The 230,686-nt window shown below is 33.7% G+C and carries 191 protein-coding genes, 2 tRNA genes and 1 riboswitch (2 of these 194 cut by a window edge); of the genes, 111 read left to right on the top strand and 82 right to left on the bottom strand.

Annotation, left to right across the window (positions count from 1 at the left end):
• Nucleotides 1–1,451 carry the 3' portion of a penicillin-binding protein 1C gene (pbpC, locus tag V6624_RS07200; protein ID WP_111288182.1) on the top strand. It extends 925 nt beyond the left edge of the window, so only the last 1,451 of its 2,376 coding nucleotides appear in the window; its start codon lies beyond the left edge, outside the window; the stop codon is at nt 1,449–1,451.
• Between the two features lie 235 nt (nt 1,452–1,686).
• Here pbpC and V6624_RS07195 read toward each other — a convergent pair whose 3' ends face one another.
• Entirely contained in the window at nt 1,687–3,231 is a 1,545-nt protein-coding gene (locus tag V6624_RS07195; protein WP_035645529.1) for an Rne/Rng family ribonuclease, read from the bottom strand.
• 378 nt (nt 3,232–3,609) lie between these two features.
• Complete coding sequence (locus V6624_RS07190; protein ID WP_007805026.1) at nt 3,610–3,900, bottom strand: HU family DNA-binding protein; 291 nt, start codon at nt 3,898–3,900, stop codon at nt 3,610–3,612.
• Between the two features lie 140 nt (nt 3,901–4,040).
• Here V6624_RS07190 and mutY point away from each other — a divergent pair, with 140 nt between their 5' ends.
• From mutY to gldD, 4 genes are read left to right on the top strand one after another with little or no spacing between them, the layout of a single operon-like run.
• Nucleotides 4,041–5,087: an A/G-specific adenine glycosylase gene (gene mutY, locus V6624_RS07185; RefSeq protein ID WP_111288180.1), complete on the top strand. Its 1,047-nt coding sequence runs from the start codon at nt 4,041–4,043 to the stop codon at nt 5,085–5,087.
• Between the two features lie 36 nt (nt 5,088–5,123).
• Entirely contained in the window at nt 5,124–5,564 is a 441-nt protein-coding gene (locus tag V6624_RS07180; RefSeq protein ID WP_111288178.1) for a single-stranded DNA-binding protein, read from the top strand.
• 23 nt (nt 5,565–5,587) lie between these two features.
• On the top strand, nt 5,588–6,883 hold the full coding sequence (locus tag V6624_RS07175; RefSeq protein ID WP_111288176.1) for a gliding motility-associated protein GldE: 1,296 nt from the start codon (nt 5,588–5,590) through the stop codon (nt 6,881–6,883).
• 1 nt (nt 6,884) lies between these two features.
• Nucleotides 6,885–7,445: a gliding motility lipoprotein GldD gene (gene gldD, locus V6624_RS07170; RefSeq protein ID WP_111288174.1), complete on the top strand. Its 561-nt coding sequence runs from the start codon at nt 6,885–6,887 to the stop codon at nt 7,443–7,445.
• Between the two features lie 275 nt (nt 7,446–7,720).
• Here the strand turns inward: gldD and V6624_RS07165 are convergent, their stop codons facing one another.
• Nucleotides 7,721–8,101: a heavy metal-associated domain-containing protein gene (locus tag V6624_RS07165; RefSeq protein ID WP_338841409.1), complete on the bottom strand. Its 381-nt coding sequence runs from the start codon at nt 8,099–8,101 to the stop codon at nt 7,721–7,723.
• 101 nt (nt 8,102–8,202) lie between these two features.
• Here V6624_RS07165 and V6624_RS07160 point away from each other — a divergent pair, with 101 nt between their 5' ends.
• Nucleotides 8,203–9,069, top strand: a complete 867-nt coding sequence (locus V6624_RS07160) for a DMT family transporter (protein ID WP_338841408.1) — start codon at nt 8,203–8,205, stop codon at nt 9,067–9,069.
• Between the two features lie 255 nt (nt 9,070–9,324).
• Here V6624_RS07160 and V6624_RS07155 read toward each other — a convergent pair whose 3' ends face one another.
• Both V6624_RS07155 and V6624_RS07150 read right to left on the bottom strand, forming a co-directional pair.
• On the bottom strand, nt 9,325–11,373 hold the full coding sequence (locus V6624_RS07155) for a pitrilysin family protein (protein WP_338841407.1): 2,049 nt from the start codon (nt 11,371–11,373) through the stop codon (nt 9,325–9,327).
• 12 nt (nt 11,374–11,385) lie between these two features.
• Nucleotides 11,386–12,708 carry a pitrilysin family protein gene (locus V6624_RS07150; RefSeq protein ID WP_338841406.1) on the bottom strand — a complete coding sequence of 441 codons (1,323 nt, stop codon included), beginning with the start codon at nt 12,706–12,708 and terminating at the stop codon, nt 11,386–11,388.
• A 273-nt stretch (nt 12,709–12,981) separates the two neighbouring features.
• On the opposite strand from V6624_RS07150, the gene rplU reads away from it, so the two are divergent.
• Together rplU and rpmA are read left to right on the top strand one after the other, a co-directional pair.
• Nucleotides 12,982–13,419, top strand: a complete 438-nt coding sequence (gene rplU / locus V6624_RS07145) for a 50S ribosomal protein L21 (protein WP_073412831.1) — start codon at nt 12,982–12,984, stop codon at nt 13,417–13,419.
• 24 nt (nt 13,420–13,443) lie between these two features.
• Nucleotides 13,444–13,704 (top strand): 50S ribosomal protein L27, encoded by a 261-nt coding sequence (gene rpmA, locus V6624_RS07140; RefSeq protein ID WP_012023622.1) that lies wholly within the window; start codon nt 13,444–13,446, stop codon nt 13,702–13,704.
• A 458-nt stretch (nt 13,705–14,162) separates the two neighbouring features.
• On the opposite strand, the gene V6624_RS07135 is transcribed toward rpmA, so the two are convergent.
• On the bottom strand, nt 14,163–16,922 hold the full coding sequence (locus V6624_RS07135; RefSeq protein ID WP_338841405.1) for an AsmA-like C-terminal region-containing protein: 2,760 nt from the start codon (nt 16,920–16,922) through the stop codon (nt 14,163–14,165).
• A gap of 48 nt (nt 16,923–16,970) precedes the next feature.
• Nucleotides 16,971–17,552, bottom strand: a complete 582-nt coding sequence (locus V6624_RS07130; RefSeq protein ID WP_111288164.1) for a tRNA-(ms[2]io[6]A)-hydroxylase — start codon at nt 17,550–17,552, stop codon at nt 16,971–16,973.
• 113 nt (nt 17,553–17,665) lie between these two features.
• Here V6624_RS07130 and V6624_RS07125 point away from each other — a divergent pair, with 113 nt between their 5' ends.
• Entirely contained in the window at nt 17,666–18,907 is a 1,242-nt protein-coding gene (locus V6624_RS07125; RefSeq protein ID WP_111288162.1) for a glycosyltransferase, read from the top strand.
• Between the two features lie 82 nt (nt 18,908–18,989).
• On the opposite strand, the gene V6624_RS07120 is transcribed toward V6624_RS07125, so the two are convergent.
• From V6624_RS07120 to porU, 9 genes are all read right to left on the bottom strand, one after another.
• On the bottom strand, nt 18,990–19,880 hold the full coding sequence (locus V6624_RS07120; RefSeq protein ID WP_239455690.1) for a helix-turn-helix domain-containing protein: 891 nt from the start codon (nt 19,878–19,880) through the stop codon (nt 18,990–18,992).
• Nucleotides 19,881–19,948: 68 nt separating this feature from the next.
• Nucleotides 19,949–20,500 carry a carboxymuconolactone decarboxylase family protein gene (locus V6624_RS07115; protein ID WP_338841404.1) on the bottom strand — a complete coding sequence of 184 codons (552 nt, stop codon included), beginning with the start codon at nt 20,498–20,500 and terminating at the stop codon, nt 19,949–19,951.
• A gap of 142 nt (nt 20,501–20,642) precedes the next feature.
• Nucleotides 20,643–20,828: a hypothetical protein gene (locus V6624_RS07110; protein WP_111288158.1), complete on the bottom strand. Its 186-nt coding sequence runs from the start codon at nt 20,826–20,828 to the stop codon at nt 20,643–20,645.
• Nucleotides 20,829–20,958: 130 nt separating this feature from the next.
• Nucleotides 20,959–22,806: a hydrolase/aminopeptidase gene (locus tag V6624_RS07105; protein ID WP_111288156.1), complete on the bottom strand. Its 1,848-nt coding sequence runs from the start codon at nt 22,804–22,806 to the stop codon at nt 20,959–20,961.
• A 126-nt stretch (nt 22,807–22,932) separates the two neighbouring features.
• A complete protein-coding gene (locus V6624_RS07100; protein ID WP_111288154.1) occupies nt 22,933–24,573 on the bottom strand; it encodes a pyruvate dehydrogenase complex dihydrolipoamide acetyltransferase in 1,641 nt (546 codons plus the stop codon).
• A 4-nt stretch (nt 24,574–24,577) separates the two neighbouring features.
• Nucleotides 24,578–25,576, bottom strand: coding sequence for a pyruvate dehydrogenase (acetyl-transferring) E1 component subunit alpha (gene pdhA / locus V6624_RS07095; RefSeq protein ID WP_012023629.1), 999 nt, complete (start codon nt 25,574–25,576; stop codon nt 24,578–24,580).
• A 159-nt stretch (nt 25,577–25,735) separates the two neighbouring features.
• Complete coding sequence (gene cdd, locus V6624_RS07090) at nt 25,736–26,218, bottom strand: cytidine deaminase (RefSeq protein WP_111288153.1); 483 nt, start codon at nt 26,216–26,218, stop codon at nt 25,736–25,738.
• Between the two features lie 82 nt (nt 26,219–26,300).
• Entirely contained in the window at nt 26,301–27,506 is a 1,206-nt protein-coding gene (porV, locus tag V6624_RS07085; RefSeq protein ID WP_111288151.1) for a type IX secretion system outer membrane channel protein PorV, read from the bottom strand.
• 41 nt (nt 27,507–27,547) lie between these two features.
• Entirely contained in the window at nt 27,548–31,384 is a 3,837-nt protein-coding gene (porU, locus tag V6624_RS07080) for a type IX secretion system sortase PorU (RefSeq protein WP_338841403.1), read from the bottom strand.
• Nucleotides 31,385–31,596: 212 nt separating this feature from the next.
• Between porU and gldJ the strand changes: the two genes are divergently transcribed.
• Both gldJ and V6624_RS07070 read left to right on the top strand, forming a co-directional pair.
• Complete coding sequence (gene gldJ / locus V6624_RS07075) at nt 31,597–33,282, top strand: gliding motility lipoprotein GldJ (RefSeq protein WP_111288147.1); 1,686 nt, start codon at nt 31,597–31,599, stop codon at nt 33,280–33,282.
• Between the two features lie 116 nt (nt 33,283–33,398).
• Entirely contained in the window at nt 33,399–34,685 is a 1,287-nt protein-coding gene (locus V6624_RS07070) for a UDP-N-acetylmuramoyl-tripeptide--D-alanyl-D-alanine ligase (RefSeq protein ID WP_338841402.1), read from the top strand.
• Between the two features lie 39 nt (nt 34,686–34,724).
• Here the strand turns inward: V6624_RS07070 and V6624_RS07065 are convergent, their stop codons facing one another.
• A complete protein-coding gene (locus tag V6624_RS07065; protein ID WP_338841401.1) occupies nt 34,725–37,604 on the bottom strand; it encodes a triple tyrosine motif-containing protein in 2,880 nt (959 codons plus the stop codon).
• A 344-nt stretch (nt 37,605–37,948) separates the two neighbouring features.
• Between V6624_RS07065 and V6624_RS07060 the strand changes: the two genes are divergently transcribed.
• From V6624_RS07060 to V6624_RS07000, 13 genes are all read left to right on the top strand, one after another.
• On the top strand, nt 37,949–41,173 hold the full coding sequence (locus V6624_RS07060; protein WP_338841400.1) for a TonB-dependent receptor: 3,225 nt from the start codon (nt 37,949–37,951) through the stop codon (nt 41,171–41,173).
• 16 nt (nt 41,174–41,189) lie between these two features.
• Nucleotides 41,190–42,896, top strand: coding sequence for a RagB/SusD family nutrient uptake outer membrane protein (locus V6624_RS07055; RefSeq protein ID WP_338841399.1), 1,707 nt, complete (start codon nt 41,190–41,192; stop codon nt 42,894–42,896).
• A gap of 27 nt (nt 42,897–42,923) precedes the next feature.
• Nucleotides 42,924–43,712, top strand: a complete 789-nt coding sequence (locus tag V6624_RS07050) for a hypothetical protein (protein ID WP_111288139.1) — start codon at nt 42,924–42,926, stop codon at nt 43,710–43,712.
• 1,167 nt (nt 43,713–44,879) lie between these two features.
• Complete coding sequence (locus tag V6624_RS07045; protein ID WP_338841398.1) at nt 44,880–48,002, top strand: TonB-dependent receptor; 3,123 nt, start codon at nt 44,880–44,882, stop codon at nt 48,000–48,002.
• Between the two features lie 11 nt (nt 48,003–48,013).
• A complete protein-coding gene (locus V6624_RS07040; RefSeq protein ID WP_338841397.1) occupies nt 48,014–49,522 on the top strand; it encodes a RagB/SusD family nutrient uptake outer membrane protein in 1,509 nt (502 codons plus the stop codon).
• 67 nt (nt 49,523–49,589) lie between these two features.
• Nucleotides 49,590–50,426: a hypothetical protein gene (locus V6624_RS07035; protein ID WP_338841396.1), complete on the top strand. Its 837-nt coding sequence runs from the start codon at nt 49,590–49,592 to the stop codon at nt 50,424–50,426.
• A 150-nt stretch (nt 50,427–50,576) separates the two neighbouring features.
• A complete protein-coding gene (locus tag V6624_RS07030) occupies nt 50,577–52,031 on the top strand; it encodes a glycoside hydrolase family 30 protein (RefSeq protein ID WP_338841395.1) in 1,455 nt (484 codons plus the stop codon).
• Nucleotides 52,032–52,123: 92 nt separating this feature from the next.
• Complete coding sequence (locus V6624_RS07025; RefSeq protein ID WP_338841394.1) at nt 52,124–53,593, top strand: glycoside hydrolase family 30 protein; 1,470 nt, start codon at nt 52,124–52,126, stop codon at nt 53,591–53,593.
• 26 nt (nt 53,594–53,619) lie between these two features.
• A complete protein-coding gene (locus V6624_RS07020; protein ID WP_338841393.1) occupies nt 53,620–55,092 on the top strand; it encodes a glycoside hydrolase family 30 protein in 1,473 nt (490 codons plus the stop codon).
• A gap of 158 nt (nt 55,093–55,250) precedes the next feature.
• Entirely contained in the window at nt 55,251–56,321 is a 1,071-nt protein-coding gene (locus V6624_RS07015; RefSeq protein ID WP_338841392.1) for a glycoside hydrolase family 16 protein, read from the top strand.
• A 71-nt stretch (nt 56,322–56,392) separates the two neighbouring features.
• Nucleotides 56,393–57,232 (top strand): endonuclease/exonuclease/phosphatase family protein, encoded by an 840-nt coding sequence (locus V6624_RS07010; RefSeq protein WP_338841391.1) that lies wholly within the window; start codon nt 56,393–56,395, stop codon nt 57,230–57,232.
• 1 nt (nt 57,233) lies between these two features.
• Nucleotides 57,234–58,658: a glycoside hydrolase family 30 protein gene (locus V6624_RS07005; RefSeq protein ID WP_338841390.1), complete on the top strand. Its 1,425-nt coding sequence runs from the start codon at nt 57,234–57,236 to the stop codon at nt 58,656–58,658.
• A gap of 12 nt (nt 58,659–58,670) precedes the next feature.
• Nucleotides 58,671–60,899, top strand: a complete 2,229-nt coding sequence (locus V6624_RS07000) for a glycoside hydrolase family 3 N-terminal domain-containing protein (RefSeq protein WP_338841389.1) — start codon at nt 58,671–58,673, stop codon at nt 60,897–60,899.
• A 42-nt stretch (nt 60,900–60,941) separates the two neighbouring features.
• Here V6624_RS07000 and V6624_RS06995 read toward each other — a convergent pair whose 3' ends face one another.
• Together V6624_RS06995 and V6624_RS06990 are read right to left on the bottom strand one after the other, a co-directional pair.
• Nucleotides 60,942–62,963: a hypothetical protein gene (locus V6624_RS06995; RefSeq protein ID WP_338841388.1), complete on the bottom strand. Its 2,022-nt coding sequence runs from the start codon at nt 62,961–62,963 to the stop codon at nt 60,942–60,944.
• A 151-nt stretch (nt 62,964–63,114) separates the two neighbouring features.
• Nucleotides 63,115–63,372 (bottom strand): hypothetical protein, encoded by a 258-nt coding sequence (locus tag V6624_RS06990; protein ID WP_111288115.1) that lies wholly within the window; start codon nt 63,370–63,372, stop codon nt 63,115–63,117.
• A gap of 288 nt (nt 63,373–63,660) precedes the next feature.
• On the opposite strand from V6624_RS06990, the gene V6624_RS06985 reads away from it, so the two are divergent.
• Both V6624_RS06985 and V6624_RS06980 read left to right on the top strand, forming a co-directional pair.
• Complete coding sequence (locus V6624_RS06985; RefSeq protein WP_338841386.1) at nt 63,661–64,416, top strand: NUDIX hydrolase; 756 nt, start codon at nt 63,661–63,663, stop codon at nt 64,414–64,416.
• Nucleotides 64,417–64,441: 25 nt separating this feature from the next.
• Complete coding sequence (locus V6624_RS06980) at nt 64,442–64,762, top strand: MmcQ/YjbR family DNA-binding protein (protein WP_338841385.1); 321 nt, start codon at nt 64,442–64,444, stop codon at nt 64,760–64,762.
• 5 nt (nt 64,763–64,767) lie between these two features.
• Here the strand turns inward: V6624_RS06980 and V6624_RS06975 are convergent, their stop codons facing one another.
• The 10 genes from V6624_RS06975 to ahcY form a co-directional block, all read right to left on the bottom strand.
• Nucleotides 64,768–65,376 (bottom strand): alpha-ketoglutarate-dependent dioxygenase AlkB family protein, encoded by a 609-nt coding sequence (locus tag V6624_RS06975; protein WP_095927994.1) that lies wholly within the window; start codon nt 65,374–65,376, stop codon nt 64,768–64,770.
• Nucleotides 65,363–65,608, bottom strand: a complete 246-nt coding sequence (locus V6624_RS06970) for an Ada metal-binding domain-containing protein (protein WP_338841383.1) — start codon at nt 65,606–65,608, stop codon at nt 65,363–65,365. Before V6624_RS06970 ends, V6624_RS06975 begins: the two co-directional genes overlap by 14 nt.
• A 144-nt stretch (nt 65,609–65,752) precedes the next feature.
• Complete coding sequence (locus V6624_RS06965; protein WP_338841381.1) at nt 65,753–66,466, bottom strand: 2OG-Fe(II) oxygenase; 714 nt, start codon at nt 66,464–66,466, stop codon at nt 65,753–65,755.
• 149 nt (nt 66,467–66,615) lie between these two features.
• On the bottom strand, nt 66,616–67,458 hold the full coding sequence (locus tag V6624_RS06960; protein ID WP_111288103.1) for a bifunctional helix-turn-helix domain-containing protein/methylated-DNA--[protein]-cysteine S-methyltransferase: 843 nt from the start codon (nt 67,456–67,458) through the stop codon (nt 66,616–66,618).
• Between the two features lie 148 nt (nt 67,459–67,606).
• On the bottom strand, nt 67,607–67,939 hold the full coding sequence (locus tag V6624_RS06955) for a DMT family transporter (RefSeq protein ID WP_111288101.1): 333 nt from the start codon (nt 67,937–67,939) through the stop codon (nt 67,607–67,609).
• Nucleotides 67,940–67,980: 41 nt separating this feature from the next.
• The gene (locus V6624_RS06950) at nt 67,981–69,060 is read right to left on the bottom strand and encodes a WG repeat-containing protein (RefSeq protein WP_338841379.1); all 1,080 of its coding nucleotides are present in this window, start codon (nt 69,058–69,060) and stop codon (nt 67,981–67,983) included.
• Nucleotides 69,061–69,071: 11 nt separating this feature from the next.
• Nucleotides 69,072–69,356, bottom strand: coding sequence for a hypothetical protein (locus tag V6624_RS06945; RefSeq protein ID WP_338841377.1), 285 nt, complete (start codon nt 69,354–69,356; stop codon nt 69,072–69,074).
• A 311-nt stretch (nt 69,357–69,667) separates the two neighbouring features.
• Nucleotides 69,668–71,986: a patatin-like phospholipase family protein gene (locus V6624_RS06940; RefSeq protein ID WP_338841376.1), complete on the bottom strand. Its 2,319-nt coding sequence runs from the start codon at nt 71,984–71,986 to the stop codon at nt 69,668–69,670.
• Nucleotides 71,987–72,170: 184 nt separating this feature from the next.
• A complete protein-coding gene (locus V6624_RS06935) occupies nt 72,171–72,809 on the bottom strand; it encodes a hypothetical protein (RefSeq protein ID WP_338841375.1) in 639 nt (212 codons plus the stop codon).
• A gap of 159 nt (nt 72,810–72,968) precedes the next feature.
• Nucleotides 72,969–74,285, bottom strand: a complete 1,317-nt coding sequence (ahcY, locus tag V6624_RS06930; protein WP_338841373.1) for an adenosylhomocysteinase — start codon at nt 74,283–74,285, stop codon at nt 72,969–72,971.
• 323 nt (nt 74,286–74,608) lie between these two features.
• On the opposite strand from ahcY, the gene V6624_RS06925 reads away from it, so the two are divergent.
• Entirely contained in the window at nt 74,609–75,259 is a 651-nt protein-coding gene (locus V6624_RS06925; protein WP_338841371.1) for a 4'-phosphopantetheinyl transferase family protein, read from the top strand.
• Between the two features lie 27 nt (nt 75,260–75,286).
• Here the strand turns inward: V6624_RS06925 and V6624_RS06920 are convergent, their stop codons facing one another.
• The 3 genes from V6624_RS06920 to V6624_RS06910 form a co-directional block, all read right to left on the bottom strand.
• Nucleotides 75,287–75,685, bottom strand: a complete 399-nt coding sequence (locus V6624_RS06920; protein ID WP_338841370.1) for a group III truncated hemoglobin — start codon at nt 75,683–75,685, stop codon at nt 75,287–75,289.
• On the bottom strand, nt 75,682–75,969 hold the full coding sequence (locus V6624_RS06915; protein ID WP_263524200.1) for a hypothetical protein: 288 nt from the start codon (nt 75,967–75,969) through the stop codon (nt 75,682–75,684). Before V6624_RS06915 ends, V6624_RS06920 begins: the two co-directional genes overlap by 4 nt.
• Nucleotides 75,970–76,050: 81 nt before the next feature.
• On the bottom strand, nt 76,051–76,647 hold the full coding sequence (locus V6624_RS06910; protein ID WP_111288083.1) for a Crp/Fnr family transcriptional regulator: 597 nt from the start codon (nt 76,645–76,647) through the stop codon (nt 76,051–76,053).
• A 94-nt stretch (nt 76,648–76,741) separates the two neighbouring features.
• Here V6624_RS06910 and V6624_RS06905 point away from each other — a divergent pair, with 94 nt between their 5' ends.
• The 5 genes from V6624_RS06905 (at nt 76,742) to V6624_RS06885 (ending at nt 83,025) form a co-directional block, all read left to right on the top strand.
• The gene (locus V6624_RS06905) at nt 76,742–77,470 is read left to right on the top strand and encodes a geranylgeranylglyceryl/heptaprenylglyceryl phosphate synthase (protein ID WP_338841369.1); all 729 of its coding nucleotides are present in this window, start codon (nt 76,742–76,744) and stop codon (nt 77,468–77,470) included.
• 25 nt (nt 77,471–77,495) lie between these two features.
• Nucleotides 77,496–78,119 (top strand): nicotinamide riboside transporter PnuC, encoded by a 624-nt coding sequence (gene pnuC, locus V6624_RS06900; RefSeq protein ID WP_263524203.1) that lies wholly within the window; start codon nt 77,496–77,498, stop codon nt 78,117–78,119.
• On the top strand, nt 78,080–80,194 hold the full coding sequence (locus tag V6624_RS06895; RefSeq protein ID WP_338841368.1) for a DUF4301 family protein: 2,115 nt from the start codon (nt 78,080–78,082) through the stop codon (nt 80,192–80,194). The genes pnuC and V6624_RS06895 overlap by 40 nt, the downstream gene beginning before the upstream one ends.
• 4 nt (nt 80,195–80,198) lie before the next feature.
• Nucleotides 80,199–80,600 (top strand): alternative ribosome rescue aminoacyl-tRNA hydrolase ArfB, encoded by a 402-nt coding sequence (gene arfB, locus V6624_RS06890; protein ID WP_338841367.1) that lies wholly within the window; start codon nt 80,199–80,201, stop codon nt 80,598–80,600.
• A gap of 268 nt (nt 80,601–80,868) precedes the next feature.
• Nucleotides 80,869–83,025, top strand: coding sequence for a TonB-dependent receptor (locus V6624_RS06885; RefSeq protein ID WP_338841366.1), 2,157 nt, complete (start codon nt 80,869–80,871; stop codon nt 83,023–83,025).
• A gap of 52 nt (nt 83,026–83,077) precedes the next feature.
• On the opposite strand, the gene V6624_RS06880 is transcribed toward V6624_RS06885, so the two are convergent.
• Nucleotides 83,078–83,494, bottom strand: coding sequence for a Rieske (2Fe-2S) protein (locus tag V6624_RS06880; protein WP_111288071.1), 417 nt, complete (start codon nt 83,492–83,494; stop codon nt 83,078–83,080).
• Between the two features lie 156 nt (nt 83,495–83,650).
• On the opposite strand from V6624_RS06880, the gene greA reads away from it, so the two are divergent.
• Entirely contained in the window at nt 83,651–84,127 is a 477-nt protein-coding gene (gene greA / locus V6624_RS06875; protein ID WP_111288069.1) for a transcription elongation factor GreA, read from the top strand.
• 63 nt (nt 84,128–84,190) lie between these two features.
• Nucleotides 84,191–84,580, top strand: coding sequence for an HIT family protein (locus tag V6624_RS06870; protein WP_198854543.1), 390 nt, complete (start codon nt 84,191–84,193; stop codon nt 84,578–84,580).
• Nucleotides 84,581–84,636: 56 nt separating this feature from the next.
• Here V6624_RS06870 and V6624_RS06865 read toward each other — a convergent pair whose 3' ends face one another.
• Entirely contained in the window at nt 84,637–85,788 is a 1,152-nt protein-coding gene (locus V6624_RS06865) for a HAMP domain-containing sensor histidine kinase (RefSeq protein WP_338841365.1), read from the bottom strand.
• A 159-nt stretch (nt 85,789–85,947) separates the two neighbouring features.
• Here V6624_RS06865 and V6624_RS06860 point away from each other — a divergent pair, with 159 nt between their 5' ends.
• The 4 genes from V6624_RS06860 (at nt 85,948) to V6624_RS06845 (ending at nt 88,919) form a co-directional block, all read left to right on the top strand.
• Nucleotides 85,948–86,823 carry a flavin reductase family protein gene (locus V6624_RS06860; RefSeq protein ID WP_111288063.1) on the top strand — a complete coding sequence of 292 codons (876 nt, stop codon included), beginning with the start codon at nt 85,948–85,950 and terminating at the stop codon, nt 86,821–86,823.
• A 33-nt stretch (nt 86,824–86,856) separates the two neighbouring features.
• Complete coding sequence (locus V6624_RS06855; RefSeq protein WP_111288061.1) at nt 86,857–87,228, top strand: DUF3127 domain-containing protein; 372 nt, start codon at nt 86,857–86,859, stop codon at nt 87,226–87,228.
• 255 nt (nt 87,229–87,483) lie between these two features.
• Complete coding sequence (gene aat, locus V6624_RS06850) at nt 87,484–88,122, top strand: leucyl/phenylalanyl-tRNA--protein transferase (protein ID WP_111288059.1); 639 nt, start codon at nt 87,484–87,486, stop codon at nt 88,120–88,122.
• Nucleotides 88,123–88,124: 2 nt separating this feature from the next.
• The gene (locus V6624_RS06845; protein ID WP_338841364.1) at nt 88,125–88,919 is read left to right on the top strand and encodes an MOSC domain-containing protein; all 795 of its coding nucleotides are present in this window, start codon (nt 88,125–88,127) and stop codon (nt 88,917–88,919) included.
• Here the strand turns inward: V6624_RS06845 and V6624_RS06840 are convergent.
• The 13 genes from V6624_RS06840 to V6624_RS06780 form a co-directional block, all read right to left on the bottom strand.
• A complete protein-coding gene (locus V6624_RS06840) occupies nt 88,916–89,626 on the bottom strand; it encodes a HesA/MoeB/ThiF family protein (RefSeq protein WP_338841363.1) in 711 nt (236 codons plus the stop codon). The genes V6624_RS06845 and V6624_RS06840 overlap by 4 nt on opposite strands.
• Nucleotides 89,627–89,696: 70 nt before the next feature.
• Nucleotides 89,697–90,809: a 2-iminoacetate synthase ThiH gene (gene thiH / locus V6624_RS06835; RefSeq protein WP_338841362.1), complete on the bottom strand. Its 1,113-nt coding sequence runs from the start codon at nt 90,807–90,809 to the stop codon at nt 89,697–89,699.
• A 74-nt stretch (nt 90,810–90,883) separates the two neighbouring features.
• The gene (locus tag V6624_RS06830) at nt 90,884–91,261 is read right to left on the bottom strand and encodes a GxxExxY protein (protein ID WP_095927967.1); all 378 of its coding nucleotides are present in this window, start codon (nt 91,259–91,261) and stop codon (nt 90,884–90,886) included.
• 138 nt (nt 91,262–91,399) lie between these two features.
• Nucleotides 91,400–92,176, bottom strand: coding sequence for a thiazole synthase (locus V6624_RS06825; protein ID WP_338841361.1), 777 nt, complete (start codon nt 92,174–92,176; stop codon nt 91,400–91,402).
• On the bottom strand, nt 92,157–92,795 hold the full coding sequence (locus V6624_RS06820; RefSeq protein WP_338841360.1) for a thiamine phosphate synthase: 639 nt from the start codon (nt 92,793–92,795) through the stop codon (nt 92,157–92,159). The genes V6624_RS06825 and V6624_RS06820 overlap by 20 nt, the downstream gene beginning before the upstream one ends.
• Nucleotides 92,788–93,528, bottom strand: a complete 741-nt coding sequence (locus tag V6624_RS06815) for a hydroxymethylpyrimidine/phosphomethylpyrimidine kinase (RefSeq protein WP_338841359.1) — start codon at nt 93,526–93,528, stop codon at nt 92,788–92,790. Before V6624_RS06815 ends, V6624_RS06820 begins: the two co-directional genes overlap by 8 nt.
• Entirely contained in the window at nt 93,486–94,076 is a 591-nt protein-coding gene (locus tag V6624_RS06810) for a thiamine phosphate synthase (protein WP_338841358.1), read from the bottom strand. Before V6624_RS06810 ends, V6624_RS06815 begins: the two co-directional genes overlap by 43 nt.
• Nucleotides 94,077–94,164: 88 nt before the next feature.
• Nucleotides 94,165–95,988, bottom strand: a complete 1,824-nt coding sequence (thiC, locus tag V6624_RS06805) for a phosphomethylpyrimidine synthase ThiC (protein ID WP_338841357.1) — start codon at nt 95,986–95,988, stop codon at nt 94,165–94,167.
• 126 nt (nt 95,989–96,114) lie between these two features.
• A complete protein-coding gene (thiS, locus tag V6624_RS06800) occupies nt 96,115–96,321 on the bottom strand; it encodes a sulfur carrier protein ThiS (RefSeq protein ID WP_338841356.1) in 207 nt (68 codons plus the stop codon).
• A gap of 65 nt (nt 96,322–96,386) precedes the next feature.
• Nucleotides 96,387–96,484, bottom strand: a riboswitch (TPP riboswitch).
• Between the two features lie 85 nt (nt 96,485–96,569).
• On the bottom strand, nt 96,570–97,133 hold the full coding sequence (locus V6624_RS06795; protein ID WP_338841355.1) for a DNA-3-methyladenine glycosylase I: 564 nt from the start codon (nt 97,131–97,133) through the stop codon (nt 96,570–96,572).
• A 73-nt stretch (nt 97,134–97,206) separates the two neighbouring features.
• On the bottom strand, nt 97,207–97,641 hold the full coding sequence (locus V6624_RS06790) for a lipocalin family protein (RefSeq protein WP_111288037.1): 435 nt from the start codon (nt 97,639–97,641) through the stop codon (nt 97,207–97,209).
• A gap of 165 nt (nt 97,642–97,806) precedes the next feature.
• On the bottom strand, nt 97,807–98,484 hold the full coding sequence (locus tag V6624_RS06785; protein WP_338841354.1) for a hypothetical protein: 678 nt from the start codon (nt 98,482–98,484) through the stop codon (nt 97,807–97,809).
• A 14-nt stretch (nt 98,485–98,498) separates the two neighbouring features.
• The gene (locus V6624_RS06780; protein WP_111288033.1) at nt 98,499–99,161 is read right to left on the bottom strand and encodes a queuosine precursor transporter; all 663 of its coding nucleotides are present in this window, start codon (nt 99,159–99,161) and stop codon (nt 98,499–98,501) included.
• A 171-nt stretch (nt 99,162–99,332) separates the two neighbouring features.
• Between V6624_RS06780 and V6624_RS06775 the strand changes: the two genes are divergently transcribed.
• Nucleotides 99,333–101,396, top strand: coding sequence for a M3 family metallopeptidase (locus tag V6624_RS06775; RefSeq protein WP_338841353.1), 2,064 nt, complete (start codon nt 99,333–99,335; stop codon nt 101,394–101,396).
• A 67-nt stretch (nt 101,397–101,463) separates the two neighbouring features.
• On the opposite strand, the gene tsf is transcribed toward V6624_RS06775, so the two are convergent.
• From tsf to V6624_RS06745, 6 genes are all read right to left on the bottom strand, one after another.
• Entirely contained in the window at nt 101,464–102,426 is a 963-nt protein-coding gene (gene tsf / locus V6624_RS06770) for a translation elongation factor Ts (RefSeq protein WP_111288029.1), read from the bottom strand.
• A 141-nt stretch (nt 102,427–102,567) separates the two neighbouring features.
• A complete protein-coding gene (gene rpsB / locus V6624_RS06765) occupies nt 102,568–103,332 on the bottom strand; it encodes a 30S ribosomal protein S2 (protein ID WP_095927954.1) in 765 nt (254 codons plus the stop codon).
• Between the two features lie 176 nt (nt 103,333–103,508).
• A complete protein-coding gene (rpsI, locus tag V6624_RS06760) occupies nt 103,509–103,895 on the bottom strand; it encodes a 30S ribosomal protein S9 (protein ID WP_111288027.1) in 387 nt (128 codons plus the stop codon).
• The gene (gene rplM, locus V6624_RS06755; protein ID WP_095927953.1) at nt 103,895–104,350 is read right to left on the bottom strand and encodes a 50S ribosomal protein L13; all 456 of its coding nucleotides are present in this window, start codon (nt 104,348–104,350) and stop codon (nt 103,895–103,897) included. The genes rpsI and rplM overlap by 1 nt, the downstream gene beginning before the upstream one ends.
• A gap of 191 nt (nt 104,351–104,541) precedes the next feature.
• Nucleotides 104,542–105,354, bottom strand: a complete 813-nt coding sequence (locus V6624_RS06750; RefSeq protein WP_111288025.1) for a ferritin-like domain-containing protein — start codon at nt 105,352–105,354, stop codon at nt 104,542–104,544.
• Between the two features lie 25 nt (nt 105,355–105,379).
• Nucleotides 105,380–106,126, bottom strand: coding sequence for a ferritin-like domain-containing protein (locus V6624_RS06745; protein ID WP_111288023.1), 747 nt, complete (start codon nt 106,124–106,126; stop codon nt 105,380–105,382).
• 209 nt (nt 106,127–106,335) lie between these two features.
• Here V6624_RS06745 and V6624_RS06740 point away from each other — a divergent pair, with 209 nt between their 5' ends.
• A complete protein-coding gene (locus tag V6624_RS06740; protein ID WP_111288021.1) occupies nt 106,336–107,361 on the top strand; it encodes a LacI family DNA-binding transcriptional regulator in 1,026 nt (341 codons plus the stop codon).
• 113 nt (nt 107,362–107,474) lie between these two features.
• Here the strand turns inward: V6624_RS06740 and polA are convergent, their stop codons facing one another.
• Nucleotides 107,475–110,318: a DNA polymerase I gene (gene polA / locus V6624_RS06735; RefSeq protein WP_338841347.1), complete on the bottom strand. Its 2,844-nt coding sequence runs from the start codon at nt 110,316–110,318 to the stop codon at nt 107,475–107,477.
• 190 nt (nt 110,319–110,508) lie between these two features.
• Here polA and V6624_RS06730 point away from each other — a divergent pair, with 190 nt between their 5' ends.
• From V6624_RS06730 to V6624_RS06705, 6 genes are all read left to right on the top strand, one after another.
• Nucleotides 110,509–110,715: a hypothetical protein gene (locus V6624_RS06730; RefSeq protein WP_111288015.1), complete on the top strand. Its 207-nt coding sequence runs from the start codon at nt 110,509–110,511 to the stop codon at nt 110,713–110,715.
• A gap of 181 nt (nt 110,716–110,896) precedes the next feature.
• Nucleotides 110,897–111,571 carry a response regulator transcription factor gene (locus V6624_RS06725; RefSeq protein ID WP_111288013.1) on the top strand — a complete coding sequence of 225 codons (675 nt, stop codon included), beginning with the start codon at nt 110,897–110,899 and terminating at the stop codon, nt 111,569–111,571.
• A 10-nt stretch (nt 111,572–111,581) separates the two neighbouring features.
• Nucleotides 111,582–112,910, top strand: coding sequence for a sensor histidine kinase (locus V6624_RS06720; protein WP_239455689.1), 1,329 nt, complete (start codon nt 111,582–111,584; stop codon nt 112,908–112,910).
• A 104-nt stretch (nt 112,911–113,014) separates the two neighbouring features.
• Entirely contained in the window at nt 113,015–113,206 is a 192-nt protein-coding gene (locus V6624_RS06715; RefSeq protein ID WP_111288011.1) for a hypothetical protein, read from the top strand.
• A 167-nt stretch (nt 113,207–113,373) separates the two neighbouring features.
• On the top strand, nt 113,374–114,609 hold the full coding sequence (locus V6624_RS06710) for a metallophosphoesterase (protein ID WP_111288009.1): 1,236 nt from the start codon (nt 113,374–113,376) through the stop codon (nt 114,607–114,609).
• A 73-nt stretch (nt 114,610–114,682) separates the two neighbouring features.
• Nucleotides 114,683–114,985 carry a thioredoxin family protein gene (locus V6624_RS06705; protein WP_008466807.1) on the top strand — a complete coding sequence of 101 codons (303 nt, stop codon included), beginning with the start codon at nt 114,683–114,685 and terminating at the stop codon, nt 114,983–114,985.
• A gap of 24 nt (nt 114,986–115,009) precedes the next feature.
• On the opposite strand, the gene V6624_RS06700 is transcribed toward V6624_RS06705, so the two are convergent.
• A complete protein-coding gene (locus tag V6624_RS06700; RefSeq protein ID WP_338841345.1) occupies nt 115,010–115,651 on the bottom strand; it encodes a polysaccharide deacetylase family protein in 642 nt (213 codons plus the stop codon).
• A gap of 98 nt (nt 115,652–115,749) precedes the next feature.
• The gene (locus tag V6624_RS06695; RefSeq protein ID WP_338841344.1) at nt 115,750–119,031 is read right to left on the bottom strand and encodes a DUF2723 domain-containing protein; all 3,282 of its coding nucleotides are present in this window, start codon (nt 119,029–119,031) and stop codon (nt 115,750–115,752) included.
• A gap of 246 nt (nt 119,032–119,277) precedes the next feature.
• Here V6624_RS06695 and V6624_RS06690 point away from each other — a divergent pair.
• Both V6624_RS06690 and V6624_RS06685 read left to right on the top strand, forming a co-directional pair.
• Nucleotides 119,278–119,348: transfer RNA gene (locus tag V6624_RS06690), tRNA-Gln, on the top strand.
• Between the two features lie 110 nt (nt 119,349–119,458).
• A tRNA-Gln gene (locus V6624_RS06685) sits at nt 119,459–119,529 on the top strand.
• 57 nt (nt 119,530–119,586) lie between these two features.
• Here V6624_RS06685 and V6624_RS06680 read toward each other — a convergent pair.
• The 3 genes from V6624_RS06680 to V6624_RS06670 all read right to left on the bottom strand — a co-directional run bounded on the left by V6624_RS06680 (nt 119,587) and on the right by V6624_RS06670 (nt 122,879).
• The gene (locus tag V6624_RS06680) at nt 119,587–120,390 is read right to left on the bottom strand and encodes an AraC family transcriptional regulator (protein ID WP_338841343.1); all 804 of its coding nucleotides are present in this window, start codon (nt 120,388–120,390) and stop codon (nt 119,587–119,589) included.
• A gap of 61 nt (nt 120,391–120,451) precedes the next feature.
• Nucleotides 120,452–121,873, bottom strand: a complete 1,422-nt coding sequence (locus V6624_RS06675) for an aldehyde dehydrogenase family protein (protein WP_338841342.1) — start codon at nt 121,871–121,873, stop codon at nt 120,452–120,454.
• 181 nt (nt 121,874–122,054) lie between these two features.
• The gene (locus V6624_RS06670) at nt 122,055–122,879 is read right to left on the bottom strand and encodes a universal stress protein (protein WP_111287999.1); all 825 of its coding nucleotides are present in this window, start codon (nt 122,877–122,879) and stop codon (nt 122,055–122,057) included.
• Nucleotides 122,880–123,055: 176 nt separating this feature from the next.
• Between V6624_RS06670 and rimP the strand changes: the two genes are divergently transcribed.
• The 4 genes from rimP to V6624_RS06650 all read left to right on the top strand — a co-directional run bounded on the left by rimP (nt 123,056) and on the right by V6624_RS06650 (nt 128,393).
• Nucleotides 123,056–123,520, top strand: a complete 465-nt coding sequence (gene rimP / locus V6624_RS06665) for a ribosome assembly cofactor RimP (protein ID WP_162614981.1) — start codon at nt 123,056–123,058, stop codon at nt 123,518–123,520.
• A 19-nt stretch (nt 123,521–123,539) separates the two neighbouring features.
• On the top strand, nt 123,540–124,793 hold the full coding sequence (nusA, locus tag V6624_RS06660) for a transcription termination factor NusA (RefSeq protein ID WP_012023705.1): 1,254 nt from the start codon (nt 123,540–123,542) through the stop codon (nt 124,791–124,793).
• A 59-nt stretch (nt 124,794–124,852) separates the two neighbouring features.
• Entirely contained in the window at nt 124,853–127,732 is a 2,880-nt protein-coding gene (infB, locus tag V6624_RS06655; protein ID WP_338841340.1) for a translation initiation factor IF-2, read from the top strand.
• 151 nt (nt 127,733–127,883) lie between these two features.
• Nucleotides 127,884–128,393 carry a DUF4920 domain-containing protein gene (locus V6624_RS06650; RefSeq protein ID WP_338841339.1) on the top strand — a complete coding sequence of 170 codons (510 nt, stop codon included), beginning with the start codon at nt 127,884–127,886 and terminating at the stop codon, nt 128,391–128,393.
• A gap of 98 nt (nt 128,394–128,491) precedes the next feature.
• On the opposite strand, the gene V6624_RS06645 is transcribed toward V6624_RS06650, so the two are convergent.
• Complete coding sequence (locus tag V6624_RS06645) at nt 128,492–128,881, bottom strand: SPOR domain-containing protein (protein WP_338841338.1); 390 nt, start codon at nt 128,879–128,881, stop codon at nt 128,492–128,494.
• A gap of 219 nt (nt 128,882–129,100) precedes the next feature.
• Here V6624_RS06645 and V6624_RS06640 point away from each other — a divergent pair, with 219 nt between their 5' ends.
• From V6624_RS06640 to V6624_RS06575, 14 genes are all read left to right on the top strand, one after another.
• Nucleotides 129,101–130,435: a c-type cytochrome gene (locus V6624_RS06640; protein ID WP_338841337.1), complete on the top strand. Its 1,335-nt coding sequence runs from the start codon at nt 129,101–129,103 to the stop codon at nt 130,433–130,435.
• A gap of 32 nt (nt 130,436–130,467) precedes the next feature.
• Nucleotides 130,468–133,518, top strand: coding sequence for a TAT-variant-translocated molybdopterin oxidoreductase (locus tag V6624_RS06635; RefSeq protein WP_338841336.1), 3,051 nt, complete (start codon nt 130,468–130,470; stop codon nt 133,516–133,518).
• Between the two features lie 34 nt (nt 133,519–133,552).
• Complete coding sequence (nrfD, locus tag V6624_RS06630) at nt 133,553–134,956, top strand: NrfD/PsrC family molybdoenzyme membrane anchor subunit (protein WP_008466839.1); 1,404 nt, start codon at nt 133,553–133,555, stop codon at nt 134,954–134,956.
• A complete protein-coding gene (locus tag V6624_RS06625) occupies nt 134,949–135,473 on the top strand; it encodes a DUF3341 domain-containing protein (RefSeq protein WP_008466841.1) in 525 nt (174 codons plus the stop codon). Before nrfD ends, V6624_RS06625 begins: the two co-directional genes overlap by 8 nt.
• 8 nt (nt 135,474–135,481) lie before the next feature.
• Complete coding sequence (locus tag V6624_RS06620; protein WP_111287985.1) at nt 135,482–136,027, top strand: c-type cytochrome; 546 nt, start codon at nt 135,482–135,484, stop codon at nt 136,025–136,027.
• Nucleotides 136,028–136,054: 27 nt separating this feature from the next.
• Nucleotides 136,055–137,449, top strand: a complete 1,395-nt coding sequence (locus tag V6624_RS06615; protein WP_338841332.1) for a quinol:cytochrome C oxidoreductase — start codon at nt 136,055–136,057, stop codon at nt 137,447–137,449.
• 19 nt (nt 137,450–137,468) lie between these two features.
• The gene (locus tag V6624_RS06610) at nt 137,469–138,659 is read left to right on the top strand and encodes a cytochrome c oxidase subunit II (protein WP_338841331.1); all 1,191 of its coding nucleotides are present in this window, start codon (nt 137,469–137,471) and stop codon (nt 138,657–138,659) included.
• Nucleotides 138,660–138,689: 30 nt separating this feature from the next.
• Nucleotides 138,690–140,492: a cytochrome c oxidase subunit I gene (locus V6624_RS06605; protein ID WP_111287981.1), complete on the top strand. Its 1,803-nt coding sequence runs from the start codon at nt 138,690–138,692 to the stop codon at nt 140,490–140,492.
• 108 nt (nt 140,493–140,600) lie between these two features.
• Entirely contained in the window at nt 140,601–141,623 is a 1,023-nt protein-coding gene (gene ruvB / locus V6624_RS06600) for a Holliday junction branch migration DNA helicase RuvB (RefSeq protein WP_338841330.1), read from the top strand.
• Nucleotides 141,624–141,634: 11 nt separating this feature from the next.
• Nucleotides 141,635–142,981 (top strand): cytochrome P450, encoded by a 1,347-nt coding sequence (locus V6624_RS06595; RefSeq protein WP_111287977.1) that lies wholly within the window; start codon nt 141,635–141,637, stop codon nt 142,979–142,981.
• Entirely contained in the window at nt 142,981–143,904 is a 924-nt protein-coding gene (queG, locus tag V6624_RS06590) for a tRNA epoxyqueuosine(34) reductase QueG (RefSeq protein WP_111287975.1), read from the top strand. Before V6624_RS06595 ends, queG begins: the two co-directional genes overlap by 1 nt.
• A gap of 518 nt (nt 143,905–144,422) precedes the next feature.
• Entirely contained in the window at nt 144,423–156,404 is an 11,982-nt protein-coding gene (locus V6624_RS06585) for a gliding motility-associated C-terminal domain-containing protein (protein WP_338841328.1), read from the top strand.
• Between the two features lie 46 nt (nt 156,405–156,450).
• Nucleotides 156,451–157,362, top strand: coding sequence for a PorP/SprF family type IX secretion system membrane protein (locus V6624_RS06580; protein WP_111283749.1), 912 nt, complete (start codon nt 156,451–156,453; stop codon nt 157,360–157,362).
• Nucleotides 157,363–157,370: 8 nt separating this feature from the next.
• Nucleotides 157,371–159,380, top strand: coding sequence for an OmpA family protein (locus tag V6624_RS06575; protein WP_111283893.1), 2,010 nt, complete (start codon nt 157,371–157,373; stop codon nt 159,378–159,380).
• Between the two features lie 60 nt (nt 159,381–159,440).
• Here the strand turns inward: V6624_RS06575 and V6624_RS06570 are convergent, their stop codons facing one another.
• Nucleotides 159,441–159,779: a hypothetical protein gene (locus tag V6624_RS06570; protein WP_111283751.1), complete on the bottom strand. Its 339-nt coding sequence runs from the start codon at nt 159,777–159,779 to the stop codon at nt 159,441–159,443.
• Nucleotides 159,780–159,870: 91 nt separating this feature from the next.
• Between V6624_RS06570 and V6624_RS06565 the strand changes: the two genes are divergently transcribed.
• From V6624_RS06565 to V6624_RS06485, 17 genes are all read left to right on the top strand, one after another.
• A complete protein-coding gene (locus V6624_RS06565; protein ID WP_111283753.1) occupies nt 159,871–160,113 on the top strand; it encodes a helix-turn-helix domain-containing protein in 243 nt (80 codons plus the stop codon).
• Between the two features lie 456 nt (nt 160,114–160,569).
• On the top strand, nt 160,570–160,995 hold the full coding sequence (locus tag V6624_RS06560) for a CBS domain-containing protein (protein ID WP_111283755.1): 426 nt from the start codon (nt 160,570–160,572) through the stop codon (nt 160,993–160,995).
• 155 nt (nt 160,996–161,150) lie between these two features.
• Complete coding sequence (locus V6624_RS06555) at nt 161,151–163,442, top strand: NADP-dependent malic enzyme (protein ID WP_111283757.1); 2,292 nt, start codon at nt 161,151–161,153, stop codon at nt 163,440–163,442.
• Between the two features lie 78 nt (nt 163,443–163,520).
• Nucleotides 163,521–164,102: a Holliday junction branch migration protein RuvA gene (gene ruvA, locus V6624_RS06550; protein WP_111283759.1), complete on the top strand. Its 582-nt coding sequence runs from the start codon at nt 163,521–163,523 to the stop codon at nt 164,100–164,102.
• Between the two features lie 25 nt (nt 164,103–164,127).
• Nucleotides 164,128–171,348 carry a cell surface protein SprA gene (sprA, locus tag V6624_RS06545; RefSeq protein WP_111283761.1) on the top strand — a complete coding sequence of 2,407 codons (7,221 nt, stop codon included), beginning with the start codon at nt 164,128–164,130 and terminating at the stop codon, nt 171,346–171,348.
• An 83-nt stretch (nt 171,349–171,431) separates the two neighbouring features.
• Nucleotides 171,432–171,812 carry a glycine cleavage system protein GcvH gene (gcvH, locus tag V6624_RS06540; protein ID WP_111283763.1) on the top strand — a complete coding sequence of 127 codons (381 nt, stop codon included), beginning with the start codon at nt 171,432–171,434 and terminating at the stop codon, nt 171,810–171,812.
• A complete protein-coding gene (locus V6624_RS06535; protein ID WP_111283765.1) occupies nt 171,805–172,188 on the top strand; it encodes a VanZ family protein in 384 nt (127 codons plus the stop codon). The genes gcvH and V6624_RS06535 overlap by 8 nt, the downstream gene beginning before the upstream one ends.
• A gap of 114 nt (nt 172,189–172,302) precedes the next feature.
• Entirely contained in the window at nt 172,303–173,046 is a 744-nt protein-coding gene (gene deoC, locus V6624_RS06530; RefSeq protein WP_338841323.1) for a deoxyribose-phosphate aldolase, read from the top strand.
• Between the two features lie 19 nt (nt 173,047–173,065).
• Nucleotides 173,066–175,189 carry an energy transducer TonB gene (locus V6624_RS06525; RefSeq protein WP_338841322.1) on the top strand — a complete coding sequence of 708 codons (2,124 nt, stop codon included), beginning with the start codon at nt 173,066–173,068 and terminating at the stop codon, nt 175,187–175,189.
• A 156-nt stretch (nt 175,190–175,345) separates the two neighbouring features.
• Nucleotides 175,346–176,248: a heme o synthase gene (cyoE, locus tag V6624_RS06520; RefSeq protein ID WP_111283771.1), complete on the top strand. Its 903-nt coding sequence runs from the start codon at nt 175,346–175,348 to the stop codon at nt 176,246–176,248.
• Between the two features lie 2 nt (nt 176,249–176,250).
• Nucleotides 176,251–176,838 carry a cytochrome c oxidase subunit 3 gene (locus V6624_RS06515; protein ID WP_338841321.1) on the top strand — a complete coding sequence of 196 codons (588 nt, stop codon included), beginning with the start codon at nt 176,251–176,253 and terminating at the stop codon, nt 176,836–176,838.
• A gap of 42 nt (nt 176,839–176,880) precedes the next feature.
• Nucleotides 176,881–177,864: a cytochrome c oxidase subunit 3 gene (locus V6624_RS06510; protein ID WP_111283775.1), complete on the top strand. Its 984-nt coding sequence runs from the start codon at nt 176,881–176,883 to the stop codon at nt 177,862–177,864.
• Nucleotides 177,865–177,883: 19 nt separating this feature from the next.
• Nucleotides 177,884–178,234 carry a cytochrome C oxidase subunit IV family protein gene (locus tag V6624_RS06505; RefSeq protein WP_111283777.1) on the top strand — a complete coding sequence of 117 codons (351 nt, stop codon included), beginning with the start codon at nt 177,884–177,886 and terminating at the stop codon, nt 178,232–178,234.
• Nucleotides 178,235–178,313: 79 nt separating this feature from the next.
• On the top strand, nt 178,314–178,955 hold the full coding sequence (locus V6624_RS06500; RefSeq protein WP_111283779.1) for a hypothetical protein: 642 nt from the start codon (nt 178,314–178,316) through the stop codon (nt 178,953–178,955).
• A gap of 11 nt (nt 178,956–178,966) precedes the next feature.
• On the top strand, nt 178,967–179,653 hold the full coding sequence (locus V6624_RS06495) for an SCO family protein (RefSeq protein WP_111283781.1): 687 nt from the start codon (nt 178,967–178,969) through the stop codon (nt 179,651–179,653).
• Nucleotides 179,654–179,655: 2 nt separating this feature from the next.
• Nucleotides 179,656–180,240, top strand: a complete 585-nt coding sequence (locus tag V6624_RS06490) for a DUF420 domain-containing protein (protein WP_111283783.1) — start codon at nt 179,656–179,658, stop codon at nt 180,238–180,240.
• Entirely contained in the window at nt 180,230–180,493 is a 264-nt protein-coding gene (locus V6624_RS06485) for a hypothetical protein (protein WP_111283785.1), read from the top strand. The genes V6624_RS06490 and V6624_RS06485 overlap by 11 nt, the downstream gene beginning before the upstream one ends.
• 20 nt (nt 180,494–180,513) lie before the next feature.
• On the opposite strand, the gene V6624_RS06480 is transcribed toward V6624_RS06485, so the two are convergent.
• Nucleotides 180,514–181,920 carry a DUF4403 family protein gene (locus V6624_RS06480; RefSeq protein ID WP_111283787.1) on the bottom strand — a complete coding sequence of 469 codons (1,407 nt, stop codon included), beginning with the start codon at nt 181,918–181,920 and terminating at the stop codon, nt 180,514–180,516.
• A gap of 177 nt (nt 181,921–182,097) precedes the next feature.
• Here V6624_RS06480 and V6624_RS06475 point away from each other — a divergent pair, with 177 nt between their 5' ends.
• The 7 genes from V6624_RS06475 to tsaB all read left to right on the top strand — a co-directional run bounded on the left by V6624_RS06475 (nt 182,098) and on the right by tsaB (nt 190,194).
• Nucleotides 182,098–182,799, top strand: a complete 702-nt coding sequence (locus V6624_RS06475) for an ABC transporter ATP-binding protein (protein ID WP_056188268.1) — start codon at nt 182,098–182,100, stop codon at nt 182,797–182,799.
• Nucleotides 182,792–184,036, top strand: a complete 1,245-nt coding sequence (locus tag V6624_RS06470) for an ABC transporter permease (RefSeq protein WP_111283789.1) — start codon at nt 182,792–182,794, stop codon at nt 184,034–184,036. The genes V6624_RS06475 and V6624_RS06470 overlap by 8 nt, the downstream gene beginning before the upstream one ends.
• Nucleotides 184,037–184,038: 2 nt before the next feature.
• A complete protein-coding gene (locus V6624_RS06465) occupies nt 184,039–185,304 on the top strand; it encodes an ABC transporter permease (RefSeq protein ID WP_111283791.1) in 1,266 nt (421 codons plus the stop codon).
• A gap of 38 nt (nt 185,305–185,342) precedes the next feature.
• The gene (locus tag V6624_RS06460) at nt 185,343–186,458 is read left to right on the top strand and encodes an efflux RND transporter periplasmic adaptor subunit (RefSeq protein WP_111283793.1); all 1,116 of its coding nucleotides are present in this window, start codon (nt 185,343–185,345) and stop codon (nt 186,456–186,458) included.
• 86 nt (nt 186,459–186,544) lie between these two features.
• On the top strand, nt 186,545–187,927 hold the full coding sequence (locus tag V6624_RS06455; protein ID WP_111283795.1) for a TolC family protein: 1,383 nt from the start codon (nt 186,545–186,547) through the stop codon (nt 187,925–187,927).
• Between the two features lie 6 nt (nt 187,928–187,933).
• Nucleotides 187,934–189,226, top strand: coding sequence for an efflux RND transporter periplasmic adaptor subunit (locus tag V6624_RS06450; protein WP_338841318.1), 1,293 nt, complete (start codon nt 187,934–187,936; stop codon nt 189,224–189,226).
• A 296-nt stretch (nt 189,227–189,522) separates the two neighbouring features.
• Nucleotides 189,523–190,194, top strand: coding sequence for a tRNA (adenosine(37)-N6)-threonylcarbamoyltransferase complex dimerization subunit type 1 TsaB (gene tsaB / locus V6624_RS06445; protein WP_111283799.1), 672 nt, complete (start codon nt 189,523–189,525; stop codon nt 190,192–190,194).
• A gap of 3 nt (nt 190,195–190,197) precedes the next feature.
• On the opposite strand, the gene V6624_RS06440 is transcribed toward tsaB, so the two are convergent.
• The 3 genes from V6624_RS06440 to V6624_RS06430 all read right to left on the bottom strand — a co-directional run bounded on the left by V6624_RS06440 (nt 190,198) and on the right by V6624_RS06430 (nt 192,549).
• A complete protein-coding gene (locus V6624_RS06440) occupies nt 190,198–191,010 on the bottom strand; it encodes a mechanosensitive ion channel family protein (protein WP_111283801.1) in 813 nt (270 codons plus the stop codon).
• Nucleotides 191,011–191,096: 86 nt separating this feature from the next.
• Nucleotides 191,097–191,504 carry a YtxH domain-containing protein gene (locus tag V6624_RS06435; RefSeq protein ID WP_111283803.1) on the bottom strand — a complete coding sequence of 136 codons (408 nt, stop codon included), beginning with the start codon at nt 191,502–191,504 and terminating at the stop codon, nt 191,097–191,099.
• A gap of 145 nt (nt 191,505–191,649) precedes the next feature.
• Entirely contained in the window at nt 191,650–192,549 is a 900-nt protein-coding gene (locus V6624_RS06430; protein WP_111283805.1) for a NifU family protein, read from the bottom strand.
• 143 nt (nt 192,550–192,692) lie between these two features.
• On the opposite strand from V6624_RS06430, the gene V6624_RS06425 reads away from it, so the two are divergent.
• On the top strand, nt 192,693–193,682 hold the full coding sequence (locus V6624_RS06425; RefSeq protein ID WP_111283807.1) for a PorP/SprF family type IX secretion system membrane protein: 990 nt from the start codon (nt 192,693–192,695) through the stop codon (nt 193,680–193,682).
• A gap of 11 nt (nt 193,683–193,693) precedes the next feature.
• Nucleotides 193,694–194,212, top strand: a complete 519-nt coding sequence (locus tag V6624_RS06420; RefSeq protein ID WP_111283809.1) for a gamma carbonic anhydrase family protein — start codon at nt 193,694–193,696, stop codon at nt 194,210–194,212.
• A gap of 93 nt (nt 194,213–194,305) precedes the next feature.
• Here the strand turns inward: V6624_RS06420 and V6624_RS06415 are convergent, their stop codons facing one another.
• The 5 genes from V6624_RS06415 to V6624_RS06395 form a co-directional block, all read right to left on the bottom strand.
• A complete protein-coding gene (locus V6624_RS06415) occupies nt 194,306–195,019 on the bottom strand; it encodes a LytR/AlgR family response regulator transcription factor (protein WP_111283811.1) in 714 nt (237 codons plus the stop codon).
• A gap of 221 nt (nt 195,020–195,240) precedes the next feature.
• Complete coding sequence (locus V6624_RS06410; protein WP_111283813.1) at nt 195,241–196,353, bottom strand: sensor histidine kinase; 1,113 nt, start codon at nt 196,351–196,353, stop codon at nt 195,241–195,243.
• A complete protein-coding gene (locus V6624_RS06405) occupies nt 196,354–196,686 on the bottom strand; it encodes a DUF4907 domain-containing protein (RefSeq protein WP_239455568.1) in 333 nt (110 codons plus the stop codon). It abuts the gene before it with no gap.
• Nucleotides 196,673–197,677, bottom strand: a complete 1,005-nt coding sequence (locus tag V6624_RS06400) for a Kelch repeat-containing protein (RefSeq protein WP_111283817.1) — start codon at nt 197,675–197,677, stop codon at nt 196,673–196,675. The genes V6624_RS06405 and V6624_RS06400 overlap by 14 nt, the downstream gene beginning before the upstream one ends.
• A 12-nt stretch (nt 197,678–197,689) precedes the next feature.
• Nucleotides 197,690–198,532: a DUF6268 family outer membrane beta-barrel protein gene (locus V6624_RS06395; protein ID WP_338841317.1), complete on the bottom strand. Its 843-nt coding sequence runs from the start codon at nt 198,530–198,532 to the stop codon at nt 197,690–197,692.
• Between the two features lie 231 nt (nt 198,533–198,763).
• On the opposite strand from V6624_RS06395, the gene V6624_RS06390 reads away from it, so the two are divergent.
• Both V6624_RS06390 and V6624_RS06385 read left to right on the top strand, forming a co-directional pair.
• Complete coding sequence (locus tag V6624_RS06390) at nt 198,764–200,092, top strand: DUF4270 family protein (protein ID WP_111283821.1); 1,329 nt, start codon at nt 198,764–198,766, stop codon at nt 200,090–200,092.
• A complete protein-coding gene (locus V6624_RS06385) occupies nt 200,092–201,327 on the top strand; it encodes an aromatic hydrocarbon degradation protein (RefSeq protein WP_111283823.1) in 1,236 nt (411 codons plus the stop codon). Before V6624_RS06390 ends, V6624_RS06385 begins: the two co-directional genes overlap by 1 nt.
• Before the next feature lie 4 nt (nt 201,328–201,331).
• Here V6624_RS06385 and murI read toward each other — a convergent pair whose 3' ends face one another.
• The 8 genes from murI to V6624_RS06345 form a co-directional block, all read right to left on the bottom strand.
• Nucleotides 201,332–202,108: a glutamate racemase gene (gene murI / locus V6624_RS06380; protein WP_111283825.1), complete on the bottom strand. Its 777-nt coding sequence runs from the start codon at nt 202,106–202,108 to the stop codon at nt 201,332–201,334.
• Nucleotides 202,109–202,257: 149 nt separating this feature from the next.
• On the bottom strand, nt 202,258–202,761 hold the full coding sequence (locus V6624_RS06375) for an OmpH family outer membrane protein (RefSeq protein ID WP_204251661.1): 504 nt from the start codon (nt 202,759–202,761) through the stop codon (nt 202,258–202,260).
• Nucleotides 202,762–202,775: 14 nt separating this feature from the next.
• Nucleotides 202,776–203,819 carry an OmpH family outer membrane protein gene (locus tag V6624_RS06370; protein WP_111283827.1) on the bottom strand — a complete coding sequence of 348 codons (1,044 nt, stop codon included), beginning with the start codon at nt 203,817–203,819 and terminating at the stop codon, nt 202,776–202,778.
• Between the two features lie 42 nt (nt 203,820–203,861).
• Entirely contained in the window at nt 203,862–206,609 is a 2,748-nt protein-coding gene (locus V6624_RS06365; RefSeq protein WP_111283829.1) for a BamA/OMP85 family outer membrane protein, read from the bottom strand.
• Nucleotides 206,542–207,282: an isoprenyl transferase gene (locus V6624_RS06360; RefSeq protein ID WP_111283831.1), complete on the bottom strand. Its 741-nt coding sequence runs from the start codon at nt 207,280–207,282 to the stop codon at nt 206,542–206,544. The genes V6624_RS06365 and V6624_RS06360 overlap by 68 nt, the downstream gene beginning before the upstream one ends.
• A gap of 2 nt (nt 207,283–207,284) precedes the next feature.
• Nucleotides 207,285–207,977, bottom strand: a complete 693-nt coding sequence (locus V6624_RS06355; protein WP_111283833.1) for a DUF6089 family protein — start codon at nt 207,975–207,977, stop codon at nt 207,285–207,287.
• A 173-nt stretch (nt 207,978–208,150) separates the two neighbouring features.
• Nucleotides 208,151–209,035, bottom strand: a complete 885-nt coding sequence (locus V6624_RS06350; RefSeq protein WP_338841314.1) for an NAD kinase — start codon at nt 209,033–209,035, stop codon at nt 208,151–208,153.
• A gap of 99 nt (nt 209,036–209,134) precedes the next feature.
• Nucleotides 209,135–209,794: a CBS domain-containing protein gene (locus V6624_RS06345; RefSeq protein WP_111283837.1), complete on the bottom strand. Its 660-nt coding sequence runs from the start codon at nt 209,792–209,794 to the stop codon at nt 209,135–209,137.
• A 116-nt stretch (nt 209,795–209,910) separates the two neighbouring features.
• Between V6624_RS06345 and V6624_RS06340 the strand changes: the two genes are divergently transcribed.
• The 3 genes from V6624_RS06340 (at nt 209,911) to V6624_RS06330 (ending at nt 213,837) form a co-directional block, all read left to right on the top strand.
• Entirely contained in the window at nt 209,911–210,624 is a 714-nt protein-coding gene (locus V6624_RS06340) for a pyridoxine 5'-phosphate synthase (protein ID WP_338841312.1), read from the top strand.
• Nucleotides 210,625–210,703: 79 nt separating this feature from the next.
• Nucleotides 210,704–212,977: a TonB-dependent receptor gene (locus tag V6624_RS06335; protein ID WP_338841310.1), complete on the top strand. Its 2,274-nt coding sequence runs from the start codon at nt 210,704–210,706 to the stop codon at nt 212,975–212,977.
• Nucleotides 212,978–212,982: 5 nt separating this feature from the next.
• Nucleotides 212,983–213,837, top strand: a complete 855-nt coding sequence (locus tag V6624_RS06330; protein ID WP_338841309.1) for a DUF4249 domain-containing protein — start codon at nt 212,983–212,985, stop codon at nt 213,835–213,837.
• A gap of 49 nt (nt 213,838–213,886) precedes the next feature.
• Here the strand turns inward: V6624_RS06330 and V6624_RS06325 are convergent, their stop codons facing one another.
• Nucleotides 213,887–215,272, bottom strand: coding sequence for a hypothetical protein (locus tag V6624_RS06325; RefSeq protein ID WP_111283845.1), 1,386 nt, complete (start codon nt 215,270–215,272; stop codon nt 213,887–213,889).
• Nucleotides 215,273–215,475: 203 nt separating this feature from the next.
• Between V6624_RS06325 and V6624_RS06320 the strand changes: the two genes are divergently transcribed.
• The 6 genes from V6624_RS06320 to V6624_RS06295 all read left to right on the top strand — a co-directional run bounded on the left by V6624_RS06320 (nt 215,476) and on the right by V6624_RS06295 (nt 221,253).
• The gene (locus tag V6624_RS06320; protein WP_111283847.1) at nt 215,476–216,240 is read left to right on the top strand and encodes an alpha/beta fold hydrolase; all 765 of its coding nucleotides are present in this window, start codon (nt 215,476–215,478) and stop codon (nt 216,238–216,240) included.
• Nucleotides 216,241–216,296: 56 nt separating this feature from the next.
• Nucleotides 216,297–216,641 (top strand): phage holin family protein, encoded by a 345-nt coding sequence (locus V6624_RS06315; protein WP_111283849.1) that lies wholly within the window; start codon nt 216,297–216,299, stop codon nt 216,639–216,641.
• Nucleotides 216,642–216,753: 112 nt separating this feature from the next.
• On the top strand, nt 216,754–218,076 hold the full coding sequence (locus V6624_RS06310) for a trigger factor (protein ID WP_111283851.1): 1,323 nt from the start codon (nt 216,754–216,756) through the stop codon (nt 218,074–218,076).
• 325 nt (nt 218,077–218,401) lie between these two features.
• On the top strand, nt 218,402–219,076 hold the full coding sequence (clpP, locus tag V6624_RS06305) for an ATP-dependent Clp endopeptidase proteolytic subunit ClpP (RefSeq protein ID WP_111283853.1): 675 nt from the start codon (nt 218,402–218,404) through the stop codon (nt 219,074–219,076).
• A 191-nt stretch (nt 219,077–219,267) separates the two neighbouring features.
• Nucleotides 219,268–220,500: an ATP-dependent Clp protease ATP-binding subunit ClpX gene (gene clpX, locus V6624_RS06300; protein WP_111283855.1), complete on the top strand. Its 1,233-nt coding sequence runs from the start codon at nt 219,268–219,270 to the stop codon at nt 220,498–220,500.
• A gap of 111 nt (nt 220,501–220,611) precedes the next feature.
• Nucleotides 220,612–221,253 carry a murein L,D-transpeptidase catalytic domain-containing protein gene (locus tag V6624_RS06295; RefSeq protein ID WP_239455569.1) on the top strand — a complete coding sequence of 214 codons (642 nt, stop codon included), beginning with the start codon at nt 220,612–220,614 and terminating at the stop codon, nt 221,251–221,253.
• Between the two features lie 170 nt (nt 221,254–221,423).
• Here the strand turns inward: V6624_RS06295 and V6624_RS06290 are convergent, their stop codons facing one another.
• Nucleotides 221,424–222,389 (bottom strand): GlxA family transcriptional regulator, encoded by a 966-nt coding sequence (locus V6624_RS06290; RefSeq protein WP_111283859.1) that lies wholly within the window; start codon nt 222,387–222,389, stop codon nt 221,424–221,426.
• A gap of 142 nt (nt 222,390–222,531) precedes the next feature.
• On the opposite strand from V6624_RS06290, the gene V6624_RS06285 reads away from it, so the two are divergent.
• The 6 genes from V6624_RS06285 to serB all read left to right on the top strand — a co-directional run bounded on the left by V6624_RS06285 (nt 222,532) and on the right by serB (nt 226,247).
• Entirely contained in the window at nt 222,532–222,942 is a 411-nt protein-coding gene (locus tag V6624_RS06285; RefSeq protein WP_111283861.1) for a VOC family protein, read from the top strand.
• A 24-nt stretch (nt 222,943–222,966) separates the two neighbouring features.
• The gene (locus tag V6624_RS06280) at nt 222,967–223,371 is read left to right on the top strand and encodes an SRPBCC family protein (RefSeq protein ID WP_111283863.1); all 405 of its coding nucleotides are present in this window, start codon (nt 222,967–222,969) and stop codon (nt 223,369–223,371) included.
• Between the two features lie 119 nt (nt 223,372–223,490).
• Nucleotides 223,491–223,901: a VOC family protein gene (locus V6624_RS06275; RefSeq protein WP_111283865.1), complete on the top strand. Its 411-nt coding sequence runs from the start codon at nt 223,491–223,493 to the stop codon at nt 223,899–223,901.
• 1 nt (nt 223,902) lies between these two features.
• On the top strand, nt 223,903–224,343 hold the full coding sequence (locus tag V6624_RS06270) for an SRPBCC domain-containing protein (protein WP_111283897.1): 441 nt from the start codon (nt 223,903–223,905) through the stop codon (nt 224,341–224,343).
• An 84-nt stretch (nt 224,344–224,427) separates the two neighbouring features.
• Nucleotides 224,428–224,862, top strand: coding sequence for a VOC family protein (locus V6624_RS06265; protein WP_111283867.1), 435 nt, complete (start codon nt 224,428–224,430; stop codon nt 224,860–224,862).
• A 155-nt stretch (nt 224,863–225,017) separates the two neighbouring features.
• Entirely contained in the window at nt 225,018–226,247 is a 1,230-nt protein-coding gene (gene serB / locus V6624_RS06260) for a phosphoserine phosphatase SerB (protein WP_111283869.1), read from the top strand.
• Between the two features lie 766 nt (nt 226,248–227,013).
• On the opposite strand, the gene V6624_RS06255 is transcribed toward serB, so the two are convergent.
• Together V6624_RS06255 and V6624_RS06250 are read right to left on the bottom strand one after the other, a co-directional pair.
• A complete protein-coding gene (locus tag V6624_RS06255) occupies nt 227,014–227,415 on the bottom strand; it encodes a YbbC/YhhH family protein (RefSeq protein ID WP_239455570.1) in 402 nt (133 codons plus the stop codon).
• Between the two features lie 15 nt (nt 227,416–227,430).
• Complete coding sequence (locus tag V6624_RS06250) at nt 227,431–228,942, bottom strand: GH3 auxin-responsive promoter family protein (RefSeq protein WP_111283873.1); 1,512 nt, start codon at nt 228,940–228,942, stop codon at nt 227,431–227,433.
• 243 nt (nt 228,943–229,185) lie between these two features.
• Between V6624_RS06250 and V6624_RS06245 the strand changes: the two genes are divergently transcribed.
• Complete coding sequence (locus V6624_RS06245; protein WP_111283875.1) at nt 229,186–229,980, top strand: DUF2797 domain-containing protein; 795 nt, start codon at nt 229,186–229,188, stop codon at nt 229,978–229,980.
• A 168-nt stretch (nt 229,981–230,148) separates the two neighbouring features.
• Nucleotides 230,149–230,686, top strand: partial view of a glycosyltransferase family 9 protein gene (locus tag V6624_RS06240; RefSeq protein WP_111283877.1) — the 5' portion only. Its footprint extends 509 nt past the window's final position; 538 of the gene's 1,047 nt are visible here — the first part of the coding sequence; the start codon lies at nt 230,149–230,151; its stop codon lies beyond the right edge, outside the window.

Here is a 230,686-nt window from a genome sequence, read left to right as displayed (position 1 = left end):
CTATTTTGGTAATTGATGTTCAGAGTAGAAATGTAATGAGTTATGTTGGAAACTCTCCTGCCGACGTAGATCATCAAAAAGATGTTGATATTATTGATGCACCTAGAAGTACTGGAAGTATTTTAAAACCACTTTTGTATGGTGCAATGCTCGATGATGGCGAATTATTGCCTAATACTTTAGTAGCCGATATTCCAACGCAGATTTCAGGATATACTCCTCAAAATTTTAATTTGACGTTTGACGGTGCTGTGCCTGCGCATCGTGCATTGTCACGTTCGTTAAACATTCCTGCAGTTTTAATGCTTCAGGAATTTACTGTAAACAAGTTTTATGAAGAATTACAAAAATTCAAATTAAAGAATATCAATAAAACACCAGATCATTATGGTTTGTCGCTTATTTTGGGCGGTGCCGAGAGTAATCTATGGGATTTATGCAGAACATACGCTAACTTATCTTCAACATTAAATTATTACACTAAAAATAAAAGTCAATATAGAACGAATGAATTTACAGAGCTGAATTACAAAAACGATTTTACGCCCGATTTTGGCTCCGAAACCGATCAAAAGAATATTCTGGGCGCTGGATCAATTTGGTTAACGTACAACGCAATGGAAGAGGTTAACAGGCCAGAAGGAGATGAAGCTTGGAAGTTTTATGACAGTTCTTTAAAAATTGCGTGGAAAACCGGAACAAGTTTTGGAAATCGGGATGCGTGGGCTATTGGAACAAATTCAAGATATGTAGTGGGGATTTGGGTTGGAAATGCAACTGGAGAAGGAAGACCAACTTTAACTGGAGTAACCAGTGCCGCGCCAATTTTATTTGATGTTTTTAATTTACTGCCGAGACAAAGATGGTTTGATACGCCCTATAATGATTTAGCAGAAGTTGAGGTTTGCCGTTTAAGCGGTTATTTGGCTAAAGACAACTGCCCAAAAATCAAACAATGGGTTACTAAAAAAGGTAAATCAACTAAAGTTTGTCCGTATCATAGAACAATTCATTTAGATAAAGCAGAACAATTTCAGGTAAACAGCAGTTGCGAAAGTATCGATAATATTGTTACTAAAAACTGGTTTGTACTGCCTCCTGTTATGGCATGGTATTACAAAAGCCAACATATCGAATACTTGCCATTACCTCCATTTAAAGAAGGTTGCGAGGGAACACAAACGACCACAATGGATTTCATTTATCCAAAGGCGAACAGCAAAATTTACTTGACAAAGGATTTTAACAGCAATGTCCAGCCTGTGATTTTGAAAGTGGCCTATTCTGAAAGAGACAAAGAATTATTTTGGTATGTTGATGATGTTTATAAAGCCACAACAAAAACATTTCATGAATTACCAATCACGCCAACAACAGGAACGCATTATATTACAGTTGTGGATGCTTCTGGAAATGAAATAAGAAGAAGAATTGAAATTGTTAGAGAATAATAATCGATTGTTAGACTGAGCGAAGTCGAAGCCCTTTTTAGATACAATAGCCTTCGACTTCGCTCAGGGTGACATTAGTGCTTAAGATGTTTTTTTAAATATAGTTTTGGATATAAAGTTCCGTTGGGACAGATCATTATAAAAAAGAATTCATGAATTCGTGGCGAAAAAGATTGCTTCGTTCCTCGCAATGACGCACAAAAAAACCGCCAATCTTTCGAAAGGCGGTTTTGTTTTATTCTGAAATAACATTTCCTTTTTTATCGTAGAAATGATATTCTAAGTACGTGTAAGCGTCACGAGGTATGATTTTCACCCATTTCTTATGTTCAAAAAACCATTTTGAACGTAATGATGGAAAACCTTTGCTGAGGTATGCAGCCACAAACGGGTGTGTATTAAGCACAACCTTATTGTGGGTTTTTAAAAGTCTTTCTAAATCAGAGGTGATCTTGTCAATTATTAATATTGGCGCTTCAATTTCGCCATTGACTTTATTTGGATCTTCTTCTCTGGTTTTGATATTAACTTCTGGTCTTACGCGCTGTCTTGTAATCTGAACAAGTCCAAATTTACTTGGTGGTAATATTTTATGCTTTGCTTTATCGTCGCTCATTTCTTCTCGCAAGAAGTCGAACAAAACTTTCCTGTTTTCAGGATTAGACATATCGATAAAATCTACTACGATAATTCCACCCATATCTCGCAGACGAAGTTGTCTGGCGATTTCTGCTGCAGCAATCATATTCACTTCCATGGCTGTGTCTTCTTGGTTGGTCGCCTTATTAGAACGGTTTCCGCTGTTTACGTCTATAACGTGAAGAGCTTCGGTATGTTCTATGATAAGATAAGCACCTTTACTCATGGAAACAGTTCGGCCAAAAGAAGTTTTGATTTGTCTCTCTATATTGTATTTCTCAAAAATCGGAGTGTCATTTGATTGATAAAACTTAACAATCGATTGTTTTGAAGGTGCAATTTCTTGCAAATATTCCTTCGTTTGGTGGTACAACTCTTCATCATCTATTTGAATACCGCTGAAGGTATCATTAAATACATCTCTTAATATTGAAGAAGCTCTATTAAGCTCTCCTAATACTTTTGATGGATGATGAGCAGTTGGTAATTTTTTACACATTGCAGACCATCTGCCAAGCAGGTTCTGCAAATCTTTTTCTAATTCGGCTACGTTTTTGCCTTCGGCTACTGTACGAACAATAACACCAAATCCTTTAGGTTTGATCGATAGAACAAGTTTTTTTAGACGATCCTTTTCTTTTTTGTCTTCTATTTTTTGAGAAATAGAAACACGATCAGAAAAAGGAACTAGAACGATAAATCTTCCGGCAAGAGAAAGCTCAGCACTTATTCTTGGGCCCTTGGTCGATATAGGTTCTTTAACTACTTGAACTAAGACAGATTGATTGGCACTTAAAATATCAGTAATGATGCCATCTTTGTCAATCTCTTTTTCAAACTGAAAGGTTTTTAGGGAGAAATCTTTTATTTTACCTGCGCTTACAAGTTTTATGAATTTCAGCTGAGAAGCTAGATTTGGACCCAAATCGTGATAATGTAAAAAGGCATCTTTTTCGAAGCCTACATTTACAAAAGCAGCATTAAGTCCTGCAACTGGTTTTCTGATTTTGGCAATAAAAATATCGCCAACCTGAAAGTTACTTTTTTCTTCTTCTTTGTGTAATTCAATTAGTTTTCCATCTTTTAATAAGGCAAAATCTACTGCTTCAGAACTAGATCTAATGATTAATTCTTTATTCACACTGTAAATTTTTATCCGAACTTTTCAATTTTAGATTTTAGATTTTAGATTTTAGAATAATCTGAAATCTACATTCTACGATCTTAAATAAAATTGTAAGGATGGATTAAACAATATTTTAACAGGTATTAACCCGGTGGAGTTAGTTATCAGTTTTCAGTGGCAGTAAGCAGTATTAGGCTACAAACTGTAATCTGTGACTGAGATTGTCAAACTCCAATTTCAATGAACGTTTAAAAAGAAAAAAGTAGTTTAAAACTACTTTTTCTTTTTGTGGCGGTTAGCTCTCGCTCTTTTCTTACGTTTGTGAGTAGCTACCTTATGTCTCTTTCTTTTTTTACCACTTGGCATATCGTGTCAGATTTATGTTAATTAATATTATTTTGCTTCGTTGTTTGTTTTAACTCCCTCTACAAAAACTTTTGCAGGTTTAAACGCAGGAATGTTGTGTGCTGGAATTTTAATAGTAGTGTTTTTAGAAATGTTTCTTCCAGTTTTTTCAGCTCTAGTTTTAACGATAAAACTACCAAAACCTCTAAGGTATACATTGTCTCCAGTTTCTAAAGAAGTCTTAACTTCTTCCATAAAAGTTTCTACTGTTGCTTGAACGTCTCCTTTTTCAAGACCTAGCTTCTCTGAAATCTTCGCTACGATATCTGCTTTCGTCATTTTCTTTCCTATTTTATTTTATAAATGGTGTACTATTTTTTTGAGTTTGCAAATATAGGAATTAAAAAAATAATTAATCAAGCTAATTCGTTAAATTTTAATTACATAAACATTTACTTTTGCAATCTAAGTATTTTGCAATGGATTTTCATAACATATTGATAAAATGGTATTTACAGAACAAGCGTGATTTACCGTGGCGAAAAACGGTCAATCCGTACCAAATTTGGCTCTCAGAAATTATGCTTCAGCAGACTCGAGTTGCACAAGGAATGCCATATTTTTTTTCGTTTACTAAAGAATTTCCTACAGTAAAAGATTTGGCAGATGCTCCTGAAGAGAAGGTTTTGAAACTTTGGCAGGGATTGGGATATTATTCACGAGCCCGAAATCTTCATAAAACCGCTCAATATATAAGTAACGATTTAAATGGAGTTTTTCCTGATTCTTATAAAGAGCTTTTAAAACTAAAAGGTGTTGGTGAATACACAGCGGCAGCAATTGCGTCCTTTTCTTATAATGAATCGGTTCCTGTTGTAGATGGAAATGTGTTTCGGGTGTTATCGCGTTATTTTGATATTGAATCGGATATTGCGCTTCCTGCGACCAAAAAAGAGTTTACGGCATTGGCACAAGAATTAATGCCTAAAGACAATCCTGCAATTTTTAATCAGGCAATTATGGAATTTGGTGCGTTGCAATGCGTTCCTAAAAGCCCGAATTGTTCAAATTGTGACTTTAATGACAGTTGTTTGGCATTGCAAAAAGGAAAAGTAAATCAGCTTCCTGTGAAATCTAAAAAAGTGAAAGTAACCAATCGTTATTTTAATTATCTAATTTTGGAAGATGTTGAAGGGAATACTTTGATTCAAAAAAGAAGCGAAAAGGGAATTTGGCATAATTTATATGAGTTTCCGCTTTTAGAAACTCAATCGATTGTGGATTTTGATGTGGTTTCGAAAAAAGCAAAAGAAGAAATTTTCCCTTCCTATACTATTATAGGTATAGAAGATTGTGCCGAATCGACTGTTGTGCACAAACTTTCGCATCAGCATCTGCATATACAATTTTGGAAAATTAAAGTAAAAGAGAAAATTGAAAATGGAGTAGATTCTGAAAAATTAAAAACTTTTCCATTTCCAATTGTGATTTATAATTTTATAGAAAAGCAGGAAATAAATTGCTAAAAAAATGTATCTTTGGGAGAAATACTACCAAAAACTATGAACGGAACATTAAATAAAGTGATGCTTATTGGCCATTTGGGCGATGATGTGAAGATGCATTATTTTGATGGAGGGAACTGCATCGGACGTTTTCAGCTGGCAACCAATGAAGTGTATATCAACAAAACGACTAATGAAAAGATTACTTCTACAGAATGGCATAATTTGGTTGTGCGTAATAAAGCCGCAGAAATTTGCGAAAAATATCTTTCTAAAGGAGATAAAATTTATGTAGAAGGAAGAATCAAATCTCGTCAGTGGCAGGCGGAAGATGGAACGACAAAATATACTACCGAAATTCAGGTTACTGAATTTACTTTTTTAACTACCAAAAAAGAAACTGCACATACGAGACAGAATCAGGATACAGAGTCAGCAAAAAACACTAACTTTGATGCTGCTAATGAAGGGCTTCCAATTAATGATCTGCCTTTCTAGATGTTTAACTAATTTTATACAGTTTGGACCCGGAGCCCAGTTTACTTTTTTCTACCAATCTTGACGCTAATTTAATTATTGGTTTCGTCGGAATTTTTATTTTATTATTTCTTTCGGCAATTGTTTCAGGTGCTGAAGTTGCTCTTTTTTCTTTATCTCAGCAAGATATCGATGATACTTTAAATGATAATCTTGCAAAAGGGAAAATCATCTCAAATTTATTAGAAAAGCCCAAAAAGCTTTTAGCAACTTTATTGGTTGCGAATAATTTTTTCAATATTGGCGTAGTAATTTTATTCGCTTATATGGGGCAGAATATTTTTGCCAATGTAAGTTCGCCCGTGTTTAAATTTACTCTCGAAGTAATTCTAGTTACTTTTCTAATTTTATTATTTGGCGAAGTGCTTCCTAAAGTCTACGCAAGTAGAAATAATGTTCGCTTTGCTAAACGAGTTGCTTATCCGCTGGCGTTTTTAGATAAAGTGCTTTCCCCAGTAAGTTTGCCAATGCGCGCCTTTACTATATATTTGCAAAATAAATTAGGAAAACAAAAGAACAATTTTTCAATCAATCAGCTTTCTCAGGCTTTAGAATTGACAGATTCTGAAGGAACTTCGACAGAAGAACAAAAAATTCTGGAAGGAATTGTTTCTTTCGGAAATACAGATACGAAGCAGGTTATGAGTCCGAGAATTGATATTTTTGCATTGGAAATATCAGAAACATTCGCAGAAATTTATCCTAAAATAATCGAAACAGGTTTTTCAAGAATTCCGATTTACCGCGATAATATTGACCAGATTGAAGGGGTGCTTTTCGTAAAAGATTTGCTTCCTCATATTGATAAAGAAGAATTTGACTGGACTTCTTTGATTAGAGAAGCTTTTTTTGTTCCTGAAAATAAAAAACTAGATAATCTTTTGAAGGATTTTCAGAGTCTAAAAAGCCATCTAGCAATCGTGGTTGATGAATACGGAGGAACATCTGGATTAGTTTCGCTAGAAGATGTTATCGAGGAAATAGTTGGAGATATTAGTGATGAATTTGATGATGAAAATCTAAATTTCTCGCAAATTGATGAGAATAATTTTCTTTTTGAAGGAAAAATAAACCTGAAGGATTTTTACAGAATTGTAGATGTTGACGAAGATGTTTTTGAGGCCCACAAAGGAGAAGCAGAAACTTTGGCTGGATTTATTCTTGAAATTCTAGGTAATTTTCCGAAAAAAGATCAGAAAGTGTCTTTTGAAAACTGTATTTTCACCATCGAAACAGTTGATAAAAAACGTGTAAAACAAATAAAAGTTACAATAAATTAAAATGTTTAAAAGAATACTTTCAATAACAGCAATTTTGCTTGCTCTAACGGTTATAAGCTGTAAAAATGATGTTTTGCCAAAACCAGCGAGTTTCCTGCGATTAGATTATCCAGAAGCAAAATATGTGAATTTTGAAAATACTTGTCCATTCACTTTCGAAATGAATGAAGACGCCATTATAAAAGGAGAAAAAGAATGTGGTTTTGCAATCACGTATCCAAAGATGAAAGCAACCATTTATTTGACATATAAGCCAGTAAATGGTAATATTGACAAATTATTACGCGACGCTCAAAAACTGACTTACGAGCACGTTATTAAAGCCGATGATATTTTAGAACAACCGTATTTAAATCCGCAGAAAAAGGTTTATGGAATGTTTTATCAAGTTGATGGAAATGCAGCGACAAACTCTCAGTTTTATGCTACAGACAGTACAAAACACTTTTTGATTGGTTCTGTGTATTTTTATGCAAAACCAAACTTTGACTCAATTATGCCAGCGGCGAGTTATGTTAAAAACGATATGCAGCGTTTGATGGAAACGTTGAAATGGAAATAAAAAAAGGATTCAAATTTGAATCCTTTTTTTGTTTTTAATAGCCTTCATATTTTTGGTTTATCAATCTTTATTTATAATAATTTGTAATATTCCGTAGGAATATCTCATCGGTAGAAAAAAAATAATGTTGTGTCGCATCGTGTCCTGTAGGGACACCTGATTTTTAGAAAAATCTAATATGTTTATCAAACGTTCCGTAGGAACGTATAATCATAATTCAAATTTAATTCTACCAACCAGACATTCCTATGGAATGTTTTTTTAAAATCTAGAATTTAAGATTTAAAATTCGAAACCTTATATGTTTTTCCGTCTCCAGTTTCTTGAACCACTTTAGTTAAAGATTCTGAGTTTTGGATTGTTTTATCAAAACTTACAGTTGCCGTTTTCTTGTCAAAATCAACAGTTGCTTTTTCAACTCCGTCAAGATTAGCTAATTCTTCTTCAATTGTTTTTGCGCATCCAACAGCACAAGTCATTCCGTCTATTGTGAAGCTTGCTGTTTGAAGATTTTCAGCAGCAATTGGTTTGTGTTCTTTTGGAGCACTTTTTTCTGCATTTACAACTTGAAGGCTTTTATCTTCTTCTTCTTTTTTACAGCCAACGAATACTAAACCAGTGATTGCTGTGGCGATTAAGATTTTTGAAATTTTCATTATATATGAATTTTAAATTGCGAATTACTTTTGTGCAAAATTAATAAAAAGAGAGAGGTCAGTTCGTAAAATAATTACAAATTTGTAGTAAAATACAATTTATGGATACAAAACAGTTAAAGTGGATTTACTTGGCGATTCTTTCTCTTATTTGGGGAAGTTCTTTTATTCTGATAAAAAAGGGATTAATTGGTTTGACAGCTATTCAAGTCGGTTCATTCCGAATTATTTTTGCTGCGCTTTTTCTGTTGATTTTTGGTTTTAATAGTTTAAAAAAAATTTCCAAACGCCAATGGAAATATGTTGCAATAACTTCACTTTTTGGGACTTTTATGCCAGCGTATCTTTTTGCCATTGCCGAAACTCAGGTAAATAGTTCGATTGTGGCGATTTTAAATTCGCTAACGCCTTTAAATACTTTAGTTTTAGGAATTGTAGCTTTTGGAATTCAGTTTCAAAAACGACAAGTTTTAGGCGTTTTTGTTGGGCTTGTAGGCTGTTTGCTTTTGGTTTTAAGCGGAGATTCTTCTGGCGGAACTCAAAATTATTTGTATGTTTTATTGGTCGTTATTGCAACGCTTAGTTATGCCATCAACGTAAATTTGATTAAGAAATATTTGCATGATTTAAATTCGGTTAGTATTACAACTGGGAATTTTGCGGTTTTATTTTTACCAGCGTTAATTATCTTAAGCACAACCGATATCAGCCAAAAAATACATTTTGTAGAAACACAACATTCTATATTGTTCGTAATGATCTTAGGGGTTTTAGGGACTGGAATTGCAAATATTCTTTTCTTTAAACTGATTCAGATGTCATCGCCAGTATTTGCAACATCAGTAACATATTTAATTCCGATTATTGCTTTTTTCTGGGGATTATTAGATAACGAATTTCTGACTCCAATTCAGTCTGTTGGGGCGTTTATTATTTTGATTGGAGTTTATTTGTCGGCGAAAAAGTGATTTTAATTGTGAAATGTTGCTTGTAAAAGGTAAAATGTAATTTGATAGATATGTCACCCTGAGCGATCCCGAGGCTTCGGGAGAAGGGCGCGCTAATTGGAATAGGGCTTCGACTCCGCTCAGCCTGACAAAACTGAGCGTAAAAAAAGCTTTGTCAAAGTTTCAAACTTTGCAAAGCCTTAATATCTTAGCACCTTAGTATCTCAGAATCTTAGTAACTTAGTAGCTTAGTAGAGCTCAGAACCTTAGCGTCTCTTAGAGAAAATCTTTTTCAGTAACTCCTTCATTTATCTTGACATCAGACATTTTAATATCCAATTCAAAACCAACATTTTGAACTAAATTAAAAGGAACTTTTACACCTTTAACTTCTTTATAGTCATTGAAATTAGTGATTTGCTCTACTGATTTTCCGCCTTGTTCGCGAACTTTAGATTCGGCAGTTTTTAAACCTGATTTTACGTCGTAGAAATATTTGGTTTTGCCATCTTTAATTACGTAAGCGTCATTTCCGTTTATTGGTTCAATTCCTTCTACTTTTAAGTCGGTTCTTTTTACAAGTTGTAATTCTTCAAAAGGAGCTGCGTTTGCTTTCATTTCAGCAAGATCTTCTCCTTCAAGATTTTTTCTTTGCCCTTGCTGTTCAACATAAGCACCTTTTTCGTTAACCACTTGTTTCATTAAATTCATAGTTCCCATAGAAAGTGAAACCATCATTTTTCCTTTTGAATCTAATTTTGAAGTAAATGTCAATGGAGTAGGAGCTTGAGGAATAGTTGTAGAGCCATTCATATAAAGCGTTTTTACTGCTGTAACGGCTTTTTCTCCTCCAATTGCTTTAATGTAATTTTCGAAAACTGTTTTTGCAGTAATATCTTTTGGCGCTTCTTTTTTAGTTGAAGGTTTTTCAACAGGATTTCCGTATTTGTCAAAATATGAAATCGGAATTTGTAATTTTTCTAAACTTGAAATTACATCAGTTCCTTTTCCGACAATTACAATACGCATATTGTCCAATAAGAAATATTTGTTAGCTACACGGTAAATATCATCAGCAGTAACATTATTGATGGTTTGAATGTATTTTTCGTAGAAATCAGCAGGAAGTTTTTCTGTTTCGATGTTTAAAGCATAACGCGCAACAGCTTGCGGTTTTTCAACCTGCATTACAAACCTTCCAATATATCCTGCTTTTACATTTCTTAAAACTTCAGGATCAACTCTTTCTGTACGAATTCGTTTAATTTCTTTTACAAACTGAACCACTGCACTGTCTGTAACGGTATTTCTTACGGCAGAAGATGCTTTAAATTTGGTTACATATTTTCCGCTTCCAATGCTTGAATTTGCACCATAAGTCCAAGCGTGCTGTTCACGCAGATTCATGTTCAAGTAACTGTTGAAATCGCCTCCTAAAATTTGATTTGCAATAACTGCTGGAAAGAAATCTGGATCGCTCATTCTTAAATTAACAGTATTAACTAATGAGATTTCAGACTGAACTGCATTTGGAACATCTACAAAATCAATTTGTAAATTAGAAACATTTACTGGATTTGGGTAATTGCTTTTTGGAGCTGCTTGTTTTTTCCATCCGCTAAATAATTTCTCTACAGCAGTTTTTGTTTCTTTAAACTTAATATCTCCAATAACAACTAAATAAGCATTTTCTGGAACGAAATAAGTGTTATAATTGTTTTGAACATCTGCAAGCGTAACATTTTTTACCGTTTCTTCAGAAAGATATTCTCCATTAGGATGATTTTTTCCAAAAGCTAAAACATCAACAACTCGGTTAGAAATTGCAGGGACGCTTTTTTCATCGGCTTTAAGGCCTTCTAAAAGTTTTGCTTTTTCTTTATCAAATTCAGTTTGAGTGAAATTTGGCTGTAAAGCACCTTCTGCCAAAAGTTCTAAAACACGTCCAGAATATTTGGTCAAAGCACTTGCGTATGCACCTTGCGAAGTAAAGTTGATATTAGCTCCGTAGAAATCAATTTCTTCGTTAAAGGCTTCTTTAGTCGTTTTTTTAGTTCCGTTTCCAATTAAGCTGCTGGTTAACTCGTCAACACCTTTTTTGTTGCCTTCAGTAAACGGCGCATTGTCTAAAGTAAGTGTAAAACTCACTCTAGGCAATTTGTGGTTTTCAACAACTAAAACCTTCATTCCGTTTGATAAAACGAAAGTCTGCGGTTTTTTGATGTTGACTACTGGGGCATTTCCTGGTTTGGGTTGTGGACGATCTTGTGCTTGCATAATTCCAGTTAGGAAAATAAGGATTAAAAAAGTATATATGTTTTTCATGATTCGATATTCTTAGTTTTGAGATTTAGCGGTAGGAATATAATCTAAAATTAAACGCTGATTTGGGTTTAAATACTTCTTGGCAACTTCTCTAATTTCTTCTCTTGTAATAGAATGGTAAATGTCGATTTCGGTATTAATTAAATTCACATCGCCATAAAGAAGATAATATGAAGCTAGATTTTCTGCAATTCCTTCTACACTTGCATTTGCATTCACGTAATTATTATCGAATTTGTTTTGTAATTTTTCATAATCTTTTTCAGAAATAAGATCAGTTTGGATTTTTACAATTTCTTCATCCATTTCTTTTAAGATATCAGCTGTTGTGTTTGGAGCCATTGGCAAACCGTACAGAATGTACATTCCGTAATCTTCTTGGCTAAATCCTACTGCGCCAATTTGCAATGCCATTTTTTTATCATCAACTATTTTTTTATAAAGTTTAGAGCTTTTTCCATCACTTAAATAAGAAGAAATTAAATCTAAAACTCTTGCGTCTCTTGTTTTCATTGAAGGCGTTCTGTAAGAAGCCACAATCATAGGAATTTGAATATTCGGATCCTCGTATGTTGCTTTAATTGGCTGAGTGATCGGATCTTCTACATAAGTTTGTTTTTTAAGTTCTTCGCCTCTTGGAATTGGTCCAAAATATTTCTGAATCCATTCTTTTGTTTTAGCTTTATCAAAATCTCCTGCAACAACCAAAACGGCATTGTTTGGCGTGTAGAATTTTTTATTAAAAGCTTGAAATTCCTCAAGAGTTGCAGCATCCAGATCCTTCATAGAGCCAATTGTAGTCCATCTATAAGGATGATTTTTAAACATATTCTTTTTTACCTCTGGAAGAATATTTCCGTATGGCTGATTGTCATAACGCATTCTCTTTTCTTCTTTTACCACTTCATTTTGAGTGTCAACTCCAATTTTATTGATGATAGGATGCATTAATCTCTCAGATTCCATCCATAAACCAAGTTCTAAACTATTGGAAGGAAAAACTTCATAATAATAAGTTCTGTCATCAGATGTATTTGCGTTGTTAACTCCACCATTTGCAGTAACGATTTTCATCCATTCGCCACGTTTAATGTTTTGAGTTCCTTCAAATAATAAATGCTCAAAAAAGTGTGCAAATCCAGTTCTGTCTGGACGCTCGTCTTTAGATCCTACATGATACATTACTGAAGTGATAACAACTGGAGCAGAAGAATCATTGTGTAAAATGACGTGTAGGCCATTATCTAAATTGTATTCTTCAAAAGCTACTTTTTGAGCATGAGCCACTCCGCCGAGCATTAATGCAGCACTTAACATCATTATTGATTTTTTCATAAAGATTAATAATTTTATATACCAAACAAGAGTAGGTAAACAAGAATTGATTTTAGTTACATCAAAAATAGTTTTTTTTAGTTAGGAATTGCAGATTTGTTTTTAAATAACTACTATTTTAACAATCTTTTACTTTAAATTAATTCCGTTTCTTGTATGGAACTGCTTGAAAAACAAGGTTTTTTTATGTAAAAATATTTTTGCTTCCATAGGTTGCATAGTAAATTATTAGTTGTATATTTGCAACCTTAAAATTCAATAAATCAATTTGATATGTATGCAATCGTAGAGATAGCAGGGCAACAATTTAAAGTAAGCAAAGACTTAAAGGTTTATGTTCACCGTTTAGCTAACGAAGAAGGTTCAAAAGTTTCTTTTGACAAAGTTCTTTTATTAGATGACAATGGAAATGTAACTTTAGGCGCCCCAGCTATAGAAGGTGCTTCAGTAGAAGCTAAAGTGTTACAACACTTAAAAGGTGATAAAGTTATCGTTTTCAAAAAGAAAAGAAGAAAAGGATACAAAAAAAGAAATGGTCACAGACAATATCTTACACAAATTGTAATTGAAGGTATTACTGCAGCAGGAGGAACTAAAAAAGCAGCAGCTAAAAAAGCGGTTGTAGCAGAAGAAGCAGCTACTGAAGAAGTAGAAGCTCCAAAAGCTAAAAAAGCAGCTCCAAAAGCTAAAAAAGAAGCTACTAAAGAATAATAACAATATTTAAACTCATACGTCATGGCTCACAAGAAAGGTGTCGGTAGTTCGAAGAATGGTAGAGAATCAGAATCAAAACGTCTAGGCGTTAAGATTTATGGTGGACAAGCTGCTATTGCTGGGAACATCATCGTTAGACAAAGAGGTTCAAAACACAATCCAGGTGAAAACGTTTACATTAGTAAAGATCACACTCTTCACGCAAGAGTTGCTGGAGTTGTTAAGTTCCAAAAGAAAAGAGATAACAAATCTTATGTATCTATTATCCCATTCGAGGCATAATAATCAAAGATTTACTTTTTATAAAAAACCCGTTCTGAAAAGATCGGGTTTTTTGTTTTTGTTAGTTTGAGAAAGTAACTGCAATTATGTCTTCCTGCAGAACGAGGAATCTTCGCAAGCAGTTCTACAAAGGTTGGTCTTTGCGAGGAACGAAGTAATCTCACGTGTTAAATCAAATTAGTGATCTTTTGTTAGTGTGGTAGCTTTGTTCCTCGGAATGACAAAGATTGGTTTTTTATTGTCGAGTTTGAGAATGTAAAGTAGACCTGACAGGTTTTTAAAACCCGTCAGGTCTAACTCGTATTGTCGAATTTCTTATAGAATTTCTGGTGAAGATTGCTTTGTTCCTTGGAATGACAAATCGCAAAAAAAACCTTTGTCAAAGTTTTAAACTTTGACAAAGGTTGATATGTTGAAATCCAGTTTGGAATTTGAATTTTTTAAAACTTGGAATTTAATTATTCAGTATCCTTAGTTTCTTCTAAATCTTCAGTTTTTCTTCCCACTTTTACTTTTGGATTATCTTGAGTTCCTGTAACGGTTAACGGAATTCCAAAAATACCCAAAGGAGGTAATCCTAAACGCATTTTTAAGTTCATTTTTCCGTCCAAGCTTGTTGTTCCTTCAATTCTTGGTCTAAAGCCTGCAAACTTAAATTTAAAGCGTTCTACAGTCATGATATTGTTCTTAATCGTAGTTTTGATATCAACTTTAGAAACGTCTGGGTTTTTCATGCTTTCAGAATTAGTTTGTTTACTTACGGCATTAAACATTTTCAAACCACGAACTTTTACATCTTTTACAGAAAGAGTTCCGCCTCCAACAAGTGAAGGGTAAACAGGTTCCATGTTTCCGTTCAATCGACCTTTTAATTGATAATCCAAAGAAACAATTCCTTGTGCTTTTTCTGCGGCGCTTGCCATTTTTCTGAAAACTTCTATTTCATTATAAGCTCGTTTGATGTCAAAATCTGTTGCTTTTATAGCGTAATCAAAATTAGCTTTTTGTGGCGTTACGGCTTGATAATTGGCATTCATCGAAACATTACAGCCAATTAAATTGAAACCAGTATTCTGCATCGTTAATTTACCTTTTTTCATAGTTAAATTCCCAGTTGCATTTTCCAGATTCAATTTGTCAAAATTCACTTTTTGAGCATTTGCTAATAATTGTAAATCTAAATTACTTGGAATGATAATAACGCCTGTCTGTGTGTTTTCTGATGGTTTAGCTTCTGTTTTCGAAGTAGAACTTTGTGTTACAGATGTATTTGGATCTACGCTTGACATAAATTCATCAACGTTGATGTATCGCGATGTAACTTTAAAAGAACCTTTTAAAACGCCTGTATTTGTTGTGACGTAATTGAAGACATTTCGCAGATAGCCATTCATTTTAAAATCAGACTGTCCGTAAGCAGCCAAGAAATTATTGAACGACATCTTATCCTGATTGATTTTGAAAATACCTTCTTTAATGATGAATTTCTTTGGAAGATATTCAGAAGCAATTCCGATATTTCTCAATTCAAGAGTTCCCTTATTGTCCAGTTTGCTGTAATTTCCTTTTTCAGCATCGCTTTGTTTTCCTTTCAAAGAGAGATCTGCTTTTATAAAACCATCTAAATCAAGACCTTTTTGAGAGAAAACTTTATAGATTTTATTAACGTCTAGTTCTCCTTTTGCTTTTACATCATAATTTAAATCGTCAAAATTGCTTAAATCAGCTTGTACAAAAACAGGTTTTCCTTCAAAGGTAAATTGTGTTGGTTTTAAACTTACTTTTAAATCTTCGAACGTTCCTTTTTGGTTTTGGATTTTCGATTTAATTGTAATATTAGTAATTGGATTTGGGTAATATTGTGTTTTTAAATATCCATTTTCTAAATTAACGGTACCGTTTGTAACAGGAAAATGCTTGTTTTTCTGGTCAAATATTCCGTTTGCTTTTAAATCTCCTGCCAAAGCTCCTTTTAATTCGATATCAGGAATCCCAAGTGCTTTGGTTAATTTTTCAAGATCAATTTTGGCTTTAAAATCAGCATTAATATCTGGAGTATTTATTCCTTTAACGAAAAACTTCGATTTTAAATAATCCTGATTAATGTTTAAAGACAAATTTTTAGCATCAATAATAACTAAATCTGGATTTAGAGAAGGAACAGTTGTTTTAATATCTAAATTCAGGTTAGAAACAGGAAATGCACTTTTGTTATAATTCACAAATCCGTCAGCTATTTTTACATCCAGATTCAAGTCAGGGGCAATATTTTGTGACGTAATATATTTTCCTTTCAAAGTAAAAAGAAGATCGGTTTTTCCTTTTAATTCAGTTTGAGAAAGCCAAGTAATGTATTTTGGCGGAAATGCGGTAAATACATCATATAGGTCGCTATTGTCGGATTTAATAACGAAATCCATGTTGTAACCGTCTTTTAAAATATCAAATTTTCCTTTAAAATCGACTAAAAGCTGATTGATTTTAAGGTTGTTTTGCTGGAAAAAGAACGAAAGCGAGTTAATGTTTACTTTAGTGATTAAATCAGCATCGACCTTTTTATTCATCAAATAAGGTTCGTCTTCGTAAACAATATTTAGTTTTTCGATTTTAGCTTTTGAGTATAAATCAAAAACGGCTTTATTTAAATCTCCTTTTCCTAAATAATTGAATCCGAATGCATCAAAATGAACTTTTGTTGATTTATCATCGTAAATAATTTTACTGTTTAAAATCTCAATTCGCTCTAATTTTAAAGCAGTATCAGAACTGTCATTTGATTTAGCCGCTTGTTTTTGCGATTTGTAAATGTTGTAATTTGCTTCTCCTTCTGGATTCACTTTTACATTTATAAAAGAATCTGATAAATAAATCTGATCAATTTTTACTGATTTACTGAAAATTAAACTCGCGACATTTATTCCGAAAGAAACCTCTTTAGCAGTGATAAACTTTTCGTTTTTGTATGGAGCTGAGCCGTTTAGACTTAAATCGTCTAAGGTCAGAGTAAGCGATGGGAAATGACGAAAAAACGAAACCGAAACGTCAGAATAATTCAATTCTGCGCTCAATCTTTCATTGGCCGTTTTCTTGATTTGTTCTTTAATTTGATCTTCAAAGATGATAGGTGTTAAAAATAATAACCCTATAATAACCGCGAAAGTTATTCCGAAATACTTCGCAATTTTAAATACGATTGATCTGGATTTACTTTTCTGCATAGTGAATGGTGGATTTAGATATAAAAATAGAGAAAAAAAGAACGTAATTTACCCGTGAACAGTTTCTTTTTTACCATAATTGGTAATTATAGAAGCTTCATAATCAATCCATTCCTTCCAACGCTTGTCAATGTCAATGTTGTCTTGGTACTTTCTGGCAAACCCTAAAAAAGTGGTGTAGTGTCCAGCTTCAGAAATCATTAAATCACGGTAGAATTTTGCTAATTCTTCGTCTTTAATATTTTCTGAAAGCACTTTAAAACGTTCGCAACTTCTTGCTTCGATCATTGCAGAAAACAATAATCTGTCGCAAAGAGCGTCTCTGCGGCTGCCGTCTTTTTTCATGAATTTAAAAAGTTCATTTACGTAATGATCTTTTCTTTCGCGACCTAAAGTGAGTCCGCGTTTTTTAATTACATCATGAACCATTTGCAAATGCTCTAATTCTTCTCGAGCAATTACAAGCATTTCGGTTACTAATTCCTCTAATTCAGAATTATACGTCACGATGCTAATAGCATTTGAAGCTGCTTTTTGTTCACACCATGCGTGATCAGTTAAAATTTCTTCGATATTCGATTCAACAATATTTACCCAACGAGGGTCTGTTGCTAATTTTAATCCCAACATAATTTTCCAGAATTTAGTTTTGCAAAATTAGTGTTTTTTTATGACCAAAAATCCATAAATATCGAGGGATTAAGCGGAAAAAATCATTATTTTGTATGTTCAAAAAAAATACAATGAATCAGATTAAAAAACTTTTAATTATTGGGTTTGTCTGGCCAGAACCAAATTCTTCTGCAGCTGGTGGAAGAATGATGCAATTAATTTCGATTTTTGCTGCAAATGGATTCGAAATTACTTTTGCTAGTGCCGCGCAAGACAGTGATTTTATGGTTGATTTGTCTGAATTTGGAGTAACGAAAAAAAGCATCGAACTTAATTCTTCTAGTTTTGATGATTTTGTTTCAGAATTTAATCCTGACGTTGTTTTGTTTGATCGTTTTATGATTGAAGAGCAATTTGGATGGCGTGTAATTGAAAAATGTCCAAATGCAATTAGAATTTTGGATACAGAAGATTTACATTGTTTGAGAACGGCAAGACAAAAGGCTTTTAAAGAAAACCGAACTTTTGAAATAGAGGATTTATTATCTGAAGAAGTTGCAAAAAGAGAAATTGCCAGTATTTTAAGATGTGATTTGTCTCTAATTATTTCTGATTTTGAGATGAATATCTTAAAAGATGTTTTTAGAGTTAATGAAGATTTACTGTTTTATCTTCCATTTTTGGTTGATGAAATGAAAGAAGAAGAACTTCTAAAACTACCTTCTTTTGGCGAAAGGCAGCATTTTGTTTTCATTGGAAATTTTCTTCACGAGCCCAATTGGAATACCGTTCAATATCTAAAAGAAGCGATTTGGCTTTCTATAAAAAAAGATTTTCCAGAAGCTATTTTGGAAGTTTATGGTGCATATCCTTCGCAAAAAGTATTGCAATTGCATCAGCCTAAAAATGGTTTTTATATTATGGGAAGGGCAGAAGATGCCAATGAAATTGTGAAAAGATCTAGAATCGTTTTGGCACCAATTCGTTTTGGAGCAGGTTTGAAAGGCAAACTTTTAGAAGCCATGCAATGCGGAACGCCAAGTGTAACCACTTCTGTTGGTTCTGAAGCCATGCATGAAGATTTGCCTTGGAATGGTTTTGTTGAAAATAATGCAGAAGAATTTGCTAAAAAAGCAATTGCACTTTATCAGGATGAAAATCTTTGGAAACAATCTCAGAAAAACGGAATTGCAATCATTAATAAATGTTATCAAAAAAGCGCTTATTCTGACCAATTGCTTTCATTGGTAAATTCACTTTTAGAAGATTCAAAAACGCATCGTCTCCATAATTTTATGGGGAATTTATTGCAGCATCACGCGTATAAAAGCACAATGTATATGTCTAAATGGATTGAAGCGAAAAATAAATAAATTAGCTTTTAGTCGCAGTTTTCAGTCACAGTTTTCAGACCTATAATTGCTGAAAACTGTGACTGAAAACTGAAAACTCTAGCTAAGCTTCCATTTTTCCAAAACCTACCGTTTCTCGATAAATTTGTGGCGAAACATCTGCATTGGTTTTAAAGAAACGACTGAAATAATGTTCGTCGTCATAACCTAATTCATAAGCGATTTCTTTGACCGTTTTATTGGTCATGTATAATTCTCTTTTGGCTTCAATAATGATTCGTTCCGAAATCAAATCAGTCAATGTTTTGTTGAAATAATTTTTAGATAATTTAGCTAGCGCTTTTGGAGAAATATTTAATAATTCAGCATAATTTCCAGCTGAATGTTTGGTTTTGAAATTCAGCTCTATAGCGTCTTTTAAGTTTTGAAGAATGAAAGGTTCTTTTGTTTCTGGAACCGATTTCATCTCTTCTAACTGCTCTGTTTTTAGTCTTGAAGCTGTAATTAAAAAAATCTTCAAATAGGAAATAAGTATTTCGTATTGAGCCAATTCAGCATTTTGGATCTCACCTTTCATTTGGTCAATCACCATTTTAAAAGTCTGCGAAGCCTGTTCCGTAACCTGAACGTAAGGTGGCTGATAAATATTATTGAACAAAACACCGTTGCAAGAAACCTCTTTTTGATGCATGTGAATACAATAAAAATCAGAATGGAAATGAATTGCAATTCCTTCAATAGGCTCGCTTACGCAAAGCATAAAAGGCTGATAAGGCGAAAAGGCGAGAAGTGAGTTTTCTTCAAAATGATGTTCGGCAAAATCGGCTTTTACTTTACCTTTTCCTTTTGTAACCCAAATTAACGAGTAATAATTGTTTCGCTGTAAATGATCAAAATGGCTGTTGTCATCAAAAGGAAGAATTTTGAAAGCTAAATTGCCATTCTGCGGATTTATTAAAGTGAAAACATTTTGAGAGCTCATATTCGGTTTCATTTTTGAAAATATAAAGATAGTCATGAAAAGAATTCACAACTATCTCTATAGCTTGTTTTTTGTTTGTATTAGTTGTGTAGTTCTAAGTTGGAAACCGCTGGAAAGTCAATTTCAGTATTTGCTACATTGTTGAAATAGTTTGTCAAAACGTTCAAAGCTACGTGAGCTATAGTTTCTGCAATTTCAGCATCTGCAACTCCTGCGTTTTTAGCTTTGTTTACATCTTCATCATTAACTAAACCGTTTTTGCTAATTAATGTTTTAGCCAATTGTAAAATAGCTTCTGTTTTAGCGTCAGTAGAATTTCCTGATCTTGCCGCTTTTAAAACTTCTGGATCGGCTTTAACTAATTTCTCACCAATGAAAGTGTGAGCGGCTAAACAGTAATCACAAGAATTGCTTTCTGAAACTGCCAAAGCAATTAATTCTCCTGTTTTTGCGCTTAATTTTCCGTGGCTTAAAGCGCCGCTTAAATTCAAATATCCTTCAAGAACTGCTGGAGAATTTCCCATTGTTCTCATCATGTTTGGAACAACGCCTAATTTTGCTTGTACAGCGTTGAATAAATCTTTAGTTTTTCCTGTTACTTCTTCTGGGTTTAAAGCTGTTAATCGTGTCATTTTATTTGATATTTAATTGTTATTATTTGTTGTTGTCTTTTGACATTACAAAGTTGCAACGATTACAGATTTTAAAACATGGAGGATTGACGCTATGTGATGGATAATTTTCCCTGATTGTTTTTTTAGGAGCTATTTCCCGCTATCCGTTCCAATCTTTTGTGCCGAACCCCGGCACAAAAGGATTTCCACTTCTATCGGGGCTAGGGCATTCGTATTCATAAGAATATTTTCCGTTTTTTAAGTTTCTTTCCATTTGGTGTGTCATCCTGACGAAGGAAGAATATCCGTAAGTAGCTCCAAAATCAACATTAAGAATTTTTGTCAAAGTTTTAAACTTTGACAAAGATGGTGTGAATAAAAAATCCTCGATTACAATTTGTAATCGAGGATTTTTAAGTTTTCAGTTGCAGTATTCAGTCACATTTAGCGCTGAAAACTGTGACTGAGACTGAATACTATTTTAAAACGCCTTCAACAGCCTGAATAGTTGTGGCGTGATAACCAGATTTTGCTTTATCAAAAACCTGTTTTGCCCAAACTTTTCCTTCAGGAGTTTTTACCATTTCTTTATAAAGCATCATTACAGATCCAGTTCTGCTGATTCCAATTAAGAATTGCTCAATTGCAGGATAAGCTGGTTTGTATTGATGAATTAACGCTTGAACAAACCATTGGCGTTTGATAATGAAATTTCCGCCTTTTGTAAAGTTGAATTCTTTGTCAATAGCTTCCATTTCTTTAACTGTGATGTCAGCTGGAAGATGGTCTATAAAATGCTGTTTTTCTGCTGTAGTCGTGATTTTTTTGCTCAAACCTGCAACGCCAGTTTCTCTCCAGCTTTTTTGGATCGCATCAATTGCATCAAAATCAGCAGAACTTACAGGGACAATGTTTGATGGAATTCCCGGTTTGTAAATCCAATCGTCTAATTTGATTTTATCTGCTAAAGTTTTGTCTCCTTTAATTAAATTTTCATTTAAATATTTAACGAAATCTTCTGTTGTAATCGATTTGAAAGCATGAGAATCGAAATAGTTTTTGATAAACGGATCGAATTTTTCGCGTCCAACAGCATTTTCTATAACTCTTAAAAATGCATATCCTTTTACATAAGGAATCATACTGATTCCGTCGTCTGGATTTCTTCCTGTTAGACTAACTTTTAATCTTGTATCTGGACTTGTATTTCCATATTCTGCCACATTATCAACTAATTCTTTATTTGTGATAACGTTTTGCATTTCAAATTCCTTCTTTCCAAAAATAGCTTCGCCAATGCGGTGTTCTACGTAAGTTGTAAAACCTTCGTTTAACCAGATGTCATCCCAAGTTGCATTGGTTACTAAATTTCCGCTCCAGCTGTGTCCTAACTCGTGTGCCAATAAGCTTGTAAGCGAACGATCTCCAGCAATTACTCCTGGAGTTAAGAAAGTTAAATTCGGGTTTTCCATTCCGCCATAAGGGAAACTTGGAGGTAAAACTAAAACATCATAACGTCCCCAACGGTATGGTCCGTATAATTTTTCGGCAGCAACAACCATTTTTCCAAGTTCAGCAAATTCCCAAGCCGATTTTTTTAGCATTGATGGTTCGGCGTAAACTCCGGTTCTGTTATCAATAGCTTGAAATTCGATATCTCCAACGGCGATTGCCATTAAATATGATGGAATTGCTTTGTCTTGTTTGAAAGTATAAACTCCAGTGTCATTTTTCTTCTGCGGATTTACAGCGCTCATTACAGCCAATAAATCTTTAGGAACAGTAACTTTTGCATTGTAAGTAAAACGAATTCCAGGAGAATCTTGACAAGGAATCCAAGTGCGAGACCAAACACTTTCTCCTTGAGAGAATAAAAACGGTTTCTTTTTATCTGCAGTTTGTTCTGGTTTCAACCATTGTAAAGCAACAGCATCTTTTGTTGTATTGTAGTAAATGTTTACTTTAGTTGTGTTTGGTTCAATTGTGATATGAAGCGGTTTTCCGTGAAATTCAGTGTCTTTTCCAAGTTCAAAAATGGTTTCTTTTTCGTCATCACCTAAAGTTACTTTTGTGATGTTCAAAGTGTTTTCGTCGAAAATGATTTCGTTTCCTTTACTGATATTGTCAATTAACCAAGAAGCCTTTCCCGAGATAGTTTGCGTTTCAAAATCAACTTTAATATCAAGGTCAAGATGTTTTACAACAGCAAGTTCTGGTTTAGAATAACTGTGTTCATCTGTAACGGCAGCTGTTTTTTCTGTTTGCTCTTTTTTCTGGCAGGCAATTGCTGTCAGAAATAAAGTGACAAGAATTAGTTTCTTCATTTTATGAGGTTTTGAATTTGAGGATGAAAATTAAACAAAAAATCCCGTTTTGAATAAACAAAACGGGATTTTATTATGAATAACCTTCTCCCGAAGTCTCGGGATGCTCAGGCTGACAATTTAAAATTATGCCAACATTGTAACTGGGCTTTCGATATATTGTTTTAATGTTTGTAAGAACTGAGCTCCAGTTGCTCCGTCAATTGTTCTGTGGTCACAAGCTAATGATAACATCATTGTGTTTCCAACTACGATTTGACCATTTTTAACTACTGGTTTCTCAACAATTGCACCTACAGAAAGGATTGCAGAGTTTGGTTGGTTGATAATTGAATTGAATTCAGTGATACCAAACATTCCAAGGTTAGATACTGTAAAAGTACTTCCTTCCATTTCTTGTGGTCCAAGTTTTTTGTTTTTAGCTCTTCCAGCAAGATCTCTTACAGAACCGCCAATTTGAGATAAACTCATAGCGTCTGTAAATTTCAATACAGGAACTACTAATCCATCTTCAACAGCTACAGCAACGCCAATATTTACGTGGTGGTTGATGATAATAGCATCTTCTTTCCAAGTAGAGTTGATTTTTGGGTGTTTTTTCAATGCTAAAGCACAAGCTTTAATTACCATGTCGTTGAAAGATACTTTTGTATCAGGAACGCTGTTGATAGCAGCTCTTGCCTGCATTGCTTCGTCCATGCTTACTTCAATCACTAAGTTGTAGTGAGGAGCAGTAAATAAAGATTCAGAAAGACGTTTTGCAATAATTTTACGCATTTGAGAGTTTTTGATCTCTTCTGTGTAAACTTCTCCAGCAGGAACAAATACTTTTGGTGCAGCAGGAACAGACGCTTCTTGTTTAGCAGCAGGTGCAGAAGCAGTTTGTGCTTGAGCAGATGGAGTAAAGTTCTCGATATCGCTTTTTACGATACGTCCGTTTTCTCCAGAACCTTTAACTTGAGATAATTGGATTCCTTTGTCAGAAGCAATTTTCTTAGCTAATGGTGAAGCTAAAATTCTTCCTCCGTTTGAAGTTTCAGTAGCGGCTTCAGGTGCTTTTTCAGCAGCAGGAGTAGCTTTTGTTTCTTCAGCAGCAGGAGCACTTGCAGTTGCACCACCTCCAGCAGTAAAGTTATCAGCAACTCCAGAAATGTCAGTTCCTGCAGGTCCGATGATAGCTAATAAGCTGTCAACTGGTGCAGTGTTTCCTTCTTGAATTCCGATGTATAATAATGTTCCAGCATTGAAAGACTCAAACTCCATAGTAGCTTTGTCTGTTTCAATTTCTGCTAAAATATCTCCTTCAGCTACTGTGTCGCCAACTTTTTTCAACCAAGTTGCTACAGTACCTTCAGTCATTGTATCGCTCAAACGTGGCATAGTTACAACTATAACACCTTTTGGTAATTCAGCTGCAGCTTTTGCAGGAGCAGCAGTTTCAGTTTTTGCTTCAGCAGCAGGAGCATCCGCTTTTGAAGCCTCAGCTGCAGGAGCGTCACCACCAGCTAAAAGAGCAGAAATATCTTCTCCTTCTTTACCAATGATTGCTAATAATGAATCAACAGGAGCAGTTTCTCCAGCTTGAATTCCGATATGTAAAAGAGTTCCTTCGTTAAAAGATTCGAACTCCATTGTTGCTTTGTCTGTTTCAATTTCAGCTAAGATATCACCTTCGCTTACTTTGTCGCCTACTTTTTTAAGCCAAGTTGCTACCGTTCCTTCAGTCATAGTATCGCTCAAACGAGGCATTGTTACTTTAATCGCCATGATATTATAATTTATGAGGTGTAAATGGATAGTCTTCTTGTGCGTATACTACATCGTATAATTGTTGTAAGTCTGGGTATGGAGATTCTTCAGCGAATTTCGCACACTCTTCAACCAAGTCTTTAACTCTTTGGTCGATTACTTCAATTTCTTCAGCAGTAGCATATTTTTGATCCAAGATTACGTCAAGAACTTGCGTAATTGGGTCGATTTTTTTGTACTCTTCAACCTCTTCTTTAGAACGGTATAATTGTGCATCAGACATAGAGTGTCCTCTGTAACGGTACGTTTTCATTTCAAGGAAAGTTGGTCCGTCTCCGCGACGTGCTCTTTCGATAGCTTCGTGCATTGCTTCAGCAACTTTTACAGGGTTCATTCCGTCAACAGGTCCGCAAGGCATTTCATAACCTAAACCTAATTTCCAGATGTCAGTGTGATTTGCAGTTCTTTCTACAGAAGTTCCCATTGCATACCCGTTGTTTTCAACGATAAATACAACTGGAAGTTTCCATAACATAGCCATATTAAAAGCTTCGTGTAAAGAACCTTGTCTAGCAGCACCATCACCAAAGTAAGTCATAGTAACACCGCCAGTGTTGAAATATTTATCTGCGAAAGCAATACCAGCTCCCACAGGAATTTGAGCACCTACGATTCCGTGTCCACCGTAAAAACCGTGTTCTTTAGAGAAAATGTGCATAGAACCTCCCATACCTTTAGATGTTCCTGTTGCTTTTCCTAAAAGTTCTGCCATTACGTTTCTAGGATCAACTCCCATACCAATTGGTTGAACGTGGTTTCTGTAAGCAGTAATCATTTTATCTTTGGTCAAATCCATAGCGTGCAGTGCGCCAGCTAATACAGCTTCTTGACCATTATATAGGTGTAGAAAACCTCTAACTTTTTGTTGAATGTATAATGCTGCAAGTTTGTCTTCAAACTTTCTCCAAAGTAGCATGTCCTCATACCACTTTAAATATACCTCTTTTGTAACTTCTTTCATCTGAATTCTTTCTTTTGCTAAAGTTGTTTGTGTTATCGATTATTGTGCCTGTAACGCAAAATAGTTTCCTCCCACAAATTTGCGCCCGAAAGGTCGGGATGCAAAAATAAGACATTACATTTAAGAACTAAAATTAAAACGATACTTTTTGGTTTTTTTTTACAAGAACTTTTTATCAAACATCAACGGGAGTAAATTTTTTAATGATGAAGATTTATAAACTTCACCTATTTCACCCATAAAATAGATTTCTATTGGTGTGTCTTGTTTTATTTCATATTCTGCAATTGATTGTCGGCAAGAACCGCAAGGCGGAATAGGAGCTGTAGTCTGATTTGTGTCTGAAGCTGCTGTAATTGCCATTTTTAAGATTTTGGCTTCCGGATATGCACTCCCTGCATAAAAAATTGCAGTTCGTTCGGCACAAAGACCGGATGGATAAGCGGCATTTTCTTGATTGGAGCCCAAAACGATTTTTCCGTTATCTAAAAGCAAAGCGGCTCCAACTTTAAACTTAGAATATGGGGCATAAGCTTTTTTTCTAACTTCAATAGCTTGGTTCATTAAGTCTTGAATTTCACTTGGAAGTTCATTTATGGTATCAAATATTGTAAATGATGTTGTTATATTGATTTCTTTCATCTGTTTTTAAGGGAAAAAAAATCCAAATTCCTAATGAATGCAGGAATTTGGATTGAATTGTTTTTATTTTGATTTTTTCTCTTTAGTAAGTTTCGTATTTGTCTCCAAAGTTAAACGTTAAAGAGAAACGAAGTGTGTTTTCTAAAGGGTTTTTTATTTTAGATGCTGAGAATAAATACGAAACATCTATTTTCATGATGTTGTATTTAAATCCTGCTCCTAAAGAGAAAAACTGTTTAGCACCTTTTTCTGGGCTTTCGTGATAATATCCTAAACGCATTGCAAATGCATCTTGATACATATATTCTGCGGCAACACTATAGGTTACTTCTTTCATTTCTTCTTTAAATCCGCCTGGCGCATCGCCAAATGATTTAAACATTCCTTCAAACCAGCCAATATCATTGTACTTGTTATAGCCTGCTTGTGTAGCTTCTGTTTGAGTGATGTCTTCTGGATCGTCATAATCTCCGTCACCATTTGCATCAACAGGAGTTCCAACGCCTGGAGGAGTAGGGACTAAAAGTTTAGTAAGCTCAGCGCTTAAAGTAAGTTTATTATAATCATCAAATATAAAATCAAATCCTCCTCCTAATCTTAAGTTGGCAGGAAGGAAATTTGAACTTAAATCATCGTTGTCATAACTAATTTTTGGCCCCATGTTCTGGAAGTTAACACCCGCTCTCCATCGACCATTGAAATCTTGGTAAGCGATTTCTTCAGATTGATAAAAAGCAGCAACATCAACTGCAAAAGAATGTGCAGAGGTTGCATCTACTTCTTCAGAAGCGACTTTTAAATTAGAGTTAATAAAACGTGCGGCAACTGCCATAGAAAATTCTTCACTTAGTTTAAGTGAATACGATCCGTCTAAAGCAAATTCATTTGGGTTTACTTCTCTTACTGCCTCATTTGGATCTCCAGTATATCTCAACTCGATTCCTCCAAAACCAAAATAACGGAAACTACCAGCAAAGGCACTTCGCTCGTTGATTTTGTTGTAATAGGTCAATTGCCCTAAAGAAATGTCATTGGCAAGATCTGTTAAATAAGGTGTGTAACTAATAGAAAGTCCTTGTGCATCTTCAGAAAATGCATATTTTGCAGGATTCCATTGTTGAGAGAAAACGTCTGCAGAAGTAGCGACTCCTTGGTCTGCCAAACCTGCTGCTCTAGCATCTGCTGCTACTAGTAAAAAAGGTACTCCAGTAACAATTGGCCTTGATTCCTGAGCCCTTGAACTGTAGACGCTAAAAATGCAAATTAATAAAAGTGATAGTTTTTTCATTTATGGGACTAATGTTTTTGGTGGTGCAAATATAGATAATATTATAGGATGACAAGCTTTTCGTATTTTTCTGCTTTTTTATTTGTTAAATTTGATTTTACCGTGAGTTTGTAAATATACACTCCTTTTCCGATTCTGTCTCCAAAATCATCTTTCCCATCCCATGTTATATCTCTAGATAAAAAACCTTCTGTTGTAATTGTCTGATTCTTTGTCCAAACCACTTTTCCTGTAATTGTCATTACTTGTACTTGTACATCTAATGGTTCGTAAGGCTTATTGTGCGAAAACCAAAACTGTGTATAAGTAGAAAAAGGATTTGGGTAATTAAGAACGTGTGATAATGTTAATGAATCGTCTCCTACAACAGTAAATTGAATCTCGCTTGTTACCGGATTGTTGTAAACATCCCAAGCGGTAAAACTTATCGTATGCAGCCCCGGGGCTAAATTTCTAAACGGGAATCGTAAATTTCCATTGGTGTAATCATCTAATTTTGTCTGATAATAATCGTTCAATATATAAGGATTACTTACGTCGCCATCTAGAATAGCTACAATATCATGCCCGATTCCACTTGCTGTATTAATTCCATTTTCGTCTTCTAAGAAGGCTAAAAGAAATGGAGATTCGTTTGTAATCCCTCCAGATACAAAAGTTTCGTCGTTCATATATAACTTAACTTTCGGACTTATATTGTCCTCGGGTGCATTTTCATTAATTCCTCCAATTTTTATGATATTATTGTAGCCTGTTTGGTTTTCCAAAGCATCACTTTTTTTCGAATAAAAGCTTATTCTTCCATTGTCAACAGGGACTCTAATGTCTCTAGGAACTACAAAACTAAATTCAAATTGCCCGTTGGTAACTGAAGCATTTCCTCTAAAAATCGTTTCTCCAAGAGTTTTAAACTGCATTGCAGGACTATATCCGTCATTGTTTAAGGTAGAAGACGTAATCATTTTGTCGAAAATAGCAGTGGCTAATTCTCCATTATAATTGCTTAAAAGAGTATTGTTTTCGTCTGTGATTTCTCCAGATATTTTAATTTTTGAAAGTGATTTTAAATCAGGAATTGCTTCCGAAATCACAATATCGTTTACTTTCGTTAAATTAATTCGCGGTTTTGGAATCGCTAACATCAAAGCTGGATCTCCAATGTAAAAAATTACGTTGCTTGAAGAACTCGGGTTTTCATTTTTTGAAATTCTAAGTGTTTCGGCAATCGTATTATATTGATTCGAACCATAGGATAATAAGTTTTTGCTAAGGCTGTCATTAAAATTTTCGGCATTAAATTGTCCAATAGCACGAATGGTTGTAAGCATTGAAATTGCGCCTCCTGTCGGATTCCAAAAAGTATATTCTCCTGCTGTAGGTCTTGTTGGGTCATCAAATCTTGAAAACTCGCAGGTTATGGTGATAAATAAAGGATATTTATATTGATTGTTTAAATTTTGCCCATCTGATTTCTCCCAAATTCTTTCGCTGGCTAAACCATCTTCACCTCCATGTCCTAAATAATTAAAAACTAAAGCGCCTTTTTCAAAAGCTTCAAAAATATCTGTTCTGGCTTTTGGGTATCGAGATCCCCCAGCTGAAGCTTCTTGTGTATAAGCGTCTAAAAATATTTTGTCAATATTAAAAAACGGTTTTTCAACAGCAATAAGATCTGCTAAGGTGTTTTGGCGCGATTGTAAGGTCACGTCAGAAGCTTGATCGGCGTCATCGCTTATTAAAACAAAATTATTACGCCAGTTTCCATACGATTTAGCATCATGATACTCTAAAACCTTATTTACCATTTCGCTTGCTTGCGCATTGTCTGAAACTAACATTCGGCCAACGGCAATGTCAATTCCTCCAAAAAATGAAATTATATTTCCTTCGTCAGCATCCATTAAACCGAAAAAATCATCAGATGCAAAAGAAGATTCTCCAACAGTATTACTATTTAAGGAATGATAAACAGGAACAATATTAGTATTGTTAGAAATTCGATCTTTATAATCGAAAGAAGCATCTCCGAATAAATTAACATATTTGATTCTTTTGTCGGGAGAAGAGGCATTGTCGTAAATGTATTTAACGCAGTTTCGAATTGCGGCAATATCTTGTTTTCCAGAAGAAAATTCTTCGTAGATATTTTCGAGTGTAATTACTTTTACGTTTAAACTAGAATTTGTGCGGTGAAAAGCTGCAAGTTTTTCGGCCTGAGAATATAAAGATTTAGGAGTTATTATCGCATAATCGACATCCTGAAAGCTGTTTTGACTGTTTTTTAAAAGTGTTCCTTTTAAGTTCTGATTTGCAATTTTGGACTGGTTTTCTTTCGAAGGAGTGTAATAATCTGAAGGATCGATTGCTATATATTTTCTGATTTCTCCTAAAGTAGCTTTAAAGCTAAAACTTGCTTGATTTGCATTTTCTACATTATATATATTATATAGGTCTGTAATATCCCAAATTTGCGTAATTGCAGATGCATTTCCGATGGTGTAATTTGCGATTCCCGCTACAGATCCAGCATCATTATATTGAAATGCAAATTGTTTTCCTGTTCCTAGAAGTTTTCGTTTGGCTGTTAAATTAATATAATCTAAGTAGCCTTTTGAGCCAGGAACACCATTATTATTATAGGTAAGTTTTATTTTGATATTGTCAGTTCCTGCAAAAGTAGTGTTTGAAGGCAGTTTTCCGTTGTAATACTTAGTGTCAGAAGTTGTTGTTAAGGCATTAAAATTAATAGTGCCAACATTTTGTCCGTTTGCAGAAACAGTAAAAGAGGTAGGAGTATAAGCTGCAGATGCGGCATTTACTTCAATTTTAACCGGAACTGAAGCGTCTAGATTTGGAAAGCTAAATGAAAATTCCTGTTCTTGGTTAATATCAAAAGATTCTCCAAGCCATTGTCTTCCTAAATGAGCAATGTTTGTGAGATCAGTTTCGTGCGATTGATAGTCATCAAACGTGTTAAGCTCTAAAGTTGTAGTTCCTGTTGGCTGATTTAAGTTAGAAATACGCTTTCCATCGCCTCCAGTCGTTGTTACATAATAATATGACTTTGTAGCGTAAAGATTTATATTGGTTTGGCTTTCGCTATTCCAATTCTCTACTCCTTCGGCATAGAAAAGAATAAAATCATCATTATTAAATACGCCGTCGCTTTCTCCAGAAATTAAAATTGCATTTTCTGTTAAATCTTCAGGATAATAAATGTTATTGGCTAAAGGAAGCATTCTTCCGCCGTTTCCATATATTTTTATTCTTCGAGGATCAACTTTAGAAGGATCAAATCCAAGACTTTGTAAGAATGACTTCGAAATTTTATAAACACCCGACTTTTCAACATAAAAACGATACCAATCGCCAGAAGATAAAACTGAATTAGATATAACAGCAGTTTTTTGAAAGACAGAAGAACTACTACTTTTAGCTGTTGAATTATTTGATGAATAGGTAAAAGATTTTATTCTCTTGAAGCTATTTCCTTCCTTTATGATAGGCGAAAGCAGTAAAAAATTTTGCTGATTTCCTCTTGAAGATGCTGTTTTGAGAGCTTCATTAGGCTTGTTGGGAATGTTGCTTTGACTTAAATCACCCAGATCAGCCACTGAAATTTGTTCATACGATACATTTGAAATTTGTATTGAATTGGAGTTTGTAGAGACGTTTTGATTGAGATTAATCATCAAGTTTATGCTCTTTTTCGTGGCATCAAAGCGAAAACCGTTGCCAGAAAAATATGGAATGATGAATTTTTGGTCGCCATAATTCATCTCTTTTTTTTCTTGCCAATTGATCGTAAAGCTCCCATTTATCTGGGAGAATGAGATAATTGGGAGTAAAAAAAGGTATGTAAATAGGACTCGTTTCATCACTCAAAAATAGGGGTTTAATTTAAAAATATTTTCTAAGTAAAAATATATTATTTCATGTTACAGTAAATAATAAAAAGTATATTTTTGCGTTCGTAACTAAAGGTTATTTTCTGGTAAAAAACAGTGAAATAAAATTATTAGAACAGATGTTGCTAATTAAATGTTAATTATTATATTGCAGCACCTAAATTTATCACCTAAGAATGAGTATGAAAGTAAACAAAATTGTAGTCTTGCAGTTAATGATGTCAATGGTATTGATGTTGAGCACGGCTAGTTGTAGCAAAAAATCGAGTTCGAGCCATGCTTCACGAGCAACTGGTTGGGATGTAGATAGTCAGAATGGAACTGCTGCTAGAAATGCAGGTAAAAAACAACAGGCTGGTCCTGGTTTAGTTTTTGTTGAAGGAGGTACGTTTACTATGGGTAAAGTACAGGATGATGTTATGCACGATTGGAATAACACACCAACTCAACAGCATGTTCAATCATTCTATATGGATGAAACCGAAGTTACGAATGGTATGTACTTAGAATACCTAGAGTGGTTGAAAAAGGTTTTCCCGCCAACAGAAGAAAATTACAAAAATATTTATGAAGGAGCATCGCCAGATACTCTTGTTTGGAGAAATCGTCTAGGATACAACGAAACGATGACTAATAACTATTTAAGACATCCGTCTTATGCTAACTATCCTGTAGTTGGTGTTAACTGGATTCAAGCAGTTGAATTTAGTAAATGGAGAACAGACCGTGTAAACGAGGCTGTTTTAGAGAAAAACGGATATCTTCAAAAAGGTGCTAAAACAAACGACGTTAATGCTGAGAATGCATTTAATACAGAAGGATATTTAATGTCTCCAAGTACTTCACGTGGTGGAAGTGAGGAGATCGTATTAAAGAAAAATCCTGGTGGAAAACGACCAAAAGCTGGAAAAGACGGTGTAGTTCCTGAAGAGAAAAACGTATATGCGCAACGTTCTTCTGGAGTTATTTTACCAGAGTATAGACTTCCTACTGAAGCAGAATGGGAGTATGCTGCAGCAGCTGACGTTGGACAAAGAGAATATAACATCTACAAAGGTCAAAAGAAATATCCTTGGTCTGGAGATTATACACGTTCTAACAAACGTAAAAACAGAGGTGATCAATTAGCTAACTTTAAACAAGGAAACGGTGATTACGGTGGAATTGCAGGTTGGTCAGATGACGGAGCTGATATTACAAATGAAGTGAAAAGTTATGCTCCAAACGATTTCGGTCTTTATGATATGGCAGGAAACGTTGCAGAATGGGTAGCTGACGTTTATAGACCAATTATTGATAACGAAGCAAATGATTTCAACTACTACAGAGGAAACCAATATGCTAAAAACAAAATTGGTAAAGACGGTAAAATCGAAATTGTTACAACTGCTACTATTAAGTATGACACTTTAAGTAATGGTAAAGTTATCGCAAGAAATCTTCCAGGTGAAATTGCTCAAGTTCCAGTTGACGAGCAAGAAACATACTTGAGAACAAATTTCAGTACAAGTGATAACATCAACTATAGAGATGGTGATAAACAATCTTCAAGATATTTTGATTTTGGTGATTCAGAGTCTGGACCTAAAGCAGATCAGGCAATGTACAACTCTCCTAAACACAACATCACTACTGATAGTTTAGGAAAAATGATCAGAAAATATGATAACTCAAGTAAACGTACTACTTTAATTGATGATAAAGTAAGAGTTTACAAAGGAGGTTCTTGGAGAGATAGAGCTTACTGGTTAGACCCAGCTCAAAGAAGATACTTCCCTCAAGATATGGCAACTGATTACATTGGTTTCAGGTGTGCAATGTCTAGAGTAGGTTCAAAATCTGAAAAGAGAAAATCTCCTAGAAACTAAAATTTAGGAATTCTAATATCAAAAATTCCAAATTCCAAAAGCTGAATATTCAGTCTGGAATTTGGAATTTTTTTATTGTTTTTTTCTACTTTTATGACCTATTAAAAAAATTATAAATGAATATTCAAGACATTCATAACTTGTTTTTACAGTGCACTTCTCTTTCTATTGATACAAGAAAAATTGAGAAGAATTCGATGTTTTTTGCTATTAAAGGAGAGAATTTTGATGCCAATACATTTGCGAAAGAAGCTTTAGATTTAGGAGCTTTATTTGTTGTTATTGATAATGAAGCTTATTTTATTGATGAAAGAACTGTTTTAGTAGAAAACAGTCTGCAAACGCTTCAAGAGTTAGCAAAGTTTCACAGAGCTTATTTAGGGCTTCCAATAGTTGCCTTAACGGGAAGTAATGGAAAAACGACAACAAAAGAATTAATTAATGTTGTATTGTCTAAAAAGTTTAAAACAAAAGCTACAATTGGGAATTTAAACAATCATATTGGCGTTCCATTAACGCTGCTTTCTTTTAGCAAGGAAACAGAAATTGGAATTGTTGAAATGGGAGCAAATCATCAAAAGGAAATCGAATTTTTGTGTGAAATTGCACAACCGGATTTCGGATATATTACCAATTTTGGAAAGGCTCACTTAGAAGGTTTCGGAGGAGTTGAAGGGGTTATTGCAGGAAAAAGTGAAATGTATAAATATCTTGCCGCAAATAAGAAAACAGTTTTTGTAAATCTTGAAGATTCAATTCAGATTGAGAAATCAAAAGGGATTAAAGCATTCACTTTTGGTGTAAAAAAAGAAAACGCTGACTTAAATATTCAGAACATTACAGCAAATCCATTTGTAGCTATTGATTATAATGATTTTACAATTGAATCTCATTTAATTGGACTTTACAACGCTAATAATATTAATGCGGCAACAGCTATTGGAAAATACTTTGAGGTAAAAGAGAGCGATATAAAGGCCGCTATTGAGAATTATATTCCAGCGAATAATAGATCTCAGATGATGCAAAAAGGTTCTAATGAGATCATTTTAGACGCTTATAACGCTAATCCGAGTAGTATGGCGGTCGCGATTACTAATTTCTTGCAATTGGATAAGAAGAATAAGATTATGATTCTTGGCGATATGTTTGAATTAGGGGATGAAAGTTTGTACGAGCATAAAGTAATAGTTGATTCATTAGTTAATCAAAACCAATCTGTTTGTTACTTAATTGGAAAATCGTTTTATGCTAACTCAGTTTCAAGGGAGAATATAAAGTTTTTCGAGACGTTTGATGCTTTTGCAGAATTCTTAAAAACGTATAAGTTCGATTCAAATACTATTCTGATAAAAGGTTCGAGGGGTATGGCCTTAGAACGAACTTTGGAATATATATCATAAAAAAAGAAAGCCATTCAAATACTGAATGGCTTTCTTTTTTTAAATACTCATTAAAAATCCGATTAGGTTTTCCTTTTTATTTAAACCTAATTTTTTTCTAAGACGATAACGTGCTAATTCAACTCCTCCAGTCGAAATATTCATGATTTCAGCTATTTCTTTTGTCGACATATTCATTAATAAATAAGTTGACAAATCTAATTCTCTAGGAGAAATAGTAGGATATTGTCCTTTTAAACGCTTTAAGAATTCAAAGTGAACGTTTTTAATGTGTTTCTCTAAATCCTTCCAGCTCTTATCTGTGTTTACTTCCTTAACAATGCTTTTATGCAATTTACTAAATTCAGATTTAGTCGTTTCATCTAAAATATTGGTATCAATATCTTTCAATTTATGAATAATTCCGTTTAAAACTTTATTCTTTTTTACAACTTGTAATGAATTGTTTACTAGTTCTTTATCTTTTGCTAAGATTTTGATTTGAAGCTTGTCATTTTTTAGCTTTTCAATTTCTTTCTCTAAATCGTGTTGTTCATGTCTGATTTTTGATTCCTTTTCAAGATAAAGCCTTCTTTGCTCAATGGTTTCGTAATATCTGTTTTTTCTAATTTTAAGCTTGACTCTAACAGAAATTAGATAGGCACCAAGGAGAATAAGCATAAGGTAGAATAAATAAGCTAAGAAGTGTCTATACCACGGGGGAGATACCGTAAATTCTACTTCACTGATATTAGACTCTATGCCGTAGCTGTTTCTTACTTTTAGCTTCATCACATAATTTCCTTCCCTCAAGTTGGTGTATTCTTTCATGGCTGTCGACGACCATCCGCGCCAATTTTCTTCAAAAGGTTCTAGCTTGTACGAATACATTACGTTTTCCTGATTTTCGTATGTTGGAGATGCGAAAGTAAATTTCACACGATTGTATTTGTATGGTATACTATAAGATTCTAGTTTGTGAGCTAAATTGCCTGTCAAAATAGTGTCTTCTGGATACGAAAAGCTCTCGATAATAGCTTTTGGTTTCGTCATGAAAGTGTTTGGGATTGTCGAATTGTAGTGTGCTAAACGATCAGTTAATCCTATAAAAATGTTTTGAGGATCAATTGTATTTACAGAAATATAGTTGTTTACCAAATTTCCAGATAAATTCGAGAATATTGCTTGGTTTTTAGTATAACTTCCGTTTTTGTTTTTTACTAATACTCCTAAAGATTCATTAAAAACATACCACAAGTTTCCCGCAGGATCTTCTATTAATGTATTAATAGTTGGAATTCCATTAAACAGTTTTGTTATTTTTTTATCCTCAAAAAAAGATTCCTGCTCAACTGAATATCTGAAAAAGTGATTTTGTACTTGAATATACACTTTACCATTGATGTTTTGCAGGCTATTGATGCCTTTAAATTTATCTGATATATTGATATGCTTTTTAATAAAATCAAAGCGTTGTAGATCCTCAGATAGTTTTACCTGATATAAAAACGGGTTTTTCTTTAACCATAAATAGTTTTCATCTATTTCTACAGAAAAATTATTGGTGGTTTCATCAAATCCTTTTACTTGATGCATATAATCGTATCCAGAAGCAGATTTTTTAAAAACCGAAAATCCATTATAACTTTCACCTATTATATAGTTTTCATGATCAGGTATTTTTTTAAATCCGAAATATCCTCTGGTATCCAATATTTTGGAAACTCTATTGTTTTCGATAATTAATGCTCCACTATTGCTGGCACATATTAATACATTATTTAAAACCTGAATATTCCAAACTTGAGAGATTGTTCCTTCCACTCTCATAAATGGACTGTCTTTAAATGATGTTCCCCAAGGGTGATAAAATAATCCTTGGTTAGTGGCTACATAAAGATTTCCATTGTAGGTTGTTGAGGCGTAAACCGTTCCTATATTATAGCTGTAGTCAAAATAAGAAAAAGGCGAATTTTCGTTTATGAAAGTAATTCCGTTGTCAAGTCCCAGCCATATATTGTTTTTATTGTCTACAAATGAGGCTAATATTGTATTATTCTGAATACCTTTTTGTCTGTTTAAATGTTGAATAATTTTCCCGTTTAAATCACAGATAATGGCTCCGTCTAATACGGAATTAAGGATTATGAATTTGTTTTTAATAATTGAACCTCCTAAAGAAGTGTTTTTCTTGATAAATTCATTGGCTTCTGTTGCCCATGGCTTAATAATGCCATTTTCTGCGACAAATAATCCTTTTTCCAGAGTTGCATACAAAACTCTATTGTTTGATAGAGGAAAAAGAGACCAAATTTCTTTATCATTAAAAACGGTAGTTCCTGAAATAGCGGTTAGTTTTCTGTTTTTATATTCTAGAACACCTAACGTTTTATCTTGAAAATAAAGACGATTGTTTACTAAAAATGAAAATTGAAACTTGTGTGGAGCTGTTAGTGTAGTGACTTTTTCATTTTTTAGAAAAAACACTTTGCTAAAAGACTGAAATATTACTTCTCCTTTAAAAATATGGATTCGCCAGATTAGATTTATGTTTTCTTTGTCTATTGGACTCAATAAGTTATATAATGAATGGTATTTTAATATTCCTTTTTCATCATTTTTAAAATACCCGAATTCGTTATTTCCGCCGACAAATATCCTTCCTAAAGCATCAATTTTTAAACTTCTAATCTCTGATTTGTTCGGTAAAGAGTATTTATGCCAGTTTGAACCATCAAATTGGATCAAACCACTATTATTTGCAAAGTATATATTTCCGTTTTTATCTTGATCAATACTCCAGTTTTGCGTTCCACCTTTATATTCTGATCTTTTATAGTTTTTAATATCTGGAATTCCAATGTTTTTTACCTGCGAAAAACTTGCATTTTGTATGAAAAATAGTAAAATAAATGCAAAAGTTCTAACTATGAATTTCATAAAATTTTAAATGTATTTTTATTAGAAATGCTTTAAATTGAGTTTAAATTGTTGATTTATCAATTAGAATAGCTCTCGTTTTTTAAATTATTTTTAATTTACAACGTAATAGTTGTTGTTAATCTAATGTAATATACGTTTTTTTTAATTAACATTTTTATAACAAAATTTTATCAAAGCTAAAATACAGTAAATTAATTAATTAAAAAAAAAATGTTGTGTTTTTGTAGTGTGTTAAGTTTTACTTTGAAGTGTTTTTGTAGGGAATTTTAATCTCACTTTATTAAAATTTAACATTATAATTGCATTAAATTACTAATTAATTAACCAAAATTTTTAGAAAAATGAAATTGACAAAATTACTTATTTTTTGTGTTTCGTCTTTACTGTTTTCAGCTGTCGCATTTGCTCAGGATGTGACAGTAAATGGAACCATTAATGATGAAAGTGGATTACCCGTCCCAGGAGCGACGGTTTTAGTAAAAGGAACAAATAAAGCTACTGCATCTGACTTTGATGGGAAATTTCAGATTAGTGCTCCTTCAAATGGAGTTTTAGTTATTAGTTTCGTTGGTTTTAACACACTAAATGAGGCTATTAATGGAAGGACAAAGATGAACGTGCTTCTTACTGCAACATCACAAAACTTGAATGAAGTTGTTGTAGTAGGTTATGGTACTCAGAAAAAAGGTCTCATTACTGGTGCTTCAACAAATCTTAAAGGAGAAACAATTAAGGAGTTAAATACAGGATCTGCTATGGAGGCACTTCAAGGTATTGCTCCCGGTATTAGTATTACAAGAACAAATGGTTCACCTGGTGCTGGTACTAAGGTAACTATTCGTGGATTGGGTACGAATGGAAACTCAAATCCGTTGTACATTGTTGATGGTATTTCTGTTGGTAATATTGATTATTTGAGCCCATCAGATATTGAATCTATTGACATATTAAAAGATGCGGCTTCTGCAGCTATCTATGGATCTAGAGCGGCTAATGGAGTTGTATTGGTTACAACAGTAAAAGGTAAAAAAGGAAGAGCTGCAAGAATTAGTTATGACAGTTACTTTGGTATTCAAAATATCTATAAAAATTTAGATCCTTTGAATGCGCAAGAGTATATGTATATCATTGATGAAGGAAGAGTAAATGATGGATTGCCTCGTCAAGATTGGCAAAAACTTTTGACTAATAATTCATGGTTAAACACTCAATTTCCTGGCGCTGGTACTCAATTAGGAAATGAAATTTGGCAGAAATTACAAAATGGATGGACGGGGACAAATTGGATTAATGAAATGAGTAAAAAAGATGCTCCAATCATGAATCACTCTCTTAACATTACTGGAGGTAGCGAAGATATAACTTACGCTTTTGGAGTTTCTTACTTTGAGCAAGATGGTATTATTGGTGGAGATTTAGTAGATGCAGGTTTTAAAAGACTTACAGCCAGATTAAATACTCAAATGGTTCTTAAAAAGAACGATAGCCATAGCATCATTACTGTCGGAGAAAATGTTACTTACACTAATTCTCAAAATAGAGGAGTTTCTAATGGTAATATTTATGGAAATGATTTGCATAATGCATTAACTGCAAATCCGTTACAGCCAGCTTATTGGCAGACTTCAATTGACAGAAATATTGATAAATTTGGTTTTACTCCAACTTTAGATGGTATTTCTACAGGACAAACAAATCCTTTAGCAGTAATGTTTTATAGAAGTAATTATAACTATCCAAAAGATAATAGAATTACAGGAAATGCTTTCTTAGAAATTGAACCAGTTAAAGATTTGAAATTTAGAACGGTTTATGGTATTGATTCTTGGTTTGGATATGGTAGATCTATGAACCCAACATATAATTTGGGTGTTCTTTATCAAGATTATATCAATGGTGCGTCTCAGTATTCTTATATTGGAGCTAATTCAACTTGGACAAATACAGTTTCTTATAAAAAACAATTTGGGAATCATAACATTTCTGCTGTTGCAGGAACTGAGTTAATTCAATATTTGGTGAACAACAATGTTAGTGGTTCTAGAAACAACTTAACATTTGGTGAAGATCCGAAATATGCTTACTTAAACAACACAGCTCCAAAAACAATTAATGATATTGGAACTAATGGAATGGACACTTCAGCTGGTGGAGGTGGTATTATGTCTTATTTTGCTAGAGCACAATACGATTATAAAGAAAAATATCTTCTTTCAGGTACAATACGTGCCGATGGTTCTTCTAACTTCGCTGAAGGAAAAAGATGGGGTTATTTCCCTTCTGTTTCTGCTGGTTGGGTAGTTACAAAAGAAGATTTTATGGATAGCTCTTCAAAATGGCTCAATTCATTAAAATTGAGAGGAAGCTGGGGGCAAAATGGTAACCAAGATATTCCTAACTTTTATTACTCTTCAAATATTGCGTATGTTTTTCCAGGATACTTTTTTGGAGATACAAAACCAGTTTCTGGAACTACAGCTTATCCAGCTAGAGTTACCAACCCAGATTTAACTTGGGAAACATCAGAGCAATTAGATTTCGGTCTTGATGCAAGTTTCTTTGATTCAAGATTAAATGTGACTTTAGATTGGTATAATAAAACCACTAAAGACTGGTTAGTTCTAGCAGCAGGAAGAGGAACAGACGGTGCCGCACCTCCTTATTTTAATGGTGGAGATATCGAAAACAAAGGTTTTGAGTTTTCTGTAAATTGGAATGATAAAATTGGAGGCTTTAAATATGGAGCTACTGTAAGTGGTGCATTCAATAAAAATAAAGTTACTAGAATTGCAAATGCTGACGGAATATTACATGGTCCTTCTAACGTATTATCTCAAGGAACTGGAGAAATCTCAAGAGGTCAAGTAGGTTTCCCATTAGGTTATTTCTACGGCTTTAAAACAGCAGGAATTTTACAAAATCAACAAGAAGTTAATGAATATGTTGGTCCAAATGGACAGCCTTATTTTAGCGATCAACGTCCTGGAGATGTTCGTTTTGTAGACCAAAACAATGACGGTGTTATCGACGAAAGCGATAAAGTTTACTTAGGAAATCCAAATCCAGATTTTGAATTAGGGATTCAGTTAAATTTTGAATACAAAAATGTTTACTTGAACACTACTATGGCTGGTAAATTTGGTATGCAGGTTATGCAGTCATATAGATCTTTTGCAGATAGTCCTGCTCAAAATTATACTTCTGATGTTTTTGATCGTTGGCATGGAGAAGGTACATCTACTAAAATGCCTAGATTAAGTGCCACTTCAAACAGAAACAGCAATTACGTGTCAGATATTTATATGCAAAATGCAGATTATTTGAGAATAAACAACTTAACGTTAGGTTATAATTTCAACGAAATATTTAAAGATTTCAAGTTCATCTCAAATCTTAAATTTTATGTTGCAGTAAATAACCTATATACATTTACTAAATATGATGGTATGGATCCAGAAGTTCGTTGGTCAGGAGATAATACAAATGCTCCATGGGCTTCAGGAATTGATTTAGGTTTGTATCCACAAGCTAGAACGGTGATGTTTGGTTTAAGTGCTGATTTTTAATATAAATACAATTACAATGAAAAAAATAAAATATTTAGTAGCGATTTCGGCTGTATTTATTGTAGCGAGCTGTGATGATTATCTTGATACTGATAATTTGACAGAGAAGAGTTTAGAGAATTTTTACAAGACACCTCAAGATATTGAAGAAGCAACTGCTGGAGTTTACAATGCTATTTATACAAATAATGTGCATAGTGAGGAACAGATTGCAGCCAATCTTATGGATAATATGATGTTAGGAGGAGGAGGTCCTGATGATAAAACAGCTAAATGGGTTGATAATTTTGAAGATCCTGTAGATGATACCTATTTAGATATGTGGGTTCAGTCTTATAGAGGTATTGCGAGAACAAATGCAATTATAGAGAAAACGCCTCTTGCAGATTTTAGCACTTATTTTAATACTCCTGCTGAAGCTGATCAATTCAAGCAACAAGCAATTGGAGAGGCTTATTTTATGAGAGCATTTTTCTACTTCAGATTAGCTAAGTTTTTTGGAGGAGTTCCATTAATCATAACTATTGATGGGAAAAAAGATGGCCCAAGAAATACTTACACTGAAACATTTGCACAGATTGCTTCAGATTTAAAAAAGGCGATCGAGACAATGCCAGCAACTCCTTTTACAAGTATTCCAACATCTAGATACGGTCATGCTAATAAATGGGTAGCAGAAGCTTATTTAGGACGTGTATTTTTGTTTTACACAGGTTATATGACAAATATGGAAAAACAAGCTACTGAGGAATTGCCTTTGGCAGAAGGAGGGTCTTTGAATGCAACACAAGTAGCAAGTTATTTAACTGACTGTATGACTAATAGTGGTCATGCCCTTGTACCTGATTTTAGAAACCTTTGGCCTTACTCTTATGTTAATAAAGCTTCTGGAAATAATGTTTTACCATGGGCTGCAACTGAAGGTTTATCATGGGTTGGACAAGATGGTATTAGCCCAACATTTGGAACTGGAAATTTCGAGACAATGTTCGTTCAAAGATTCTCTTTTGGAGATTGGTCTTGGACAAATGGTAATATTTATACTAATAGATTATGTCTGTTCTCTGCATTACGTGGTAATTCATTAGTGCCATTTGGAGAAGGATGGGGCTGGTGTACAGTAAATCCAAGTTTATACAGTAACTGGGAGGAACGTGATCCAAGAAAAAGAGGTTCTATACTTGAAGTAGGTAAAGCAGATCAAGGAACAGCTGGTTATGCGCAAGATAAAGGAGACCATGAGACAGGATATTTCAATAAAAAATATATTTCTCTACAATATCCTAATGCAGGCGGAACTACTGTCGGAATGTTTGTTCAATTATACAACTGGTCTAATACTGATATGCAATTAATGCATGCACAAGATTTTATTTTCATGCGTTACGCAGATGTATTATTGATGCATTCTGAGATTACTAAAACAGCTGCAGGATTAAATGCAGTTAGAGCAAGAGCAAAACTGGACCCAGTTGGATATTCACTTGAAAATATTAAAGCAGAGCGTTTGCATGAATTTGCTTTCGAAGGATTACACTGGTTTGATTTAATTCGTTGGGGAGATGTTGATAATGCATATAATAGCATGATTCCTGTTAGAAATTCAGGTACTGCAGCAAATTACAGCGTAAAATATAGACCAGAAACTAAAGGTTTGGTTTCTATGCCTGAAACAGAACTTAGACTATCAAATGGAGTTTATACACAAAATCCAGGGTGGTAAAATTTAACAATATTAATATAGATAAATATGAAAATCAATAAAATATTATATCTTCTTTTGGCTCTTTTTACGTTGACTTTTTCAGCATGTGATCCAATAGTAGATGAACAGCATTTAACGAATTCTACTGACGTTGCTGGAGTTGAATTAGTATCTACTCAAAGCACACCAGGAGGAAATAAGATCACACTTAATATGACGACTCCAGGTGTGACTGGATATTGGGATTATGGTTTAGATAAAGCACTAACAAATGAAGTAACGTTTGTTTATCCTATTCCAGGAAAAGCAACATTTACTTTTGTTGGAACTCTAGGCGCTGAATTTTTTACTAAGACGATTGACGTTCAAATTGATCAGTTAGATACTCCTTTAGATCAAGACTGGTATGATTTAGTTGGAACTAATACGGCAGCTGGTAAAACTTGGGTTTTTGATGGTACACAAGGTTCTGGAAGATTCTGGTGGTTTATGTCTCCAAATGGAAGTGCTGAAAGTGCTATGACCGCTTGGTGGAATGCTGGAGATTGTTGTGCTCCAAGTGATGCACTTGGGAAAATGCATTTTGATCTGGACGGAGCAGCAAATTACAACCATTATGAAACAACAAGCGCTACACCAACAAAAGGAAGTTTTAAACTGGACATCAAAAATAAACAGTTGACTATCATGAATTCAAAAATGTTAGGTTCAGCTGCAGGTAATGCTGATGGGGTTTATACTATCGTAAGTCTTGAAGAAGATAAAATGATTCTTTATTTAAGTAATAGTGAAACATATGGAACAGGTTGGACATTTGTTTTCAAACCTGAATAATAATATTTCATGTTAGTTATTTTCGAAAAAGGAAGATTAAAAAATTCCTTTTTCGAATTTTCAAACATTATACAGCTCATTAATAAATGAATTGTATAGAAGATTTAAACTATGGTTAGTTTAAGTTAAGTTTATTGCCTGGGTAGCCCGTAATTTCGATTACGGGCTATTTTTTTTACTTATAACGGCGGTCTTTCCTCAGAATAGATTGTTTATACTCAAAAGATATTTTAATTCTTGATTCTTTTTAATTGAATTAGAATTAAGTGTTGTAATTAATGCTTATAGGTGCTTTTGAATCAATTATTAAAGACAATTTAATGAATTGAAGCTGAAGAGTAGGTTTAGTTCATTTATTCGCTTTATGGCTTTTATAAAGGCTAAATTCTAGCCTATATTTCAAGAAAAAGCTATTTTATTTTTATTTATCGAAGTATTAGAAAGGGGTTGTTCTTATAATAAATTAGATTAAATGATTATCCCTATTTTTTGCGACCTCTAGCAAGCAAATCATCTGTAAGATTTATTATTTGGTAACGCATATTATTTAATCTGTGCAACAAAAATAACAGCATGATAACGATTAAATAAACTTGTTTTTTTAGACAGAAAAAATCATTTTTAAATTCCTTGCCAATTTCTAGGCATTTTTGGCCCAAAATTCAGCTTTTTCTCTTTTTTTATCAATACAATCTCTTTGATTTTTCTTGTTTTTTATAAGTTAAAACCTATTTATTTTTAAAAAGTAAGTATTTTCTTTAGCTAATAAAATTATTGATAATGTAAAAAAAGTAAGGTAAAAATATCATATTCTTTATTTTTCTGTTCCTACAAATTTTTAGAGTCTATTTCTTGTAATTGTTTAAAGAATAAGTGTTTATGAGTGTTTTGAGCTACTACCACGTTGTAGTTTGAATATTATTTAACAAGACAGACTTTATTTTATTATATGTAGTGTTTATTTTTAAAATTAACTTTTCTTTAGTACTACTATTTGTTTTTTTATTTCTTTTAAAATCAATTATTTATGTAAAATTTGATGTGTTTTTATAATATCAAAAATTTTAATTTGATGTGTTTTTGTAATGATTTATAACTACCAAAAATGAAAATTTAGTTTTAGTATTGCATCAAATTACTAATTAATTAACCAAAATTTTTAGAAAAATGAAATTAACAAAATTACTTGTTTTTTGTATTTCGTCTCTGTTATTCTCGGTTATAGCTGTGGCTCAGGATGTCACAGTAAATGGAATAATAAATGATGAAAGTGGAATGCCTGTTCCAGGCGCAACTGTTTTATTAAAAGGTACTACGAAATCGACAGCGTCAGACTTTGACGGAAAATTTCAAATGCAAGTGCCGTCAAATGGAACATTAACAGTTACATTCATTGGTTATACTACAGTAACTGAAGCTGTAAATGGTAGAACAAAAATCTCAATTCAATTAAAACCAGAATCACAATCTTTAAATGAGGTTGTAGTTGTTGGATACGGTACTCAAAAGAAATCTGTTGTAACTGGAGCAATTTCTAGTGTAAAAGCATCAGATTTAGAAGATTTACCAATAACAAGAGTAGAACAATCTCTTCAAGGTAGAGTTTCTGGGGTTACTATTGCAGCAAATGCAGGACAACCTGGATCTTCTTCTACAATACGAGTAAGGGGTATTACTTCTTTTGGTAACAATGAGCCTTTATGGGTTGTTGATGGTGTAATTGTTGATTCAGGAGGAATTGGATATTTGAATCAGTCAGATATTGCTTCTATGGAGGTTTTAAAAGATGCGGCGTCTCAGGCTATCTACGGTGCTAGAGCAGCAGCTGGGGTTATCCTTATCACAACTAAAAAAGGTAAATCTGGAAAAATGAGTGTAAACTATAATGGGTACACTGGATTTTCTGCAGCAGCAAGAAAACTTGATTTGTTAAATGCTACTGAGTATGCAACTTTAATGAATGAAAGATATGCAAATGGTTATACAGATACTACTAAACCTTACGATCTTCCATACAAAAATGTTTCTTCTTATGGAGCGGGAACAGATTGGCAAAAAGAGATTTTTAACAATAATGCCCAAAGAATAGGTCATGAGTTAAGTTTATCTGGAGGGAATGATGTTTCTACGTTCTATGTTTCTTTTGGTTTATTGGATCAAGAAGGTATTGTAGCTACTCCAATTTCTAACTACAATAGAAAAAACATCCGTTTAAACTCAACACACAAAATTGTAAAAGGCTTAACTTTTGGCCAGACTTTAGGATATTCTCACGAAAAAAATGTTGGAATCGGAAATACCAACAACGAATATGGTGGGCCTTTAAGCTCAGCAATCAATTTAGATCCACTTACACCGGCTATTGTTACTGATCCAGCTGTTGCAAATCAATCGCCATATACACTGGATTATGTTTTAAGAGATCCAAATGGAAATCCTTATGGAATTTCTCAAAAGGTAGTTCAGGAAATGAGTAACCCTTTAGCATACATTCAAACTAGATTAGGTAATTATGGATGGTCAGATAATTTTGTAGGTAATGCTTACTTAGAAGTAGAAGCGATTAAAGGTTTAAAATTTAGAACTACATTAGGGGGTAAATTGTCATATTGGGGCTCAGAAAGTTTTACTCCACAATATTATTTTAACTCTTCTACTATTAATGCAAAAAATAATTTGAGTAGAAATACTAATAAAGGTTTTGGATGGAATATTGAAAACACTGTTTCATATGCAAAGCAAATTGCCGATCATAACTTTTCAGTTTTAGTAGGACAAGGAGCTTATGTAGATAATATCACATCTGGATCTACAGTAACTTATTTTAATATTCCGTACACTAATTTTGATGATGCGACTTTCCCAAACGATCATCCACAGGACGATATTACTGCTTCAGCTTACAATGGTTATGAGCATAAAGTAACTTCATTATTTGCAAGAGCGAATTATGATTACAAAGAGAAATATTTATTTACAGGTATTGTACGTCGTGATGGTTCTTCTCGTTTTGGTCAAAATTACAAATATGGAACTTTCCCTTCATTCTCATTAGGATGGGTGCCAACTAAAGAAAACTTCTGGCCAGAAAATAAGGTAGTAACGCAATTAAAGTTTAGAGGTGGATATGGAATTACAGGTAGTGATGCTATTGGAGATTTCAAATACTTAGCAACTATCGGTGCAGGACGAAATTATACTATTGGTAATCAAGGTTCAGTAGTGGTTGGTAATAGTCCAAATGCACCTGCGAATCCAGATTTGAAATGGGAAGAAACTAGCCAAGCAAACGTTGCTTTTGATATTACATTCTTCAATGACTTATCATTAACAACAGATTTTTATATTAAAAAATCTACAGGTATTTTACAGGATATTGACTTACCTGGTCACGTTGGTAGTACTGGTAGACCTTCTGCAAACATTGCTGATATGCAGAACAAAGGGGTTGATCTAGAACTTTCTTACCGTAAAAAAATTGGTAAAGTTGGTCTAAGCTTAAGCGGAAATATTTCTTATCTAGAAAATGAAGTAACTAATTTAGGAAAAGATATCCAGTTCATTTCTGGAGATGCTTCTTTCCAAAATATGGGCGCAGTAACAAGAACTCAAGTAGGACAATCTTACAACTCTTTTTACGGATATAAAACACAAGGAATTTTTCAAAATCAAGCAGAAATTAATGCTTACACAAATGCTTCAGGCGGTTTAATCCAACCAGGAGCAAGACCTGGAGATTTCAGATGGCAAGATCTTAATGGAGATGGAAAAATTTCAGATGATGATAAAACTTTCATCGGAAGCCCACTTCCAAAATACACATACGGTTTCACAGTTAATTTAGATTATAAAAACTTTGATTTGTTAATCTTTACTCAAGGAGCAATTGGAAACAAAATTTTCCAAGGATTACGTCGTCTAGATATTACAGATGCTAACTACCAAACTTCTGCTTTAGGTCGTTGGACAGGTGAAGGATCAACTAATTCATACCCAATTTTATCAACTGTTGATGACAATAAAAACTTCTCAAACCCATCAGATTTTTATTTAGAAGATGGTGATTACTGGAGAATCAAAACAATTCAAATTGGTTATAACCTTCCAAGTGATGTTGTTTCAAAAGCAGGTCTTTCAAAAACAAGACTTTACTTGACTGGAGAAAATTTATTAACATTTACAAAATACTCTGGATATGATCCTGAGATTGGAGGAGGAGTTTTTGGTATTGATAAAGGATATTATCCACAAGCTAGAACTATAATGGTAGGGGTTAATTTACAATTTTAAAATTAAGAATCATGAAAATTAAAAATATAAGATATTCATTCATCGCCGCTGGATTGTTACTTCTAGGCTCTTCTTGTGGTGAAGATTTTTTAACAGTTGAGCCAAAAGGGCTTCCGTTAGTAGATAATTATTATAAAGATGAAGCAGAAGCATTTTCTGCGCTGGTTGCTGTTTATGATATTATGGGTAAACAATCTAAAGGTTTTGAAAACATGATCACTATGCTAAATGCTGGTTCAGATGATTTCTACGCTGGAGGTGGTGGACCTGGTGATGGTGCTGGTATACACGCTTTTGATAACTATAAATTGGACAAAATAAATATGCCAAGAAGTTATTGGGGTGATTTTTTTCAAGGAATTGCTAGAGCAAACATTCTATTGGTAAAATTACCAGATGTAGATATGCCTGATGCTAAAAAAGCACGTTTTGCAGCAGAAGCAAAAGCTTTGAGAGGATATTTCTATTTTGAATTAGTAAGAACATTTAAAAATTTACCATTAATTCTAACTCCAATTTCGCCAGCGGAAGGGTATAAAGTTACTCAAGTTGCTCCTGAAGAAATTTATGCACAAATAGAAAAAGACTTAATAGAAGCAAAAGCTGTGCTTCCTGGTAAAGTTGATGTTCCAACAGAAGGTGGTCGTCTTTCAAAAGGAGCAGTACAGGCACTATTAGGTAAAGTTTATTTGTACGAAGGTAAAAACTCATTAGCAGCTGCTGAATTTGCAGATGTAAACGGTACGCCTGGAGGAACTAGTATGTATGGTTACAAATTGTTGACTAAATTCTCAGATTTATGGGTAATCAGTAACAAATTTAACTCAGAAGCTATTATCGAAATCATGCATACAGATAAAAGTAATGCAGATTGGGGATTCTGGGGCGGTGGAGCCGACGAAGGAAACTCTGTAAATATCATGGTTGGTCCAAGAGGATATGAAAGAAAAGATTTAACATTAGCTGATTATATTTCAGGATGGAGTTTTAATCCGGTAACTCAAAGTTTATATGATGCCTTAAAAGGAGATCCGCGTTTCGAATCTACAATTTTTGATCTGCGTGCTCTGGTTGCAGCAAATAAAGCAAAGTATGCATCTGGTGATCAGGATACAGGATATTTCTTAAAGAAATTTATGCCTTTAAACTCAGATACATCTGATGGTGGAGGAGCAACAGCTTTAAATTACAAACAAGATACTTATGCAATTCGTCTAGCAGATACTTACTTAATGGAAGCAGAAGCATTAGGAGGAACTGGAGCTAGAGCACAAGCTTTATTAGATGCAGTAAGAGCTAGAGTTGGATTGGCTTCTGTGCCAGTATCATTAGATGCAATTGCTAATGAGAGAAGATTAGAATTGGCTGGTGAAGGACACCGTTGGTTCGACTTAGTTAGAACTGGAAAAGCTGCAACTGTTCTTGCTAGTAGCGGATTTGTTGCTGGTAAAAATGAAGTTTGGCCTATTCCACAAAAAGACTTAGAGAATACACAGTTAGTTCAAAATCCTAATTACTAATTAGTTAATACAATATCATATGAAAATAAATTTAATAAAAAGACAGGGTTTTTTAGCATTGTTTTTTATGGCAGCAGTATTAAGTTTAACTAGCTGTCAGCCTGAAGATTCCATTACTAATAATGGATTAACCGATGATAATGTCGATGCTTCTTTTACAATTACACCTGTTGAAGGAAAAGTAAATACCTATAAGTTGGTGGCTCAGCCAAAAGGAGTTTTAAAATCATTATGGGATACAGGAGCTGGTACTTATGCAGGTAAAATGGAAGAAGAAATTTCTTTACCAGATGCAGGAACTTACACAATTGTACATACAGCAATTGGTACGGGAGGTACTACAGCTACTGCATCAAAAGATGTTGTAGTTGCTACATCAGATCCTTTAAAAGGAAATTTAGTGCAAGGTGGTTCTTTTGCAACTGCCGAAGATCAAGCAAAATGGACAGTGTTAAATCTTAGTGCTACAGGTGCGGCATTTTGGTCATTTGCTAATAACAGTGCAACTATTCACTCTCCAGGAGGATGGGCACAAGAAGGAATCTATCAGGCAATTGATGTTGTAAAAGACAAAGAGTATACAATAGATATGAAAGTTTCTTCTACTAGCGGTTCTGATGAAACTTGGTTTGAAGTTTACGCTGGTAAATCTGCTCCACAATCTGGAGTTGAATACAAAGACAATAAAGTTATGGGATTAAGTACTTGGGATGGCTGCGCAAAATCAGGATTCTCAGGAATGCTTTCTGTAGTTGGTTGTGTGAAAAACGATAAAACAGGAACGGTTTCGAATGTGGTTAAATTCACAGAAACAGGAAAAATCTATTTACTTATTCGTTCTGGTGGTAACACTTTTACAAAAGATGGAATCACAGTTACAAAAGTTGAGTTCCGAGGAAAATAAAAAGTTAAGTTTAAGTTTAAGTTTGGTTGTAAATAGCCCATAATCAATATGAGTATGGGCTATTTTTTAAATTCTTTAAAAGATAATAGAAAAATCAGTTTTAGATTTCTCCAAAACTTCAATTAAAAAAACGATAATAATTGGAAGCAAATGAAAAAAAATAGTCTAAAAATTTTATGCCTTTTGTTTTCCGCTGCAGCTTTTGCACAACAGCCAAAAACAAAAAAAGAATTTACAACCAGCGGTAAAAAAATCACCGTTTATACTACTGCAGAAAATACGAAGTTAAGATTAACAACTACAGATAATTTGACTTTTTCTGCGGCAAAACAACCATTAGAAACAGAATCTTCTGTTTTTGTAGAACCTTCAAAAAAGTTTCAAACTTTTATGGGAATTGGCGGAGCTATTACAGATGCGAGCGCCGAAATATTTGCTAAACTTTCAAAAGAAAAACAAGCAGAGTTTTTAAATGCATACTACGATCAACAAAAAGGTATTGGCTATTCTTTGCTAAGAACAACAATTCAAAGTTCTGATTTTAGCAGTGGAAGCTATTCTTATATCGAAGAAGGCGACAAAGATCTGAAGACTTTTTCTATTGATCATGATAGACAATATCGTATTCCTTTAATAAAACAAGCCATTCAGAAAGCTGGAGGAAAGCTTACAACTTATGTAGCGCCTTGGTCTCCAAATGCTTTCATGAAAAGTAATAAAAATGTTTTGAAAGGAGGAACTTTACTTCCTGAATACTATCAGACTTGGGCAAATTTCTATGTGAAGTTTATTAAAGCTTACGAAAAAGAAGGAATTCCAATCTGGGGAACTTCAACTCAAAATGAACCAATGGCAATACAAACTTGGGAATCTTGTGTCTATACAGCTGAAGCCGAAAGAGATTTCATTAAAAACTATCTTGGGCCAACTTTGAAAAAAGAAAAACTGGGAGACAAAAAAATTATCGTTTGGGATCATAATCGTGATTTAATGAACTACCGTGCCAATGTAATTTACTCAGATCCAGAAGCATCAAAATATGTTTGGGGAATGGGATTTCACTGGTACGAAACTTGGTCAGGCGGTGCACCAATGTTTGATAACGTAGCGAAAGTTAATGAAGCTTATCCAGACAAAAAACTGATGTTTACTGAAGGCTGTATCGAAAAATTTGATGCATCAAAATATCAATTTTGGGGTAATGCAGAACGTTACGGAATCAATATGATACATGATTTCAATAATGGAACAGTTGCTTGGACAGATTGGAATATTTTATTGGATCAAAATGGAGGGCCAAACCATGTTGGAAATTTTTGCTTTGCACCAATTCATGCAGATACGACAACAGGTGAGCTAATTTACACACCTTCATATTATTACATTGGACACTTTTCTAAATTTATTCATTTAAATGCAGTAAGAGTGAGCACTGCGGTAAGCAGAAGCGCTTTATTAAGTACTTCTTTCCTAAATGCTGATGGAACTATGGCGACTATTGTTATGAATCAGTCAGCAAATGAACTTACCTATAATTTGATTATTGGAGCTGAAAAAGCGGAAGTGAAAATTCCACCGCGAGCTATACAAACGCTTGTTTATTAATATTTTGTAGTAAGATAAGAAGAGGACTAATTTGAATCATCCATATTAGTCTTCTCTTATTTTTTAATTTAAAAACTATTTTTTAAAACAACATGAAAGTCACCACACAAATATTTCTATCAGCCTTTATACTAATGCAATTAAGCTGTTTTACTTCAAAACTAACAGCTCAAAAAAGCAATGCCTCTTCGCAAAAAAACAATAAAATAAAGGTTTTTACTACTGCCGAAAATACAAATTGGAAATTGTCATTATCAAATGATTTAATTTCAAACAACACTACACAACAAAAGACATCAACAGTATCAATCATTGTAAATACTGAAAAAACAGACCAAACCTTTCTTGGAATCGGAGGCGCAATTACAGATGCTAGCGCCGAAGTTTTTGCAAAATTATCTCCTAAAAAACAGCAAGAATTCTTAAATGCTTATTACGATAAAAACAAAGGTATTGGTTATACTTTAGCTAGAACTAACATTCACAGCTGTGATTTTAGCAGTGACAGTTATACTTATATTGCAGAAGGAGACAAAGACTTAAAGACTTTTAATATTGATCACGATCGAAAATATAGAATTCCGTTAATCAAAAAAGCAATTAAAACAGCCGGCGGAAAACTGACGTTGTTTGTAAGTCCGTGGAGTCCCCCAGCTTTCATGAAAGACAACAACGATATTTTGCACGGCGGCGTTTTATTGCCTGAATTTGCTGCATCTTGGGCATTATATTACGCCAAATTCATTAAAGCCTACGAAAAAGAAGGAATTCCTGTTTGGGGATTAACAGTGCAAAACGAGCCAATGGCAAGACAAAGCTGGGAATCTTGTATTTATACGCCTGAGGCTGAAAGAGATTTTCTTAAAAATCATCTTGGACCAACTTTAGAAAAAGAAGGATTAGGATCTAAGAATGTAATTATTTGGGATCACAATCGTGGCGATATGCTGACTACAAGAGCAAATCTTGTTTTCTCAGATCCAGAAGTTTCTAAATATGCATGGGGAATTGGATTTCACTGGTATGAAACCTGGAACGGAGGTCCGCCACAATTCGAATCTGTAGCTAAAGTTCATGAGGCATTTCCAAATAAAAATCTACTTTTTACAGAAGGATGTATTGAAAGATTTAATGCTTCAAAATATCAATTCTGGGGAAATGCAGAACGTTACGGAACCAATATGATTCATGATTTTAATAACGGAACTGTAGGTTGGACAGACTGGAATATTCTTTTAGATCAAAACGGAGGGCCTAACCACGTTGGAAATTTCTGTTTTGCGCCAATCCATGCTGATACAACAAAAGATGAATTAATTTATACTCCAATGTATTATTATATTGGACATTTCTCAAAATTCATTAGACCAAATGCAAAAAGAATACTGGAAACCATAAGTGACAAATCATTGTTAAGTACTTCTTTTAAAAACTCTGACGGACAATTGATTACTATCGTAATGAATCAATCTGAAAAAGAGATTGTTTATTCATTAGAAAATCAAAAGACAAAAACGACTATTACAATTCCGGCACACGCTATACAGACTATTGTATACTAATTGCCAACTAACTAAAAACCACAAAAATGAAATTTAATTTAAAAAATACTATAAAAGCATTTTTCTTTATGGCAGCCGTACTGGCTCAAGTAAAATGCTCTTCTTCAAGTGATCCAGTAGAAAATCCTCCAGTAGATCCTCCAGTTGTAAATCCACCTGTGGTAGTTACAAACGATGTTGATTTCTGGCTGACAAAAGGCAATCAGAGTGCTTTATTGGTAAAACAAGGTGGAGTATTGGGCTTTGGCACAACAGCAAATGCGTATGCTAATATTGAAGTGAATGCATCTCAAAAATATCAGACAATTGATGGTTTCGGATATACTTTAACAGGTGGAAGTGTCGAAGTAATGAATCAATTAAATGCGACAAGAAGAAGTGCTCTTTTACAGGAATTATTTGGCACGGGCGAAAATTCAATAGGAGTAAGCTACATCAGAATCAGTATTGGAGCGTCAGATTTAAATGCTGAACCTTTTACATATAATGATCTCGCAGCAGGAGAAACCGATTTGAATCTGGCTAAATTTAGTTTAGAGAAAGATAGAAATCTAATTACTATGCTAAAAGAAATTATAGTAATTAATCCTAAGATTTTAATCTTGGCAACTCCTTGGTCAGCTCCAGTTTGGATGAAAGACGTCGCTAGTTTTAAAGGAGGAAAATTGAAAACGGAATATTATGATGTTTACGCTAAATATTTTGTAAAATACATTCAGCAAATGAAAGCGGAAGGAATTACAATTGATGCCATAACGCCTCAAAACGAACCTTTACATGATGGCAATAATCCAAGTATGTATATGTCTGCGGCAGATCAGGCAAGTTTTATTAAAAATAGTTTAGGGCCTGCATTTAAAACGGCAAATCTAAGCGTAAAAATTATTGCTTACGATCACAATTGCGATAATCCAAATTATCCAAAAGCAATTTTGGCAGATGCAGATGCATTTCCATTTGTAGACGGATCAGCTTTTCATTTATATGCAGGAGACATTAGTGCTTTAACGAATGTATATAATTCTTATCCAGCCAAAAATGTATATTTTACAGAACAATGGACTTCTTCTGAAGGTAGTTTTGATGGCGATTTAAAATGGCATGTTCGAAATGTTATTATTGGATCAATGCGAAACTACAGTAAAAATGCATTAGAGTGGAATGTAGCAAACAATGCAAATTTCGGGCCTCACACAGATGGAGGCTGTACAATGTGTAAAGGTGCTATAACAATAACATCTAGTGATAGTTATCAGCGCAATGTTGCTTATTACATTATTGCACACGCTTCAAAATTTGTTCCTGCTGGTTCGGTGAGAATTGATAGTAATTCTGGAGGAAACTTGCAAAACGTAGCTTTTGTGACACCTTCGGGTTCTAAAGTTTTGATTGTTGAAAATGATGGATCTGCGACAGAAACTTTCAATATTAAATTCAACGGAAAATGGGCTACAACTTCGTTAGAAGGGGGGGCAGTTGGGACTTATACTTGGAAATAATCGCATAAAATTGATATTAAAAAGATATTTAATGCGACTTGATAGTTTCAATTGATTCTTGACTTTGTTATTAACAAAAGCAAAAAGTAAAATAAAAAATATCTATATTGATACTCAATTTATTAACTCAAACCACTTAAATTTTAATAACGATGAAAATGATTAATCTTATAAATAGAGCGGGTATTTTTACACTCATCTTACTGTTTGCATTTCAATCTTGCAGCAGCAACAGCGACTCAGGAGATGACACGCCAGTAATTACTGCACCAACAAATCTTTCTGTTCAAGTTGATGTTGTAGGTAAAACAGCAGAAAATCCAAATGGAGACGGGAGCGGAAAAGTAAAATTAACAATTAGCGCTACTAACGCAACATCATATAAAGTATTGATTAATAATGAGCTTAAGGAACTTACAGATGGAAATTTAACTTATGAATTTACAGCATCTGGAACTGCAACATATCCTATCATTGTTTCTGCTTATAACGGATTAAAATATGTAAGCAAATCGACTTCAGTAAATGTTTTTGTTGCAAGAAAACTAATCTGGTCAGACGAGTTTAATGTTGATGGAGCGCCAGATACTTCAAAATGGGGCTACAATACAGGAACTGGCGACGGTTGGGGAAACAACGAATTAGAATATTATACAACTCGTTCTGAAAATGTAAAAATTGAAGGAGGTCTTTTGAAAATTACGGCAATTAAAGAAGACTATATGGGAAGTAAGTACACTTCTACAAGAATGTTGACAAAAGGTAAATTTTCATTTAAATATGGAAGAGCAGAAGTTCGTGCAAAATTGCCAGTTGGTGGCGGAACATGGCCTGCTTTCTGGCTTTTGGGCGATAACATTGATACTGTAGGTTGGCCAGCATGTGGAGAAATAGATATTTTGGAATCAGTTGGAAACAATCCAGATGTAATTCATTCTTCATTGCATTCTCCAGGGCGTTCTGGAAATACGCCAGATACAAAGACGACTGTAGCTACAAATTCAGCGACAGAGTTTCATATTTATGCAGCCGAGTGGAGTGCAGAAAACATCAAATTTTATGTAGATGATAACTTATTCTACACTTATAAAAACTCTAGTACAACTCCGTTCAATGAAAAATTCTTCGTTATTCTAAATTTTGCAATGGGAGGAAATTTTGGAGGAGCGGTAGATCCAAACTTTACAAGAGCAACTTACGAAGTAGATTACGTGAGAGTGTATAATTAACATAAGTTTTAAATAGTTTTTAATCTGTAAAGCCATGGAAATACTAGCTTTACAGATTAAAATTTTTAAACATGAAAAAGATAAACAAACTTGTTTTAGCAGTAATGCTGCTTTTGGCTTCAAACTCATTTTTTGGTCAGAATTTAAAAATCATGACCTACAATATTCGTCTGGATGTTGCTTCAGATGGAGAAAATGCTTGGCCAAACCGAAAGGATTATTTTAATTCTCAAATACAATTTTATAGTCCAGATATTTTTGGTGTGCAGGAAGCAACGCCAAATCAAGTTTTAGATATTGCAGCGGCTCAGACCAATTACAATAGATTTGGAATTGGAAGAGAAGAAAATGGAACCGGCGAGGCTTGTACGATTTACTATAAAAAAGATCGTTTTAAAGTAGAACAATCCAATACTTTTTGGCTTTCAGAAACACCAAATGTAGTTTCAAGAGGTTGGGATGCAGCTTGCAACAGAGTTTGCACATACGGACTTTTTAAAGATTTAAAAACTAAAAAATTATTCTGGGTTTTCAACTTGCATTTGGATCACATGGGTGAAGAAGCGAGAATGAAAGGTGTTCAGCTTGCTCTTTCTAAAATGGCAGCACTAAACACCAAAAATTATCCAGCATTTTTAATGGGTGATTTCAACTCGGAATCAAATACGGCTCAAATTGGTGAAATCAAAAAAGTAATGGATGATACCAAAGATGTTTCTAAAGAAAAACCTTTCGGACCTTCAGGAACTTTCAACGATTTTAAACATAATGAACCTGTGACATTATTATTGGACTACATTTTTATATCAAAAAATAGTGGACTGAACATACAAAAACATGCAGTGTTAAGTGATTCTAAGGATTTAAAATATCCATCAGATCATTTGCCTGTTTTAATAGAAATAGATTAAAATGAAAAACATCAACAAAAAACTTCAAATCCTAGTTTTATTGCCTCTTATCGCAATGCAATTCAACTGCGGATCTTCAACAAATGCCTCAAAAAATACAGGAAAAGTAGCATCTTGGATTACCACAACAGATGAAACTTCCAAACTTAAACAACAGCCTGAGTTAGTTTTTACTTCAGAAACAAATTCAAATCAAACCATTGAAGTAAATCCTTCAGAAAAATTCCAAACTATTGAAGGTTTCGGATTTTCATTAACAGGAGGAAGTGCTCAAGCCATTAAAAAACTAGATAAACCAAAAAGAGAAGCTTTACTTCAGGAATTGTTTTCTAGAAAAAATGATGCAATTGGTTTAAGTTATTTAAGAATAAGTATTGGAGCATCTGATTTGAATGAAAAAGTTTTTTCGTATGATGATATGCCAGAAGGACAAACCGATTTAAAATTGGAACATTTCAATCTTGGTCCAGATTTAGATGATGTAATTCCGGTTTTAAAAGAGATTTTAGCTATAAACCCAAAGATTAAAATAATGGGTTCTCCGTGGTCGCCTCCAGTTTGGATGAAAGACAACGGAAGTTCAAAAGGCGGAAGTTTACAGCCAAAATATTACCAAGTTTATGCGGAATATTTTGTGAAATATATTCAAGCAATGAAATCGCACGGAATTGTAATTGATGCGATTACGCCTCAAAACGAGCCTTTACATCCAGGAAACAATCCGAGTTTGTTAATGTTGGCAGAACAGCAAGCAGATTTTATTGGAAATCATTTAGGTCCCGCTTTCGCGAAAGCAGGAATCAAAACCAAAATTATTGTTTACGATCACAACTGTAACAAACCTGAATATCCTTTGACAATTTTAAAAGATCCGAAAGCAAATCCGTTTGTTACAGGATCAGCTTTTCACTTATATGAAGGAGATATTAGCGCTTTGACAACTGTTCATAATGCTTTTCCGAATAAAGATTTGTATTTTACCGAACAATATACAGGAACAGGAACTAATTTTGAAACGGACTTAAAATGGAGTGTGAAAAACGTGGTAATTGGTTCAATGCGTAACTGGAGTAAAAATGCGCTTTCTTGGGGATTAGCAAATGATGAGTTTTACAAACCTTTCACGCCAGGAGGATGTTCAACTTGTAAAGGAGCCTTGATGATTGATCAAAATCAAAATATCAAACGAGAAGTAGGATATTATATTATCGGACACGCTTCTAAATTTGTTCCAGAAGGTTCAGTGAGAATTGGAAGTAATATAGTAGGAAATTTACACAATGTTTCTTTCAAAACTCCGTTAGGACAAATTGTTCTAATTGTAGAAAATGACGGAACTTCGACAGAAACTTTTAATATTAAATACAACCAAAAACAAACTTCAACCTCACTAAACGCAGGTGCAGTTGCAACTTACGTTTGGTAAAAATTTAAACTTATGAAAAAAGTAACCACAATTACACTACTGTTGGTTTCGCTCTTTGCATCGGCGCAACAGCAGACAATAGATCAGAAAGTCAATGATCTGTTGAAAAAAATGACAATTGAAGAAAAGATCGGTCAGTTAAATCAATATACTGGCGATAATCAAGCAACTGGTCCAATTACTATAAACCCAAATAAACAAGCTGAAATAAAAGCAGGTTTAATTGGTTCGATGCTAAATGTTATTGGAACAAAATATACTAGAGGATATCAAGAATTGGCGATGCAGTCAAGACTTAAAATTCCGTTGTTATTTGGTCAAGACGTTATTCATGGTTACAAAACGACTTTTCCGCTACCGTTAGCAGAAGCAGCGAGCTGGGATTTAGAAGCAATAGAATTAGCAGCAAGAGTTGCAGCTACTGAAGCTTCGGCAAGCGGTATTCACTGGACATTTGCACCAATGGTTGATATTGGTCGCGATCCACGTTGGGGTCGTGTAATGGAAGGAGCAGGAGAAGATACTTATTTAGGTTCTAAAATTGCTTATGCGAGAGTAAAAGGTTTTCAAGGAAATAAATTGGGCGATTTAAACTCAGTTATGGCCTGCGTAAAACACTTTGCAGCTTACGGAGCTGGAGTTGGAGGAAGAGATTATAACTCTGTAGATATGAGCGAAAGAATGCTTTTGGAAACGTATTTGCCTCCATTTAAAGCAGCTTTAGATGCTGGTGCAGCGACATTCATGAACTCGTTCAATGATATTAACGGAATTCCAGCAACTGGAAATGCACATTTACAAAGAGATATCTTAAAAGGAAGATGGAACTTTCAAGGTTTTGTAGTTTCAGACTGGGGATCAATTGGAGAAATGGTGGCTCATGGTTATTCTAAAGATCTTAAAGAAGCGGCATATTCAGCAATTACTGCAGGAAGTGATATGGATATGGAAAGTAATGCATACCGCAAGAATTTAGCAGAGTTAGTAAAAGAAGGCAGAGTTTCTATAGATTTAGTTGATGACGCCGTTAGACGTATTCTTCGCAAGAAATTCGAATTAGGATTATTTGATGATCCTTACAGATATTCGGATGAAAAGCGTGCTGAAAAAGCATTAAGCAATCCAGAGCACAGAAAAGCAGCACTTGAAGTGGCACAAAAAAGTATCGTTTTATTAAAGAACGAAAACCAAACTTTACCAATTTCAAAAAGCGTGAAAACGATTGCTTTTATTGGTCCAATGGTAAAAGAATACAAAGAAAACATGGGATTCTGGTCTGTTGAACTTCCAGAAGTTGATTACAATAAATGGATTGTTTCACAATGGGACGGTTTACAAAATAAAGTGGGTAAAAACACTAAATTATTGTATGCAAAAGGATGTGAAATAGAAGGAACAAATAAAGATGGTTTTGCAGAAGCAGTTGCAACAGCAAATCAAGCAGACGTTGTTATTTTGAGTATTGGAGAAAGACGCGATATGAGCGGTGAAGCAAAAAGCCGTAGTGATCTTCATTTGCCAGGTGTTCAGGAAGACTTAGTAAAAGCAATTCAAGCGACAGGAAAACCAGTTGTAGTTTTAATTAATGCAGGAAGACCTCTTGTTTTCAATTGGACAGCAGACAATGTTCCAGCAATTTTATACACTTGGTGGTTAGGAACTGAAGCTGGAAATGCAATTGCAAATGTATTATTTGGAGATTACAATCCGTCTGGAAAATTACCAATGACTTTCCCAAGAGAAGTAGGACAAATTCCAATTTATTACAATCACTTTAGCACAGGAAGACCGGCTAAAGATGAAAACGCAACAAACTATGTTTCGGCTTATATCGACTTGAAAAACTCTCCTAAATTTCCTTTTGGATACGGATTAAGTTATACCACTTTTGATTATTCAGGTTTGAAATTATCTTCAACAAAAATAAAAAGCAACGAAACCATTAAAGTTTCTTTCCAATTAAAAAATACTGGAAAAGTAGCTGGAGATGAAGTAGTTCAGTTGTATTTGAAAGATAAATTAGGATCTGTTGTAAGACCAGTTTTAGAATTAAGAGATTTCCAAAAAGTGAAATTAAACGCAGGAGAATCTAAAACAATAGAATTTACAATTGACAAAGAGAAACTTTCTTTCTACAATAATAAATTAGAATGGGGTGCTGAGCCAGGAGATTTCGAAGTAATGATCGGAACTTCATCAGCAGATATAAAATTAAGATCTGATTTTGAATTAGTGAATTAAATAAAAAGCGGGATTTTAAATCCCGCTTTTTTTATGTCAATTTTATTTAAGACGTTTCTTAAAACTGTATTTCAGCATATTCAATAAACCTTCTTCGATAATGTCAATTCCTACTCCATAATTACTGTCGGCAATTTCATGATGTGCGTTTCTAAAATCTTCAAAATCTTCACTTGGAATTTCTAAGTTGATCAACGGTTTATAATCGACATATATAGAAGCTCCATTTTTGGTTACTTTTTTACGGCTTGTAAAATCAAAATAAGGATTCGTAATAGTACTTTCTTGAATTGTATATTTCTCTTGAGTATCTATTTTTTGATCTGTCGATAAGTTGATTTCGTATTTTTCGTTATCAAAATTATGCCAGAAAGAAAGGTCAGTGTGCATAAAGTCACGTGCAGCGTTTTTAACTACATTTCGATCAAAATACATTAAAAAACGGTTCTTTTCAGCATCAGTAAAGTATGGATTTTCAATTGAAGTGTTGTACATAATCGTAAACTCATTCAGCTTTTTATCATCGCTTACAATTTCAATAGACGCATCTTTAAAAATAGTTCTAATATCGGTTCCGTTTCTATCATTTGAATAATTTAAGGTATAAAACAAGAAATTATTCCAGCTGTCAATGATTTCCCTTTTGTTCGTATTTTTGAAATACTTGCGCATATAATTAGCACGATTTCCTTTGTAAGTAGAAACCAATTTTAGCTGACCCGAATTATTTTGAGCGCTAAAATCTACTTTTTCATTTATACCATAGTAAGGAAATTTATAAGGCTTTTTAATCTGTAATTCCTGATTTGGTTTTACTTCCAGATAATGCATAAAATAAATGTAACCACGGTTTTCTAGTAACCCAAATTCATCTCTTGAAGTAGCATCAACAAAATAGGTTTCATCTTTGTAATTGATTTTTACAATAACGTGATTAAAAGTCAATAACGACGGAAGGTAATATTTAATATAATGATCTGAATTGAAGTTAACCAAAACTACAGAAGAATCAACATTAATATAATCCAAAACAACTTTTAGCAAAACTGATTTTGCTTTACAGTCTCCCTGTTTATTTTCATAAGTTACCGATGGTTCTTGTGGCTTGTGGCCATTCATTTCATCAGCATTGTAAATATAGTAAACATGATTCTGCACGTAATCAATTGCAAATTGTAATTTTTCGTCTTGATCTGCAATTGCATCCAACTTTTCTACAAGTTTTGGAGCAAATTCGGTTAAAGAAGATTTGCTGTATATTTCTTCGTAAAGCGGAGAAATATAATTAGATAAATCAATCCAGTTCCGATCTGTTGCAAAATCAATATAAGGAGCAATTTCTCTGTTTATATCAAAAGAGTTAATGTAATTTTCTTTTTCAATTACAAATCGTTCCCCTTTTTTCAAGAAATTCAATTCTGGTTCTAGAACATTTCCTTCTTCATTTCTAAAAAATGTCTTTTTGTATACAATCGCTTCTTTTCTATCGTTGATAAAAGAAAACTTGTAATTTCCATAAGCCCAGTAAGTACTTGGTGTTACGTATACATACTTAAGAAACTCTTTTCGCATAAAATCACGATCAGTAAAAACCTTTGTACGCGAATCTTCTGTAATTAAAACATCATAAAGGCGTAAATCCTTAATGGTGATATTTACTTTTTTATTGCTGCTTAAAATACCGCCTTCACTCTGATTTTCGCTATCTAAAACCTTTATTTTAGTATCTGGAATTTTATCAATCAAAACGCCGTCTCTCAAAACACTGATTCTATGTATAACATAAGTTTCATTTTCTTCTACAACAACATCTCTTACTGAGGCACTTTCAAGATTTGCAGGTTCGTTTAGAGTATAAGCAACACAAGCATATTCGCTGTTTTCAGTATCGCTTGTGTAGTAGATTTTATCCAAAAAGTAACAAAAATCGCGTCCTTCATCAACCTGCTTATTTGAAAAATCCGATTCTTTTATGTATTCAATAAGTTGATCATCATTAATTGTAGGGGCCCAGTTTTCTGGTTTCTGAATTTTGTAACTTTCTGATTCAATGATATTTTCCATGATTATTTTTATAGGGGTATATTCTTACTTTCAAAACAGCTAAAATAACTAATAAATAACCATTTTCTTTCATGCGAGTGTAAAATTTATAATAAAAAAACCTCACCGAAGTGAGGCAGGCATTATAAATTACTAAAAATGTGTAAGGTATTTATTTTAAAACAGTATTTACAAAATCCATAGCTCCAATTCCTTTGTATGAAGCATACAATGCTTTTTCAAAAGCTTCTTGTTTTGCCTTTTTGTTTTTTACATCGGTATCAACAATCATTTCATTGAAAATTCTTTCTTGTTCTTCGCTATATTTTAAAGAAGCTTCTAGAAGATAAGTTTTAGAAACAAACCCGAATGAAGACCAGATTTTGGTTCTAATTTTTTTGTTGATACTTTTTAACGGATTGGCATTCATAACTTCTGGGTTTAACTTTCAATACTTATTTTGAAGAAAAAACAAGATTTACAGCAATGTTTTTTCTGGATTTCGATTAGAATTTAACAATCTGAATCGTTAATGTGTTATTATGACGCAATGTAATTATTTTTTTTAAATTTGAACTTTAAATTTAAGTTAAAATTGTGATTTACACACTTTTGTTTTCAATGAAAATTTGATTCCTATTTTTTGAAAAATGTTTCAGATTTGTAAAAATGAAGTAAATTGCAGAGTTATTAAAAGAAAGTATTTATACCGTATTCGATGTTAAAAGACATTATAGATAATAACGAAAATTACCAGCCTGGACTTTCTATAGACTGCGTCATTTTTGGCTTTCATGATAATCAGCTCAAAGTTTTATTGATCAAAGTGGAACGTGCCAATAAATGGTCCTTACCCGGCGGATTTATTCCTGTAGATCAAGATATAGATACAGCCGCGATTACGGTATTGAATAGCAGAACTGGCGTTGATGGAGTCTTTTTAAGACAATTTGCCACCTTTGGAAAAGTAGATCGTAACAAACAGCATTTTGATAAAAAGATATTGGAATACCTTAAAATTGAAGAAGAAAAAGGAAAATGGCTTATGCGCCGTTTTGTAACGATTGGGTATTATGCTTTGGTGGATTTTTCAAAAATTCTTCCAAATCCAATAGGCAGATATGAAATAGTAGAATGGATTGATCATAAAGAAGTGCCAGAACTTATTTTAGATCACAGAGAAATTTTGGATAAAGCATTAGATACTTTAAGAACCGAACTGAATTTAATGCCAATAGGTTACAATTTATTACCAGAGAAATTTACAATTCCGGAATTACAGAAATTATACGAAACGATTTTGGACAAAAAATTAGACCGTAGAAACTTTTTACGTAAAATCACTAATATCGGAATTCTTACCAAGCTTGACGAAAAGAAAAGCAACGTAGCGCACAAAGCTCCTAATTTGTATTCTTTTGATAAAGAAAAATATGATGAGGTACTCAAAAACGGACTGAATCAAGGTTGGTAAAAAGTAATCTTTAAAAATGATGATTATGGTTTCAATTGAAGAATTTAGAAAATTAGCAATGTCATTTCCAGATGCAACCGAAGAACCTCATTTTGAGAAAACTTCCTTTCGAATCAAAAAGAAAATTTTTGCCACTTTTGACGAAAAAAATAATCGCGCCGTTATAAAATTAAACGAAATAGATCAATCCGTTTTTTGTTCGTCAAGCGAAAAGATTTTCTATGAAGTTCCAAATAAATGGGGAAAACAAGGCTGGACAATTGTTGAACTTTCAAGAGCAAGACCCGAAATGTTTGAAGACGCTTTAATACGCTCGTATGAAAATGTCGCAGCCAAAAAGAAGTAAAATTATTATCTCACAATAGTTCTAAAAGTCAAATTTACTCGAGGTTTTTGAGTTGTTTTTGTTGGAGGTAATCGATGTAGCCAATGCGTTTGTGTTTCATCTTTCATAACCAATAAACTTCCATGTTCCAAAATCAGGGAAACGGTTTCTTTAGATTCTTTATGTTTGAAGGCAAATTTGCGTTCGGCACCAAAACTTACCGATCCAATTGCTCCATTCTTTTTCAAATCTTTCTCTGCATCGCTATGCCACGCCATTCCTTCTTCGCCAGTATGATATAAATTCAAGAGACAAGAATTGAAAGTTTCTCCCGTTTTTTCTTCAATGATTTTCTTTAATTTTAAAAGTTCAGGAGTCCAAGGCAACGCTTTTTTGGTTGTATTCGAATACGTATATTCAAATTCTTGATCGCCGTACCAAGCAACTTTTCGTTTGGTTAAAATTAATTTCCCGAAGATCACTGCTTCGTCATTTTTCCATTCAATTGTATTTAATAAGACATCGCGATAGAAATCGGCTTCTTGTCTGGAGAAGCATTTTCCATAATAATTCACCGTTCCATCTTTCGGAAGCAGATTTGTAGTTTCGTCAGTTTGAGGATTAAATAAGTCCATTTTTCCATTTTTGATATTCCGATTTCATACAATGTCCACAAGGCCTGAAACCATTTTGTTTGGCGTCATTTTCAGATAAAAAGAAAACCCGATTTTCTTTTTTCATTCTTTTTCCCGAAGAGCATTTGAGCGTTCCGTAGATTTTTAATTTTTGGTTGCCACCGAAACAAATTTCGCCTTTTTTAATTTTAATGCGAAGATCTGAATCTGAAATTTTAGTATGTTTTACCATTTATTTTTATAGATATTTTATTCTGTAGAGACCCACTGCAGTGCGTCTAAAGTTTGCAGTTTTTCCGCCACGAATTCACGAATTATTTTTAAAATCTATGCGGATAGAATTAGTTTAATTCGTGAATTCGTGGCGAAAAAAAAATCACGAAAGGGCATCATGAAAAATAATTCCTAACGTATATCTTTCGCCAGATTGAACTTCGCTTACACCATGTTTCATATTCACACGATAATAGCCTTTTGTACCTTTTACTGGTCTAAAATTGGTTGTAAAAACTAGAATATCTCCCTTTTTGGGTTTCAAAACAATGGCTTTCGATTGTGCTCTGGGAGTTTGTTGAGTCAACACAAATTCACCGCCAGTAAAATCTTCATCGGGTTCATTTAGAAAAAGCACAATTTGAATAGGAAAATATACATCTCCATATAAATCCTGATGTAAAGTGTTGAATCCGCTTTTTCCATATTTTAAAATTAAAACCGTCGCTTTCAATTGATTATTATCGTGACATTTTTTCAATAATTCTTCGTGTTTGTTTGGGAAAATGGTATTGATGTTCAACGCTTTCATCCAAGAATTAGCAATCGGAGCCAGTTTTGGATAAATTGAAGTTCGAATATTTTGGATTAAATCGGGCAACGGATAATTGAAATATTTGTATTCGCCTAAACCAAATCGATAACGTTCCATAACCACTGTTTTTCGATATAAATTCGGATTGTGGTAATCAAATTTTAAATCTTCGCATTGTTCGTTATTTAAGATATTTGGAATGATAGCAAAGCCATTTTCGTGCATAGATTCAGTGATGCTTTCCCAGTTTTGAGAAGCAATTTTGGATTGTATATTTTGCATAAAGAAGTTTTAGATTGAGGTTTTTTCCGCCACGAATTCACGAATTTTCTTTTTAAATACTTTATCTAATATTATTCGAATTAATTCGAATAAATAATCGCAAAGATTTTAAAAAGAAAATTCGTGAATTCGTGGCGGGAAAAAGATGATTATGGATTTATTTGCGCGCCTTCCCAGCCGATAATGGCAGTTTTTCGGGTGTTTCCCCACATATAGCCGCCAAAAGTTCCCGAAGATTGAATCACGCGATGACACGGAATTAAAAATGCAACAGGATTACTTCCAATTGCTGTTCCAACCGCTCGCGATGCATTTGGATTCTGAATTTGATGCGCAATAGTTCCGTAAGTAGAAAGCTGTCCCATTGGGATTTTTAGTAAAGTTTCCCAAACTTTTAATTGAAAATCGGTTCCTTTTAAATGCAGTTTGATTTCAGATAATTTGCTCCAATCGTTTTGAAAAATAAACAATGCATTTTGCTGGGATAAATCCAGTTTTTTCGAAAATTGAGCATTCGGAAATTTATCTTTCAACGCAATAAATCCAGTGATTTCATCTTCGGCGAAAGCCATAAAACAAACGCCTTTTTGAGTAGACGCAACAATAATATTCCCAAATGGACTTTCGGCAAAACTGTAATTGATCTCAAGATTTTTTCCTCCATTTTTATATTCGGCAGGTGTCATTCCTTCGATATTTACAAATAAATCATGAAGTCGGCTAGTTCCTGAAAGTCCAGTCTCAAAAGCAGTTTCAGAAATTGTTGCCTGATTTTCTTTAAGTAGCTTTTTAGCGTGTTCTATACTTGTATATTGTAAAAACTTCTTCGGACTCGTTCCTGCCCATTCACTAAAAAGTCTTTGAAAGTGAAACGGACTCAAATGTACTTTTTCTGCAACTTCGTCCAGATTGGGCTGATCTTTAAAATTAGCTTTGATATAATCTATAGCTTCAGCGATACGATTATAATTTATGGTTTCCTGTGTGTTCATCTTCTTTCCATTTTATAATACAAATATCGATTGGTTTCTAAAGTTATAAAATCCGAAACTTGCGGAAATGCTTTTTAGTTGTTTTAGTTTCAAGTTTCAGGTTTCACGTTCCAGCATAACTTGAAACTTGAAACCTGAAACTTCAATTCTAATGCGCCACAGTCTTAGAAAAAACATTAATCACAATTACGCCAATTACAATTAACGCAAGACCAATAATTGCTGGTAAATCTGGAATTTCTTTGAAGAAAATAGCGCCAATAATGGTGATTAAAACAATGCCGACTCCAGACCAAATTGCATAAGCAAAACCAACAGGAATGGTTCTAATGGCAAAACTCAAACAATAAAATGCACCGCAATAGCCAATAATAGTAATAATACTTGGAAGCAATTTGGTGAATTCTTCAGACTTTTTTAATGCTGAAGTTGCAATGATTTCGAATATTATAGCGAGAAATAAAAATAGAAAATTTTTCATAGTTTACTTTTTTACAAGGTTAGACTTTAAAGCGGAAAGAATTATTTAAGATTATCTGTTCTAGAAGAAACACTAATCAATTGATATCCGTTTTCAGTTCTTAGAAACTCGAAATGATCCTGTCCGCGATCGGTTTGTTTTTTTGGATTGATAACAATATCCATTGTTGGGTAAATCCAGTCTTTAGATTCATTACAATTGTTGAAATAAATGTCGTATTCGTTCGATTCAAAAATAAATTGATTTAATCCGTTAGAAGAAATAAAATAATCTGTTTTTGGATTTTTGAGTTCCTGAAGTTTTAACTTTAGATAAGTATAATTCTGATTGATAAATTTAGTTTTAGGCGCGTTGATCCAGCCGTCTGGTTCTTTCCAATAAGTAATTTTTTCGAAAGCGTGTTTCTCTAAATTGGCTTTAGATAAATCTTTAAGCAATGTATTTTCTAGCCAATATTTAAACTCTTTATCAAAATTTATGAAAGAATAATATTGTCCATCAACTCCAAGAAAACTGTCTCTAGTTGGATCTTTGCTAGGTTCTTTTGACTTCTCTAAAGAATAAAAATTTAAATCATCATTATAGGTGAAATTTTCAATCAGGACTTTGTTGTCGATATCGATTAAAAACTCTTTTCCTCCGTTCCAGAAAAAGTGTTCTCCATCTTGTTGTTTTTTGGCGTCTTTCAAAACCGTAATCATTCCGTTTCTTACTTTGGTTAAGGCGCTGTATTCTGCTGGAATTGCAATTTTTCCTTCGGCATTAAATACTCCCATTTTATCAGTTTTACGATCTGTAAATCTTATAAAACCTTCGTTTTCGCAGTCTGGTCCATTATCAAATACATATAAGCTATCTCGCCCAACAATCTTTCCTTGTTTGGTTAAATAATAGTTTTTCCAATTGCCGTTTTCTTCTTCAGTAACGGCAATTATATTTTCAAATTTTCGGGCAATGGTAAAACCATTAAACTTGGGTTTTATTTTTATTACTCCGTTTTTGTCTTTAAACCCAGTTAATGTAGTATCCTTATTGGGAAATGCAGTCCAGATGTCATTGCTTTGGGCGAATACCGAACAAGTAAAAAGGGCGAATATAAAAAAAGGAATAATCTTTTTCATGCGAAGTGAATTTATCTAAGATGAGCTTCTGCTTCGTTGTTTTTTGATTCTTCAAAACAATCAGAACATAGCATTTTGAAATCGGCGAGAGATTGAAAAGTTTCTGTCCATTCTTCTCCATTATCCAAAAGATATTGCTCGCAGGAACCGCACCAAGCAATTTGCGGAAGATCTTCTTCGGCTTCTGAATAGAAAAATCCAACTTGTTTTTTTGAATCTATTGCAGTTGCGATATGAATGCAAGTAAAAGACATTTCTTTTGAACCGTGAATGTCACAGGAGATTTTTTCGATCATTTTTTGAATTTAAAAGGCTTTAAGTTCAAATTTAAAGTTATAAACTAAAAAAACTGTAAATGTCTTGTTAATTTAAATAGTTCTTGGTTTACGTGAGCGTGAGGGATAGAAGCAGGCTACCGAAGTAGCGCGGATAGCCCGACAGCATCCCGATAAGAGGGCGAATAAGCAGAAAGTATTTTTGCCCTCTTATTGGGATGGTGGCACGCCCAGATTATTTTTTTGTTTCAAGTTTCAGGCTTTAGTTTGTTTAAAAACTATGAGCCAAATTGAAACTTTAAATCTGAAACTAGAATATTAAGTTCTTTCTTTTAAGGATTAAGGGATAATCCAACGCTAAAAAAGAATCGCACTTTGTCGATGTTGTTTATCCATGAAGTATCAAAATGAATTGGGCCTAAAATGGATTCATAAGAAACTGCTGCGCCTCCAGATATTACAAGGCTAGGTTCAATGTTGTCATCCCAATTGCCTTTTGGATTAAATGCATGGTCTATGTAATTGTTAAAAGTATCAAAGCCTACGGTTGCAATATTAAAATGAGGTGTGAGATAAATTTTTCCAATTAGATTTATTTGAGAACCAAGTTTTAGTCCCATATATTGCGTAACATTAAGTTCGTCTTCGTGCAAGCCCGGCAACTGAAAACGGTTACTTCCGGAGCTTGGAATTATTCCGCCTAAGAAATATTTTGAAGCATAACCAAATTCTGAAAACGGAATTTGATTTTCTTTGAGTTTATCCTGAAAAATAAAATAAGAATCAAACCCGATGATTCCAGTAATTTTCTTTTTTAACAGTGCTCTTTTTTCAAATGTAAAGCCAAATTTAGTGTAATTATTTGTTGAACCAGAAATGGCTGTTAAATTTGGGTCGGAGAAAGAGGCGTTAACATCAGCAAGGAATGATCGGGCTAGATTTGATTTTATAATTGTTCCGCTTGTTGCAAAATACACTTTATCCATATCATTATAGGAATAATGCATGTTGAATTCGATGTTATTAAAATTGTAATCGGTTATTGAAATGGAATTCGGATTGTATTCTCGATCATATTTTGGTTTTAAATTGGTATAATGATAGTTTAGGCCAAAACCAAAATAGCTTTTCAGAGAGTTTAAATTTCTGTTTATTTCATTGTTGAATTCAAAAGCATTATAAAGTATGTTATCTGAAGCTTTGCCATTGATGTAGATTTCTTGTCTTAGAAAAGCACCATAGGCTTCAGTCATCCACCACCATTCTCTGTGTCCTCCAAAATTTTTCTGGTAATTGATTCTGGCTTTAGGCTGTTCAGCAATATCGGCGGTTATTAAAAGGCGGGAAGCATCTGCTAAGACGTTTCTTCCGGTATAATTAAAAATGATTCCAACACCTCTGTAAGTATCATAATGAATAGAGGTGTTCAATTGATTTTTAGCACGTTCAAATCCAAACAAGGTAATCCCGAGTTTGTCTTCGTCTTTTATGAAATAACTGTATGTTATCTCTTCAAAAAGATTAGTGCCCATAGCTCTGTTAAGTCCTGCAATTAAATCTTTTGTGGTATATTTTACATGTGTTTTAAGATTTGCTCTTCCAATTACCAAAGGAAGGTTTTCTGGACTTATTTTTTTATAAACGATAGTATCAAGAACAAATTCTTTGGGCATATCGGGCAATTTGTGTGTTCGCTGCGGAAATGCTTTTAGCTTTTCGGATAGCGCAATTAAAGCTGGAAGATTTTGATTTGTTGCTATTTTTCCGTCTTTGTAGATTTCGTTACTATCGGCAAAATCAGCTGTTGAGAAACGGAGATTGGGCAGATGATCAACTAATATGGTGCACAAATCACGATTTGCGGGATTTTTAATGTTGCTAGGAAACATGCTGGTTTGCATTAATACGGTCATAATATTATTCAGCTTATCTACGGGTTCCATTCCGCCACCCACGTCACTACCAATAATAATGTCAGCGCCCATTTGTTTGGCAACATCAGTCGGGAAATTATTTAATACTCCGCCATCTACCAATATTGATTTTTCATAAGGCATTGGTTTGAAAATGGCAGGCAACGACATACTAGCTCTCATGGCATAAGCCAAACTACCTTTGCTTAAAATAACTTCTTTCCCTTCAGCGAGATCAGTGGCCATTGCTCTAAAAGGTATCGGGAGACTGTCAAAATCTTTAACGTTATACACAGGAAAGGTTAATTCAGAAAGGTATTCTCTTAGATTTTGATCATTTAAAAGAGAGCCAATGTTATTGAGTTTTCCATCTTTAATACCAATTCCGACTAGATATCTTTGAAATTCTCTTTTTTCTTCGGCACTTACAGCTCGCAACGATTGGCCTCCGCCAAGAAGTTTGTCCCAATTAATATTTTTGGTCATTATTTCGATACTATCTCCAGAATAGCCCATGGCATATAAACCTCCAATGATGCTCCCCATACTATTTCCAACAATAAGATCGGGGACGATGTGTAAAGAATCGAGTTTTTGCAAAAGCGGAATGTGTGCAATTCCTTTTGCTCCCCCGCCGCTTAAAACTAATACGACTTTAGGTTTTTTTTCCTGAGAAAAAATAAGCTGTGGAAGACACAATAAAAAAAAGAAGACGAGTAAATAAGATGTTTTTTTCAAGTGCGTACTATTTAAGTATTTGAGAAATAGGTTCTTATTCTGGTTATTAAAAGTAAGCAGATATTTATAAACGTACAATTTTTTGATAGAAATGTTTTACCTGAAATATAAAAACAGAAAACCCGACAGGTTTTAAAAACCTGTCGGGTTTGAATGTATAATTGTAGAAATTTATTTCCCATCACTAAATTTTGAAATCATAGGGATAATTTATTTCTTTTAAATCATCTTCTAACGATTGCCAGTCTTCAACTTGTTCAACAATTGACAACACCATTTCTTTTGTTAAAATCTTTCCAGCATAAATTTCTTTTACAGTTTCAAATGGAATGCCTGTTTCCATATATGAATCTTCAAAATATTCACTTGCCCAATCAATATATGTTTGAGGATTTCCATCGAAAATTGCTAGCATCTCTCCTGAGCTATCATTATAATCAAGTACATTACCAGTTTCCCAATTATTGTTTTCATTTATCCATAAACAAAATGATGTTCCATTTGATGTAACTGGCTCACCAAATATAAACTCATGGTATATTTGAGGTAAGTTTTTGGTTACATTGACTTTTTCATTGTTTTGAAGTTCATGTGCAAAACCACTTATGATGCATTTGTCTTCAATGAAAAGAATGTTCATTAGATCACCAGATCCATCTCTCATTTCACAAAATTCCTCTCCTTCTCCCCATTTTGAATTGTATGAATAATATCTAAATTCCCATTCTGGACAAATAATTGCATCTAAAACGGATATGGCTTTGCAAAGATTTTGAAATTCTTGTTTTTTTGGTAATAGATTAAAGTTTTTTGTAGAAATCATAATTATAAAAATTTAAGAACGTCAAATGTATAAATAAAATTCTTACAAAAGACTAAAAACAAAACCCGACAGGTTTTTAAAACCTGTCGGGTTTGATATATGATTTTAAAGAAATCTAATCCCGAGGCTTCGGGACAGAAATCTACAATCTAAAATTAATTAGTATCTGTAGTATTCTGGTTTAAATGGACCTTGAACTTCAACGCCGATGTAAGCAGCTTGATCTTCTCTAAGAACTTCAAGCTCAACACCTAATTTAGCTAAGTGTAAAGCAGCAACTTTTTCATCTAAATGTTTTGGTAACATGTAAACTTCATTTTTGTAAGCTGCGCTGTTGTTCCATAATTCGATTTGAGCTAAAGTCTGGTTTGTAAATGAGTTACTCATTACAAAACTTGGGTGACCTGTAGCACAACCAAGGTTTACTAAACGACCTTCAGCTAAGATGATGATATCTTTTCCGTTGATGTTGTATTTGTCAACCTGAGGTTTGATTTCGATTTTAGAAGCACCGTGGTTTTTGTTTAACCAAGCCATATCAATTTCGTTATCGAAGTGACCAATGTTACAAACAACAGTTTTGTCTTTCATTTGCTCGAAGTGCTCTCCAAGAACGATATCTTTATTTCCTGTAGTTGTAATGATGATATCAGCATTAGCAATTACAGTGTTTAATTTTTTAACTTCATAACCGTCCATTGCAGCTTGTAAAGCACAAATTGGATCGATTTCAGTAACTGTTACGATAGAACCTGCACCTCTAAAAGAAGCAGCAGTTCCTTTTCCAACGTCACCGTATCCACAAACGATAACTCTTTTTCCAGCTAACATTAAGTCAGTTGCACGACGTACAGCATCTACAGCAGATTCTTTACATCCGTATTTGTTATCAAATTTAGATTTAGTAACAGAGTCATTAATGTTGATTGCAGGCATTGGTAAAGTTCCAGCTTTTACTCTTTCGTAAAGTCTGTGAACACCAGTCGTAGTTTCTTCAGAAAGACCTTTAATTCCAGAAACTAATTCTGGGTAACGATCAATAACCATGTTAGTTAAATCTCCACCATCATCAAGAATCATATTCAATGGTTTTCTGTCTTCACCAAAGAATAAAGTTTGCTCAATACACCAGTCAAATGACTCTTCGTCAAGACCTTTCCAAGCGTAAACTGAAATTCCAGCAGCAGCAATAGCAGCAGCAGCCTGATCTTGAGTAGAGAAAATGTTACAAGAAGACCAAGTAACTTCTGCACCAAGAGCAATTAAAGTTTCGATCAAAACAGCAGTTTGAATCGTCATGTGTAAACATCCAGCGATACGAGCACCTTTTAATGGTTGTTCGTCTTTGTATTCAGCGCGAAGTGCCATTAAACCTGGCATTTCAGCTTCAGCTAGTTCAATTTCTTTTCTTCCCCAAGCCGCTAGAGAAATGTCTTTTACTTTATAAGCCACATAAGGCGTAGTTGTAGTACTCATTTATATTATATTTGTATAATTGTAAATTTTTTGCAAATTTAAGGAATAGCTTTTGAATTTTACTATTTTCTGTAAGATTTGTGAAATCTTTAATTTCTTAATCCTTAGAATGTTAGTTTGAAAATCGTTTTTAAACCATATAAGTGATATAAGTTCATTTAAAATAGTTTCATAACTATGCACTTTTATAAGGAATTGCTTAAATTTACTTAACTCATTTTTTAACCTAAAGTTATGTTTCCTTAAAATTACTTTTTTTTGGTTGAAAAAAATCTAAGGAAACAATTTATAATTAACCATTTACAATTTATAATTAAAAAGAAATGCCTCTATTTCAGACCATACAATTTGATGAAACGACTAAAATCTTAATTTGGGAAATTACAGAATCCCTAGAAGAATTATTGAGTAAAGTTGTGTTGAAAGAAAAAACACAGAAGAGATTGGACGGAATGAAATCACAAATGCATCAGCGTGCTTTTTTGAGCGTTCGAATGCTGATTCAGGAAATGGGTTTTACTGATAAAGATTTGCATTATGATGAATTCGGGAAACCGTATTTTGATTGCCATAATCATATTTCAATTACGCATTCGTATCACTTTGCGGCAATAATTATAAGCCACGAAAAAGTTGGAATTGACATGGAATTGCAACGCGAAAAAATTCAGAGAATTGCTGATAAATTCACAGATTATGAGTGCGATTATTTAGATCCATCAACTACTGAAAAATATATAAAAAAACTTACCGTTATCTGGGGAGCCAAAGAAGCAATCTTTAAAATTAGAAATGAAAAAGGTATAAGTTTTAAAGATCATATCAATGTGAGCAACTTTTCTTTAGATAAAACCCAAACGCAGGCAAGTCTTCATTTTGATGATCTGATAAAGGACTTTAATGTACATTATCAGGAAATTGAATCGGATAATTTTGAGGGTAAGTTTACTTTGGTTTATGCTTTTGAAAAATAGTTTTTAGTCTCAGTAACAGCTTTCAGTTTAAACTTCACTTTCTTTTTGTCTGTGCTGAAACATACTCATAAATAAAAAAGTGCTCATTTTACGGGCACGTCTTTTTAGTGTTTCGGCGTTTTCTCCTTCAAAATGCTCATCAATAGTTTGAAACCAATGATTGAGCCAGATTCCAAATTCGTTTGCGGTGATTTTTTCATCAAAATGTGCGTCAACTTCATTGTGTACAGTATGCGGATTGCCTTTATATTTGCGAACGCCAAATAGATTTGTCTCCCAAAAATCAGTTAGTTTTTCGAGGTGCAAATCCCAGTCGGTTATCATTTCATTAAAATAAAAGCCGATTTCTCGATCGGCTCTTATTTTAGCATAAAACTGATGGACCAAAAAGGAAACATCAGTTCTATTTTCTATTTGTTTTTTCATAGAATCAAACTATTTAAAAGTATAAAAAACAAACTTAAAGTTGCGCTTAGCATAATAAGATTGAAAACTACTTTGTGTTTCATTTGTGCTAATATAGAAGTGTTTGCGAAAACACAAGCCAAAACTATAATTGCCAGTTGAATCATTTGAGGAATAGAAGTTCCGTTAGCTAAAACATACATAGCAGCAGCGCCTCCTAAACAGCTTTGTCCAATTACTGCCATTGCAGCAGAACCCATATAATTTCTATTGAAAATGTCGAATGTTGTTTGGTATAGTGTCATGATATTCAGATTTTTATATGACAAAGATACGCCTGCAATACAACTGCATTTTATGATTAAAATCATAAAACGAGAACTTTTTTATCTGTATACTTTTCGATTAATAATCTTCAATTCACCTTTTTTTTCCAGCGCTTTTATCGCTCTAATGACTGTTTCTACTCGTAAACCAGTCAAATCTCCAATTTGTTGTCTTGTGAAATTAATAAGATAACCGTTTTTGTCTTTTTGAAAATTAAAATAAGCAATTCCGTGATCGATTAGTTTTAAAACGCGATGTTCAGGTTCGTGTGTCGAAATTTCGGCAGCCATAACTGATTTATAATACAATCTTTGCGCTAGATTTTCGATTATTTGAATACTCACTTTTGGATTTTCTTCCAATAATTTCATGAAGTTTTCTTTTGGAAGAATGAAGATTTCAGCATTTTCAACAGCAATGGCATTCGCAGGATATTTTTGATTTAAAAATAGGGGAGGTTCGCCAAAAGATTGTCCGTTATAAAAAATGCCTTGAATAAATTCGCGTCCATCATCATTATAATTACTCATTTTGACTTCACCAGAAATAATCTGATAATAGTTTAAAGGAAGATTGCCTTCTTCAAAAACAATATCGTTTCGATCAAAAGATTTTTTGGTTACGCCGTATTTCTGTAGTAATTCAATTGTAATCATAATGTATTATTTGCGTTATCAAAAGACATTAGACAAATATAATTCATTCAAAATAGTTCTTCTCCATTAAAAAACTTTTACTTTTACACCCACGATGCAAGAACAAATACTCACTATTCGACAACAAATTTTAGAGGCTAAAAGTAACGATCAGAAACTACTGGCAGTACTTTTGGATCCAGATAAAATTGTATTGGAAAATTTAGGTAATTTAATCGAAAAAATTACTCAGTCGCCTGCTACTCATATTTTTGTTGGAGGAAGTATTGTTCAAAACAATATTTTAGAAGAATTAATATTGGAGTTAAAACAAAAAACAAGTTTACCTGTTATTTTGTTTCCAGGAGATCCTTCGCAGATTTCACCAAAAGCAGATGGTATTTTGTTTCTTTCTTTATTATCAGGAAGAAATCCAGATTATTTGATCGAGTATCAAGTCCAAGCAGCTCCGATTCTTAAGAAAACCAATCTTGAAGTAATTTCTACAGGATATATTTTAATAGAAAGCGGTAACGAAACTGCTGTTGCTCGTGTTAGCAAAACAAAACCATTAAGCCGTGAAAATCTTGATTTGGTTTTAGCAACTGCTCTTGCAGGAGAAATGTTAGGAAATCAATTGATTTATTTAGAAGCGGGAAGCGGAGCAAAACAACCTGTTCCGACAGAGATGATTGAGTTAATTGCGCAAAATATTGAAATTCCTATTATTGTTGGTGGAGGAATTGTAGATTTGCAGGGAATTCAAAAAGCCTATAATGCTGGTGCAGATTTGGTTGTTATTGGAACAGCTTTTGAAAACAACAGTCATTTTTTTGAATCATAAATGCCATTAACCAAAAACAATTTCCATGATAGATTTTTTTCTAGAAAGTTATAAGAACGCCCCATTATGGCATATTGCTTTGGAGTTTTTAGTCTTTGTTTGTGGAATTTTAAGTGTATGGTTTGCTAAAAAAGAAAATATTTGGGTTTACCCAACAGGATTAATTGCTACGGCAATATCGGTTTATTTGCTTTATGTAGCCGGTTATATGGGAGACATGATTATCAATGCCTATTTTTCAATTATGAGTATTTATGGTTGGTATGTTTGGGCAAAAGGAGGAACGACTGAAGACAATCTGCCAATAACTCGTACAACTTTTAATGAAAAAATAATCGGAATCTTACTGTTTATTGTGACGGTTTTTGTAGTTTTCGGCATTTATAAATATTTTGGTTACGAAATTCATCACGACAATTATGTTGACATGATTTCGTCTGGAATATTTTTTGCAGGAATGTGGTACATGGCCAGAAAAAAAATAGAAAACTGGACACTTTGGATTATTGGTGATATTATTGTTGTGCCGCTCTACGCTTATCGTGGTTTAGGGATGTTGTCACTTCAATATATAATTTTTACAATTTTGGCTATTTCAGCTTATTTAGAATGGAGAAAGATCTTAGACAGCAAAAAACAACCATCATAAAAATTGCTTTGTTTGGACCTGAAAGTACAGGGAAAACAACCTTAGCAAAACAGCTTGCAGATTACTATGAAACCGAATGGGTTCCTGAATTTGCGCGTGATTATCTGCAAGAAAAATGGGAGGAAAATAAGCATATTTGTGTAGCTGATGATATGATGCCTATTGCTTACGGTCAAACGGCATTAGAAAATGAAAGATTAAAAAAGGCAAAAAAATACCTCTTTTGCGATACTAATCTAATGGTAACCAAAGTATTTTCTGAAATATATTATGGTTTTTGTGATCCGCTTTTAAATGAAGCAGCATTGAATCACGAATATGATTTGGTTTTTTTAACAGATATTGATGTTCCGTGGGAGAAAGATGATATTCGCGATACTCCAAACGGAAGAGAAACTGTGTTTTCTGTTTTCAAACAAACTTTAATCGATACAAAAAAGCCTTTCATAACATTGTCAGGAGACAAAGAAACACGTTTAGAAAAAGCAATTACGATTGTTAATAATTTGACTATTGCGAAAGAAAAAGGTTTTTCATCTTCCGATTTTATTCAAATCTATGAGAGAGGAATTCCTTTTGAAAATATTTTAAAACAGCTTGAAATTTTTGATAACGGAATAGCAAAGAGTAATCTTGTAAGTCCTGCAACAATTGGAAATGGAATTTTAAGTTTATCTGAAGCTGATTTCCTAGAAAAAGCTTCTTTCTTTGATAATCAAAAAGAAAAATTAAAGATCAAAAAGTTTGTTCCAGCTTCTGGTGCTGCGACAAGAATGTACAAATTCTTAACAGCTTTTTTGAATGATTTTGATATTAAAAGAGAAACAATAAATGCGTATATCAATAGAAAAAATGATAAAGAGCTTTCTATTTTTATCGTTGGTATGGAGAAGTTTCCTTTTTTCGAAGCAGTTGATAAAAAATTAAGAGAAATTTATTCTGATTTTGAGTCTTTAGATAGAGATTATAAAAATTATTATTTTATAAAATTATTGCTGTCGCCAGATTATTATAATTCGGCAAATAAGCCTAAGGCTGTTTTGCCCTTTCATAAATACAAAACGCATATTGCAAATCCAATTGAAGAACATTTAAATGAATGTATTCATTATGCTACTTCAGAAAAGGTTTCTAATTTGCATTTTACCGTATCAGAAATTCACCAAAACTTATTTTATAAAGGAGTTGATGAGGTTATAGAAAAAATTGAAGAACCATCTGGAGTAAAAATTAATATTGGATATTCTTATCAAAGTAAAAGCACTGATTCTATTACTATTGATGAGAACAACAAATTGGTAAAAGATAAAAATGATAATTTAATCTTTAGACCAGGAGGACATGGAGCTTTAATTGAAAATTTAAATAATCTTGATGCCGATGTAATTTTTATAAAAAATATTGATAATGTAATTCAGAATCATATTGAGAAAACTACATTGTATAAAAAAGCTTTGGCAGGTGTTTTGGTAGAAATGCAGCAAAAAGTTTTCTCTTATTTGAAAGCAATCGATCAGAATGAAATTCAAGAAAATCATGTAGAAGAAGTTGTTTTATTTTTAAAAGAAAAGTTGAACATTGAGATGAGTAATGATTTCAATAAATTTACTTTTGAAAATAAGATATATAAGATCAAAGAGATTTTAAATAGACCAATCCGTGTTTGCGGAATGGTGAAAAATGAAGGCGAGCCTGGCGGCGGTCCGTTTTGGGTAATGAATGATAAAGGCATAATCTCTCTTCAAATTGTTGAAACTTCTCAAGTGGATTTAACTAATAAAAAACAACAGACTATTTTAGCCGAATCAACACATTTTAATCCGGTAGATTTGGTTTGCGGTATAAAAAACTACAAAAACGAAAAATTTAATTTACTTCAATTTGTAGATCAAAATACAGGTTTTATTGTAGAGAAAAGTGTTGATGGAAAAGCGGTTAAAAATTATGAATTACCAGGTTTATGGAATGGTTCAATGGCAAATTGGTTAACGGTTTTTGTTGCTGTGCCTTTGATTACTTTTAATCCTGTAAAAACAGTAAACGATTTGCTAAAAGCAGCACATCAGCCACAATAATAAAATGGATTCAGAAAAAATCATATCAGAATTAAACTTTAAAGCCGTCCGCAGCAGTGGTTCGGGCGGACAAAACGTAAATAAAGTTTCGTCAAAAGTAGTTCTGAATTTTGATTTGAATGCTTCTCAAGCTTTATCTGATGAAGAAAAATTGCTTTTAAAAGAAAACATATCGGCAAGATTGACTTCTGAAAATATTTTGATATTGAATTGTGATGAAGATAGAAGTCAGCTTAAGAACAAGGAAATTGTTACTAAACGATTTTTAGAAATCATCAAAAAAGGATTGTATGTTCCGAAAGTTAGAAAAGCAACAAAAGTTCCAAAATCTGTAATTAAGAAAAAAATTAAAGATAAAAAGAACATTTCGGACTTGAAACAATCAAGAAGAAAACCTGATTTTTAGTGTTAAGACTGTAGAATTAAGTATTAAGAAATCCAAAAATGAAAAATCTTAATACTTAATACATTTATCTTAATACTTTTTTATATTTGCATTGTCTCAAAGGGGTGCTCTAAATAACGAGCTGAGATCATACCCAAAGAACCTGAGCGAGTAATGTTGCTAAGGGAAAAAACGACACTATCGAGCGTGCACACTTTATTTTGTCGTGAAACACATTTATTAATTTAACAAAAGAATAATTCCCCCTTTTATTCGTAATTTTTTACGAATGAAAACTTTTTTTTTAGGTGCTAAGGCACAGAGGTACAAAGGTTCAGAGGTTTTTACAAACAGAACCAAATTTGTTTTTTCTACATTTTCTTTTCTTTTTTCTCTTTTCTCTTTTGCACAACAGCAAGATTCTACAAAAGTAAATTCTCTAGATGAGGTTTTGGTTTCTGCCGTTCGTGTTACTTCTAAGACTCCTGTGAGTTTTAGTAATATGGATAAGAAAGAAATTAAGTATAGAAATTTAGGTCAGGATATTCCTGTTCTGATGAACTATCTTCCTTCGGTTGTAACAACTTCAGATGCCGGTAATGGTGTTGGTTACACTGGAATTAGAGTACGTGGAAGCGATGCTACGCGTGTAAACGTAACGATAAATGGAATTCCGTACAACGATGCGGAAAGTCAGGGAACGTTTTGGGTTAATATGCCCGATTTTGCTTCTTCTGTAGAAAGTCTTCAGTTGCAACGAGGAGTTGGAACATCTACAAATGGTGCAGGTGCGTTTGGCGCGAGCTTAAATATGCTAACTGACAGTTATGCTAATAAAGCAACTGGCGAAATTTCAAGCTCTGCGGGATCATTCAATACTATAAAAAATACGGTAAAATTCAGCACAGGCTTGTTGAATGATCATTTCGAAATTGCGGGACGTTTATCTGCCATAAAATCACAAGGATATATTGATCGTGCAAGTTCAGATTTAAAATCATATTTCTTGCAGGGAACTTATGTTGGTAAAACAACTTTGATTAAAGCTTTAGTTTTTGGCGGAACCGAAAAAACGTATCAATCTTGGAACGGAATTGATGGTGAAACTTTAAACACAAATCGTACTTTCAATTCAGCAGGTATGTATACAGATGAAGCAGGAAACGTTCGTTTTTATGATAATGAAACCGATAATTACAAGCAAGATCATTATCAACTGCATTGGAGCGAATCTATTTCTGATAAATGGAGCACAAACTTTGCACTTCATTATACAAAAGGAAAAGGTTATTATGAAAATTACAAGGAAGATGCAGATATGGCTGAATATAATCTGGATCCAGTTGGAAGTGTAACAACAACAGATTTAGTACGTCAAAAATGGTTAGATAATGATTTTTACGGAACTACTTTCTCTGCTAAATATGTCACAGAAAAGCTAAATGTTATTTTGGGCGGAGGCTGGAATAAATATGAAGGCGATCATTTCGGAAAAGTAATCTGGGCAAGATATGCTTCTCAATCTGAACTTGGCGATCATTATTACGATGATTTTTCTACAAAAACAGATGGGAACATTTTCGCGAAAGCAAATTATCAATTAACAGAAAAGTTAAGCTTATATGGTGATTTGCAATACAGAAATGTAAAATATAAAGCTAATAGTGCAGAAACTGGTTTAGTTGATGATAATTTCAATTTCTTTAATCCGAAAGCAGGTTTGAATTACGAAATCAATCAAAAAAGCACTTTGTACTTTTCTTACGCACGAGCAAATCGTGAACCTAACAGAACTGATTATGAAGGAGGAAATGTAAAACCAGAAAAATTGAATGATTTTGAATTAGGATGGAGATTCAATTCTGAGAAATTTCAGTTGAATTCTAATGTGTATTACATGGCATACAAAGACCAATTGATTTTAACTGGAAGATTGGATGATGTTGGAAATCCGATTCGTGCAAATACGGAGAAAAGCTACCGTTTAGGTTTAGAAGTTGATGCAACAATTGCACTTTCAGATAAATTCACTTTAAGACCAAACTTTACTTTAAGCAGCAACAAAAATGTTGATTTAGCTGTTGATGGAGAATATTACGGAACAACTAAAATTGCTTATTCTCCAGAAGTTATTGCAGGAAACGTTATTGTATTTAAGCCAATTGAAGGATTGTATCTTTCATTATTGCAAAAATACGTTGGGGAACAATTCATGAACAATATCGAACTACCATCAGCAAAATTGGCAGATTATTTTGTAAACGATTTTAATGCTTCGTACGAAATAAAACCAAATTCAATTTTTAAATCGATTACCATAACTGGAATGGTTAATAATATCTTCGACAAAAAATATGTTTCAAATGGATATATGTGGGATATTTATCCTTACTATTACCCGCAAGCTGGGACAAATTTCTTAGTTGGTTTGAATTTGAAATTCTAATTAAGTTGTATTCATAAAAAAAGCCTGAAAATTTCTTTCAGGCTTTTTTTATTTAATTATAAACGTGAACCACAGTTCCAGAAGCTTCAACTCGATATTGTTTCATCGGATATTCTTTTCCTCCAAGTCCTGTAAACAAATTGTATTGAGTTTTATCGCAAGGACAAACAGCGTAAATTCCGTCGATTGTCATGGCCGTACAAGATGTAAGCGCTTGATTTGGACAAGCTGCATCAAAGGCAGTAAAAGTTCCTTCACCAGTTTTCATTACTATAATTCCTTTTGCTCCATAATTGGCAACATAAACAGGATTACTTGGATACAACAATTTGTTATATGTTGGCAAATTGGCATCAAGATATGCGTTTACGGGATAATTAGGAATATAAGGATTATTATTGCTTCTGTTGTTTTCACTGCAAGAGAACAAAACAGCGGTAAATGCTATAAAGAACCAGATTTTTTTCATTATTTTAATAGGAATTAGTTAAAACAAAAATAATTATTTAGATTTGAAATCTATATGATTAACATATAATTATGTACTATTAAAAATTATAGTATATTTGTGGTAAGAAAATCCCGTCGCGATGGGATTTTTTGTATTTATATAAACGATGAAGTTATGAGTAAAGTATCTTATTATACAGCAGAAGGACTAAAAAAGTTAAAAGATGAGTTGGAGCACCTTAAAAGTGTAATGCGTCCAAAAGCATCTCAAGATATTGCAGACGCGAGAGATAAAGGTGATTTGTCTGAAAATGCGGAATATGATGCGGCAAAAGAAGCACAAGGTTTATTAGAAATGAGAATTTCTAAACTAGAAGAAGTATACGCAAATGCAAGATTAATAGACGAATCTCAATTAGATGTTTCTAAAGTTTTGGTTTTATCGAATGTAAAAATCAAAAACCAAAGTAACGGAATGGAGATGAAATATACGCTTGTTGCTGAAAGCGAAGCAGATTTGAAAACAGGAAAAATCTCTGTAACTTCTCCTATTGGAAAAGGTTTACTAGGAAAATCTGTTGGAGAAGTAGCTGAAATTACAGTTCCAAACGGAGTTTTAAAATTCGAAATTCTTGAAATTTCAAGAGACTAAATTTTAGTTTAACCGTTTAATCGTTTAATCGGTTAAACGATTAACCAAATAAACGAATAAACAATGAGCACAATATTCACTAAAATAGTAAACGGAGAAATTCCAGCTTATAAAATTGCTGAAGACGAAAACTATTTGGCATTTTTAGATGTAAATCCAAATGCAAAAGGACACACACTTTGTATTCCGAAACAAGAAATCGATAAGATTTTTGATATGGATGAAGAACTGTATTTAGGCTTAATGAAGTTTTCTAAAAAAGTAGCGGCAGCTTTAGAAAAAACAGTTCCATGCAAAAGAATCGGAATTGCAGTTGTTGGACTTGAAGTGCCTCACGCACACGTGCATTTGATTCCGTTAAACCACATGGACGAAATGCGTTTTATCGATAAAGTTTCGCTTTCAAAAGAAGAGTTTGAAGCTTTAGCAAAAGATATTCAATCGAATTTGTAAAGACTTCGACTCCGCTCAGTCTGACAAAACAGATAACTAAAGTGCAGTAAAATTGATTACTGCACTTTTTTATTTAATGAAATTTGAAAAGTAGTTCCTTTTCCAATTTCAGAATGTAAAACTTTAATTTTTCCATTGTGGTATTCTTCAACAATTCTTTTGGTTAAAGAAAGTCCAAGTCCCCAACCGCGTTTTTTAGTCGTAAATCCAGGTTCAAAAATAGTTTTAAATTGTTTTTTAGAAATTCCTGTTCCTGAATCTTTCACATTTATCTTTACGTTATGACTATCTTGTTCAATCTTAAGATCTAAAGTTCCTTTTCCTTTCATGGCATCAATCGCATTTTTGACCAAATTTTCGATAGTCCAACTATGTAAAATAGGATTGATCATGCCTAAAATAGGTTTGTTTGGAGCTTTAAAAGAAAAAGCAACTTGTTTAGAAAATCGTGATTGCAAGTATTCGTATGCGACTTTTGTTTCTTCAACAATATCATGAAGTTCTAAAACAGGAATTGAACCAATTTTAGAAAAACGATCCGTAATAGTTTGCAGACGTTCTATGTCTTTTTCGATTTCAGTACTAATAGATTGATCAATATTTTCTGTTTTAAGTATCTCAACCCAGCCAATTAAAGAAGACAAAGGCGTTCCTATTTGATGTGCTGTTTCTTTTGCCATTCCTGCCCAAAGCTTATTTTGGGTTGCCATTTTAGTGCTTTTGTAGAAGTTATATATTAAAGCAATACATAAAAAGATAATGAGAAGTAAAGCAATCGGGTAATATTTGAGCTTATTTAATAACGCTGAATTGCCATAATATAAGGTTTGATATTTCCCAGGGGCATATTCAAAAGTAATGGGTTCGTTTTCACTTTTTAATTTGTTTAAAAAATCGATTCTTTTTTTCTTGTCATTAAGAACTTCGTCAGGAACATTTACAGCGCTCACTACTTTATCATAAAGCATTATAATTCCAGGAATTGAAGTATTGTTACTGAAAATCTGAAGAGGTAGTTCTACATCGGTATTTTCGTTTGCATTAACTAGTGTAATTTGGGCGTTTACAAAAAGATTCATTTTTAAACGTTCCTCATTTTTAAATATTTGGAAGAAAGTATAAGTGTTCCAAAGGATTAGCGAAATTATTATAAAGCAAACCGAAATAATAATCCAGCGGGTTGTATTTGTTCTTTCAGAAAAAGACATATCAATTATTTTGTGGTATAAAGATAACGAAATATACACATTTTATATTTTGCGAATGCGGAAAGATTTTTCGTTTTATCTACAAAACTATTTCTTCTAATTAAACGATTTCAATACTTTTGTAACTGCAAAAGCGAGATTTTGTTTAAATAAAAAAGTATGATCAGCATTAATCCAAAAGAGATTCCGACGGCTAAATTGCAAGGCTATTTGCAGAGTTCAATTGGTCCGAGACCTATTGCATTTGCAAGCACAATAAGCGAAAAAGGGATTCCGAATTTATCTCCGTTTAGTTTCTTTAATGTATTTAGTGCAAATCCGCCTATTTTGGTTTTTTCGCCATCAAGACGTGTTCGCGATAATACAATCAAACATACTTTAATAAATGCTGAAGCAACTAGAGAAGTAGTAATTAATGTTGTAAATTATGATTTAGTTCAGCAGACTTCACTGGCAAGCACAGAATATGGAGATGGTGTAAACGAATTTATCAAAGCAGGATTAACTCAAATTCCGTCAGATTTAGTAAAACCATATCGTGTAAAAGAATCTCCAGTTCAATTTGAATGTAAGATTACGCAGATTATTCCGTTAGGAGAAGAAGGAGGAGCAGGAAATTTGATTTTGTGTGAAGTGGTGAAAATTCATATTGACGAATCTATTTTAGATGAAAACGGAGCGATCGACCAGCATAAAATTGATTTGGTTTCAAGACTTGGAAATAACTGGTATTCAAGATCAAATCAAGGACTTTTTGAAGTGGCAAAACCCTTAACAACACTAGGAGTAGGAGTAGATGCAATACCTAATTTTGTAAAAGAAAGCGATGTTTTTGACGGAAATGATTTAGGCAAATTAGGAAATGTAGAAGCCTTGCCTACAATTGAAGAAGTTACTATATTTGTGAAAGAAAATTTCGCAGTCAAAGGAGTTTTAAGCTCAGATGATCAGAAAAAAGTACATTTAGAAGCCAAAAAATATCTGGATAATGGCGATGTAGAATCGGCATGGAAAGTGCTTTTAGCTAAGAAATAAAAGAAATAGAAACAATAATTAATATAGACGAAGATGGAAGTTACAGGAAAAGTAAAAGTGGTTAACCCAGAGCAGCAAGTTAGTGCCTCATTCAAAAAAAGAGAGTTAGTTGTTACTACTGAGGAGCAGTATCCACAACATATTTTAATCGAATTTACACAAGATAAATGCGATTTATTGAGTAGCTATAAACAAGGAGATGCAGTAAAAGTTTCTATCAATTTAAGAGGAAGAGAATGGGTTAATCCGCAAGGAGAAACTAGATATTTCAATAGTATTCAAGGTTGGAGAATCGAAAGATTAGCTGCAGAAGGTTCTACACAAGCACCACCAATGCCAACAGCGGAAACTTTTGCTCCAGCAACAAATGTAAACGAAGACGAACCAGACGATTTACCGTTCTAAAAAAGTTCAAATTCTAAAATTATAAATTCCAAATTCCGATTCATAACTATGTTTTGGGATTTGGAATTTTAGTTTATTCTCATTTTATGTCATTTCGACCGAAGGGAGAAATCACACACGGGATTCGACAAAGATTGGCGATATTATGAGCGGAGTTTCTAGTGTGATTTCTCCCTTCGGTCGAAATGACAAGATTGTAGAAGTTTGGAATTTGGAATTTTATTATTGGAATTTAAAAATTGATTATTTTTAAGAATGTATTATTTATTCAACGATTTATTTTTTCCGCCCGTTACAGAAGCAGATGAAGAAGGAGTTTTGGCACTTGGAGGAGATTTAAGTCCAGAACGCTTACAGCTGGCTTATAAAAGCGGTATTTTTCCTTGGTTTAACGAAGGAGAACCTATTCTTTGGTGGGCGCCAGATCCGAGAATGGTTTTGTTTTTTGATGAATTGGTGATATCCAAAAGCATGAAAAAGATTCTCAATAAGAAAATCTTTAAAGTTACTTATAACAAGAATTTCAGAGAAGTAATTTCAAATTGCCAGCAGATAAAACGTGAAGGCCAAAACGGAACTTGGATTTCTGACGAAATGATTGAATCGTACTGCAAACTAAACGAAGAAGGATTTGCGAAATCAGTTGAGGTTTGGCAGGATGATGTTTTGGTTGGCGGTTTGTATGGAATTGATTTAGGTGATGTTTTTTGTGGAGAAAGTATGTTTTCTAAAGTTTCAAATGCTTCAAAAACAGCATTTATAGCTTTAGCCTTATATTTGAAGAAAGAAAATTATAAATTGCTTGATTGTCAGGTTTATAATCCGCATTTAGAAAGTTTAGGCTGTCGTGAAATTGATCGCGAAGAATTTATGTCCATTTTAAAAAGTAAATAAAAATGAGTGTAGTCTACAGTGTAAAAGAGATTTATATTTATCCGATAAAAAGTTTAGCGGGCATTAGTTTAAAAAGTGCCAATGCTGAAGAAATGGGTTTTGAAAATGACCGAAGATGGATGCTGATTAATGCCGAAAACGTTCATGTTACACAAAGAGAACATCCAATAATGAGTCAGTTTTATCCTGAAATTTCTGGAGATAAAATTAAAATTACTTTTGAAGGAGAAACACATGAATTTTCTATTAATGAACATTTAGAAAATGCAATAGAATCTCATGTTTGGGATGATAAAAGCGAAGTTTTCGAAGTAAATAAAAACTCTTCAAAATGGTTTAGCGATAAATTAGGGTTTGATTGCAGACTGGTAAAAATTATAAAAAATGGCGACCGTAAGCATGAAAGTTCACGATTAAAAGAAACTTTCAATGTTAGCCTTGCCGACGGTTATCCTTATTTGTTAATTGGAACAGAAAGTCTTGATTTTTTAAATGAAAAATTAGAAGAAAAAATCACCATTAAAAGATTCCGCCCAAACATTGTTGTAAGTACCAAAAATGCACACGAGGAAGATAATTTTAAGACTTTTACAATTGGAAAAGTTCAATTTAAAAACATAAAACCCTGCGGAAGATGTATTATGGTAAATAATGATCCGCAGAAAGGAATTGTAAAAAAAGAACCTCTAAAAACTTTGAGCAAATACAGAAATGTAGATAATTCAGTTTTATTTGGGACTAATATCGTGAGTTTGAATTCTGGAATTATTAGTGTGGGAGATGAGGTTGTTTTTTAGAAATTCAGTTTCGTAAAATTCCAGTTTAAAGTATTGAAAAGTATCAATTCATTGTTTAAAGTTGGTAATTCCAAAATCAATTTTAATGTTTCATGTGCCATCATATTTCCGATAATTCCAGGTAAAGTTCCTAGAACTCCGTTCAAATTACAATTAGGAACATCTTTTGGATCTGGCATTTCTGGAAATAAATCGCGAAGATTTTTACTTCCGTTATGATTGAAAACTGCAATTTGTCCTTCGAACTTTAAAATACTTCCATAAATCAAAGGTTTTTTAAGCTCAACGCAAGTATCATTCACCAAATAACGAGTCGAAAAATTATCAGAACCATCCACAACAATATCATACTGCTGAATGATTTTTGATGCATTTTCGGGCGTTAATTTTTCATTAATCGCAACAGCTTCAATCAACGGATTTAATTTGGAAATCACCTCTTTTGCCACAATAGCTTTTTGCTGACCAATTTCATTTTCAGTATATAAAATCTGTCTGTGAAGATTGTGAATTTCGATAGTATCAAAATCCATAATTCCGATAAAACCAACTCCAGCAGTCGCAATATATTGCAAAATAGGACAGCCTAAACCTCCTGCGCCAATTACTAAAACTCTAGCTTTTTTTAATTTTTCCTGACCTTCATCGCCAATTTCAGGAAGAATAGTTTGTCTGTTGTAACGAAGGAATTCTTGAATAATGCTCATTTTTTTAATTGTGAATTGTAAATTGTGAATTGTGAAATGTAAAATCTTTAAACTTTAAACTTGAAACATTTCAACTATAAGCTTTATCCCAGTCTTTCCAAACAGGTTCGTAGCCTGCATTTTTTATAATTTTTGAAATTTCTTCTGGAGAACGTTCATCGCTGATTTCGAATTGTTCCAAAGATTGCGGATCGACAACATAACCACCTGGATTTGTTTTAGAACCTGCGCTCATACTCGTAACACCAATCGGAATAATATTGTTTCTGAATTTTTCATTTTCTCTTGTTGAAATCGAAATTTCTAAATCTTCATTCCACAAACGATAAGCGCAGATTAATTGCGTTAAATCTTTATCGTCCATAATAAAATTGGGTTCGATAATGCCTTCAGCAGGGCGGAGACGTGGAAAAGAAACCGAATATTTAGTCTGCCAATATTTTTTCTGCAAATAATCTAAATGTAAAGCATTGAAAAAGCTATCGGTTCGCCAATCTTCCAAACCTAATAAAACACCTAAACCAATTTTATGAATTCCAGCGGTTCCAATTCGATCTGGAGTTTCCAATCGATAATCGAAGTTTGATTTCTTTCCTTTTGTATGATACTTTTTGTAAACTTCCTGATGATATGTTTCCTGATAAACCAAAACAGAATAAACGCCAGCTTCATGCAAACGCTGGTAATCTTCTGTAGAAAGTGGCTGAACTTCAACAGAAATAATCGAAAAATCTTTTCTAATTAAATCAATTGCATTTAGAAAATAATTAATGTTTACCGTATAATTCGCTTCGCCGGTAACCAATAAAACATGATCGAAACCAGCGTTTTTTAAAGCTTCGACTTCAAGTTTTATTTCAGAATCAGAAAGTGTTTTTCTTTTGATTTTATTGTCTAAACTAAATCCGCAATACGTGCAAATGTTTTGGCATTCGTTGCTCAAATAAAGCGGCGCATACATTTGGATCGTTTTCCCAAAACGCTTTTTTGTGATTTCATGGCATTTTTGTGCCATTGGTTCTAAATAATTTTGTGCAATAGGAGAGATCAGAATCAAAAAATCGTCGAGATTGTATTTGGTTTTGGCCAAAGTCCGTTCGACATCATTTGATGTGGTTTTATATATTTTGGATTGGATTTCATCCCAATTATATTTCTCAAAAATAGATTTGAATGTTTTCATTTTGTTTTGGTTTCACGCAGATTTTACAGATTTAAGCTGATTAAAATGATTTAAATTTTGATCTGTGTGATTGATTAGATTTTATTTGCAATTCTTTTAATGTCATTAAGAATGTTTGTCGTATTGAAATTTACTAACAAGCCTAATTTTTTATTTGTTAATCTTAAGTATGTTGCTACTTGTTTGTAATGAATAGGGGCTAAATCCTCTACAGATTTTAATTCTATAATTACTTTGTCTTCTACTAAAATATCAATTCTAAAAGCTGGATCTAACGTTATTTCTTCATATGGAATTATAACTTCAACTTGTTTTTGAATCTTTAAATCCAGCTTTTCTAATTCATAAAACAAAGCACTTTCATAAACAGATTCAAACAAACCTGGCCCTAAATTGTTATATACTTTAAAGATTGCTCCTCTTATCAGATACGAAATTTCATTCTCAGTCATAATTCTTTAAATTTTATTAAAAAACAAAATTAAAGAATTTTCCTTCTTTTTAAAATGTTGGTTTTATACAGATTTGAGCGATAAAAAAAATCAAATTAAATCTGCTGTAATCTGCAGAAATCTGCGTGAAACCAAAAATTACTCATAAAGAAACGAAGTCAAAGGACTAGAAGCCGAGGCATAATTTTGCTGGTTTGCAATTTTAGCTTCAAAGGCTTTTCTACCTGCAATTACCGCTTCCTTAAAAGCTTCAGCCATTAATTTCGGATTTCCAGCAACGGCAATAGCAGTGTTTACCAAAACAGCATCCGCACCAATTTCCATTGCTTTTGCGGCATCAGAAGGCGCTCCGATTCCCGCATCAACAATTACTGGAACGGTACTTTGTTCGATAATAATTTCTAAAAAATCGATTGTTTTTAGACCTTTATTGCTTCCAATTGGCGAACCCAAAGGCATTACAGCCGATGTTCCAGCACTTTCCAAATATTTGCACAAAACAGGGTCTGCGTGAATGTACGGGAGCACAATAAAGCCCAATTTTGCCAATTCCTCAGTTGCTTTTAAAGTTTCAATTGGATCTGGCATTAAATATTTTGGATCGGGATGAATTTCTAGTTTTACCCAGTTTGTTTCTAAAGCTTCACGAGCTAATTGTGCTGCAAAAACAGCTTCTTTGGCATTTCTTGCTCCAGATGTATTCGGTAATAAATTGATATTTGGATGTTTTAAATGTGATAAAATGGCATCAGTATCGGTTTCCAGATCGATACGTTTTAAGGCAACCGTAACCAATTCGCTTTCTGAAGCTAAAATCGCTTGCTCCATTTCTTCATTCGAACCAAATTTTCCCGTTCCAAGAAACAAGCGGGATTTAAAGGTTTTGTCTCCTATATTAAACAATGATGTTTGCATATAATTTTTCGTTTAGTTGTTGAATTAATTTTTCTTTCTCATCACTTTCGGTAATGATTCCAGAAACGGCAATTCCATGAATTCCAGTCTCCATTAACGGATTCACATCTCTTAATGTGATGCCTCCAATAGCATAAACAGGAATTTCGATTTTATTTTTTTTTAGTTTTTGAAGAATATCAAAATAGCCCGATAATCCTAAAATCGGACTCAGTTTTTCTTTTGTATTCGTAAATCTAAAAGGCCCTAAACCAATATAATCACAGCCATTTTTAACATGATTTTCGATGTCTTCAAAAGTGTTTGCAGTGCCTCCAATTACTTTTGAAGGTCCTAAAAATGTTCTTGCCTCGTCGATTTTGGTATCGGTTAAACCTAAATGAATACCGTCTGCGTCAATTTCTTTAGTAAGATGTAAATCGTCGTTCACAATAAAATTGGCTGTATATTTTTCGCATAAAGGTTTTACCGCTTCCGCTAAAGTGAAAGCATCTTTTTGTGTTTGGTTTTTAAAACGCATTTGTAACCAATTGCATCCTGCGTCAAGTGCCTGATGAATATTATACAATTGTTTTTCGATAGTTTCGCCCTGCGAGATATATTGAAGTTTGCTATACATAATGATATCCGATTAAAGTTGATGTTGAACTCAAGTAATTTTCGATATAGATTTTAGCGTTTTTACAGGCTTCTTTTAGTGTCTGATTTAAAGCTAAATTCGAAGCAATGGCAGAAGAAAGTACGCAGCCTGAACCATGTTTTTCAAAGCAGTTTTTATCCGATGGAAGTAACTCTAATATTTCATCTTTTAGAAACAGACGATCTGTTCCTAGTGCCTTTTCGTTATGTCCACCTTTTAATAAAATGTTCGTTGAAAACCTATTTTCATTAGAAATAAAATCAGGAAATAGAATTTTAGCTTCATGATAATTCGGCGTAATCAAATCGATTTTTGACAGTATTTTATTTAAATCTAAATGATCTTCAATATTCGTAAATTCAAATTTTGTAGTCGATTTCAAAACAGGATCCCAAACAATTTTGGTTAAAGGAGAAAGCAGTTTTATGGTCGAAACAATTTGGTTTAAATCATGTAAAGAAGACACAATTCCAATTTTCACAACGCTGATTTTATAATTTAATAATAGAGTTTCGATCGAGCGAATTACAAAACTCAAATCAGTCCACTGAATTTCATAAAACTGATTTTCAGTCTGAATGGTATTTGCTGTCGAAATAGCAAAACCATTCACTTTGTGCTGTTCAAATGTTTTGATATCAGCCAAAATTCCAGCTCCTCCAGAAGGATCTAAACCTGCGATTGTGAGTGCATAAGGGCGATCTTTTGACATAATTTAAATTGTTTTAATGGATTTTCATTTTTCCAAATTGCTCCTAAAAGCGCGACATCATCAAAACCTTTTTCTAAGACTTGTTGAATGTTTTCTGAATCAATTCCACCCAAAGCAACCATTTTGGTCTGTTGGTTTTTTCGTGATTTTATTTCTTCAAAAAGATCTTTTTCAGGATAATAATTTTCTTTAGAAATACTTTTGAAAACTGGACTTAAAAACGCATAATCAAAATTTTGAAGAGAATTAAAATCTTCAATTGAATGTGTTGATGTTGACTTACAACTTTTATAAGATTGATTATAATTGATTCTTTCCTTTTCAGAGAAATGAAATCGGTTGATACCAAAATCTTTCGCTAAATGATGATGATTATGCAAAACCAAATTATCGTGAAATTCCAATTTGATCTGATGAATAAACTGAGCCATTTCCAATTCAGAAAAATCAGGTTTCCGAATATGAAGCAAAAACAATCCTTCCTCCAATAAAGAATGAAGAATTTGAATTTCATTTTCAACAAAAAAAGGATTTGTAATCACAATCATATTTTGATAGTATTAAGTATTAAGATGAAAGTATTAAGAGTTTTAGTTTAAAATCTTAATACTTAATTCTTCCATCTTAATACTTTCGTTATATGTAAATCTCTTTCCCTTGCTCAATAAACTCCTCTGATTTCTCCTGCATTCCTTTTTCCGCTGCAGCAACATCTCTAATTTCTTGAGATATTTTCATAGAGCAGAATTTTGGTCCACACATCGAACAGAAATGCGCTACTTTCGCGCCATCAGCAGGAAGTGTTTCATCATGAAATTCTCTTGCTGTATCTGGATCTAAAGCCAAATTAAATTGATCTTCCCATCGGAATTCAAATCTTGCTTTACTCAACGCATTATCGCGATATTGCGCTCCTGGATGGCCTTTTGCCAAGTCGGCAGCATGAGCAGAAATCTTATAGGTGATTACGCCATCTTTAACGTCTTTTTTATTCGGTAAACCTAAGTGCTCTTTTGGCGTAACATAACACAACATAGCGCAGCCGTACCAGCCAATCATAGCGGCGCCAATTGCCGAAGTGATATGATCGTAACCTGGTGCAATATCTGTCGTTAAAGGCCCTAAAGTATAAAATGGAGCTTCATGACAATGTTCCAATTGTTTATCCATATTTTCTTTAATCATGTGCATCGGTACGTGCCCTGGGCCTTCAATAAAAACCTGAACGTCATGTTTCCAAGCGATTTTGGTCAATTCGCCTAAAGTTTCTAATTCGGCAAATTGTGCAGCGTCATTCGCATCTGCAATCGAACCCGGACGCAAACCATCGCCAAGAGAAAAAGCTACGTCGTATTGTTTCATGATTTCGCAGATTTCTTCAAAATGCGTGTATAAAAAGTTTTCTTTATGATGAAATAAACACCATTTTGCCATGATAGAACCACCTCGGGAAACAATTCCAGTAACGCGATTGGCGGTTAAATGAATGTAGCGAAGTAAAACCCCAGCGTGAATGGTAAAATACGAAACGCCTTGTTCTGCCTGTTCAATCAGTGTATCACGGAAAATTTCCCAAGTTAAATCTTCGGCAATTCCTTTTACTTTTTCAAGAGCTTGATAAATTGGAACAGTCCCAATTGGAACAGGAGAATTTCGAATAATCCATTCTCTAGTTTCGTGAATATTTTTTCCTGTTGATAAATCCATAATCGTGTCAGCTCCCCAACGGCAAGCCCAAACGGCTTTTTCGACTTCTTCTTCAATGCTTGAAGTCACAGCGCTGTTTCCAATGTTAGCATTTATTTTTACCAAGAAATTACGACCAACAATCATTGGTTCGCTTTCTGGGTGATTGATATTGTTTGGGATAATAGCTCTTCCGCAAGCTACTTCAGAGCGGACAAATTCGGGAGTGATTTTATTTTTTGGAGTGTTCGCACCAAAGCTATTTCCTCCGTGTTGGCATTGCATTGCTTTAGTCTGTTCGTTTAAAAGTTCGATTCGTTGGTTTTCACGAATCGCGATGTATTCCATTTCTGGAGTGATAATGCCTTGTTTAGCGTAATACAGTTGTGTTACGTTTGCACCTTTCTTAGCACGTTTTGGCTGATGTAAATATTCAAATCTAAGATGATTTAGACTTTCATCTTTTAATCGGCTTAAGCCATAATCGGAGGTGATTTCGTCTAAAATTTCAACATCATTTCGATTTAGAATCCAACTTTCGCGTAAGCGTGGCAATCCTTTTCTAATATCAATTTCAATATTCGGATCTGTGTAAGCGCCCGAAGTATCGTAAACCGTTACTGGCGGGTTTTTCTCAATGTTACCATTTGAAAGTTTGGTGTCGCTTAAAGCAATTTCGCGCATGGCTACTTTTATCGGATGGATTTCTCCGTCGATATATACTTTCTTAGAATTTGGAAAAGGGGTTCTGGATATTTGTTCTTCGTTTGTCATAGCTTATATATTGTAAAATGTGAGATGTAAAGTGTGAACTGTGAACTGTGAACTGTAGTAAGGCACTGCAGTGCGTCTACAGAAAGATTGAAAAATTGGAATTTGGAATTTCTTTTTTGGAATTTATTAACCTCCTTGTGTAGCGGAAATAATTAAAATATCGTCGGTTTCTTGTACGAAGAATTCGTTCCATTTGAGTTTTGGAACAACGGTATTGTTGACAGCAACGGCGATTCCGTTTTGTTTGTGCGGAATTTCGAGATCGAGCAATGATTGAACGCTTAGCGTTTCAGTATTGAATTTTTTAGTTTGTTGGTTGATTTTTAGTTCCATTCCTTTTGAGTTTAGTGTATAGATACACCTTAGGAATGGCTACAAGAACGCATAAAAATGCGCGCAGAAGTCATCTTACTTTTCCCTACGCTAGTATGAACTAGATCAGGTTCAGAGGGTAAAATCTCAGCCTACAAGTTTGTAGACACCCCTAAAGTGTGAAGCAAATATATGTAATTTTTGTTTAAAAGTTTCAGGTTTCAAGTTTCAGGTTCAAAAAAACTGAAAACTGTGACTGAAAACTGAGACTATTTTCCCTTTCGCGTAAAGCAATCTTCCACATGATCATTAACCATTCCGGTAGCTTGCATGTGAGCATAAATAACGGTTGAACCTACAAATTTGAATCCTCTTTTTTTTAAATCTTTACTAATTTCATCTGAAAGAGGAGTAGTTGCTGGAGCATCTTTTGAATTTTTTAGATTGTTTACAATCGGTTTTCCATTAGTGTATTTCCAAATATAATCAGAGAATGTTCCAAATTCTCCCTGTACTTTCATAAAAGCCTGAGCATTAGAAACCGCGGCCTTAATTTTTAGTTTGTTCCGAATAATTCCGGTGTTCTGCATTAATTCTTCGATTTTATCTTCAGAATAATTAGCTATTTTTTTATAATCGAAATAATCAAAAGCCGCTCTGAAGTTTTCTCTTTTATTTAAAATTGTAATCCAGCTCAAACCAGCCTGAAAAGTTTCTAGAATTAAAAATTCAAATAAAGTAGGATCGTCATAAACAGGAACGCCCCATTCTTCATCATGATATTTTTTGTATAAATCACTGGAAGTACACCAGCCACATCTTATTGGTTCCATCTTTTTATTTCAAATGTATAAAAAAACCTCAAACTGTAAGCTTGAGGTTTTTTGGATAAATTCAAAGTGTAAATTATTTTTTCTTAAATACAGAAACAGCACTTAATGTTACGCCTTCTTCTGTGTATGTAGATTTTATTTTTAATGTACTACCGTTTAAATCTAAGATGTCAACTTTAACCTCTTCATCACTATATTTTAGCGTTAAAGTGTTTCCGTCTTTTTTCCAAGTACCGTCTTCAGTATAAGTACTGCATTCTGAATCCCAAAATTCAGATGTAACGTCTACGAATTTTGCATCGCTAGTAAAAGTCATTGATGGAATTTCACAACCTCCTTCATTATCATAAGGTTGTAATACTTCTTGACCGTTAATAATTACTCCTTGGTGAGTAACTTCCCATTTTCCTTCAATTGATGCGTTCTTGTTATCGTCATCGCTACTACAAGATACTGCTGTTAAACCTAATGTCAATACTGACACGAAAAGGATACTTAGTTTTTTCATTTTTGGTGGATTTTATTTGTTAAATGTTATTAACAAAAATAGAATCTTTTTTGAGAAAAACTAATAGTAAAAATAAGTTTTTTCGTAATTTTTTAACATTAATTTATAATTTACTGATTTTCAGGCAAGACGTTTCAAATTTAATTTGATACAGCTTTTCTTTCATTATCTTCCAATGTGCCAACTATATCCTTTTACACTCGGAATGTAGGCTGAACGACCAATTATAATTAAATTGTTGTAGATTTTTTTGTTGTATTTTATGCCTATCGCGTTTCCAGAAGTATACATTTTGTTGGCTTTAAAGACTACTTTCATTTTGCCATCTTCAAGTTCGGCATCGGATACTTTTTCAACAAACCAAGTTGATTGCCATTTTACGGCCAATTCGTTTTCAGCTATTTTGGTTACGCTTTTTACTAGTTTAACGGCTTCTTCTGGAATTTCAAAGTTTTCTGTAAGCTGTTTTTGAGTCATGGTCTGACCCATTTTGCATTTATCTAATATTTTTCGAAGATTAACAAAACTCATTAGTTTGTCGTTAACTTCTTTTTTTACGTTTGAAGGATTTGCAGTTTTAGGCGCAGTATTTTGAATCGGAGCTTTGATTTCGATATCATTTTTAACTGCAAAAATTTTTCTTTTATCAATCCGTTTTTTGCTCTCAATTTCTTTTGGAGCAGTAATATTTTTTGATGAGATTTTGGGGTTTATTTTTACAGCAGCAGGTTTCAGTTTATTTACAGACTGAATTTCTTTTTTAGGCTGTTTTTTTTCGTCATTGCCACAACTGAAAAAAAAATAGGTAATTGATATTAAAATAATTAAGCTAAGTTTTTTCATGACCCAAAATATTTTTATTCTTTTTTAGAATGATCTTCGTCTAGATATTTTTTAATCAAATGATGACCTAAATAAATTGCTGGCGTCAATAAGATTGCAATTGCCAGTTTAAATGTATATCCTATTAATCCAGAAGATATAAAAGTGTCAAAATCAATTTTTCCAGGAAGCCAAAAAGCGATTCCTAATACAATAAATGAATCAAATAATTGTGAAATTACAGTAGAGCCCGTTGCTCTTAGCCATATTTTCTTTTCGCCTGTTCTGTTTTTAAAAAACCAAAATATCCAGACATCAATGAGTTGTGAAGCCATAAAAGCAATAAGACTTCCGAAAATAATCCACATACTCTGTCCAAAAACTGCTTGAAACTGTTGATCATTTACAGGACTGATTCCTTTTGCTGCCGGAATTGTCATTGCCATAAATAAAATTAAAAAGGCATATGCAATTAAACAGGCTGTTATGAAAGAAAGTTTTTTTACTCCTTTTTCACCAAAATGATCATTAATCAAATCGGTAGTTAGAAATACAATTGGCCAAGGCAAAATCCCTATACTCATTACAAAGGGACCAATTTGAATTAGCTTTCCTCCAATTAACTCAGCAACAACGGCATTGGTTATAAATATTCCTGCTAAAATTACAAAAACAATTTCTTTTCGAGTCTTAAACATTTTTATTTTGGATATTGATATTTCAAAAATAAGCTATTTCTTTTTAAATCTTTAAAGCCGATCTGTTTTTATAATACGGTCGAATTTGAAGTTTGCTTTTGATTGGTTAATTTTGGGATTCTGTCATTGTTTTTTAGAAATAATTGAACAGAAATAATTAATGTATTTAGTATGAAAACAGAATCAGATTTAGATAATCCATTGTTAAAAGATTGGTCAGGACCTTATGGTGGAGTTCCTGATTTTAACATATATAAAGTTTCAGATTTTAAGCCAGCAATAGAATTTGCTATTCAGGAAAAATTAGATGAAATAGAGGCAATAGCAAATAATCCAGAAACACCAACATTTGACAATACAATTAAGGCCTTGGAGCTTTCTGGAGAAAAATTAGATCGAATTCACGCTGTTTATGGTATTTATAGATCGAATCTCAGTAATCCTGAATTTAATGTAGTTGATGTTGAAATGTCGCCAAAATTGGCTGAGATAAACGATAAATTATATCAAAACGGAAAGCTATTTTCGAGAATTGAATCTTTATATAAATCGGATGAAAAGAAGAATTTAACCAAAGAACAACAGCGTTTACTTTGGCTTTATTATACTGATTTTGTGAGAGAAGGAGCAGAATTAAACGAACAGGAAAAAGATAAAGTTGCGAAGATTAATCAAGAACTGGCAACGCTTTTTACATCATTTAGTCAAAAATTGTTAGCAGAAGAAAACGATCAATATATAGAATTAAAAACAGAAGCTGATTTTGATGGTCTTCCAGAAGAATTTAAAAATGCGGCTATTGCTGAAGCAAAAGAAAGAAATATAAATGTTTTGGGTTGTATTGGAAATACAAGATCTTCAATAGAGCCTTTTTTAACTTTTTCTAATCAGAGAGATTTACGAGAAAAAGCTTTTGCAATTTTTGTGAAACGAGGCGATAATAAGAACGAAAATGATACAAATGAAACATTGGTATCCATTCTAAAATTAAGAGCGGAAAAAGCAAAAATATTAGGTTTTGATAATTTTGCACAATGGAGTTTGTCAAATAAAATGGCAAAAGATCCCCAGAAAACATTAGAGTTAATGGAGTCTGTTTGGAAGCCTGCGGTTGAAAAGGTAAAGAATGATGTTTCGGCAATGCAGGAAATGGTTGATCGAGAAGGCGGAAACTTTAAAATCCAGCCTTGGGATTACCGATTTTATGCAGAAAAAGTCAGAAAAGCACAATATGATTTGGATCAAAATGAAATAAAACAATATCTGCAGTTAGAGAATTTGCGAGAAGGGATGTTTTGGACAGCTGGAGAATTGTTTGATTTAGGATTTAAACAGCTATTTGATGTTCCGGTTTATCATGCCGATGTTCGTGTTTGGGAAGTGAATAACAGAATTACTGGAGAACCAATAGGATTGTGGTATTTCGATCCATATGCGCGTGTTGGTAAACGTTCAGGTGCGTGGATGAATTCACACAGAGACCAGCAGAAAATAAATGGAAAAGTGCTTCCAATTGTATCGAACAACTGTAATTTTATTAAAGGAAATAGTAACGAACCAGTTTTAATTTCGTGGGATGATGCGACTACTTTATTTCATGAATTTGGTCATGCACTTCATGGATTGTGTTCAAATGTGACATATCCAAGTCTTTCAGGGACTTCAGTTGCAAGAGATTATGTCGAATTTCCTTCGCAGCTTTTAGAACATTGGCTGGCTGTTCCAGAGGTTCTGAATAAATTTGCGCTTCATTATAAAACGAATGAACCTTTATCTCAGTCATTAGTTGAAAGAATAGGGAAAGCAGCTAATTTTAATGAAGGTTTTGCAACTGTCGAAACGATTTCAAGTTCTTTTGTTGATATGAAATTACATTTAACAACGGAAACAGTCGATCCAGATGCATTTGAAAAGAAAGTTTTAAGTGAAATTAATATGCCTGCTGAAATTGTAATGAGGCATAGAATTACGCAATTTGCTCATATTTTTTCAAGTGACGGATATGCGGCAGGTTATTACAGTTATTTATGGGCAGATGTTATCAATGCGGATGCTTACGAAGCTTTTTTAGAAGGAAACGGACCTTTTGACAAGAAAGTTTCTGAACGTCTTTACAAAACAGTTTTAAGCGTTGGAAATACGATTGATAATGAAGAAATGTACGAGAATTTTAGAGGGCACGCTCCAAAATCAGATGCATTGATGCGAGCAAGAAATTTACCAGTTGAGAGTTAGTTTTATATGAAAATAAAAAAGCCCGAATAAATAAATATTCGGGCTTTTTAATATTGAAAATAATATATTAACCTAAAGTAACTCTTTTGAAACCTGTAATTTCAACATTGAATCCTTTAACGTAATCACCAACTTTTTTACTGTCATCTTTGATGAAGTTTTGATCAAGTAAAGCTTTTTCTTGATCTAAAGTAGTGTTGTCAGAAATGAAACGTTGAACTTTTCCTGGAAGAATTTTGTCCCAGATTTGCTCTGGTTTTCCTTCAGCTTTTAATTCAGCTTTAGCATCTTCTTCAGCTTGTTTGATAACTTCAGGAGTTAATTGAGAGAAAGAGATGTATTTAGGAACATTTTTTAAAGTTTTTCCTAAACGTTTTGCTTCTTCATTGTCTTTTTCGATTACAGCAATACGAGCAGCAAGTTCAGATTCAACGAAAGCAGGATCAAAATCTTTGTAAGATAATGTATCAGCTCCCATAGAAGCAACTTGCATAGAGATATCTTTTGTTAAAGCTTCAGCGTTAGCAACTGGAGCAGAAATTGCAGTTAAAGCAGCAATTTTATTAACGTGAACATAAGATCCAACGTAAGCACCTTCTAAAATTTCGAAACCACCAATTTCGATTTTCTCACCAATAACTCCAGTTTGCTCGATTAATTTCTCAGCAACTGTAATTCCGTTGAAATCAGAAGCTAATAATTCTTCTTTAGAAGAGAAGTTGATAGCTCTTTCTACTAAATCTTTAGCTAAAGCAACGAAAGCTTCATTTTTACCTACGAAGTCAGTTTCACAGTTTAAAGTGATGATAGCTCCTTTAGTGTTATCTGCATTGATAAAAGAAACAGCAGCTCCTTCAGCAGACTCACGGTCAGAACGGTTAGCAGCAACTTTTTGTCCTTTTTCTCTAAGGATTTGTATAGCTTTGTCGAAATCTCCTTCAGCTTCAACTAAAGCTTTTTTACAGTCCATCATTCCGGCACCTGTAGATTGTCTTAATTTATTTACGTCTGCAGCAGTAATTGTTGCCATAATATTTTAAGTTTTAATGTGTTTAAAAGTAAAAAATTCCAGCTTTTAAATCCCAAACTCCAATTTTAATAAATTATCAACATAACGTTTTTAATTTGGCTTGGACTTTGGAATTTAAAATTTGGAATTTAAATGTTTGATTTATTCTTCAGTTGCAGGAGCAGCTTCAGCTTCAACAGCAGGAGCTTCTTCAGCAGCTTCAACTTCTTTTTCAGCACCTCTGTCAGAAAGACCTTCGATTACTGCAGTAGTTACTAAAGATAAAATTTTGTCAATTGATTTAGAAGCGTCATCATTTGCAGGAATCACGTAATCAACCTCTCTTGGGTCAGAATTCGTATCAACCATTGCGAAAACTGGAATGTTTAATTTTTGAGCTTCTTTTATTGCGATGTGTTCAGCTTTGATATCTACTACGAACAATGCTGCAGGTAATCTAGACATATCAGCAATTGAACCTAAGTTTTTCTCTAATTTAGCACGTAGACGATCAACTTGTAAACGCTCTTTTTTAGATAAAGTGTTGAAAGTACCATCTTTCTTCATTTTATCGATAGAAGACATTTTTTTAACTGCCTTTCTGATAGTTACGAAGTTAGTCAACATACCACCTGGCCATCTTTCAGTGATGTAAGGCATGTTTGCAGCTTTTGCTTTATCAGCAACGATGTCTTTTGCTTGTTTTTTGGTAGCTACGAATAAGATTTTTCTACCTGATGCAGCGATTTTTTTCAAAGCTTCATTAGCCTCTTCAATTTTAGCTGCAGTTTTATATAGATTGATAATGTGAATACCATTACGCTCCATATAAATGTAAGGAGCCATATTTGGATCCCATTTTCTAGTCATGTGTCCGAAGTGAACACCTGCTTCTAGTAATTCTTTTACTTCTATTTTGTTTGCCATTTTTGTACTAGTTTACGTTCTGTTGATTAGCAATGTATAAATGGCGATTTCTCTGGCTTTATACATTTAGATGCTAAACTATATCCTACCTCGGTAGGAGAGCAACAATAACTGTGTTTTTTAATTTCAATAAATAATTGATAATGTCTTGTCCCATCTGAACAAGACAGGTAATATTAACGTTTAGAGAATTGGAATCTCTTACGAGCTTTCTTCTGACCGAATTTCTTACGTTCAACCATTCTTGGGTCTCTTGTTAATAAACCTTCTGGTTTAAGGATTCCTCTGTTTTCAGCGTTAACTTCACACATTACGCGTGCTAATGCCATTCTTACAGCTTCTGCTTGACCAGTTGTACCACCTCCGTAAACGTTTACTTTTACATCAAAGTTGTTTTCATTTTCTGTCATAGATAATGGTTGTAAAACTTTGTAACGTAAAGTTGCAGTTGGAAAGTAAGTTGCGAATTCTTTTTTGTTTACAGTGATGTTTCCAGTTCCTTCAGAAACATAAACACGTGCAACAGCGGTTTTTCTTCTACCGATTTTGTGAATAACTCCCATTACTTAAGATCATTTAGGTTAACAGTTCTAGGTTTTTGAGCTCCGTGAGTGTGCTCAGATCCTACAACAACATTTAGATTTCTAAAAAGTTCAGCTCCTAATTTGTTTTTAGGTAACATACCTTTTACAGCTTTTTCTACTAATAATGCAGGGTTTTTAGCTTGCAATACTTTAGCAGTTAAAGTTCTTTGTCCTCCTGGGTAACCTGTATGACGCATGTAAATTTTGTCATTCAATTTTGTACCTGTAAGGTTAATTTTCTCTGAGTTGATAACAATTACGTTATCTCCACAGTCAACGTGCGGTGTGTAACTTGGCTTGTACTTACCTCTTAAGATCATTGCAACTTTAGAAGCAAGACGTCCTAAGTTATGACCTTCAGCGTCAACAACAATCCACTCTTTAGTTACAGTGGCTTTGCTAGCTGAAACTGTTTTGTAGCTTAATGCGTCCATAATATTATTTTAATTAAACATTCCATCCCCAATAAAGGGGATGCAAAAGTACAATTAATTATTTTAAAACCAAATACCTGAAAGAATATTTTATCTGCTGAAAATCAGGACTTCAGTTTTTTAATTATTTAGCCAATAAAAAAACCGTCTCTACAATAAAGTAAAGACGGTTAAATATTTAGAAAAATCGATTATACAATAAATATATTGGCAATATCAACAACTTGTTGTGTTGTAAGTGGCTCATCATAAGCTTCTGAGCCTGCTGCAGGACCAAAAGCAGTTGCAGTATTAAATCCCGCCTGCATGGTTACGCCTTCGCCATCGTATACAGCTTGTGTTGCTGCTGGCATACCTACGCCTCTTTCAGCATTGGAAATCCATCCTTTTAAACCTCTCAATCTTCTAACTTCTGAAGCGTGGCGTGCTTCAACAGAATGAATTTGCAAGGCTGCAGTTAATAAATCTGGTGTAGTAATTAAATTAGCAGCCTGTCCTTTATAAGCTCGAACTCCCGTATCTTCAAAAGCTTGCGCTAGTGCTAAAAAGGTTGGGTAATCTCCAAACGGATCAAAAGCGCCTCCAACTGTAAAGTCAAAAGTTGGTTTTGGAACAAAATTGGCACTTGCTGAACCTCCTAAACCTGCAATTAAAAATTTTACGTGATCAGATTCGTGTGCAGCAATTTGTTGAAATACTTTTAAATCGCGTCCGCCATTTTCAGAAGCTGGAATTACTCCAGAATCTAAAGCCATTGCGTAAAATTCGTCTTCAAGATATTCTAAGGTTAAGGCAAATTGCAAGGCACCAATAGGTGTTGCGGGAGTTGCTGTAATATCTTGTGCGAAAACTTTATTGGTAAGAGCCGACAATCCAAACGGAATTGATGCTAAAGCTAAATTTTTTCCGATATTCCCAAACTGAGTAAAACTGTCTCTTCTTGATCCAGTACTTTTCATTAAGTTATCATCAGTAAAGGATTCTATAAATTTTAAAATGTTCATAATTTCTAAGTTTTACTGGTTTATATTAAGGTAAGTATTTAGCTGTAAATTGTGTGGTAATAAAATTCGCAGCGATAGGCAGAATTTTAGACGGATCTTTTGCGTCGTCTAATCCTGTTGACATATTTACAATGTCGTCTCCAGCAAAATCATTAGAATTCGGATTAATCAAACTTCTTATTGCCGCAGCATGTCTTGCTTCTACAGAAACAATTTTTCCTGCCAATAATAAATAGTCTGCTGTTTTAATTAATTTTCCCGCTCCATTATAAGCAGCAACCCCAGTGTCTTCTAGCGCTTTTGCAGTAGCAAGAACTTCAGTGCGGCTGTTGAAATTTAAAGAACCATAATTAAAGGCTAGAGTAGGAAGTAATTGTGAACTTGGATCGGGAAGCGCTCCATTCAAAGCAGCTTTGAAAAAATCTCGATGAACTACTTCGTGATGGTATAAGTCAGTTAAAACTTCTTGTTCCACACTACTGAATGTTGTGTTGAAACTGCTCGAATTTACTACTTTAGTATAAAAATCGGCTTCTAATTGTTCTAGAGCATAGGCATACGTTAATACTCCAAAATCTCCAGAACCTAAGTCGAAGACACCATTTCTGATTCCCGGCAGAGAAGTGTCAGGCATATTGTCATCATTATCATTGTCGCTGCAGCCAGCTAGAACCAAACCTGTGGTCACTAATGTTAATCCACTGAGCTTAAGAAAGCTCCTTCTGCTATTCAGTGAAGGGTCAACTTCATGAATTTTAACTTCGTTTTTCATAATCAAGTTTTTTTAATAGGTTAACAACATTGGCCATTAGTTGTTTTGTATTTAATTATTAACGAAATTTTAGGAGATACGGTTTCAGAAAAATCTGCTTTTTTAATATTATTTCGAATAAATGGTATAATTTGAAAGACAGCTAGTTGTTTTTTATTGTATTTTCGGTAATTCTACTATATTTGTATTAATTACATAAACTTTTATAGATGAAAGCTAAAGCAACTCTAAAACAAATTGCGAAAGAACTAGGAGTTTCGGTGTCAACAGTGTCTAAAGCTCTGAATGACAGTCCGGAAATTAGTGAGCAAACGAAGGTGAAGATTAAAGAGTATGCAAAACTCAAAAATTATAAGCCGAATGTTATTGGTCTGAATTTAAAGAATCGTAAGACAAAAACGATAGGTGTAATTATACCTAATATATTAAACTCTTTTTTTGCTAAGGTTTTTAGCGGTATCGAGAAAGTTGCCGATAAAAAAGGATATAATGTAATTACGTGTATTTCGAATGAATCTTTAGAGAAAGAAGTTCATACATTAGAAATGTTGAGCAACGGAACAATTGATGGATTTATTCTTTCTGTTTCTCAGGAGGCACAAAAACTTCAGGATTACAATCACTTTTCAGAAATTATAAACGATGGAACTCCAATTGTAATGTTCGATCGTATTGCTGATGAAGTAGATTGTGATAAAGTTGTGGTTGATGATTTTGATTCAGCTTTAAACTCTACACAGCATTTAATTGATTTAGGATGTAAAAATATTGCGTTGATTTCTTCTGTAGATAATATAAGTGTTGGAAGATTAAGAACAGAAGGATACTTGAAAGCTCTAAAAGACAATAATATTCCGGTTAACGAAAAAATTATTCTTCGTACCGATTCTGAAGAAGACATGAAGGCTAAAATCGAAGGGATTTTTGATCATAAAATTGACGGAATTTTTGCTTTGGATGAAAATGATTCGGTTGCGGCATTAAGAGTAAGTTTGAAAAAGGGATTTAGAGTTCCAGAAGATATTTCAATCATTGGTTTTGCAGACGGAATTCTAGCTTCAAGACGTTTATCGCCAAGTTTGACTACTGTAAGTCAGCATGGAGTTGAAATTGGAGAAGTGGCTGCAAAAAGATTAATCGAAAGATTGGAAGAGCCAGAAGGAACAATTTCTGAATACGAAACAATCGTCATCAAAACAAAATTGAAAGAAAGAGAATCAACTCGAAAAAAATAAAAATAAAAAAACCATCAGCTGAAACTGATGGTTTTTTTTATGATTTTGTAAAATCAGATTGTTTTAAAGTTATCAAAAATCTAAAATCAACAATCTGAAATCTAAAATTAGAATTAGTGCGCTTCTAGCCAATCTTTACCCATTCCTAATTCAACTACTAAAGGAACCGACATTTTAAACGCGTTTTCCATTTCGTGTTTAATCATAGGCTGAATTTTCTCGAGTTCATCGTTGTGAACATCGAACACAAGCTCATCATGTACTTGAAGCAACATTCTTGATTTCCAGTTTTCGTCGCGAAGTTTTTTATGAATATTGATCATTGCAATTTTAATCACATCGGCAGCGCTTCCTTGAATTGGAGCATTTACAGCATTTCGTTCTGCAGCGCTTCTTACAACAGCATTTGCAGAATTAATATCTTTTAAATATCTGCGACGCCCTAAAATAGTTTGCACATAACCTTTTTCACGAGCAAATTCAACTTGTTCTGAAATATAAGATTTAAGACGTGGATATGTTTTATAATAAGCATCAATCAATGCAGCGCTTTCGCTTCTTGATAACGAAGTTTGATTGCTCAAACCAAAAGCTGAAACACCGTAGATAATTCCAAAGTTTACGGTTTTCGCATTACTTCTTTGTTCGCGAGAAACTTCTTCTAGCGCCACATCAAAAACTTTCGCAGCAGTAGCTCTGTGAATGTCTTCTCCATTTTGGAAAGCTGCAATCATATTTTCTTCACCGCTCAAAGCAGCAATAATTCGTAATTCGATTTGAGAGTAATCGGCAGAGATTAAAGTGTGGTTTTCATCGCGAGCCACAAATGCTTTACGAATCTGACGTCCTCTTTCTGTACGAATTGGAATGTTCTGCAAGTTCGGGTTATTAGAGCTTAAACGTCCCGTTGCAGCGACAGTTTGCATATAATCAGTATGAACACGTAAAGTCTTTTTGTCAACCTGTTCAGGTAAAGCTAAAATATAAGTGCTTTGTAGTTTTACCATTTGACGCCAATCCAGAATCTGTTTTACAATTGGGTTGTCATTAGCCAAATAAGTCAAAACTTCTTCTCCAGTTGCATATTGACCTGTTTTAGTCTTCTTTTGTTTTGCTCCGCCAATCTTCATTTTATCAAATAAAATGTCACCTAATTGTTTTGGAGAAGCTAAATTGAATTTTTCGCCAGCTGTTTCGTAAATCTGCTGTTCAAGAGATTTAATTTCAACATCCATTTCTTTAGACATTTCTTTTAAGAAGTCAACATCTAAACGAATACCTTCCGTTTCCATATCAGCCAAAACGCTTACTAACGGAATTTCGATTTCATCAAATAACTTTTTAGTTTCTGTTTTATCTAATTCAGCTGTAAAGATTTCTTTTAATTGTAATGTAACATCGGCATCTTCGGCAGCATATTCTTTAATGTCTTCCAAAGGAACATCGCGCATATTAAGCTGATTTTTTCCTTTTTTACCAATTAAAGTTTCGATTGATTTTGGAGAATATTTTAAATACGTTTCGGCTAAAATATCCATATTGTGACGCATATCTGGATTAATCAGATAATGTGCAATCATGGTGTCAAAAAGTTTTCCTTTTACAGTTACACCATAATTAGAAAGGATTTTTAAATCGTACTTTAAGTTCTGTCCGATTTTCTCAATGTTTTCATTTTCAAAAAACGGAACAAATTTGTTAATCAAAGTTTGAGCCTCTTCTCGGCTTTCCGGAAACGGAACATAAAATGCTTTTCCTTTTTCGTAAGAGAAAGACATTCCGACCAATTCTGCGTGTAAAGCATCAATTCCAGTCGTTTCTGTGTCAAAACAAACCGCAGTTTGTTTTTCTAAATTCTGCAAAAGCAATTTAATCCCTAAATCACCTTGAATGGTTTGATAAGAATGCTCTGTGTTTTCTAAAGTATTATAAAACGAAGTTCTTGCACTTTCAGGGTTTTCATCGTCAAGAGTTCCGCCACCGCCAAAAAGATCAAATTGGTCTTCGTTTTTAGGTTGCGGTTTTTTGTATAATTTGGCATCAGGAGCTGGAGTAGCAGTTTGTGTGCCATCAGTTTTAAATAAATTATCAAACTGTTCCGCCATTCTTCTAAATTCTAATTCTTGAAAAATAGCATCTGTTTTTTCGATATCAGGACGCGAAAGTTCGTAATCATCTTCGTTGAAGGTTACATCGCAGTCGCAAATAATTGTTGCCAGTTTTTTAGACAAAATACCTTTGTCTTTATTAGCTTCGATGTTTTCTTTCATTTTTCCTTTTAGTAAATGTGTATTTTCTAAAAGGTTTTCCATTGTACCAAATTCTTTCAGGAACTTTTTGGCTGTAACTTCACCAACTCCAGGCAATCCAGGAATATTATCCACGGCGTCACCCATCATTCCAAGAAAATCAATTACTTGGTCTGGTCTTTCAATCTCAAATTTTGCCAAAACTTCTGGGATTCCCCAAATTTCAATTCCGTTGCCCATACGAGCAGGTTTGTACATAAATATATTTTCAGAAACCAATTGTGCAAAATCCTTATCTGGCGTTACCATGAAGACTTTGTAGTTTTGTTTCTCTGCTTGTTTGGCAATAGTTCCAATTAAATCATCGGCTTCACAGCCCTCGACTTCAATAATAGGAATATGCATTGCTCGCAATAATTCCTGAATATACGGAACGGCAATTTTAATAGCCTCTGGCGTTGCATCACGATTGGCTTTGTATTCTACGAACATTTCGGTTCTTACATGGCTTCCGCCTTTGTCGAAAGCAACGGCTAAATGATCTGGTTTTTCTCTTTTAATAACATCCAAAAGTGAGTTCATAAAACCCATAATTGCAGATGTATCCATTCCTTTTGAGTTGATTCTCGGGTTTTTTATAAAAGCATAATAACCACGAAAAATTAGTGCATAAGCATCTAGAAGAAAAAGGCGTTTTTGAGTTGACATATAAAAAATATTAGTCTGTAAAAATAAACAATTGGGTTTTAAAAAACGATTTGCTTCTCGAAAATTATCCGAATAGTTAATGTCTAGTTAAAATATTCATTAGGTACGATTTCTTCATTTTTTCTTCATGTTGTCAGGATAATTTTGAGGTATAAATTAAAAGGTTATTAATTATTAAATCTTAGAAATCATGAGAAATTTATTAATGGTACTAGTAGCAGTTTTAGGAACAAGTGCAATGGTTCATGCTTTTCCAGCAAAAACAGGAAAAGAAACTCCAGCTAAAGAAGTAAAAGCAACAAAACATCCTAAAAAACACAAATCTGAGAAAAAAGCAAAATCAGCAAAAAGTGAAACTGCAAAAACAGAAACCCCAAAAGCAGAAGTGAAAAAATAATATTGTTTTTGTTTTGTTTTCAAAGGATTGTAAGGAAACAAAACAGGAAGGATAATTATGAAGAATGCCGGTGGTAAAAGCTGATAAAGAAATTTGTCAGCTTTTTTCGTTAATGTTTTGACAATGCTGTTTTTTCTTCTTTTTAAATGATTAATTTTAATTGTGCTTAAACACCTTGTTTATGAATGTTTTGATTGTAGAAGATAATCGAGAACTTGCCGTAGAAGTTTATGATTTTTTGTGTAATGCAGGGTACATCTGCAAGATTGCGCATACTTGCAGTGATGCTTTAGAAGAGTTTAATAGTAATGATTATGATGCCATGCTACTGGATTTGGGGCTTCCCGATGGCGATGGTTTTGAAGTGCTGCAGACCGTTAGAAAAACAAAATCAAAAATGGCAGTTATTGTTTTAACGGCTAGAGGAGAACTGGATGATAGAATCAACGGACTTCATCTTGGCGCCGACGATTATTTGACTAAACCTTTTGCTTTGACAGAATTAAGCGCAAGATTATTTGCTGTTATTCGAAGAATACACGGTTTTACTTTAAATAATCTTACGATTCATGATTTTGTTTTACAGCTTCAGGATTATAAAGTAAGTTTTAATGATCAGCCAATTAGTCTTACGAAAAAAGAATTCGATATTTTTCAATATTTGGTTCTAAATAAAAATCGTGTTATTACTCGTCTTCAGTTAACCGAACATATTTGGGGAGATATTTTAGAGGTAAATTCAGATTCTAATTTTATTGATGTTCATGTTCGAAATCTCAGAAAGAAATTAGATAAACATGCAGCAATAGATTGGTTTGAAACTGTTCGAAATGTTGGTTATCGTATAAACGAATAAAACGATTCTTGTGAAAATAAAACATCAATTAGCCATTTTTAATGCCATGACAAGATTGTTGGTCATTTTGGTTTTATGGCTAATGCTTCCCCTTTTGGTTGAAAATGTGGTCTATCATCATATCAATAATAGTCTTTTAGAGAAAAAGAAGAAATTTATTGAGTACTTAAATCAGGAAGAAATAAATGATTTTATAGAAAATCCAGATGATTCAACTGAAACTTTTTCGGAGTTTTCAACTCTTCACAGTGAGTTTTTAGTGCTTTCTCGCGTTCCAATGCAATTACATCAAAAGAAAACAACTTTTAGTAATGAGTATCGAAAAATAGAAGGAGAAGAAAACGAATATCGAATTTTGCAGCATCATTTTGTGTATGAAGGTCAAGACTATCAGCTTGAAATTGGAAGCAGTTTGAGCGAGGTTAACGATTTGACTTTTGTAATTAAACTCTTTATTATAATAGTTTTTGTGGTCATTCTATTTATTACTTTTTTGGCCGATACTTTTTATATAGAATATCTTTTAAAGCCGTTTTACAAAATTATTGATACCAAAATAAGGCGAGTAAACGAACCGGAAACATTTGATCATACTCCGATAAAAGCAGCTTCGAGAGATTTTAGAGAATTGGATTTTGTTCTGAATCAAATGATGGATCGAATTGCTGAAGTTTTTAAAAAAGAGAAACAGTTTATTTCGAATGTTTCACACGAACTTCTTACGCCAATTGCACTGCTCAAAAACAAACTTGAAAACTTATTGCAGAATGAATCTTTAGACGATAATGCAGTTGATAAAATTGCTGGTTCGCTAAAGACATTAGATATGCTAAAAAAAATCATCAATAATCTTCTCTTGATTTCTAGAATTGATAATAATCAATATGAAGCGAATGAAGAAATTGATCTTCGCGAAATAATTTCAGATTTGTATGAAGATCTTCAGGATCGAATTGATGACAAAGAAATTCACTTCGAAAATAAAATGCAGAATGGCTTTGTCTTTACTGGGAATAAAACATTAATTCATATTCTCTTATATAATTTAGCTACAAATGCCATTAAGTACAATAAATCTGGTGGAAATATTATAGTAGAAGATGGTTTTGTTGATGAACATTATTTCATTTCAGTAAAAGATTCAGGAATAGGAATGGATGAATCGCAGACTGAAAAAATATTCAGCCGTTTTGCCAGAATCAATTCCGATCAGGAAGGGCAGGGGTTAGGGCTTGCGATTGCACAAAGTATTGCATCTTTTCATCATATTCAAATAAAAGTGAAATCGGTTTTAAATGAAGGAACCACTTTTATCTTAGTGTTTGAAAAAGCTAATTAAAAGTTAAAATTTCTTGTAAGACTTTATCTTCATTTTGTCTTCATTTAACGATTATATCTTTGACTTATAAATAATGAAATAACAATCATAAAAATTTAAAAGTCATGAAAAAATTAGCAATTTTAGCAGTAGCAGTTTTAGGAACATTCTCAATGGTAAACGCGCAAACAACTCCAGCGCAAACAACTCAAACAAAAGAAGCGAAAGCTCCTAAATATGATAAAAAAACAAACAAAAAAGCTAAAGGTGAGAAAAAAGCAGAAACTGCAAAACCAGAAGCTGAAAAAGCAAAATAATATAAGCGACACTTATAAATCGTAAGATTAAATAGTTTTAAAGGTTGGTAGGTTAAAGCTGGAAGAAGCCATTCTTTCAGCTTTTTTATTTTTTAGAGTTAAATTTTTTATAATAAAAAGAAATAGAATTCTCATTCTTTGTTACTTTGTTTAAAACTATAAATTAAATGATCTTTCGTTTTATAATTCTTTGTGCTCTTTTATTATTTATTGAGTTCTATTCCTATCAGGCTTTTCGAACTTTAATCAAAACACGTTGGGTTTTGATTGGTTATCAAGTTATAAGCTTACTGGTTTTAATCTTTATTATATATTCTTTTTCGCAAGTAGACCGATCTGTTGGCCAGACTAGGCAATTTATGTTTACCACAGGTTTGATGCTAACGGTATATGTGCCTAAAATTGTGCTTACGCTAATAATGTTTGGCGAAGATATTTTTAGAATAGGAGCAAGCATCTTAAATTATTTTATTTATAATACTCCTCGAAAGGAGATGATGCCTGATAGGCGAAAGTTTGTAAGTCAGTTGGCATTAGGTTTGGCAGCAATTCCGTTTCTTTCTATTATTTATGGAATTTTTGAAGGAAAATATAATTTCAAAGTAATCAAACAAACGATCTTTTTTCCAGATCTTCCAGATGCTTTTGATGGTTTTAAAATCACACAAATTTCGGATGTTCATAGCGGAAGTTTTGATAATCCTGAGAAAATCAATTATGCTATTGATTTGATTAATGCCCAAGAAGCAGATTTGATTTTGTTTACAGGTGATATTGTCAATACACACGCTAAAGAAATGCATCCTTGGCTGGAAACTTTTAGTCGTATTAAAGATTATAAATATGGGAAGTTTGCTGTTTTAGGAAATCACGATTATGGCGAATATGTGACTTGGCCTTCTGAAAAAGAAAAGGACGAAAATTTTAAGGAGATTAAAAATTTGTATGGTCAGATTGGTTTTAAATTAATGCTGAATGAACATACTTATATTCAAAAAGGCGATGATAAAATTGCTTTGATTGGTGTGGAAAACTGGGGGGTGAATTTTAAAAAAGCGGGAGATTTAAATAAAGCTTCTGAAAATGTCCATAAAGACGATTTTAAAGTTTTAATGAGCCACGATCCAAGTCATTGGGAAGCAGAAATTAAAGATCATCCAAAGAATTTTCATTTGACATTTGCAGGACATACGCACGGTATGCAGTTCGGAATCGAAATTCCTGGATATTTCAAATGGAGTTTAGCACAATATATTTATAAACAATGGGCTGGACTGTACGAAAACGTCGGAAGATACGTTTATGTTAACCGTGGATTTGGTTTTCATGCTTATCCAGGACGAGTTGGAATTATGCCTGAAATAACAGTAATTGAACTAAAAAAGGGCCGTAATGTCGCTTAATTCGTTAAAAATGCTACATTTGTATAATATTTATTTCTTTTAAGAGATTTAAAAAACTTAAATTTTTGGTTTTATGTCAAAATTTGGAGAATTAATAAATGCTCAAGTTCCAGTGTTAATTGACTTTTACACAGATTGGAATGAATCTTCAGTTTCTATGCATCCTGTTATTAAGGATGTTGCTGCTGCGCTTGGTGATAAAGCTAAGGTAATCAAAATAGATGTAGATAAAAATCAGGAACTGGCAGAAGCACTTCGCATAAAAGGATTACCAACCTTAATGATTTATAAAGAAGGACAAATGATCTGGAGACAATCTGGAGAGCTTGATGCGAATACTATAATAGGAATTGTTCAAGAACAATTTAACGTCTAAATAACCTCTTTTTGTTGATGTTATTTAGTGAATAATGTCAAATTTATATCCATTTTCTTTTAAAAAATGCAGTGTTCTAGGCAAAGCAAATCTTAAATTTGGAGAAGCTTTAATGCTGTCATGAAAAACAATTACACTTCCTGATTTTACATTTTTTGTTACGTTTTCAAGGCATTTTTCAGGAGTTATACTTTGGTCAAAATCTGCACTTAAAACATCCCACATTACAATTTTATAGCCTAATTTTCTAAGAATTTTAGATTGTGCTTTTTTGATTTTTCCGTAAGGAGGACGGAATAATAAATGATGCGTAGCTTTTTCCTGTTCGTCTAAAATATCTGCACAGTTTTTTACATTTTCAATATATTCATTCGTGTGGCTTTTCCATCCATTGACATGATTCATGGTATGGTTTCCAATTGAATGGCCTTCAGTAATTAGTTTTTCGAAAAGAGCCAAGTTGGCTTTAATGTTTTTTCCGATGCAGAAGAAAGTGGCTTTTGCATCAAATTTTTTCAATTCAGATAAAACCCAATCTGTTATTTCTGGAGTAGGGCCGTCATCAAAAGTCAAGTATATTTTCTTTTCATTGTTGGGAATGTCCCAGCAATATTTAGAGAATACCTTTTTAATAAATGAATTAGTTTTTACCCAATAGAAACTCATCTTGAATGGAATTGTATTATAGTATAAAATTAAAAAATGCAGCGCTATTTATCAAACAGCGCTGCATTTTTTTAATTGTTAAGATTTTCGTATATTATCTATTCTTTTTCACGTCCAAAACGCTCAAAAACATTTACATAAGTATTGAATGTTGTTTTGTGTTTATTGTAAAAAGCAGTGTCTTTGTTTGCATCCATTACGTGTAATAAACTTCTATAACGTTCAATATCTGTAATAATATCTACAGCTAAATCAGTTTGGTCAGATGGAGTCAAAGTGCTGTAATAGTTTAAGTTCTCTTTGTATTTTTGAACTAATTTGTTTAGAAGATCTTGTGCTTTAGCAGTTTCTCCAACTTTGTAATAACCATCAGCAAAACCTTCAACTAAAGAGTAATATCCAAATTTGTCTAAAGGCATTTTTGTCATTGCCAAATTAATTACATTTTTAGCTTTGTCAATTTTACCTTCTTCAATAAGTTGGTTCATTAATCTAGAAAGATTAGTGCGGTATGTAATACTGTTTCTTCTTGTTTCTGGATCATGATAGATTTTTTCGCTTTCGCTGTTACCCCAATCCCATTTCATTACAATATCGTACATTTTATCAGCATCAATTTGTCCCATATCTAATGGCCCACCATCTTTCGAAGGAGTATTTTTTACTGGAACTAATTTGTAAACCATTCCGTCTAATTGCAGATAATCTTTTAACCATAAATAATCTTCATCATCAAAAGCACCACCACTAAAGTAGATTGGTCTCTTCCAATTGTTATTTGCTAAGATATCAAGCATCATTAAACGGTTTTTGTATAATGCGCTTCCTTTAATGTCAATATCTAAGTAAGGAACAATAGAATCGTAATATTTCGGATTAACTACTTTATTTTGAATAATAGTGTTTTTGTCCACATTCACTCTAATCTTGTTTGTAGGGTAGAAATGAATAGTTTGTCCGTTTTGTAAACCAACAGTCGATTTAGGATTTTTGATGAAATCAATGAAATCCTTAATATTCCAACGGGTATCAATTTTTTGAATATAAGCTGTATAATCTAAATTGTCTCCTACATATTGGCTATGTACAAAAGAAATAGGCAACGGATTAGATTCATAAGACTTAGCCTTCATTTGATCGATGTACCAATCTGTCATAAATAAACTTGTATTTACAATCTTCACATCGGTTCTGAAATGCTCAATTTCTTGTGCATACCAGAGTGGGAAGGTGTCATTATCTCCAATGGTGAATAAAATTGCGTCTTTATCACAAGAACTTAAATATGCTTTTGCCATTGCAACAGCAGTATATCTTCCAGATCTGTCGTGATCGTCCCAGTTTTGTGAAGCCATTAAAATAGGAGCAGCTAATAAGCTTCCAGCAATGATAACTGGTCCAGCAATTTTTGGAGCTACATATTTCTGGAAACTTTCATAAAGTGAATAAACACCAAATCCGATCCAGATCGCAAAGACATAGAACGATCCTACAAGTGCATAATCTCTTTCACGAGGTTCAAAAGGTCTTTCGTTTAAGTATATTTTTAATGCAATTCCTGTAAATAAGAATAAAGCCAAAAGAACATAAAAGCTCTTTAAATCTTTGTTAGCATGGTACATGATACCAATTAAACCTAAAATAAATGGAAGGAAATAGTAAACATTTCTTCCTTTGTTATTTAATACATCTGATGGCAAATTGTCTTGAGAACCTAAATGAATTGAATCTAAAGGTTTGATACCGCTGATCCAGTTTCCATCTAAATTATCGTATTTACCTTGAACATCATTTTGGCGTCCAACAAAATTCCACATTAAATATCTCCAGTACATGTATCCAAATTGATACTCAAACATAAAACTGAAATTGTCTACTGTAGTTGGTTTTTCGATAATTAAGTAGTCACCATAACTTCTTAAGAATTTAATATAACCTTCGTTATCAATTTGTTTTTGTGCGTAAGCTTTTCTGAATTCAGAAACTGTTTTTTCAACTTCATTACGCAATTGAGCTGTAGCTTTGTTGTATTCGTCTTCGCTTAATTGGCTAGCGTCGATTCCATATTTTGACAAATCTTCATCATAATCATAGTTAGGGTTAATTCTGAATTTCGGAGGATTTGTAAAATTGATATAGTTTTGAATGTGAGCCGTTTCTGTGCTCCACATTCTTGGCAGAACCGCTTTCTGATTGTCATCAGAATTTTGCTCTGCATTTTTATAATTGTTGGTAATGATATATTTACCTGTTTTATAATCTCTTTCGTAGTTAGGTTTTTTGTCTAAATAAGGTGTTTTAGCATCAAGGCCAGAGAAAAGTTCTGTGTATTGAGGTCCATAAAATAAAGGATTTACGCCATATTGCTCACGATTATAATACGCTAAAACCTCAGTAGCATCAGAAGGTTTGTTTTCGTTAATAACTGTATTTGCATTTGCACGTACAGGAAGCATTAGCCATGTAGAGAAACCAATCAGAATGAATAAAATACATAATATTATAGTGTTGTAGAATATAAATCCTTTTTGTTTAGTGTATTTTAATCCAAAATAGAAAAAAGCAATAAATAATAATGCTACAAAAATAGTTCCTGAGTTAAAAGGAAGTCCCATGCTGTTTACCATGAAGATTTCGGTTTTCCCGAAAAATGCCATAGTTAATGGAAGTAGTAATTTGAAAATGAATAATAAAATTCCAATAACAACTACATTAGCAATAAGGAAATTCTTGATTGTAACTTTTTCGTAGTGTTTGAAATAGTATAAAAATCCGATAGATGGAATAGTTAAAAGAGCCATAAAGTGAACTCCAAACGAAAGACCAACAACCAACGAAATGATTAAAAGCCATTTGTTTCCTTTTGGTTTGTCCATATCTTGTTCCCAACGTAAACCAAGCCAAAAAAGTAATGCAATTAATAAAGAAGCCATTGCATAAACCTCTGCTTCAACAGCATTAAACCAAAAACTATCAGAAAATGTATAAGCTAAAGCCCCTACAAAAGAGCTTCCTAAAATAACAATTGAATTGTTTTGGTCGATTTCAGCAAAACGAGCTACAATCTTTTTTAAGATCATAGACGAAGACCAGAACAAAAACAATATGGTAAAGGCGCTAGAGAAAACAGACATCATGTTAACCATTACAGCTACATGTTGCGCGTCTATTGCAAACATGGCAAAAAATGCACCCATCATTTGGAAAAGCGGAGCTCCAGGAGGGTGACCTACTTCAAGTTTGGCTGCGGTAGCGATATATTCTCCACAATCCCAAAAGCTCATTGTAGGTTCGACTGTTAATGTATAAGTGATTAAAGCGATTGCAAATGCAAACCAACCAATAACGGTATTCCATTTATTGAAATTGAATTGTGCCATATTTAGGTGTTAAAAATTTGAATGTTTTTCTATCCTACAAAGAAAATGTTTTTTTATGTAAAGAAAAGGTCATTAACAAAAAATTCTACAAAACTATCATTTAAAAGTAACGCGTTGGCTATGAGGTGTTTTTGATTGTAGTGAAAATTTCAAAAGTAAAAAAATGAAAAAAAGTGATTTTTTTTGCCCAAAAAGTTTGCGTAAACTAAATAAAGCCTTAAATTTGCACTCGCTTAACAGCACTGCTGGTCTATGGTGTAATGGTAACACAACTGTTTTTGGTGCAGTCTTTCTAGGTTCGAGTCCTAGTAGACCAACATAAAAAGCCTCTCAGAAATGAGAGGCTTTTTTTTATGCAAAAAAGTTTTGTAAAAAATTTGCATAAATTAAATAAAGTTCTAATTTTGCACCCGCTTAACAGTACTGCTGGTCTATGGTGTAATGGTAACACAACTGTTTTTGGTGCAGTCTTTCTAGGTTCGAGTCCTAGTAGACCAACAGAAAAGCCTCTCAGAAATGAGAGGCTTTTTTTATGGAATAAATTTAAGTTGTGAGTTATGAGTGTTTTAAAGAAGAAGGAACAATTCCGAATTTCTTTTTGAATGAAAAAGAGAAATGAGATAAGTCTTCAAAGCCGACTCCAATGTAAACTTCTGATGGAGATTTTCCTTCTTTAATTAAATAATAAGCTTCCTGAAGTCTTTTGTTTAATAACCATTTTCCAGGTGTCTCCGAAAAAACTTTCTGAAAATCTCTTTTAAATGTTGCTAGACTTCTTCCGGTAAGATAGGCGAATCGTTGCATTTGAACATTAAAGTGGAAATTTTTGTTCATAAATGCTTCCAAATCAATTTTGCCTGGTTCGTTAAAATCAAATAAAATATCTTTTAGTTCAGGATTTACTTTTAATAAAAGGTGAATGGCTTCTTTGATTTTTAAATGGAACAAAGTTTCATTGTTTTTTTCTTCAACTTCAAGATAGGAAAGCAATGATTCCATAAAAGATTTATAAAGTGGGTTAGGGGCTAATGAAAACATAGCGTCCGAATCTACTTTTTTGTCAGACTTTAAATTGTATTCTTTGCTTACTTCTCGCAAGATTTCTTGGTCTAGAAAAAGAGAAATGGTTTTGAATTCGCCTCCTTCAGGTGGAATTTTGGTGAATTTTGCTAAATTATTTCTTCTGCTAAAACGAAAATCTCCTGGTTTTGAATAAAAAGTGTTTTTGTTATCAGAAGCGATCATTTCGCCAGAAATTTGATAACTAAAAACGTGTTCAGGAATAAAATGTTCTCCTTCGCGGCTTCGCGAATAATAACAAGAGTAAAGTATTTTTGGTTTTTCTGTTTTCGTGCTCATATTGTAAAATTACTAAAAGATCTGGAAAATCTTTTTGAAGAAGATTTCCAGATCTGTAAAATTATTTTTGCTGAATCAAAGCTCTTGGTTCTAAATAAGCTTCTAATCCGAATGTTCCAAATTCACGTCCTATTCCAGATTGTTTGAATCCGCCAAAAGGAGCCATTGGGTCGTGTCCAATTCCGTTTATCTGAACACGTCCAGCATTAATTTGAGAAGCGACATTGTGAGCTCTTTTTTCGTCTGATGAACTTACATAGGCTTGTAATCCGTAAGTGGTGTCGTTTGCGATTTCAATAGCTTCTTCTTCTGTTTTATAAGTGATAATAGATAAAACAGGTCCAAAAATTTCTTCTTTGGCAATTCGCATTTGGTTGTTTGTATTAATGAAAACAGTTGGTTTGACAAAATTTCCATTTTCTAATCCGTCAGGTTTTCCTAGTCCGCCAGTTAGAATTTCTGCGCCTTCATTAATTCCAATCTGAATATAATCCTGAACGCGGTTATATTGTTTTACGCTAACCATTGGTCCAACCGCAGTATTTGGATTTTTAGGATCGCCAACAATTATATTTGAAACAATTTCTTTAATAATTGGTTTGATTTCTTCTAGTTTGTTTTCAGGAATCAATAAGCGAGTGCCGGCAATACAAGCTTGCCCGCTATTCATAAACGCAGCACCAATAGCAAGCGGAATGGCTTTTGAGAAATCGGCATCATCTAAAATAATATTTGGAGATTTTCCGCCAAGTTCAAGAGTGACACGTTTCATGCTGTTTATTGCTTCTTTCGCAATGATTTTTCCAACGTTGGTTGATCCTGTAAAAGAGATTTTAGCGATGTCTGGGTTTTTGCTTATTTCGGCTCCAACAATTTCTCCTAATCCATTTACGATATTGAATATTCCTTTTGGAAGATTTGCTTCATGAAGACATTCAATGATTAATTGTGTTTGTTGTGCGCTCATTTCACTTGGTTTAATAACAGTTGTGCATCCTGCGGCAATTGCAGTTGATAATTTGCTGCAGATAAAACCATTGCTGGAATTCCACGGAATAATAATTCCGACAACGCCAATTGGTGTCATTTGGACTTCAGATTCTCCCATGGTTTTGGTAAAATCATAAATATTAAGAAGGTTGATTGCAGAGTCGAAACTTTTTAGCATATAATCATAGCTTACGGTTGCAAATTGTAATGTGCCTCCGTATTCTTCTGTCATTACATTGATAAAGTCATTTTTTCTTTTTTCGACAGAAGATTTAATGTTTGTCAGATATTGAATTCTTTCTGAAGCTGTAGTTTTCGAAAAAGTTTTAAAAGCATTTTTTGCAGCTCTAATTGCATTTTGAGTGTCTTCAGTATTCCCTAAACGAACTTTTCCTAATTTTTCATTTGTTGTTGGGCTAATAAGGTCAAAATATTCTGTTCCTTGAGGAGTTACAAATTCTCCATTAATGTAAATTTTGTCTATTGTTTTCATGTTGTAGTTTTTTAATGAATTTTTATTTGACAAATTTCTGCATTAATAACGCGTTTCGCTTTGTTGAAAAGCTCAAATATGGTTTGTTGAAAAGCTCAGTATGATTTTGTTTGAAATATTAAATTGCATAAAAAAAAGCTTCTCAATTGAGAAGCTTTTACTAATGTTGATATGTTGGTTGTTAGATTTTCAAGGTAATAACGGGTCTAACGGCATGATTAACTAAGCCTTCGCTGATGCTTCCGTTAAAGAAGTGTGCGAAGCCAGTTCTGCCATGTGTGAACATTCCAATAATGTCGGCATCTATTCTGTTAGAGAAATTGATAATTCCTTTTTCGATATTGGTGTCGTTGTAAATTTGGGTTGTGTAATTTGGAATGTCGAATTCAGATATAAACTCATTCATAACTTCTTCGCTAACGTGAGTTGGTTTGAAGCTATTAGGAGTGCAAATGGTAACTAAATGTAGTTTTGAATCAAATAGTTTTACAAATTTTAAAAGTTTTTTAAAAGGTTTTTTTGCTTCTTCTGAGAAATCAGATGCGAAAACGATATTAGCGGCACTAAAACTAGGAATGTCTTTTTTGATAACTAAAACTGGGATTTCTGAATTTCTAACCACTTTTTCGGTATTAGAACCTATAAGTAATTCTTCAACACCAGAAGATCCATGAGACCCCATTATGATCAAATCAACATCGTAATCTTTACTGATTTGTGTGATTCCATGTATTGGTTTGTCCATTTTTACAACCTCGGTTACTGGAATTCCGTCTAAATAAGGTCTTGCAGCAACTTCGTCAAGTGTTTCGTTTGCCTTCTTCATAAAGAGCATGCTTTCAGGGATGCTTGCTCCGCCCATTATCGCGTCATTTGTCTGATGCGGCAATTCGAGCATGTGAAGAAGAATAATTTCGCAATTATTCTTTTTTGCTATTTGAGCGGCAACTTTTAAAGCGTCTTCGGCGTGTTCTGAGAAGTCGGTAGGTACTAAAATTCGTTTCATGATTTTTGAGGGGTTAATAATGTGAATAATTCTATGTTTTAATGCTATTATAAAGGTATGAAATATTTTTAGAGCAATCAATTTATTTGATTTATAAAAAAAACACTATATTTGCACTGTTATTTATTAAAATCTAAATAATGAGGGGACTAAGTGTCCCCTCTTTTTATAAAATTATGACATTCAAAGAAAAAGTAAACGGATTAATTACGGAAGCTCTTCTCGAAAAACCATCAATCTTTTTGGTTGATCTGGCTGTTTCGGATTCTTTTAAAATTAGTGTTGGTTTAGACGGAGATAATGGAGTGGCACTGCAAGACTGTATTGACATTAGTCGTGCAATCGAGAATAATCTAGATCGTGAAGAACAGGATTTTTCGCTTGAAGTAGCATCAGTTGGAGTAGGGACACCTCTGAAAATGGTAAGACAATACAAAAAAAATATCGGTAGAACGTTGATTGTTACCACAAATACTGAAAAAATCGAAGCAGAATTGATAGAAGCTAACGATGTTTTTATAATTTTGTCTTGGAAAGCAAGGGAACCTAAAAAAGTAGGAAAAGGAAAAGAAACAGTTCAAAAAGAGCAACAAATACCTTATACAGAAATTAAAGAGGCAGTTGTTACAGTAACATTTTAATTTTAATTAAAGAATTCGCATGGAAAATTTAGCATTAATCGATTCATTCTCAGAGTTTAAAGATAATAAACTTATTGATCGTGTAACGCTTATGGCAATTTTAGAGGATGTGTTTAGAAATGCATTGAAGAAAAAATACGGATCTGATGATAACTTCGATATTATTATAAATCCTGATAAAGGAGATATGGAAATATGGAGAAGAAGAGTAATTGTTGCTGATGAAGATCTGGATTTTGAAAACGAAGAAATTACCTTGACGGAAGCAAGAATGATTGAAGCGGATTTTGAAATTGGTGAAGAGGTTTCTGAAGAAGTAAAATTGATTGATTTAGGAAGAAGAGCTATCTTAGCGCTTCGTCAAAATCTAATATCTAAAATTCACGAACACGATAACACAAATCTTTACAAACAATTTAAAGATATTATCGGTGATATTTATACAGCAGAGGTGCACCACGTACGTCCAAGAGTTGTTATCTTGGTTGATGATGAAGGAAATGAAATTGTTCTTCCAAAAGAAAAACAAATTCCATCAGATTTCTTCCGTAAAGGTGATAATGTTCGCGGTATTATCGAAAGTGTTGAATTAAAAGGAAACAAACCTCAAATTATTATGTCTAGAACTTCAGAAAAGTTTTTAGAAAAATTATTTGAGCAAGAAATTCCAGAAGTTTTTGACGGATTAATTACAGTGAAAAATGTAGTGCGTATTCCTGGTGAAAAAGCAAAAGTAGCTGTTGATTCTTATGATGATAGAATTGATCCAGTTGGAGCTTGTGTAGGAATGAAAGGTTCTCGTATTCACGGAATTGTTCGTGAGCTTGGAAATGAAAATATTGACGTTATCAACTATACAAATAATATTCAATTATTTATTACAAGAGCATTAAGCCCTGCAAAAGTTTCTTCTATCAAAATTGATGAGGAAAGCAAAAGAGCTGAAGTTTTCTTAAAATTAGAAGAGGTTTCTAAAGCAATTGGTAGAGGCGGTCACAACATTAAATTAGCAGGTCAATTGACAGGTTATGAATTAGATGTTATTCGTGAAGGAGATGTCGCTGGAACAGTTGCAGATGAAGATGATGTTGAATTGACAGAGTTTTCTGACGAAATCGAAGAGTGGGTAATTGAAGAATTTGCAAAAATAGGTTTGGATACTGCAAAAAGTATCTTGAAACACGACGTAGAAGATTTAGTAAGAAGAACAGATTTAGAAGAGGAAACTATTCTAGACGTTATGAAAATACTAAAAGAAGAGTTTGATAGCTAGGAAATAGCTGAATATCTGCTCTAACAACACAACGAAAAAGGTAATAATAAAAAGGTTATATGTCTGAAGAGAGAGTAATAAGAATAAACAAGGTTTTAAGGGAATTAAATATTTCGTTAGAAAGAGCTGTAGATTATCTAAAAGATAAAGGAATTGCTATTGATGCTAATCCTAATGCAAAAATTTCTGACAGCGAATTTAATATCCTTCAAAGCCAATTTGCGGGCGATAAGGGGAATAAGGAGGCTTCTAAAGAGGTTGGAGAAGAAAAGAGAAAAGAAAAAGAAGCGTTGCGTGTAGAGCGTGAGAAAGAAATTGAGGACAAACGCAGACAAGAAGAGGAACGTCAAAAACAACAAGAAATAATCAAAGCAAGAGCGGTTGTTTCGGGACCTGTACAAGTTGGTAAAATCGACTTGAATCCTAAAAAACCTGCAATTACTCCTTCTGAGGAACCAGCGAAGGTTGAAGAACCTAAAGCTGTTGTTGCACCTGTGCAACCAGAAAAACCTGTTCAAAATGAAACAGTAAAATCTGAACCAGTTGTTTCAACTCCTGTTGTTGAAACAAAAAAAGAAGAACCTATTATTACTGAGAAAAAAGAAGTTAAAGCAGAATCTTCTAAAGTTGCGCAGGAGCCAATCGTGTCTACTGATCCAACAACTTCAGAGGAAACTATTACTACTCAATATCAAAAACTTACTGGAACAACTCTGACAGGGCAAACAATTGATTTATCTCAATTTAATAAGCCTAAGAAAAAGAAAGAAGATCCAAAAGTGGCTCAGAATAAACCTGGAGCTCCTGGAGTTGGTAATAATAATAACGCAAATAAAAATAAGCGTAAAAGAATTGGTCCTAAACCAGGTACACCTGGTGCACCAAAACCTGCTACAGGTAATGCGCCAGGAACTCCAAATACAAATAAACCAGCTCAAAATAATAATAGTGGCGGAGGTTTCAATGCGAACAGAAGTCAAAGACCTGGTTTCGTAAAAGGGAATCGTCCTGCGATTGTAGCTAAAGTTGAGCCAACGGAAGAAGAAGTAAAAAACCAAATTAGAGAAACTCTTGAAAAACTTCAAGGTAAAGGAGGAAAATCTAAAGCGGCTAAATATAGAAGAGATAAAAGAGAAACGCACCGTCAGAAATCTGATGATGAGCAAAGAGCTCTTGACGAAGGAAGTAAAACTATTAAAGTTACAGAGTTCGTTACTGTAGGTGAAATTGCAATTATGATGGATGTGCCGATTACTAAAGTAATTGGAACTTGTATGTCTCTTGGTATCATGGTAACCATGAACCAACGTCTAGATGCTGAAACATTAACTATTGTAGCAGATGAATTTGGTTATGATGTTGAATTTATTACAGTAGATATTGAAGAAGCAATAGAAGTTGTAGAAGATAGAGAAGAAGATTTAGTAACAAGAGCGCCAATCGTTACTGTAATGGGTCACGTTGACCACGGTAAAACATCTTTACTGGATTATATCCGTAAAGAGAATGTTATCGCTGGTGAGTCTGGAGGTATTACACAGCACATTGGAGCGTATGGAGTTACTTTAGATAATGGACAAAAAATTGCATTCTTAGATACTCCGGGTCACGAGGCGTTTACCGCGATGCGTGCACGTGGAGCTCAAGTTACGGATATTGCTATTATCGTAGTAGCGGCGGATGATGACATCATGCCACAAACAAAAGAGGCGATTTCTCACGCGCAGGCTGCGGGAGTACCAATTATATTTGCAATCAATAAAATTGATAAACCAAATGCTAACGTTGACAAAATTAAAGAGCGTTTGGCTGGTATGAATTTACTTGTTGAAGATTGGGGTGGAAAAATTCAGTCACATGATATTTCTGCAAAAGTCGGAACAGGGGTTAAAGAATTATTAGAGAAAGTTTTATTAGAAGCTGAGATTTTAGATCTAAAAGCAAATCCAAATAAAGCAGCTCAAGGAACTGTTGTTGAGGCTTTCTTAGATAAAGGAAAAGGATATGTGTCTACGATTTTAGTACAACAAGGTACTTTGAAAATTGGAGATTATATGCTTGCGGGTAAACACCACGGTAAAGTTAAAGCAATGCACGACGAAAGAGGCCATACAGTTTTAAGTGCTGGTCCTTCGACTCCGGTATCTGTTTTAGGTTTAGATGGAGCTCCAACAGCGGGTGATAAGTTCAACGTTTTTGAAGACGAAAAAGAAGCTAAGCAAATTGCATCAAAACGTTCTCAATTAATGCGTGAACAATCTGTACGTACACAAAGACATATTACGCTTGATGAAATTGGACGTCGTATTGCTCTTGGTCAGTTTAAAGAATTGAACGTAATCCTTAAAGGAGACGTGGATGGATCTGTTGAGGCATTATCAGATTCGTTCTCTAAACTTTCTACAGAAGAAGTTCAGATTAATATTATCCATAAAGGTGTTGGTGCAATTACAGAAACCGATGTTAACTTGGCTTCGGCATCAGATGCGATTATTATTGGATTTAACGTTCGTCCTGCAGGAAATGCAAGACAGCTTGCTGATAAAGAAGAAATTGATATCCGTTATTATTCTATTATCTACGCTGCTATCGATGACTTGAAAGATGCGATGGAGGGAATGTTAGCGCCAGAAATGAAAGAAGAAATTTTAGGTAATGCTGAAATTCGTGAGATTTTCAAAATTTCTAAAGTTGGTTCAATTGCTGGTTGTATGGTGACAGATGGTAAAATCTTGAGAACTTCTAAGATTAGAGTTATTAGAGACGGAGTTGTGGTTCATACAGGTGAATTAGTTGCCTTGAAACGTTTCAAAGACGATGTTAAAGAAGTAACTAAAGGTTACGATTGTGGTATCCAGATAAAAGGATTTAATGATATCGAAATGAATGATGTTATTGAAGCTTACCATGAAGTAGCAATCAAAAAGAAATTGAAATAAGATTCAATTAATATATTTAAAAGTCCCAATGTAAATTGGGACTTTTTTTATGAATATTTTTTTGGAGTTAAATTGTTTTGCAATGAGTTGTAATAAATGTGTACTTTAGTTTGTTGAAATTTTAATGAGTTGAATTAAAAAATAATGAAATATGAAAAAAGGATTTTATACCACGATTTTATTTATCTGTTTTTCTACTTTTTCTTTTTCTCAAGAACCAGTTGAAAAAGCAGCTCCACCGGCAGGTAATGCATTGATAGGGGATAATTATGGGGAAAATGTATCAAATACGACGGTAAGTAAAGCGATTTCGGTTGAGGCACTAGAGAAAGATTTAAAAGCTGTAAATAAAATCGAAAAAGTTGCAGTAAAAGGTGAAGTGACTGATGTTTGTCCAAAAAGAGGATGCTGGGTGAGTGTTAAAACTGAAGATGGGACATCTTTCTTTGTTAAAATGAAAGATTATGCTTTTTTTGTGCCAACTGCATTAAAAGGTAAAAATGTGGTTCTAGAAGGAAGCGCAGAAAGAAAAGTTACTTCTGTTGAGGAACTAAAGCACTATGCAAAAGATGCTAAAAAAAGCAAAACAGAAATAGATGCTATTAAAGCTCCTAAGGAAGAAATTCGTTTTTTGGCTAGTGGTATTAAAGTAGTAAACTAAGTTAAAAACTGTTGATTTTGTATAGAAAAAAGCAATATTTAAATGTTAAAAGCAATAAAAAAGCGAGATGAAAATCTCGCTTTTTTATTTGAAATAATTTATTTCCCAGGTTTGAGTAAAAAGACTGTTTTGTATCTTTTTTTGATTTCAACTAAGTTTCTTTCAGCTTCAATTCTTGTCTTGAAATTCCCTACGATTACCTTGTAGTTTGGTGTGCTAAAAATAATTGTTCCGTCAATGTCTGAATTTTCTCTTTTAAAATCCGATAGTGTTTTTTTAGCCTCGTCGCTTTTGCCACTAAAGATTTGAATTCTATAAGTATCGTTTGTATTTATTGACGTGTTAATTTTGCGCTTCTCATTTAGCAATTGCTCAAATTTAGGGTCTTGATTCAATGTTAAATTTTGGTCCTGAGCGTTAATATTGTGCGCGAAAGCAATCGTAGTAATTGTTAAGAAAAGGTTTTTTGAAGGACTTAAAATTCTCATAATGTGATGGTTTTTATGCAAAAATACTATTTAAAGTTTGAGTGTGAAATTTTAATATTATTTAGAATTGATATAAATTGATATTTAAGGGTATTTTAAGGTTTTGAGAATAGCTCATAAGTCGTATTTTTGTGCAAGTTTTAAAAGAGGGTATAGATTTTACTGGTTTTATTACAGAAAAAATCATACCAAAAATTAGTAGACAATTATTTATACTATATGAAAAAGGTGGGTAACCATAATTCGATCTCAAGAAAATTGCTGCTTAGCTTATCGCTAACGTTAATTTTCTCCCTAACTTCATTTGCTCAAGAAGCTGCTGCTCCGGCGGCGCCTGAAGCTGCAGCGGCTGCTCCAGCTGCAGGAGGCGGTGATCCAGTAAAAGGGAAAGAACTTTTTAATGCAAATTGTGCTGCATGTCACAAATTAGATGCTAAATCAACAGGTCCTGCTTTAAGAGGCGTTGCTGAAAGGCATGAAATGGCTTGGATTTACAAGTGGGTGCACAACAGTTCTGATATGATTAAATCAGGCGATGCTGCAGCTGTTAAGCTTTTTGAAGAAAACAATAAAGCTGTAATGACTTCTTTTCCTCAATTATCGGAGGGCGATATCGATAATATTATTGCTTATACTTCTGAGAAAAAAGCAGAACCAGCTCCTGGTACAACTACTGCTGCTACGCCTCCAGGGACTAACGTAGAAGGTGGTGCTATTTCAAATAACATTATTTTAGGAGCTCTTGCTCTTGTTATGGCTATTTTAGTTGTTATGCTGTTCATGGTGAACAAAGTGTTGACTAAAGTTGCAAATAAAAACGGTATTGAGGTTGCTCCAAAAGAAGCAAGACTTCCAATCTGGAAAGCTTTCGCTAAAAATCAATTCTTGGTTTTGGTAACTTCGATCTTTTTGCTTTTGGCAAGTGGTTATTTTGTTTATGGATACTTAATGCAAGTAGGTGTAGATCAAAATTATGAGCCAATTCAGCCAATTCACTACTCTCACAAAATTCACGCTGGTGATAACGAAATCAATTGTAAATATTGCCACTCTGCTGCTCGTGTAAGTAAAACAGCTGGTATTCCTTCTTTAAATGTTTGTATGAACTGTCATAAAAACATTTCAGAGGTTGCTGAAACTACTGCTACTCCTGAGTACAGTAAGGCATTCTACGATGCTCAAATCCAAAAATTATATGATGCTGTTGGATGGGATAAGACTAAACAAGCTTATACTGGAAAAACACAGCCTGTAAAATGGGTTCGTATTCATAACTTGCCTGACTTTGTTTACTTCAACCACTCTCAACACGTTTCTGTTGCAGGTATTGAATGTCAAACTTGTCACGGACCAGTACAAGAATTTGAAATCATGAAGCAGTACTCTAAATTAACAATGGGATGGTGTATTGATTGCCATAGAAAAACTGATGTTAAGATGGAAGGTAATGCTTACTATGACAAAATTCATGCTGAACTTTCTAAAAAATACGGTGTAGAGAAATTAACTGCAGCGCAAATGGGAGGTTTAGAATGTGGTAAATGCCACTATTAATCGATTTATTAAGATTTTAATATATATATACAATGTCATCAAACAAAAAATACTGGAAAAGTGTTGAAGAGCTAGAAAATAGCTCTATTGTTGAGGCGCTTAGAAATAACGAATTTGTTGAAGAAATTCCTACTGATGAGTTTTTAGGTAATGCAGAAGCTTTAGCTACATCAGGAACTTCACGTCGTGACTTTTTAAAGTACGTAGGGTTTAGTACAGCGGCTGTAACATTAGCTGCTTGCGAAGGTCCTGTTCACAAGTCTATCCCTTATGTATTACAACCAGAACAAATCATTCCTGGTGTTGCTGATTATTATGCAACTACAGTTTTTGATGGATTTGATTTTGCTAATCTTTTGGTGAAAACTCGTGAGGGTCGTCCAATTAAAATTGAAAACAATACAATTGCAGGAGCTAAATTTTCTGCGAATGCTAGAATTCATGCCTCTATCTTAGGTTTGTATGACAGTGCTCGTTTGAAAGAGCCAAAAGTAGATGGTAAAAATTCTTCTTGGTCAGCTGTTGATTTGAAGATCAAATCAAGTTTAGCAGAAGCAAAAGCTAAAGGTGGTCAAGTAGTATTGTTGACTAATACTTTAGCAAGTCCATCTACAGAAAAATTAATTGCTGAATTTATTGCAAAAAATCCAAACGCTAAACACGTTGTATATGACGCAGTTTCATCATCTGAGGCTTTAGATGCTTTTGAATCTGTTTACGGGCAAAGAGCTTTAGTTGATTATGATTTTTCAAAAGCTTCTTTAATCGTTTCTGTTGGAGCTGATTTCTTAGGAGATTGGCAAGGTGGAGGATATGATACTGGATATGCACAAGGACGTATTCCTCAAAGCGGAAAAATGTCTCGTCACTTCCAGTTTGAATCAAATATGACATTATCTGGAGCAGCTGCTGATAAGCGTGTTCCAATGACTGTAGCTGCTCAAAAGCAAGCTTTAGTTCAAATTTATAATATTGTTGTAGGTGCTTCTGTTCCTGTAACTTTAGAAGGAAACTTTAAAGCAGAAGTAGTTAAAGCTGCACAACAGCTTAAAGCTGCTGGTTCAAAAGGAGTTTTAGTATCTGGAATTGAAGATAAAAATGCTCAATTATTAGTTTTAGCTATCAATCAAGTATTGGCTAGTGAAGCTTTTAGTACTGCTGGAGCTAGACAAATTAGAAAAGGTTCTAATGTTGCAGTTGCACAGTTAATTAAAGATTTGAATGCAGGAAGTGTTCACACTTTAATTATGAGTGGAGTTAATCCTGTTTATACTTTAGCTGATTCAGCTTCTTTCGTATCTGGATTGAAAAAAGTTAAAACGTCTGTTGCTTTTTCATTAAAAGAAGACGAAACTGCATCAATTGTTTCAATTGCTGCGCCAGCTCCTCACTACTTAGAATCTTGGGGAGATCTTGAACTTACAAGCGGAACATATAGCTTAACTCAGCCTACAATCCGTCCTATTTTCAATACAAAACAATTTCAAGATGTTTTATTGTCAGTAAATGGTACTGCTGGTACTTATTATGACTACTTAAAAGCAAATTCTGGAGCTTATACTGCAGGTGCTTCTTGGAATAAAGTATTACATGATGGTGTAGCTGTTCTTGGAGCTACGGCATTATCTGGAGGAGCTATTGATGCTGCTACTGCTGCAAATGCTGTTGCAAAATCAAAATCTGCTGGTGATTTTGAATTAGTATTATATACTAAAACAGGATTAGGAGATGGACAGCACGCGAACAACCCATGGTTGCAAGAGTTTCCAGATCCAATTACAAGAGTTTCTTGGGATAACTATGTTACAGTGTCTAATGCTGATGCTAAAAAACTTGGTTTAACAAATGAAATTGTTGCAAACGGTGGTTTAAATGGTAGTTATGCTACGATCACTGTTGATGGTGTTAAATTGGAAAATGTTCCAGTTATCGTTCAGCCAGGTCAAGCAGTTGGTACTTTAGGTCTAGCTCTTGGTTATGGACGTAAAGCAGCTCTAAAAGAAGAAATGCAAGTAGGTTTAAATGCTTACGCTTTATATAAAGGTTTCAATAATGTTCAATCTGTATCTATTGTTAAAACTGGAGGAGTACATGAGTTTGCTTGTGTTCAAGGTCAGAAAACTTTAATGGGTAGAGGAGATATTATTAAAGAAACAACTTTAGAAATATTCAATACTAAAGATGCTGAACATTGGAATGAAAAACCAATGGTGTCTTTAGATCACCAAGAAGTTGAGGCTACTACTGTAGATCTTTGGGAATCATTTGATCGTACGACAGGGCATCACTTCAACCTTTCAATTGACTTAAATGCTTGTACTGGATGTGGAGCTTGTGTTATCGCTTGTCACGCTGAAAACAACGTTCCAGTTGTAGGTAAAGCAGAGGTAAGAAGAAGCCGTGATATGCACTGGTTGCGTATCGATAGATACTACTCTTCTGAAAGTACTTTTGAAGGTGATAATGAAAGAAAAGAAGGAATTGCTGGTTTATCTAGTTCATTATCTACATTTAATGAAATGGAGAAAGCAGGAGATAATCCTCAAGTTGCATTCCAACCTGTAATGTGTCAACACTGTAACCACGCACCTTGTGAAACAGTTTGTCCTGTTGCTGCAACTTCTCACGGTCGTGAAGGTCAAAACCATATGGCTTACAACAGATGTGTTGGTACTCGTTACTGTGCAAACAACTGTCCATATAAAGTACGTCGTTTTAACTGGTTCTTATACAACAAAAACAGCGAGTTCGATTATCATATGAACGATGATTTAGGCCGTATGGTTCTTAATCCTGATGTTAACGTACGTTCTCGTGGTGTTATGGAGAAATGTTCTATGTGTATCCAAATGACACAAGCAACTAAATTAAAAGCTAAAAACGAAGGCCGTCCAGTTAGAGATGGTGAATTCCAAACTGCTTGTTCTAGTGCTTGTTCTTCAGGAGCGATGATATTTGGTGATGTGAATGATAAAGAAAGTAAAGTTGCTAAATTAGCTGCTGACGAAAGATCATACCACTTATTAGAGCATGTAGGTACAAAACCTAATGTGGTTTACCATGTTAAAGTTAGAAATACTTAGTAAAATTATTAATTAAGAAACAATATAAAGGATTATGTCGTCTCACTACGAAGCACCCATTAGAAAACCTTTAGTTATTGGTGATAAATCTTATCACGATGTAACTGTAGATGTAGCTGCACCTGTTGAGGGGCCTGCAAACAAGCAATGGTGGATTGTATTTTCAATCGCATTAATAGCCTTCCTTTGGGGGTTAGGTTGTATAATTTACACCGTATCTACCGGTATCGGAACATGGGGATTAAATAAAACAGTTGGCTGGGCTTGGGATATTACTAACTTCGTTTGGTGGGTTGGTATTGGTCACGCTGGAACATTAATTTCTGCGGTATTATTACTTTTCCGTCAACGTTGGAGAATGGCTATTAACCGTTCTGCGGAAGCAATGACTATCTTCTCGGTAGTTCAAGCAGGTCTTTTCCCAATCATTCACATGGGACGTCCATGGTTAGCATACTGGGTATTGCCTATTCCAAACCAATTTGGATCTTTATGGGTAAACTTTAACTCACCTTTACTTTGGGACGTATTCGCGATTTCAACGTATCTTTCAGTGTCATTAGTTTTCTGGTGGACTGGTTTGTTGCCTGACTTTGCAATGCTTCGTGATAGAGCTATTACTCCATTTAATAAGAGAGTTTATTCTATCTTAAGTTTTGGATGGAGCGGTAGAGCTAAAGACTGGCAACGTTTTGAAGAAGTATCTTTAGTATTAGCTGGTTTAGCTACTCCTCTTGTACTTTCTGTACACACGATTGTATCTATGGACTTTGCTACTTCTGTAATTCCAGGATGGCATACAACAATTTTCCCTCCATACTTCGTTGCTGGAGCGGTATTCTCAGGATTCGCGATGGTAAATACATTGTTGATCGTTATGAGAAAAGTATCTAATCTTGAAGCATACATCACATTACAGCACATCGAGTTAATGAACATCATTATCATGATTACTGGATCTATCGTTGGTGTAGCTTATATCACTGAGTTATTCGTAGCTTGGTATTCAGGTGTAGAATATGAACAATATGCATTCTTGAACAGAGCTACTGGACCTTACTGGTGGGCATATTGGTCAATGATGACATGTAACGTGTTCTCTCCTCAGTTCATGTGGTTCAAAAAATTAAGAACTAGTATCATGTTCTCATTCATCATTTCGATTGTTGTAAACATCGGTATGTGGTTTGAAAGATTTGTAATTATTGTTACTTCTTTACATAGAGATTACCTTCCATCTTCTTGGACAATGTTTTCACCAACATTTGTTGATATTGGAATTTTCATTGGAACAATTGGTTTCTTCTTTGTATTGTTTTTATTATACTCTAGAACATTCCCTGTAATTGCTCAGGCAGAGGTTAAAACAATTTTGAAAGGAACAGGAGATAATTATATTAGAGAAAGAGCAAACAGTAAAGATTCACATCATGAGTAATAAAGTTATATACGCCATTTATAATGACGATGACGTTTTGATGAATGCAGTAAAGAAAACTAGAGCTGCTCATCATCATATTGAAGAGGTTTTTACTCCATTCCCAGTTCACGGATTGGATAAAGCCATGGGATTAGCACCAACAAGATTAGCAATATGTGCTTTTTTATATGGTTGTGTTGGTATTTCTGTTGCAACAACTATGATGGGTTACATCATGATTCATGACTGGCCACAGGATATTGGAGGTAAACCAAGTTTTAGTTTTATCCAAAATATGCCTTCTTTTGTGCCTATTATGTTTGAGATGACTGTATTCTTTGCAGCTCACTTAATGGTAATCACTTTTTATATGAGAAGTAGATTATGGCCTTTTAAAGAAGCTGAAAACCCAGATGTAAGAACAACTGATGACCACTTTTTAATGGAGGTTGCTGTAAATGATAACGAAGCAGAGTTGGTTTCTTTCTTTGAAGGAACGGGAGCTGTTGAAGTTAAAGTAATTGAAAAGAATTAATTGTAGCTATGAAAAGGATATATAAAATAACACTTTTAGTTGGTATAACTATTTTAGTTTCATCTTGCCACAATAATTCGGCACCGAACTATCAGTATTTCCCAAATATGTATGAATCTGTTGCTTACGAGCCATATACAGAAGCAAAAATATTTAAGGGAGGAAAAGAAGGACAGCTTCCTGTTGCAGGAACTATCAATAGAGGTTTTGAACCTTATGAATATGAAAATTCAACTGCTGGTTATGAATTAGCAAAAGCTAATTTGAAATCACCTTTGACTGAAGAAGAAAGAAATTCTGGAAAAGGTAAAGAGCTTTTTGAAATTTACTGTATTAGCTGCCATGGTGCTGCTGGTAATGGTAAAGGTAAATTGGTTGAAAGAGAGAAATTTCTTGGAGTACCTAGCTATAAAGACAGAGAGATCACTGAAGGAAGTATCTTTCATGTTGAGACTTATGGTTTAAATGCAATGGGTTCACATGCAAATCAATTAAGTGCTCACGAACGTTGGTTAGTTGCTGACTATGTTCTGAAACTAAAAAGCCAATTATAATTGTTGAACAAACTGATCGTAATAGATATGTATACATTTTCAAGTAAATTAAAAACTTTTTCTATCATCTTAATGGCCGTTGGTCTATTAGGAATTGGGTATGGTTTTTTAAGTGCACCAAAAGATATTCAAGAAGTTGAAAAAATACTAGCTGCAGATGAACATGGTTCTCATGGTGCGGCGCATGAAGAAAAAGCGGAGGCATCTCACAAAGAAGCAGGTCATCATGAGGCTGCTGAAGTTGCACATGACTCTCATAAAGGAGCTGAGCATGCAGAAGTTTCTGGTGCAAATGAGCACGAAAAACATTTAGAGCACGTATTGCACCAATTGCAAAATAAGCCTTGGTCTGCTGTATATGTAGCTTGTATTTTCTTTTTATTGCTTTCAATGGGGGTTTTAGCTTTTTATGCTATTCAACAAGTAGCTCAAGCAGGATGGTCTCCAGTTTTATTTAGAGTTATGCAAGGTATAACAGCATATTTGCCTGCTGGTTCTATAATCTTCTTTATACTTTTAGTATTATGTGGATTACATTTTAATCATATCTTCGTATGGTTAGGAGAAGGTGTAACCGATCCTAAAAGTCCAAATTATGATGCTATCATTGCTGGAAAATCAGGATATTTAAACTTTCCTTTCTGGATTGCAAGAGCATTTATCTTTTTATTAGGATGGAATATCTACCGTCATTTTTCTAGAAAAAACTGTTTAGCACAAGATGAAGCAAATGATGATCTTTACTACAAAAAGAATTTCAAAGCATCTGCGGGATTCTTAGTATTCTTTATTGTTTCTGAGTCTATTATGTCTTGGGACTGGATTATGTCTTTTGATCCACATTGGTTTAGTACTTTATTTGGATGGTATGTATTTGCTTCTTTCTTTGTAAGCGGTATTACAACTATTGCATTAGTAACTATCTATTTAAAGTCAAAAGGTTATTTAGAGTATGTTAATACTAGCCACATTCACGATTTAGCTAAATTTATGTTTGGTATTAGTGTTTTCTGGACTTATTTATGGTTCTCTCAGTTCATGTTGATCTGGTATGCTAACATTCCAGAGGAGGTAACTTATTTTGTAACAAGAATTCAGTTATATAACCTTCCTTTCTTTGGAGCGGTTGTTATGAACTTTGTTTTCCCATTATTAATATTAATCAATACTGACTTTAAACGTCTTAACTGGGTTATTGTTATGGCTGGTGTTGTGATATTATTAGGTCATTATGTTGATTTCTTTAATATGATCATGCCTGGTACAGTAGGAGACAAATGGTTTATTGGAGTTCCTGAAATTGCATCGATTCTTTTCTTCTTAGGTTTATTTATATTTGTTGTATTTACTGCATTAACTAAATCTCCTTTGCTTGCAAAAAGAAATCCTTTCATCGAAGAAAGTAAACATTTTCATTATTAATATTTAAAGAAGTAAACAGATGACAAGTTTGTTGGTAATTATAGTTTTAGTTTTATTAGCAGTTGCATTATGGCAATTGACCAAGATATTTGATCTTACACAGGTTGGAGCTTCTTCGGACGATTCTCAAGTTGCATCAGATAATGATAATAATATTCAAGGGTATGTTATGTTTGGCTTCTTGGCATTCATATATATATTTACGATTTACGGTTTACTAAAATGGGGAGGTTTAGCACTTCATACGCCTGCTTCAGAGCATGGACTTTTAGTGGATAATTTAATGAATATTACTTGGGTTTTAATTTTTTTAGTTCAATTTATTACACAAGGTTTACTATACTGGTTTTCTTTTAAAAATAGAGGAAATAAAGATAAAAAAGCATTATTTTTTGCTGATAGTAATAAATTAGAAGCAATCTGGAGTATTATTCCATCTGTAGTTTTAGCTTGTTTAATTCTTTACGGATTGTACGCTTGGAATAACATTATGTTCGTTGATAAAGATGAAGATGTAATCGAAATCGAATTATATGCTCAGCAATTTAAATGGACTGCGAGATACTCTGGACAAGATAACGTTTTAGGTAAAGCTAACGTTCGTTTAATCGAAGGAGTAAATACTTTAGGGGTTGATATGTCAGATCCTAATGCTCAAGATGATATCGTAGTTTCAGAATTGCATATTCCTAAAGGTAAAAAAGTTCACTTTAAAATGCGTTCTCAGGATGTATTGCACTCAGCTTACTTCCCACACTTTAGAGCTCAAATGAACTGTGTTCCAGGTATGGTTACTGAATTTGCTTTCGTTCCAACTTACACTACTGCAGAATATAGAGAGTTGCCATTTATGGTTGAAAAAGTTGCAAACATCAACAAACTTAGAGCTGAAAAAAGTAATGAGTTAGTTGCGAAAGGCGGAACAGCTTTAGATCCTTATACATTTGACTACTTATTATTATGTAACAAAATTTGTGGAGCTTCACACTATAACATGCAAATGAAAGTAGTAGTTGATACTCCAGAAGATTACAAAAAATGGTTAAGTGAAAAAACTACTTTAGCTCAGGATATTAAAGCTGCAAAAGCTGCTGAGAAACCAGCTGAAGGAGCTGCACCAACTACAGATACTGCTGCAAAAGTAATTGACACTGTTAAAACTGTTGTTGATACAGTTAAAGCAGCTGTAGCTAAAGTTGCGATGAAATAATATTATTAAGAAAATTTAAAGTACAAATATATGTCAGCAGAAGCGCACGGTCACGATCACGGACACGATCACGAGCACGAACATCATCATAAAGACACGTTCATTACTAAATATATTTTTAGTATTGATCACAAAATGATTGCTAAACAATACTTGATTACTGGTATTGTAATGGGAGTAATTGGGATTGCAATGTCCTTGCTTTTTAGAATGCAATTAGCGTGGCCAGAAGAGTCTTTCAAAATATTTAATGTTTTATTAGGAGATAAATTTGCACCTGATGGTGTAATGGCAAATGATATTTATCTAGCTTTAGTTACAATTCACGGTACCATCATGGTATTCTTTGTACTGACGGCAGGTTTAAGTGGAACGTTCAGTAACTTATTGATTCCGCTTCAAATTGGGGCAAGAGATATGGCATCTGGATTTATGAATATGATTTCATACTGGTTGTTTTTCTTATCAGCTGTTGTAATGTTATGTTCTTTATTTGTTGAAGCTGGACCAGCATCTGCAGGATGGACAATTTACCCTCCTTTAAGTGCATTGCCACAAGCAATTCCAGGATCAGGAACAGGTATGACACTATGGTTAGTATCTATGGCTATTTTCATCGCATCTTCTTTGATGGGATCTTTAAATTACATTGTTACTGTACTTAACTTAAGAACTAAAGGAATGTCTATGACTAGACTTCCGCTTACAATCTGGACATTTTTCGTAACAGCTATTATTGGTGTTATTTCGTTCCCAGTTTTATTATCTGCAGCTTTATTATTGATTTTTGATAGAAGTTTTGGTACTTCATTCTTCTTATCTGATATCTATATTGCAGGAGAGGTTTTACACTACCAAGGAGGTTCTCCAGTATTGTTTGAGCACTTATTCTGGTTCTTAGGACACCCTGAGGTTTACATCGTAATCTTACCAGCGATGGGACTTGTTTCAGAAATTATGGCTACAAATGCTCGTAAACCAATTTTTGGTTATAGAGCGATGATTATGTCAGTTCTTGCAATTGCATTCTTATCAACTATCGTTTGGGGCCACCACATGTTTATTTCAGGTATGAATCCTTTCTTAGGATCTGTGTTTACTTTTACAACTTTATTGATTGCAATTCCATCTGCTGTAAAAGCATTTAACTGGATTACAACTTTATGGAAAGGTAACTTACAATTTAACCCTGCAATGTTATTCTCTATCGGAATGGTTTCTACTTTCATCACTGGAGGTTTAACAGGGATCATTTTAGGAGATAGTACTTTAGATATTAACGTTCACGATACTTACTTCGTAATTGCTCACTTTCACTTAGTAATGGGTATCTCTGCACTTTACGGAATGTTTGCTGGTATTTACCACTGGTTCCCTAAAATGTACGGAAAAATGTTAAACAAAAACTTAGGTTATATCCACTTCTGGGTAACTGCAGTTTGTGCTTATGGAGTTTTCTTCCCAATGCACTTTATCGGATTAGCTGGTTTACCAAGACGTTACTATACTAACACAAACTTCCCATTATTTGATGATTTACAAAATGTGAATGTTTTAATTACAACATTTGCTCTTGTAGGAGGTGCGTTCCAATTAGTATTCTTATACAACTTCTTTAGCAGTATTTTCTACGGTAAAAAAGCAGTTCAGAACCCATGGAGATCTACAACTTTAGAGTGGACTACTCCAGTTGAACATATCCACGGAAACTGGCCAGGAGAAATTCCTCATGTATATCGTTGGCCGTATGACTACAGTAACCCAAATCATGATGTAGATTTTGTTCCTCAAAATGTACCAATGAAAGAAGGTGAAGAAGTTTTACACCACTAAAAAATAATAAAAAGACTGTCAGAGATGACAGTCTTTTTTGTTTAGTTAAAGTTTTAAACGTTCAGTTCAACTGTTTTACAAACTGATTAGTTTATATATCTTTGTAGGATGAATGAAAATCTAGATCCTACTACTAAAGGATATAACTCAGAAGAGTTAGATCTTGAAAAAAGATTGCGTCCGCTGTCATTTGATGATTTTGCTGGACAAGATCAAGTTTTGGAAAATTTAAAAGTCTTTGTTGCTGCTGCTAATCAACGTGGTGAAGCACTTGATCATGCTCTTTTTCATGGTCCTCCTGGTCTTGGGAAAACTACTTTGGCTAACATTTTAGCTAATGAACTACAAGTTGGTATCAAGATTACTTCAGGGCCGGTATTAGATAAACCTGGGGATTTAGCAGGATTGCTAACAAACTTAGATGAAAGAGATGTTTTGTTCATTGATGAAATTCATCGATTAAGTCCAGTAGTTGAGGAATATTTGTATTCTGCAATGGAAGACTTTAAGATTGATATTATGATTGAATCTGGTCCGAATGCAAGAACAGTGCAAATTAATTTGAATCCCTTTACTTTAATTGGAGCAACTACTCGATCTGGATTATTAACGGCTCCAATGCGCGCCCGTTTCGGAATATCTTCACGTTTACAATATTATACTACAGAACTTTTGACAACAATTGTTGAAAGAAGTGCATCTATTATAAAAATGCCTATTGATCTAGCAGCGGCAATTGAAATTGCAGGAAGAAGCCGTGGAACTCCTCGTATCGCAAATGCGTTGCTAAGAAGGGTTCGTGATTTCGCCCAAATTAAAGGAAATGGTAGAATTGATCTAGAAATTTCTAGATATGCTTTAAAAGCTCTAAATGTAGATGCTCATGGTCTAGATGAAATGGATAATAAAATATTATTAACTATTATTAATAAATTTAAAGGCGGTCCAGTTGGGCTTTCAACTTTAGCAACTGCTGTGAGTGAAAGTAGCGAAACAATCGAAGAAGTATATGAGCCTTTTTTAATTCAAGAAGGATTTATTATGCGAACACCTCGTGGTAGAGAAGTTACAGACAAAGCATATAAACATCTTGGAAAAGTTAATATTAATAATCAGGGAGAATTGTTTTAGTTTTGATATAAATGTCTGTTAAAAGAAAATATAATTATCCCCCAAAACTATCTATTTTAAGATTTTTTATTGATGCGGAAGGAATTCGTAGAAATCCAATCCCGTATCATACAAAGTATTTTGATAATTTTGGTGATTCGTTTTCTATTAGAATTGGAAAATCAAAGTACATCATTTTATCAAGAGATAATGATGTAGCACAATACATTTTACAGAAAAACCAAAAGAATTATCACAAATCAAAATTTCAGTCAGTTTATTTGTCTAAATATTTAGGAAAAGGTCTTCTAACTGTTGACGGTGAATTTTGGTTAAAACAAAGAAGACTTATTCAGCCTGCTTTTCATAAACAGAAGATGAATCAGCTGGTCGAAAATATGAAACTTACGATTATTTCAGAATTAGAAACAATTGTAAAAGATGAAAAAATGGATCTTTTTCCTGTTATGAGCGAATTAGCTTTTAACGTTGTAGCTAAATCATTGTTTCAATTTTCTATTACCGAAGAAAAACTAGATAGAATTAAGTATATTATTGAAGCAGTTCAGAATTTTTTAATTAAAGAAATCAGACTGCCTCATAAAGCTTGGTGGTTTTCGGTGAGTGGTCAAGTAAAAAAGCATCTTCAGTTGGCTAAAGAAAATAATAAAATTATTCGAGGTCTAATTGAAGAAAGAGTTTCCTCTAAAAATGAGGTGAACGATTTGCTTAATATGCTTTTGGAAACTCGCTACGAAGATACTGGCGAAGGAATGTCAATTGAACAATTAATTGATGAGATAAAAATTCTTTTTATTGCTGGACATGAAACAACTGCAAATGCTTTAACTTTTACATTGTATTTATTGGGAAATCATCCTGATGTACAACAAAGTATATTTGAAGAGGTTCTTAATGCTGAATCTGAAACGGAGAATATTGTGGAACAGCTTCAGAAAATGCCCTATATAAATGCTGTTTTAAATGAATCTATGCGTTTATATCCGCCAGCTTGGATTACAGATAGACAAAATGTTGAAGATGATGCTTTAGGAACATTTAATATAAAAAAAGATACTCTGATTGGGGTTTCTTTTTATGAGTTGCATCGAAATCCGAAGTACTGGAAGAACCCAGATCACTTTGATCCCAATCGTTTTTTAGGGGAACAAAAGAAGCATTCTATGCAATATTTTTATCCCTTTGGAGCAGGACCAAGGATGTGCATTGGTGCTGGTTTTGCCATTTACGAAATGTGTTTGGCAATTTCTTATATTGTCAAAAAATATAAAATTGTTTCAATGGGTAATACGATCAATTTTAATCCCTTAATTACCCTAAAACCTGTTGGACTTGAAGTCGTTTTTTCTGAAAGGTAATGATAAATTCTAAAGAGAAATATTCGAAATTTATTAAAGATGAAGCGAAAAGACTTGGTTTTCTTTCTTGTGGGATATCCAAAGCAGGTTTTTTGGAACAAGAAGCGCCTCGACTTGAAAACTGGTTGAAGAATAATCGTAATGGTCAAATGGCTTATATGGAAAATCATTTTGACAAGCGTTTAGATCCAACTTTGTTAGTTGATGATGGTAAAAGTGTTGTATCTCTTTTGCTTAATTATTATCCCGATTCATTGCAGAATGATGAAAGTTTTAAAATTTCAAAATATGCTTACGGACAAGATTACCATTTTGTAATTAAAGATAAATTGAAGGAGCTTCTTCATTCTATTCAAGAAAATATTGGGGAAGTTTCTGGACGTGCTTTTGTAGATTCAGCGCCAGTTTTAGATAAAGCTTGGGCAGCCAAAAGCGGACTTGGCTGGATTGGAAAAAACAGCAATTTAATTACTCAAAAAGTAGGTTCTTTTTACTTCATCGCGGAGTTAATTATTGATTTAGAATTAGAATATGATCATGCGGTAACAGATCACTGTGGTACTTGCACAGCCTGCATAGATGCTTGTCCTACACAAGCTATTGTGGCCCCTTATATAGTTGACGGTAGTAAATGTATTTCTTATTACACTATCGAATTAAAAGAGAACCTTCCTAATGAAATGAAAGGAAAATTTGATGAATGGATGTTTGGATGTGATACCTGCCAAGATGTTTGTCCATGGAATCGATTTTCTAAACCACATTCAGAACCTCTATTTAATCCAAACCCAGATTTACTTTCTTTTACTAAAAAAGACTGGATGGAAATCACTGAAGAAACTTTTAAACTTGTTTTTAAAAATTCACCTATCAAAAGAACAAAATTTGAAGGTTTAAAACGTAATATTAAATTTTTAGAGTAGAAATGTTAAGTTTTTAGTCTTTATTTTTTAATTTATTGTTTTTCAGTGTTTTAAAATAATTAATTCAAGTAAAATCTTATTTTTTTATCTTACGATTTATTGCTGTTTTGTCAATATATTCTGTAAGAATGCATTTTATTGATAATTATTTAAGACTTTTTGACTCATTCGTTATTAATTTCCTACATTTTTTAACTTAAAAATGCTTCAGCATTTGTTAAAAACTGTTGTTCGACGAGTTTATCTGCATTTTGTCGGAATAATGTAGTTCTAATACATTCCCTAATATACTTTCGCACTTCCAATCTACTAATTTATAACCTAATAGACTTTTTTAAGTCTTTTTTACTATATGTCAATGGTCAACATAATTTCATTTTTATGTGTTTGTCTTGAAAAAGCTTTTTCAAGTTTTTTTAAATCCATTTTATCTTTTTTCACGTATCTCACCAATATGCTAAAAACAATCATCTGTTTTTTAGTGTCTTATATTTCTGTTCCACAAACTCAAGTTGTCTATGCGTAACTTTACTTTTCGAAAGCCTTGTTTTTCCAGGCTAACTTTTCTTTTTGTTTTTTTATTACTAACCGCTTATAGCGCTTCGGCTCAATTTTATACGAAACACTATATTGCTCCAGCTCCTTGGCAGTATTTTAACAATGCTAATGAAATTGTTATAGCAACAAATTCTACAACTAGTGTAAACATTACTGTATCAAAAAGTGATGGGACATTAGTAACTAGTCTTACAGCAATTAAAGGAACTCCCGCTGTATACAGATTTTCTGGCACTCCAAGTACAACAAAGGCGTATGCTTTTAATACTGTTTTAAACGGTGCAGGATTAATTGTAGAAGGTAGTGCTCCAGTGTCTATTAATTTAAGAAACGTCGCTTCTGATGCTTTATCGGGTACTGATGTAGATAAGGATATCAAAGGAAATGCTGCTTTAACTAGTTTTGGAGATGCAGGACTTGGAATAAGATTTAGAGTAGGATATTATAGAGACGGGTCTTTAGGAAATTTTAATAATTACGGAGATCAGCGTCCTATTTATAGTATTATGGCTACCGTTAATAATACTACAATAAAAATTAATAATACTGTTACCACTACTTTAAATGCTGGGCAGAGTTATTTATTTAAAGCAGCAATAGGAACGTTGGTTGAATCTTCGAATCCTATTGTAATGAACACATCGGCTGCGATTGATACTCCAGGTGGTTGTGGGGATAGTGCATACAATCAGATTCCGCCTGAGGCTGTTTTGGGAACAGAATATTTTTTGGAAAGAGGAACGGGTAATAGTACAGCAGAACAGACTACTGTAGTAGCAACAAAAGATAATACAGTTGTAAAAGTTGAAGGATATTCTACTACTGGAGCATTGGTAACTACAAATACAGTTACTTTAGCGCAGGCAGGTCAGTTTTATACTTTTGTGAACGGTTCAAATAGCACCAATTTTACAGCCTCACATATCGTTGCTGATAAAAGAGTGGCTGTATATTCAGGTACAGCACAAGGCTGTGAGGTTGATATTTCAACTATTGCACCAGTTTCTGAATGTGGGGGATCCAATTTTATAGAGACAGCAAAATTTAGAAATTATAATTCAGGAACATTAGATTATTTTGGATACATTCTTTTAAGAAGTGCCACAGATATTGTAACTGTAAATGGTACCAATATTGCCAACATATCTGGTGTTGGGGCTCGTTATCAGATAGGAACAACAGGTTGGTATATTATCAATTTTAATAGTGTTCAGATAGGAAGTCCGGAATATCTTTCAATTGCCAGTGATGCTAAATTAACAGTTTCGATTGTACAACAGGCAGGAGGATTCTCTATGGCAGGGTTTTTCTCAAATTTTGCAGCACAGCCAGATGATCCAGGACTTACTTATATTTCTGGAGGAGGCTGTACTAATAACACAGCAGAACTAACAACACCAACAGGTTTTGCGCCATATCAATGGTATTATAATGGAACTGCTATTAGCGGAGCTAATTCTGCAACATATACCGCTACAAAAACAGGAGCTTACTCGGTTTCTTCTACTTTAGTTTGTGGAAGCCAAACCCAGTCAAAAGCAGTAAATGTTACATTATGTACCGATTTAGGAATTACTAAAACTGTTGATAATGCAGTGCCTTGTCCAGGATCGAATGTAGAGTTTACTGTGAAAGTAAGTAATTTAGGAGGTAATAATGTTTCAGGAGTTTCTGTAACTGATTTACTTCCTTCGGGATATACTTACGTTAGTTCAACACCATCAGTAGGGGCTTATGATTCAGGAACAGGTATCTGGAGTATTGGTGATGTTGAGGCGCAAACATCAATGACATTAAAAATTGTTGCTACAGTAAATGCGTCTGGAAATTATACTAATACAGCATCATTGCCAACCGCGATTGATACAAACACAGCAAACAATTCTGCGAGTGCAGCTGTAAATCCAAAAACAGCAAATCTTGTTGTAACCAATCCAGCAGCAGTTTGCTCGCCTTCAACAGTTGATTTAACAGCTTCTGCCGTAACAGCAGGAAGTTCTTCAAATCTAACGTTTTCATATTGGACAAATGCGGCAGCGACAGCAGCATTATCATCGCCAAACGCTGTAACGACTTCAGGAACTTATTACATAAAAGCTCTTTCTTCTGATGGGTGTTCGGTTGTAAAATCAGTTGTAGTAACAATTAATCCGCTACCTAATACGCCTGTAATTAATGTGAATTCAGGACAAGCTTCATGTACAAGTTCAGGTAATGCGGTACTAAGGGCTACTGGAAATGCGAGTTCGTATAATGGAACGGGTTATTTATGGTCTAATGGTGAAACTACCAGAAGTATTACAATAACGAGTGAAGGAACTTATTCATTAAAAATAATAAATAGTTCAGGATGTGCTAGTGCCAGTTCAAATTCAATAACTGTAACTTTTTCACCTGAAGCGCCAACTGCTTCATCTCAAACATTTTGTTCTTCTGAAAATAAAAAAGTAAGTGATTTAGTTGCTACAGGAATTAGTCTAAAATGGTATAATGCTAATAATGGGGGAACGCAGTATGCATCAACAGCATCATTGGCTACTGGAACATATTATGTGAGCCAAACTTCAGCAAATGGCTGCGAAAGTTCAAGAACTGCAGTATCAGTAACTGTGAATTCAAAATCTTCAGCACCAGTTGCTGCAGCTTCACAGTCATTTTGTGCTGCGGACAATAGTACAGTTAATAATTTGCAAGCAACAGGAACTAATATAAAATGGTACAATGTATCTTCAAACGGTACAGCACTTTCAGCATCGCAAGCTTTGACTAATGGAGATTATTATGTTAGCCAGACTGCGAACAGCTGTGGAGAAAGTGATAGAACTAAGGTTACAGTTACGATAAATACAATACCATCAGCACCTACGGTTTCTGCGCAAACATTTTGTGCAATTGATAATAAAAAAGTTAGTGATTTAACACCTTCAGGAACAGCTTATAAATGGTATAACGCAGCTACAGGTGGTACTTTATATGCAGGAACAGAAACGTTATCTTCAGGAAACTATTTTGTGAGCCAAAGTAATAGCTGTGGAGAGAGTTCAAGAACTCAAGCAACAGTTACCGTAAATAATACAGCTGCACCAACAGCATCAGCGCAATCATTCTGTTATCCAGATGCTAAAAAGGTAAGCGAATTGGTTGCAACAGGATCAAATTTAAAATGGTATAATGCAATTACTGGAGGAACACAATATTCAGGAACTGAAATTTTATCTACAGGGAATTATTATGTAAGTCAGACACTAAATGGTTGCGAAAGTCAAAGAACTCAAGTAGCAGTTACTATAAATAATACAACTGCACCTACAGCTTCAGCTCAGACTTTCTGTACTGCTGATGCTAAAAAAGTTAGCGATTTAGTTGCAACAGGGTCTAACTTAAAATGGTATAATGCAAGTACTGGAGGAACGCAATATTTAGGAAGCGAAACTTTATCTTCTGGGAATTATTATGTGAGTCAGACACTTAACAGTTGTGAAAGTGCAAGAATTTTGGTAGCAGTTACAGTAAACCCTACGCCAGCAACGCCTACTATTTCAGCAGATGGAGCAACAACATTCTGTCAAGGCGGAAGTGTAACCTTAACTTCTACAGGCGGAAGTAGTTATCTGTGGTCCACAGGAGCAACTACACAATCAATTACTGTTTCTGCTTCTGGAAATTATACTGTTAAAGTAACAAATGCTTCTGGATGTCCTAGTGCAATTTCAGCGACAACAACTGTTACGGTTAATTCAGTACCTTTGGCACCGACCGCATCAGCGCAGTCATTCTGTTCGGCAGACAGCAGAACTGTAGCCAATTTACAGCCATCGGGAAGCGCCTATAAATGGTATGATGCTTCGTCAGGCGGAAGTGCTTTGGCAGGAACAGATGCGCTTTCAACAAAAACATATTACGTTAGCGAAATGCTAAACGGATGCGAAAGCGCAAGGACTTCGGTTGCCGTAACAGTAACCGCGACTCCTTCAGCACCGACAGCATCAGCACAGTCATTCTGTTCTGCGGATAATAGAACTGTAGCCAATTTGCAGCCATCGGGAAGCGCCTATAAATGGTATGATGCTTCGTCAGGCGGAAGCGCTTTGGCAGGAACAGATGCGCTTTCAACAAAAACATATTACGTTAGTGAGACATTAAACGGATGCGAGAGTGCAAGGACTTCGGTTGACGTAAAAGTCAATCCGACGCCATCGGCTCCATCAGCTTCAGCGCAGGTATTCTGCTCTTCAGAAAATAAAACGGTAAGCGATCTCACTGCTTCTGGAACAGGGCTAAAATGGTATAATGCTTCTACAGGCGGAACAGCGCTTGCGGGAACAGATGCTTTGGCAACAGGAACCTATTACGTAAGCCAGACTTCGGCAGAGGGATGCGAAAGCACAAGGACTTCAGTTGATGTGAAAGTTAATCTTACGCCATCGGCTCCATCGGCTTCGGCACAGGCATTCTGCTCTTCAGAAAATAAAACGGTAAGCGATCTCACTGCTTCTGGAACAGGCCTAAAATGGTATAATGCTTCTACAGGCGGAACAGCGCTTTTGGGAACAGATGCTTTGGCAACAGGAACCTATTACGTAAGCCAGACTTCGGCAGAGGGATGCGAAAGCACAAGGACTTCAGTTGATGTGAAAGTTAATCTTACGCCATCGGCTCCATCGGCTTCAGCGCAGACATTCTGCTCTTCAGAAAATAAAACGGTAAGCGATCTCACTGCTTCTGGAACAAGCCTAAAATGGTACAATGCTTCTACAGGCGGAAGTGCTTTGGCAGGAACAGATGCACTTTCAACAAAAACATATTACGTTAGCGAAACGCTAAACGGATGCGAAAGCGCTAGAACTTCGGTTGCCGTAACAGTAACAGCTACACCTTCAGCACCGACAGCATCAGCACAGTCATTCTGTTCAGCAGACAGCAGAACTGTAAGCAATTTACAGCCATCGGGAAGCGTATATAAATGGTATGATGCTTCGTCAGGCGGAAGCGCTTTGGCAGGAACAGATGCACTTTCAACAAAAACATATTACGTTAGCGAAACGCTAAACGGATGCGAGAGCGCAAGAACTTCAGTTGATGTAAAAGTTAATCCTACGCCATCGGCTCCATCGGCTTCAGCGCAGGCATTCTGCTCTTCAGAAAATAAAACGGTAAGCGATCTGACTGCTTCTGGAACAGGCTTAAAATGGTATAAAGCTTCCACAGGCGGAACAGCGCTTGCGGGAACGGATGCTTTGGCAACAGGAACCTATTACGTAAGCCAGACTTCGGCAGAGGGATGCGAAAGCACAAGGACTTCAGTTGATGTGAAAGTTAATCTTACGCCATCGGCTCCATCGGCTTCGGCACAGGCATTCTGCTCTTCAGAAAATAAAACGGTAAGCGATCTGACTGCTTCTGGAACAGGGCTAAAATGGTATAATGCTTCTACAGGCGGAACAGCGCTTTTGGGAACAGATGCTTTGGCAACAGGAACCTATTACGTAAGCCAGACTTCGGCAGAGGGATGCGAAAGCGCAAGGGCTTTGGTTGATGTGAAAATCAATCCTACGCCATCGGCTCCATCAGCTTCAGCACAGGCATTCTGCTCTTCAGAAAATAAAACGGTAAGCGATCTGACTGCTTCTGGAACAGGGCTAAAATGGTATAATGCTTCCACGGGCGGAACAGCGCTTGCAGGAACAGATGCTTTGGCAACAGGAACCTATTACGTAAGCCAGACTTCGGCAGAGGGATGCGAAAGCACAAGGACTTCAGTTGATGTGAAAGTTAATCTTATGCCATCGGCTCCATCGGCTTCAGCGCAGACATTCTGCTCTTCAGAAAATAAAACGGTAAGCGATCTCACTGCTTCTGGAACAAGCCTAAAATGGTACAATGCTTCTACAGGCGGAACAGCGCTTGCGGGGACGGATGCTTTGGCAACAGGAACCTATTACGTAAGCCAGACTTCGGCAGAGGGATGCGAGAGTCCAAGAACTTCGGTTGATGTGAAAGTTAATCTTACGCCATCGGCTTCATCGGCTTCATCGCAGACATTCTGCTCTTCAGAAAATAAAACGGTAAGCGATCTCACTGCTTCTGGAACAAGCCTAAAATGGTACAATGCTTCTACAGGCGGAACAGCGCTTGCGGGGACGGATGCTTTGGCAACAGGAACCTATTACGTAAGCCAGACTTCGGCAGAGGGATGCGAGAGTCCAAGAACTTCGGTTGATGTGAAAATCAATCCTACGCCATCGGCTCCATCAGCTTCAGCACAGGCATTCTGCTCTTCAGAAAATAAAACGGTAAGCGATCTGGCTGCTTCTGGAACAGGGCTAAAATGGTATAATGCTTCTACAGGCGGAACAGCGCTTGCGGGAACAGATGCTTTGGCAACAGGAACCTATTACGTAAGCCAGACTTCGGCAGAGGGATGCGAAAGCACAAGGGCTTTGGTTGATGTGAAAATCAATCCTACGCCATCGGCTCCATCAGCTTCAGCACAGGCATTCTGCTCTTCAGAAAATAAAACGGTAAGCGATCTGACTGCTTCTGGAACAGGGCTAAAATGGTATAATGCTTCCACGGGCGGAACAGCGCTTGCAGGAACAGATGCTTTGGCAACAGGAACCTATTACGTAAGCCAGACTTCGGCAGAGGGATGCGAAAGCACAAGGACTTCAGTTGATGTGAAAGTTAATCTTATGCCATCGGCTCCATCGGCTTCAGCGCAGACATTCTGCTCTTCAGAAAATAAAACGGTAAGCGATCTCACTGCTTCTGGAACAAGCCTAAAATGGTACAATGCTTCTACAGGCGGAACAGCGCTTGCGGGGACGGATGCTTTGGCAACAGGAACCTATTACGTAAGCCAGACTTCGGCAGAGGGATGCGAGAGTCCAAGAACTTCGGTTGATGTGAAAGTTAATCTTACGCCATCGGCTTCATCGGCTTCATCGCAGACATTCTGCTCTTCAGAAAATAAAACGGTAAGCGATCTCACTGCTTCTGGAACAAGCCTAAAATGGTACAATGCTTCTACAGGCGGAACAGCGCTTGCGGGGACGGATGCTTTGGCAACAGGAACCTATTACGTAAGCCAGACTTCGGCAGAGGGATGCGAGAGTCCAAGAACTTCGGTTGATGTGAAAATCAATCCTACGCCATCGGCTCCATCAGCTTCAGCACAGGCATTCTGCTCTTCAGAAAATAAAACGGTAAGCGATCTGGCTGCTTCTGGAACAGGGCTAAAATGGTATAATGCTTCTACAGGCGGAACAGCGCTTGCGGGAACAGATGCTTTGGCAACAGGAACCTATTACGTAAGCCAGACTTCGTCAGACGGATGTGAAAGCGCAAGAACTTCGGTTGATGTACAAATCTATTCTGTTCCAACTGTACCAACATTAAGTGCTATTACACAGCCAACATGTTTAACAGCTATGGGAAGCTTTATTATTAATAATTACAATTCGGCTTATACTTATACAATAACTCCTTCAACTGGAGTTACAAATAATGTGGGTACAATTACAGCGCCTACAGGAAGCTATACTATTTCGGTATCATCTAATGGATGCCCTTCTAGTGATGTAAGTTTTGTTATTAATTCAATTCTATGTGCAAATACTGACTCATTTGGAGTAAAAACTTCAGGCTCTTCAGCAATAAATGTTGGAAATGTTAAAACAAACGACACATTAAATGGGGTGGCCGTTACTAACTTAAATACAGTTGTAACAGTTCATAGCGATGGAGCATTAAGTGTTAATGCAGACGGAGAACTTACTCTTGCAACAAATACACCAAGTGGATCATATAGTATTACGTATGAAATCTGTGAAATAAATTCTTCAAATTGTAAAACGGCTACAGCCACAGTTGTAGTGGCTAATGAAATAAAAGCAGTTGTAGATACAATTACTTCAATTAATGGAAACATTGGAGGAACAACAGTATCGTTAACAGCAAATGATACTTTAAACGGAAATCCAGTTGTAATTGGGACTAACTCTGGACAAGTTACTCTAAATATTGTTGGTAGTTTACCAGCAGGGTTAATATTAAATACAAATGGAACTATTACAGTAAGTCCAAATACTCCAAAAGGAGATTATAATGTAGAATATGTAATATGTGAAGTGGGAGCCGTTCCAGCAAATTGTGATTCAGTTGTTTCAATTGTACCAGTTACGGCAGGAAATCTTGTTGCAAACGAGGATGAGATTCCATCAGCATCAGCTTCAAATGCGTCTCAGACTCTAGGAAATATTTTTACAAACGATACTAAAAACGGAAATCCGTTAGTTCCGTCAGATGTGAATATGAATGTGACTGTCGCAGATCCGAAAGGATATTTAACAGTGAGCTCAGACGGAAGCATTGTCTTAGCGCCAAATGCTCCTGCGGGAACTTACGAACTGACGTACACAATCTGCGAGAAGCTGAATCCGGCAAACTGCAGTTCGAATACTGTAAAAGTAACGGTTGGCCTTCCGGCAATTGATGCGGTTGCAGATGTGCCAACAGCTATCAATGGAAATATTGGAGGAACAACAGTATCACTAGCAGCAAATGATAAATTAAACGGAAATCCGGTTACAATCGGAAATAACGCGGGCGAGGCTTCGTTCACGATTATCGGAACACTTCCTTCAGGATTGACATTAAATCCAGATTATAGCATTAGCGTTGCGCCAAATACTCCAAAAGGAGATTATAATGTGGAATATAAAATCTGCGAAAATACGAATCCGACAAACTGCGATTCTGTAATTTCAGTGATAACGGTTACGGCAGGAAATCTTGTTACAAACGAGGATTTGATTCCATCAGCATCAGCTTCAAATGCATCTCAGACTCTAGGAAACATTTTTACAAACGATACTAAAAACGGAAATCCGTTAGTTCCGTCAGATGTGAATATGAATGTGACTGTCGCAGATCCGAAAGGATATTTAACAGTGAGCTCAGACGGAAGCATTGTCTTAGCGCCAAATGCTCCTGCGGGAACTTACGAACTGACGTACACAATCTGCGAGAAGCTGAATCCGGCAAACTGCAGTTCAAATACTGTGAAAGTAACGATTGGCCTTCCGGTAATTGATGCGGTTGCAGATACGCCTACAGCTATCAATGGAAATATTGGAGGAACAACGGTGTCATTAATTGCAAATGATAAATTAAACGGAAATCCGGTTGTGATCGGAAATAACGCGGGCGAGGCTTCGTTCACGATTATCGGAACACTTCCTTCAGGATTGACATTAAATTCAGATTATAGCATTAGCGTTGCGCCAAACACCCCAAAAGGAGATTATAATGTGGAATATAAAATCTGCGAAAACACGAATCCGACAAACTGCGATTCAGTGATTTCAGTGATAACGGTTACGGCAGGAAATCTTGTTGCAAACGAAGATGAGATTCCATCAGCATCAGCTTCAAATGCGTCTCAGACTTTAGGAAACATTTTTACAAATGATACTAAAAACGGAAATCCATTGGTGGCGTCAGATGTGAATATGAATGTGACTGTCGCAGATCCGAAAGGATATTTAACGGTAAGCCCAGACGGAAGCATTGTCCTAGCGCCAAATGCTCCTGCGGGAACTTACGGGCTTACATACACAATCTGCGAGAAGCTGAACCCAGCAAACTGCAGCTCAAATACTGTGAAAGTAACGGTTGGACTTCCAGCAATTGATGCGGTTGCAGATGCGCCGACAGCCATCAATGGAAATATTGGAGGAACAACGGTGTCATTAATTGCAAATGATAAATTAAACGGAAATCCGGTTGTGATTGGAAATAACGCGGGAGAGGCTTCGTTCACGATTATCGGAACACTTCCTTCAGGATTGACATTAAACGCTGACTATAGCATTACTGTTGCGCCAAACACTCCAAAAGGAGATTATAATGTGGAATATAAAATCTGCGAAAACACGAATCCGACAAACTGCGATTCAGTGATTTCAGTGATAACGGTTACGGCAGGAAATCTTGTTGCAAACGAAGATGTGATTCCATCAGCAGTTGGAGTAAATGTTTCTCAAACATTAATCAATGTTTTTGATAATGATGCAAAAGATGGAAATGCATTAATACCGTCAGATGTGAATCTAACAGTAAATACTGCCGATCCAAAAGGATATTTGACAGTTGATGCAGATGGAAATGTTATACTAGCTCCAAATGCACCTGCAGGAGAATATGAATTGATTTATACAATTTGTGAAAAATTAAATACAAACAACTGCAGTTCAAATAATGTGAAAGTTACAGTAAAGGAACCGAAAATGACAGTATCAGCAAACAGCTACTGTTCGAATAATGTTCCTTATGTTGATTATTCTGTGACTCCAGATAATTTCACAACAAGTAATTTATTAACAGTAAAATGGATCGATAGCAATAACAATGTTGTCGCAACACAGGCGAATTTATCTTTAAGCGGAACTCTTATTTGGCCAGGAGCTGTTGTTGATAGTAACGGAAATGGAGTTGATTGGCCAGGATGGATTTTGAATAACGGACAATGGACTGAAGGTGCTGACGGATTTGAAGCTACAAGAAATGGAGTTAAAATGGAGTTTTCATTAAACCCAACGGTAGTAGTTTCTGTAGCTTATCCAGCTGCGACGTCAGGTTGTAATGCACGTCCGACATTTGCAATTAAAGCGAATGATGATGAGGCTGGACCTATAGATGTGAAAAAAGGAATGGACGCTTCACTTAATATTTTTGCTAATGATATTTTAAACGGAGTTAAACCAAATGTTTCAGATATTATTTTGTCAACGATTACAGCTAATCCAAATCTAGTATTAAATGCAGACGGCTCGATCAATATTGCGGCAAATACACCAAGTGGAGTTTACGAATTGACCTATTCAATTTGTGAAGTTTCAAATCCATCAAATTGCAGTCAGGCAATAGTTAAGATTACAGTTGTAAATAGTGTTGATCCAACTGAACCAACAGCAGGTCAAATTACGTTGGAAGACGATAATATTAGTGTAGACGGAATTAATGGTTCTCTAGAATTTGTAAATGTTTTAGATAATGATTTAATAAACGGACAGCCTATCAATTCAGCAGATGTTACAGTTACACCTTTAACGACTGATTCTTATTTTGAATGGAATGCAGATGGAACCGTAAGTGTTAAGCCAAATACACCAGGAGGAAATTACACGTTGACTTATCAAGTTTGCGAAAAAGCAAATCCAACAAATTGTGCTACAGCTGTACTAAACGTTTTTGTTGAAGTTCCAGCAATCTCAGTTGTTAAAACAGCGGTTCTTAATGATGAAAACAAGGATAAATATGCTAATGCAGGTGAAACAATCACTTATAAGTTTACAATAACAAATACTGGAAATGTTCCCCTAGTTGGAATCACATTAAATGATCCGTTGCCAGGTGTTGTGGTTTCAGGACAGGCAATTAATTTGGGAGTGAACGAATCTAACGAAACAAATTTCACCGCAATTTACACCATAACTCAAGATGATATTAATAGAGGAAGTGTAAGCAATCAGGCAAGTGTGAAAGGAAGCAGTGTAAGAGGAGTTGTAGTAGAAGATCTATCAGACGATTCAAGAAATGATGGAGATAATCCTACTGTAATAGGTTTAAATGGATGTGTAATCGAAGTATTGAAAGCTTTCTCTCCAAATGGAGATCAGAAGAACTCGAGATTCTATATCAGAGGTATAGAATGTTATCCTGACAATACAGTAGAGATTTACAACCGTTGGGGAGTTCTGGTTTTCAACATTGATCAATATGATAATACAGATCGAGTTTTTCTTGGATATTCTAACGGACGTTCAACTGTTAAACAAACAGAAGGTCTGCCAGTGGGAACCTATTTCTACATTTTGAAATACAAAGACAACGCTCAAAACCCTCACGAAAAATCAGGTTACTTATACATTAATAAATAAATGGATTACGGCTTAGTCAAGGCTAAGCCGTTTTAAAGCTTAATAAATGAAAAAATTAGTTTTAGTATTTATGTTTTTTTCGATTGTGTCCAATGCACAACAGGATGCACAGTACACTCAGTACATGTACAATACAATCGAAATCAATCCAGCGTATGCAGGTTCTAGAGGAGCTTTAAGCGTTTTTGGGTTGTATCGCACGCAGTGGGTAGGATTAGAAGGAGCGCCGCAAACAAGTACGTTTTCTGTAAATACACCGTTAAGAAACAGTGATTTAGGACTTGGAGTTTCTTTGGTAAATGATAAAATTGGACCAACTAATGAAAACACACTTTCAGGAGATTTGTCTTATACCATGCCAACTTCAGAAACATGGGATGTGTCTTTTGGTATTAAAGGAACAATGAATATTTTCAATTTGGATATTAATAAATTGAGTTTTGAAGATCAAGATGATCCACAGTTTCAAAATCTAAATAATAGAATCACACCAAATGTTGGTGCCGGAGTTTATTTTCATTCAGATCGTGCATACGTTGGATTGTCGGTTCCTAATTTTATAGAGACAAATCGTTATGATTCTGACGATACCGCAATTTTTAAAGAAAAGATCAATTATTACTTAATTGCTGGTTATGTATTTAATCTTGATCGTTTAGAGTACATAAAATTCAAGCCTGCTTTGATGGCGAAAATGGTAGAAGGAGCTCCTTTGCAAGTAGATGTTTCAGGAAACTTTATGTTTAATGAGAAATTTGTTTTAGGTCTTGCTTATCGTTGGAGTGCTTCTGTTAGTGCAATGGCAGGATTTCAAGTTACAAAAGGAATGTATATAGGTTATGGTTACGATCATGAAACTACACAATTGAGAAAATACAATTCTGGTTCTCACGAGATTTTCTTGAGATTTGAATTCCTTAATAATTATAATAAAATGATATCTCCAAGATTCTTTTAATGAAACCTATGAAAGCTAGAAAATTAATTTTGATCTTTTTACTGTGTAGTTTTATTTCAAACATGAATGCGCAAAACCCATTCACTACAATGAACATAAAATATGCAGATAAAAAATATGAGGAGTACGCTTACGCGGATGCAATAAAAGTATATGCGAATTTAGTAAACGAAGAAACTACTGACCAAGGAATAATTCAGCGTTTGGCAAATTCATACTATTTTAATGGAGAACTAAAAAATGCATTAAAATGGTACGAACAATTATTTTTATTAAACGAAAATCAAGATTCTGAATATTTGTACCGATATGCACAATCTCTAAAATCGGTTGGGAACTATCGTAAATCGGATGAAATTTTACAGAAATTCAATCAAAAAGCAGTTTTACAAAAAAGAGCCGATTTAATACGAACTGATAAAAACTATTTAGAAGAAATAAAAGAAAATTCAGGAAGATTTGAAATTGGAGATGCCGGAGTTAATTCTCATTTTTCAGATTATGCCGGAGTTGTTTACAATAATAAAATAGTTTTTACTTCTGCGCGCGACACGGGCGGAGTTGTTAAATCTAATTTTCAATGGACAAACCAATCTTTTTCTAGATTATATATCGCCGATTTATTGCCAGATGGAAGTATTGGAAAAACAGAACTTTTAGTAAAAAGAAAGAATGACAAATTCAACGAGTCAAGTCCAATTTTTACAAAAGACGGAAGAACAATGTACTTTACTCGAAATAATTTTACTGACGGAAAAAGAAGAAGCAACGATAAAAACGTTACACTTTTAAAATTATATAAAGCAGAATGGATCAATGAGCAATGGCAAAATGTTAAAGAACTTCCGTTCAACAGCGATCAATACAGTACAGCACATCCAGCTTTAAGTGTAGATGAGAAAGTTTTATATTTTGCATCAGATATGCCGGGAACGTTAGGACAATCTGATATTTATAAAGTTACTATTAATGAAGATGGAACTTTTGGAACTCCAGAAAATTTAGGTCCAACGATTAATACAGAAGGAAGAGAAACTTTTCCTTTTATTTCTGGAGACAACGAAATTTATTTTGCTTCTGATGGGCGTCCAGGTTTAGGCGGACTAGATATTTTTGCTTCAAGAATTAAATCCGATGGGACTTTTGATGAAGTATTGAATGTTGGAGAACCTGTAAATAGTAAACAAGATGATTTTGCCTTTAATATTGATAGTAAAAACAGAAATGGTTTTTTCTCTTCAAACAGAGAAAGCGGTCAAGGTCTGGATGATATTTACCGATTTACCGAAACTAAAAGACTTATTTGTGAGCAAAATTTAACGGGAACGGTTACTGATGCTGAATCAAATGAATTGTTAGCTAACACTTCATTGACTTTATTTAATGATAAATTTGATCCAGTTGGAACATTCGTTACAGACGAAAAAGGAAATTATGTTTTTCCAAATCTTAAATGCGGTAGAAAGTATACAATTAGAACTGCAAAGAATGATTACAATGCAAAAGAAGTTCCGTTAATTGTTCAAACAGAAGGAGAAACAACGGTAGCGATTTCATTAAATAAAGTATTTAAACCTCTTTTAGCAAAAACGGTAGCAATCAAAAAAGTAGCTATTAGTCCAGTAAAATTAGGTTCTATAAAAGTAGGAGCAGACTTAGCAAAACTATTAAATCTTCCTATGAACTTTTTTGATTTGGGTAAAGCAACCATCAAAAAAACATCAGAACCACAATTAATGAAAGTTGTGAATCTTTTAAACGAATATCCAAATATGAAACTTGACATTCGTTCGCATACCGACAGCCGTTCTTCTTCAGAAAGCAATCAGATTCTTTCAGAAAAAAGAGCACAATCAACCAAAAATTGGCTAATTCAAAAAGGAATCAGCGAAGACAGACTAACTGCAAAAGGTTATGGAGAAACACAATTAGTCAATAAATGTGCAGACGGAGTAAAATGTACAGAAAAACAGCACATGCAAAACAGACGAAGCGAGTTTATTATTGTTGCAATGTAAAAATGAGTTTCTTTTAATAGAACAAAAAACCTTTTCTAAAACTTAGAAAAGGTTTTTTATTTACTCTTTAATAGTAGAATCTCCAGAAAGCAAATAATTAATTTCACTTAAAAACTCAAATTCATCCATTGGAATCAATTGAAGAACTGTTTCTAAAATGAGGCCTACATTAATAGATTTACTTTTGTTGGTTTCAGAAATTTTATGAGCGTCTTGTTCTAAAGCTAGAATACAAAGTTTTAACATATCGGTAATTACACAACCAAGCTCTAAATAATTTTGAAATTTTATTTGAGCAATATTTTCTTCCGCTTTGGCGTCAATTGGTTTTAAGGTTTGAAAATAAAAAGAGGTTAGTTTTCTTAGATAATCTAAATTTTTAGTTTCATCAGCTTCCATTGTAAGATTTTTTTTAAACAAAAATAATATTAAATTCTAACATGACATATATGTCGTGTTATTTTTTAACACAGTTTGATAGATTTGATTTGTGGAAAAGAATAAATACGAGTTAGAAATTGTTAGATTAGGTTTACTAATCAAGGAACTCAGACAAAAAGAAAGCATTACACAAGAACAACTATCAACATTATGCAATGTTGATGTACGCACTATTCAACGAATTGAAAAAGGAGAACAAAATATTTCTATCAGTTTGCTTTTTTCAATAGCAGATGCATTAAATATAGAATCGGCAACTTTGATTAGTAAAATATTTTTAGAAAATTCATAACTAAAGTTATTTCCTTAGTCCCAGCGGGACGAAATATTTATAGAGAATATATTAAACACCTAAGAGCCCCAGCGGGGCAATATGCCGCTCCTCTGGAGCTTTTTTCTTTCGCCATAATTTTTCGGCTATAAATATTATGCTCCTCTGGAGCTTTTTTCATTTGTCATAATTTTTCAGCTATAAATATTATGCTTCTCTGGAACATTGTTAATGGTTAAAAATGAAATAACTCCGCTAGGAGTTACAGGTAGTTAGAAACTGGTTGGTAAACGTTAAAAAATCTAATTTTTCTCAAAAAACAATTCTAAACAATTTCATTCTTTACACTATAATTTTGAAAATGTAAAATTTGGTATATTATGTTTAAAATGAATTGGTTATGTTTTTAAAAAATCGATTTCGCTGCAAATTGTGTTGGATTTTGTTATAACTTTATAAATCTAAAAATTTTTCATTATGACTGTAGATCAAATACTTAAAGCAAAGGGAAGAAATGTCTATTCTATTTTCTCCAATTTAACGGTTTATGATGCGTTAAAAGTAATGGGAGACAAAAATATTGGAGCGATTCTAATTATTGATAATAACGTTTTAAAAGGAATATTATCGGAAAGAGATTATGCTCGAAAAATTGTTTTAAAGGATAAATCTTCTAAAGAAACTTTCGTTCATGAGATTATGGAAAGTAATGTTTTTACAGTTAAACTTTCAGATAATCTTGATGATTGCATGCAACTTATGAGTGAAAAAAGAATACGACACTTGCCTGTTTTAGAAGATGGAATTGTTGTTGGAATTATTTCAATTAGTGATGTAGTCAAGGCAATTATAGAAATTCAGAAAGATACCATTCAGCATTTGAATTCTTATATTTCTCAATAAAGCATAGCTAAAAACGATAAAAATTTAAAAGGAGTCCAATTTCTATTGGACTTTTTTTATTTCTCTAAATAGATTTTAGGAAAAGAAAACGCTAAAAAGATGCCTTTTTAAAACAAGACTTATATCTTTGTAAGCTAGAATAAAAGCTAAAAATAATGAACAAAGAGAGTAAAAGAAGAGAAGCGCTGCTGTATCACGCAGAGCCAACTCCAGGAAAAATTCAGGTAGTTCCCACAAAAAAATATGCAACCCAGAGAGATTTATCATTGGCCTATTCGCCAGGAGTTGCAGAACCATGTTTAGAAATCGCAGCAAACAAAGAAGACGTTTATAAATATACAGCAAAAGGAAATTTAGTAGCTGTAATTTCAAACGGTACAGCTGTTTTAGGACTTGGAAATATTGGCCCAGAAGCAGGAAAACCTGTAATGGAAGGAAAAGGTTTATTATTTAAAATTTTCTCAGATATTGATGTTTTTGATATCGAAATTGATACCGAAAATGTTGAAGAATTTATTCAAACTGTAAAAAATATTGCTCCAACTTTTGGAGGTATTAACCTTGAGGATATCAAAGCTCCAGAATCTTTTGAAATAGAAAGAAGACTGATTGAAGAATTGGATATTCCAGTTATGCACGACGACCAGCACGGAACAGCAATTATCTCTTCTGCAGCTTTAATCAATGCACTTGAATTAGCAGGTAAAAAAGCTGAAGATGTAAAAGTAGTAGTTTCTGGTGCAGGATCTGCGGCGATTGCTTGTACTGATTTGTATGTTTTACTTGGAGTAAAAGTTGAAAATGTTTTAATGTACAACAGTAAAGGACTTTTAACTAAAGACAATCCTGCACTTTCAGATTTACAATTAAAATATGCAATTGACGGACCTCAGATTCCTTTGGCAGAAGCCGTAAAAGATGCTGACGTTTTCATCGGATTATCTTCTGGAGATATTCTTTCGCCAGAAATGTTGTTAACAATGGCAAAAAGCCCGATCGTTTTTGCAATGGCAAATCCGAACCCGGAAATCGATTATAATTTAGCTGTAGAAACGAGAAAAGACGTTATTATGGCGACAGGACGTTCCGATTTTCCTAATCAGGTAAATAACGTTTTAGGTTTCCCTTATATTTTTAGAGGAGCATTAGACGTAAGAGCGACTAAGATCAATGAAGAAATGAAAATGGCGGCTGTAAAAGCTTTAGCTATTTTGGCAAAAGAACCAGTTCCAGAGCAAGTAAACGTGGCATATGGTGCAACAAAACTTGGTTTCGGACAAGAATATATCATTCCTAAACCTTTCGACCCTAGATTAATTACTGTTGTAGCCCCAGCGGTTGCAAAAGCGGCAATGGAATCTGGAGTGGCAAAAAATCCTATTACAGACTGGGCAGCTTACGAAGACATTCTTCGCGAACGTATGGGGAACGATAACAAAATGGTACGTTTGATTACAAACCGTGCTAAATTAGACCCAAAAAGAATTGTTTTTGCTGAAGCAGATCAATTAAACGTTTTAAAAGCAGCTCAAATTGTTTACGAAGACGGAATCGGATTCCCAATTTTATTAGGAAACAAAGAACAGATTTTAGAACTAAAAGCAGAACTTGGTTTTGATGCAGAACTTGAAATCATTGATCCTAAAACAGATGAAGAAGAAGCAAGACGTAACAGGTTTGCAAATTCATTTTGGGAGACAAGAGGACGTAGAGGTGTTTCTAAATTAGACGCAGAGAAATTCATGCGCGAAAGAAACTATTTTGCTGCAATGATGGTTAACGAAGGAGAAGCAGATGCTTTAGTTACTGGACATTCTAGAAGTTATCCTTCAGTGGTAAAACCAATGATGCAATTAATTCCAAAAGCACAAAATGCATCGTTAATTGCAACTGCAAATATGATGTTAACTTCAAGAGGGCCAATGTTTTTATCAGATACAGCAATAAATATCAATCCATCTGCAGAAGATTTGATTAATATTGCCACTATGACTGCAAAAACAGCAAAAATGTTCGGAATTGAACCAGTTATTGCAATGGTTTCATTCTCAAATTTTGGTTCTTCAAGCAGTCCAAGTGCTTCAAAAGTTAGAGAAGCAGTTGCTTATTTGCACAAAAATCATCCAGAAATGATTGTTGATGGAGAAATTCAGGCAGATTTTGCTTTAAATCCAGAAATGCTTCAGGAGAAATTCCCATTCTCTAAATTAGCTGGAAAAAAGGTAAATACATTGATTTTTCCTAACTTAGAGTCAGCAAATATCACTTACAAATTATTAAAAGAATTATATAAAGTGAATTCGATTGGACCAATCATGATGGGTATGGGCAAACCAGTTCACATTTTCCAATTAGGAGCAAGCGTAGAAGAAATGGTTAACATGGCTGCAATCGCTGTTATTGATGCTCAGGAAAAAGAAATTAAAAAGAATAAAGCAGCACAATAAACGTTCTTACGAGGATTGGACAATTTTGTCGTAGTTTTATGGCATTTTTGTTATATTTGATACTAATTAATTATATTTATGATAGCACATTTGCAGGGAAGATTAGTAGAGAAGAATCCTACAGACGTTGTAATAGATTGTGGAGGTGTTGGTTATCAGGTAAATATATCACTGCATACTTTTACCCTAATACCAAATACTGAAAATATAAAATTGTATACGCATCTTCAAATTAAAGAAGATGCGCATACTTTATATGGTTTTGTTGAAAAATCGGAGAGAGAAATATTTAGAATGCTAATTTCTGTATCAGGAATTGGAGCTGGTATTGCTAGAACGATGCTTTCTTCAATAGAACCAAAACAAATTATAAATGCTATTGCATCTGGAGATGTAGGTGTTATACAGTCTATCAAGGGTATAGGAAACAAAACAGCACAAAGGGTTATACTTGATTTAAAGGAAAAAGTTGTTAAATTGTACGATATAGACGAAGTTTTTGCTGTTCAGAACAATAGAAACCGAGATGAAGCGTTATCTGCTCTAGAAGTATTAGGTTTTGTACGAAAAGCTTCTGAAAAGGTGGTGGAAAAGATTGTAAAAGAAGATCCTGAAGCTACTGTCGAAACAATTATCAAAAAGGCTTTAAAAAGCTTATAAATTCATTTTCATATAAAAGAATTCTATGCGTAAAATTTGTATTTTGTTGCTGGTCTTGCTCTGCGGTAATGTTTTGCGTGCGCAGGTTACTCCCGCAACACAAGATACAACTAAAACTCAGTTTTCAGTAGGTAAAATTGAGCTTGAAGATCCTCCAAGTATACTATCGGCATACAGATACGATCCTATTACTGATCGTTATATCTACACCAATTCTGTTGACGGTTTTTCTATCAACTATCCGCTAATTTTAACTCCTAAAGAGTATGAAGATTTAGTTCTGAAAGAATCGAGAAGAGATTATTTTAGAAAAAAATCGGATGCCATAGATGGTAAAAAAGCTGGAGCGGAAGCAGCCAAAAAAGATTTATTGCCAAGATATTATATCAATTCGAGTTTATTCGAAAGTATTTTTGGAAGTAATACCATAGATGTAAAGCCCACAGGATCAGTAGAAATGGACTTGGGTTTACGTTATACTAAACAAGATAATCCATCATTTTCACCTAGAAATAGATCCAGTCTGACTTTTGATTTCGATCAAAGAATCAGTATGAGTTTAATGGGAAAAATTGGAACTCGTCTCGAAGTAAACGCAAACTACGATACACAATCAACATTTGCTTTTCAAAATTTATTCAAATTAGCTTACACACCTTCAGAAGATGATATTGTTCAGAAAGTTGAGGTTGGTAATGTGAGTATGCCTTTAAACAGTACCTTAATTCGTGGTGCGCAAAGTTTATTTGGGGTTAAAGCACAGCTTCAATTTGGTAAAACAACTGTTACCGGAGTTTTCTCAGAACAAAAGTCTCAAACCAAAAGTATAGTCGCAGAAGGTGGAGGGACAGTGCAGAACTTTGATTTGTTTGCATTAGATTATGATAATGACAGACACTTCTTCCTGTCACAATATTTCAGAAATAAATACGATGCTTCTCTTCGAAATTATCCATTAATTGACAGCCGTGTTCAAGTTACAAGGATTGAGGTATGGGTAACCAATAAACAGAATAGAGTAACAACTACTAGTAATAACTTAAGAAACGTTATTGCACTTCAGGATTTGGGAGAAGGTCAGGTTTCAGGCGTTCCAGATAATGAAGTGGTTGTTATTACAGATCCAACGGGATTTTTCAATAATCCTATAGATTCTCCAACAGACAATACAAATAACAAATACGATCCTGCAGCTATTGGAAAAGCAGGAAGTTATTTGAATTCTAATATTAGAGAAATTGTTACAGCCAAATCTGGATTCAATAATACTAATGTTAACGAAGGTACTGATTACTCAGTTCTTGAAAATGCTAGAAAATTAACTACAAACGAATATACATTTAACCCGCAATTAGGTTATATTTCGTTACAGCAGCGTTTGGCTAATGATGAAATTTTAGCTGTTGCTTTTGAATATACTGTTGGAGGAAAAGTATACCAAGTCGGAGAATTTGGAAGTGATGGTGTTGATGCAACTGTAGTTACAGGAAATAACAATGCTAACCAAGCAATCGTAACACAAAGTTTGGTTTTGAAAATGCTGAAAAGTAGTTTGACTAACGTTAATAATCCGGTTTGGGACTTGATGATGAAAAACGTTTATCAAATTCCTCAAGCTTATCAAATCAAACAAGAAGATTTCAGACTTAACATTCTTTATACAGATCCTTCGCCAATAAATTATATTACGCCAGTAACAGGAACTACATTCCCAACAAATCCTGCTCCAGATGATAAAGTAGAGCAAACACCATTATTGAATGTCTTTAATCTTGACCGCTTAAATTACAATAATGACCCTCAAACTGGAGGAGACGGATTCTTTGATTATGTTCCAGGAGTAACTGTAGATGTACAAAATGCCCGAATTATTTTTACAACAAAAGAGCCATTTGGAGAGCTTTTGTTTAGAAAATTACAGAACTCAGGTTCTGGTGAAAATTATAATGATCCAAACACGTATAATGCCAATCAGAAGAAATATGTGTTTAGAAACATGTATAAAAACACACAGGCAGGAGCTTTACAGGATAGTGATAAAAACAAATTTTTATTACGAGGAAAATACAAATCTTCAGGTAGTAGCGGTATTCCAATTGGAGCTTTCAACGTTCCTCAAGGATCTGTTGTTGTAACTGCTGCAGGAAGGGTTTTAGTCGAAGGTATTGACTACAGTGTAGATTACCAATTGGGAAGAGTACAGATTTTGGACCCTTCATTGCAAGCTTCAAATACGCCAATTGAAGTTTCGCTAGAGAACAACTCTATCTTTGGTCAGCAGACAAGAAGATTTATGGGAGTAAATGTTGAACATAAAATCTCTGATAAATTTGTTGTTGGCGGGACTTTATTAAAAATGACAGAGCGTCCTTTTACTCAAAAGTCAAGTTACGGGCAAGAATCTGTAAATAATACTATTTTTGGTTTCAATGGAAATTATGCGACAGAAGTTCCATTCTTAACAAGACTGGCTAACAAATTGCCAAATATTGATACAGATGTACCTTCTAATCTTTCGATTCGTGGAGAAATTGCATTTTTAAAACCAGATGCGCCAAAAGCAAGTGACTTTGAAGGAGAGGCAACTATTTATATTGATGATTTTGAAGGATCTCAAACTACAATAGATATGAGATCTGCGTATGCTTGGAGTTTGGCTTCAACGCCATTTATTAATTCAGCGACAGATAATACTTTTAATGCTAGTTCAAATACATTAGAGTATGGTTATAAGCGTGCAAAATTAGCTTGGTATACGATTGATCCTATTTTCTATTCGTCAAAGCCATCTGGAATTTCAAATGATGACTTATCATTAAATTCAACCAGAAGAATTTACAGTAGAGAGCTTTATCCAAATACAGATATTGCACAGGGTCAGATTCAGGTTGTAAATACGCTTGATTTAACGTATTATCCATCAGATAGAGGACCTTATAATAATAATCCAAATTTTTCGACAAGTAATCCATCAACCAATTTTGGTGGAATTATGCGTGCACTGAACTCTACAAACTTTGAGCAGGGTAACGTGGAATACATTCAGTTCTGGGTACTTGATCCTTATGTTGGAAATGGAGAAGCGCAGCCAAGTAACGTTGGTAAAATTTATTTCAATTTAGGTGAAGTTTCTGAAGACGTTCTAAAGGACGGAAGAAAACAATATGAAAATGGTTTAGGACCAGATCAGATAATGGTAAATCCTCAGCCACTTTGGGGAGATGTGCCAGCTTCTCAGTCATTAATTTATGCATTTGATACCAATCCAGATAATCGTAAAAATCAAGACGTTGGTTTAGACGGTTTGCCAGATGCTAAAGAGGCGTCGATTTACACCAATTATGCAGGTGAAGCGGATCCTGCAGCTGATAACTATATTTACTATTTAAATACAGATGGAGGCGTTTTAGAGCGTTATAAAAGGTATAATGGAACTGAGAACAACTCTGCTGTAAGCGTTGATGACCCAAATCGCGGTTCGACAACTCTTCCAGACGTTGAAGATATCAATCGTGATAATACCATGAGTACAATCAATGCGTACTATGAATACAGCATTGACTTAAAACCGGGAATGCAGGTTGGGGAAAATTATATTAGTGATATTCGTGAACCAGAAGATGTAGGTAATGTAGAATTGCCAAACGGATCTACTACACGTGCAAGATGGATTCAGTTTAAGATTCCTGTTTCGCAACCTAAAAACACCATTGGAAATATTACCGATTTTAGATCAATCCGTTTCATGCGTATGTTTATGACTGGATTTAATGATCAAATGACAGTTCGTTTTGGAGCATTAGATTTAGTTCGAGGAGAATGGAGAAGATATACAGGAACACTCGACGCTTCTGATACAAATCCTGATGATGACGGAACTGAATTTGATGTTGCGGCAGTAAATATCCAAGAAAACAGTACAAAATGTCCTGTAAACTATGTTATTCCTCCAGGAGTTCAAAGAGAGCAGTTGTATAATAATAATACAATTATTAACCAAAATGAGCAGTCGTTGGCAGTGCGAGTTGGCGGTACTGGATTACAGTATCAAGATTCTAGAGCAGTTTTCAAAAATGTAAGTGTTGATATGCGTCAGTACAAAAAATTGAAAATGTTCCTTCACGCCGAATCACTTCCAAATGAAAATCCTCTTTTGGATGATGAAATGATTGGATTTATCCGTTTTGGTAACGATTTTACGCAAAACTTTTACCAAATTGAGATTCCTTTAAAAGTAACAACAACAGGTGGTTCTTGTTCCATAACTCCAAGCCAAGTTTGGCTAGATGAAAATAATATTGACTTAGCGCTTGATTTATTAACCCGAATGAAAATTAAGGGAATGTCTGTTGATATTAATTCTGGAAAAAGAGATATTAATGGAGTGTATTATCCAGATGATGATCCAGATTTAATTCCAAGTGGAGGTGATGGTGACAGCAAATTAAGATTAGGTATTAAAGGAAATCCAAATTTTGGTTTAGTGCGAAATTTAATGGTCGGAGTAAAAAGTGCTGCCGATCATAAAGATATTAAAGGGGAAGTTTGGTTTAATGAGCTTCGTATGTCTGATTTGGAGAACAAAGGAGGTATGGCAGCTTTATTAAATGTTGATACCAACATGGCCGATTTGATGACATTATCTGCTTCAGGTAAAAAGAGTACAATTGGTTTTGGTTCTCTTGAACAAGGAGCCAATGAAAGAGATCGTGAAGATATTCAGCAGTATAATATTGTAACGAATATTAATTTAGGGAAATTACTTCCTCAAAGATGGGGAATTAATCTTCCGTTTAATTATGCAATTGGTGAAGAAATTATTACACCAGAATATGATCCGTTTAATCAGGATATTAAGCTAGATCAATTAATTGCTGAAACAACAGACCCTGCAGAAAAAGATAATATTAGAACACGCGCAATAGATTATACTAAGCGTAAAAGTATCAACTTTATTGGAGTAAGAAAGGATAGAGCTCCAGAGCAAAAACCTCATGTATATGATGTAGAGAATTTCACATTCTCTCAATCTTACAATCAGGTTGAGCGTCATGATTATGAAGTAGAAGATTATGAAGATGAGCAGTCTAATACTTCTGTAAATTATGCTTATACATTCCAGCCTAAAGAAGTAGTTCCTTTTAAGCAAACCAAATTCATGAAAACAAGTGAATATTGGAAACTATTAAGCGATTTTAATTTTAACTACCTGCCGTCGAATGTTTCTTTTAATACCAATATTTTAAGACAAAGCAACCGCCAGCAATATAGACAAGTTGATGTAGAAGGTATAGGTCTAGATCCTCTTTATAGAAGAAATTTTGCATTTAATTATCAGTACGGTTTTGGATTTAACTTGACGAAATCATTGAAATTAAATTATACAGCAGCATCTAACAATATTGTAAGAAACTTTTTGAATGACGATAATACGCCAAAAGAAGACTTCAATATCTGGGATGACTACTTGGATATTGGTATACCAAATCAGCACTTACAGCAATTAGTTCTGAATTATGATATTCCAATTAATAAAATTCCAATTTTTAGTTTTGTTAAGGCTACTTATTCATATACAGCTGATTACAATTGGCAAAGATCATCAACTGCACTTTCTCAATACGTTGACGAAAATGGAGTGTCGTGGGATTTAGGAAATACAGTTCAGAATGCAAATTCGAATACTTTTTCTACGACATTAAATATGAATACGTTGTATAAATATTTAGGGTTGACGCCAGGTGCAAAACAAGCGGCAAAAGCAAAACCGGCAGCACCGCCAAAACCAGGTGAAAAAATTGTAAATACCGCTAAACCAGTAACAAGCAGCAGTCCTTTTTATGATGGTTTAATTGGAGTTTTGACGAGTATTAAGAATGTTCAGATTAATTATACTAAAAACAGTGGTACAGTTTTACCTGGATATATTCCTGGAGTTGGTTTCTTTGGAACATCTAAGCCTTCATTAGGATTTGTTTTTGGTAGTCAAGATGATGTGCGTTTCGAAGCAGCTAAAAACGGATGGCTGACGAGTTATCAAAATTTCAATCAAAATTTTACACAGGTAAGCAATAAGCTTTTGAAAATAACAGCAAATGTAGATTTGTTTCCAGACTTAAAAATTGATTTGGCGATGGATCGCGCTTATTCTGAAAATTCATCAGAGCAATATAGTGTTGATCCTGCAACTGGCCAATATTTGCCTTTGTCGCCATATACTTATGGAATGTTTTCTATTTCGACCGTCTTGATTAAAACTTCTTTTTCTACGAGTACAGAAACAGAATCTGCGGCATTTGATGACTTTAGAAATAATCGTTTGACTATTGCCAATCGTTTGGCAGAACAGCATTATGGTGGAGCAGCAATTCCTAGATATGGTGATGCAAACAATCCAATTCCAGATGAATCTGATCCAAATTATAAAATTTATTCATCAAACGTTGGTTATCCAATTGGTTTCTCAAAAAGTAATCAAGCAGTTTTATTGCCATCATTCTTGGCGGCTTATACTGGAGGAAATGCTTCAAATAGTTCGACAGATATTTTTAGAAGTTTCCCTATTCCGAACTGGAGTGTGAAATACAACGGATTGATGCGTTACAAATATTTTAAAGATCATTTTAGACGTTTTTCATTGCAGCATAATTATAGAGCTTCTTATACAATTAGTCAATTTAGATCAAACTTTGACTATTATGAAACTCCAGGAGGTCAGGATGTGAACACAAATTTCTATAACAAAACGATCATGTCAAATGTGAATTTAGTAGAGCAGTTTAGTCCACTTATTAGAGTAGACTTCGAGCTGAAAAATTCATTCCGTTTGTTAACAGAAGTTAAGAAAGACCGTGCCTTGTCTATGAGTTTTGACAATAACTTGCTGACAGAGGTTAAAGGAATTGAATATGTTGTTGGAATGGGGTACCGTTTTAAAGATGTAATTATCTCTTCTAGACTTGCAGATAATCCAACAGGAATTATAAAAAGCGATATAAACCTGAAAGCCGATTTCTCATATAGAAACAATGCGACTTTAGTTCGATATTTAGATTACGATAATAATCAGCTGGCAGCAGGACAGAATATATGGACTTTAAAAGTGTCAGCAGATTATGCTTTCAGTAAGAACTTAACCGCAATATTCTATTATGACCATTCGTTCTCGAAAGCAGTTATCTCAACTTCATTTCCTTTAACGAATATTAGATCAGGTTTCACACTTCGTTATAATTTTGGAAATTAATTTGGGTTTCTAAACTAGATTTATTAGAAGATTATTACATTTGTGGCTTAAATTTTAAATTATCAATTTTCAAACATACTATTATGAGCATACCAGCAAATTTAAAGTACACAAAAGATCACGAATGGGTTAGCATCGAAGGAGATGTTGCGACTGTAGGAATTACTCATTTTGCACAAAAAGAGTTAGGAGATATCGTGTATGTTGAGGTAGAAACTTTAGATCAAACACTTTCAAAAGATGAGGTTTTTGGAACTGTTGAGGCTGTAAAAACAGTTTCAGATTTATTTTTACCATTAACAGGTGAAATCATTGCTTTTAATGAAGATTTAGAAAGTGCTCCTGAAACTGTAAATTCAGATCCTTATGGAGCTGGATGGATGATTAAAGTAAAAATTGCTGATGTGTCAGAAATTGATTCTTTATTATCAGCTGATGACTATAAACAATTAATCGGTGCCTAAACAGCTGCTTTTAATTTGGGCCATTATCTGTACAGGAATCATTAGTTATTTTTGTCTTACAGATTCAGGTAACTTACCTGCAGTTAGTATCCCAAGTATTGATAAAATTGTACATTTCTGTTTTCATTTTGGATTTACAATTTCTTGGATTTTGTTTTTCAAAAAAGAATTAAAAGGAAGAGAAGCAGATGATTATAAAGCCTATTTAATTTCGTTTATATTTTCTGTTTTTTTTGGAATTACAATCGAAATCCTGCAAAGTGCTCTTACTATGACTAGAGCTTCAGATGTTGCTGATGTTTTGGCCAATACACTTGGTGCCTTTGTAGCAGTCTTTTCTGCAATCGGATTTAAAAAGCAAATCGATAAAATTTAATATCAAGACCCACTTCGGTGGGTTTTTTTTTACAAGAAAATGAAGTTCTCAAAAAGCTATGTTTTTTGAATATAAAATGTACTTTTGTGCTGGTTTTCTGCAACTTCTATCGAAATGAACGTAAAGCAATATTTGGACTCAACGTATTTAAAAACTGCATCGCAAGCTGGTCTTTCGGAAGCAGAAAATACTATTGTGGTTAAAAATGCAATTGACGAAGCAGTTCAAGAAGGATTTAAACTCATTATGATTCGACCAGAATATGTTTCTCTGGCAAAAAAAATGATAATAGAAGCCAACTCGGTTTTGTTGGTAGGAACAGTAATTGATTTTCCAGAAGGAAAGTCAAGTCTTGAAAACAAAATTAAAGAAGCAAACGAAGCTATTGCGAATGGAGCAGACGATTTAGATTTTGTATGTAATTACGAAGCATTCAAGAGCGGTGATCTTGATTTGGTAAAAAAAGAAATCTTAATTGGAACCCAAATTGGTTTAGCGAATGATAAAACAGTTAAATGGATTATCGAAGTTGCAGCTTTAACAGATAAAGAAATTATTCAGTTATCTGCCTTGATTAAAAATGTTGTGGTTTCTAATTTTAAAGAAGATGATTTTGATTCTGTGTTTGTAAAATCTTCAACGGGTTTTTATAATACAGACAATGGTCTTCCAAACGGCGCGACGGTACCAGCAATAATTATGATGCTTGAAAATGCTTCTCCTCTTCCTGTAAAAGCGGCGGGAGGTGTTCGTTCATTTGAAGAAGCTTCAGAAATGATTCGTTTAGGAGTTAAGCGAATCGGAACTTCAGCTGCAAAAGCAATTGCAAATGGAGAAATTTCCCCAAATCAATATTAAATAAATACCCATATTTTAAGTGAATAAGTTTTTTTTGTCCTTTGTTTTAATTTTTTCATTCTTTATTGTCTCTTCTCAGCAAAATGGAAGTTCTTCCGTTCAGCCTGGTTTTACGGCAGAAATGTTTCCAGTTTTTCCAAATTGCGAAAATTTGGAAGCTAAAAAATTAGAAAATTGTTTTTATAAAGAAGTTCAGGATTTTGTGTTTAACAATTTTCAAGTTCCAGAAAATTTAAAACAAAACAATTATAAAAGCGAAGTAAAAGTCCTTTTTGAAGTTAATGCTGAGGGTGAATTTAAAGTAATTTATGTTTCTGCAGGAAGTGAAGAATTGTCTGAGGAAGCAAAACGTGTGTTTGGAGCATTTCCGAAGATAAAACCTTCAACTTATAACGGAAAACCAACTTATTCTAAATATACTATTTCTATTGATATTCCACTAAAAAGCTCAGAGCAGATTGCTGCAGAAGCTTTAGCGGCCGCTGAGATCTTAAAACCAGTTGAAAAACCAATGACTGAACTGGATAGTATAGTATATAAAAAATACAATAATCCAGAATTTGAAAGTCATTTAAATATTCCATTTTCACATAGTTATTATGCGCAGTTTGATGCAGCGATGAATCAAGTGGGAAGTAATAATCATACAGCATCTAAACCGTATACTTATGCTGAGGTTTCTAAATATTATAATCTAAAAGCAGTCAACGAGTCATTGCAAAAAAAGACTTCGACTTGGCTAGGAAGAAAATGGTGGAACGAAAACTTAGTTCAGATTCAGGGAGAAGATTATTGGCTGGCTTTGAATCCAATTGTTGATTTGCAATTAGGAAAAGCTTCGGATCTTGATGCATCTTATACTTATGTGAATACAAGAGCGCTTAATTTTAGAGGAGGTTTAGGAAAACAGATCAATTTTACTACTACATTTTTTGAAAGCCAAGGTAGATTTGCAGGTTATTTTAATGATTATGCAGAATCAATTAAACCATCAGGAGGAAATCCTGCAATAATACCAGGAATTGGAATTGCAAAACAATTTAAAACCGATGCTTATGATTTTCCTTTAGCAGAGGCAAATATTACTTTTACTCCAAGTAAGTTTTTTGACCTTCAATTAGGTTATGGCAGAAATTTTATAGGAGATGGTTATCGTTCTTTGCTTGAAAGTGATGGAGCAAGTCCTTATCCATACTTTAAGCTGAATACTAATTTTTGGAAAATTAAATATACCAACACTTATATGTGGATGAAAGATGTTCGTCCCGATGTAACTGTAGATGGAACATACGCTACAAAATTTATGGCAAACCACTACTTAAGCTGGAATGTTTCTAATAGATTAAATTTAGGATTCTTTGAATCTGTGGTTTGGACCAATACTAATAATAGAGGTTTTGATGCAAGTTTTGTGAATCCAATTATTTTTTATCGTGCCGTTGAATTTGGATCTTCATCTAAAAGCGGAAATGCACTTTTAGGATTAACAGGTAAATACAAATGGAATAATAGTGTAAATCTATATTCTCAATTTTTGATTGATGAATTTTCTGTGTCTGATGTTGGAGCGGGAAATCAAAGCTGGAAGAATAAATTTGGATTTCAGTTAGGTGCAAAATATTTCAATGCATTCAACGTAAAAGATTTGTTATTGCAAGTTGAATGGAATAGTGTGCGTCCTTATGTATATTCTCATAGCTCTGTTATTACAAATTATGGGCATAATAACCAAAGTTTAGGGCATCAATGGGGAGGTAATTTTAGAGAACTTGTCGCAATTGCCCGTTACCATAAAGGACGTTGGCTTGCAGATGCTAAATTTACAGTTGGAACTAGAGGTTTAGATTTTGATACTGCCGAAGACTCTTATAATTATGGAGGTAATATTTATAAAAGTTATGATCTTAATAGACCTTACGATACAGGTGTAAAAATAGGGCAGGGAAATAAAACAAGTGTTTTTATTGCAGATATCCAAGGAGGTTATTTAATTAACCCAATGACCAATTTAAAATTATTCGGAAGTCTAATTTATAGAAATTTTGATCCGACTCAGGAAACAGCTGCGACTTTTAAGCAAAATACGACTTGGTTTAGCATAGGTTTACGTTCAGATATTTTCAACTGGTATTTTGACTACTAGTTTTTAATAAGATTTTTCAAAACAATAGTGTTAAAGATTTGCAAGTTCTTATTTTATGCAGGGTTTATTGAAAAAAATCTATTTTTATAGGTCTATATTCTACAATCTAATTTGTACATTTGCACCACTCAAAAAAAATACACAAAATACAATAGATTGAACACTGCAAAAAATACATTATCAATCAAATCAATATTTCTAGATTTTAAAGAGATTACTAAAGCTGGTCTGGCTATTAGTGTATTGTTTTCTTCTATTGCTGGATATTTGTTAGGAGTAGATTCTGAACACCCTTTTAAATGGAGCGTTTTGGCTGTTTTAGCAGTTGGCGGTTACTGTATGGTTGGAGCTTCAAATGCTTTTAATCAAGTAATTGAGAAAGATATCGATTCTTTAATGGATCGTACTAAAAATCGTCCAGTGCCATCAGGACGTATGTCTCCAAAGGTAGCTTTGCTTGTGGCAAGTTTGCTGACTATTTTAGGGATTGCACTTCTTTATACTATAAATGCTAAGTCAGCAATGTTTGCTGCAATTTCTATATTTCTTTACACAAGTGTATATACGCCATTAAAAACAGTAACTTCGTTGTCTGTTTTTGTTGGAGCATTTCCTGGAGCAATTCCGTTTATGCTGGGCTGGGTAGCAGCGACTGGCGAATTTGGCATTGAAGCAGGTACTTTATTCTTGATTCAATTCTTTTGGCAGTTTCCTCATTTTTGGTCTATTGGATGGTTTTTGTATGAAGACTACGAAAAAGCAGGAATTTTTATGCTTCCAACTGGTAAAAAAGATAATGGAACGGCATTACAGATTATATTGTATACAATTTGGCTAATAATAGCTTCATTATTGCCTATGTTAGGTTTTACGGGACAATTGTTTATTTCTCCAATTGCAGCTATTCTTGTATTTCTTTTAGGAATTTGGATGCTTTTTTATGCGGTAAAACTGTATCGATTAAGAACAGCAAAAGCAGCGAGGACACTAATGCTAGTAAGCGTGTCTTATATATCGCTTTTGCAAATTGTATTTATAGTAGATAAATTTTTAAGATAGTTATGGAAATGACATTAAAAACAAATGAAGAACAAGCAAGAAAGTCAAAATCAGCAAAACTGATTTTACTTTTTGCAATGGTAAGTATGACCATGATGTTTGCGGGTTTAACAAGCGCATTTGTAGTAAGTAAATCAAGAGCAGACTGGTTGAAGAATTTTGAACTTCCTTCAGCGTTCTATTGGAGTACAGCAGTAATTATTGCATGCAGTGTTACTTTTTATTTAGCTAAAAAAGCTATTCAAAAAGATAACAGAAGCGCAGTTACAAGTTTACTTTTAGGAACTTTAGCTTTAGGAGTTTTATTTGTGGTATTGCAATTCAAAGGATTTGGACAAATCGTTGCAGAAGGATACTATTTTACAGGAGAAGGTAGCTCAATTACTACAACTTTTCTTTATGTTGTAACAGTTACACACCTGTTGCACTTAGCTGGCGGATTAATTTCACTTTTAATTATAATTTATAATCATTTTAAACAAAAATACAATTCGACTCAAACTCTTGGTATAGAACTAGGTGCGATGTATTGGCACTTTTTGGATTTATTATGGGTATATTTATTTTTATTTTTATATTTCTTTAAATAAGAAAAAAACGTAAATTTGGGAACTTTTTAACGAATATCTTTTATGGGAGCGACAGTTACTACTGCAAACAACGACGAAAAAACTTGGGGAGGCGGTCACAATGAGCCTTTAGGAGCAAGTTATGGTAAAATGATGATGTGGTTTTTTATCGTATCAGATGCCTTAACATTCTCTGGATTTCTAGGAGCTTATGGTTTTTCTAGATTTAAATTTATTGAAACTTGGCCTTTGGCTGATGAAGTGTTCACTCACTTCCCATTTATGCATGGTGTTGCGGCTCCAATGTATTATGTAGCATTAATGACTTTTATTTTGATCTTTTCTTCTGTAACAATGGTACTAGCTGTTGATGCAGGACACCAATTGAAAAAAACAAAAGTTGCAATCTACATGTTCTTAACTATTATTGGAGGTTTAATTTTCGTTGGTTCTCAAGCTTGGGAATGGAAAAACTTCATTAAAGGTGAATATGGAGCAGTTGAAACTGTTGGAGGTAGCTTACTTCAATTTGTGGACAAAGATGGTAAAAGAGTAGCTTTAGCTGATTTTGCTGTTAAATTGCCAGAACAAAGAGAAGCTTTAACAAGAAGCCATTCAACTTGGTTTATGGAAGATGCTCAATCTCTTCCTTCTTACACAGTTGCTGAAGTTCAGGCTGGATTTAAAGCTCACCCTGAAATTTTAATTAGAACAGAAAAACTTACAGATAATAAGAAAAAAACAGTCTTATCAAGAGAAGAATCTGAAAAACATTTAGCTACTGCTAAATATGTAGTAGAAGGTGCTAACTTGATCAGAAACGAGTATGGTAATAAATTATTCGCTGATTTCTTCTTCTTCATTACAGGTTTCCACGGATTCCACGTATTCTCTGGAGTTATCATCAATATCATTATTTTCTTTAATGTATTATTAGGTACTTACGAGAAAAGAAGAAGCTACGAAATGGTAGAGAAAGTTGGATTATACTGGCACTTTGTAGATTTAGTTTGGGTATTTGTATTTACAGTTTTCTACCTAGTTTAATTTTTAGAATTTAATTATTATGTCACACGAGCACGTATCAAATACAAAAAGAATCTGGTTTGTTTTCGGATTGCTTTCAGTAGTAACTACAATTGAAGTTATCTTAGGGATCTACAAACCTGGAGTATTAGAATTTAATCATTTTGTTGGATTGAATCTATTAAACTGGATTTTCTATATCTTAACAATTTTCAAAGCATATTATATTGTATGGGCATTTATGCACATGGAAGGTGAAAAAAGCAGCCTTAGATGGTCTGTTGTTTCTCCTGTTATCTTCCTAGTTTTATATTTATTGTTTATTCTGTTAACAGAAGGACATTATATTTATGGGGTTTTTAAAGATTCTACTATTAAATGGAATTTTTAACATGATATTAATTCGAAAAGAAGCTCCGATTTACGGAGCTTTTTTTATTTTTGTACCTCAATAATTTTCCGTTAATACAATGAAAAAAAATATAGTTCTCTTTGTACTTTTTGTATTGCCAATTGTAGCGTATTTATTTTTCGCTTCTGGTGTAAATAGTTTTACGACACTTCCTGTAATAACACCAAAAGTTGCTGATTTTGGAAATTGGAATTCATTAAACGGAAAAAAAATCTCCCTTAATAAAAAGATCACCGTATTAGGTTTTTCGGGCTCGAACATTTTAGAAAATAGAGGGAATTATTTTAATTTAAATGAAAAGATCTACAAACGTTATAATGGTTTCGAAGATCTTCAGTTTGTAGTTTTATGCCCGATTGGAACAGAAAAAGATGCTCAAAAAATCGTTGATGCTTTATCACCTTTTACAGATGTTAAAAACTGGAATTTTGTATTTGCTTCAAATGAAGAGATCCAGAAATTTTATGACGGATTGCATTTAAAAGAAAAACTAAATCAAAATCTTGGGACTTCGAATGTTTATATTATTGATAAAGAAAGAAACCTAAGAGGAAGAAAAGATAAAGAAGAGTATAAAGAAGGATATGATACTTTTCATCCGTCAGAGTTAAGTAACGAAATGCTGGATGATTTCAAAATTATCTTATACGAATACCGCGCAGCTTTAAAGAAAAATCATAACGCTACAAAGCAACTTTAAAATCATTTATAATGTTCAAAAACAAATCATATATAGGAATCTCTTTTGTCATTCTGATTTTCGGGATTTACGCTATTCCTAAAATTGTTGATCGAGTTAAAAACGGTGACGTTGTCAAAGGAAATCGTTTGGATAATGTCGAATCGAAATCTTCTAAAGATGCAAAACTCTTGACTATTGGCCCTGCACCAAAATTCGAATTAACGAATCAAGATAATGCGAAGGTTTCAAATGAAACTTACAAAGGGAAAGTATATGTTTTGGAATTCTTTTTTACAACTTGCCCGTCTATTTGTCCAAAGATGAATATGAGTATGCTGGAAATTGAAAAGACATTTTTTGGAAATCCTAACTTCGGAATTGTTTCAATTACAATTGATCCAAAACACGATACTCCACAAGTTTTAAAAGATCATGCAAAATTACTTGGAGTAAAATCTTCTAACTGGAATTTCTTAACAGGGGAGAAAGACGTAATTATGGATTTATCAAACAAAGGTTTTAATCTTTATGCTGGCGAAAATGATAAAGTAAGCGGAGGTTTTGAACACTCAGGATTGTTTGCTTTAATTGATAAAGATGGAAACATTCGATGCAGAAAAGATGAATACGGAAATCCTAGTATTTATTATGATGGTTTAGACAAAAAAGGAGTTCGCGATATTCAAGAAGACATTAAAATTTTATTAGCAGAATAAAAATGGAAGATAATACTTTAGAGAAAAAATATAATAAATTGATTATTGCGGTTTCAATTGTAATTCCGGTTGTAGTAGCAATTTTGTTCGGAGTTAAATTAAAAGATTTTGGTTTTAATGTAGAGCCTTTATCGTTTTTGCCACCAATTTATGCAACTACAAATGGTATCACTGCTGTTGTGCTAGTTTGGGCGGTTTTAGCAATAAAAAATGGAAAACAAAAATTGCACGAACGATTAATGACTTTTGCAATTGCTTTATCTGTTGCATTCTTGGTTATGTATGTGGCCTATCATATGACTTCTGATTCTACAAAATTTGGAGATTCTAACCACGATGGTATTTTGGATGCAGTAGAAAGCGCTAAAGTTGGTTCATTGCGATTAGTTTACTTTGTTATTCTAATAACTCATATTTTGCTTTCTATTATAATTATTCCGTTGGTTTTAATTACTTATGTAAGAGCACTTGCAAAACGATTTGACAAACACAGAAAAATTGCGAAGATCACTTTTCCAATTTGGCTGTATGTCGCTGTAACTGGAGTTGTAGTATTTTTAATGATTTCTCCTTATTATGCACACTAAAAAAAATAATTTTCAAATTATAAAATCCAAATTTCAAGCCTTAGTTTTTGGAATTTGTTTTTTCCTTATTGGAGCTTCTGCCAATGCGCAATGTGCAATGTGCCGTGCGGCATTATCAGGAGATTCTAATATTAAAAAAGCTGAAGCGGTAAATGATGGAATTGTTTATTTAATGGTAATTCCGTATTTACTTGTCGCGATTATAGGATATCTGATTTATCGAATGTATTCTAAAAAGAAAAAAGCAGTGTAATTTTACACTGCTTTTCTTTTTTATTTAAGTCCGTTTACTGAGACATTAACCGTTCCATTTATTTTGATGAAAGCTATAATTGCCTGATTGGTTAACTGTATTTTATCAAACTGAATATCCTCCATTTTTCCGTTTACAAATACACCAGGCATTGGAGAATAATTCTTTAAATAACCTGCCATGCTTTTCTTTCCTTCTTCCAAATTTGGTTGGATTGAATAGCGACAGCTTTCTTCCATTTTTCTCAGAATATATCCTTGTGCGAGCCAGTTTGCAGTTCTCATTAATTTACTTTTGGTATCTAGAACATAATCCAGTTTGTCGAAATAAATCTCTTTTGTTTGCGGATTGTACTGCGGAAAACCATTTAAATAAAGTGTGCCGTTTATAGATCCTAAAACGTCTAATGCAATAACCATTTTTCCGTCTTTATGCCAGATTGAAACATTTTTTACTGTGACTTTTTTGCTTCCTGAACCAAATTCCTGACCAGCAAAATTCTTGGTCATAATCTTTGATGCATCTATATAACTTGAAATTGCAGCAATATTAGCAGAAATCTGATTTGGAATTTTAGCAACAGGTTTCAAAACGATTTTGCTGGCACTATATTTTGATTCAGGTTGTTTTCCAACAATAGTTTCCATGTTGCATTTCATTCCCATATCTAGCAGAAATGAATCGTTTTTAAGTTTGGCATTTGTTGAATAAATTTCAATAGGAACAATTCTCAGCCAGCTTTCATAAGTATCACTCATTTGAAAAGGTGTACAGATTTTTTCAACTGCTTGAAGAACATTTGGTTTAAAATCCATTGATTTTTCAATTGCTTCGTCTATTTTCTTTTCAAGTTTACTTTTAAAAATAGAAATCGCTGGATTTATTAAATAGGTTATAGGCATATTTTTACCAAAGATAGACATGGTTGGGCTTTCGTTCCAATCGAGAGATTTAAATTCGGTTTTAGTGGTTAACTTCCAGTTGCTAAGAACTGCTTCGCTAGACAATGTTATAATTCCGTTTAAATTAAATTCTCTTACGTCATATAATTCTACACCTAGTTTTTTGGTTCCAATTCGATATTTGATATTCGCTTTAAGCGGTAGAATAGTTTTTATTCTTTTATCAGGATTGGATGGATCATTTTGAATTTTAATTGGAGCTTGTTTCCAGATTTTCATTTCAATATCATCATCTTCGATATTATTATCTTCATAAATTAATCCGTTTAGAAGCGAATTTGTCTGATTTTCAATATCGCTTAATTTTATCGTTATCGGAAGATTAATAAAGGAAGGATTGCTGTCGTAAACTAACGGACTAGCATCGTCAGGTTCAGGTTTTAATGTTTCTAATTTTTGAGTTGAAGAACAGCTTGTTAATACGGCAAGCACCGAAAACATTGAAATAACAGAAGTAAGCTTCATTTAGTATGAATTTTTAAGACAAGGTAAAATTACGAAAACAATCATATTTTCTTAAAAAAGTGTAACAATTATAATTAATGTCAGTCTAATACTAAATAGGTAACAGAATTATTAACTTTTTATTATCATAATTTACTTAATAAAAATGTTATTATTGTCTAAAAATTTAACAATACCATGATCGAAATTAAAGATTTACACAAATCCTATAAAATGGGAAGTTCGGAATTACACGTATTGAAAGGGATTAATTTTAATATTGAAGAAGGAGAATTAGTTGCGATCATGGGATCATCTGGTTCTGGAAAATCTACTCTTCTTAATATTTTAGGAATTTTGGATGAAGCTGATTCTGGAAGTTACATTTTAGATAAAACCCCAATCAAAAAATTAAACGAAACGATTGCTTCAAAATATCGCAATAAATTTTTAGGTTTCGTTTTTCAGTCTTTTAACCTAATAAATTATAAAACAGCATTAGACAATGTTGCAATGCCGTTGTATTACCAAGGGATTAAAAGAAAAGAACGTTACGAAATCGCGATGAGATATTTGGAGAAAGTAGGCTTAGGATCTCATTCCCATCACTTGCCTAATGAGCTTTCTGGAGGTCAGAAACAACGTGTCGCGATTGCAAGAGCATTAGCTTCAAATCCGAAAGTTTTACTAGCCGATGAACCGACTGGAGCGCTTGATACTAAAACTTCTTATGAAGTAATGGAGCTTATTCAAGGAATTAACGACGAAGGGAAAACAATTTTGATTGTTACACACGAACCTGATATTGCTGCAATGTGCAAAAGAAACGTAGTCCTGAAAGATGGATTAATTATCGATGATAAAAAAGTAGAACAAGTTAGAGCTTCGTCTTATGTTTAATATTGAACGCTGGCAGGAAATATTTGAAGCCATTTCTAAGAACCGATTAAGAACATTCTTAACGGGGGTTTCTGTGGCTTCGGGAATTTTTATTTTGGTGATTCTGCTTGGTGCAGGAAGAGGGCTTCAAAACGGAATTGAAAAACAATTCGAACGTGATGCTGCAGGAATTATAGAAGTTTGGTCGGGTACGACAACTAAAGAATACAAAGGATTAAACCCAGGCAGACAAGTTCAGTTTCGTAATAGTGATTACAATCAATCTGTTCAAAAATTTGAAGATAAATTAGATTTGAGAGCCTCAACAAACAATTATTGGGGACAACCTTTTGCTTACGGAAAAGAATCTGGGAATTATCAATTTAGAGGTGTTGATCCAGATTATGGCGGAATAGAAAATTTAACCATTATTCAAGGCCGATATGTAAATGCTAAAGATTTGCAAAGTAATGCAAAAGTGGCTGTTATTGGACTGAAATTGAAAACCGATTTGCTTAAAGATAAAGAAGCAATTGGAGAAGAAATCTTAATTAACAATATTAATTTTAAAGTAATTGGAGTTTTTACTGATCCAGGAGGAGAAAGAGAAGAAACTCGTGCGTATTTACCATTGACTACCGTTCAAAAAACGTTTGGTGGAGGTGATAAAATCAGCAATTTGTTTTTTACGCTTAAAAAGACAAGTAATTATGATGAAGCATTAGCACAGTCTGAAAAATTTACACAAGATTTAAAAGATCTGCTGAAAAGTAAAAACATGGTTGCTCCAGAAGATGACAGCGGTGTTGGTGTTTATAATTCGGTAAAAGATGCCAAACAGTTTTATGATCTTAATTTATATATCAGACTTTTCTTTTGGTGGGTCGGTATTTGTACGATCATCGCAGGTGTAGTTGGGGTAAGTAATATCATGCTTATCATTGTGAAGGAAAGAACAAAAGAAATTGGAATTAGAAAAGCACTTGGAGCATCTCCATTTTCAATTATCTCAATGATTCTTCATGAATCAATATTTATTACCACAATTGCTGGTTTTATTGGTTTGTTAGGAAGTTTGCTTTTATTAGAATTTGTTGGGCCAATGGTTCAAAGTGAATTCTTTAGAAATCCAGAAGTAGATTTTGGTGTAGCTTTGACTACCTTGATTTTACTTGTATTTGCAGGTGCAATGGCTGGTTTTTTTCCAGCTTACCGAGCAGCCAAAATTAAACCTATTGTAGCACTTAGAGACGAATAATTATGTTTAGTAAAGATAATTGGGACGAAATTTTACAGGCATTAACTGCCAATGTTTTCAGAACGGTTCTAACTGCTTTTGGAGTATTTTGGGGTATATTTATTTTGGTAATATTGCTAGCAGCTGGTAACGGTTTAGAAAATGGAGTTAAAAAAGGATTTGACGGAATAGCAACCAATACTATGTTTATGTGGAGTCAGACTACTTCTAAAGCATATAAAGGTTTGCCAAAAACACGCCGTTATGATTTTAGAAATAGTGATGTTGCCGCATTGAAACAAGCTATACCAGATTTATTATACGTTTCACCAAGAAATCAGCTTGGAGATTTTAATGGAACAAATAATGTGGTAAGAGGAACTAAAACTTCTGCATTTACAATTTATGGAGATTATCCTGAATTGATTAAGCAGCAGCCGATGGATATCATTAAAGGCCGTTTTGTAAATCAGCAGGATATTAATGAGCGACGTAAAGTAGCCGTAATTGGAAAAGGGGTTATCAGTGAATTGTATGGCAAAGAAGAAGAATGCGTTGGAACTTACATCAAAATCAATGGTATAAATTTCATGGTTGTTGGAGTTTACTCTTCTAAACAGCAAGGAGGAAATGCAGAACAAGAACAAAAGAATATTTTTATTCCGTTTACAACATTTCAGCAGGCTTTTAATTATGGAGATAAAGTAGGGTGGATGGCACTTACAGCAAAAGACGAATCGTCGATTACAGATCTGAAACCAAAAATATTAGAATTAATTAAAGCTTTGCATTCAGTTAATCCTACAGATGATCGTGCAGTTGGAAATTTCGATTTGTATGAGCAGTTCAATAAAGTGCAAAGTCTTTTTAATATTTTAAAAGTGATTGCATACTTTGTAGGAACTTTAGTTTTGATATCGGGAGTAATTGGAATTTCTAATATCATGCTGATTGTAGTTAAAGAACGTACAAAAGAAATAGGTATTAGAAGAGCTTTAGGAGCAACACCTGGAGCAATTAGAGGTCAAATATTATCAGAATCTATATTTTTAACGATCATTTCTGGAATGCTTGGAATTGCCGTTGCAACAGGAATCATAGCACTTTTAAATATGGCGTTAGATTCGATGCCACCTGGCGGAAATACAATGTTTGCCAACCCTAGTGTAGATTTGGGAGTAGTATTTGTAGCATTGTTAATATTAGTAGGATCGGGATTATTGGCAGGATTTATTCCGGCGCAAACCGCTATTAGTGTTAAGCCAGTAGATGCATTAAGAACAGAATAAAATTATCAATCAAAATAAATCGATTAAACCAAGAACAAATGAAAAAAGGAGTAACCGTAACCATTTTAATATTCATTGCAATTGTTTTCTTTGGCGCACTTTATTATTTGTATGCTAAGAATCAAGAATCGCCGATTGTATTTAAAACGGAAAAAGCAGAGATTAAAACTATAGTAAAAAATACTATTGCGACAGGAAATATTCAACCTGATGAAGAGGTCTTAATTAAACCAAATATTTCAGGTATTATTGAAGAAGTGTACATTAAAGCCGGTGAAAAAATCAAAGCTGGCGATATGATTGCAAAAATTAGAGTTGTAGCCAATGTTTCGAACGTGAGTAGTACGCAAAATCAGGTTCAAACAGCTAAAATTGCTTTGGATAATCAGGAAAGACTTTATAAAAGACAAAAAACATTATTCGAAAAAGATGTAATTTCAGCAAACGATTTTGATGCTGCACAAGTAGCTTACAATCAGGCGAAACAAACTTATTTGGCGGCAAAACAAAGTTTGGATATTGTTAAAACAGGAACAACTTCTTCTTTAGGAAGTTATGCCAATACCTTAATCCGTTCTACGGTAAACGGAATGGTGTTAGACGTTCCAGTAAAAGTTGGAAATCAGGTTATTGAAAGTAATAACTTTAACGAAGGAACTACAATTGCAAGTGTTGCCGATGTCGGAAGAATGATTTTTATTGGAAAAATTGACGAATCTGAAGTAGGAAAAATTAAAGAAAAAATGCCAATTGAAATTACAATTGGTGCAATCGAAAATAAAAAGTTTGAAGCTGTTTTAAATTATATTGCTCCAAAAGGAGTTACAGAAAATGGAGCTATCCAGTTTGAAATTAAAGGGCATATGATCAATAGAGATGATACTTTTATTAGAGCTGGTTTAAGCGCAAATGCTTCAATTATTTTAGAAAAAGCAGATAAAGTTCTGGCAATTAAAGAATCTTTGGTTCAATTTGACAAAAAAACACAAAAGCCTTATGTTGAGATTGAAACTGCTCCGCAGAAATTTCAAAGAAGAGATTTAGTTTTAGGAGTAAGTGACGGAATCTACGTTCAAGTTAAAAGCGGTCTAAAAGACACAGATAAAATCAAAATCTGGAATCAGGGTTTGATTACTGAAGGAGAAAAAAAATAATTTAATTTGAAGGTTTAGGGATCTTTTTGGTTTTAAAAAATGTTAAATTCGCGTAGTTCAGTTTACTGCGCTTTCATCGAAGATATATGAAAATAAATAAATATAATAGTCTGGTTATTGCAATGTTATTCAGTTTCGGATTAACTGGACAGGCGCAATCAAAGAAATGGACTCTGGAAGAGTGTGTTAGATACGCACTTGAAAATAATATCACAGTAAAACTATCTGAATTAGATGTTAAAAATGCTGAGATCGATAAAAGAGGAGCTTTAGGCAATTATCTTCCATCTGTAAACGGAAGTGCCTCTCACTCTTGGAACATTGGTTTGAACCAGGATGTTACGACAGGTATTTTACGTAATCAAACTACACAATATTCTTCTGTTGGTTTAAATGCAGGAGTTGATATCTACAAAGGTCTGCAGAATCAAAACACTATGAGAAAGGCAAAATTAAGTATCATTGCTTCGCATTATCAGCTGTTAAAAATGCAAGAAGATATTTCTTTGAATGTTGCTAGTGCGTTTTTGCAGATTTTATCTAATAAAGAAGATTTAAAGGTGAAAACAGAGCAATTGGCAATTGACGAAAAACGTTTTGCGCGTTCTGAAGAAATGGTAAAAGCAGGAACTATTCCGCGTGGAGATTTGTTCGATTTGAAAGCAACTGTTGCAACAGACAAACAAAACATCGCTGTTTCTGAAAATAATTTATTGATTTCTAAATTAAGTTTGGCTCAGCTTTTACAATTAAAAGAATTTGCAGATTTTGATGTAGCAGATGATACGAATGTAGCCGATGAAAATAATATCCTAGCTCAGAGTCCAATTGAAATTTACAATAAAGCTAAAGAAACAAGGACAGAGTTAAAATTAGCACAAACAAATCTTGAAATCGCTGAGAAAAATGTTGCTATAGCTAAAGGAGCTTATCAGCCAACACTTTCTGGTTTTTATGGGTTTAATACCAGAGCAAGTTATAGTGATCAAGTTAAGTTAGATGCAAGTGGTAATCCATATACTGTAGGTCCCGATCCTATTTTCCAGCAGTTTAGTGATAATAAAGGGCATAATTTTGGTTTACAGTTAAACGTTCCTATTTTTAACGGTTTTTCAGTTAAGAATAATGTTGAACGTAATAAAGTAAGTTTAGAAAAATCTAAAATAGATTTAGAGCAAAAAAGTTTAGATTTGCAACGTAACGTTTATACTGCTTTTACAGATGCAAGAGGAGCTTTAAATACTTATGAATCTGCTACAGTTACTTTAGAAGCAAGACAGCAGGCTTATAATTACGCAAAAGAAAAGTATGATGTTGGTTTAATGAATTCATTTGATTTCACACAAGCTCAAACATTATTGACTAATGCACAGTCTGATGTAATTAGAACAAAATACGATTACATGTTTAAAATCAAAATATTAGAGTTTTATTTCGGAATTCCAATCGTTCCAATTATTACAAAATAATTTATTATGCAAAAAAAAACAGTTTATTTCTTATTAGGTGGAGCAGTAGCTCTCATTGTAGCTTTAGTGATTCTTTCTAAGAAAGGAGTAATAGGAAATAAGGACGAAGGAAAAGAAGTAGAAACTGCAAAAGTTACTGCTTCAACAATTGTTGAAACAGTTTCGGCAACAGGAAAAATTCAGCCAGAGATTGAAGTTAAAATAGCTTCGATGGTTTCTGGAGAAATCATTTCATTAAATATCAAAGAAGGACAAGTTGTTAAAAAAGGCGATTTATTAGTAAAAATAAACCCTGACTTATATACTTCTGGATTAGATAGATCTGTTGCAAATTTGGCAGGAACAAAAGCAAGTCTTACTCAATCTGATGCTAGTTTTAAAGAAGCAAAAGCAAATTATGAGCGAAATAAAACTTTGTATGGTAAAGGCGTAATCTCAAAATCGGATTGGGATAAAGCCGTTTCTTCTTATGAAGTTGCAAAAGCAACAAAACAAAGCGCTTATTACAATGTTCAAAGTGCTTCTGCATCTGTAACAGAAGCTCGCGATAATCTTGGACGTACAACGATTTATTCTCCAGCAGACGGAACAATTTCTGTTTTGAATGTAGAATTAGGAGAAAGAGTTCTAGGAACGCAGCAAATGGCTGGAACAGAGCTTTTGCGTGTTGCCAACCTTAACAATATGGAAGTTGAAGTTGATGTGAACGAAAATGATATTGTAAAAATTAAAATAGGAGACGAAGCAAATGTTGAAGTTGACGCTTATTTGAAAAAGAAATTCAAAGGAGTGGTAACTAGTATTTCTAATTCTGCAAGCACAACATTAACTTCAGATCAGGTAACCAACTTTAAAGTTAAGGTTCGTATTTTAAAAGATTCTTACCAAGATTTATTAGAAGGAAAACCAAGCACCTATTCTCCTTTTAGACCAGGAATGACGGCTACGGTTGATATTATCACAACAACAAAAACAAATGTTTTGGCAGTACCAATTAGCTCTGTTGTGGTAAAATCAGATACTACTGCGGTAAAAGATTTTACTGTTGAAGATCCTAACCAAGATAAAAAAGTTGCTCCAAAAAGCGATAAAAAATTCGAATGTGTTTTTGTGAAAGTTGGAGATAAAGCTAAAATTAGAGTCATTAAAACAGGAATTCAAGACGATACTAATATTGAAGTTATGTCTGGGTTAAAACCAGGAGATGTTGTAATTACAGGTCCGTATACAACAGTTTCTAAGGAACTTAACTCTGGAGATAAAGTGAAAAATAAAAAAGCTGAAGAACCTAAGAAATAATTCTTTATGATGATTTCCTTATGCGGTAGCCCTCCAGCTGGATTTTTTCAAGCATTATTTACGATTGGATTAGTTGTAATAGGAGCATTTATGTCGTACACGCATTATAAAGTGTATAAAAGTGAATATTACAAAGAAGAGTTTGTATATTTTTCAATTGGAAAAAAGATAATACTTTATGTGAGTTTTTTGATGGTTAATTTGTGTATTATACCATTACTGTTGTTACTTTGTCTTTTTCTTTTTTCCTGACATACTTTATTTGTCAAACATTAATAATTTAAAATTAAAATATTTTGTCTTTTATTCTCAACATCGAAACGGCTACTAAAAATTGTTCAGTATCTGTCGCAAAAGATGGAAAAACCATTGCATGCAACGAACTTGCAGATGAAGGATATTCGCACGCAGAAAAACTTCATGTTTTTATAGAAGAAGTAATTGCAAAAGCAGGCATTTCTGTTCAGGATTTGAATGCAATTGCAGTTAGTCAGGGACCAGGATCTTATACAGGTTTAAGAATTGGTGTTTCTGCAGCAAAAGGTTTATGTTATGCTTTAAACATTCCGTTAATTGCTGTTGATACGCTTCAAACTTTGGCATCGCAGGCAGGAGTTATTGACGGAAAAATTATACCAATGTTAGATGCGCGCCGTATGGAAGTTTACAGCGCCATTTTTAATTCAGATTTGACAGTTGAAAGAGCTATTAAAGCTGAAATTATTGACGAAAACTCATTTCAAGAATATACAGATAAGCTTTACTTTGTTGGCGATTGCGCTGATAAATGTAAAGCTGTTTTGATTAAAGACAACTTTGTGTTTTTAGAAAATGTAAAATACCCTTCGGCACAGGCGATGAGTAAAATCAGTTTTGATAAGTATCAAAAAAGCGACACTGTAGATGTCGCTTATTTTGAACCTTATTATTTAAAAGATTTTATGATTGCTCCTCCAAAGAAACAATAAATGTTATTTCTGAATTGTATACGGTTGAACCGCAATTCCAGCTTCATCTAAAGCTATTTTACAATTCTCTAAAGTTTCAGAGAAAACAGCTCCATAATTAGCATTTTTTGCCCAAGGGCGTACAGCAAAATCAACAGAACTTGCCGATAGATTTTTTACAAAAACCTCTGGCGCAGGTTTCTTCAATACTTTAGGGTTTTTATTTAAAACATCTAAAAGAATTTCTTTTGCCTTTTTGATATCTGAATCATAAGAAATAGCAAAAGTCAAATCTGCTCTTCTTTCTCCTTGCATCGAATAATTGATGATATTTCCGTTAGATAAAGAACCATTTGGAACAAATACAGTCTGATTATTTGCAGTAAGCATTTTGGTTACAAAAATCTGAATTTCAAGAACTGTTGCAACAACACCTTGCGCTTCTATTGTATCTCCAACTTTAAATGGTTTGAAAACAATAATTAGCATTCCGCCTGCAAAGTTAGAAAGCGATCCTTGCAATGATAAACCAACCGCAAGACCCATTGCTCCTAAAATAGCTACGAAAGATGAAGTTTCGATTCCTAATTTAGAAATAAAGGTTACAAACAATAATATTCGCAACGCCCACAATAAAATGTCGGATAAGAATTTTGTTAATGTTGGATCTAGATTTCGCTGAATCATTATTTTTCTAATGATACGATTAATCAACCTGATGGCGTATAAACCTACAAATAAGATTAAAAATGCAGAAATCAATTTAGGTGAATAATCAACTAAAATATCAATAAATCGAGTAATATATTTACTGACTTGTTCTGGGCTAATGTTCATGATTTTAAAATAAAAAAACCTTCTCAAAAGAGAAGGTAGATTAGTACTGCAAATATAAAAATATTTACATTATAAGAAAAGTGTGTTTAGGCTTTGTCAGCAGCAGCGTCGTCTATTTCTTCTACTTCTGCCGCAGATTTTTCGCTTACATCAACAACTGTTTCAGAAATAGTTTCTGGTGTTTCAACGGCCAAAGAAGCTGTTTTTTCTTTAACAGAATCCACTACATCATTTACCGCTTTAGCTGCTTTGTCAGCATATTCGCTTACGGTATCTTTTGCTTTTTCAGCATAATCTGACGCTTGGTCAATAATAGGTTCAGATGCTTCTTTTATTTTTTCAATAGTTTCTTCAGCAAAAGCTTCTGCTTTTTCAATATAAGGCGTTGCTGCTTCTTTTGCTTGTTCAAAAGTACTTTCGGCATTATTAGCTAATTCTGTTACAGACTCTTTTGTTGAGCCAAATAAATTTTTAAAAAATGAAGATAATCCCATGGTTTTTAATTAATTGGTTATTGAATACAATATTAACTAATTTTATAGAATTACTAGTTTTTTTAATGGTAAATAATTGGCAACTAGTGGTTAATAATGAAAAAAGCGCCTCAATGAGACGCTTTCTATTATATTTTTGATTGAATTAAGCATTAGAAGCTTCTACTTTAATTGCTTCATCGTTCAACATGCTTTTCAACATATTTTCGATACCGCTTTTCAAAGTAAATGTAGATGATGGACAACCGCTGCAAGCACCTTGTAATAGTACTTTTACTGTTTTATCCTCTTCGTTATAAGATTCGAAAGCAATGTTTCCACCATCTGCGGCTACAGCTGGTTTTACATATTCTTCTAAGATATTAATGATTTGCTGTGAAGTAACATCTAATTTATCAAAAGCTTCATCTTTTGTTGCTTCATTTTTGGCTTTAGTTTCAATTAAACTTTCATCCAAAACAGTTCCTCCGTTTTCTATATATTGTTTAATGAAGGTTCTTAATTCTAAAGTGATTTCATCCCAGTTATTGATCTCATATTTAGTAACCGAAATATAATTTTCATCAATAAAAATTTCTTTCACATATGGGAATTTGAATAATTCCTTTGCTAATGGAGAAGAAGCAGTTTGGTCAATATTTTTATATTCTACAGCGTTACGAGTCAACATTCTGCTTACAACAAATTTCAAAGCAGAAGGGTTAGGAGTTGTTTCTCCATAAACTGTAATTGGCTGTTTTTTTGCTTTATTTTCATCAACTTTAATGATCACTCCGCCTTTTTCAACAAACGCACTAATTTGCTCTGCAACAGCATCTTTTACATCATCCCAATCCACAATACTGTATCTTTCTATTGCTATAAAATTTCCAGAGATATAAACAGTTTTAACGAACGGTAAATAAAATAATTGTTGAGCTAAAGGAGAAGCTTGTGCTTCATCAATATTTTTAAATTCGAAATTTTGATTTTGTGTAATAAAGTCTTCAAACTCAAACTTTAAAATAGTCGGGTTTTGAGTCTCTTTTATAGTGATTTTCGTCATGATTGTATATTTTTTGCAAATTTACTAAAGTTATTTTCTACTAATACCTATATTTGATTTTTTAATGAAATAATTAAGACTCTTCTCAAAGAAATCGTGTTAAATTGCAAGAGTAAAAAATATATTGAAACAAAATTGCCTTTATGAAATTTAAAATCAGGGTTTTATTAATTTTTCTCATAACTACTTTTTATTCTTATTCACAAGAGGGAATACCAGTTTATTCAGATTATTTGTCTGATAATTATTACCTAATTCACCCATCAATGGCAGGAGCTGCCAATTGTGCTAAAATTAGATTAACGGCAAGAAAACAATGGTTTGAACAAGAAGATGCACCGTCCTTACAGACTTTAAGTTTTAACGGAAGAATTGGAGAACGCTCTGGAGGAGGTATTATTGTTTTTAATGATAAGAATGGATATCATTCTCAAAAAGGTGTCAAATTAACCTACGCACACCATATTATGTTTTCGAGAGATGAACTTGATTTAAATCAGTTATCTTTTGGAATTAGCGGAGGTTTAATTCAAAATCAATTAGATGAAACGAAATTTGGAGGAACTTTTGATCCAATAGTTTTCGGTTCAATTCAAAAAGATTCTTATTTCAATGTTGATATTGGAGCGTCTTACAACTATTTGGATTTTTACGCTCACGCAACGATTCAGGGATTATTGGAAACAAGAAGAGAATTATACACTGATTACGAAAGTGATAATCTTAGAAAGTTTTTATTTAGTGCTGGTTACGTTTTTGGAAAAAACGAAAATTGGACTTGGGAGCCTTCTATACTTTTTCAGTACTTTGATCAAACGAAAGAAAAAACGCTTGATGTGAATATGAAAGCGTATAAAAGTATGGATTTTGGAAGTCTTTGGGCTGCATTATCTTATAGGAGAGGTTTTGATGGAGCTCAGTATCTTTCCGGAAGCGGAGTTTCTTCTCAAAAATTAGAATTTATAACGCCAATTGTTGGAGTTAACTTTAAGAACTTTATGTTTGCTTACACGTATTCTCATGTAATGGGAGATGTAAAGTTTGATACTGGCGGTTATCATCAAATCACTTTAGGAATTAATTTATTCTGCACAAAAGAACGTTACGACTGTAATTGTCCTGCAATTAACTAAACTTTATTATTATGTTGATCAAGTCTGTAAACGGAAAATCACCTCTTATTCCAGAGGATTGTTATGTTGCCGAAAATGCGACTATTGTAGGAGATGTTACTTTTGGACAGTCGTGCAGCGTTTGGTTTAATGCTGTTATAAGAGGCGACGTTAATTTTATTAAAATTGGTAATAAAGTAAATATTCAAGACGGCGCTGTTATTCATTGTACTTATCAAAAACACCCAACAATTATAGGCAATAATGTTTCAATTGGACACAATGCAATAGTACATGGATGCACCATTCATGATAATGTTTTAATAGGAATGGGTGCAATTGTAATGGATAACTGTATTGTAGAAAGCAATGCTATAATTGCTGCCGGCGCAGTGGTAACTCAAAATACTGTAGTAGCTTCAGGAAGCATTTATGCTGGTGTTCCTGCTAAAAAAGTAAAAGATATTGACCAATCTGATTTTGCAGGCGAAATCGAGCGTATTTCGAACAATTATGTAATGTATTCAGGCTGGTTTAAAAACGAAGATTAAGTTTAAAAAAATAACAATAAAAGAAATTCCAAATTCCAAGAGTCTAACCTTTTTGGAATTTGGAATTTTTATTTTTTTGGAATTTTAAAAAAACTATAGGTTGATTTTTTCGAAGAAAGTACTTTTATAGCTTTCGCTGATTGGAATTCTTTTATCGCTTATTAAAACCTTGTTTTTCTGAATAGATTTCACGTGTTTTATATTGATAATATACGATCTGTGAATTCTTGCAAAACCTTTGCTGGAAAGAAGATTCTCTAATTTGATCAAGCTAATTAAAGTCAGTGTAAATTTATTGTCTGTTGTGTAAATCTTGACATAATCTTTTAATCCTTCAATAAAAAGAATATCAGCAAAATTCAATTTTACATTTTCATATTCAGCTCTTACAAACATAAAATCCTGATCTATTTCGGGAGCATTTGTGTTTTCAGCAACCTGATTTGTTGCTACCGGATGTAAAACTTGCTGCGCCCTTACAACAGCTTTTAAAAAGCGGTGAAAAGGAATTGGTTTTACCAAATAATCGACTGCACCAAGATTAAAACCTTCTACAGCATAATCAGAATAGGCAGTAGTGAAGATTACAAGAGGTTTTTTTTCGATTGTATTTAAAAAATCAATCCCAGAAAAATGTGGCATCTGAATATCCAGGAAAACCAAATCAACATTATTCTGATTGATAAATGAAACGGCATCAATTGCATTGTTAAATGAATTGATCAATTCTAATGAATCTACTTTTTTGACAAAATCTTGCAATAATTCTACTGCTAATGGTTCGTCATCAATAATTACACATTTCATTTTTTTAGGATTAAAATTTTTGAATCTGTTTTGGCATTCAAAAGTAATTTAAACGAGTAAATTATGTTTTAAAATTTTCATAAAATACTGGTGTTAAGAAATTAAATCACGCATTAACTGTAATAGATTCGGAAAATCATTCTAAAAATTTTGAAGCTTTTGCTAATGAAGCAATGCTCAAAATGACATTTAGATTTTTTTTCTGTCTATAATCAGTTTTATCAATGCATTGCGGTTTTGATTTCATCTAATTTTAAATTCAGATGAACTCTGTAATATTCATTATCCTGAGTAATGGTTAGTTCGTGTGCATTTGGATAAAGCAGATCAAGACGGCTTTGGATATTGACTAATCCAATTCCTGAATTTTCAGGGTCTTTCACATAATTTTCGATTGTATTTTCGATCCAGAAATCAAGATTGTGATCTGTAATTAAAATTTTAATCTTTACGTGAGCAGCTCCTTTATAATCAGTTCCATATTTGAAGGCATTTTCGACAAAAGAAATCAATAACAAAGGCTCAATAAATTTATTTTTAGTATCGCCATGCACATTGATAACAATGTCTTCAATATTGTTTAATCTGAGTTTTTGTAATTCGATATAATTCTGAATATAATTGACCTCTTTTTCTAAAGCCACCGTTTTATTATCTGTCTCATACAGCATATAGCGCATAAGTTCAGACAATGTCACGATGGCATCAGGGACCAAATCAGATTTTTTGTGTGCCAAAGAATAAATACTATTTAAAGAATTAAATAAAAAATGCGGATTGGTTTGTTTACGCAAATAGATTAATTCTGTATTTGTTCTGTGTGTTTCGGCAATCAGTTTATTTTGCTGATTATTATAAAATTCAGTTAGTGTTCGAATAATTGCAGAGATGGTAATAATCAGAATGTAGAAAAATGAAGGGCCAATTTTAAAAAAAAGTGGCTGTTTCATCATTCTTGGATGCATTCTGCCTTCCCTAGGAAAAAAATGCGGATCCTGAGGAAAAGTTCTCGGGGGCATTATATTCTCTGGTCTTAAATGTCTAAATTCAGGAATAAAATAATTTAACCTGATAACCATAAAAAGTGCAATTAAACCAAAGGCAAACGTAAAGTAAAGCCAATATTTTTTTTGCAATAAATACTGAGGAACCAAATAAAAATAGTTCAGGTAAAACAATACAATTCCAGTTGACCATTGGGCATAAAAATCATTACTGATTTTAAAAGGACTTTCATAAAACTGAATTAACGAAGTTAAAATAAAGAAAACCCATATTGCACAATGGAATAGAATTTTGTTATAGCCAGTATTTTTAATGGTATCGATCTGCATTTACAATTTTATTTTTAATAAAATTAAATCTTTTTCGGTTACTGTTGGAGATAAGTTCTCTTCAAGTTTATCTTTTACAAGATCGGCTACTTTTAAAGCATCTCTTTCTGTTGCAAAACTTTTGTTTTCACTTATAACCGGAATAACGGTCTGTTTAATTAAAGTTTTTTCTTTATAGCTAATTGTATATCCCCATCCAGAATTTGTTCTAAATGTAGAAGTTTTTAGTGTCTCATTTTTTTTGCATGAAGCAAAAAATAAAAGAAATGCTGTAAATATTAAAATCTTCTGGATATTGATCCAGAAGATTTTTTGAGTATTAATTGTCATCATCACTTTGTTCGTCTAACGGTTTAAACTCCCAGGCATCGTCAAAATATGTAGAACCAATTCGGCCTAACATATAGAACCCTCTGTTGTTAATCGCAAAACCAACAGCGTCTGTTCTGGTTGCACCCTCCATGGGAGTTCTTTCTTCCCATAAATCAGTAGTTGGGTTATATTCCCAAACTGTTTTTACATTTTCACCTCCAACAACATATCCTAGTCCATTCATTGAGAAACTAGAAGCGTTTGAACGAACAATAGCATAATCATCGTTGTATGAGTAATCGTCGTCTGTATCTTTGTCAATATCTCTCTTTTTAACCCATGCATCTGTTGATGGATCAAATTCCCAGAAATCTTCCTGATATGTTCCGTTGTTTGAACCTGTAACTAAATAAGCTTTGTCTGCAATTACAAATACAGTAGCATTACGTCTTTTATTTCCAGGAAAACCACTTAAAAGTGTCCAAGAGTTTGCTTGATCATCATATTGATAGAAATCTTTTAAGTAATTTCCGTCGTAACCTGTTCCGAAATAAGCTTTACCGCCAACCTGAAAACCTACAGCTGCATAACGAGCAGTTCCAGCAAAATCAGCTTTCTGAGTCCAGCTGTTGCTAGTTGGATCGTATTGGTAAAAATCTTTCAGTTTATTGGTTCCGTCATAACCAAGACCAACATATCCTTTTTCGTTTAATGCGAAGCTAGAAGCAGAACTTCTTCCAACTCCTGTAAAATCAGCTTTTTGTTCCCAATAATCTCCAGATGAGTTGTAAACCCATAAATCTTTTAAATATTCATCTCCAGTATAACCACCGACAACATATGCGAAATCTCCAATAACGAAACTTGTTGCGCTAGATCTTGCTGGACCGTCAAAGGCAGATTTCTTAATCCAGTTTCCTACTAAATCATCGTCTTCGTCATTACTGCAGCTTAGAAAAAAAAGGCTCGAAAAAAGCGCTGTGAATAAAATTCCTTTTTTTAGATTAATCATAGTTTATTTAATTTATTGTTTGTATTTGATCCCTATTCCTAAAACGTAACCATTTCCAGTATTATAATCGTATACTTTATGGTCACTGCTGTCTAATAAGTTGTATTTTTTATCAAAATCGTAACCTGCTTTGAAATTTAAAAACCAATTGCCTCCAACGTTTCTTTCGTATTCCAAAGCCGATGTCATTTGTGATAAAACAGCTTTTTCAGCATTATTATCTGCATTGATGCTTTCGTCTAAATGATAAAAATTTCCATTAAAACTGTTCGTTAAACTGAATTTGTTTCGAACATTATTTGAATAAGAAATTTTCGAATCTGGAAAACCAATTCTAAAATCGGTTTTGTCATTCATTTTATAATCAAAAGCCACAATCGGTGTGATTTTTGGTGCTCCAAAAATCGACGTTCGCCCAGCTCCAACTATTACATTCACTTTTGAACCAATCTGTTGGCTGATCGCTAAACTTCCTAAAACAGTAAGGTCCGAAAAATCTAAATTGCTCTGAAAGTTTGCCGTTGGAACAATAGAAAACTGCCATTTTGTTTTTTCTGACATTTCATACGAATATTCAAACTTGTCTTGAATTTGGTTGAATTTATCCTGATCTTCATAAAAGTTGTATGGATTAAATTCGTAATTCACCTTTAAATTTGAATAATCTAATGTGTTTGCTATTTTGCTTTTTGTTCCTAGTTCTTTTTGATAAAAAATAGCAATGTCTGTTTCGTTAAAATTTATTTTATCTGTTGGCTCAGTTTTGAAATTCACATTGGCGCTGAAATTTTCTTGAGCTTTCAAACCTAAAACTGAAATCAAAAAAAGAGAACAAATTAAAAACCGTACTTTCATTATTTATTTTATTGGCTCAAAATTAGGTGGATGGCCCTCTTAAAAAAAAGAAGATATATATATGACCTGTTTTGATAGACAAAATCCCCCTTTTTAAGGCCGAATTAAAATTTGAGAACGGAATTGATATTGTAGATGAATTTGTGCAGTCTGTAGCTTAAAAAAGCGTGATAGTATATGTTATAGTGTGTCGCCAGAGCGAGCAATTTATATTTGCGCAAAAAATAGATTATGCGCAAGTTTATATTGATACTGCTTTTTGTACTGAGCTTATTTTCATGTGGGACAGATACAGACACGGGTGAATTTACAGTCGGATCAGATTATTTGGCTTTGAGTAATAAAGTGGTCTTAATCGATACCGTTACAGTCGATATGTCAACTATAAATTTTGACTCGCTGGCGACTTCAAATAGAAGTAGAATTTTAATTGGAAATTACGATGATCCTATTTTTGGAAAAGTAAAATCTGATAGTTATTTCCAGCTTTCTACGAGTACTTATGCTTTAACAAGCGTGGGATCAGATACAGAATCTGTAAACTATGTTTTCGATTCTATTTCTATGATTCTTAAATACGATCGTTATTATTATGGAGATACCACAAGGGTACAGACATTTAATATTCATAGATTAACTCAAAGGGTTAAGCCAAACACAGAAGATGATAATTTCTATAATAATTCAACTTTGAGTTATAGCCCAGAAAGCCTTGGGACAATCTCATATAGACCCAGACCATTACAGAAAGATTCTATAAATATCCAAATGAGTAAGGAATTTGGAGAGGCACTTTTTTTAAAAATCAAAAAAAGAGAAATTACAGACTATGATAGTTTTACAGAATATTTAAAAGGATTAGTGCTTGTACCTGACACCGGAAATTCTTCAAGTGCTATTGGTTTTAGTGTTTCAACAAGTAAAGTGCGATTGTACTATTCAAAATATCAGGCAGATGATGAAGCGGATTCTTATATTCTCGACTTTCAGATTTTAGATGCCACAAAACAGTTTAATTCTATATCGTCAGATAAAACGGGTACAATCCTTCAAAGTCTCCCCATTTCGACCAGTAAATTATCCAGTACATTAACAAACAATCAAGGATATATTCAGTCTGGAACTGGAGTGGCTTGTCGAGTCGATTTTCCAAATATAAAGCAGTTTAAAAATATTTCCACTAATGGAGCTATTGTCGATGCAGAATTGATTTTGAAACCCGTCAATAATTCTTATTCAGAAAAATATCCTTTAGCAGATTCTCTCACTGTTTATGTTGGAGATAATTTAAATCGAATAAGCGGTTCGCTGGTAAATTCAGCTGGTACTGCGGTTTATGGTAAATTGAGTCAAAAGAGCGACGAGTTTAATGAAAATGTCGGCTATTCTGTTTCCATTGGAGCCTTTCTGCAGAAAGAAATGCTAAAGGAATCTGATTCGAGGTCATCACTTATTTTAACCTTACCAGGAATTGCACAGTCTGTTAACCGACTAGTTTTGGGAGACCAAAAGCATTTGAACAATAAAATTCAGCTGAAAATTTATTACATCTCTTATTAATGAAAAATAAAATTGTTTTATGGAGCTGCTTCCTATTAATGTCGCTGACTTCGTTTTCTCAAAGTATTTCTAGTTCGCCATATTCACTGTATGGCGTCGGAAGTTTATATGATTCAGATTTTGGTTATCTGCCTTCAATAGGTTCTTCAGGAATTGCTTTGCCATCAGATACTTTTATCAATAATTTGAACCCGGCATCGCTTGGGTTTATGTATCAAAATCACTTTCTTTTTGATATTGGAGGAAAAGCCATTTCTACGACTTATCAAAGTAGTTCTCGAACAGAAAAACGAAATAATTTCCAGTTTTCTCATTTGGCTTTTGCATTTCCAGTAACTAAAAATTCAGGTTTTAGTTTATCGCTTCGTCCATATTCTAGTTCTGTTTTTAAAATTTCGAATTTAAAACTGCCAATTGCAGATAGTCAGGAGTATTATTATGTAAGCGCAGAAGGATCGGGTGGATTAAACAATTTAGATTTCTCATACGGATATAGATTAGGAAAGAAATTGACGCTTGGAGCAACTGCAACCGTACTTTTTGGAAATACGGTTGATGATCGTGCTTTTTTGGTTTCAAACGCAATTACAACCATAAGCAAAACAACTGATTACAGCGGAGTTCGTGCAACATTAGGAGCGCAATTTAAAGTAGATTCGACTTTTACAGTAGGAACAACATTTAAAGTTCCTGCGAAAATAAATGCATCAAAAGTACAGTCTGTAACGAGTATTGCAGACGAAGTTCAATCGTCTATTGAAACAGATGTAGCTTCAGACGTTGACGATTATTACATGCCTCTCGAAATAGGATTTGGAGCTAGTAAACGCTTTAAAAATAATCTGAATGTGACTTTAGATTACGAAAAGAGTTTTTGGGGAAGTACAAATCAGTCTGAACTTTATGGAGAATTTGTAAATCAGGATCGTTTTGCTCTTGGATTTACCTACAGTTCAAAAAAGAATGCACGAAAATATTGGGATAGAATAGGGTATGCTGCAGGAGTAAATTATGATACAGGTTATCTTGAAGTAGATAGTCACCGAGTTAATAATGCCTCATTCTCAGTCGGACTTAATTTGCCAATTGAAAATACATTTTCATCTCTTAATATTTCCTATTCTTACGGGCAGAAGGGTAGAATTGCAAATGATTTAATAAAGGAAAATTACCATAAAATATCACTCAATTTATCGTTGGACGGAATTTGGTTCGTCAAGCGAAAAATTGAATAAAACTCTAAAAGTCTTTTTTGATTACGGGATATTTGTATTCTAAAATAGACTCTAAGACTTTAGGGTCAGAGTTAACATAAAATATAGGATCGTTATCTGTACTTTCAGAAAAACCTACCTTATCTTGAAGCAGATTTTTAGTCTGACGAGCAACAGCTTCTCCTGAATCTATTATTTTAATATGATCTGGGAGAATTTTTTTTATCTGAGGAATTAGATAAGGATAATGGCTGCATCCTAAAACCAAATAATCAATATTAGCTTCGATCATTGGCTGAAGGTAAGATTCTAATAATTGTGTCATTTCTGGTGAATACAAATTGCCATCTTCGATAAGCTGCACAAGTCCGTAGCCTACCTGTTCAATGATTTTGGTATTCTGAAACATTTCGGCAGTTTTATTAAACAGCTCACTATTTAGGGTTCCTTTTGTTGCAAGAATTCCAATTACTTGTGTTTGAGAATTGTTTGCTGCAGGTTTAATTGCAGGTTCAATTCCAACAAACGGAACATCATAATCTGCACGAAGTTCAAAGATTGCATTTGTTGTTGCAGTATTGCAGGCAACAACGATTAATTTGCAATTATTCTCGAGTAAAAACTCTACATTTTTTTTGCTTAAAGCAACAATTTCCTCTTTACTTTTCTGACCATAAGGTGCATTTTTGCTGTCAGCAAGATAAATGGTTTTTTCGTTTGGAAGAAGATCATGAATAGCGCTCCAAATTGAAGTTCCGCCAATACCAGAATCAAAAACGCCTATAGGATTGTTGTTTGTCATAAAGCAAATTTAATATTTTTTGAGTATAAATTGTTACTCTAAGTTAAGTCAAATCTAGAAAAAATACCAACGATTAATTTTAATTTTTTGTAAAAAAAAACTGCTCAAATTATATAAATTGAGCAGTTTAATTATAGAGATTTAATTTCTTAGAATCCTAAATCTTTTTTAACGTCAGCAGTGATGTTTGGACCATCAGCTAATAATAAAGTAGAACCATCTAAGATGTATTGGAAACCTTTAGCTTTTCCAACTTTTTGGATAGAAGCTCTAACTTTTTCCATTAAAGGTTTTACGATATCAGTTTCTTTTTGTTGTAATTCTTTTTGAGCATTGTCTCTGTAATCAACAATTCTCTTTTGCATATCTTGAACCTCTTTAGAACGCTCACCGTTTACAGCATCAGTTACTGTTGCTGCTTCAGCTTCGTACTTTTTGATTTTTACTTGATATTCGTCAACCATTTTTTTGTATTCAGCATCATATGTACCACTTAATTTTTGCAGTTGATTTTGAGCATCTAGCATAGCAGGCATTTTCGACATGATCTCGCTTACATCAACATGAGCTACCTTCGCTTGTGCGTTCATTGTGTTACTTGCTCCTAAAATAAGAATTGCAGCAATTAGTAAAGTTTTGATTTGTTTCATCATTTTTAAAATATTAATTAATTATTGGTCGTATTTGTTTTTTGCGTTTCGGCCTCTTTTGCTTTTTTAGCCGCTTCTCTTTCTTCTAAAATTTTCTTTCTTTTTTCTTCCAATTCTTTTTTACGTTGTTCGTAAAGTAATTGTCTTTCTTCAGCTTTCGTCATTGTAGGCTGTTCAGCCGCTGGTGTTTCTCCAGTGCCAGTTGCAGCAGGTGTTGCAGTTTTAGCAGTAGAGCTTGTTTTTGCAGCATCTGTTGTTGTTGCTGGCGTTTCTGTCGCTGTTTTAGCTGTTCCAGAAACCGTGCCATTTTTTTTAGCTTCTCTTTCAGCAGCTAAAGCATTTCTTCGGTCTTCGTATTCTTTTTTCTTAGCTTCTTGTTCTAATTTTCTGTCTTGAATTAGTTTCTCTCTAGCCGCCTTCTTTTCGTCAAGTGCTTTTTGACGATCAGCCATAGCTGGATTTTCGTCAATTGCATTTTCAAGATTTTCTTTCGCTTCTTGTTCTTTTAATTGTTTTTTCGTTAGCTGCTCGCGTTTCTCTGTACGATTTAAAATCCTTAAAACCTGATCGCTAATGTCAAATCTTTTGTTACTGAAAAGCATTGTAAGATCTGATGATTTGTCAAAAATAAAATCATAATTCTTTGCTTCTGCAATATCCTGAACAGCAGTAAAAACCTGATCTTGGATTGGTTTTGCTAATGCTGCTTTCTGCCTCATTAAATTACCATCAGATCCAAATTGTTTCTGCTGATAATCCATCATTTCTTGCTCCAGAAACTTAATTTCAGTTTCTCTCTCTTCAATTAATTCCTTAGTAAGTAAAGCTTTTTCTGTTTTTAAACTTTCTTTAAGGTTGTTTATATTTAATTTTTTAGCCTCAACTTCTTGTTTCCACTTTTGAGCTTTTTGCTCTAATTGTGATTTGGCTTCTTTATAATCGGAAACATTTTCTAAAATATATTCCATGTCGATGTAGCCAATTCTAGTCGTCTTTCCTTGTGCCTGACTTGTATTTGCTACAATCAAGGCTAAAAATATAAATAAAAATTGTTTTCTCATAACATAACTTTATTTGATGATTTTTAACCAAACGTTATTTCTTTAAAATTGTTGTCCAATAATAAAGTGTGTTTCCCAGCCATTAGCTTTTGTTTGTCCAGGAAGAGCGTCAAATCCGTAACCAAAGTCAATACCTAATAATCCAAATGCAGGCATGAATACACGTAAACCAGCACCAGCAGAACGATTTAAGTCAAACGGGTTGTAATCTTTGAAAGTTGGATACGATGAACCAGCTTCTAAGAACGTTAATGCATAAATCGAAGCAGATGCTTTTAATGTAATTGGATAACGTAATTCCATTGAGAATTTGTTATAAATTGTAGCTCCAATTGCATCACCGGCAGCGTTTACTGGAGTTAAAGAGTTGTTTGGATAACCTCTCAACTGGATAGTTTCTCTACCATCCATAGAGTAGTTTGCCATACCATCACCACCTAAGTAAAAACGCTCAAACGGAATTACACCTCTTTCTTGGTTGTAAGCTCCTAAGAAACCAAATTCTGTAAGTGTTCTTAATACTAATTTTCCATAAACTTTAGTATACCAATCTCCTTTGAATTTAACTTTATAGTACTCTAACCAATTGTATTTTTTCTGATCGACTTTTGCTACATCTGTATCTGCACTTCCATAATCAGAACCAACACTTACATAACCAGTTGTTCCGTTTACTGTCTCTGTTTTAACATAATCACCATTGTTAAGTGGTTTTCCGTCTACACCACTTCCTGATGTTCCAGTGTATTGTGTTTTGTATTCTTTTTGATTTTTTAAATCACCATAATCAATTCCATTAAACAATGAATAAGGTGGTGTAACTTTCGCAGAGATACTAAACTCAGAACCGTAAGTTGGGAATATCGGGTTTACCCCTTTATTACTTCTTGAAAGTCCGATAGTATAAGCTAAGTTTCTTGATGCACCGTTACCAAAAGTAAATAAACCTGTATTATAATTGTTCAAATCATAGTGCTGATAACTCACAGATTGTGATAACACAAAGTAGTCATCTGGCACAGTTAATCTTTTTGCTAAACCAACTTGGACTGTAAAAATATTAAAACTTTTGCTTCTATCAACAGTTCGGGTGATATAATTGTTAAGAAATTGCTTACTATATGAAATAGATGAACTAAACTGTACAGGTTTCTTTCCTCCAAACCAAGGTTCTGAGAAAGATAAACTATACGTTTGGAAGTATGTACTTCCTTGTAAACGAAGCGCAACTTTTTGTCCATCTCCCATTGGTAAAGGCTTGTAAGCTTCTTTGTCAAATAATTTTCGAGCAGAGAAGTTGTTAAACGAAAGCCCTAAAGTTCCAATGAAACCTCCACCGCCGTAACCTCCTTGAAGTTCGACCTGGCTAGATCCTTTTTCTACAACATTATATTCAATATCAACAGTTCCAGCTCCAGCATCTACGTTCTTAAATTTAGGATCAATTGCCTCAGGATCAAAGAAACCTAATTGTCCGATCTCACGGATAGTTCTCACTAACTGCTCTTTACTGTATTTTTCTCCCGGTTTTGTTCTTAACTCACGATAGATAACATGGTCGTTTGTTTTGTCGTTTCCAACAACAGTAATTTTATTAAAATATGCAATTGGACCTTCTGTAACTCTAATTTCAAAATCGATTGTATCGTTAACCGTTTTTACCTCTACAGCGTTAATATTCGAGAATAAATAACCGTTGTTTTGGTATAAATTGGTAATGTCTTCTGCGTCTGGTTTTGTCTTATCAGCAATTCTTTTTTCTAATAAAACTCCATTATAAGTTTCTCCTTTTTTGATTCCTAAATAGCTGTTTAAAAGGCGATCTGAATAAACTGTGTTACCTAAGAATTTAATGTTTCCAAAGTAGTATTTATTTCCTTCTTCTACATTAATCTTAATCGCAAGAGTGTTTTTTTGTTTGTTGTATTTTACTGAATCATAGATAATTCGGGCATCACGATATCCTTTTTCTTTGTAGGTTGCGATTACTTTTTCTAAGTCAGTTTTGTATTTTTCTGGGATAAATTTAGACGCTTTAAAAACTCGGATAAAGTTTTTCTGCTTTGTGTCTTTCATTGCAGCACGCAATTGATTTCCTGTAAGTTGTTTGTTTCCAATGAAATCAATGTTGCTGATTTTTACTTTATCTCCTTTGTCTATCCTGACAAGCATATTAACTTGGTGACCGTTAATAGTGTCTGGAGTATTTGTTATAGTAACTTTTGTGTTATAAAAACCTTCTTTTTTGTATTTGTTTTCAATATAATTTTTCGTGGTCGTAATTAAGTTTTCATTGACAATCTTGTTCTTTGTCAAGTTATTATCTTTAATTAAACCTTCAACTTTGCTCTTTTTAACTCCAACGAATTTAACTTCGTTTAATTTAGGAAGCTCTACGATATCAAGATCTAAATAAATACTATCATTTTCTATTTTGTTAACATAGAAAGCGATCTCATCAAAAAGACCTAGTTTGCCTAATTTTTTAATTGCGCTACTGATTTCTTCTCCAGGAACAGTGATTTCCTGTCCTTTTTGAAGGCCTGAAAAGGTTACAACAGTCTGTTCATTGAAGCTTATTTTACCAACAACAGAAACTTTGGCTAGAATATATTTTTTCCCTTGATCAAAAGGAACTCTTTCTTGTGCTTTAATTTGTGAAAAACTACCCAAAAGTAATAGGGTAAGGACTATTTGTATTTTTTTTTGCAACACTAAAAAATTATTTAATTTGTTCACTGGTTTTTCCAAATCTACGTTCTCTTTTTTGATAACTAATAATAGCCTCATATAAATCTTGGTCTTTAAAGTCTGGCCACAAGACATTAGTAAAATACAATTCTGCATAGGCGATCTGCCAAAGCAAAAAATTACTTATTCTATGTTCTCCACTTGTTCGTATTAATAAATCTACGTCGGGTAAATTTTGCGTGTAAAGATGCTCATTTATAATTGAATCGTCAATAGTGTCTATTGAAATTATATTATTTTTAACTTTATCACTAATTGACTTAATAGCATTTACCAGTTCCTCTCTAGATCCATAGCTTAAAGCGAGCGTAAGTGTTAGGCGAGTATTATTTTTGGTTTTGTCCATAACATCCAAAAGTTCTTTTTGGGCTGTTTTTGGTAATTTATCAAGATTTCCAATTGCATTAAGTCTGATATTATTTTCTTGAAGGGTAGTAAGCTCTTTTTTTAATGAATTTACCAATATTTTCATCAATGCCTGAACTTCCAGTTTTGGACGATTCCAGTTTTCTGTCGAAAAAGCATATAGAGTTAAATACTCAATACCCAATTTTGCAGAGGTTTTGATTATTTCTTTTACAGATTTTGTGCCATTTTCGTGGCCAAACGCGCGCAAAAAGCCTTGTTGTTTTGCCCATCGTCCGTTACCGTCCATGATAATGGCCAAGTGTTTAGGTAAGTTTGTGTGATCTATTGATTCTATTAAATTCATTTTTATTCTGGGCAATAGCAAGGTTTCTGTCCAAAGGTATATGTTAAAGTAATACCTGAAAAAACATACCAGTCATTATTATTTAAATTTCCAAATTTTAAAATATCTGGATTACTTGTATTCGGATTGCTTCCGTCAATGTTGTCTGTAAAAGTATAGCGTACTCCAACTTCTGCTCCTAAAACGAAACGTGGACTTATATTCGATTTTATACCTAATATAATAGGTATAGCAAATGAGCTTTTATTTTTTTGCGCGTATATTACGTTTGGACTTGTAGTATATCGGTATAAGTTGTCGAAGACAAAGAAATTTAACCCTGAAAAAATGTAAGGGGTTATCTTTGTATGATAATCGTGCAAATTAAAATCGAAAAAATTGAATTCTAAACCAGCAGAAAGTTCTTTAATATCGTTTTCAAAACGGTAGCCTCGTTGGTTTCGGCCCGTTTCTTCAGACTTGAAGTCATTTCCAATAATGCTAGATTGTGTGTATGAGAATCGCCATGCATGTCTTGGGCTTCTATTCCATTTGTATAAAATACCAAAGGCTGGTTTTTCTGGGGCAATATAAGTTGTTTTACCAACATCACCTACAAAGTTACTTCCGCCAAAAAAAACACCTATCTCATTGATCTGAGCATTAAGTGTAATAAAGGGGAAAAAACATAACAATAAATTAAAAATTTTCTTCATTTAATTCAAAATTGCGTGCAAATATAATAATTATCGATCCGAATCAAAGTTCCTTTGTTTAAATGTGCTTTTTTTTCAATTTACGTTATGATTTTGAGCCATTTAATGATGATTCACTACATGCAGAACGAGAAAATGTGGTATTATCGTATAGTGGGTAATCAGAAAAGAGTTTAATTTCTTTTATCTTCTCCCCAGAGCAATTTATTTCTTAATGTTTTTAAGAAAGTTTCGCCTGGTATTTCAACCATTTTTATGTTATAATCTGTTTTTTTAATTTTTAAAATAGATTCATTTTTTACCGAAGAAATTCTTGAATCTAAAGAAACTAAATATTGATCTTCTCTTCCTGTTACACGTAGTGTAATTTCAGTGTCATCAGGAATAACAAGTGGTCTGGCAGTTAAATTATGGGGGGCAATAGGTGTGATTACTAAACTTTTTACATCTGGCGTTAAAATTGGCCCGCCACAGCTCAAAGAATATCCAGTTGAACCAGTAGGAGTAGAGATAATTAAACCGTCTGCCCAATAAGAGTTTAGATATTCGTTATTTAAATAGGTTTCAACTGTAATCATCGAAGTTGTATCTTTTCTACTCACTGTAACTTCGTTCATTGCAAAGTTAAGTTCCTCGAAAGCTTCATTTTTAGGATCGGCAGTTAGTCCAAGTAAAGTTCTTTCAGACGTTGTATAGTTCTGATCGATTACATATTGCAACAAACTGTCAATGTTTTCTTTTTGAACTTTAGCCAGAAAACCTAATCTTCCTGCATTAATACCTAATAATGGAACACCTGAATTACGAACAAAAGCTGCGGCTCTTAAAATAGTTCCGTCGCCACCAATGCTTATTAACATTTCAAAACTATTGTCCAAAGCGCTGTTTGAAGGAAAAGTTTTGTACTCTTTCTTAACTAGCTGTTTTTCGTAAAGCATGTTAAGAAAGTTTTCTTCAATTACCATCTCAACATTATTGGTGTTGAAAAACTTGAAAATGTCTTTTATAATTGGTTCAGTACTGTTCTGATAATATTGTCCGTAAATGGCTATTTTCATTCTTTGTTAAATTAGAGAATTTGTCAATGTGTCAATTAGATAATTGTGAAATGCGAAAATCATCTAATTAACTAATTTTCTTATTGGCATATTCATAACTTATATATTAAGATACTTGTCTAAATAATCCGATCGTTCTTTTAGGCTATTTATATAGGTGTCTTCCTGATGTTCTGAAATAATTTCATAACCATATCTTCTGTAAGTCTGAATGATTTCATTAATCGCTCCTAAACCTATTTTTACAGTAATTTGAACGTTTTCTGAATCGGCTTCAGACACAAAACATCCTAAAACTTTACCATTATTACTTTCTACAATTTGGGTAGCCTCACTCATTGAATAATCTAAAAGACCTTTTTGAACAATAATAATTGCTCCTGGCTCTTTTAAAAATGGAGTTTCCTGAAAAAACTTCATGATATCTTCCATTTCATAATAACCTACATAGTTATTATTTTCGTCAAGAATTGGAAGAAGATTAGTGTGGTTTTTAGCAAAAACTTCAAGTACGTCTAGCCAAAGCATAGATTTTCTTGCAAAAAAATGTTCTAAAGTATATTTGTAGTCAATTGCTTTTTTTTCAATGTCAAATGTCTCAACATCATCAGAAGAGATACTTCCTATAAAAATACCATCTTCTAAAATCGGAAAATGAGAAAAATTCACATCAATAAAAAAGTCCTGAATCGATGCTATCGTCTCCTGACTATCAATCGCTCTGAAATCATTTGTGATATAGTTTGTAATTTCTGTCATAAATCAATTGAAGATATTTGATGCAAAATAATCAAAAAATACCGAAAACCGCTCTGTTTTACTTTGTATTTTTGTCGTAACAAATATAGTGTTACTAGAATTAATTATCTATTTATATGACAAAGTTAAGTGTTAATATCAATAAAATTGCAACGCTTCGTAATGCACGAGGCGGAAATGTTCCTGATTTATTAAAAGTAGCTGTAGATATTCAGCGATTTGGAGGGCAAGGAATTACGATTCACCCACGTCCAGATGAGCGTCATATTCGCTATCAGGATGCGCGCGATTTGAAAGCAATTATTACGACAGAATATAATATTGAAGGAAATCCGCAGCATAATTTTATTGATTTGGTTTTAGAATGCAGACCAGATCAGGTTACATTGGTTCCAGATGCAATTGGTGCAATTACTTCTTCTGCGGGCTGGGATACCATTAAAAACCAAGAATATTTGACTGAAGTTATTCAGGAATTCCAAAAAAATGGAATCAGAACGTCGATTTTTGTTGATCCAATTTTGGAAATGATTGAAGGCGCTAAAAAAACAGGAACAGATAGAATCGAATTGTATACTGAATCTTTCGCTCACCAATATAGTTTAGGAAACGAAAGAGGAATTGATCCTTATGTTGAAGCAGCTAAATTGGCAAACGAATTAGGTTTAGGAATCAATGCTGGACACGATTTGAGTTTGGATAATATCAAATTTTTCAAAGAAAATATCCCTGGTTTATTAGAAGTTTCTATTGGCCATGCTTTAATTTCAGAAGCGCTTTATCTTGGTTTGGATAATACTGTAAATATGTATTTGAATAAATTGAAGTAAGATAAAATTAAAAACAATTATAACCTGATGTAATTGGGTTATAATTGTTTATTTTCGCACTTTTCTTATTAAAATCCAAGTGTCGAAATTAATTACATTCTTTTGTTTCCTTTCTTTTTTCAATGTATTTGCACAATCAAAGGCGACCATTTCTGGCAATATAAAATCTTCTGAAAACGAAAATTTAATAGGTGTCAATATTTCCTTTAAAGCAAAAGATTTTCAAGCTTTTTCTATAGCCGATTCTCTTGGCAATTTTTCGGTAAATGTTCCTTTAGGTGAATTGAAAATTAAAATTGATCAAGAAGGATATATTCCGCAAGACATTCAATTTAAAGTTAAGAAGGATACTTTTGTTTCAATTGTTTTAGAAAAAGATATCGCACATCTAAAAGAAGTTATCATTTCTAACGATAAAAAAAGTGCCATAACCAATCTTTCTAACGGAAAGCTTTCCTTTAATGTAAAAGAATTATCATCTGTTCCGACTGTTTTAGGAACAACAGATATTATAAAAATTTTACAGCTAACTCCTGGTGTTCAAAATTCGGGTGATGCCAATGGTTATTTTTATGTTCGTGGCGGAGATCCCGGCCATAATGCAATTTTATATAACGGAACTCCTATTTATGGAATGTCTCACTTGCTTGGGATTTTTCCGTTTTATAATGCAGATCATATAAAAGATGTAGAATTTGATAAATCAAGTTCAAATGCAAAATACGGCGGACGATTAAGTTCGACAACTTTGCTGAATTCAAATAAAAAACTTCCATCTGAATTTGGCATTCAAGGAAATCTCGGAATTTTAGCTTCTCAGCTTAGTATTGCGGCTCCTTTTAGCAGTAAAACGGGGCTTTATATTTCTGGACGAAAAACGTATATCGATGAAATTGTTGGCCCAATCTTGAAATCAGGATCAAAAAGCAATGATGTTCAGGATATGAAATACGGTTTTTCTGATGGTAATCTTACTTTTTTATCTCAAGTTTCAAAGAATAATTTGTTTGCTATAGATGCCTTTGCAAGTGGCGATGAATTGAAAATTAAAGATGAAAACCTAGCGCTTAAAACAAGTTTGAAATGGAGTAATTTTACAGTTTCGCCATCTTTAATTACCACAATTTCTCCAAAGGTTAGCATGTCAAATGCTGTTTATTTTAGCCAATATTCAAATGATTTAAAGATGGAGCAGGCTACGATTGAATTTGAAGTTTCTTCGTATGTAAAGGATTTTGGATTTACAAATTCGGTACAATATTTCATTAAAAATATTCCAATAGAATCTGGATTTCAATATGTCTATCATAATTTACAGCCACAAAAGGTAAATGTTGAGAATTTTGCAACAACCAATAATAATATTCAAGATAAGATTAATGCTAATGAAGCGGCAATTTTTACAAATGCGAAGCCAAAAATAACTGAAAAGTTAGTGGCAGATTTAGGACTTCGAATTAATTATTATAATTCAGGGTCTGATTCTTATTTGCATTTTCAGCCCAGAATAGTATTGAATTATTTTGCAAGCGAAAAATATTCGTTTTACGCATCTTATAATAAACAATATCAGTATTTAAGTTTAATAACAACTTCGAGTGTCGGAATTCCGACAGATTTTTGGATTGCAAGTTCTGATGGTATAAAACCGCAATCTTCAAATGAATTTTCAATTGGTTCAAATCAAAATCTGTCCCGAAATTGGACTTCTTCTTTAGGAGGATTTTATCGTTCAATGAAAAATTTATTGGAATATCCTTATGGAGTTACTCAGTTCAATGAAATTACAACATTTAAAAATGATTTGTATGTTGGGGAAGGAAAGGCTTACGGACTTGAAACGATGCTTAAAAAAAGCAACGGAAAGTTTAGCGGTTGGCTAAGTTATACCTTAAGCTGGTCTGATCGAAATTTTGATGAATTGAATAATGGTAAAACTTACTTTGCCAAATATGACAGACGCCATAATCTTTCTTTGGTTGGAATGTATGATTTGAATTCAAAATGGAATTTTGGGCTTACTCAAGTATTCAGTTCTGGAAACCGATTTACAATGCCAACTTCTTGGTATTTTATTAATAATAATCCAGTTAAGGAATATTCAGGATATAATAATGCGCAAATGCCTAATTACATTCGAACTGATATTTCGGCTAATTATTATTTCATTAAAACAGCTAAAAAAGAAAGCGTATTTAATTTTTCAATTTATAATACTTTCAATATTGCCAATCCAATTTATGTGGTTTTAGATGTTGAAGTAAACGAAAATAAAGATAAAGTAGTGGTGTCTCAGAAAGAGAAGGTTTTATATCGCATTCTGCCTTCTATTAGTTGGAGATTTAAATTTTAAGAAATATGAAAAAGTATTTGCTTTTGCTTTTAGGTTTAGTTTTGATAAGCTGTTCGAATAATGATTTTACCACTGAAAAAAGTTTGGAGTCTAAAATTGTAGTCGAAGGCTGGATTGAAGAAGGCGATATTGCCAATGTCCTGTTATCTACAAGTATTCCCGTTACTGACGTTATTGATTCTACAAACGTATTGAATCACGTAATTAGGTCTGCAAAAATTACAATTTCTGACGGTATAAACTCTGAAGTTTTAAGAGTTAAAAATGATAAAGACAGAATACCTCCATTTGTTTATTTTGGTTCAGCTATAAAAGGAGAAGCAGGAAAGTCATATTCATTAAAAATTGAATATTTAGATCGCGTTATTGAAGCAGTGACAACAATTCCAGAAAGTGTTACGCTAAAAAATGCCGAATATATCAAAAGAAATCCTGCAGATACAACAGGTTATGTTTTTGTAAAATTTGATGATCCAATTAGTCAGAAAAACTATTATCAGATTGCGACTAAAATTGAGGGTGAAGAACCTATTTTTGTTCCTGCATTTTACGGAAATTTAGATGATAAGAATTTTGAAACTTCAGCTGTTTCAGTGCAAATAAATAGAGGAATAATATTATTTCCTAAAACTAAATTCACGCCTTATTTTGCAGATGGAGATTTAATTCATGTAAAATTAAGAACGCAGACAAAAGAAGCTCTAGATTTTTGGAACAGTTGGCAAAATGAAATTGTGAATAGCCAGAATCCAATTTATCCTGCCAACATAAGTTTGAAATCAAATATAAAAGGCGGAATAGGAATTTGGGCCGGATATGGACAAAGCACTATAATTGTAAAAACTCCTCCTAAAAAATAAAAAGCCGGTCTGAATGGTCAGACCGGCTTTAAACTGTAATTCAAAAATATTATTTTTTCTCGAAAGCTTTAATAAACTCTTCAAATTTAGCTTCGAAATTTGAGAACCCTTCAGAGAAATAAGCGCTCATTTCAACTTCTGTGCTATCACTGAATTTTAAGTAATAAACTTCGTCAAGATAAGGTTGAGTAAAAGATTCTCCTTCATTAGTCCATGAACTCCAATATCCATTTTCTTCATCCCAAACAGGTAAAGTGAAAGTGTATTCACCATCTTTTTCAGAATGTTGAACGATATCAGCGATTTTTGTTCCGTCTTTTTTAGATACTAAAATTAATTTTATGTTTTTGTTGAAATTAGCTGCAGTACCTTCAGATATTTTTTTCTCGTATGCATTTAAAGCAGTGTAATATGCTTTGAAATCGCTATCAGCTTTGTCGTATTCTGGGTGAGTAGGGCGAACATTAGCGCTTTCTAAAGCAGCATCATCAGCAGCTTCTGTAGCTAAATCCATATCAGCAAGAATTACAAAATTGTCCATTAATGTAAACAATCCATTTGCTTTACCTCTATATTGAACAAGTTCATCATTGTCAATTAATTTGTCAATTTCAGCATTACTTCCAGCATTAAACGTAATTAAGTTTTTTCCATTGAAAGTAAGAGATGCTTTAGAAGTATTTTGTGCACCTTTTACAGTACTCATTTCCCAAGTGTAACCATCATTTAAAGTTACTTTATATGTAAAATCAGTTGGAACTTCTTTACCGTTAGCATATTTTGCAGTTTGTGCAATAGTAGCAGCTTGTGCATTGTCGATTGTTAAAACAGCATCTGCTGATGTTGGTAAATAAAACCAGTCATTTAATTCTGGAGTTATAGGGCCATATTGTTGAGTTTCTTCATTCCATCCCCATTCTGCATAAGTGTCAATAATTTGAACTTTAACATCAGATGAAGTGCTTTTTGCAGAAAATACTGCATTGTTTGTAGTTTGCCCTTCTTTAGCAGGGAAAACAAATTTTAATTCAGTGCTTGAAGCAGTTTTAGTCCATGCTTTTCCTGTGCTATTCCAAGTATAGATTCCATAAACACCTGATACTGTTAGAGCTTCTTCAACACCATTTCCGCTTTTTCCGTCAAAAATGTCAACGCTACTTTGGCTAAGTAAACGAGATAAATTTTCTAATGCTTCAATTGCGCTAGAACTTTTAGTTTTGTCTAATTGTACTAACATATCGTTAGCTTCAGCTTCTAATTTTACTTTTTGCTGAGAAGGCGTTAAATTAGAATACGGCTGTTTTACTAAAGCAGCAATTTGCTCTTCTAAAGTTAATTCTGTTTCTGGTGTTGTTTCGTCACCGCTTTCGTCACTTGAACAAGAAATTGCTAGTTGCGAAAGAACTAAAGACATTAAAAAAATTTTTTTAATCATGATTTGGTTGTATTAAAAAATTAAGGTTGAATTTGAGGCAAAAGTAGTTAATATAAACCGAATGTCTTTACGGGAATCCGTAAGCCTGTAAATTTTTTTCTAATAAAATTAAATCAATAAAATTTCTTGTAGAATAATTAGTTTTAGAGATTAATTGATAGTTTTTTACATTTGTAAACAGAATTTTTTATAAATAAAATTAAATGTTATACTCAAAAATAGAAGGCGAAGGAAAACCGTTCATTATCATGCATGGATTTCTTGGTATGTCTGATAACTGGAAAACACTTGCTGGACAATATGTAGAAGCTGGATTTCAAGTTCATATTTTAGATTTAAGAAACCACGGACGCAGTTTTCATTCAGACGAATGGAGTTATGAAGCAATGGTTCAAGATGTGTACGAATATTGTCAAGCGAATAATCTAACCAGAATTGATATTCTAGGGCATTCAATGGGAGGAAAAGTGGCGATGCTTTTTGCAACGACACATCCAGAAATTGTAGACAAATTGATTGTGGCAGATATTGGTCCGAGATTCTACAAGCAGCATCATCAAGATATTTTGGCAGGATTAAATGCTATTGATTTTTCGGTAAAACCGAGTCGAAATGATGTTGAAGCAACTTTATCACAATATGTTCCAGATTTTGGAACTCGTCAGTTTTTATTGAAAAACCTATATTGGGCAGCACCTGGACAATTGGCTTTTAGATTTAATCTAGAAGTTTTTAATAATAATCTGGACGCAATTGGAAAACCTCTAGCAGATGATTTAGTTTTTGATAAACCAACTCTATTTATTCGTGGAGGAAACTCTGGATATATTCAAGATGAAGATGTTGACGGAATTCGCAAGCATTTTCCAAATCTAACATTAGAAACTATTCCAAACGCTGGGCATTGGCTTCATGCAGAAAATCCTAAAATGTTTTTCGAATTGACAGCGATGTTTTTAAAGGAATAAAAACAGTTTTGCTAAAAAATTTATTACTTTTAAATAAATTTTAAACCTGAAAAACTATGAAATTATTACTTAGACTTCTTGTTACGGCTGCCTTGGTTTTATTATTGTCTAACATTTTAACTGGGGTTCACGTTGCTAGTTTTGGTACCGCTGTAATTGTTGCAGTAGTTTTAGGATTGCTGAATATCTTTATTAAGCCAATTTTAGTATTGCTAACTCTACCAGTAACGTTTGTTACGCTTGGTTTATTTTTATTAGTCATAAATGCTGTAATTATTTTACTGTGCACAAAAATTGTTGGAGGTTTTGTAGTCGATACATTCTGGACAGCACTAATATTCAGTATTATTTTGTCTATACTTCAATCTCTTACTTATAAAATATTAGGAGACGATAAATAAAACAATTGAAGAGATTAAAACAGCTTCAAATACAATAGATTAAAAACTTGGTTGGGTTGCAAAAATTTTATAATTTTGCAACCCAATTTTATTATGTAAATTAAAGAAGAAGATGGATATTAAAAGAGTAGCAATAGACGCAGTTAACGAGACAATTGTATTGAACGTTGTTCATATGGATTATAAAGGTCAAGTAGCAAAAAGAATTAACGAAAAAATGCCTTTAGCGCAAGTAAAAGGATTTAGAAAAGGTGCAGTGCCTAAAGATCTTGTTGAAAAACAATACGGAAAAGGTATTAAACAAGAAGAGATTAAAAAAGTAGTTGATTTGGCTTTAGAGCGTTATATTCAATCTGAAAGATTAAATCTTTTAGGAACTCCTCTTGCTAAAGTAAACGAAGATTTTAACTGGGACGCTGAAGAATTAACTTTCGAATACGAAATTGGTTTAGTGCCAAACTTCGAAATTAATTTAGAAGCTAAAAATGATATCGTAAAATATATCGTTACTGCTGATGATAAATTAATCGACGGACAAGTAGAGCGTATCCAAAAACAATTCGGAAAAGCAATTCCTCAAGATAAAGTTGAAGCTGATTCAGATTTAACTGGAACTTTCTCAAGTGAAGAAAACGGAATCAACAATACAACTACAATTTCAGTTAGCGCTTTCAGCAAAAAAGCTGGAAAACAATTCGTAGGTAAAAAAGTTGGAGATGTTGTTACAGTAAGCACAAAAGGTTTATTTGATGACGATCACCAATTAATGGATTACTTAAAAGTAGGTCACGAAGGTGTTCACGGTTTAGATGTTGAAGTAAACTTTACTATTTCAGCAATCAATGGTTCTGAGCCAGCTGAATTAAACCAAGAATTATTTGATAAACTTTTTGGTGAAGGAAAAGTAGCTTCTTTAGAAGATTTAAAAGCTAAAATTAAAGAAGATGCTGAAGCACAATTCGCACAGCAATCAGAGCAAAAATTATTATTAGACGTTCAGGATTTCTTAATCGAAAACACAAAATTCGATTTACCAGCTGAATTCTTGAAAAAATGGTTACAAACTGTAGGAGAGAAAAAATTAACTCCAGAAGAAGCAGAAGTTGAATACGCAAGATCTGAAAAAGGTTTACGTTTCCAATTAATCGAAGGAAAAGCTTTAGCTCAAAGCAATATCCAAATTACATTTGAAGATTTGAAAGAGTTTACGTCAAACGCTATCAGACAGCAAATGGCTCAATTTGGTCAAACAAACCCAACTGACGAAGAAGTTCAAGGAATCGTGGCTAGAGTTTTATCTAACCAAGATGAAGTAAAAAGACTTTCTGAGCAAGTTGTAGCGGCTAAAATGTTAGACATCTTCAAAGAAAAAGCTAACCCAACCACTAAAGAGGTTACTTACGAAGAATTTATTGCAGCTTCTTACGGAGAATAAATTTAAGTCTGAAAGTCAAAAGTTCTAAAGTCGAAAGTTAAGAAGTCTACTTTTTAAAAATTAAGATTTTATTACAGAAACTGAAAGATAAAAATAATTATATTTGAACGTCAATGGAATTTTTTATTCTGTTGACGTTCTTTTTTTGTTTCAGGTTTCAAGTTGCTAAACGTTTCTTAGTAAAAAAACTTAGAATCTTAGTACCTTAGAATCTTAGCATCTTAAAAAAGAAGACAAATTGGCATCCTTAATAAAAAGGTATGAACTTTGTTTTATCCGTTTAAGTCAATTTCTGACTTTAGACTTTCAACTTTAAACTAAAAATATGAACTACGGTAAAGAATTCAAAAAATTTGCTACAAAGCACCAAGGAGTAAACGCAATGTATTACGATAAAATCGTAGCAGCAATGACTCCAACTAACATGACTCCATATATTATTGAAGAGCGTCAGTTGAATGTTTCTCAATTGGACGTGTTTTCTAGATTAATGATGGATAGAATTATCTTTTTAGGAACTGGTATTGATGACCAAATCGCTAATATCGTTCAGGCGCAGTTATTGTTTTTAGAAAGCGCTGATGCTTCAAAAGACATTCAGATTTATTTAAACTCTCCAGGAGGAAGTGTTTATGCAGGTTTAGGAATTTACGATACAATGCAGTACATCAAACCAGATGTGGCAACAATCTGTACAGGAATGGCAGCTTCTATGGGAGCGGTTTTATTGTGTGCAGGAGCTGCAGGAAAACGTTCTGCATTACCTCACTCAAGAGTAATGATTCACCAGCCATCAGGAGGAGCGCAAGGTGTTGCAACAGATATGGAAATCAACTTACGTGAGATGCTTAAATTAAAAGATGAATTGTACAATATCATTTCTCACCACTCTGGCCAGACTTTCGAAAGAGTTCATAAAGATAGTGAGCGCGATTACTGGATGAAAGCTGATGAGGCTAAAGAATACGGAATGATCGATGAAGTATTAAGAAGAGGATAATTTTTAATGTTTAAATTGTTTCAGGTTTCAAGTTTCAAGTTGGGTAGATAATGCACCAACTTGAAACTTGAAACCTGAAACTTGAAACAAAAAATAAATATTAAGCTGCATAGGATTAAGTTTTTAAGTTTTAATTAAATCAAAAAGCTTATAAACTTAGTATCTTTGCAGCTTAGTAACTTAAATAAAGAATGGCAAAAGTAGTATTAGAATGTTCGTTTTGTGGAAGAAAGAAGCCAGAAACTAATTTATTAATTGCTGGTATCAATGCACACATTTGTGATAAGTGTATTGAACAGGCACACGGAATTGTTTTAGAAGAATTAAAATCTAGTGGAAGTGCAAAATTAGTTGGGGACTTAATTTTAAAGAAACCAAAAGAAATTAGAGCTTTCCTAGATCAATATGTTATTGGTCAAGACCAGACTAAAAAAGTAATGTCAGTTGCGGTTTACAATCACTACAAACGTTTAATGCAACAGCAATTAGACGATGAAGTTGAAATCGAAAAAAGTAACATCATCATGGTTGGTCAAACAGGAACAGGAAAAACATTAGTAGCAAAAACTATTGCTAAAATGTTAGACGTTCCGTTAGCAATTGTTGATGCAACAGTATTAACAGAAGCAGGATATGTTGGAGAAGATGTTGAAAGTATTTTAACACGTTTACTTCAAGCTGCTGATTATGATGTAGCTAAAGCCGAAAGAGGAATTGTATTTATTGATGAAATTGATAAAATTGCACGTAAAAGCGATAATCCGTCAATAACACGTGACGTTTCTGGAGAAGGTGTTCAGCAAGCATTATTGAAGTTGTTAGAAGGAACGGTTGTAAATGTACCGCCAAAAGGAGGACGTAAACACCCAGACCAAAAATTCGTAGAAGTAAATACTCAAAATATCTTATTTATTGCTGGTGGTGCTTTTGATGGAGTTGAACGTATTATTTCAAAACGTTTAAACCGTCAGGCAGTTGGTTATTCAACTTCTAAAAATACAGACAATATCGATAAGGATAATTTGTTACAATATATTATTCCGAAAGATATCAAAGATTTTGGTTTGATTCCTGAGATTATTGGTCGTTTGCCAGTTTTAACGCATATGGATCCTTTGGATAAAGCAACACTTCGTGCGATTTTAACACAGCCTAAAAATGCATTGATCAAACAATATCAGAAATTATTCTTAATGGATGATGTTGAATTCACGATTACAAACGAAGCTTTAGATTTCATTGTAGACAAAGCTTTAGAGTATAAATTAGGTGCTCGTGGATTACGTTCTTTATGTGAAGCTATCCTAACAGATGCAATGTACGAACTGCCAACTTCAGATGACACAAGTTTGACAATCGATAAAGAATATGCAGAACATACTTTGAGTAAAAACTTATTGAAGCGTATGGAAATTGCTTCTTAATTATTGAAAATATAGTTTCTAAAAACCTGTTCATTTTTTGAACAGGTTTTTTTTATACTTTTTAGAATCTATTTTCGTTTGTCTTTTTGTGTAAATTTAAACATGAAAAAAATGTTTTTTATAATCTGTGTGGGTCTGCTTTTTTCTTGTTCCAAAGAAAACAAAGCAATAACTATTTTTGAAAATAAACATAAAAGCGAAATTGTTTCAGAAGAAAAACCTCGAATTGAAATCAATTACAATGATTATTACAAACAGGCAGAGCGGTATTGCAAGAAAAACAATCTAAATCAAAATAAATTTATATTGATCGATTTAGGACTGCATTCTGGTTATAAAAGATTTTTTGTTTATGATTTTAAAAAGAAAACTGTTTCAAAATCTTATATGGTAAGCCACGGCTGCGGAGACAATCAATGGGGAAGAACTTCTTCTAAAGAGAAACCACAGATTAGCAATGAATTTGATTCGCATTGTTCTTCTGTTGGTAAATACGTTGTTTTAGATCGAGGTGTAAGCCAGTGGGGAATAAAAGTGAATTATGTTTTGCTGGGAAAAGACAAAACAAATTCAAACGCTAGAAATCGCGCAATTGTTCTGCATTCTTGGGATGCAATTTCAGATAATGAAGTTTATCCCGAAGGAACACCAGAAGGCTGGGGCTGTCCTGCAGTTTCAAACGAAAGCATGAAAGAAATTGATGAACTTTTGAAAACAAATAAAAAAGTGCTTCTATGGATTGTTAAGTCTTAAAGTAATTCTGAAAACAAAAGTTCTGTTTTAGCCCTGCTTGAAACAGTATCTTTTTCTGCATTTTTTACTGTAGAGACGCACTGCAGTGCGTCTACGCATACATATTAAAGTTTTAAATTATTTTTCAAATCAAATGTTAGACGCACTGCAGTGCGTCTCTAAAGTAAAAATTATTGCACTCTAAATTTCTCTCGATATTCAATTGGTTTCATTCCGACCATTTTATAAAATACCTTTCTAAAAGCTTTTGGATCGTTATAGCCTGTTTTTTCGATAATTTCTGAAATCGAAAGCTGAGTTTGTTCTAAGTATTTCTTCGAACTTTCTACTCTTATATTTTGCAAATATTCAATTGGCGGAATCCCTGTCACTTGTTTAAAACGTCGTGTCATGTTTCTAGCGCTTGTTGGAATATCTTTAGTGATTTCTTCCAGTTTTTCTATTGAATGATATTGGCTTTCAATCTTTTGCTGGAGCATTGCAACTAAAGTGTCGTTATGTAAATGATTTGGTCTGAAAGTGCTAAAATAGCTTTGTTTATAACGATTTAAGTCGATAGAAAATATTTTAGCAATTTTAACGGCCATTTCGTTGCCACAAAACTTCTGAACCAAAAGAATCAATAAATGAAAAGTTGAAGTCGATCCGCCACTTGTGTACAAACTTCCATCGGCCGTTAATGTCTCTTCAGGTTTTAATTTTACCATTGGAAAAGCTTTTGTAAAAGCACTGCAAGCATCAACATGTGTTGTCGCCAGTTTTTCGTTTAATAAACCAGATGCCGCAAACAAAAATGCGCCCGTACAAAAACTTGCCAATTCAGCTCCAGCCTGGTGCTGTTTTTTTAACCACGGAATGAAATTTTTATTCTTCTTTATCATTTCATTCATGTTGTCAGTCGTAAAAGCTGGAATTAGAATCAAATCCAAAATAATATCTGTAGTTTCAATTGCATTGCTTTTGTAGCCAAATAAATCTCCTTGATCAGTTTGTTCTTGAGACTGAAAAAGTATTATTTCAAATGGTTTTTCAGCACTTGGAGTAAGTTTATTTGCAGTTTCAAATACTTCTAATATCGCTGCGATGCTCAATAATTTATAATCGTGAGGAACGATTAAACCTAATTTCTTGCTCATGATATTTATGGTTTTTTGCAGTTTCAGTTTTACACAAAAATAAGCAAATTGTCTCAAATGCCCCTAAAGTTGACTTTTATTGGTATTTTTAAGTAATCTTAAAATTTTACATTTGCTTTAATTAATTCGTAAATTTATAAATATGAAAACTAAAATATTCTTAAATCTTGCCGTAAAAGATTTAAATCATGCAGTGTCTTTTTTTAATGAATTGGGCTTTTCGACCGATCCAAAATTTACAAATGATAAAGGAGCTTGTATAGTAATTAGTGAAGATATCTATGTGATGATTTTGGTTAAAGAGTTTTATCAAACCTTTACCGAAAAACAAATTTGTGATTCTACAACAACAAGTGAAGTTCTTATTTCTCTTTCTATGGAATCGCGTAAAAAAGTAGATGAAATAATTGAAAAAGCAGTTAAAGCTGGCGGAACAGATTATCAGGAAGCGAAAGATTATGGCTGGATGTACCAAAGAACATTTCTAGATTTAGATGGACATCATTGGGAAGTTTTTTTTATGGATGAAAGTCAGATTCCAAGTAATATGTAATAAACGAATTAAAAACGATATATAATGATAACAATAAAAAATACAGTAAACGCATCTGCAGAGAAAGTTTGGAAGTTTTGGAATACTCCAGAACATATTACAAAATGGAGTTTTGCTTCACCAGACTGGCATACGCCTTATGCAGAAGCTGATTTAAGAGAAGGCGGAAAATTCAAATCGACTATGGCAGCAAAAGATGGAAGTATGAGTTTTGATTTTGAAGGCGAATTTACCTTAGTAAAACCAAACGAAGCGCTTTCGTATGTTATGGCAGATGGAAGAAAGGTCGAAATTACTTTTACAGAAACGTCAAACGGAGTTGAAATCGTAGAAAGTTTCGATCCAGAAACACAAAATCCAGAAGAAATGCAACGCGCAGGCTGGCAAGCGATTTTGGATAACTTTAAGAGTTACATTGAAGCGAATTAGCTTTTAGGTTCAAAAGGTTCAGATGAGAAGAGGTTCAAAGATTACAGATTTATAATTTATTTACATTACTTATTATGGTTTAAAAGAAATAAATATCTAACCCAACAAAAAAACAAAAAATGACAAAACAAATATGGTTGAATCTTCCTGTAAAGGACGTAGCAAAAGCGAAAGATTTTTTCTGGAAAATTGGTTTTTCGTTTAATGAACAACATGATACACCTAGTTCGACGTGCATGGTTGTAGGTGAAGGACATTTTGTAGTAATGCTTTTTGAAGAAATGCTTTTTTCGAGCTTTTCGCAAAATAGTATTACAGATACTAAATTAAGCTCAGAAGTGTTGATTTCGATCGATGCAGAAAGCAGAGAAGAAGTCGATGAACTAGCAGAAAAAGTCAAAGAAGCCGGCGGAAATGTTTTTGCTCCACCTGCTGAAAGTCAGGGTTGGATGTACGGCTGTGGTTTTGCCGATTTAGATGGTCATCGTTGGAATGTTTTATTTATGGATTTTAGTAAATTACCAGGTTAAGATGGAAAAATTAGTATTTAATATAGATATAAAGGCTTCTAAAGAAAAGATTTGGAAAGTCTTATGGGACGATGAAACGTACAGAAAATGGACAAGCGCTTTTGCCGAAGGAAGTCATGCTGAATCGACTTGGAACGAAGGCGATAAAATTTATTTTTTAGGCCCAGGCGGAGCAGATGGAATGAATAGTCTTATTGACAGAAAAATTCCAAATGAGTATATGGCTTTTAAGCATCTTGGCGAAATTAAAGATCATAAGGAAGTTCCGCCAAATGAAGAAACAGAAAAGTGGAGTGGCGCAATGGAAACGTATAAATTGAATCAAAAAGGAGATGTTGTAGATCTTCACGTTGAAGTTGATGTAATCGAAAAACATATTGATTATTTTAAAGATGCTTTTCCAAAAAGCTTAAAAATTGTAAAGGAATTATCTGAAAACTAGAGAATAAAGAAAGGCTTTTTTACTTTTTAGGAAATTTTAAAAAGACATTAATAATTTATAATTAATAACTAACAATTTAAAAAGATGGCAGCAATTAATCCATATTTAATGTTTAACGGAACATGCGAAGAAGCATTTCTGTTTTATAAATCAGTTTTTGGAGGAGATTTTCCGTATATCGGAAAATATAAAGATGCTCCAGCAGAAGAAGGAGAAGTGCTTTCTGAGGAAGCATTAAATCGCGTTATGCACGTTTCACTTCCAATTGGGAATACCATTTTAATGGGAAGTGATAGTCATCCTAGATATGGAGACGTAGGTTTTGGAGATAATTTCTCTATTTCTATTAATACAGAAAGTACAGATGAAGCAGATAGAATTTTTAACGGACTTTCAGCTGGAGGAAAAGTTGAAATGCCAATGGATAATACTTTCTGGGGATCTTATTTTGGAATGTTCAAAGATAAGTTTGGTGTAAACTGGATGGTAAGTTTTGATAAAAATGAACCAATGAAGTAATCAAAAAGTTACGTTATTTTAATAATAAAACATAAATGTTAAATTACTTGAAAAAGCACATGAAAATGTGCTTTTTCATTTCAAAAAAACAATGATTATTCTTTTTTATCAACGATAGATTGCCGATTTTTGTCGCTTCAAAATCAAGAAAGAAAATGGCAGCAGAAGATAAAGAGATAATTTTATTAAAAGTTTCAGGACACGATAAAATTGGGGTTACAGCAGGTTTAACAGCTGTTTTAGGAGCATACGATGCTAATATATTAGATATCGGTCAAGCCGATATTCATGACACACTTTCTTTAGGAATTTTGTTCGAAATTGCTGCAGGTTCTTCTTCAGCGCCAGTTTTAAAAGACTTATTGTTTAAAGCTTACGAATTAGAAATCAAAGTAAAATTTATTCCGATTTCTATTGAAGACTACGAAACTTGGGTAAAATCGCAATCTAAGCAACGTTACATTATCAATATTTTGGGCGAAAAACTAGCCGCTTCACAATTGGCCGCTGTAACCAAAATAATGTCAGATCAAAATCTGAATATCGATTCTATCATCCGATTAACAGGAAGAACTTCTATTGTCGAGAAAGAAGAATATCCACGTTCTTGTATTCAATTGTCTGTAACGGGCGAAATTGTAAACAAGATCATCATGACAGCAAGTTTTATGGAAGTTTCTAGAACGCTGAATGTCGATATTTCTTTCCAAGAAGATAATATTTATAGAAGAAACCGCCGTTTGGTTTGCTTCGATATGGATTCAACTTTAATCCAAACGGAAGTAATCGACGAATTAGCAGAACTAAATGGAGTAGGAGATCAAGTTCGCGCGATTACAGAATCGGCGATGAACGGTGAAATCGACTTCAACGAAAGTTTCAAAAAGCGTATGGCTCTTTTGGAAGGTTTAAGCGAAGAAGTTTTGCAAAAAGTTGCAGTTAATTTGCCAATAACACAAGGAGCGCATCGTTTGATGAAAGCTTTAAAATACTACGGTTACAAAACCGCAATTCTATCTGGAGGATTTACTTATTTCGGAGAATACCTTCAAAAAGAACTAGGAATAGATTACGTTCACGCCAATCAATTAGAAATAAAAGATGGTAAACTGACAGGTAAATATTTAGGCGATATTGTTGATGGTCAGAAAAAAGCCGAATATCTAAAAGCAATCGCCGAAAAAGAAGGAATCCACATCAATCAAACCATCGCAGTTGGAGACGGAGCAAACGATTTGCCAATGCTAAATTTAGCTGGTCTAGGAATCGCTTTCCACGCCAAACCAAAAGTTAAAGAAAGCGCGTCAACCTCAATTTCGAGTTTAGGTCTTGACGGTGTTTTATATCTTTTAGGATATCATGACAGATATATTGATATGATGTAATTTGCAAGCTGTCGCCCTGAGCGAAGTCGGAGGGCTTTTATGTAGAAAGGGCTTCGACTTCGCTCAGCCTGACAAAACATTTTGTCATTTCGACGAAGAAGAAATGAAAATATTGATAAAAATCTTAGCAACTTAGAATCTCAGAACCTTAGAATCTTAATAATGGCATGTCCCTTCGGGTCGGGCTATCCGTTGCAATCTTTTTATTTTTAAAGAAAAAATAAAAAGGATTTCCACTTCTATCCCTCATGCGGGTTTAGTGGAATTAGTGGTTTTTAAATTGCTGTAAAATGTTATATTTGGATTTGAGTTGCCTCCTGCTTTAGCTGGAGGAATAATGGATGAAGGTGATAAATGGCTTTAGCCAAAATTAACCATTTATTGTAAATGTTCGGCTAAAGCCCGTGATATAATCTGATCTAGACCACTAGCTAAAGCTAGTGGTAATTTAAGTAGTGATTCGGTTTATTTCAGTAAAAATTTTATATTGCTATTTCCTAGATTCCAATTCCTTCTTAATCTCCTTTAGATTACTCAAATTCAAGAAAAGAATAGGTAACAAAGCAATTGGAATAACATTCATTGCGCTAAAACCTTTCATGAAAACAATGAATATATTAAGGACGAATAACATAAACAGCACAACACAAAAAATGGTATTTACTGTTTTTAATGTCTTCTGATTCTTAATCAGTTCCTCAGTGCTCATGTCACTGAACTTTGTATCTTTCATCTTTTAGAATTTTTATTTAAGAAAATTAAATAGTTATTTGTAATGAGTGATTTTTAAAACTTTTGCATTTCTTGCATCAATTATAATTAGAAATGTCCCTCCCTTTTCTCCCAATAATAATGTTCCGTTAATAACATAATAATTATCGATTAGATTTACTTCATAAGGTTTTTGATGTTTAATTTCATCTTCCCCATAAATATTAAACAGAATAGGTTCTGCGATTTTGATTGCAGTTTGGTCGTCCTTAATGAGTATTTTTTTGTTATCAACAAAATTGTCCTTACTTGGATCTTCAAGAGCATCTTTTAATTCAAATTCTGCCTGATCACTTCCATACTTTGAATGAGAACAGCAACTGAAAATAAGAATTAAAAGAAGAGCAATTAAAATTTTAACCTCAATTTCTCTGTTAGATAAAAATTTCTTGATCAAATGACTAGATATAAATTAACACATTTCCTTCAATTGTTCCAAATAATCCCTCTGATTCGATAGTCTCGGAATCTTATGCTGACCGCCAAGTTTATCTCTTTCTTTCAGCCAATCGTAAAATAAATTCTCTCGGGCGACATTAATCACCAAAGGATTTAAAGTCATATTGTTGTAGCGTTTCGCTTCATAATCTGAGTTTAAAGTCTGTAAAGTTTCGTCCAGAACTTTTTGGAAAAGACCAACATCTGCTGGTTTTTTCTTGAATTCGATCATCCATTCGTGCGCGCCTTTTTCTTTGTCGTGCATAAAAATAGGAGCAACCGTATAATCGATAACTTCTGTTTGGGTAACCAGACAAGCTTTTGCAATGGCCTGATCAGTGTTTTCAACCATCAATTCTTCGCCAAAAACATTAATATGATGTTTCGTTCTTCCCGTAACTCTGATTCTGTACGGATTTAAAGAGGTAAAACGAACCGTATCGCCAATTAAATAGCGCCACAAACCAGAATTTGTAGTGATAACAATTGCATAGTTTTTATTCAGTTCAACATCTGCCAAGCTAACTACTTTTTGGTTTGGAGTTCCAAAAGTATCCATCGGAATAAATTCGTAGAAAATTCCGTAATCCAGCATTAGTAATAAATCATTTGAATTATTCAAATCCTGAATTGCAAAAAAACCTTCGGATGCATTGTATATTTCGTAATATCTAAAATCTTTGCTTGGCAATATTTTTTTATATTGTTCTTTGTAAGGTGAGAAGCTTACGCCCCCATGAAAGTAAACTTCCAAATTTGGCCAAAGCTCCAATAAGCTTTGTTTGCCTGTATTTTCTAAAACTTTATTCATTAAAACCAGCATCCAAGAGGGAACTCCCGCAAAACTGGTTACATTTTCGTTTTTTGTTTCGTTAATAATAGCAGCGATTTTGCTTTCCCATTCGCTCATTAGAGAAGTTTTACTGCTTGGCGTACTGCTGAATTCTGCCCAAATTGGCATATTTTCAATCAAAATTGCCGATAAATCTCCAAAGAAAGTATTGTTGTTTTCGTAAATTTGAGAACTTCCTCCCAAACGAAGACTTTTCCCTAAAAACAATTCAGAATCCTCATTATTATTTAAATAAAGACATAAAAGATCTTTACTTCCTTTATAATGGCAGTCTTCCAGAGCTTCATTACTTACTGGGATAAATTTGCTTTTTGCATTTGTAGTTCCGCTTGATTTGGCAAACCATTTAATTGGTGTCTCCCAAAAAACGTTTTGTTCTCCCTGACGTGTGCGTTCGATAAGTGGCTGCAGTTCTTCGTAAGTCGCTATTGGAACCCTTTCTGCAAAAGTCTGATAAGAATTAATAGTTGAGAATTCGTATTGTTTTCCAATAACCGTATTTTCAGATGCCATCAATAAATTATGCAATAATTCTTCCTGAACTTCATTTGGATATTTTAAAAAAAGCTCTATTTGATGAATCCTTTGTTTAAGGACCCAAGATGCAAACGAATTGATAATAGATAAAGGCATGAATTTGGTTTTTAGATTACTAGATTTTAGGTTTTAAATCTCGCAGTCTCCGCAAAACAAAAAACATAAAATTTGAATATCAAGAGACAAATAGTAACTTTGTCTTCATATCAAAAATAATATTTTTTTGTAAAAAACAATTCGATTTTAGGTAAAGATTCTACCTAATAAGTCGAATTTTAACACAAAAAATTTTAAATCTTTTGATAATTCGAAATCAGCAATTTATAAATAAAAATACAAATGCAATATCAAGGCGTACTGACAAAAATGCAAACCGAATTTGGAAGCCCAATTCAATATTATTTGGTTTTTGAAGATAGTTTTCTAAATGTTAATCAATTATTGGATAAAGAAATTGAAATCAATTTTGTGGGTTGCCAATGTTTAAATTGTGGTAAAAAGAAAAAGATATACCGACAAGGTTTTTGTTACGAATGTTTTTATTCAAGCCCTGCGGTTGGAGATTGGATTATGAGACCAGAATTGAGTACGGCACATTTAGGAATTGCAGACAGAGATTTAGAATATGAGTCTAAAGCTCAGCTACAGCCACATATTGTTTATTTGGCTTCGGCATGCGAAATAAAAGTTGGAGTTACACGCAAATCTCAGGTTCCAACACGTTGGATCGATCAAGGTGCTTCCCAAGCTATTGCAATTGTTGAGGTTCCGAATCGATATTTGGCAGGAATAACAGAGGTCGCTTTAAAAGATCATTATACAGATAAAACCAATTGGAGAAAAATGCTTCAGAACTCTGTTGAAACTTTTGACTTAATTGCAGAAAAAGCTAAAATTGAAAGTTTGATTCCAGCAGAAGTCAAAGATTATTTTTATTCTCAAAAAAATGACGTCTACGATCTTCAATATCCAGTTTTGAGTTATCCAGCAAAAGTAAACAGTCTAAACTTAGATAAAACGCCTTCGTTTACTGGAAAATTAACGGGAGTAAAAGGCCAGTATTTGCTATTTGAAAACGGAACAGTTTTTAATATACGCGGTTCTGAAGGTTATGTCGTAACAATAAATGTGTAAGGTTTTATTACTAAATCGTTATCTTTTTTTAATTTTAAATTGTTTTAATTTAAAATTTACAATTTATTTTATTGTTTTGTGTTAATTAGTTGATGAATAATTATAGCTTTGATATATGTTTAAGGCAATTTAATTTTCAAAAAGTAATACCATAAAACAATTCCCCACATGAGTAACTTAAAAAAAGTTAATGTTTTTAGGCGTTCCCTAATGCGAAATCTAACTAAGAATGTTGGAAGTGTAGACATTCGTAATATCGAACCCATTGATAAAAGTAAGATTAAAAAAGTTTTAATCTGCAGACCAAACGGTCGATTAGGAAACATGCTTTTAATTACACCTTTAGTTCAAGAGGTAGCCAAGACTTTTCCTGGATGTACAATCGATGTATTTGTAAAAGGTACTCTTGCGCCAATTGTTTTTGAGGAATATGAAAATATTGATAAAATTATTCATCTGCCTAAAAAGCCTTTTAAAGAATTAGTAAAATACTTTAAAGTTTGGACTCTGATCAGAACACAAAACTATGATATCGCTATCAATGTCGATCAGAATTCTTCTTCTGGAAGATTAGGCGTTAAGTTCTCAAGTGCTAAATACAAATTCTTCGGAAATCTTCCCGAAGGAGTTACTCTAGAGCACAGTGATTACGATCATATTGCAAAATATCCTGTTTATAATTTTAGATATTTTTTAAATCAAGCGG

The sequence above is a fragment of the Flavobacterium ginsenosidimutans genome, from assembly GCF_037478105.1.
In the GTDB taxonomy this organism is placed as follows: domain Bacteria; phylum Bacteroidota; class Bacteroidia; order Flavobacteriales; family Flavobacteriaceae; genus Flavobacterium; species Flavobacterium ginsenosidimutans.
This window is presented reverse-complemented; position numbering and strand designations above follow the sequence as displayed.

Excerpts from the sequence above, each read along its gene's own strand:
- V6624_RS07190 (WP_007805026.1), bottom strand. The coding sequence starts at position 3,900 with ATGACGAAAGCAGATATCGTAGCGAAGATTTCAGAGAAGCTAGGTCTT.
- mutY (WP_111288180.1), top strand. The coding sequence starts at position 4,041 with ATGGATTTTCATAACATATTGATAAAATGGTATTTACAGAACAAGCGT.
- V6624_RS07180 (WP_111288178.1), top strand. The coding sequence starts at position 5,124 with ATGAACGGAACATTAAATAAAGTGATGCTTATTGGCCATTTGGGCGAT.
- gldD (WP_111288174.1), top strand. The coding sequence starts at position 6,885 with ATGTTTAAAAGAATACTTTCAATAACAGCAATTTTGCTTGCTCTAACG.
- V6624_RS07165 (WP_338841409.1), bottom strand. The coding sequence starts at position 8,101 with ATGAAAATTTCAAAAATCTTAATCGCCACAGCAATCACTGGTTTAGTA.
- V6624_RS07160 (WP_338841408.1), top strand. The coding sequence starts at position 8,203 with ATGGATACAAAACAGTTAAAGTGGATTTACTTGGCGATTCTTTCTCTT.
- V6624_RS07155 (WP_338841407.1), bottom strand. The coding sequence starts at position 11,373 with ATGAAAAACATATATACTTTTTTAATCCTTATTTTCCTAACTGGAATT.
- V6624_RS07150 (WP_338841406.1), bottom strand. The coding sequence starts at position 12,708 with ATGAAAAAATCAATAATGATGTTAAGTGCTGCATTAATGCTCGGCGGA.
- rplU (WP_073412831.1), top strand. The coding sequence starts at position 12,982 with ATGTATGCAATCGTAGAGATAGCAGGGCAACAATTTAAAGTAAGCAAA.
- rpmA (WP_012023622.1), top strand. The coding sequence starts at position 13,444 with ATGGCTCACAAGAAAGGTGTCGGTAGTTCGAAGAATGGTAGAGAATCA.
- V6624_RS07135 (WP_338841405.1), bottom strand. The coding sequence starts at position 16,922 with ATGCAGAAAAGTAAATCCAGATCAATCGTATTTAAAATTGCGAAGTAT.
- V6624_RS07130 (WP_111288164.1), bottom strand. The coding sequence starts at position 17,552 with ATGTTGGGATTAAAATTAGCAACAGACCCTCGTTGGGTAAATATTGTT.
- V6624_RS07125 (WP_111288162.1), top strand. The coding sequence starts at position 17,666 with ATGAATCAGATTAAAAAACTTTTAATTATTGGGTTTGTCTGGCCAGAA.
- V6624_RS07120 (WP_239455690.1), bottom strand. The coding sequence starts at position 19,880 with ATGAAACCGAATATGAGCTCTCAAAATGTTTTCACTTTAATAAATCCG.
- V6624_RS07115 (WP_338841404.1), bottom strand. The coding sequence starts at position 20,500 with ATGACACGATTAACAGCTTTAAACCCAGAAGAAGTAACAGGAAAAACT.
- V6624_RS07105 (WP_111288156.1), bottom strand. The coding sequence starts at position 22,806 with ATGAAGAAACTAATTCTTGTCACTTTATTTCTGACAGCAATTGCCTGC.
- V6624_RS07100 (WP_111288154.1), bottom strand. The coding sequence starts at position 24,573 with ATGGCGATTAAAGTAACAATGCCTCGTTTGAGCGATACTATGACTGAA.
- pdhA (WP_012023629.1), bottom strand. The coding sequence starts at position 25,576 with ATGAAAGAAGTTACAAAAGAGGTATATTTAAAGTGGTATGAGGACATG.
- cdd (WP_111288153.1), bottom strand. The coding sequence starts at position 26,218 with ATGAAAGAAATCAATATAACAACATCATTTACAATATTTGATACCATA.
- porV (WP_111288151.1), bottom strand. The coding sequence starts at position 27,506 with ATGAAAAAACTATCACTTTTATTAATTTGCATTTTTAGCGTCTACAGT.
- porU (WP_338841403.1), bottom strand. The coding sequence starts at position 31,384 with ATGAAACGAGTCCTATTTACATACCTTTTTTTACTCCCAATTATCTCA.
- gldJ (WP_111288147.1), top strand. The coding sequence starts at position 31,597 with ATGAAAGTAAACAAAATTGTAGTCTTGCAGTTAATGATGTCAATGGTA.
- V6624_RS07070 (WP_338841402.1), top strand. The coding sequence starts at position 33,399 with ATGAATATTCAAGACATTCATAACTTGTTTTTACAGTGCACTTCTCTT.
- V6624_RS07065 (WP_338841401.1), bottom strand. The coding sequence starts at position 37,604 with ATGAAATTCATAGTTAGAACTTTTGCATTTATTTTACTATTTTTCATA.
- V6624_RS07060 (WP_338841400.1), top strand. The coding sequence starts at position 37,949 with ATGAAATTGACAAAATTACTTATTTTTTGTGTTTCGTCTTTACTGTTT.
- V6624_RS07055 (WP_338841399.1), top strand. The coding sequence starts at position 41,190 with ATGAAAAAAATAAAATATTTAGTAGCGATTTCGGCTGTATTTATTGTA.
- V6624_RS07050 (WP_111288139.1), top strand. The coding sequence starts at position 42,924 with ATGAAAATCAATAAAATATTATATCTTCTTTTGGCTCTTTTTACGTTG.
- V6624_RS07045 (WP_338841398.1), top strand. The coding sequence starts at position 44,880 with ATGAAATTAACAAAATTACTTGTTTTTTGTATTTCGTCTCTGTTATTC.
- V6624_RS07040 (WP_338841397.1), top strand. The coding sequence starts at position 48,014 with ATGAAAATTAAAAATATAAGATATTCATTCATCGCCGCTGGATTGTTA.
- V6624_RS07035 (WP_338841396.1), top strand. The coding sequence starts at position 49,590 with ATGGCAGCAGTATTAAGTTTAACTAGCTGTCAGCCTGAAGATTCCATT.
- V6624_RS07030 (WP_338841395.1), top strand. The coding sequence starts at position 50,577 with ATGAAAAAAAATAGTCTAAAAATTTTATGCCTTTTGTTTTCCGCTGCA.
- V6624_RS07025 (WP_338841394.1), top strand. The coding sequence starts at position 52,124 with ATGAAAGTCACCACACAAATATTTCTATCAGCCTTTATACTAATGCAA.
- V6624_RS07020 (WP_338841393.1), top strand. The coding sequence starts at position 53,620 with ATGAAATTTAATTTAAAAAATACTATAAAAGCATTTTTCTTTATGGCA.
- V6624_RS07015 (WP_338841392.1), top strand. The coding sequence starts at position 55,251 with ATGATTAATCTTATAAATAGAGCGGGTATTTTTACACTCATCTTACTG.
- V6624_RS07010 (WP_338841391.1), top strand. The coding sequence starts at position 56,393 with ATGAAAAAGATAAACAAACTTGTTTTAGCAGTAATGCTGCTTTTGGCT.
- V6624_RS07005 (WP_338841390.1), top strand. The coding sequence starts at position 57,234 with ATGAAAAACATCAACAAAAAACTTCAAATCCTAGTTTTATTGCCTCTT.
- V6624_RS07000 (WP_338841389.1), top strand. The coding sequence starts at position 58,671 with ATGAAAAAAGTAACCACAATTACACTACTGTTGGTTTCGCTCTTTGCA.
- V6624_RS06995 (WP_338841388.1), bottom strand. The coding sequence starts at position 62,963 with ATGGAAAATATCATTGAATCAGAAAGTTACAAAATTCAGAAACCAGAA.
- V6624_RS06990 (WP_111288115.1), bottom strand. The coding sequence starts at position 63,372 with ATGAATGCCAATCCGTTAAAAAGTATCAACAAAAAAATTAGAACCAAA.
- V6624_RS06985 (WP_338841386.1), top strand. The coding sequence starts at position 63,661 with ATGTTAAAAGACATTATAGATAATAACGAAAATTACCAGCCTGGACTT.
- V6624_RS06980 (WP_338841385.1), top strand. The coding sequence starts at position 64,442 with ATGGTTTCAATTGAAGAATTTAGAAAATTAGCAATGTCATTTCCAGAT.
- V6624_RS06975 (WP_095927994.1), bottom strand. The coding sequence starts at position 65,376 with ATGGACTTATTTAATCCTCAAACTGACGAAACTACAAATCTGCTTCCG.
- V6624_RS06970 (WP_338841383.1), bottom strand. The coding sequence starts at position 65,608 with ATGGTAAAACATACTAAAATTTCAGATTCAGATCTTCGCATTAAAATT.
- V6624_RS06965 (WP_338841381.1), bottom strand. The coding sequence starts at position 66,466 with ATGCAAAATATACAATCCAAAATTGCTTCTCAAAACTGGGAAAGCATC.
- V6624_RS06960 (WP_111288103.1), bottom strand. The coding sequence starts at position 67,458 with ATGAACACACAGGAAACCATAAATTATAATCGTATCGCTGAAGCTATA.
- V6624_RS06955 (WP_111288101.1), bottom strand. The coding sequence starts at position 67,939 with ATGAAAAATTTTCTATTTTTATTTCTCGCTATAATATTCGAAATCATT.
- V6624_RS06950 (WP_338841379.1), bottom strand. The coding sequence starts at position 69,060 with ATGAAAAAGATTATTCCTTTTTTTATATTCGCCCTTTTTACTTGTTCG.
- V6624_RS06945 (WP_338841377.1), bottom strand. The coding sequence starts at position 69,356 with ATGATCGAAAAAATCTCCTGTGACATTCACGGTTCAAAAGAAATGTCT.
- V6624_RS06935 (WP_338841375.1), bottom strand. The coding sequence starts at position 72,809 with ATGATTTCTACAAAAAACTTTAATCTATTACCAAAAAAACAAGAATTT.
- ahcY (WP_338841373.1), bottom strand. The coding sequence starts at position 74,285 with ATGAGTACTACAACTACGCCTTATGTGGCTTATAAAGTAAAAGACATT.
- V6624_RS06925 (WP_338841371.1), top strand. The coding sequence starts at position 74,609 with ATGCCTCTATTTCAGACCATACAATTTGATGAAACGACTAAAATCTTA.
- V6624_RS06920 (WP_338841370.1), bottom strand. The coding sequence starts at position 75,685 with ATGAAAAAACAAATAGAAAATAGAACTGATGTTTCCTTTTTGGTCCAT.
- V6624_RS06915 (WP_263524200.1), bottom strand. The coding sequence starts at position 75,969 with ATGACACTATACCAAACAACATTCGACATTTTCAATAGAAATTATATG.
- V6624_RS06910 (WP_111288083.1), bottom strand. The coding sequence starts at position 76,647 with ATGATTACAATTGAATTACTACAGAAATACGGCGTAACCAAAAAATCT.
- V6624_RS06905 (WP_338841369.1), top strand. The coding sequence starts at position 76,742 with ATGCAAGAACAAATACTCACTATTCGACAACAAATTTTAGAGGCTAAA.
- pnuC (WP_263524203.1), top strand. The coding sequence starts at position 77,496 with ATGATAGATTTTTTTCTAGAAAGTTATAAGAACGCCCCATTATGGCAT.
- V6624_RS06895 (WP_338841368.1), top strand. The coding sequence starts at position 78,080 with ATGGAGAAAGATCTTAGACAGCAAAAAACAACCATCATAAAAATTGCT.
- arfB (WP_338841367.1), top strand. The coding sequence starts at position 80,199 with ATGGATTCAGAAAAAATCATATCAGAATTAAACTTTAAAGCCGTCCGC.
- V6624_RS06885 (WP_338841366.1), top strand. The coding sequence starts at position 80,869 with ATGAAAACTTTTTTTTTAGGTGCTAAGGCACAGAGGTACAAAGGTTCA.
- V6624_RS06880 (WP_111288071.1), bottom strand. The coding sequence starts at position 83,494 with ATGAAAAAAATCTGGTTCTTTATAGCATTTACCGCTGTTTTGTTCTCT.
- greA (WP_111288069.1), top strand. The coding sequence starts at position 83,651 with ATGAGTAAAGTATCTTATTATACAGCAGAAGGACTAAAAAAGTTAAAA.
- V6624_RS06870 (WP_198854543.1), top strand. The coding sequence starts at position 84,191 with ATGAGCACAATATTCACTAAAATAGTAAACGGAGAAATTCCAGCTTAT.
- V6624_RS06865 (WP_338841365.1), bottom strand. The coding sequence starts at position 85,788 with ATGTCTTTTTCTGAAAGAACAAATACAACCCGCTGGATTATTATTTCG.
- V6624_RS06860 (WP_111288063.1), top strand. The coding sequence starts at position 85,948 with ATGATCAGCATTAATCCAAAAGAGATTCCGACGGCTAAATTGCAAGGC.
- V6624_RS06855 (WP_111288061.1), top strand. The coding sequence starts at position 86,857 with ATGGAAGTTACAGGAAAAGTAAAAGTGGTTAACCCAGAGCAGCAAGTT.
- aat (WP_111288059.1), top strand. The coding sequence starts at position 87,484 with ATGTATTATTTATTCAACGATTTATTTTTTCCGCCCGTTACAGAAGCA.
- V6624_RS06845 (WP_338841364.1), top strand. The coding sequence starts at position 88,125 with ATGAGTGTAGTCTACAGTGTAAAAGAGATTTATATTTATCCGATAAAA.
- V6624_RS06840 (WP_338841363.1), bottom strand. The coding sequence starts at position 89,626 with ATGAGCATTATTCAAGAATTCCTTCGTTACAACAGACAAACTATTCTT.
- thiH (WP_338841362.1), bottom strand. The coding sequence starts at position 90,809 with ATGAAAACATTCAAATCTATTTTTGAGAAATATAATTGGGATGAAATC.
- V6624_RS06830 (WP_095927967.1), bottom strand. The coding sequence starts at position 91,261 with ATGACTGAGAATGAAATTTCGTATCTGATAAGAGGAGCAATCTTTAAA.
- V6624_RS06825 (WP_338841361.1), bottom strand. The coding sequence starts at position 92,176 with ATGCAAACATCATTGTTTAATATAGGAGACAAAACCTTTAAATCCCGC.
- V6624_RS06820 (WP_338841360.1), bottom strand. The coding sequence starts at position 92,795 with ATGTATAGCAAACTTCAATATATCTCGCAGGGCGAAACTATCGAAAAA.
- V6624_RS06815 (WP_338841359.1), bottom strand. The coding sequence starts at position 93,528 with ATGTCAAAAGATCGCCCTTATGCACTCACAATCGCAGGTTTAGATCCT.
- V6624_RS06810 (WP_338841358.1), bottom strand. The coding sequence starts at position 94,076 with ATGATTGTGATTACAAATCCTTTTTTTGTTGAAAATGAAATTCAAATT.
- thiC (WP_338841357.1), bottom strand. The coding sequence starts at position 95,988 with ATGACAAACGAAGAACAAATATCCAGAACCCCTTTTCCAAATTCTAAG.
- thiS (WP_338841356.1), bottom strand. The coding sequence starts at position 96,321 with ATGGAACTAAAAATCAACCAACAAACTAAAAAATTCAATACTGAAACG.
- V6624_RS06795 (WP_338841355.1), bottom strand. The coding sequence starts at position 97,133 with ATGGAACCAATAAGATGTGGCTGGTGTACTTCCAGTGATTTATACAAA.
- V6624_RS06790 (WP_111288037.1), bottom strand. The coding sequence starts at position 97,641 with ATGAAAAAACTAAGTATCCTTTTCGTGTCAGTATTGACATTAGGTTTA.
- V6624_RS06785 (WP_338841354.1), bottom strand. The coding sequence starts at position 98,484 with ATGAAAAAACTTAGCTTAATTATTTTAATATCAATTACCTATTTTTTT.
- V6624_RS06780 (WP_111288033.1), bottom strand. The coding sequence starts at position 99,161 with ATGTTTAAGACTCGAAAAGAAATTGTTTTTGTAATTTTAGCAGGAATA.
- V6624_RS06775 (WP_338841353.1), top strand. The coding sequence starts at position 99,333 with ATGAAAACAGAATCAGATTTAGATAATCCATTGTTAAAAGATTGGTCA.
- tsf (WP_111288029.1), bottom strand. The coding sequence starts at position 102,426 with ATGGCAACAATTACTGCTGCAGACGTAAATAAATTAAGACAATCTACA.
- rpsB (WP_095927954.1), bottom strand. The coding sequence starts at position 103,332 with ATGGCAAACAAAATAGAAGTAAAAGAATTACTAGAAGCAGGTGTTCAC.
- rpsI (WP_111288027.1), bottom strand. The coding sequence starts at position 103,895 with ATGGGAGTTATTCACAAAATCGGTAGAAGAAAAACCGCTGTTGCACGT.
- rplM (WP_095927953.1), bottom strand. The coding sequence starts at position 104,350 with ATGGACGCATTAAGCTACAAAACAGTTTCAGCTAGCAAAGCCACTGTA.
- V6624_RS06750 (WP_111288025.1), bottom strand. The coding sequence starts at position 105,354 with ATGAACATTTTAAAATTTATAGAATCCTTTACTGATGATAACTTAATG.
- V6624_RS06745 (WP_111288023.1), bottom strand. The coding sequence starts at position 106,126 with ATGAAAAACGAAGTTAAAATTCATGAAGTTGACCCTTCACTGAATAGC.
- V6624_RS06740 (WP_111288021.1), top strand. The coding sequence starts at position 106,336 with ATGAAAGCTAAAGCAACTCTAAAACAAATTGCGAAAGAACTAGGAGTT.
- polA (WP_338841347.1), bottom strand. The coding sequence starts at position 110,318 with ATGTCAACTCAAAAACGCCTTTTTCTTCTAGATGCTTATGCACTAATT.
- V6624_RS06730 (WP_111288015.1), top strand. The coding sequence starts at position 110,509 with ATGAGAAATTTATTAATGGTACTAGTAGCAGTTTTAGGAACAAGTGCA.
- V6624_RS06725 (WP_111288013.1), top strand. The coding sequence starts at position 110,897 with ATGAATGTTTTGATTGTAGAAGATAATCGAGAACTTGCCGTAGAAGTT.
- V6624_RS06715 (WP_111288011.1), top strand. The coding sequence starts at position 113,015 with ATGAAAAAATTAGCAATTTTAGCAGTAGCAGTTTTAGGAACATTCTCA.
- V6624_RS06710 (WP_111288009.1), top strand. The coding sequence starts at position 113,374 with ATGATCTTTCGTTTTATAATTCTTTGTGCTCTTTTATTATTTATTGAG.
- V6624_RS06705 (WP_008466807.1), top strand. The coding sequence starts at position 114,683 with ATGTCAAAATTTGGAGAATTAATAAATGCTCAAGTTCCAGTGTTAATT.
- V6624_RS06700 (WP_338841345.1), bottom strand. The coding sequence starts at position 115,651 with ATGAGTTTCTATTGGGTAAAAACTAATTCATTTATTAAAAAGGTATTC.
- V6624_RS06695 (WP_338841344.1), bottom strand. The coding sequence starts at position 119,031 with ATGGCACAATTCAATTTCAATAAATGGAATACCGTTATTGGTTGGTTT.
- V6624_RS06680 (WP_338841343.1), bottom strand. The coding sequence starts at position 120,390 with ATGAGCACGAAAACAGAAAAACCAAAAATACTTTACTCTTGTTATTAT.
- V6624_RS06675 (WP_338841342.1), bottom strand. The coding sequence starts at position 121,873 with ATGAAAACAATAGACAAAATTTACATTAATGGAGAATTTGTAACTCCT.
- V6624_RS06670 (WP_111287999.1), bottom strand. The coding sequence starts at position 122,879 with ATGAAACGAATTTTAGTACCTACCGACTTCTCAGAACACGCCGAAGAC.
- rimP (WP_162614981.1), top strand. The coding sequence starts at position 123,056 with ATGACATTCAAAGAAAAAGTAAACGGATTAATTACGGAAGCTCTTCTC.
- nusA (WP_012023705.1), top strand. The coding sequence starts at position 123,540 with ATGGAAAATTTAGCATTAATCGATTCATTCTCAGAGTTTAAAGATAAT.
- infB (WP_338841340.1), top strand. The coding sequence starts at position 124,853 with ATGTCTGAAGAGAGAGTAATAAGAATAAACAAGGTTTTAAGGGAATTA.
- V6624_RS06650 (WP_338841339.1), top strand. The coding sequence starts at position 127,884 with ATGAAAAAAGGATTTTATACCACGATTTTATTTATCTGTTTTTCTACT.
- V6624_RS06645 (WP_338841338.1), bottom strand. The coding sequence starts at position 128,881 with ATGAGAATTTTAAGTCCTTCAAAAAACCTTTTCTTAACAATTACTACG.
- V6624_RS06640 (WP_338841337.1), top strand. The coding sequence starts at position 129,101 with ATGAAAAAGGTGGGTAACCATAATTCGATCTCAAGAAAATTGCTGCTT.
- V6624_RS06635 (WP_338841336.1), top strand. The coding sequence starts at position 130,468 with ATGTCATCAAACAAAAAATACTGGAAAAGTGTTGAAGAGCTAGAAAAT.
- nrfD (WP_008466839.1), top strand. The coding sequence starts at position 133,553 with ATGTCGTCTCACTACGAAGCACCCATTAGAAAACCTTTAGTTATTGGT.
- V6624_RS06625 (WP_008466841.1), top strand. The coding sequence starts at position 134,949 with ATGAGTAATAAAGTTATATACGCCATTTATAATGACGATGACGTTTTG.
- V6624_RS06620 (WP_111287985.1), top strand. The coding sequence starts at position 135,482 with ATGAAAAGGATATATAAAATAACACTTTTAGTTGGTATAACTATTTTA.
- V6624_RS06615 (WP_338841332.1), top strand. The coding sequence starts at position 136,055 with ATGTATACATTTTCAAGTAAATTAAAAACTTTTTCTATCATCTTAATG.
- V6624_RS06610 (WP_338841331.1), top strand. The coding sequence starts at position 137,469 with ATGACAAGTTTGTTGGTAATTATAGTTTTAGTTTTATTAGCAGTTGCA.
- V6624_RS06605 (WP_111287981.1), top strand. The coding sequence starts at position 138,690 with ATGTCAGCAGAAGCGCACGGTCACGATCACGGACACGATCACGAGCAC.
- ruvB (WP_338841330.1), top strand. The coding sequence starts at position 140,601 with ATGAATGAAAATCTAGATCCTACTACTAAAGGATATAACTCAGAAGAG.
- V6624_RS06595 (WP_111287977.1), top strand. The coding sequence starts at position 141,635 with ATGTCTGTTAAAAGAAAATATAATTATCCCCCAAAACTATCTATTTTA.
- queG (WP_111287975.1), top strand. The coding sequence starts at position 142,981 with ATGATAAATTCTAAAGAGAAATATTCGAAATTTATTAAAGATGAAGCG.
- V6624_RS06585 (WP_338841328.1), top strand. The coding sequence starts at position 144,423 with ATGCGTAACTTTACTTTTCGAAAGCCTTGTTTTTCCAGGCTAACTTTT.
- V6624_RS06580 (WP_111283749.1), top strand. The coding sequence starts at position 156,451 with ATGAAAAAATTAGTTTTAGTATTTATGTTTTTTTCGATTGTGTCCAAT.
- V6624_RS06575 (WP_111283893.1), top strand. The coding sequence starts at position 157,371 with ATGAAAGCTAGAAAATTAATTTTGATCTTTTTACTGTGTAGTTTTATT.
- V6624_RS06570 (WP_111283751.1), bottom strand. The coding sequence starts at position 159,779 with ATGGAAGCTGATGAAACTAAAAATTTAGATTATCTAAGAAAACTAACC.
- V6624_RS06560 (WP_111283755.1), top strand. The coding sequence starts at position 160,570 with ATGACTGTAGATCAAATACTTAAAGCAAAGGGAAGAAATGTCTATTCT.
- V6624_RS06555 (WP_111283757.1), top strand. The coding sequence starts at position 161,151 with ATGAACAAAGAGAGTAAAAGAAGAGAAGCGCTGCTGTATCACGCAGAG.
- ruvA (WP_111283759.1), top strand. The coding sequence starts at position 163,521 with ATGATAGCACATTTGCAGGGAAGATTAGTAGAGAAGAATCCTACAGAC.
- sprA (WP_111283761.1), top strand. The coding sequence starts at position 164,128 with ATGCGTAAAATTTGTATTTTGTTGCTGGTCTTGCTCTGCGGTAATGTT.
- gcvH (WP_111283763.1), top strand. The coding sequence starts at position 171,432 with ATGAGCATACCAGCAAATTTAAAGTACACAAAAGATCACGAATGGGTT.
- deoC (WP_338841323.1), top strand. The coding sequence starts at position 172,303 with ATGAACGTAAAGCAATATTTGGACTCAACGTATTTAAAAACTGCATCG.
- V6624_RS06515 (WP_338841321.1), top strand. The coding sequence starts at position 176,251 with ATGGAAATGACATTAAAAACAAATGAAGAACAAGCAAGAAAGTCAAAA.
- V6624_RS06510 (WP_111283775.1), top strand. The coding sequence starts at position 176,881 with ATGGGAGCGACAGTTACTACTGCAAACAACGACGAAAAAACTTGGGGA.
- V6624_RS06505 (WP_111283777.1), top strand. The coding sequence starts at position 177,884 with ATGTCACACGAGCACGTATCAAATACAAAAAGAATCTGGTTTGTTTTC.
- V6624_RS06500 (WP_111283779.1), top strand. The coding sequence starts at position 178,314 with ATGAAAAAAAATATAGTTCTCTTTGTACTTTTTGTATTGCCAATTGTA.
- V6624_RS06495 (WP_111283781.1), top strand. The coding sequence starts at position 178,967 with ATGTTCAAAAACAAATCATATATAGGAATCTCTTTTGTCATTCTGATT.
- V6624_RS06490 (WP_111283783.1), top strand. The coding sequence starts at position 179,656 with ATGGAAGATAATACTTTAGAGAAAAAATATAATAAATTGATTATTGCG.
- V6624_RS06485 (WP_111283785.1), top strand. The coding sequence starts at position 180,230 with ATGCACACTAAAAAAAATAATTTTCAAATTATAAAATCCAAATTTCAA.
- V6624_RS06480 (WP_111283787.1), bottom strand. The coding sequence starts at position 181,920 with ATGAAGCTTACTTCTGTTATTTCAATGTTTTCGGTGCTTGCCGTATTA.
- V6624_RS06475 (WP_056188268.1), top strand. The coding sequence starts at position 182,098 with ATGATCGAAATTAAAGATTTACACAAATCCTATAAAATGGGAAGTTCG.
- V6624_RS06470 (WP_111283789.1), top strand. The coding sequence starts at position 182,792 with ATGTTTAATATTGAACGCTGGCAGGAAATATTTGAAGCCATTTCTAAG.
- V6624_RS06465 (WP_111283791.1), top strand. The coding sequence starts at position 184,039 with ATGTTTAGTAAAGATAATTGGGACGAAATTTTACAGGCATTAACTGCC.
- V6624_RS06460 (WP_111283793.1), top strand. The coding sequence starts at position 185,343 with ATGAAAAAAGGAGTAACCGTAACCATTTTAATATTCATTGCAATTGTT.
- V6624_RS06455 (WP_111283795.1), top strand. The coding sequence starts at position 186,545 with ATGAAAATAAATAAATATAATAGTCTGGTTATTGCAATGTTATTCAGT.
- V6624_RS06450 (WP_338841318.1), top strand. The coding sequence starts at position 187,934 with ATGCAAAAAAAAACAGTTTATTTCTTATTAGGTGGAGCAGTAGCTCTC.
- V6624_RS06440 (WP_111283801.1), bottom strand. The coding sequence starts at position 191,010 with ATGAACATTAGCCCAGAACAAGTCAGTAAATATATTACTCGATTTATT.
- V6624_RS06435 (WP_111283803.1), bottom strand. The coding sequence starts at position 191,504 with ATGGGATTATCTTCATTTTTTAAAAATTTATTTGGCTCAACAAAAGAG.
- V6624_RS06430 (WP_111283805.1), bottom strand. The coding sequence starts at position 192,549 with ATGACGAAAATCACTATAAAAGAGACTCAAAACCCGACTATTTTAAAG.
- V6624_RS06425 (WP_111283807.1), top strand. The coding sequence starts at position 192,693 with ATGAAATTTAAAATCAGGGTTTTATTAATTTTTCTCATAACTACTTTT.
- V6624_RS06420 (WP_111283809.1), top strand. The coding sequence starts at position 193,694 with ATGTTGATCAAGTCTGTAAACGGAAAATCACCTCTTATTCCAGAGGAT.
- V6624_RS06415 (WP_111283811.1), bottom strand. The coding sequence starts at position 195,019 with ATGAAATGTGTAATTATTGATGACGAACCATTAGCAGTAGAATTATTG.
- V6624_RS06410 (WP_111283813.1), bottom strand. The coding sequence starts at position 196,353 with ATGCAGATCGATACCATTAAAAATACTGGCTATAACAAAATTCTATTC.
- V6624_RS06405 (WP_239455568.1), bottom strand. The coding sequence starts at position 196,686 with ATGATGACAATTAATACTCAAAAAATCTTCTGGATCAATATCCAGAAG.
- V6624_RS06400 (WP_111283817.1), bottom strand. The coding sequence starts at position 197,677 with ATGATTAATCTAAAAAAAGGAATTTTATTCACAGCGCTTTTTTCGAGC.
- V6624_RS06395 (WP_338841317.1), bottom strand. The coding sequence starts at position 198,532 with ATGAAAGTACGGTTTTTAATTTGTTCTCTTTTTTTGATTTCAGTTTTA.
- V6624_RS06390 (WP_111283821.1), top strand. The coding sequence starts at position 198,764 with ATGCGCAAGTTTATATTGATACTGCTTTTTGTACTGAGCTTATTTTCA.
- V6624_RS06385 (WP_111283823.1), top strand. The coding sequence starts at position 200,092 with ATGAAAAATAAAATTGTTTTATGGAGCTGCTTCCTATTAATGTCGCTG.
- murI (WP_111283825.1), bottom strand. The coding sequence starts at position 202,108 with ATGACAAACAACAATCCTATAGGCGTTTTTGATTCTGGTATTGGCGGA.
- V6624_RS06375 (WP_204251661.1), bottom strand. The coding sequence starts at position 202,761 with ATGATGAAACAAATCAAAACTTTACTAATTGCTGCAATTCTTATTTTA.
- V6624_RS06370 (WP_111283827.1), bottom strand. The coding sequence starts at position 203,819 with ATGAGAAAACAATTTTTATTTATATTTTTAGCCTTGATTGTAGCAAAT.
- V6624_RS06365 (WP_111283829.1), bottom strand. The coding sequence starts at position 206,609 with ATGAGGCTATTATTAGTTATCAAAAAAGAGAACGTAGATTTGGAAAAA.
- V6624_RS06360 (WP_111283831.1), bottom strand. The coding sequence starts at position 207,282 with ATGAATTTAATAGAATCAATAGATCACACAAACTTACCTAAACACTTG.
- V6624_RS06355 (WP_111283833.1), bottom strand. The coding sequence starts at position 207,977 with ATGAAGAAAATTTTTAATTTATTGTTATGTTTTTTCCCCTTTATTACA.
- V6624_RS06350 (WP_338841314.1), bottom strand. The coding sequence starts at position 209,035 with ATGAAAATAGCCATTTACGGACAATATTATCAGAACAGTACTGAACCA.
- V6624_RS06345 (WP_111283837.1), bottom strand. The coding sequence starts at position 209,794 with ATGACAGAAATTACAAACTATATCACAAATGATTTCAGAGCGATTGAT.
- V6624_RS06340 (WP_338841312.1), top strand. The coding sequence starts at position 209,911 with ATGACAAAGTTAAGTGTTAATATCAATAAAATTGCAACGCTTCGTAAT.
- V6624_RS06330 (WP_338841309.1), top strand. The coding sequence starts at position 212,983 with ATGAAAAAGTATTTGCTTTTGCTTTTAGGTTTAGTTTTGATAAGCTGT.
- V6624_RS06325 (WP_111283845.1), bottom strand. The coding sequence starts at position 215,272 with ATGATTAAAAAAATTTTTTTAATGTCTTTAGTTCTTTCGCAACTAGCA.
- V6624_RS06320 (WP_111283847.1), top strand. The coding sequence starts at position 215,476 with ATGTTATACTCAAAAATAGAAGGCGAAGGAAAACCGTTCATTATCATG.
- V6624_RS06315 (WP_111283849.1), top strand. The coding sequence starts at position 216,297 with ATGAAATTATTACTTAGACTTCTTGTTACGGCTGCCTTGGTTTTATTA.
- V6624_RS06310 (WP_111283851.1), top strand. The coding sequence starts at position 216,754 with ATGGATATTAAAAGAGTAGCAATAGACGCAGTTAACGAGACAATTGTA.
- clpP (WP_111283853.1), top strand. The coding sequence starts at position 218,402 with ATGAACTACGGTAAAGAATTCAAAAAATTTGCTACAAAGCACCAAGGA.
- clpX (WP_111283855.1), top strand. The coding sequence starts at position 219,268 with ATGGCAAAAGTAGTATTAGAATGTTCGTTTTGTGGAAGAAAGAAGCCA.
- V6624_RS06295 (WP_239455569.1), top strand. The coding sequence starts at position 220,612 with ATGTTTTTTATAATCTGTGTGGGTCTGCTTTTTTCTTGTTCCAAAGAA.
- V6624_RS06290 (WP_111283859.1), bottom strand. The coding sequence starts at position 222,389 with ATGAGCAAGAAATTAGGTTTAATCGTTCCTCACGATTATAAATTATTG.
- V6624_RS06285 (WP_111283861.1), top strand. The coding sequence starts at position 222,532 with ATGAAAACTAAAATATTCTTAAATCTTGCCGTAAAAGATTTAAATCAT.
- V6624_RS06280 (WP_111283863.1), top strand. The coding sequence starts at position 222,967 with ATGATAACAATAAAAAATACAGTAAACGCATCTGCAGAGAAAGTTTGG.
- V6624_RS06275 (WP_111283865.1), top strand. The coding sequence starts at position 223,491 with ATGACAAAACAAATATGGTTGAATCTTCCTGTAAAGGACGTAGCAAAA.
- V6624_RS06270 (WP_111283897.1), top strand. The coding sequence starts at position 223,903 with ATGGAAAAATTAGTATTTAATATAGATATAAAGGCTTCTAAAGAAAAG.
- V6624_RS06265 (WP_111283867.1), top strand. The coding sequence starts at position 224,428 with ATGGCAGCAATTAATCCATATTTAATGTTTAACGGAACATGCGAAGAA.
- serB (WP_111283869.1), top strand. The coding sequence starts at position 225,018 with ATGGCAGCAGAAGATAAAGAGATAATTTTATTAAAAGTTTCAGGACAC.
- V6624_RS06250 (WP_111283873.1), bottom strand. The coding sequence starts at position 228,942 with ATGCCTTTATCTATTATCAATTCGTTTGCATCTTGGGTCCTTAAACAA.
- V6624_RS06245 (WP_111283875.1), top strand. The coding sequence starts at position 229,186 with ATGCAATATCAAGGCGTACTGACAAAAATGCAAACCGAATTTGGAAGC.